The organism is Mucilaginibacter lacusdianchii (assembly GCF_009770985.1).
In the GTDB taxonomy this organism is placed as follows: Bacteria; Bacteroidota; Bacteroidia; order Sphingobacteriales; family Sphingobacteriaceae; genus Mucilaginibacter; species Mucilaginibacter lacusdianchii.
The window spans coordinates 230,687-461,372 of record NZ_WSRW01000002.1 but is presented as its reverse complement, the minus strand read 5'-3'; the positions used below and the strand labels follow the sequence as shown (position 1 = coordinate 461,372).

Genomic DNA, 230,686 nt, shown 5'->3' with positions numbered 1-230,686 from the left:
GAGCCCATGCTCTCTGCGGAATTTTTTTTGTTGTAAGGATTTTAATAAACTGACCTGAGATTTTGAAAGCATATCCCGAGATTAAGCATTATAGCCTTGCAATATTAAGTATTCTTTTCCTTTTGGCGGTAAGCGGATGTAGTTTAACCCGTAGGCTTGATGATAATGAGGCCTTAGTGCGTGACGTGCAGGTACAGGGTGTTGACAAACAGTTTTCAGACCAGGCACTTACTTACGTAGATCGTTTGCAGCAACCCAATAACTGGTTTAACCTGCAATTGTATTACCTGCTTAGCCGAAACGGTAAAAAAAATATAGGCGAGCCACCTGCCATTCTGGATAGTAACCTGGTTGAATATTCGCGCGTACAAATAGAGCAGTTTTTACACAATAAAGGTTACTTGCAGGCCAAAGTAAACAGCCAGATAGAGGTAGCTAAAAAGAAAGCCAAACTTACTTTTGCTGCTACAGAAGGACCATTATTCAAAATACGCAGTTTTCAGGATAGTATAGGTGATCCGGCGGTTAGGGCACTATACCGTGTAAATCGTCGCCGCTTTTCGCACGTGCAGCCCGGCGGACGTTTTGATACCGACAGTTTAGCTTATGACCGTGACGAGTTTTATCAGGTGATGAAGCATAATGGTTACTATGACTTTTATCGACAGTATATTAATTACAATTATGATTCTACTTTCAATAATAGTGTAGTAGACATCAAATTGCTAATTGATAACCCGGATGGTAAAGATGCACATCCTACTTACCGAATTAACAATACGCTAATTACGATTGCCAATAGTAATGGCCGCACACCCGGCAAGGCAGACACGCTACGGGTCGATTCGCAGTTTACGTTTGTTGATTATTCGCATCGCTTTAAGCCCGATGCCATTACGCGATATACATTCCAGAAAAAAGGTGATTTGTATAATGTTGATCAGCAATCGCTTACTACGTCACGCCTTTCAGAATTAAATGTTTTTCGTAACGTTCCCAATCCTGATTATAAGAAGCTGCCCGACAGCGTGAACCGCCGTTTGGATAACCAGATTAATATCATACCGCTTAAACGAATGTCGGACAGGGTAGAGGCGGAGTTTCTTTTCAATAGCGGCAGATATGGCTACAACCTGGGTAATACCTTTACCAACCGTAACTTGTTTAAGCGAGCCGAGGTATTACAAATTAAAACTAATTGGAGTGTATTATTCGATAATGGTTCCAGTGGTGGAAGTAGTATACAAAACCAAGATTTTAGGATTGGTGCTAATTTGATTTATCCACGTATTATAGCTCCTTTTGATTTGCCTGTATTAGGCAAATATGGCGTTCCGCATACTACATTCTCGTCCAACTTTCAGTTGTTTTATCAAAAAGGATTGGTTGAGCGCCATAGCTTTATCAACTCCCTTACATATGATTGGGTAGAAACAGCGCGCAAGCAGCATGTGTTTACACCCATTAGTATCGAATTTTCCAGCGGTACTATCGATCCTGGAGTGCGGCAGCAACTTATTGACTCTAACCGGTATTCATATGTATATCTGATAGGCCGGACAATTTTTACCTCTGGTAGTCAATACACGTTTCAACTGAACGCCAACAAGCTGAACAGTTTAGAAAATTTCACCTATTTCAGAGGATTTTTAGACATTGGCGGTAATACATTGAATTTGGCTAGCCGGTTATTAGGTACGCCGCGAGATACAGCGGGTAACCGTACCATTTTTGGATACACGTTTGCTCAGTATGCCAAGGCTGACATAGACATTCGTTTTTATCGAAGTTTAGGAGGCGCCGAACGGCAGTTTATATTCCGTTTTAATCCCGGTATCGGCATTCCTTATGGTAATAGCAGGCAACTTATTTTTGAGAAAAACTACTACGCAGGCGGGGCTAATGATATGCGGGCTTGGTTGCCGCGCACACTGGGGCCTGGTCAATTTAACCGGGCAGCATTTTACCAGAACAACCCAACATTGTTAAATCGTTTCAAATACCTGGATCAGCTAGGTGAAATTAGGATCGTAGGTAATGCCGAATACAGGTTTAGGCTGGCCAGCAATTTTTATGGTGCTAAAATAAAAGGCGCATTCTTTACCGATTTTGGTAACGTTTGGCGATTGCATAAAAACGAAGATAACCCAGGGGGAGAGTTTAGGTTAAATAATGTATTGCAATCGGCAGCTATGGACGTGGGAATGGGCTTGCGGTTTGACTTATCGTATTTCGTGTTTAGGTTGGATGCCGGGTTTAAATTTAAAGATCCGCAATTTACAGGGGCAGAACAGTGGGTGCTGATTAAACATATCGATGAAATGTTTAACCCAGGTGCTTTCAAGCGTTCGTATGAAGAAACGCATGCCGAGCCTTACCGGTTCATGCAGCTAAACTTTGGCATCGGCTTGCCATTCTAAAACTTTCGAAATAAAACAAGAAGTTAAAGGTTGGCTTGTTAACCGCGTAATTTATCTAATAAGTCGCTTAACGTTCCGGCTTCTTCCTCGGTAAGATTATTTTTAATAAAATCAGAAGTGCGGAACGTTTTATCCATTTGCGAAAGCAGATTTAACCCTTTCTCGGTAATCAAAATATCGACAGCACGGCGGTCATGGCTGCAGGTGCCACGTGATACCAATTCCTTTTGCACCAGCCGGTCAACAATACGTGATGCGTCCGACATCTTATCCAGCATGCGTTCTTTCAACAAATTAATGGTGGCCGGTTTAGGGTGCTGCCCGCGCAGAATTCGTAAAACGTTAAATTGCTGACTAGTAAGGTTATATTTCTCAAATTCGCCCCGTGCTAAATTGGACACCCAACCGTAAGTGTAAGTAATATTCACAACAACTTTGTGGTAATTATCTTCAAAATTGCCTTGTATCTCCTTATCAATTTGCATACTGTACTATAATAACGAACAGGCAAATATGTTTATTTATTTTTAATTTGTTTAATGGTTTTGGCTTTGCCATAGTTCCAGGGACAATGTTTGCACTTGTTTTTACAGCAATAACCTCGTTTTAAATGATATTCGCGCGTAAATACGAACAGGCCATCCTGGTTTGTGTAGTAATCTGTACCCTCGGTAAGCATTAGTTTAATACCTTAACAGTGATGCGATTTTCAAAATGTTTCTGCAGATGACTACCGTCCCCATGCAAAGTCCAAATCTGTTGTGGTTTTACCTGTTCTACGGCATGTAAAATATCGTTCCAGTCTACGTGGTCAGAAATAAAAAGCGTGTCCTGTTGGTTAACTTGCAGGTTTTTCCAGCCAGATGCGAACAAGCGCTTCACGCCTGTAGCGCGCAGATAACTGTCAAACGTAAAGGGCGGCACTAAGTAAACGTACTCATCCTGATTTTTCATCAGCTTACGGTTGTAGGGCTGACAAGGTCCAAGCTTATACCCATACTTTTCATAAATGGCGTTTATTGGCGCAATGCGATGATGAACCAATAATTTTTTTTGCGGTGCATAATCGTTAATAAGCCTTATTAAACGCTGAGCTTTGCCTAAGCCATAAGCACCAAGTAAAATATTGATTTTTATATCGTTCAGCTTGCTAATTTCAATCGCAGGGTCGGGGTGCAAAACGGCAGGATTTGCAAAAGTGCTTTCTGTAATCAGCACATCGGCATTTACCCAGGCAATAGGCTCGCATGTGGCATCAGCCTGTAACTTATAATCGCCCGTATAAAGGTAATCTGTGCCCTCATAGCGCATTAACACCTGTGCTGAACCCAGCATATGTCCTGCGGGAATAAACGTGATCTCTACAGCGCCTATAGCAAAAGACTGATGCCAAGTGATTGTGTTAAAAGTGCCGCCTGCATTTTTGCCGTAGCGCAGCTTCATAAAATCAGCAGTAGGGGCGGTGCAGTATAATTGCCGGTTGCCAGCTATGGCATGATCGGCATGAGCATGTGAAATGACGGCTTGTTGTACCGGTTGCTGCGGATCTAAATAAAAGTTACCGTAGCGGCAATACAAACCGATGCCATCAAAAGCTAAAAAGTCGTTAAGGATGTTCATGAATTAGGTGCAGTTAAAAACTGCTGATGCAAGGCTAATACTTGCGGTATAACCAGTTGCGTATTATCGTTGGATATTATGTAATCAGCCAATTGTATTTTGTCCGTTTCTGCCATTTGTTTGGCATTGCGGCTTTCTGCTTCGGTTTGTGTAATGCTGTCGCGTTGCATAACCCTTTTTATGCGAACTTCGGTAGGTGCTGTCACTAAAACAGTATAATCACAATCGCGGTTCGAACCACTTTCAAACAACAAAGCAGCTTCTTTAAGCACGTAAGGTACATTTGTCTGTGCAGCGGCCCATTGGTCAAAAGCCCTGAAAACGGCCGGATGCACTAAGGCATTTAGCTTCTTCAATTCTAATTCATTGTTGAATACAATGCCGGCAATGTATCTACGGTTAAGGGTTCCGTCTGCAAAGTAAGCGTCTTGGCCAAAAGCTTGTGTGATGCCTTTAATAAGTTCAGCATCGTTTGTCATTACCTTTTTGGCCGCATCATCAGCATAAAAAACAGGTATGCCAAGCAGTTCAAATACTTTGCTAACGGTGGTTTTACCGCTCCCTATATTTCCGGTGATACCAATTTTAAGCATCTTATTTTTTCACTAAAAAATCTACGTTCTGAGGTGATATGCTCACCACCTTACAATAAACCGGCATATGCGTAATTTTAACAGGTAGTATTGAATAGCCCTCTTTCCACAAGCTGAAGTCGGCAGTAGCTTCGAAAAAGTCTTCGTCAATTTCAGCATACCTGCTCAACGGAACGGTAAAGGTTACTTGTATCCGCTGGGGGAAGATTTTAATGGCATCATAATGTGGATTATTTACCAATTTTACCGGCACGCTTAACGTTTTTTCGGTGTACTCTTCTACCGGAATGTGCAGCTGAACGGTTTTGGGGTATACGCTTAAATTACCTTCTTTAACTGGTTGTAGTTTAAGCTGTCTGTCAATTGTGTTATGAACGTCAGTCAAGCTTAATGAGTCTGTTTTCCAAATGTTTACGTTTCGGATAATGTTGGCGGGGCCGTTTAAAGTTATATATGCCGGTGTTACAGTAATTTTACCGGTTGCTATGTATTGCGATTTATATTTGATATCCAGCAGAGGCTCTACCGGAATCTTTTTTATCATCCGGTTGGTAAAATCAAAATACAAAGTATCCGGGTTAAAGGCAATAATTTTGTGGTTCATATCCTTCATCCGGTTAATTCGCTCTAGCTGTGTATTTAAAGCAATATAATCATTGTGTTCAAGCGTGTGTAAATCAACACTAACCGGCCGAGTGCTATTGTTCATTTTTGAAAAAAGCATTTGCCAACCGGTACCTTGTAAACTAATTTCAACCGTATCTGGCTGCAAAGCACGAAATGCACGTTTTTGCGGTGCATTTTTAAATACAATGGCCTGTTTAGTGGAATAAATGTATTTGCCCGAAAGCGTAATGAAAACCCAGGAGATAAATGCCAGCAACAAGCAGGTAATAAAAACGGATAACCGCCTGCGTTCAGAAACGGAAAGCTTGATGATAGGCATGCCTGATGTATTGCTTGCTGTAAAAATAAAATGCCGTTTCTTTAATTGCAAAAAGAAACGGCATTGAGCACTTTTATATTTTAATTATGCTTTAGCTGCAGGTGGGTTATTTAATGCTTTTGATGCATCAAGCGATATAGAGGCTTTATCAAATTTGATTTTTACGCCGTTGTCTACCTCAATTAAAAACGTGGTTTCATTTACTTCGGCTATACGACCATGTATACCGGCAGTAGTTACCACTTTATGGCCTTTTTGCAGTTCATCAACATATTTTTTTTGGTCTTTTTGTTTTTTAACCTGTGGGCGGATCATAAAAAAGTAGAATACCACAATGATTAAAACCATTGGGATAATGCCACCCAAACCACCGGCACCGCCGCCTAATTGTAATAAAATGTTTGCTGTCATATAAATTTAAATTATTTTTCAGTTACCTCGCCTGTTAAGTGCACTACACTTTGTGCAGGCGCGGTGTTAGCTGTAATGGTTATCATTTTGTCTTGCAAACCTACTTTGCCTGCGCTGTTAAAGGTTACTTTAATAGCGCCGCCTTCGCCCGGCTGAATAGGTTTGTTTTCATACTCCGGTTTTGTACATCCGCAGCTGGCAACAGCATCGTTTATAATCAACGGCGTTTTGCCCGCATTGGTAAATTTAAACTCGTATGTTACTTTGTCGCCGGTTTTAATTTTGCCAAAATCGTAAGCCTCTTTGTCAAATTTCAATACAGGTGCACTTGCCGAGTCAACCAGTGGGGTAGCTGTTGCTGCAATACTGGTGGTGCTGGTAGCAGCCGGTTGAGATGATTTTTGCGATTGATTGCAGGCTGTAGTTAAAGCACCTGCAATACACAAAACTGCTAAAATATTTTTCATGTAATTATTCAATTAAACCCCTGCCGGTTTTACGGATTTTGTTTTGCTCTTTTAACTCAAACAAGATTTTATCCAAGATACCATTAACAAAAGAATTACTTTTTGGCGTACTAAACTCTTTGGCAATTTCTAAATACTCGTTGATGGTTACTTTTACCGGTACCGATGCAAAGTTAACAAATTCGGTGATCGCCATTTTCATAATCAGGGTATCCATCATAGCAATACGCTCAGGTTCCCAATTCTGTGTTTTGTTGCCAATCAGTTCCTGGTATTCGGCATCGTGGCGAATGGCTTGTTCAAAAAGGTTGATGATAAAGTCGCGGTCTTCAGGCCAGTTGCCTGTTACCTCGGCCAGCTTGTTTTCGTGAGGGTTATCAAACGAAAAGTTTTTAAACGTTTTGGCAATCAGCGCCTGTAGCACTTCTTTATCAATTGGCCACGAAATAAATTTATCCTCAAATACCTGCTCGGCCAAAGTAGCTTTTAATATTACCTTTTTGAATATAAACTTGATGATGTCTTTGTCAGTAGTCAGCGTATCGTCTGTTTTTTGCAGGTAAGCTTTATACTCATCCGAATTTTTCAGAACTGTAAACAGGCTTTTGGAAAGCTCAGGTTCAAAATCCCATGAAACTTTATATTTCTTTAGGGCCGATATATAATCTTTATTCACATGCAATGATGTAATAAAGCGGTTTTCCAGAATTTTTAAGTTTGGATTTAAATCTTCGGCGGTAGGGAGGTGTTTGTTGGCCCGTTCAGCAGCATCATTGGCCGCAAACTGGATAGTTTCATCTATCAACGATAGCATCCAGATGTACATTTCGTGAACCTGGTCTATGTTTTGCAGTAAGGCCTTTTCATGCTGTTTAACATCTTTTTGTTCGGTTTGCTGGTAGGCGTATAAAGCCTGTAATACTTTAACTCTAAGATGCCTTCTATTTAACATGGATAAGAACGATTTAAGATGTTATGCTTCAAAATATACTTATTTTGCTCTGATGTTAGCTAAAACACCAACAGCTGGTTTTTGTTCGGTATTCCGTGCATTGGTTCCCCTGTTCATACTCAAATATACATACTCTCCTGCCAATGAACAATTGAATGGGTTAGCCAAAAAACGTTAACCGATATCGAGTGCAAAAGTAAGATTTTTTTGCGTGCTGTAAACATTAATCATTTTAAAATTATTCATTAGTGATAACCGCTTGCTGGCAGCAATTATTTGCAAATAGTATATGCGGTTAAATGCATTACCTTTGCACCGTTGATATGAAAAGCCTTGCTTACTTAAATAAGTTTTTTTACAAATACCGCTGGCGACTGATACCTGGTGTATGCTTCGTGGTCATATCCAACATATTTGGCGTTTTGCCGGCACAAGTTATTCGTGTAGCTTTTAACTTGGTGTCCGAAAATATACAGATATACCACTTGTATGCAGGCTTTGACCGTCAGCAGATAATTTATGATATTTTCGGCTCGAGTTTGCTGTTGTTTGGCGCATTGGTATTAGTGTTGTCTCTATTAAGAGGGCTATTCCTGTTTTTTATGCGTCAAACTATTATCCTCATGTCGCGGCATATAGAGTATGACTTAAAAAACGAGATATACCAGCACTATCAGGAATTATCGCTGGCCTTTTTTCGTCGCCATAATACCGGCGATTTGATGAACCGGGCTACCGAGGATGTAAGTCGTGTGCGGATGTACTTAGGTCCGGGCATTATGTATGCTATTAATACCATTGTGTTGTTTGTACTTACTGTATATGCCATGCTTAGTGTAAACGGCCGACTGGCGCTTTTTGCGCTGATGCCTATGCCGGTGCTGGTGCTCAGTATTTACTATGTAAACAACCTGATTGAGTTCAGAAGCGAGAAGATACAGGAAAGATTGTCTTCGCTATCCAGCTTTGTGCAAGAGAATATCTCAGGTATCCGTGTAGTAAAATCATATGTGCGGGAAGCTTACATCAGTAAAAAGTTTACAGAAGAGAGTGAAAATTACAAAATGCACTCAATGGCGCTTACCAAAGTGCAGGCACTGTTTTTTCCGATGATGTTGTTGCTGGTGGGCATCAGCAATGTGCTTATCATTTACATAGGTGGTATAGAGGTAATGAAAGGTAACATCACATCAGGCAATATTGCTGAGTTTGTGGTTTACCTTAATCAACTTATGTTCCCGGTTATGTCTTTGGGTTGGGTAACCTCACTAATTCAGCGGGCAGCCGCTTCGCAAAAGCGTATCAACGAGTTTTTACATGAACGGCCAGAGGTGCAATCGCCAAAGGTGGCTGCCCGGCAGGTTAAAGGTCAGATTGTATTTGACCGGGTAAGTTTTGTATATCCCGATACGGGCATAGAGGCGCTTAAAGAAGTGTCCTTTACGGTAGAACCCGGCCAGATGCTGGCCATCATCGGTCGTACAGGGTCGGGTAAATCAACCATTGCCAATTTGATGATGCGCATGTATGATACCACCGGCGGCGAAATACAGATTGATGGAACGCCTTTGCCACAACTGAATTTAAATGCATATCGTTCGCAGGTGGGGTTTGTGCCGCAGGAGGTTTTCTTATTTTCGGACACTATTGCACATAACATAGCTTTTAGTGCCGATGTGCTGGATAGATCTGCTGTTGAACAGGCTGCTAAAAATGCTGCCGTATACGGTAACATTATAGAACTGGAAAAAGGTTTTGATACCTTGATTGGTGAACGGGGTATTACTTTATCGGGCGGACAAAAACAACGTGTTTCCATCGCACGTGCTATCGTAAAGCAGCCGCAGATACTGGTATTTGATGATTGCCTGTCGGCGGTAGATACCCGTACGGAAGAGGAGATATTACGCAATCTGGGCCGTATCATGAACGGAAAAACCAGTATTATTATCGCTCACCGTATATCAACTATACGTAATGCTGATAAAATTTTGGTGATGGATAACGGTATAATTACTGAACAAGGTACCCACGATGAGTTGATGGCACAAAAAGGTGATTACTTCGAATTGTATGAAAAGCAATTACTGGAAGAGCAGGAAACACCGCCGGCAATTTAATTTGATAAGTATTTAAAATCTAGCTGTCTTATAACTTTTCATTTAAAAGTTTCGTATCATACAAACAACAATGTTAATAGTTTAATATTTTTCCACATTGTTGATTAAAATACTTGCTATTTCAAAAATTGTTTATATTTATGCAATCATAACTATTACAACACTTTATTAACATGGGAGATTTTGATAACAGAGAGCGGGATGAAGTATTCTCGAAAAAAGTAAGGGCAGGTAAAAGAACTTATTTTTTTGATGTAAAAGCCACACGGTCAAACGACTATTACATCACAGTAACAGAGAGCAAGAAGCGTTTGGAGGATGGTGTTTTTGTGAAACACAAAATCTTTTTATACAAAGAGGATTTTGAAAAATTTGCAGAAGGCCTGAAAGATACTGTAGATTATATCAAAGCGCACCAGGAAGTAGTTGAAAAGCGTTATGAATACAGCGAGCTGTCAGAAATAACAAAAGCTGCAGGCGTTGCAGCACCTGATGAAGATTTAACGTTCTAAGTAGTAGATACTACTAAAATAGTACATAAGTTATTACCAAGAAAAATAGCTTTGCTTAACGGCAAAGCTATTTCTGTTCATATATGTTAGCGCATAGAGGAATTAGTGCCTATTCCTGCAATAAAGCCTAAGAATCCAAAGGCGTAAAAGCATAACATAATAATAGTAAGAGCGCCAATGAATATGAAAAACGACTTCAGTTTTGCCATTGCTAATTCAATTTCTGTATCGCTATTAAAATCAATACCATTTCGTGCTCGCGCACTGAATTTGTATAGGTAAAGGCATGGAAAGAAGTAAAGTAACGCTAATATAATAGATGAAAATATAGTAAGTACGGTTGGCCCCAACTCGACTGATGTGGGGGAAAGTCGAGCTGCCATTGTTGCCATAAAACTTCCCGCAAAAAAGCCAAATATAATTATAAAGCCACAAGAAATAAAGCCTGCAATTGATAAGAAGCGAGCCCATTTAGTCGCTATTTTTAAATAAGCTTGTGCTTGTGTTGTTAAATTTAGCGATGAATTAGGTGTTAGGTTCATTGTAAAAATTTAATTGTACATAAAGTTATTAAAAACAACAAAGTAGCACTTTATATATGCAGTACAGACACCGCCACTGTAAAATAAATGATTAATCCGGTCACATCTACTAGTGTAGCTACAAAAGGGGCAGATGAAGTAGCCGGGTCGAGCCCCAGGCGTTTCAAAAGCAATGGTAGCATAGAGCCAGCCAGCGATCCCCAAAGCACAATACCTACCAGCGATAAGCCTACAGTGGTGCCTACCAATGCCCAATGTGGCCCGTAAATATCACTGAATAACGTCCATACGTAAATTCGGAAAAAACCTATAATACCCAGTGTAATACCTAGCAATAAGCCCGAAAGTATTTCGCGTCGCATTACCCGCCACCAGTCTTCTATCGTAACCTCACCTAAAGCCATAGCTTGTATAATTAGCGTAGACGCTTGCGATCCGCTGTTGCCACCACTGGATATAATAAGCGGAACAAACAGCGCCAATACAACCGCTTTGGCAATCTGTCCTTCAAAATAACCCATTGCTGTTGCTGTAAGCATTTCGCCCAAAAAAAGTACAATTAGCCAGCCTACACGCTTTTTAACCAGCTTAAACAGGTTGATATCCAAATAAGGCTCATCCAATGCTTCGGTGCCACCAATTTTCTGGATGTCTTCGGTATATTCTTCATTGGCAATCCACAAAATGTCATCTACCGTTACGATGCCCAGCAAAATGTTATTGTTATCAGTCACCGGTAAAGCTACCCTGTTGTTCATTCTGAAGGTATTGATAGCTTCTTCCTGTGGATCGCTAACATTAAGGGAAATAAGCCGGTTATCCATTAAGTCGCTTACTTTGGTTGCCGGGTCTACCAATAATATCTCACGGATACGGATATCATCCAGCAACACCCCGTGCTCATCTATCACATAGATAACATCAATGGTTTCCGAATTTTTACCATAGCGCCTGATGTGTGAGAGTACCCGTACCACATCCCAGTCTTTTTTTACAGCTATATAGTCGGGTGTCATTAACCGGCCCACACTGTCTTCATCATAACCTAACAGGGCCAGGGCTTGCTTACGGTCGTCGGGGGGTAAGTGTAAAATCAGGTTCTTAACCGTGTCGCCATGCAGTTCGGCAAACAAAGATGTACGGTCGTCGGGCGGCAACTCATTAATCAGTTCGGCAATTTTTTGTCCGGAAAGTTTTTTTAGCAAACGCTCCTGGATAGGAAAATCCAAAATGCGGAAAACATTTACTGCGCGGTTAAGTGCCAGCGCTTCAATAAAATGGGCGGCATGTTCGGGTAACTCGCCAATTAACTCTTCAACGTCCGATATGTTCAGGCTGTTCAAATAGTCGTGCAATTGCGCTTCATCATTATTCTCTAATAGCAGTTCTACTTGTTCAACCATTTCTTCCATATACGGCCCTCGTTTTTACATGTTAACCCAATTGTTATCGATACGTTTTACAACGCCCGCAAAAGTCGTTTATTTTTTCAAATTTCAAGGCAGATTTTGTGTTATCTTTGCGGGAATTTTTGGTGACTGGCTAGGTGGTTAATGATTGTATTGGTTAAGTGGTTAAATGCTGATTTTATTCATTTAGTTTTCAATTGTTTAGCCCTTTAGCCGATCAACTACTTAACTTAATCAACTACTCAATAAAAAATAATGGGTTTACAATGTGGTATAGTAGGTTTGCCTAATGTAGGCAAATCAACACTTTTTAACTGTTTATCAAACGCCAAAGCACAGGCGGCCAACTTTCCGTTTTGCACCATTGAGCCCAATGTGGGCGTTATTACCGTACCTGACGATCGTTTAACCAAACTGGCCGAACTGGTAAACCCGCAAAAGGTAGTGCCCAACGTAATCGAGATTGTGGATATTGCCGGTTTGGTAAAAGGCGCCAGCAAAGGCGAGGGGTTAGGTAACCAGTTTTTAGGAAACATCCGTGCCACTAACGCTATAATCCACGTGCTGCGTTGCTTTGATAACGATAACGTAATTCACGTAGATGGTTCGGTTGACCCAATCCGCGATAAAGAGATTATTGATACCGAGCTGCAACTGAAAGATTTGGAGTCGGTTGAAAAGAAAATACAAAAGGTAGAAAAAGCTGCCAAAACCGGCGGCGACAAAGATGCCAAAAAAGCGTTTGAAGTGTTAACTATTTATCGCGAGCATTTGCTAAGTGGTAAATCGGCCCGTACAGCTGCGGTTAGCGACGAAGATAAAGAACACATTGCCGACCTGTGGCTGCTTACGGCCAAACCGGTAATGTACGTTTGTAACGTAGAAGAAAGCGCTGTAAACACAGGTAATGCTTATGTAGAAAAAGTGCGCGAAGCGGTTAAGGAAGAAAATGCCGAAGTGCTGGTGATTTCTGCCCAGATAGAATCGGAAATTGCCCAGTTGGAAACTTACGAAGAGCGTCAGATGTTTTTGGACGATTTGGGTTTAGCCGAATCGGGTGTAAACAAGCTAATTAAAGCTGCTTACCACTTGCTTGACCTGAGCACTTACTTTACAGCCGGTGTGCAGGAAGTACGCGCGTGGACTATTACTAAAGGCTTCACAGCTCCGCAAGCTGCCGGTGTAATTCACTCTGATTTTGAAAAAGGCTTTATCCGTGCCGAGGTAATTAAGTATGATGATTTTGTTAAGTACGGTTCGGAAGCTGCCTGTAAAGAAGCCGGTAAGTTAAGTGTAGAAGGTAAGACTTACATTGTGCAGGATGGTGACATTATGCACTTTAGATTTAACGTGTAGATAGATAGAGCCAAGAAACAACAGCCAGGAAACAAGATAAAAATGCAATAGTTGATTTTTCTTGTCTCCCGGCTCTTGGCTCTTGTTTCTAAAACAATATATTTGCACACAATAAATGCTCCCGTAGTTCAATGGATAGAATTATGGTTTCCGGTACCATCGATAGGGGTTCGAATCCCTTCGGGAGCACAAAAGCCGCTTTACTAAATAGTTAAGCGGCTTTTTTTGTCTTTTTATTGGTTTTTTAGCTAATTTTTAAATTTAGACCCCAAAATAGTTCCTTAAATGTTACTTCAATACAATTTATTATACATTTAATGTAAACTGTTGCAAACCTTTGCAGTAATGTTGATATTGTAATAATAATCCTTCTATTTTTTAATAGCCTCATCTTCGTATCCCTTTTATAACGCCTATTTACCTTTTTGTGCTATGCTTAATAATTTGCAAGGTGATTCTGCCGGCATTGGTGATAAAATCAATGATTTATTGATTTTTTATAGTTTGGAGGTGTTTGCAATAAAAACGCAGATACTTGAGTATTTGCCCTCGCTGGCCAATAATGCTTATGCTAAAGATGTTAAAATGGCTATTTTGATGGTTAGCGTTAAGGCGCATGAAGAACTTTTTAGGCTCCGTGTAATATTAAAGCTATTAAAATTTGAAACACCCGACTCTTTTGCTCAAACGCGTACCAGCCTAAATTTGATGGAATTTGTTACTTCAAACTTTGGTGATAATCCGTCTCAATCAACCGATTGCCGAATGTTGCAACACTTAATAGTGATTGAGGGCTTTCAGGTTGCGGCATATGAATTTTTGAGCCAATTGGCTCAAAAAGCACGTTCTAAAGATATACAGGAAACAGTCACCAGATCATTAAAAGATGCGATAGCCACAAAAGCAGACCTCAAAGCTATGCTAGATGGTTGTATACGGACCTTATCCAGATAAATAGATTTTGATATTCCTTATTATAGGTGCCTTTATAACATAATATAATGTAAAAGTTCTTTAAAAGCACCTGACGCAAAAAGTTGTTAAAAACATATTTCGCAGTTTCTTTATTCAGTTATATATTATTATTGAAAGTTTCGCCCTTTGTAAAACACTTCTTTCTTTACAGCGCCGCGTTGTTGCTGGGGTGGCGGGCTGTTTTGTTCGTCATGTGGAAAAGTAAATTGAGGCGAGTTGGGCTGAGCCGGTTCTGTTAATTTGCTTAACAGCTTGTTCATGTTATAGCACTGTTTAACTACTACGTGAATTACCTCGCCAGCCACCTGTACGTGTCCATCCACCATCAGCAGGCGCGATTGGATAATTTCTTTACGGTATTCGTCAAAAAATTGAGGCCATACTACCAAATTGCAAAAGCCGGTTTCGTCTTTAATGGTGACAAACAAAATTCCTTTGGCGGTACCAGGGCGCTGCCGTATGGTAATCATGCCAGCCACTTTTACTTTGTCACCGTTTTTAAGTTGCTTAAGATGAGCTGTTGGTACAGCGCCCAGTTGGTTTAATTCATAACGTACAAAGCTTACCGGGTGGGCCTTCAATGATAAGCCAGTTGTAGCTATATCCTGAACCACATGCTCGCCCTGCGTCATTAATGGCAGCGCTAGTTGGTCCTCATGTGTGCTGGCTGATGGCTGACCTTTAAATAAGCCTATGGGTTTATCGTTCAAAGCGGGTACTTCCCAAAGGGCTTCCCTGCGGTTTAAGCTTATAGATCCGAAAGCATCTGCATCGGTTAACTGTTCTATGGCCGTTTGTGAAATGCCAGCATCGTTAAGCTGCTGTATGCTGGTGTATCCCTGGCCGCGCTTAGCAACTAATAAGTTCATATCTTCTTCACGCAAGCCTTTGGCTAAGCGGAAACCTAAACGTAACGCATGGTATTTGCCGTCTATTTCTTCAAGTGTATGATTCCAGTATGAGTAATTTACATCTATTGGTCTAACCGTTACATGATGTGCCCGTGCATCATCTACAATCTCGGCTGGCTGATAAAAGCCCATGGGTTGGCTATTAAGCAGTGCCGCTGCAAAAACTTCGGGGTATCGACATTTAAGCCAAGATGAAATATAAACCAAATGTGCAAAAGATGCGGCGTGGCTTTCCGGGAAACCATAGCTACCAAAGCCTTCTAACTGTTTAAAAATTCGTTTGGCAAATTCTTCTTCATATCCATTGGCTTTCATGCCAGTCACCAGTTTTTCCCGAAAGGCACTAACCAAGCCTTTAGCTTTAAAAGTTGCCATGCTACGACGCAAGTGATCGGCTTCGGCAGGAGTGAAGCCAGCTGCTACAATTGCAATTTCCATGGCCTGTTCTTGGAAAAGAGGAACGCCATTAGTTCGATGTAATACATCCTTAAGCTCTTTTGATTGATATTCAATGGGCTCTAAACCATCCCGCCGCCTTAAATAGGGATGCACCATATCACCTTGGATAGGACCGGGGCGTACAATAGCTACTTCAATTACCAAATCATAAAACACTTTCGGCTTCATGCGTGGCAGCATAGACATCTGTGCGCGGCTTTCAATCTGAAAAACGCCAATAGTATCAGCCTTGCTAATCATTTGGTATACGTCCTCCTCGTCTTGCGGAACGTTTTCTAAGGTGTACTTTTCACCATAGTGCTTTTCAATCAGGCCAAAAGCTTTGCGGATGCAGGTGAGCATACCCAAGGCTAAAATATCTACTTTTAAAATACCCAATGCCTCTAAGTCGTCTTTGTTCCATTCCAGCTGGGTGCGGTTTTCCATGCGGGCATTCATCACGGGGCAAATGTCAGACAACTTACAGCCGGTAATTACAAAACCACCTGTATGCTGACCCAGCTGCCGCGGAAAGCCGATTAGTTGTTCGGTAAGATGCAGTACTTTTTGCAGATGCGGATCATCAGGGTTGAGGCCTTGCCCAATGATGCGCTCGCGGTCGAACCCTTCTTCTGAAAAACTCCAGATAGTGCCGCCCAGCCGTTTAATGGTGTCCTCAGACATACCCATCGCTTTGCCCACATCGCGCAAGGCGCCTTTGTGCCGCTCTTGCGTTACGGTGGCTACAATAGCGGCATGTTCTCGCCCATAAGTTTCATAAACCCACTGGATGATCTCCTCGCGGCGTTCATGTTCAAAATCTACATCCACATCGGGCCATTCGTCACGGGCATCTGACATAAAGCGGGAAAAAAGGAGCCTCGATTTTTCGGGGTTAACCGGCGTGATGCCTAGACAGAAACAAACCGTACAATTAGCTGCGGAACCACGCCCCTGATGTAGTATACCTAATTCTTCGGCCTTTTGGGTATAGGCATACACTCTTAAAAAGTAGGGAGCCAGTTTGCGCTTAGCAAAAAAGTCAAGTTCAAAATCAATATCCTTTAAAACTTTGTCTGGGATACTTTCTCCCCAGAACTTCCGTGCACCGGCCATGGTGTAGGTCCTTAAATGCTCATCGGCAGTGCGCCCATCAGGGCTTTGCCATTCGGGTTCTAAATATTTTAGTGTGTCTAATGAAAATGTGCAAGCTTCGGCAATCTCAATAGTACGTTCTATAGCGTCAGGATATTGGCGAAACAGGCGTTCAAGTTCGTCAATAGGCTTCATATAGCGCTCCGCGTTAGCCAATAGTTTAAAACCTGCGGTATGGATAGTGCATTTTTCGCGTACGCAGGTTTGAATATCCTGCAACTCCCGGCGTTGGGCCACATGGTAATGCACATCATTAGTGGCTACCATAGGTATGCCTAATTGCGAAATGCGATAGAGGCGTTTATTATCCTGCCCACTATAAGTGCGGCTGGCTGCAATGTATAGATTGTGACCAAATGCGGAGCGGTATTCGTTTGCAGCAACCTTAAAGTCATTTTCAAAATCGAAGTGTTGGTTTAAAGTTGCAGGCGGTATTAAAATAAACTTAATGCCTTCACCATGTGCGTAAATATCCCGGCGGTAAAGTTCGCATTTACCTTTTTCGGTACGTAGATTGCCTAACGAGAGTAAAGCGCACAAATGACCCCAAGCCTTTATATCGGTGGGGTAAGCCAGTAAGCTGGGGCCATCTATTAAATCCAGTCTGCAAGCTGGAATGATACTGATACCTCTGGCTTTTGCTGCTATATGGGCCCGCACTACACCGGCTACGCTGTTGCGGTCGGTAATAGCAATTTTGGTGTAGCCTAAATCGGCAGCGCGGTCGGCCAGCTCTTCGGGGTGCGAGCCGCCCAGCATAAAAGTGAAGTTACTGGTTACTTGTAATTCTGCGTACGCCATAAAATGTTAAGCAAAAAATCCATGAATGTACCATTGCGTTTCTTCCTGTCCATAGTGTCCCGAGCGGAATAGCCAGTAACGGCGGCCTTGCTCATCTTCTACGGTATAATAGTCGCGATGCAAGCCCGGTTCCAGCCACCACTCTCGCTCTATGCGTTCGGCGTCATCAGCTTTTTTAATAACATGACGTTCGCCCTTGTAAATAAACAGCATAGGTGGATTATCGGGCAGCAAGGCCATCACTTCAATGCGTTCTGGTTTAGGTAATAAAAGCATCGGTCTAGGCTTGCCGGTTTGCCAGATAGTGGCTGGCTTCTCGTCCAGCGACTGAGCTGGCCGTATGGCGTGTTCTGGCCAGTAGCGTTCTTGTGGCAGGTAACGATTAATGGCGTTTGACCCGAATTTGTTGGTAAGCCGGTCTAACAATTCGGCTACCCCGGTGTCTTCCAGTCCACAGCTATCCGGCTTCCACAAGCGTTCTTGCTCGGGCGAACAATCTTCTACTTTAGGCGCTTCCAGTATAAACAGTTCAATGCCAAGGGCCGGCTCTATTGTTGAAATTTTCAACTCAAGCAACTTAAATATATTAGCCACCTTTGCAGTAGGTTTGTTGGTGCCAATACTTATCTGAATGCTTTTACCATCCACACGATAACCTTTTAGTATAGCACCTCTTAAGCCTTTGCCTTCTTTTTGCAGGCGTTGACATAAATCGGCCAATAATTGCAGTATGGCTTTTTCGATAGCCAGTCGCGTTCGGATAGGTTCCAGAAAAGGCAATCTTACCTGATAAGGTTCGGGCGGATGTAATATCTGTAAAGGTTCATCTTTTAAGCCGGTCGCCTGGTCTATACGCAAAAGAAGATGCTCGCCAAAGCGCCGCCATAAAGCCGGTTTAGGTAAGCTTAGTAGTTTTTGTACGGTGTGAAAGCCCAGCTTATGCAGCCGCTCCAATGTTACCGGCTCTAACCGTAGGGCAGCCGGAGGCAACGGGTATAGTGCCTTAATATGATCCCCCGATGTAATAACTGAGGCTTGTTTGCCATATCGGGCTATGGCCCAGGCTGTGCCTGTTGTGCCGGCTAGGGCGCCGCGTACGCGGTAGCCTTTTTGCCGCAGGGCAGTTAACAAATTTTGAAGATAAGTATGTTCTCCGCCCCATAAATGCGTACACCCGGTAACTTCCATCAACAATCCGTCGGGCAAATCAACGGCAACAGCGGGCGAGTAGCGGATGCACCATTTGCCGGCGGCCTGCAATATTTTTTCGGCCTGCCCGGGCACCGCGTCAAGTACTTTCAAATCGGGGATGATCGCTTTGGCGTCGGCAGCGGTCATGCCCACGCTTATACCTTCGTTTTGTGCTACGTTATTGATGGCGGTAAGTATAATCCGGTTCCGCTCCATTACGGTTAATCCAACCGGAATGCCCTCCAGTTCGGGCCGTTGCTGGGTAAGCCAGTCGGTTAGCAAGTGCCTAAACCATAAAGAAACAAATCGCTTTTGCATCGTTAACCTGCCTTTCGTTCGTGTGATGGAATAGTGTTGAATTGTTCATCAACAGGCATAAACCGGCCTTCAAACCATTCTAACTGCCATGTGCCTGGGTTGCCGTTTTTTACACGCAGCAATTCAACCTGCCAGCGCGGAAAGCCAACGCCGGGCAGTTCATCTTCTGTTTTGCTGGGTAGTGGTTTAACCTGCCAGCGGGCTACACAAACGGTACTGGTAAGCTTACGCAAATCATTACGCAAAATAAAACCCGTCACCCGGCTAGACTCGACAGCCAGCTGTAATCTTCGGGATTGTGCAAAACTTATCTCCCGTACTTCGGCTACAACAGCGGCCAGTCCCTCGCATTTAAGAGCTTCTTCTGTTGCCCAAAGCACATCCTTTTCATGGTTTACGTCTACAAAAATCAGCCTGTCGGCAGCTGTTTCAAAGTAATTAAGCGAGGGTGGAAAAATTTTCCGGTTGGTGCCAATCCACAAACAAGCACCGCCTTTCATCATCATGGCAGACAGGATGCCTGTTAAAAAACCGCCGGTAGCAGCAGCTTGCTCGGCAGTAGGGCAAAGCATTTCATGAATCGCCCCAACAGGAAATACGCCATTAGGAAAAGAAGCTTCTAACGGGCCTAAACCAATACCTTTTGCTTCATCAGCAACAGGCGGTACAAAGCCCTGCCACTTTAAAATGTCAGTTTTTAGCCTGCTTATTATTTCTGCTTTTGCATTATTCATAGCTCGAGATTTATAGGGCTAAACCGGATAGTATGATTAAACTGGTTACGAAAACCTGCATCAGCAAAAGAAAAGGCGGATAATATACATAAGAATCGAGAAGCTAAATTCAATCGGATCATGACATTTACAGTTAGGGTTCACAAAACTAATACTAAAAATATTAGCATTTTGTTTATCTTTGAAAAAACTTTTCCACATCAGTATGATGATTAAGAACTACCTGACCAGAGCAGCTAAAGCATGGTTAAAGCGTAATGGCGGTCCGGGCGAGATTATACATGTTGTTCCGGCAACAGAAAAAGCAAGTGGTCAGTGTTATGAACTTTATACCGCTTTTCAGAATGGTCCTGATTATTTAGGACGGATATTATTTGACTTGAATGGATACTGGATTTATGATGGTGATGATTTATCAGTAACCGAGCAAGAGCAGGTTGCTCAATTTATCATAACTCAGGCATCAAAGGCGTAAATGAAATGCTAGTTTAAATTCTAAGTATATTTGATATATTGCAGCGTTAACCTAGCTAACCAATTATCATGTCGTCTTATACTCAACCGGCCTCTAAGCCGCATTACCCAATATTAGATGGATTGCGGGGCGTGGCAGCGCTTACCGTTGTTATCTTTCACACTTTTGAAGCTCATGCCACCAGTCGTCTGAATCAAATTGTGAATCATGGTTATTTGGCGGTTGATTTCTTTTTTTTACTATCGGGCTTTGTGATTGGTTACGCTTATGATGATCGGTGGCAAAAGCTTACACTAGGTGGCTTTTTTAAACGTCGCTTGGCCCGGTTACAGCCTATGGTGGTAATGGGGATGATTGTTGGCGCTGCTTTATTTTATTTTCAGGATGGACCGGCTTTTCCTGGCATTCATCAAGTGCCGGTATGGCAAATGCTGCTGGTAATGCTGGTAGGATTTACTTTAATTCCGCTGCCTATATCGGCCGACATCAGGGGCTGGCAGGAAATGCACCCGTTAAACGGACCAGGATGGTCACTGTTTTTTGAATACCTGGCCAATATCATGTATGCACTTTTTGTGCGCAAGTTTTCTAAAACGGCATTAACAATCTTGGTGGCTATATCAGGTGCGGCCCTTATTCATTATACGGTAACCGGTAAAACTGGTGATGTGATAGGTGGATGGTCTTTAAACGCCGAGCAGTTACGTATAGGCTTTACCCGTTTGATGTTCCCGTTTTTTGGCGGTTTGTTGCTATCGCGCACTGTAAAAGTGTCGCATATTAGCAATGCGTTTTTATGGTGCAGTTTGCTGCTGTTGGCTACCCTAGTGATGCCCAGAATAGGAGGTGCCGATCATTTATGGGCTAATGGTTTGTACGAGTCGTTAGTTATCATCATTGCATTTCCGTTCATTGTTTATCTAGGTGCAAGCGGACAGGTAGAAGGTAAGTTTTCTTCCAAGCTATGCAAATTCTTAGGTGACATTTCTTATCCCATTTATATTACCCATTATCCTATTATTTATACTTACACAGCTTGGGTTAGCCGTAATAGAGGCATGAGTTTTCAGACTGCTTTTCCGTGGGCTGCTCTTACTATTATATCTTCTGTAGTACTGGCATATGCTTGCCTTAAATTGTATGACGAGCCGGTTAGGCGCTGGTTGCACAAGAAACTTATATCTTAATTACTGATAGTTTGTGGCAAATATGTTTGAAGCGTATGAGTAGCTTGATCAGATTTTCCAATAAAAATCAATGAATACCTAAGGTAAGGTGCATTTAGATGTGTGCAATTACAAATATTTGCACATAATGTTTTTACAGGAAAAAATATTTTTGCTATTTCTAAAATCTTAATATATTAGTAAAAGCAAGCCGACGTAACATTTCTTTTACAAAGCATGCTGTTCAGGTAATATGCTTTTGCTGAACTTCAAATTTTGATTTTTATCGATTTGCGGCTACATGTTTTCTGATCTGATACAATGTATTTAGCACCTCTGTTAGTGTTTAACCAGCATTACCGAGGCATAATATAAAGCTTCAATTATTTATTGGAGTTACTAAAACAGCTTTTCCATATTAAGAAAGGCTTATGTTGTAATCAAATACTAACCAATTTATAACCTGTTCTTATACAATGAAAATGTATTACAAATGGCTGTTAAGCAATGCTGTTTTGCTGCTGCTTTGCGGTGTGATGTACCCGGCACAGGCGCAAACCGAACAGGATGCATTGATGATGCCTAAAAATAATTTGTGCGTAGCCCTTAGTTATGGTTATAGCAGCTGGACAAATTACTGGGAAGGCACATTAAAGCGCAATAATGATAATATAGGCGCTTTATCTACCCAATCGGCTACACTGATGCTTAATTATGGAATTACCAATAATTTGAATTTATTGGCGGCAATACCCTATATATCAGTTAATGCCAGCAAAGGTACTTTACAAGGATTAAACGGTTTTCAGGATATTAACCTGTTTGTAAAATGGAAGCCTGTAGCCTCTGTGTGGGGCAATCGAAAATTTTCAGTGTTTGCAGTAGGCGGCTATTCAACCCCCAGCAATAATTATAATATTGATTTTATGCCTATGTGTGTTGGTTTGGGTAGTAAGGTATTGAGCGGCAGGTTAACGGCCGACTATCAGCGGAACAAATTGTTTGCCACCTTATCCGGTGCTTATATGTTGCGCGGTAATGTAAGGCTTGATCGGGAAGCTTACTATACCACCCGCCAAATTAATTCCAGCGAAGTATATATGCCCAATGCCGGTAATTTTTTACTGATGGCCGGCTATCGTTCCAGAACCCTAATTGCACAGGCCTTTATGGAAAACATGACCACCTTTGGCGGCTTTGATATCCGTAGAAACGATATGCCCTTTGTAAGCAACCGGATGAACAGTACCAAGGCCGGGTTAGAAGCCAAATATTACGTTCCCCGCAATACTGCTTTGGGCTTTCATGCCAATGCATGGCGTACATTAAGCGGGCGTAATGTAGGGGAGTCTACCGGTTTTATGGCGGGAATAGATTATGCATTTAAATTGTCTAAACATACTATTGGAAGATAAGCTATGAAGAAAGTTTTTACTTGGTTAAGCATTTCAGCATTAGCATTAAGTTTTACAACATCTTGTAATAAAGATGTTAATGAACGTACTGATGATTTACCAGCATTAAATCCGGCAAATATTGATTTAAGTGCATCAGAATGGAAGCCTTTTATAGCTACCAATGTGGCCGATTTTCCATTGCCAGCCCCCAACAGCGTATCATCAACGGCATATTTAAATGAGCTAAAGGCACTAAAACAGGCCAGCACTAATTTATCCGATGATCAGAAAAAAATCATCGATTACTGGAAGGCAGGAAGCATTTTGCGTTGGAATGAAATTATGCGCGAACTCGTAGCCAAGCATAACCTGCCGCCTTACCAAAACGATGATGGTACTTATCCGATACCCAATGCTGCCAACCCGTTTTCATATCCCGTGTTCCCTTTTTCCAATCCACCATATGCCGCCCGCGCGTATGCCTATGTAAGCGTTGCTCAGTATGATGCATTGATAATGGCCTGGAAGTTTAAAAATCAGTATAACACCCCGGCGCCTTATAAAGCAGATGCTTCCATTAATGTATCTGTGCCTAAAAGTGAATTGCCGTCTTACCCGTCAGAAGATGCTGTGGTATCGGGTGCTTCGCTTGAAATAATGAAACTGCTTTTTCCGGCTGATGTGGATTACATCAATAAAATGGCTGCTCAAGAAAAAAGCTATCGCCTGTGGAGTGGCGCCAATGTAGAAAGCGAACTTACAGCCGGCGATTCATTAGGCCGATGGGTAGCGCGAAAAATTATACAACGTGCTAAAACCGATAATATGGGAAAATCAGTAGGCGATGCCGCTATGTGGGCAAAGCTGGAGTCAGATTGCATAGCCAAAGGCGAAACGCCCTGGATATCACTGGAAACGCCTAAACGCCCGCCAATGCTGCCGGGTTTTGGTAATGTAAAACCGTTGTTGTTTAATGCTGATGATGTAGCGTCCTTGCGGCCTGGTCCGCCGCCATCTGCCGGTTCTACTCAAATGCGTAAAGAATTAGATGAAATATCAAGTTACACCAATAAGCCTACAAAAGAAACTATGCGCATTGTAAACTTTTGGGCTGATGGCGTAGGCACTTATACGCCCCCCGGCCACTGGAATGCCATAGCCAGCGAAAAATTTGTGGAAAAGCAATATAGTGAAATTAGATGGGCTCGTAATTTGGCGTTGTTGAATGCCAGTATGATGGATGCCGCTATTATGTGCTGGAACACTAAGTACTATTATTTTAATGCACGTCCGTGTCAGTTAGATCCAAGCATTAAAACGCTTACTGGAGTACCTAATTTTCCGGCTTATATATCAGGGCACTCCAGCTTCAGTGGTGCTGCTGCCCGTGTATTAGGTTTCATTTTGCCAGAATATGCATCAGAGTTTGATAGTAAAGCAACCGAAGCATCTAACTCTCGTATGTATGGTGGTATCCATTACCGGTCTGATTGCCAGGAGGGACTGGTTACAGGTCACAAAGTTGGCGATTTAGCTATTGCGAAAGCCAATGCCGATGCAGGGCACTAAGTTGAAAATTATATTACTTGCCATAAAAAAGGCTATATCTAAATGATATAGCCTTTTTTATGGCAAGTATAAACTTATTAGTATTTATGCAAGGTAGCAACTATATAACCTACCAACTCTTTAGTATACAAATCCCATTCACTAAATGTAACAGAACTAGGCAAAAAATTGCCCCAATTGAATTTACTTACGGTAGTTGAATAATTACAAGGATAAGGCACCACGTTGACCCCAGTTTTTTGAAAAATGAGCATGCTGCGGCGCATATGAAAATCGGAGGTAACCAATAAGTAGGGGGGCTGCAAGTGTGTTTTAGCTAATAGTTGTTTTGTATACAATGCATTTTCAATGGTGTTTCTTGAACGATTTTCAATTAATATGCAACTGTCCGGAATGTTCATTTCTTTCAGTTGTGTGTTTACCCAGTCGGCTTCTTTAAAAGCGTCAGGCTTTATGCTGGCATTGCCGCTCGTGATCAAAATGTGTGATGCCTGTCCGCTAGCTTTAAGCTTAATGGCTTGGATGAAGCGGTCGGCTGCCCAATTAAAATAAGCCCCGCCGTCATACTTTTCAGATGAAAAGCCGCCTAGCACAATGGCACAGCTGTAGGTGGGGCTTTTAACAGTTGAGGTAGCCGGGTATCTCCAAGATTCAGCGTATACTTTTAAAAGCGCCGGGATAGAAAACAGGTAAAATACTATCAGGCAACTTAAAAGTAGCCACCGTTTACGTTTTGTATTTTTAACGAGTAATGCACTTACTAACAAAACCAGTACCCAGGTAATAGGAAACAGCAGGAACAACAGTAGCTTGGATAAAATAAACATCATATAGGGCGCTTAACTTCTGTGTGCTAATTTAAGCAGATATAGCTATCATTGCACCCTGTAAAAGCTTTTGTATATTATCCGTGATCATGAAACAGCAACTTAATATAGATACCTGGAACCGCAAGGCGCATTACGAACTTTTTAGCCAATTTGAAGAGCCATTTCATAGTGTGTGCGTTAATATTGATTGTACTGCAGCATACCGGTTTGCCAAAAGCAATAGCTTGTCTTTTTACCTCTACTATTTATACCAGTCGTTAGCCGCAGTTCAGCAAATAGAGCCGTTTAAGTACCGCATTGAGAACGGGAATGTTTACATATACGAAACCATCAATGCCAGCACCACCGTTGGGCGTGCTGATGGTACTTTTGGGTTTGGTTATTTTGATTTTCATCCAACGCTGCAAGCTTTTATGGATGAAGCCCAAAAACAAACTGAACTGGTACAAAGCTCAACCGGGCTGGTTTTATCAGACAGAACTGACTTCGTTCGATTTTCTGCATTGCCTTGGATTAATTTTACTTCATTATCACATGCCCGCATGTATGCTGCTCGAAGCAGCGAGCCGATGATTTCATTCGGTAAGATGACCGAGCAGAATGGTTTAAAATTGATGCCGCTGTCTATTCATGTGCATCACGGCTTGGTAGACGGTTTGCACGTTGGGCAGTATATCGATTGCTTCCAGCAATTAATGAATCAACAAGCCTGAATCAGATTTTTTCTTTTACAAACTTGTTTAAGGTCATAAGATTTTTGACTGCTTCGCCCATCGTGTTGTTGAAGTAGGCGTACACCGTTTTGCCGTCTTGCATCCACTCGTTGATATACTGCGCGTATTCATACAAAAAATCTTCGGTATAGCTGCCGCGGTAACCACCGTTAGGGCCATGAAAACGCAGATATATGAAATTAGCTTCGCCTATGCGTAATGGTGCTGCCGAGGCGGGTAAATCATGTATCACCATGGCCATGTTGTAATCGTCAAGCATGTCATAAACTTCGGGCTGATACCATGATTTGTGCCTGAACTCTACTGCTATCGGCCATTCGCCCGTAGTATCTGCCTGTTTTATTTCAGTTAATAAATGTTGTAGCTGTGGCCGGTTTAAAGTAGTGCTAGGTGGAAGCTGAACCAGCAAGCAGCCTTTTTTAACACCAGCGTAGCTAATTGTATGCATAAAACGGTGCACATCGGTAGCATTAAAATTAAGGCCGTTGTTATGAGTTATATCCTGCCATAGCTTAAAGGTAAACCTAAAACTATCGGTCACTTCAACAGCCCATTTGGCAACAGTTGATGCCATTGGCAACTTGTAAAAGGTGCTGTTAATTTCTACACTATTAAACAAAGAGCCATAATATGCTAACCTGCTTCTGTGCTGAAACTCGGACGGAAATGCAAGTTTGTTGGCTACGGGCAGTACTATATTACTTGTACCTGAAAAGAATGCGCTATCACTGTTTTCATTCATCAGGTAGTTAACACCATGATGGAAATCCTGTTTTAACTGACGGGAAAGTAGTTGCTGTATAGGAAATATGTGATTGTCGCAAGGTGCCCGATTATTGTCGCTTTTTTACCCTTGCCACAAGCTGGTTATGTTGTATGTTTGTGTGTAAACCAATTGATATACTGTAAACTAAATTAATCATCATGCAAAAGATTACCCCGTTTTTATGGTTTAATGACAATGCCGAAGAGGCTGTAAACTTTTATACTTCCGTTTTCAAAAATTCTAAAATCAACTCTATGGTACGCTATGGCCAAGGTGGGCCGGGGCCAGCCGGAACGGTTATGACGGCCAGCTTCGACTTGAATGGTCAAACATTTACAGCTTTAAATGGCGGACCACATTTCAAATTCACCGAGGCGGTATCTTTTGTAGTGCGTTGCCAAACGCAGGAAGAAGTAGATTATTACTGGGATAACTTATCGGAGGGTGGAGCACCCGGTCGATGTGGTTGGCTGAAAGATAAATTCGGCTTATCATGGCAAATTATACCCGATGAAATGAATGAATTGCTGCAAGATAAAGATCCTCAAAAAGCACAGCGCGTAATGGCAGCCATGATGCAAATGACGAAAATTGATGTAGCAATATTAAAGCAAGCTCGTAACCAAGCTTGAAGTTTAATCAGTATATATTTCTTTCTTAAAAAATAAGGCTAATTATTGATGTTGTTTAGCTAACAATTAATATCAGGATTTATGAAAAAATAATCGCTTATTTGACGGTGATGTGTGCTATAGCATGTTAGGCATTTTTCGCGCAATCAACTTCATGAAAGCCCAATGCGGCCACAACAGATTTTATTACTAATGCTACTTTAGCCAACATGGAAGAAATTGCTACTGGAAAGCTGGCAGGTGAAAAAGCCCAGAATGCCGAAGTGAAACGCTATGGCGAGCAAATGGTGGAACACCACGAAATGGCTAAGTTTATGTGAGCACCAAAAATATTGTTAAGGTGTTAAGGATATTTAAACCGTAAAAATTTGTTAAGCAAACGTTTACGGTTTAAATATCAAGTTAAAAGACTATGAGCCTCATAAAGGCATCATGCTTCGTTTATTTTAACTGAATCTCCAATGTTAATTATCCCACCTTGTAATATTCTTGCTGTGATACCACCATGTCCACGCATGGCATTGTAGCCGCCAGCGCCCAGGTTTTCTTCCATACGCGAACAAGGGTGACATTCGCCAGTGTATTCCAGCAGGGCATTACCCACCCAAAATGTTTTGTCTTTTAAAGCTAGTAGATTGATACCTTTTACCACAATATTGCGGCGCAACATATCTGGCATTACAGGCAGCTGCATAATTGAAGTCACCGTGTTAATATGCTCTTGCTGGATGAGGGTAATCTGCCTTTTGCTGGTAGCCGAACCGGAAAAATGATCGCCGGATAAACCTTTTAAAGTTAACGCTTCCACCGTTTGCAACGATGTTAATGGCGCTTTGCGTTGCGGGCGAATACCTATCCACTGTACGGTGCCTTGCTGTGGCAGGGTATCCAGTAATTTTTGTAGTGGCGATGATTTGGTAAGCTTCATTCAATAAGCGTTTTAATTAAAGTACCAGTTGCGCATGTAATTTGTTTAAGGTTTCCAAAGCTTCGCCTTTACATAAGCCAGGGTGTACTTTAGATGCCTGTACTACGGTACTGCGGGTTGCAGTGAGCCACCTGAAACGCGATGCGGCATCTAACTGCCCGATAGGGCCGCCAGCTTTGCCACCGCGACAAATCTTCTCAAACGACTGTATGTTGCCTTTCAGATCCTCCATATCCAATGTTTTAGACAACGCCTGAATACGGCTTTCTTCTAGATTGAATACACATTGCAAAAACTTTTGCTTAGGACAATACAGTATTACCCCAACATTTATAAACTCCTCGCGCTCTACCCTGGGTACAACGCGTACAACGGCATACTCAAATAAGTGCGGCTCTTGCATTTTGTGCTTCTTTAACAAATATTTCGGATGAGGCTACACGTAACTCCAAAAAACGTGCGTATACTTCTCGGCGTTCGGCGGCGGTTTCTTCCGTTGAACCGTCGCTCAGCCATTCATCCGGAACTAAGTTTACAACGGCCCGTATACGTTCGGAAGTTAAAATAGAACGGAATTCCGTATCTACATTTTCCAGCTCCGAAGCTAAAGGTAACAGTACATGGTCTTTAATGAGCGTAAATGGCCGCTGAGCCTGTTCTTCCCAATTGTGCCAGGAGTGATGAAAATATAAAGCTGCGCCATGGTCAATCAGCCATAGTTCTTTGTGCCACATCAGCATATTGGTATTGCGGGGTGTGCGGTCTACATTAGTAAGCAGGCAATCTAGCCATACAATTTGAGAGGCTAATTTGGCATCCAAGGTGGTCAGTACCGGATCGAATGTAATTGCACCAGAAAGATAATGCAACGCTAAGTTTAACCCTACGCTGGCTTTCAATAAGTCTTGAATTTCTTCATCCGGTTCGGAGCGACCGAAGGCGGTATCTAAGTTGGCAAATACCAGTTCGGGTATTCGAAAGCCCAAGGTGCGCGCTATTTCGCCGCCAATCAGTTCTGCAATAAGTGCCTTAACACCCTGACCTGCGCCACGGAATTTAAGAACATATAAGAATTCATCGTCCGCCTCGGCAATGGCTGGCAAAGAGCCGCCCTCGCGCAGCGGCGTTACGTAGCGCATCACGTTAACGGTTCGGAGTTGCGGGGTGTTGTTCATAAAGTAATGTTTGCAGCTTTAGGCTTTAAACAAAGCTGGGCGAAATTAGGTGTTTTTAGGGAGTTATAGGGGATTTAGTTTGGTTTGATTTATGAATGTTTGGATGCGCTTTTATTGTTTGGTTTTGTGCTTGTAGTTTCACTTAGGTAGTAGTTCTTAACTTCCTTCGTCTGCTCATTGCCGCAGGGGCTAGTTCTTTTGTCATAGCTACAAAAGAACCAAAAAAGCCTAGCTGTTGCGATCACCTCTCCGCCCGCAAGGCCATCGCTGGCCCGGGCGCAACAGCGGGCCTTTGCGCTTCTTTTTATTTTCCTTTCTATCCTTATTCTATTAAAGCACTGTCTTGAGTAAAAAGAAGGTGCGGCCGAGATGTTTATTCACTTTATTGCTTGCTTTTTGGTGGTGATCATGAGATCGCTCCACTTAGTTCTTTTTGGTTACTTTTTCTTTTCCGGCAAAGAAAAAGTAACATCCACAGGCTGTAGTCAAAGAAAATGCCTATCCTAATGAAACACAACAATAACACAGTGCACTAACCAAAAACAAAATCAATAACCTATTCCTTCATCCTTTCCAAAGCCTTTTTTAAATCCTGTTTATGTTTATGCAAATCTTTCCACGGGTCATCCACATGAACCAAACGGTCTTTCAATGTATGGATGGTATAGTTTGCTAAAGACAAGCTTCCATTCACTTCATCCCAATGCAGGGGCGTTGATACGGTGGCGCCAGGCTTTGGCCTAACGGAGTAGGGGGCGGCTATGGTTTGGCCACGCCGGTTTTGCAAAAAGTCAATATAGGTTTTGTTTTTGCGTTTGGCAGGGTTGCGTTCCACACTAGTGGTTTTGGGTAACTCATCGTAAATAAGATTGGCCACATACTCGGCAAACATTTTTACAAAGTCGTAATCAAACTTACCACCCAGATAACAGTATATGTGTAAGCCTTTAGACCCAGATGTTTTGATAAACACTTTTAACTTCATACGGTCAAAAATCTCCTTGGTTTTCAAGGCTACCTCAACTGCTTCGGTAAACGGCACGTCATGCGGGTCGATGTCTATCACCAAGTATTCCGGGTTTTCAGGTGTTTTGTAATTGCTGAGCCAAGGGTTAATTTCAATACAACCTAAATTCACCACATACAACAAAGTAGCTTCGTCACTACCAATGATGTAATTGATATCTTTATCGTTGCTTTCCGAATAAAGCTTTTGCGTTTTAACCCATTCCGGCAGGTGTGATTCGTCTACATCCTTCTGAAAAAAGCCTGGATCATCAATTCCATTCGGTTGGCGGCGCATAGAAATGGCCTTGTCTTTCATAAAGGGCAAAATGTACGGTGCTACGGCCCGGTAATAGGCCAGCAGTTCACCTTTGGTAATGCCTTCTTTTTTCCAAAAAAGCTTGTGCTGGTGCGTAAGTTTTACCTTTTTGCTACCGTAAGTTACCACTTCTTCATCCGCCATCTGACCGGTGTCGCCGGGGGTTTCTTTTAATACGTTTTCTGCTTCCTTATCCATACGTAAACCTTTAAAAACAGGATGTCGTAAGCTGCCATCGCCTGTCCATTCAGCATAAAATACTTCACATACCATTTCGGGTTTTACCCAAGTGATGGGACTGTGGTAATTCACCCGGTCTTTAAATGGTTTTAGGCCGGTCTCCAGCGGTTTTAGCTTTTCATGCAAATCTTTCAACGTTTCGGTGTCAAATCCTGTTCCACAGTTACCTACATACTTAATTTGATCGCCTTGATGAATACCTAGTATTAATGACCCTATGTATTGCCGCTTCCCTTTAGGCTCCGTATAACCACAAATGATGGCTTCTTGCGATGCTTGAATTTTGAATTTTAACCATCTATCTGACCGTCGCCCCGTTTCATATACGCTTTGACCGTCTTTGCCGATAATACCTTCCCAGCCTTCTTTTTGAGCACGCACTAACAATTCTGTTCCGTTGCCAGCGGAGTGGGTTACGTAGGCTATGGAAGTATCAGCCGAAAAAGTGTCTATCAGTGCTTTAAGGAGTTCTTTGCGTTTAAGCAAGGGCATGTCACGCAAGTCGTGTCCATCCAAACCAAGCAAATCAAAAACATAATAGCGTAGTGTTAGCCTATTTTTTTCAGTTGCATAATTTTGTAGGTTTTGAAAATCACTCTTTCCATGTTGGTCTTCCAGCACAATTTCACCATCTAAAATAGCATCACGTTCAATGCCCTTCAGATCCTTTAAAACCCGGTCATATTTATGGCCAAAGTCTAGTCCGTTTCTAGATGTTAACGCTGCTGCTTTACCGGTGTAGCCAATAGCCCGGTAGCCATCAAGTTTGGGTTCATATATCCAGTTGGGGTCATCAAAAACCTTTTCTTCCAGCTTAGCCAGCATAGGCTTTATGGCGCTATTGCCGTCTTCTTTTTCCGTTGCTGCAGATTTGCTTTTCTTAGCAGGCTTCTTATCAACATTCACTAACGGGTGTTTCGGTAATTTTTTCACCTCTCCCGATCTGTTGTTTTTCAGTACCTTGATGTTGTCAGGCACAAACGCTTCGCTGTCAAACTTGGTGGTTACCGCAAATTCGTCTTTATGCTTAATAAGCAGCCAGGCGTTGTCATCGCCATTGCTGTTATGCAGCTTTACAAGCGCAAATTCGCCCTGTAATATTTCGCCATGCAGCCTGAATTTTAAATTGCCCGAGTGCAGGCCCGCACGTAAGGTTTTCACATCTTCATCGCGCGACGAGGCCAACGATTCATAAGTGCCATGATCCCAGGTGATGACTACGCCGGCGCCGTATTCACCATTAGGAATAACGCCTTCAAAATACTGGTAATCATACGGGTGGTCTTCTACCATCATAGCCAGGCGCTTATCACCAGGGTTCATAGACGGCCCTTTCGGTACTGCCCAGCTTTTAAGTACCCCATCCAGTTCCAGCCTGAAATCATAATGCAAACGCGAGGCATGATGACGTTGCACTACAAACGTTAGGCCCTTGTTTTTGCTTTTACCGCCTTTAGGCTCTGATGTTTTTTTGAAATTGCGCTTGGCTTCATATTGTTCCAAACTCATGGGTTAAGCTCCTTTCCGGGTTTGCAAACTTTGCATCAATTGTTCGTATAAATCGGTGCTGGTGGTTTTTGCCACTTTCATTTTTTTAACTTTTGGATGTTTACCTTTCGCCTTGGCTCTGATAATCTTCATCAGTTCATTGGTATACTCATCTTTAAATTCCGACACATCAAAATGATCAGTGTATTGCTTGATGAGGGCTAAACCCATATCCAGCTCTTTTTTACTTACCGGTTCATCTGTCGGAAGTTTTAAATCATCCTCTGTACGCAGTTCCTGCGCAAAGCGGATACGTGTAATCACCAGCGCATTATCTACCGGGTGAACGATGCACAGGTTTTCGGTATTGCGCAACACAAAGCGGCCCAAACCTGCCTTGCCCGATTTTTTTAAAGCTTGCAACAGCAAGGCATATGCTTTGGCGTTTTTGCCATCCGGTTCGGCGTAGTAAGATGTTTCATAATACATGGGGTTCACTTCATCCGTTTCTACAAAGTGTTCAATGTTGATAAGCTTACTTTTTTCGGGACTCGCATCTGCAAAATCTTGTTCTTCCAGTACTACATAATCGTCGTCCATTTTATAGGCGCGTACAATTTTGTCGTACGGTACTTCTTTGTGCGTATGCTCATTTACACGTAAAAAGCGTATGCGCGAGTGGTCGCGTTCGTCAAGCATGTCCAGATCAAGTGAACTGCTTTGCACGGCCGAGTATAATTTAACTGGTATATTAACCAGTCCAAATCCAATGGACCCTTTCCAGATTGATCGCATGATGATATTGTTTTTAGATATAACCTCTGGTTTTAGAAATCGGTTTTACTTGGATAATGGCGATATAATTATATAATGCAATTTAAACAGGCTATTTTAAATAAATGACTGTAAAAATCTGATATATAATATATTGTGCAATGTTTAGTGCTGCTTTATTAACAGGTATGTTAATAACTTATTCACGTTTGTAGAAAAATACACGGCATAATTGTGGCACCCGGGCGTAGTTGTTGATGTGGTAACTATGTAAATTGCCATACAATACTTTGCCGCATGACCGAACTATTACAACAAATTCAGCAAGCTTTAAAAGATGTAGTGCTTGTTTATATACAAGCGCAAAAAGTAAACACCGAACCGGTTTATAATCAACGGGTATTTGGAGCCGAAACCAGTATTCGGGTAATTGCAAACAAAACCGTGCCTTACCTGATGTATGATGTAATGAAGCAATTGCAGTTATTAGAAGAAATAGAATTTGAGCAGCCTGAAGCTTCTGTGCATTATGTGATACAAATTATATCCAGCATAACCAATTTTGCGGAGATATGGGAACGCAGTCTAATTAAGCGAGGGGACTATCTGCCTGTAAAGGTAGCCTTGCAAAGTTTGTTCGACATGGCAAGCGACATTAAGAAACAATACAACACGTTAGGGCAAGCCCCCGAATAATTAAAGGAAATACATTAATACCTCCATAATTCGGGATGTTCGCGATAGTGGTTAATTTGCTCTATCAGTTGTTCAATTTCTTCACTCTCCAGCTCGTAACTGCCGTTTGATGTGTAAGTAAACATGCGTCCGGGAACTTCAAAGGTGATGAAGCCAAAGTAATCTGGGTTAGACGTATGCAAATCATGGTTTGTTTTTTTGCCAGGTATGTTTTCATCCTCCCTTTCATCTTTAAACAGATGATAAGTGTGGGTAATTACCGGATGGCCGTCAACATGGGCTTGGGTATCTGGAACCACTTTTACAATTTGTTCGCCGGTAGAAACATATATTGGGCTCATGGTAGTTGTAGTTATGTGTAGATTAAAATAATTTCATATTTTGAAAATTGTTTGATTGTGTGGGATTTATGTTATTGTTTTAAGAGGATGAATATTAAAAAGAAAAGCCCGCTCAAAAGCGGGCTTTTCTTTTTAATACAGATGTTATTTTAAACGCTTAGTTCTTGGCAGGCACTACTTTGTCAAGTGGTACTATACTGTTTAAGTAAACTTCGATATTGGTGTAGCCATTGCCACCTTTAGCCGGCATAACGGCATCTGCTGCATTACGAGGATTAAGACCATGCTTGGTTTCATAGGCATCGGGCATGCCGTCATTATCAGCATCTTTATAAGGTGTACCTTTGTATTCTGGATAACCACCAGCCTGGCTAGGGTCGGTTAGGATGCCTTGTTTGTACGAGTCATCTGGCAGGCGGTGCTTCAGGTATTGGCTGCCTTTGTTAGTGCCGGTACCTTCTACATATTCAATTTTACCTGTATTTACTTCCCTAACAATACGGGCATCAACCGCATCGCGTTTAGGCAAGATAGCACCCACATTGTTCAATACATATTTATATGCCTCATTAGCCGACAGCATTTTGATATCCGGCATAGGGAAGGGTTTATCAGAACGAATGCTATCTGTGTAGCGGCCGGCATCGGGCATGTCGCCAATTTGTATGCCGCCATCCCAGTTGTTTTTGGTTACTTTTTCGTTTCCTTCAACCACATTACCGCTAGCGTAAACACGGCCAAATAATGTGGATTTATCTTTTGCTCTTCCTGCTTCAGGTTTTAATATACGGTGACCGATAGGTTTATCCAGTGGCGTGATAGGGCCGGGTTTGTAGTAATTGTTGATGAAGTTGAATAATGACATATTATCGCCACCATCGGCACTGCGATTCCACCAGTTAAATACCACGTTGTTCATAAAATTAAAATCGCCATACATACCTACTGATGGGTTACGGCTGATATTGTTAGCCCATAAATTGCGCACAAACGCATTGTGTAAGCCACCAATAGTACTGCCAAAGGCATGGTTGTAGGTATCCAATGCTTCAGAAAAAATGGAGTTTTGGATAGTAACATTAACGGTAGGCATTTTTTCCTGCTTAGCGCCGTTACGATCGTACACATGGCGGTAAATGGACATGTTTTCGTCCAGTCCCCAGCTGGCTGATACGTGATCGATAATAATATTACCCACCGGATTGCCACCCAAACCGTCATCACGGCGGGCAACATCGGTTGCACCTCTGCGGAAGCGCATAAATCGCACCACCACATCATGCGTATTGATCCATACCGATTCGCCTGCTACACAAACACCGTCACCCGGAGCTGTTTGGCCCGCGATGGTAAGATATGGTGCCCGGATAATGATAGGGCTTTTTAGTTTTATGATACCAGCTACGTTAAACACAATAATACGCGCACCACCTTGCTCACAAGCCTCGCGCAAGGTGCCAGCGCCACGGTCGGCCAAGCTGGTTACCACAATTACACGGCCGCCACGGCCGCCAAAAGAATAAGCCCCGCCACCTTCTGCACCCGGAAAGGCTAAGATTTTAGCCTGTGGTAAATCTGATGGTTTTGCTGCCCAAGGTATAAAAGGCTTACCATTTTTTTCATCGCGCTGAATAATAGGTAAGGCTTTTTCCCAAGCTGCATCCGAACTGCGTTGCTCAACTGCCAAGGCAGAATCGGCCACGGCCTGAACGGCAGGAGGGATAACCGGATATTGTGCTCTGGCCGTATGGCATACAGCCATGCAGGCAGCCAAAGCCAGTGTACTCAATAAATATTTATTACTCATTTTAGGGATTAAGATATATAATTGGTTGTATAATCAACGCGTCGGTTAGTACATAGTACATTGCCAACTGCTTTGGTTCAGGCGCTAAATGCAGCCTGCCTAGCCAAATATCAAGTATGCGACACCATATATTTTATATGATTTTTTCAAGCTGTTATACAATCTTATCCATACCTGTCCCAGAAGCTCAAAAGGGTGTAACATCTTTGTGAAGGATAATATACATTACAGCAACAATGCCGGGTAGTGTTAGCTATCCGGCATCGTGATTTTATAATATTACAAAAATTAATTTAGTCCGCCTTTGCGGGTAGGTTTAGTTACCGCAGGCCATTTTTCCTGTTGGCCAGTTCGCGGATTAACCGGCATCACAATGCGTTCGCGAGAGGTTTTCGCCGGATCTTCGCTAGCCATGTATACCAGTATCGCGGTTAATATGGCATTATTGCGTACATCGTCAAATACAATTTTATCGTATGTATCGCGGTTGGTATGCCAAGTGTAGTTTCCGTAAGACCAACCCAGCGAGCTTAACGAAAATGCAGGTGCACCAGCCGCTACAAACGAGGCAAAGTCTGACCCGCCGCTGCCCGGCATGCCAGGAAACGAAGTTTGTATCTGATCACGAATGTTAGCCGGAACAGCTGACAGCCATCGGCCGATATAATCATAAGCATTTAAAAAGCCTTGGCCTGCAATATTTACCACACGGCCGGTACCATTATCTTGGTTAAATAGTGCTTGTATATTGTTTACAATTTCGGGGTGATCTTCCACAAATGCGCGTGAGCCATTCAAACCTTCTTCTTCGCTACCCCAGTGGCCAACCAAAATGGTGCGTTTAGGATTAGGGTAAATCTTTTTCAGGATGCGCATCGCTTCCATCATAGTAAGTGTGCCGGTACCATTATCAGTAGCGCCCGTGCCACCATCCCATGAATCGAAGTGGGCTGATAAAATCACATATTCATTTGGCTTTTCACTGCCTTTAATTTCAGCAATAGTGTTAAAGGTAGGTACTACGCCCAGTTCTTTCGATTCGGTATGTACACTGATTCGCGGCTTATTGCCTGATTCGGTTAGGCGGTAAAGCATACCGTAGTCTTCCAAAGCAACATCAACGGTTGGTACTTTTTTGGTGTAGGCGCTGAATATTTTATCGACCCCAAACCCGGCCGACCAGTTACTGGTAATGATGCCAGCAGCACCGGCGTTTTCTAGCGCAACTGGTAAGGTACGGGTAGTAAGACCGGTTTTAGCAATACGGCTGCGCCATGCATCGGTTTGTGCGGTGCGGGCGGCTTTCATTTTTTCGAATGATTCTTTGGTAGCAAACTCCTGCCAGTTATAATCGGGCCGGCCTGTAGGCTGGTTCATCGATATCATTACAAACTTACCTTTTACTGTTTGAAGCCATTGTTTAAAGGCTACTGAGTCGGCCAAGTCCGGTAAAATAACCAGTTCGGCAGTAACTGTTTTTTTACCCATGCTTGGGCTCCAGGCAAGCTGCGTACCCTCCAACGATTTTACGCGTGGGTATACCATGTCAATATGAGAAACACCACGTTCCCAGCCGCGCCATTCGCCCCACTTTTCATTGCGGGCGGTAATGCCCCAGCTTTGGTATTTGGCTACAGCCCAATCGTTAGCTTTTTTCATTTGAGGAGTACCCACTAAACGTGGGCCGATGCCGTCTATCAGTTCATGAGCCAATTTTTCGAGTTGGGAATTATCGTTGCCTTCTTTCACCATCTGATCAACTACCGGATTTGTAGTTTGTGCTTGTGCCAGACCAGAAGATAGGAGGAAAGCTACCAGCAATGCCTTTGAACCATATTTAAAAGGTTTAAAGGATGAGAGAGTAGAGTTAGATTTCATGAAGCCAAGATAACAAAATCAGTTGGATGCTGTGCCGGTGTTTAATTTACACGCAATTGTTACCGTTGTATTTGTGCTTACGAATGAGAAATTTATAGCTAAAGCAGTATGTTTCGGGATACCAACTACTAAAAAGCTTGCTTATGTTATATGCAATATTACTGGCGGCTGTCAATTTGCTTATGCCCATTATAAATCACATAGTTACAACATTGATACCGCCATATTTGCCAGTAATTATATTAATTCGCTTTTGATTGGCCTTGTGGTCTTGAACCTTTATTAGGGCGCTTTTTATTACCGGTCCAACGGCGTTTTTTATCGTTGGGGTTATGCGCTTTAAATACGGGCGCTTCACCTAGTTCGGGCGGCAGAACGCTTTCAGCAATTGGTTTATCAATCAGTTCTTCAATGTTTTTTAACTTACGCTGATCGCGTTCATTAATAAGCGTAATGGCCGTACCGGTTGTTGCTGCACGCGCGGTGCGGCCAATACGGTGAATATAATCTTCCGGGTCGGGTGGTGCATCGTAATTGATTACCAAGTCAATCCCCTCCACATCAATTCCACGCGACAAGGCATCGGTGCCAATAATAACCGGTAACTGCTTATTTTTAAACTCCAGCAAAATCTCTTCGCGTTCATTCTGTTTCATGTCCGAATGAAATGCTTTAGCATTTATTTGAGTAGATTTTAATTCTTTATACAGCGCTTTTACTTTTTCTTTAGTTGATGCGAAAATAATGGTGCTGGTATAAGGCCCGTTTTTAAGCAGGTGTACAATCAGCTTTGTTTTTTGCTCATCGTAAACTTTATATATCTGCTGGTTAATACCTTCGGCGGGCTGCGATATGGCGATATTTACCTGCTCCGGATCGTGCAATATAGATTTCGCCAGCTGACGGATTTTAGGCGGCATAGTAGCCGAAAATAACAGCGTCTGGCGCTTAGCAGGCAAATAGCTAATGATGCGCATGATGTCCTCTTGAAAGCCCATATCCAGCATCCGGTCGGCTTCATCCAACACCAGATATTTAAGTTGATTCAGTTTTAAAGCACCTGAGCTTAAAAATGCAATGAGACGGCCAGGGGTGGCAATCACAATATCAACCTTATTTTGTAAGCCACGTTTTTGATTTTCGTAAGCCATGCCGTCGCCACCGCCAAAAATGGCTACCGAGCTTATTTCAGTAAAGTAGGCCAAGCCTTCAACCTGCTGGTCAATTTGCTGAGCCAGTTCGCGGGTTGGGGCCAAAATAAGCGTACTGATTTGATGGTTGGGTGTAGGGCCTATAAGGTTTAATACCGGCAGTAAGTAAGATGCCGTTTTGCCTGTACCTGTTTGTGCACAAGCAATTATATCCTTTCCCTCCAATATTACTGGTATGGCCATTTGTTGAATTACAGTAGGGTTTTTATAACCCATGCTATCCAAACCTTCAGAAAGTTGCTCGTTAAAATTAAAGTCGTTAAAAGTCACAGTTGCTGTAAATAATGTTGCAATGTAAGCATTATTAGGTTAATAGTCAGATGTGTGGACATTTAACGAAATCGAGAGCGAGTTTAAGATAAATCATTTTGTAAAATCGTCTTACATGTAAAAGCAAAGCAATTTTACAAACTCATCCTGTTCAATAAAGTAAATACCTTCTCCTGTAAAATACTCATATCAAACGGCTTTTCCAGATAGTCGTCTGCGCCTGCTTCGCGGGCTTTATGCGCTACATCCATGCTGGCTGATAGAAACATTACCGGAATGTCTTTAGTAGATGCCTGCCGCTTTAACTGACGGCACACGGCCGATCCATCATGGCCCGGCATTTGTATATCCAGCAAAATCAAATCAGGTTGTGCCTTTATAGCCTGCAACACCGAGGTGCCGTCCTGAACATACAAAACTTCGTATCCTGATAAATTTAAAATGGCAGTGATGGATTCAAGTATAGCTTTATCATCATCTGCAACCAATATCGTTTTCGGCTTAGTATCCATACACAAATCTCCGCTCAAAAACTGCGCCTAATTGTTATCTTTACAACCAACCATTGGTTAAAATAAAGTTTATTTTGTAATTATTAGTTAAATGGCGACAAACCAAAAGATCAAGTGGAATTATTTGAAGATGTATATATCCTCACATTTCAAGCCTAGGTTGATGAGTTTAACACTGGTTGTTTTGGGTATATTATCTGCAGGGATGGGTTTAAAAGGTTTTTTATTGTCCAGCCATTTTATTGACGGTGGGGTAACCGGTATATCTATGTTAATTGCAGATATTACAAACTGGCCTATATCTATATTGATCTTTGTAATTAACTTACCTTTTCTGGTATTAGGATACCGTCGTATTGGAATACCTTTCGCCATAAAAAGTGCTATGGCTATTGCCGGACTTTCACTTTGTGTAGCCTTTGTTCACTTTCCTGACGTTACACATGATAAACTGCTTACTGCTGTATTTGGCGGCTTTTTTATTGGCGTAGGTATTGGGCTTACTATGCGCGGTGGTGCGGTGCTTGACGGTACAGAAATTGCGGCTTTAGTAGTAAGCAAGCAAAGCCACCTGCTTAAGGTGAGTGATATTATACTGCTTTTAAATGTTGTGATATTTTCACTAGCTGCTTATTTTTTAGGGATTGAGTCGGCCATGTATTCTATCCTGACTTATCTGGCTGCTTCTAAAATGATTGATTTTATTTTGAATGGTATTGAGCAATACACCGGCATCACAATCATATCTTTAAAAAGCGAAACTATCCGCAAAATTATAACCCATAAACTTGGTCGTGGGGTAACAATTTACAATGGCAAAAGTGGTTATGGTAAAGATGGACAGGTAAACGATCCGCGTGATATTGTTTTCACTGTAGTTACCAGATTAGAAATTCCGGTATTGAAGCAAGAAATATTGAAAGCCGACCCATCGGCATTTATTATACAACAAAGTATTGACGATACCACCGGTGGCTTGTTGAAACGAAAAGCATTGCATTAAGCTAACTGATATCTAAAGCTAATCTCATAAGCATGCCTACAGGCAACGTCAATCTACATTATAAACAACAAAGGCCAGTTCATTAAACTGGCCTTTGTTGTTTATGGGGCTTAACACTTACTAAGCAAGGTTAAATGCGATGCAGAAAGCATCGCTGCATTCTTCCAGGATATTAGCATCTAAATCTGGGTTATAACGCAATTTGGGTACAAGGGTACTTAAATCCAGATTGCAATCCACATAATCACGCGCCAGTGTAGCGGGTGTGTTGGTGCTTTCTCGTTGGTTAAACCAATGCAGGTATTTTTCTTGAATAGCCTGCAGGTATTCATAAAAAGTTTGTCGCTTCGCTAAATAAGAGCTCAGCAAATTAGGTTCATTTATCATTTAGTTTAGTAATTAGGCAATTTTGGTTTTATACGTATCTTCTATTCCTAAAGGTGTATGCTTTAGAAATAAAAAGAAATATATAAGGCGAGAAAAGTTTAGGTTTTGGAAAAAGATGTGTCCCTGTTCGTAAAAATAATTAACGCCTTTTATAACGTCAATAGTTTTTTAAAAAAAATCAAAACAAATTTAATATGCAGCTAACAGATAAAATTTTTTAATGACAGGCCTAAAAGTAAGTACAAATGCAAAAAAAGTTGTTTCTTTATGCAACCGATTGCAAAACTAAAACTAACAAGCTTATATGTTTAAAATTAACCAATTACCTATTATTGTTGTGCTGGGCGTTTCAGCTTTTGCTGTTGCTTGCCAAAGTAACAGCGCCAAAAATGGGCAAGCTGCAGATAGCAACGCTGCAAAATCCGATACGACGGCTCAGTCGAAATTTATTTCCAAACCATTGGTAAGCCACATTTATACGGCCGATCCGTCAGCTCATGTGTTTAATGGCAAAATTTATATTTACCCATCGCATGATATAGATGCGGGCATTCCTGAGAACGACAACGGCGACCATTTTGCCATGCGCGATTACCATATTTTGTCTATGGATAGCATTGGTGGTCCGGTTAAAGACAATGGCGTAGCGCTGGATGTTAAGGATATCCCTTGGGCTGGCCGCCAACTTTGGGCGCCGGATGCTGCTTACGATAATGGAACTTATTATCTGTATTTCCCTATAAAAGATAAGCAAGATGTTTTTCATATCGGCGTAGCCACCAGCAAATCGCCGGTTGGTCCGTTTAAGGCACAGCCTGAGCCAATGAAAGGCAGCTTTTCGATTGATCCATGCGTATTTAAAGATACCGATGGTAGCTATTACATGTATTTCGGTGGCATTTGGGGTGGCCAATTACAGCGCTGGGCCAAAGGTGTTTACGAAAAGGATGGTTCAAAAACTGATTTAGGTAAGGGTGATGAACCGGCGTTAACCGCCAAAGTAGTAAAGCTGAGCAAAAACATGCTTGAGTTCAGTGAAAAGCCGAAAGATGCCGTTATTATGGATGAAAACGGAAAACCCATGTTGACTAAAGATCATGATCGTCGCTTTTTTGAAGGATCATGGATGTATAAATATAACGGCAAATATTATTTTACTTACTCAACCGGCGATACGCATAATCTGTGTTATGCCATTGGCGATAGCCCGTATGGGCCTTTTACTTACAAAGGCGTTATCTTAAAACCGGTACAGGGTTGGACAACACACCATTCTATTGCGGAGATTAAAGGCAAGTGGTATTTATTCTACCATGATACCGAACTTTCAGGCAAAACTTGGTTGCGTAATGTAAAAGTAACCGAGTTGAAGTATAACCCGGACGGTACCATCATTACCATTGATGAGTTTAAAAAGTAAAAGCCTATAAACAAAAAGTGCTGCTAGTAATAACTGGCAGCACTTTTTATTTATAGTGATTAACTGTTATGCTAATGGCGACTGTCCTTTTCCTAAACGACTGTTTTTATAACCGTAAGAGAAGTAAATAACCAAGCCAATAACTAGCCAGGCCAGGAAACGAATCCAGTTGGTATACCCTAATTCTGTCATCAAATAAAAACAGCTAAGTAAACCGAGTACGGGAATCAACGATAAATTTTTAGTAAATGCTAAAAATGTTAAGCCTGCTGATAGTATGATGAATAAGATATAGGGAAAATTGTGATGTCTGTTTTCACCAGAAAATAAGCCTAACATCGGTTTCCAGAAAACTACTACGCCAACAATAAATATTACCGGTGCAATCCATTTAGCGTTAATGTATGGAATCTGAAATTTGCCTTTTATAGCCTCTTCTCTTGGTAATAATAAAACGCCGCCGCAAACCAGCACAAAGGCAAATAGTGTGCCTATACTGGTTAAATCGGTAACCTCTGTGAGGTTCATAAACAGGGCAGGTATAGCCACCACAAAACCTGTAACAATAGTGGCAAATGAAGGGGTGCTGTATTTAGGATGAATACGTGAAAATGCTCTTGGCAGCAAACCATCCCGACTCATGCTCATCCAAATGCGTGGCTGACCTAATTGAAATATCAATAATACACTGGCCGTTGCAATTACAGCGCTTATTGAAATCACATAGCTGATTTTATTTAAGCCGACTTTAGCAAATACAAAAGCCAATGGGTCGCCCACTTGTAAGTCTTTATAGCTCACCATACCGGTAAGTACCAGTGCAATTAAAACGTAAAGCACGGTGCAAATGATGAGCGAGTAAATCATACCCTTGGGTAAATCGCGTTGCGGGTTTTCGCATTCTTCTGCAGTGGTAGATATAGCATCAAAACCTATATAAGCAAAAAATACGCCCGATACGCCTTTCATCACACCACCAAAGCCATTGGGCATAAATGGATGCCAATTGGCAGGGGTTATATAAAAAAAGCCTAATACAATTACAGCTATTACCACCCCAATTTTAAGTAGCACCATGGCATTGGTCACTTTTTTGGTTTCGCGAATGCCAATGTAAACCAGATAGGTGATGATTACTACAATAAGCAGTGCAGGTATGTTGGCAATTATTTTAAAATTGCCCGAACCTGGTGCTGTAGCCCATGCCTGGGCACCGGCTTTAATGCTATCTGTTATTTCTGTTAATTTGCCAGCTGTAGTTAGTTCTTGTAACTTACTGTGCGCTTTAAAAGCAGAAAAGTAGTCCATTGTTAGGTACGCAGGCACATGGATATGAAAGCCTTCCAGTAGATTGATGAAATACTGACTCCAGGATATGGCTACGGCGATATTACCAATAGCGTATTCCATCAACAAATCCCAGCCGATAATCCAGGCAATCAGTTCGCCAAAAGATGCATAGGCGTAGGTATAGGCGCTGCCTGCAACCGGTATACGAGAGGCAAATTCTGCATAGCACATGGCCGAAAAGCCGCACGTGATGGCGGTAAGCACAAATAAGATAGTTACTCCCGGGCCGCCGTTAAAAGAAGCTTCGCCAATGGTTGAAAATATACCCGCGCCTACTACGGCCGCTATACCCATTAGTGTTAAATCTTTAACCTTAAGTGCTTTTTGAAGATGATTACCGGAGTGTTCGCTATCGCTGAAACCGCTTTGTACGTCAGCTAAAATCTTGTCTAATGATTTTCGGCGAAATATACTATTCGACATGAAGTTTAATCAATTACCAAGCATCAAACATACCAAATTTTTGAAGGGATTGCGCATAATATGTTTAATTTGTAGCATGAACACGCGTATTACTGATGTATTGCACCAGATAAGGTTGTTTTTTGTGCCTTACCTGATGGTTTTGATTTGCTGCCTGGTTATAAAGTTGACTTATACCCGCGAAGAGATATATTTTTCGGTTAACAAGCTTCATGATTTATGGGCCGATGTGTTTTTTACTTACCTAACCGATTTAGGTGCCTGGATGATGGTGACCACCTTATCCGTAATATTTTTAATGTTCAGTTACCGCAAAACACTATTATTGGTAAGTAGCTTTGCCTTTACCGGTATATTGGTGCAAATTGCAAAAAACATTTTCCACGCTCCAAGGCCCAAAGTATATTTTGCCAGCCAGCTGAACAAAATTTACTTTGTTCAAGGCATTCATATAAACACGACAAACAGTTTCCCGTCGGGCCATACGGTTACGGCTTTTACCGCGGCGGTAATTTTATCTTATCTGGCTATCAACAAACGGCTTGGATTTATTTATTTGCTGATAGCGATGTCTGTGGCCTACTCGCGAATGTATTTGAGCCAGCACTTCTTTGAGGATGTGACAGCCGGTTCTATAATCGGTACGATAGGCACTATCATTTGGATTACCTGGTTGGATGGCCGGCCCTTTATGAAATCGGAAAAGTGGAATAGGGGATTGCTGAGGCGGAAATAAGATTATGGCGCCAGGTTCTATGATCCGGTGATAGCCAGGCGGACAAGTGTTGATCCATTGGCAGAGAAAGGTAGAAGGTAGTCGCCGTATGTTTACGGATTCAATGATCCCATTAGGGTGGTTGACCCCGATGGCATGTGGCCTTGGTCTTCTAGGGGTGACTTAAAAAAAGCATATAATTCAACAGTGGCTTCTGTCTCCAAAAGTTACGACCAGATTGTTGCGTAGGCTAAACACGCGTACAATAGAATCTCGGATGCTGTTTCAAAAGCGGGTCATGCAACGCAAATATGGACAGTAGAGCATAAGGAAACACTTCTATCTGTAGCAAAGAATCTACAAGATCCTGGTGATAAAATGGCAGTGACTGGAGCAGCGGCAGCGGTTGTTGGTGCTCCTGTAGTAGGCGTGGGTGCAGCTCCTGAAGCGACTTTAGCAACGGTGGGTGAATATACTTCTTTGGCTGGTACTGCGTTAGAAGTTTCGGTTGAATTTGTTGCGGGAAGCAATAAGAATGCAAAAATAACAGTTGGCAATGAACTGCTTATGGCGTTGTAGGATATTTAGGGGGGTAAGGCAGTTGATCAATTGATCCAGGTCTGAATCCTAACGTTTCTAAAGAGATTAGAGAAGCAACTAAGCAAGTTGTGGCCTATTCGAAAGTAAAGTTGTCAAACCTTAGACTAACAAGGTTTTAAATAAGTATAAAGAACAAGACAAAAAATAAAAGAGATGAACTGGATGCATTTGTTACTTGGTATTGTATTCTTAGTAGTAGCGTATTTTCTTTATAGAGTGATTAAAGGTGAAAGACCTTCCTCTGCAAGAAATGGTTGGAACGGACCAACTGGCGTAGCTTATGTGCGGTATTGGAGTGGGATAATTCTATGCATTATTGCCGGGATAGCATTTATCCTCAAATCGTTACCCGTGCACATAGACTAAGACGCTCTTGCACAACCCTGTTATTGATTAACAGATCAAGCCCAGCCTATAAGCTGGGCTTATTTATTTCTTAGCTTTGGCGTCTCGAATGAGTGCATCTACTACTTTGAAGCCATGGTCGTCGTATTCATTAGAGAGAAATTTTTTGTCTTAAATACTCTTTAAAATAACAGGTTTGATCTCAACTTCTATTAGGTAGCCTAGAGATACTTCCGGGGCTTTGTCTATACGGGCGGCTATTTCCACAGAAGAAATTGCCTCTTCACTTTCCACGCCTAAAACAAAGCAAAGCCCGGTTACATAGCGGGCTTTGCTAATAGCAAGCTTACAATTTCTCCATCTCACTCTTCACAAACTCAGCCAGTTCTTTCACATAGCTGGCGCTGAAATCAAATTTGATTCCGGCAGTTTCGTAAATTTCTTTGATGGTTTTGGTGTATCCTAGTTTCAAGGCGTCCAGATATTGCTGTAAGCCTTTGTCCGGGTTTTCTTTATAGTTTTTCCAAACGGCAATAGCGCCTAGTTGGGCCATACCATATTCAATGTAATAAAACGGTACTTCAAAAATATGAAGTTGTTTTTGCCACAGGTTTACCTCGGCTTCTTCTAAGCCGCTCCAATCAATAAAGCCTGCGCCAAAGCGTTCATAAATCTGTTTCCAGGCATCAGTACGTTGTGCATCGGTATGGTCGGGGTTGGTATATAGCCAGTGCTGGAATTGATCTACAATGGCAACCCAAGGCAGGGTTTTCAGCACGTCTACCAACTGGTCGCGTTTGGCACGTTTCAGTTCTTCCGGATTGTCAAAATACACGTCCCAGTTATCCATTGAAATTAGTTCCATCGACATCGAAGCCAGTTCGGCTACCTCGCTTGGGCAGTGTTTAAAATCATTCAGTTCTAAATCAGCAGTCAGGAACGTATGAACAGCATGGCCGCCTTCGTGCACCATGGTCGTCAGGTCGCGGAAAGTGTTGGCCGAATTCATGAAAATAAATGGCGCACCGGTTTCAGCCAGCGGATAATTATAACCACCTGGCGCTTTACCTTTACGGCTTTCCACATCAAACAAGCCGTTGGCTTTCATAATTTCCAACCGTTCGCCCAGGTACGGACTAATTTTGTTAAAGCACTGGATAGACTTATCAATCAAATCTTCGCCGCTTTGAAACGGTTTTAAAGCGGGCTTGCCAGTAATGTCTACGTCCATGTCCCAAGGCTTTAAAGCATCTAAGCCTAAAGCTTCGCGGCGCTTTTCGGCTTGCTCACGTAAAATAGGCACTACTTCAGTTTCTATAGCTTCATGAAAATCGTAGCAATCTTGCGGCGTGTAGTCGAAACGGCCCAGCGCCTGGAACATGTAATCTCTAAAGTTTTCGAAGTTAGCATTCAGCGCTACCTTATGGCGTAGTACCATCAGCAAATCGAATAACTCATCCAGTTGTTTTTTGTCCTGCAAACGGCGACCGGTAATCTTTTCCCACGCTTCGTGGCGTTTGCTGCGGTCAGTATCTTTCAAAAGGGCAGCTGCCTGTTCCAGGGTAAATTCCTTATCGCCTATATGAACAGCCATGGCACCAGTGATAGACTGGTATTTTTGTTGTTCTACCTGTATTTCGGTTTGGATCGGGATATTCTCTTCCCGGAACAGTTCCAGTGCTTTTTTAACGCTGCGCAGGTATACAAAATATTTGTCTTTATCCAGTTGGTCAACAAACTCGTTATTTACCAGCTTTTGGTTTAGTTGGTTATTATACGGCGCAGTTTTAGGCTCAATTTCGGTAGCAAAGTACTGGAAGTTTTGCAGCAGCTGTTCATTAGCCGTATCGCAGGTCATGCGGATATAGCGCCAGGCAAAATCTTCTTCCAGTGCGGCCTCCAATTCGCTACGGTCGCGCAGCCACTGCTCCAAGTCGGTTACTGATTGTATGTTGCGGCTCTGAAGTTCTTGGTATAATGGCTCCAGGTTTTCCCATTTAATCTCTAAGTTGGCAGGGATGTATTTACGATCTTTTTCTTTTATCATGGTTTATAATGCACATATGCAGATGTTACAAATGTGCATATGTGCCAATGATAAACCAAATCAATTTCATTAAATTGATACTGCCATGTTATTTTTAAGAGCGGTAGCTGTTTTTTGTGGCTTAAACAGGGTGGTACTTACTTGATGTATGCCATCTTCATAAGAAGTAGGTTTAATGTTAAAAGCCTTCTCAAACTTGGATGAATCCAGCACATAATCATGGCTGTACTGGTAATACATTTCTATCGAACCTTTAACCGGTTTGCTGAACAAACCTAACAATTGCAACATCAACTTTTTAACCGCCATATAGTTAGGTGCTACGCCATATATGTTTGCTGCCAGCTCAATAAATTGTTTGCCAGTTAAAGCAGGGGCAGTGGGTAAATGCCATATCTGGTTATCAGCCGAAGGGGTTTGCCCTAACAAATACATGCTTTTACCTGCATCGGGGATATACATAAAGCAATGTTTGGTATCAGGATTTCCCATCCACATCGCTTTTTGATTGTGTGCATATTTGTTTAGCACCATGCTGTCGTAAAAGCTGTTTAGCGATTCGGCGCCGTAAAAATCGGCAGCACGGGCAATGCTGGCCGTTAAGTTGCCAGCTTTTACCTCATCCATTAGTTGCGTAGCAACGCGGGCACGAACTTCACCTTTTACACTAATAGGGTTGTAGGGAGTAGTCTCAGTCATGGGGCCGTTAACCAGCCCGTACATATATACGTTATCAAAAAATATTAAGCGTGCTTGTGTTTCTTTGGCAGCATTGATCAAATTTTGCATAATTACGGGCCACTGCTGCTGCCATACAGCTTTATCATATACTAAACCAGCACACATGTAAATAACGCTCGAACCTTTTACGGCTGCTAAAACTTCCTGGTAGTTGGTCAGGTCGGCTTTAACCCAGCTTACATTGGGTTTACTAGTGTTAACTTGGCGACGGCTAACCAGACGTACAGTTTCATTGGCTTTAATTAATTCGGCGGCTAATGCATTGGCAACTGGTCCGCCTGCTCCTAAAATGGTGTGCATATCTTTTGCGTTTTGTATAAATCAAAGGTAGTAGGCCTTTGTGCGTCAAAACGTTAACAAAAGATAAGGAAAAAAGAAATTTAACGGGCTATTTCGAGCGTACGTCTTCGGATGCGTGATAAAGATACCGGCGTAACGCCCAAATAATGTGCAATATAATGCTGCGGTATACGCTGTAATACGTCTTTGCCGGTTTGCAACAAATCCAGGTAGCGCTCTTCGGGCGATTGGGTCACAAAGGCAGTAACACGATCCTCGTAGCAGCATAAATAATGTTCGGCCATTAACCGGCCAAAGCGCTCAACTTTTAAAGCGAGCTTTGGGTGGGCAAGCAACCGCTGCCATTCTTTCTGTGTGATTGAAATTAACTCGGTTTCTTCTAATGCCTGGATGTTAGTTACTGTTGGTTCGCCGGTCAAAAAACTCTTATAGGCGCTTAAGTACTCATTTGAAAAACAGAAGTAGTTGGTAATGTCGTTACCATCTTTAATATGGAAAAATCTTACTGCACCGCTGATGATAAATGCCATCTCCTTACATACCTCGCCCTCTTTAATAAAGAACTCCTTTTTATGTAAGGTTTTAAAATCTGCATTTTCGTTGAATAGCCGCCATTCCTCATCCGTAAACGTTATGAATCTAGTCAGTCGCTCTCTAAATATTTGCAAGGCATTTACCTGATCCATATTCTGTCTAATAAAAACAATACAGCAAATACCACGCTGGCAATACCATTGGTGGTCATGAAAGCAAAGTTAACGCGGCTTAGATCATTAGGTTTTACTAACCGGTGCTGATAGATAAGCATGCTACAAAAAACAAGTATACCCACATAATAGGGAATGCCTACATGCGTGAAAAATATGGGGGCGATGATAAAAGCAGCAGAAAGGATATGCAAAAAGCTAGAAAGGTTCAACGCATTTACCTTACCCATACGGCTGGGTATAGAGTGCAGTTTTTGTTCGCGGTCGAAGTCTTCATCTTGAAGGGCATAGATAATATCAAAACCACTTACCCAGCACAGTACAGATAATGAAAAGAAAACAGGTAACGTAGCAAATTCGCCAGTAACTACCAAATAAGCACCAATAGGAGCCAACGACAAGCCTAAGCCCAGTACTATATGGCACAAAAACGTAAAACGCTTGGTTGCACTATAGCCTAATACCACCAACAAAGCCACCGGCGCTAAGTAAAAACAAAGCACGTTGATAAACCATGTAGTTGCCATAAACAGCGAGCAGTTAATGATGGTAAAGGTAAGTGCAGCATTTGCCGATATACGGCCTGCCGGTATATCACGAACCTTGGTACGCGGGTTCAATGCGTCAATATCTCGGTCCAAATAACGGTTAAATGCCATAGCCGAGTTGCGGGCAAATACCATGCACAACAGCATCATCACCAGTTTAGGCCATTCAAATCGGTGATTGGTAGTGGTTACCGCCAAAAAGAAGCCGATGATGGCAAACGGCATGGCAAAAATGGTATGGGAAAATGTTACTAAAGAAAAATATTTCTTCATCTTTTATTGCGCTTCAAAATTTTGATTCACACTGTCAATAAAACCCAGCACTTCGTCACGGCCAAGCTTATTCTCGGACGAAGTGACAAAGCATTGCGGAACTTCTTCAAACCAGCCCAAAAGCGCTTTTTTAAATTTAGCCACATTTTGGTCGGTTTTTATGCTCGATTGCTTATCAGCCTTGGTAAATATCAGCACAAAGGGTAAGCCGTGTTCGCCCAGCCAGTTGCAAAAGTCGAGGTCAATTTTTTGTGGTTCCAGGCGGCTGTCTATCAATACCAGTACACATTGCAGGCTTTCGCGTTTGTCCAAATAAGTACGGATAAACTTATCCCAATCCTCTTTTTTACTTTTAGAGATACGGGCGTAGCCGTAACCCGGTAAATCTACTAAGTACCAGTGGTCATTAATCAAAAAGTGATTAATCAACTGGGTTTTACCCGGCGTTTGCGATGTTTTAGCCAGTCCTTTTTTATTAACCAGCATATTTATCAAAGATGACTTACCTACGTTTGACCGCCCGATAAACGCATACTCGGGTTTGTTAGGCGGCGGCAGTTTAGACATCTGGGTGTTGCTACACACAAATTCAGCAGATTTTACAATCATGATACAAAGGTAATAGTTGTTTGCTTTACTTTTGATGTTTAAACATTAAATGAGATATGGCTGATTATCAGATACCCGCACAAACTCGTATTGGGCATGTACATTTAAAAGTAAGCGATTTGCAACGTTCTCTCGACTTTTATTGCGGTCTGCTGGGCTTTAAACTGATGATGAAATACGGCGAGCAAGCCGCTTTTATATCAGCCGGAGGTTACCATCATCATATAGGGCTCAATACCTGGCACAGCAAAGGTTCCGGACCTGCACCCGAGCGTGCACCTGGTTTGTATCATACCGCCATTCTTTATCCAGAAAGGAAAGACTTAGCCGCTATTTTTAAACGCCTGATGGATGCTAAATATCCGCACATTACAGGCGCATCCGATCACGGCGTATCTGAAGCCATTTACCTGGGTGACCCCGACCGCAATGGGGTAGAGTTATACTGGGATCGCCCCCGCACAGATTGGCCTAAAGATGCTGACGGTGAGTTGACCATGTTTACCCAACGCCTGGATTTGGAAGGCTTGCTGGCTGAGCTGGAATAAATGCAGCTTGCTTATAGCGATAAAAATTTATCCGCCTACAACACCCCTTATGCCGTCGAAAATACTTTGAAAGAAGGTTGATAGGTTTAAACCGTTGTGATGGTTAAAGTAGAGGAACAGAATAAGCACTACCGCTGCAATAACAATAAACCGTTTAAACAGGTAACCAATAAACACAATTGCCAACGGAATAAAAAGCAACCATTTCCAGTTAATCTTCCAGGGGCTTAGTTTTTCGCCATGTTTATACACGTAATAAAGCATGGCATGTGAGCCATTATCGTTGGTGTGCTTTACGTACATAAAAGCTGATTTTTCCATTTTATGGCGATAAAATGCCGTGCCGTTTTGGAAATTCAGCTCACTATCAAAACCGTTAATTGAAAAGCTGAAACGTCCGTTTACATTTTCTTGAATAGTGCCTGCCGTATCTACGGCTACAATAGCTACCTCATGCTGCGCAAACGGATTTTCTTTAATTACAAAATGATTGATGCTTATGGTATCAGCATAGCTTGCATAAGCGCTTAGTAAGCAAACAATAGTAGTTAAAAGTATTTTTTTAATCATAAACAGTTGGCTTGATGCCGGTTGTTGGGCTTAGTGTTAATTCAGCAGATAAATATACAGATTTAGCAATGATGCAAAGCTTACCCAAAGTAAATAGGGTACAAATAACCATGCAGCCACCCGGCTGAACTTGCCAAAATAATAGATGCATAATAAAATGCTCAGCCACAAAAGTCCAATCACTACCAAAGCACCCAGTATTTGATGCACGCCAAAAAACACCATCGACCACATAAAATTGAGCACCAATTGTAACACGTAGGTGGTTCGTGCACGCGTGTACAGGTTTGAATAATCACGCCGTTGCCAAACTAGGTAGGCAGCTATAGCTATTAAAATATAAATGGTAGTCCACACCGGGGCAAAAAGCCAGTTCGGCGGGCTAAAGCTGGGTTTGTTTAATGTAGGATACCAGCTTGGAATTTGCGGCCGGGTTATTAAAGAGGCTGTAATGCCAATACCCAGGGTAATAGTTAAGCTAGCTATTAATGCAAGCGGCTTAAACTTTATAGGCTTAACGACGTTCATTGGTTGGTTTAACTAAAAAGCACTACAAATGGTAATTAATCGGGTTTATTTATTTTTCAATCAAATTTTTATCTTTAACAGGTAACCTAAATATGCGTTATACGTAATAATATATAACACGCTTTCACTACCATTTGATAAGCAGCCTGCAATTTAAGACTATGAGTGCGGATTGGAAAGAATATCAATTGACTTAAAACGCAATACGCTTAACCTTAATGCTTAAAATCTACTTAAAACCCGTACTGAGCACATTATGCCTGTTGGTATATCTATTTGCTTTTGAGTATGCTGTTGCACAAACCGAGCAACGCATTAAAATAGTTTCAGCTATACCCAGTGAAGATACCGGTCAGGATTATTCGCCTTGGCTCAGTGATAGTACAGACAGCTTGGTTGCCGAGGCCTGGCAAAATAACTTTAAATACGTAGACGTAACCTTAAAGTTAAAGCAGCATAGTAGCATTACACGACTGTCTTTGTATGATTACACTGGTGTGTTTACTGATAAACCGGCAGAGATATATGCGTTAAACGGGACAAAAAAAACGCTTTTAGGTAAATTTACAGGTCCATCCTACATGGTTTTTGAAGACTTAAATTTACCTGAGCCTTTAGAGGCCGATGCCATCGTCATCCATAAATACAGCAATAACATACCGCAAAAGATATTTGTATATGGTTACTCGCAGGTAGCAGCGCCAGCGCCTAATAAACCTGTTCCGGCCGATACAGCTCAACTGGTTAAAATACCAATTGAAACAAAACGGTGGTACCAAATTAATAGTGATAATGATGCGCTGGAACAATTGTTTGATGGCATAATTGATGTGCCCATACAAACAAGTCACGGTAAAATTTTCAGTAATTACGAAGCTTATTATCCTGTTAATAACGGCGAAAAGGTAACCCTTTCTAAAATAAAGCTTTTTGACGGTGCGGGTGCATTGGGCGATTATCCGCTCACCATATCTGTTATTACCAATGGCGGGAAAAGAATAAAGGTGGGTACTTTCAACGGCGATCAGTACAATGGCTGGGTAGGGCCATACCCCGACCGGCACTTAACCGGCGAGGCACAGTACCGGCTGGATAGCACTTTAACAGATATTAAATTTATTGTGCTCAATTGCTGGTATCAGTTTCCAACCGAAGTGGAATTTTATGGAACGTACCAGCCGGGTCCGGCTGGCAATACTGCGCCACCCAAAAAAGAGATTCCGTTTAGCCAATACTTCGGTGTTAATGCGTTTGAGTGGGATTTTGAGGATCCGTTAACCGACCCGATGAAGGTGGATGAAACCCGTATGAAAGCGATGAAAACTTTTACCCAGGTACGTCATTACATGGACTGGCAAAAGTTGGAATCAAACCAGGGTAGTTACACGTATAGTCCGGTTCATAGCGGCGGCTGGAGTTATGATGCCATCTACCAGCGTTGCAAAGCCGAAGGCATTGAAGTACTGGCCGACTTAAAAACCCTGCCCGACTGGATGTTGGCTACTTACCCTGAAAACATGCGCGACGCCGAAAATGTGCCGGTTAAATATGGAAAAGACTTTACCGATCCAGTTTCTTACGTTGAACAGGCCCGCGTGGCTTACCAATATGTTGCCCGCTACGGTTCAAACACTGGTGTAGACAGTAGCATGCTGAGCGTTAATGCAACCCCGCGATGGACAGCCGACCCAATAAACACCGTAAAAAGAGGCATGGGGCTGATTAAATATATTGAGTGTGACAACGAACGCGATAAGTGGTGGAAAGGCCGCAAAGCCTATCAAACCGCTTATGAATATGCTGCTAACCTGTCGGCTTTTTATGATGGCCATAAAAATACTATGGGACCAGGTGTAGGGGTTAAAAATGCCGACCCCAATATGCAAGTAGTTATGGCTGGCTTAGCTGCGGCCAATACCGACTATGTGCGTGCTATGGTAGACTGGTGTATCCAGCATCGTGGATATAAGCCCGATGGTAGCGTTAACCTATGCTGGGATGTAATTAATTATCATTTATATTCAAATGATGCACATTCTACGCAAAATGGATATTCTACGCGCGGTGTAGCACCTGAGGTATCGGAGGCAGGGCAGATTGCGCAAAAATTTATTGAGGCAGCTCACCAATACGCCGGTGATATGCCGGTATGGATAACCGAACTGGGCTACGATGTAAACCAGGGAAGTATTTACAAAGCTATACCGATAGGTGATAAAACACCGCTGCAAACGCAGGCCGACTGGATATTGCGCTCATCGTTGTTATATGCGCGCAAAGGTATCGACCGTATTTTCTTCTACCAGGCTTACGACGAAAACCTGCTTAGTCCGGTTCAGTTCGGGTCGTCTGGTCTTATTAATAAAGATAAAACACGCAAGCCGGCGGCCGACTACCTGTATCAAACCCAGCGGCTTTTAGGTAAGTATGTGTACAAAAAAACGCTTAATGAAAACCCAATTGTTGATCGTTACGAATATAACGGACGCTCGGCTTATGCCTTGGTTGTGCCGGATGAAAAAGGTAGAACAGCTCAATACACACTTGATTTAGGTACTGCCGATTCAGCCAGTATATACAATCCGAAAATTGGTAGCAATGAGATGGATGTGCGTAAGGTAAAGCTAATAAATGGTCAACTGGAGCTCAATGTTACTGAAACGCCGCAATTTGTGATACCATCCTTAACACAGGCCGGAGGGGCTATAATTAACAGCACACTGAGTGTGGTAACAGATAGTGTAAGTCAAATATTAGCCGCGCGTAATGCTATTATCGAAAACACATTAAAAGTGTATCCTAACCCGGCAATACAATCTACCATGGTAACTTTTAAAAATGATTTAAGCGGAACTGTCGAAGTACGGGTATCTGATTCCACTTCGGGCCGGGTTTATAAAAAGTACAGCACAACTAAAAGTGCCGGCGACTTTTCTCAATATATTGATTTATCCGGCATGCCATTAGGCGTCTACTCCGTTGAAATTAGGCAAGGTGACGCGCTCGTGGTCAGGCGTTTGGTTAAGTTAAACTAACTAATAAAGCCCTTAGTACCGAGGGCTTTATTAGTTAACGTAATGCTGTAAATGAGAGATGTTTTGGTTACAACTCAGTTATAAACCCACCCAGCGCAATACCAACACCTAATAGTACTGCAATTAGCTTGCGTCGATTAAACGTATGGTCTGGTCCTGCCTCAAACAATATAGTGGTAGATATATGCAGAAAAATGCCAATTACCACGCCCATAATCCGGTTAAAATACTGTTGCAGGTTACCAACGCCACCATTGCTCAACGCATCGCTAAAAAAGTAACCCGTAGGTGCCATACTGGCAAACAACACAATAAAAAATACGGTTTTAGTGCGCGATTGATGATTGGCCAACAATACTGTACCCAGTGCAAAAGCTGCCGGTATATGGTGCAGTGCAATGCCAAACACCAATTGGGTTTGATAACCACGTGCTAAGGGCATACCTTCTAAAAAGCCATGCAGGCAAAGGCTCACCATAATACCTAACGGAAAGGCCGCCTTATCATGATGGTGAAGGTGCATATGCCCGTGCTCTATACCGTCAGAGAATTGTTCGAGCACAATTTGAAATATAAAACCTATCAGTATAAACACGCCTACTAAATGATCATTACCATGATAAGCATCAGGAATTAAGTGTAGTACAGTTATACTGAACAAGTACGCACCGCTAAAAGACAGTACCAGTTTAAGCTGCTTATGGCTGCCGCCTTTAAATAAAAAGACAGAAACACCGCCTAAAAAAGCACTTAAAAATAGAAGTATAAGTTTCCAGTACATTAAAACGCAGGTTGAAATTTGTGAAATAATCGGGCAAAAAGTAAGCCGATCAAGGTGCCGAACGCCGCGCCAGTTAAAACATCTATAGGGTAATGTACACCCACATAAACTTGTGCAAAGCAAACCAGCGTGGCCCATATGATAGTCCAAAACCATACCCAGCGCCATTTACGATAGTAAACCAAGCTTAAAAAAATTGACATAGCAAAATGGTCACTCGCATGGGTAGATGGAAAGCTGTATCCCGTTCCACAAGGCACCCGGCTGGTAATGGTTGTGGCTAAAGCCGAGTCGCGACAGGGGCGATTACGTTGAGCCAGCTTTTTAATGATGCTGGCGCTGCCAAAATCGGCTACGCCTACTGTAATGGCCAGGCATACAATTAGCCAGGCACCGCGGGCTTTATATTTCCAAATGCTGAAGGCAATGATGAATATATAAACCGGAATCCAAAATTTGGGATTGCGTAGCCAGGGCATTACCCAGTCAAATAGCGGGTTGCTCAGCGTGTGGTTTATAAAATAAAACCAGGTACGGTCCAGTTCAAGTAAAAAGTCAGGCATTTTTATAATGCACGTAAATGGGTTGCTGTTATTTAAAGCTAGCGGTGATCAGGCGCAAGCCAATTACAATCCGAAAGCCTTTTTGTTCGTCATATCCAAGTGTAAGCAGCATACATTGCTGGCGGCCGCAAATATAGCTAATAATCTATGGGGTTAAAACAACACGTCTATTACAAAACTATCCGTCAATAATATGTATTTTTGAGCACTAAAATTTTTTGTGTTTTGACGCTAATAAAATCTATTTCGGGTATAAGAGGCACCATTGGCGGTGCAGCAGGAGATGGTTTAACACCACTGGATATTGTTAAATTTACATCGGCTTTTGGCGCCTGGACTATCAAAAAAACAGGTATCCGCAAAATTGTAATCGGTCGAGACGCCCGCTTATCCGGTACTATGGTAAACAACCTGGTAATTGGTACGCTGCAGGGTCTAGGTATTGATGTGGTGGATTTAGGTTTATCAACCACGCCAACTGTTGAAATTGCTGTACCTGCCGAGCAAGCAGCCGGTGGTATTATTTTAACCGCCAGTCATAATCCAAAACAATGGAATGCACTTAAGTTACTGAACAATACCGGAGAATTTATTAGCGATACCGACGGTAAAGAAGTACTGGAAATAGCCGAAAGTAATGATTTTACCTACGCTGATGTTAATCATTTAGGTAAAGTAACTGCTGATGACAGCTATCTGCAAAAACATATAGACCAAGTACTGGCCCTGCCTTTAGTAGATGCCCAAGCTATTGCCGAAGCTGATTTTAAAGTAGTGTTAGATTGCGTTAACTCAACAGGCGGTATTTTTGTGCCTGCTTTACTTAGCGCTTTAGGCGTAAAAACAGTGCATCAACTATATTGTGAACCTGATGGCAATTTTCCGCACAATCCAGAACCCTTACCCGAAAACTTGGCCGAACTGTCTAAGCAAGTGCTGCACAAAAAAGCTGACTTAGGCATTGCCGTAGATCCTGATGTTGACCGCCTTTGCTTTGTGTGCGAGGATGGCAATATGTTCGGCGAAGAATATACGCTCGTTGCCGTAGCCGATTATGTGTTGAAGCACAATAAAGGCAATACAGTTTCTAATCTTTCATCTACCCGTGCTTTGCGCGACGTAACCGAAAAAGCAGGTGGCGAATACCAGGCTGCTGCGGTAGGAGAGGTTAACGTGGTAACCAAAATGAAAGAAGTTAATGCAGTAATAGGCGGCGAGGGTAATGGTGGGGTAATCTATCCTGAACTGCACTATGGCCGTGATGCACTGGTTGGTATAGCGCTATTTTTAACACACCTCGCTAAATTTGGTAAATCGGTTTCTGTATTGCGCAGCACTTACCCAAATTACTTCATATCAAAAAATAAAATTACCCTAACGCCGGAGATGGATATTGATATGCTGTTGCAAAAGGTAGAAGATAAGTACAAAAATCAACCGCACAGCACCATTGATGGTCTTAAAATTGAATTTGATAAGCAATGGGTACACCTGCGCCGATCCAATACAGAACCTATCATCCGCATTTATTCAGAAGGCGATTCTGAAACGGTGGCTAACAATCTGGCAAACAAGATAATTGCGGATATCAAAGAAATATTGAATTTAAACGAATAATGCAACCACCTGTTGTGAACACAGCGGGCTTAAAATAAAACCAACCCATCACTCAAACTCAAAATAAACGTTAATCATGACCCGTGTATATTTCGATAATGCAGCTACCACACCGCTCGATCCTGAAGTAATGAAGCAAATGCTGCAGGTAATGGAAAGTCAGTATGGCAATCCATCATCTATTCATGCGCATGGGCGCGAGGCCAGAGCTTTGGTGGAAAAAGCCCGAAAAGCTATAGCTGGTTTGCTGCATACCTCACCAGCCGAAATATTTTTTACCTCAGGAGGCACTGAGGCAGATAACACAGCCATTAGATGCGGCATTATAGATCATGGTTTAAAGCATGCTATAACCAGCCGTATAGAGCATCACGCCGTAGTGCATACGCTTGAGGCTATGGAAAAAGCCGGTCATATTAAACTAAGTTTTGTTGAGGTGGATGATAAAGGCAACATCGATTATGCGCAATTAGAGCAACTGCTACAGCAAAATGAGCGCAGCTTTGTTTCATTAATGCACGCTAATAATGAAATAGGCACGCTTACAGATATTGTTAGGGTTGGTGATTTATGCGAGCAGTATGATGCCATGTTCCACTGTGATACTGTGCAAACAGTAGGGCATTATGCGCATGATTTGAGCAAGCTGAAAGTACACTTTATGGTTTGCGCGGCCCACAAATTGCATGGGCCTAAAGGCGTTGGGTTTTTGCACATCAATCATCGCGTTAAAATTAACCCGATGATTTACGGCGGTTCGCAAGAACGCAACATGCGTGGCGGAACTGAAAATATTTACGGTATAGTTGGTTTAGCTAAAGCTCTTGAAATGGCCTATGCCGATATGGAGCAACATCAGCAGCATATACAAGGCCTTAAATCATACATGATGGAGCAGCTGCAACAAATCCCAGGCATTCATTTCAACGGCGAAACAGCGCCCGATAAAAGCTTGTACACGGTTTTAAATGTGTCTTTCCCTGAAATGGAAATGGGAGATATGCTGCTTTTTAGTTTGGATATTGCTGGTATTTCGGCGTCTGGCGGCAGCGCTTGCAGTTCGGGTACTAACATTGGTTCGCATGTTTTATCGGGCATTGGTGCTAACCCCGACAGGCCTGCTGTACGTTTTTCGTTTTCCAAATACAACACCCGTGAGGAGGTTGATTTTACAATTGCCAAAATAAAAGAAATTGTAATGGTAAACGCTTAATTACAGTGATTTAAGTACGTCAGATGCTTAAACAACTTATAGAAATACAGGAAACAGCCCGCCCGTAAAATAGGCGGGCTGTTTTATAATAACGATATTTTTTCTCTTTAAATTTCAAAAACAAAGCCCGTGTTCCAAGGGTTATCAAATTAACCACTAAATAAGGAACCCTATGTTAGCATTTAATCAGGAAGCCTTGTCTACGGACGAGGATGTATTAACTAGACGCGACGAACTACAGCATGGCAGATTTTCAAGAGCTGAGGCTGTTGATCCCGAAGATGATGATGATTTAGATAACGATGATCTGGATTTGGATGATGACGATTTAGATGACGATGATCTGGATGCAGACGACGATATAGTGCCCGATTATGACGAAGATCTGGACGATGAGGATCTAGACGAAGATGAAGACGAGGATTACAATCGCATCACCGGCGAGGCAGAAACCTCATCTACAGGTATTCCGGAGAGTTATGATGATGACGAGCCTAACGAGATACCAGAGCAGGGCGAAGCAGACAATGAGGATTTAAGATATCCTAGTGAAGATGAAGTACCGCCGTCCCGTCAGGATGACGAAGGTAGCTTTAGCGAACAAACCGATGTAACACCGCCACGTCCGCAGGAGTTTCCATCAGTTGGCCGTGCAGAAACTGATTTTACAAGCCGCGATCAAGGTCGTACTACCGGTCGTATGATTGGGCATGAGCCAGGTACCGAAGGTATCTAATATCATTAGCTATTAAACAGAAAAGCCACCTTACAAAGGTGGCTTTTCTGTTTTTATCTTGAGCGAAAGAAGATTGATATGCTAAAGTAACTGAACTGTCAAACTTAATTTGCCATCATTTTTAAGAAAGAGCCTAGTTTTTCTTTCATCTCGCGGCGATCAACAATAAAGTCTAGGAAACCGTGCTCTTGCAAAAACTCGGCAGTTTGAAAGCCTTTTGGAAGATCTTTCTTAATAGTTTCTTTAATTACACGCGGGCCGGCAAATCCAATTAAAGCACCCGGTTCCGCAATATTAATATCACCCAGCATAGCGTATGATGCCGTTACGCCGCCTGTAGTTGGGTCTGTTAGCAATGATATGTAAGGTATACGCGCTTGGGCCAGTAAAGCCAGTTTAGCCGAAGTTTTAGCCATTTGCATTAATGAAAATGCAGCTTCCATCATTCGTGCACCGCCAGATTTGGATATCATCAAAAACGGTACTTTATTCTGGATGCTGTAATCGATAGAGCGTGCAATTTTTTCGCCCACCACCGAGCCCATAGAACCACCGATAAAGTTAAAATCCATACAAGCTACCATCAGGGGCATACCATCAACCGTACCGTGTGCCGCACGTATAGCGTCTTTTAAGCCGGTTTTGGCCATGGTATCTTTTAAGCGGTCGCTATATTTTTTGGTGTCCACAAAATCAAGCGGGTCGCCCGATTTTAGGTTGGTAAACAGCTCGGTAAACTCGTTATTGTCAAACAATACAGAAAAGTATTCTTGCGAACCTATGCGCAAATGGAAGCCGCAGTAATGGCAAACGTATTGGTTTTCTACCTGTTCGGTATAATGTAACGGCCGTTTACAGTTCGGGCATTTATTCCATAAGCCATCAGGTGCTTCTTTTTTATCTTCAGTACTGGTAGTTATACCTTTCGATTCTCTTTTAAACCACGCCATTACTAATATCTTTCTTTGTATAATCGGGTACAAAGAAACAAAAAAATTAATTCAATTGATTGTTTGGTTATCGATTAGATTACTTGCCGGTTTTACTCCACTTGTTTAGTAGACAAATTAATATAAGGTTATATCATAAAAACATATTTTTTCATACATTAGCGCCGAAAATTTAATTGCTCATGGACATAAAAAACTATAAAGGCGTATTGCACGGCGATCAGGTGCAAGAGCTGTTTGAAGCAGCTAAAAAGCATCAGTTTGCTTTACCAGCGGTTAACGTTATTGGTACAAATTCCATTAACGCGGTTATGGAAACAGCTAAGGCGGTTAATTCGCCGGTTATTATTCAGCTTTCGAATGGTGGCGCACAATTTTATGCGGGCAAAACACTTGATAACTCTAAACTGCAGGCTTGCATTTTAGGTGCGGTATCAGCTGCTAAACACGTACATTTATTAGCTGAGCATTATGGCGTTGCCGTAATTTTACACACCGACCATGCTGCTAAAAAGTTATTGCCATGGATAGACGGCCTGTTAGATCACGGCGAGAAACACTTTGCTGAAACCGGCAAACCTTTGTTTTCATCGCACATGCTTGATTTATCTGAAGAGCCAATCGAAGAAAATATCGAGGTTTCAGCTAAATATTTAGAGCGTATGTCTAAAATGAACATGACGCTGGAGATTGAGTTAGGTGTAACCGGTGGAGAAGAAGATGGTGTTGATAACAGCGACGTGGATAGCTCTCGTTTATATACCCAGCCAGAAGAAGTAGCCTATGCTTATGAGCACTTATCAGCAGTTAGCCCTCGCTTTACTGTTGCGGCTGCATTTGGTAACGTACACGGTGTTTACAAACCAGGTAACGTTAAATTACAACCGGTTATTCTGCACAACTCTCAAGAGTTTATTAAACAAAAATATAGCTTAGCGGCTGAAAAACCTATCAACTTTGTATTCCACGGTGGATCTGGTTCAAGCCAGGAAGAAATCCGCGAGGCTATTTCATACGGTGCTATCAAAATGAATATTGATACCGATATGCAATGGGCTTTCTGGGAAGGTATTAAAGATTACTATCAATCAAAAGAAGGTTATTTGCAAAGCCAGATTGGTAACCCAGAAGGCGAAGATTCACCTAATAAAAAATATTACGATCCACGCGTGTGGTTACGTAAAGGCGAAGAGACCTTTGTTAAGCGTTTAACTGCGGCTTTTGAAGATTTGAACTGCTTAGACGTAAATAGCAAATTGTAATCATTATCTTTTTTGATATATTAAAAGCGCCAATGTTTATAGCATTGGCGCTTTTTTATTTAATTAATTCATAGGTTATGGCAAAAAATAAGAGTGGATTTTTTGAGCGATTTGCCAATTGGGCAACTGTTGCAACCGGCAGTTCAGCTGCGTTTATTATAGCTGCGTTGGTAGTTATTGTGTGGGGAATTTCCGGACCTGTATTCCATTATTCAGAAACCTGGCAATTAGTCATTAACACGGGCACTACCATTGTTACTTTTTTAATGGTATTCCTTATCCAAAAGTCGCAAAATAAAGATTCCAGAGCTGTACATTTAAAGCTGAATGAATTGATTGCTGCCCATGAAGGGGCCAGCAACCGCATGGTGAATATTGAAGATTTGAGCGAACAGGAGTTAGAACAAATTCATAAATTTTATGTGAGATTGTCTCAGCTGGCTAAAAGCGAGGATAATTTAGGCTGCACCCATACCATTGATGCCGCTGATGTAAACCACGAAAACAAATCGGAACGTACTAAGCATACCACGCAAAAAATAACCGAATCAAAAAATAGAAAGGCGCAAAGTGAAAAGGCAAATTGACTGCAGTGTCGAGAAAGAATAATGGCGATTTCTAATGCATTTCAGTTTGAGTCCATGTTGTGCCATTCCCATTTAATTTTAATTCATTAAATGAGCTTAAAATGCTCCGTTTTATTGTAAACAAACAAAGCCATGTTGACATCAACATGGCTTTGTTTGTTTACAGATATAAAAATCAATCTGTTTTGGGGAGTTGATTAGCTTCTGCCACATCAGGCAGTGCTTCCCTTACATACCTGCGAATAATTAAACGGGTTCCGCCGTTATAACTTACATAGCTGCCCAGCCAGTTAATAAAGGTTACCACCTTATTACGGAAGCCTAATAGCGATATCAAGTGTACAAACATCCATATCAACCAAGCGAAAAAGCCGCCAAATTTTAGCTTGCCCAAGTCGGCTACTGCTTTGTTGCGGCCAATGGTTGCCATTGATCCTAAATCTTTGTATTTAAAGGGCTCTGTAGATTCGCCTTTAACAATACTAGCTAAATTTTTAGCCAATTGCTTGCCCTGTTGTATAGCTACCTGTGCCACGCCCGGATAGCCGTTTGGTGTAGCTTCGGTAATAATGGCACCTACGTCGCCTATGGCGAATATGTTTGATGTGCCAGCCACGCGGTTAATTTCGTCTGTTTTGATTCGGTTACCGCGTACTAAAATATCTTTAGAAATACCATTAGGAACAATGCCGGCTACACCAGCAGACCAAACCACGTTTTTGGTGCGGATAACTCGGCCATCTGCAAACTTCAGGTTGGTACCGTCATAGCTTTCTACTTTTACATTAAGCAAAACGTTTACCCCCATATCTTCTAGATACTTTTTGGCCTTTTCTGATGCTTGTTCAGACATGGGCCCCAGTACTTTTGGTAGAAAGTCTACCAGGTAGACCTTCATATCTTCTTTTTTCAGTTCAGGGTAATCTTTGTTAAGTACATAATTACGCAGCTCGGCAAAAGATCCGGCCAGTTCTACACCAGTAGGGCCGGCGCCAACCATTACAAAGTTCAGGTATGGCTCCCTTTCTTCGGGAGTATGGGCAATTACAGCTTGTTCCAGGTTTTGTAAAAACATATACCGCAGGTTCAGCGCCTCGGGTATGGTTTTCATTGGCATGGTGTAATGCTCAAAATCTTTGTTACCAAAAAAGTTGGTGGTTGAGCCGGTGGCCAGCACCAGATAATCGTAAGCAATTTCGCCGATGGTTGTTTCCAGATAATTGTTTTCTACATTCACACCGGTTACTTCGGCTACACGGAAACGGAGGTTTTTTTGACCTTCAAAATTTTTACGTAAAGAGAAGGCTATAGACTCGCATTCCAAGCTGCCGGTAGCAACCTGATAAAGCAGCGGTGGAAAAGTGTGGTAATTATGTTTATCCAACAGTAATATCTCAACAGGCTCTTTGGCTAAGTGCTTAGCTAGCTCAATGCCGCCAAAGCCGCCGCCTACAATTACTACCAGTGGGAATTTGTTGTTTTTCGGTGCATCCATATGAGTGTACAAATATTCGTATTAAGGTGATGTCTGATGTATTAACAAAAAAGGCCTCAAATGTTCTTTGAAGCCTTTTAGAAATTAAGTTAAAAATTATTTAGTTAAGCTTTTTGCCACCAAAATCAAGCATAATTGGGGTAGCTACGCAGATAGATGAGTAAGTACCGAAGCATACACCCACTAATAAAGCGAATGAGAAGCCACGGATTACATCACCACCAAATATAAACAGAACTACCAGTACAAAAACTACTGTTAATGCAGTAATAATGGTACGGCTTAAGGTGCTGTTAATTGCGTTGTTTACAACCTCAGATGGTACATCGGATTTGGCATGGTGCAGGTTCAAGAATTCGCGGATACGGTCAAATACCACCACGGTATCGTTGATAGAGTAACCAATAACGGTCAGGATAGCTGCAATAAAGGCCTGGTCAATATCCAATGAGAAAGGCAATACACCTCTGAACAATGAGAAGAATGATAATACTAGCAACGCATCGTGCGCTGTAGCCACCATCGCACCTAAGCTGAACTGCCATCTACGGAAACGCAGCAGGATGTAAGCCGAGATCACCAAAATGGCGAAGATTACGGTCCAGATAGCTGATGTTTTTAGGTCGTTAGCAATAGTAGGACCTACTTTTTGCGAGCTTAAAATTTGGAATTTGTTAGATACCTTGCCTAAACCGCTACGCAAAGTGCTTTCCACTTTGTTATCTGCTGCAGATGAATTATCCTCAATCATGTAGTTAGTAGTGATACGCACTTGGTTAGCACCACCAAAAGATTTTACTTCTGAGGTACCAGTACCTAAAGTTTGATCGATAGCATCGCGTACAGTTTGAGTGCTGGCATTGTTGTCAAAACGAACTACATAAGTACGTCCGCCCGAAAAATCAACACCGTAGTCAAAACCTCTGGTAAACATAGAAACAATACCTGCCAGGATAAAGATACCTGAGAATGCGTAGAACTTGAAACGGTTTTTAACAAAACCAAAGTTTGCATTTTTGAACAGGTTTGAACTCCATGGGTTTGAGAATTTGATTTCCATGTTTTTGTCCAACATCCACTCGAAAATCAATCTAGAGATTAATAATGAACAGAACAGGGAAGTAACGATACCAATCATCAAAGTTGTAGCAAAGCCCTGGATAGGACCTGAACCAAAAATGAACAGGATTAAACCGGTTAAGAAAGTACTGATGTTAGAGTCGAGGATAGAAGACAAGGCATGCTTGAAACCATCAGCAATAGCTAAACGCTGTGATTTGCCTGCGGCTAGTTCTTCTCGTACACGTTCATAAATCAATACGTTCGCATCTACCGATACACCAAGGATAAGTACGATACCAGCTATACCCGGCAACGTTAAAACCGCGCCTATGCTGGTTAATACACCCATCAGGAAGAATACGTTAACAAATACCGCTAAGTCGGCCACTGTACCAGCACGGTTATAGTAAACAACCATGAACACCAATACAACAGCCAAGCCCACCAAGCATGATGTTAAACCTGCTGTGATAGCTTCCTGGCCTAATGAAGGACCAACGATGGCTTCTTCAACAATACGGGCAGGGGCACGTAAACGACCAGCTTTTAAAACGTTGGCTAAATCTTTAGTTTCATCTTGTGTAAAGTTACCAGTGATAGATGAGCGACCACCAGAAATTTCGTTACTAACACGTGGTGCTGAAATAACGTTATCATCTAATGCGATAGCGATAGCACGGTTGTCGTTTTCGTCGCCAGGGTTACCGGCAGCTTCACGGGTTACGTTTCTCCAGGTTTTAGCGCCTTCAGAGTTCATCTCCATGGTTACTTCATAACCACCGCTTGCCTGACTCAGGTCGCTGTTGGCGTCGGTAATAACTTCACCGCTCAATACAGGGCCGTTTTCGGCACCGGTTAACTTGATAGCATATAATGGAAGGGCTTTACCTTTTTCATCAGGTTTAGAGCCCCACAGTAAACGCAGGTTTTTAGGTAACACAGCTTGTACTTCTTCGGTACGCAGCATTTTGTTAACCTGCAAAGTGTCTTTTACTTGAGAATAACCCACTACCGGACCTGGCATCAACTGAGGCTGGCCGTTTTGTCCTTGGAATATAGCAGGGGTTAATACCGCTAGCAACGGGTTTTGCTCGGCAGCTTGTGCTTTGCCTTTTAAAGCAGAGCTGTCTTTACCTGCGCTTTGTTTTGCTTTGCTTAATAATGAACCGGCAGTTTTAGCGGTATCAGTAGTAGTAGCAGCGGTTGCGGTGGTGTCTTTTTTATTAGTTTTATTTTTAGCGGCTAAAATACCATTGATGTTAGCCAATAACTGGTAAACCTCGCCATTTTCGTAAGTTGAATAAAACTCCAGTTTTGCCGAACCTGATAACAATCTGCGCACACGCTCTTTGTTTGATTCAGAAACGCCAGGAAGTTCAACCAAAATACGGTTGCCGTTTTGCATTTGAATGTTAGGCGAAGTAACACCGAATTTGTCAATACGGTTACGTAGTACGTTGAATGATTGACTTACGGCAGTGTTAGCCTGGTCTCTCAAGTATTTCTCAACGTCGCTGTTGCTTGCATCAAATTTAAGTTTAGCTTGGTTTGACTGGGTTGAGAAGATAGGAGCCAAACGGCCGTTAGGGCTTAACTTTTTATACTCGCGCATAAAAATGTTAATGTAATCATCCGGACTGGTACGGGCTACCACATCAGCATTGTGTAAAGCCTGGTTAAAGGTAACATCAGTGCTGTTGCTTGCTAATGAACGTACAAGCTCACTAAGCGAAATTTGCATGGTTACGTTCATGCCACCTTTCAAGTCCAGACCCAGGGCCAGTTCTCTGTCTTTGCAATATGAATAGCTGTGTCCAAACACGGGATATACCGGTTGTGTAGAAATGGAATCCAGATATCCTCTTTCTTTTTCAGCGTTGCCTTTTGCATAGGCTTTAGCATCCTCTTCGACGCTCCTGGTTACCCAGGTAAACGAAAGCTGATACAGACAAACCAAAGCCAGCAGTACAGCCAAAAATTTAATAACCCCTTTACCTTGCATGGTACTTTAAATGTAAATTAATTAGTTTATAAGCATTTTAAAATAAGACGGCAAATCTAACAAAATTTCGCAACCAGACTAGTTTAATTAAAACAAAATAAACTTGTTACCTGTTAGCGCCGGTTGAGCGTAATAAAAGAATAAGGAAACGGGTTTCTTTCATCCGGTTCAAATTTTTCCCGGCTGGTTTCTGTCCACTCATTTGGATTCAGCTCCGGGAAAAATGTGTCGGCCTCAAAGTTTTTATGAACTATGGTTAAATAGATACGGTTGGTGAGATGCATAGCTTGACGGTAAATTTCGGCGCCGCCACCAATAAACACTTCTTCTTCACCTTTGCATAAAGTCAGACCATCTTCGATAGAAGATACCACTTCGCAACCTTCAATTTTTATAGGTTGACGGGTAACTATAATATTTCGCCGTTTGGGCAAAGGCTTGCCTACCGAGTCGAAAGTTTTTCGGCCCATAATGATGCTATGCCCGGCGGTTACATCTTTAAAATGTTTTAAGTCGTTAGGCAGGTGCCACAACAGTTGGTTGTTTTTGCCGATGGCGTTGTTCTCGGCAATGGCTACAATGGCAGATACGATCATACAGCTACTACTCCTTTAATATGCGGCCACGGGTCATAATTTTCCAGCGCAAAATCTTCGTATTTGAAATCGAAGATGTTTTTAACATCCGGGTTGATTTTCATGATAGGTAGTGGGCGCGGCTCGCGGCTTAACTGCAGCTTTGCTTGCTCAATGTGGTTGTTATACAAATGGGCATCGCCAAAAGTGTGGATGAATTCACCCGCTTGTAAATTGCACACCTGTGCCATCATCATGGTAAGCAGTGCATATGATGCGATATTAAAAGGTACACCTAAAAAGATATCGGCACTGCGCTGATACAACTGGCACGATAACTTGCCTTGCGTTTCGCCTTTAGAGGCGTCCGGAGGTGCTACATAAAACTGGAACATGGTATGGCAGGGGGGGAGTGCCATTTGGTTTACATCGGCTACATTCCAGGCCGATACAATAATGCGTCTGGAATCCGGGTTGTTTTTAAGCTGGTCAACTACTTGGCTAATCTGGTCGATATGGTTGCCGTCGGGCGTTGGCCATGAACGCCATTGATAACCGTAAACCGGACCGAGGTTGCCGTCGGCATCTGCCCATTCGTCCCATATCCGAACGCCGTTATCCTTTAGATATTTGATGTTGGTATCGCCGCTTAAAAACCAAATCAATTCATGAATAATGGATTTAAGGTGCAGCTTCTTGGTGGTTACCAAAGGAAAGCCGTCCTGCAGGTTAAAACGCATTTGATGACCAAATATACTTATGGTGCCGGTTCCTGTCCGATCATGCTTTTGCGCGCCGGTGTCAAGCACCTGGCGCATTAAATCAAGGTATTGTTTCATGGTTATCTGTAAGCCATTATTGGTGCATTATTAAATGCATGTGTTTACAAAGAAAATTAAACTAATTTTGGATTCCTATCGATTTGTTAAATTCTATAGACTGAATGCTTGCTTATGATCGTTTTTCCCAACGCAAAAATCAATATCGGTTTAAATATAACTGAGCGCCGAACAGATGGTTACCATAACCTGCAAACCATCTTTTATCCTATACAAATTAAAGATGCGTTGGAAGTGATTGAAAGCGATAAACTAAATTTTCAGTCATCCGGGATTAACATACCAGGCAGTGCTGACGGAAATTTATGTTTAAAAGCATATCAACTATTAAAGCAAGATTTTGACTTGCCACCAGTGGATATACACTTGCATAAAAACATCCCAATTGGAGCGGGCTTAGGTGGGGGGTCGGCTGATGCGGCTTTTTTTATTCGGCTCATCAATCAAAATTTTCAACTTGAGCTAAGTGCTGATGCGATGATGACCTATGCACGCCACTTAGGCGCCGATTGTGCATTTTTTATTGAAAACAAGCCAACGTTTGCCTTTGACAAAGGCGATCAGTTTGAACAGATAGAGTTGGATTTGTCAGCATATCATCTGGTGTTAGTAATGCCGCCCGTCCATGTTTCAACAGCCGAAGCTTACAGCGGTATTAAGCCAACGCCAGTTGAGTCGTCTTTGAAAGATTTAATTCGACTACCTATCTCTGAATGGCGCCAGCAGATAAACAACGATTTTGAGCATCATATCTTTCAAAACCATCCAGTAATTGCAGAGGTAAAAAACACTTTGTATAAGGCTGGCGCTTTATATGCCAGCATGAGCGGGAGCGGAGCCTCTGTGTTTGGGATATTTAATGATAAGCCAAATCTGAAAGTGCTTGAAAATAGTAACCAAGTTTACTACAATGTATAAGCTATCTATTAGCTAATGTAATTTCTATCCTCGTCACTTAGTGTATCCAGGCGGTTGTTTTGTTGATCGTCACCCTCACTGCTTCCGGAAGGCCCGGTATATTTTTTTCTTCGTGGTCGGCTTACCAATATGCCCAATAAAAAACCCCCAACCGAAGTAGCAGTTAATACGGCTACTTTCGGTAGATAAGTTTTTACAGAAAAAACTGTAAAAATAACTTCATCTGTATTTTGTATGATGAGTACTGTGAGCGTGATTGTGATTACAATCGCAATAATTGTTCGTAAACTCATTTCTCTCTCTAAAATTTTGAAAAGCTAATATGCGGTTTTTTGCAAACTAACCCAATTAACTATTTATCCACAGAGTAAAATTCTTCTTTGCATCATGAAGGCAGTGCTGTTGTCGCGAGGTAAATAGGCTTCTTAATTTACTCTTTTATATACAAAAGGGTAGAGGCATGGAGAAAATTAAAATTCCTCTCTAATTAGTTAGTAACACTAAGGTAACATTTGATTAAGGACACATTGAAAAAGATAAAGCTTTAATTAGAATAGAATATGTGATTCATAAACAGATATATATATATTATAAATAATCTAAAAATGAGAAAATGCTAAACATATTAGTATATTAAGCCGTTTACACATCAGTAAACCTCGAATGATTTTTTATGTGAGTTTTGTAAATGGTTCATTTTCAAGTTTTTTAATATTTGAATAAAAATCTAAATATATATATAGATGTTACAAAATCAAACAGTTAAAACCATGTCTATGTATAGGATCATTATATTTTAGTAATAACACTAACCTGAAATTTAAATTTTCGTATGTTGACATAAATGACTTAAAGTGATAGTTGACTACCCGCAATAATTTTAATGGCTTGTAGGCGCTTAAAATGCGTTCGTTTGGGGCAGAGTTCTGTAAGCTATTATATAGGTTTTCAATATGATTCTCGTATTATCAATCGAGCATTCAGTAGATGTACGGGTAAGTGTTCATCTGAAATAAAAGGAACAGTAACTGATGCTTAAATCTATAAGAAATATAAGCGTTCAATGACAGAACTACTTACCAGTCCAAATACAGAAATATCTGTTACAGCAAATTAAGTGTCAAAAGTTCAAATCTACCGGGCACGATACTGCCTGATTTGTTTTTGAGCTACAGGAAACAAAAAGATGGTGGAGAGAATGATTACAGCGCCAACCCAAAAGCCTAAGCTCATAGTGTGCATATCGCCAAAAAAAACAAAAGCCATTATGATGCCATAGACAGGCTCGAGGTTAGTAATTAACGCAACTTTGAACGCAGATAACTCACGCATAACAGATACGCCAGCTACGTAAGCTACTGAAGTACATATAGTACCTAAAATGATTAAGTAGCCAATATCGGCACTATGTGGAAGCGACAAATGTTTAAAGCCGCCGGAGCATAAAATGAAAAGAGATATCCAGGCAAAGGCTCCTACGAGTTCATAAAATGCTATTACAGGTGCTTGCAGTTTTTTTATTTGACGAGAATTGATGATGGAGAATAAGCTTGCAAAACAAGCACTAAGTAGGCCTAGAATAATGCCCAGGGTGTATTGTGTTTCAAATTTGAAAATTAAAATTATGCCGGTGATAATTAATATGCCTGAAAGGATTTCGAGTTTTGATACGGGCTTTTTGTTGATCAACGGTTCAAAAACAGCCGTAAATAACGTAAGTGACGAAAGACATACTAGCGTAACTGACACAGTTGAGACCTTAATGGCTTGGAAAAATAAAATCCAGTGACCGCCAACCAATGCTCCGGTAAAAAACAACTGTAAAAAAGTTTTCCGGCTAACCTTAATTGCTGTTTTATTAAATTTGAAATAAAGAAATAACGTAGCGAAAGCAATAAGTACCCGGTACCAAACCAGGTTAACTGCAGTTATAGAAATCAGTTTGCCTAATATCCCGGTGAATCCCCATATAAAAACAGTAAAATGCAAAATAAGCAGGTTTTTATTTAACTGATTATTGGCAGATTGTTCCATGTAAAAAAGGCTTTGAGACTGGCTTGACTCTATTTAATATTTCAAAATTATTTAGGTGCTTTACGAAGCAAGTACAGGCCTATCGAGCCAAAAATAAGGTTTGGGATAAATACAGCAATGATGGGCGGTAAGTTAGCTTTTAATGAAAATACGTTGGCAAAGCGGTCGACCACAATGTATAGAAAACAGAGGAAAATTCCGATGCCTAAAGGTAGTCCAATCCCTCCCCTCACCTTTCGGGAGGAAAGCGAAACACCAATTAAAGTAAGCACATAACACGAAAAAGGGGAAATGAAGCGATGGTACTTTTCTAACTGCATGTCAATTAAGCGGCCGGTGCCACGTATCTTTTCTTTTTCAATGGCGCTACTAATTTCGGAGGTTGACATGGCGCGGTATATATTGGTATTAATATCGCGTTGTTCCTCAAAGTCAGAGGGGCGCATATCGAGTACAGTATCCTTTTTTGTGCCACTAATTAACTGCTCTTTTAGGCCATTAACATAGCGCGTTTGATAATCTTGTATAGACCATACTCTTTTCAGCGAATCATAAGAGATACGGCTGGCTACCAGTCTTTCCTTTAAATTGTCGCCGTCAAATTTTTCGAGTGTAAAGTTGTAGCCCATATGCACCAGGTTATCGTAACTCTGCAGGTAAACAAATGTGCGTTTGTCTAATTGCATGTGCACTTCTTTAAGCGTAGGGTCGTTGCTGTTGTTGTAAGTGCGTTCAAACCTTACGCTTAAGCTATTGGTAAACGGAATAAAATAGATGTTACCAAAGAAAAAGAATACAAACAAGATGCTGGACGCAATGAAATAGGGGCGTAAAAACCGGTTAAAACTTACTTTACCGCTTAAGATAGGTACAATTTCGGTTTGATTAGCCATTTTGGCTGTAAAAAATATTACAGCCAAAAAGTTAATAAGGGGAAATAAAATGTTTGCATAGTAGGGCAGATAACCGCCATAGTACTGAAACACTACTGCCTTCAGCGGGGCTTGTGTTTTCAGGAAATCATCCAAATGTTCAGATACGTCGAACACAACAATAATAACCAGAAATATAGAAAGTGTAAATCCAAACGTAGTCAGGTATTTACTAATAATATAACGGTCTATAGTTTTAACGTACCGGTTGATGATGCTACGCATTACAGGCGCTGTGCTAATTGTTTAACCATTTTTTCTTTCCAGCTGTAAAACTCGCCGGATATAATTTTTTCGCGTGCTTGTGTTACCAGCCATAGGTAAAAATGCAAGTTATGCAAGCTCGCAATCTGCGCGCCCAGCATTTCGCCCGAGGTAATCAGGTGGCGTAAATACGCTTTAGAATGCTCACGGTCTACCCATAAATCGCTTTCGGCATCAATCGGACTAAAATCGTTTTTCCACTTCTCATTACGCATGTTTAGGATGCCGTTTGCAGTGAATAACAACCCATGACGTGCATTGCGGGTGGGCATTACACAGTCAAACATGTCTACGCCTAATGCAATGTTTTCCAATATGTTCACCGGTGTGCCCACACCCATTAAGTAACGCGGTTTTTGCTCGGGCAGTATATTGCACACCAATTCAGTCATAGCATACATCTCTTCTGCCGGTTCGCCAACTGAAAGGCCGCCAATAGCATTGCCTTCGCGCTCAAACGAAGCGATCACCTCGGCCGATTTAACGCGCAGATCTTTATAAACCGAACCCTGTACGATAGGGAATAAAGTTTGACTGTATCCGTATTTAGGCTCGGTGCTGTCAAAGCGATCACAGCAACGTTTCAGCCAGCGATGGGTCATTTCAATTGATCGGCGGGCGTAGTGATAATCGCATGGGTAGGGTGTACATTCATCAAAAGCCATTATAATATCGGCGCCAATACTGCGCTGAATATCCATGGCCGACTCTGGCGTAAATAAATGCTTAGAGCCATCAATGTGTGAGCGGAATGTTACGCCTTCTTCTTTAATTTTACGTGTTTGGGTGAGCGAATATACCTGATAGCCACCACTATCTGTTAGTATTGGCTTGTCCCATCCGTTAAATTTGTGCAGGCCACCGGCTTGTTCAAGTGTATTTAGGCCAGGGCGCAGATACAGGTGATAGGTATTGCCTAATATAATCTGAGCTTTTATATCATTTTTCAATTCCTGCTGATGAACGGCCTTAACTGTACCAGCTGTTCCAACCGGCATAAAAATGGGCGTTTGTATAACGCCGTGATCTGTAGTGATTTCTCCGGCACGTGCCTTCGAAAATTTATCTTGTGTTATTAAATTAAATTTCATTGTCAACCGGCAAAATTAACAAATAAGCGGTTATGCATTCTGCTTAATTTTAAGTGCCCTATATTTCGGTGAAATTTAACAACTTTGTAGCTTAGAAATTTGTGTAAAATTTGGAAGCATATATACCTCACGCTCTTTTTGGCCTGTTTATCTTTTGCGCTGTACTACAGTTATATTACCTGTTATTTAGGCAAAGGTATATTGCTGCTTACAGTGTTTCGGCAACTGAATTGCCATCTGCCGGAATTTCCGTTTCCGTAATTATCAGCGCCCGTAATGAAGCTGAAAATCTGAAAAAATTTTTACCGGCTATATTAGAGCAACAATATGCTGATTTTGAGGTAGTTGTAGTGAACGACTGTTCGGTAGATGAATCACACCACATTCTGCGCGATTTCAGCAAAAACTATCCGCATTTAAAATTGGTTACTGTTACAGAGCACCCTCGGTTTAAAACCGGGAAAAAATTTGCGTTGACCATGGGTATAAAAGCCGCTAAGCATGAACATTTGCTTTTTACTGATGCCGATTGCCAACCGGCCTCTGCGCATTGGCTTGCTCGTATGGCCAGTAATTTTTCAGATAACACCGAGATTATACTGGGTTACTCGCCCTATATTAAAACCAGTGGTTTTTTAAATGCTTTTATTCGTTTCGAAACATTAAAAACCGGTATAAATTACCTGTCTGAAGCACTAAGGAATAACCCCTATATGGGTATTGGCCGCAACATGTCTTATACCAAGTCGTTGTTTTTTCGTGCAAAAGGCTTTGCTTCACATTTGCATGTGCTGGCAGGCGATGATGATTTGTTCGTTAACAAAAATGCTACAGCTGGTAATACAGCTATTGAGATCCATCCTGATGCTTTTACTTACAGTGAAGCGAAAGCCGACTTTAAATCATATTTTAAACAAAAGCGCAGGCATATGGGTGTAGGGGGGCTGTATAAAAACAAGCACCGGCGTATGTTGAGCACTGATGCACTATCTGGACTTTTGTTTTATATAACATTAGCTATGTGCTTATATTTCAATCATCAATTAATTGTAATTGCAGGTGTGTATTTGCTGAGACTGATAACGCAAATTATAATTTATCAAAAGGCAGCCAATAAATTAGGCGGCAAGCAATTGCTATGGTTTTTACCTTTTTTTGATTTGACTTATTACTTGTATTTAATTGTATTTGGATTAGTAGGAACCTTTATAAAAACTACACAATGGAAGTAAATGCTAATTTTACCCCGAATGCTAAGAACGATTTTATGCTGGTGCAAAAGGCCAGAGGGGGCGATCAAAAAGCCTATGCCGATTTGATGCACCGTTATAAAGACTCGATATATTTCATGTCACTAAAAATGGTGAATAATAAGGAAGATGCCATGGATATCACGGTAGAAACCTTTGCCAAAGCCTTTGAAAAGCTGGATAAATATCAGCCGGAATTTGCCTTTAGTACGTGGTTGTTCAGGGTTGCTACCAACAATTGTATCGATTTTTTAAGGAAGAAAAAGCTAAACACCGTTTCCATAAATAACATGATGGATGAGGAGGACGACCGTCCACTGCAGATCAAAGCGGATGTGTTAAATCCGGAAGAAACATCAATCAAAAAACAGCAGTCGGAAGAGCTTAAATTACTTATCGAAAGCTTGCCACCAAGATACCGTAACTTATTAACGTTAAGATACTTTGATGAGTTATCTTATGAAGAAATTTCGCAACAGTTAGATTTGCCGCTGGGTACGGTAAAGGCACAATTATTTCGCGCTAAATACTTGTTGGGAAACATTATAAACCGCATGGATAGATAAATGGGTATTGAGTTAATTTTAAAATATTTTCCGGAAATTTCAGCTGAGCAACAAGCGCAATTCGGGCAGTTAGCGGATTTATACAGTTACTGGAATAATCAGATCAACGTTATATCCCGCAAGGATATTGAATCACTTTACGAACGGCATGTATTGCACTCGTTAGGCATTGCCAAAGTAATGGGATTTTTACCTGGCGAGCAGGTATTGGATGTGGGTACCGGAGGAGGTTTTCCGGGTGTGCCACTGGCCATTATGTTTCCCGAAACCAGTTTTCATCTGGTTGATTCCATTGGTAAAAAAATAAAAGTAGTACAGGAAGTTTCCAGTGCATTAGAATTGAAGAATTTAAAAGCCACGCATGCCAGGGCCGAGCAAGTGCCTGGTAAGTTTGACTTTGTAGTGTCTCGCGCAGTAACGCAACTAAAAGATTTTTATCCGTGGGTAAAAGATAAGTTTAGTAATAAATCAAATAACAAATTAGGTAATGGAATTTTGTATTTGAAGGGGGGAGACCTAGAACAAGAAATTGCCGAATCGGGTTTAGCCGTTCAGCAATACTTTCTCAAAAACTATTTTGAAGAAGAGTTTTTTGAGACTAAGCAGGTAATATATGTTAAATGTTGATTTTATATATATTGTTCTGTAGTTTAAATGATTATGCTGTTTATGTTATTTAATATATCCAACTACAGTTACTTGCGAAAGCTGCTTTACGTTTTGAGGTGTAGGAACGGTGCTGAACGTGTTAGACGAATTTTCTGAACCTTTAAACGGCAGTTGATTATTGTTAGAATCGATTAACGCTAGTGAAACTGGCAGCGAATAATACGCGTTGGCATCCGGTAATTTTTGCTGGCAAGCTTTTATAGCCCTGGTTACTTCATTGTTAATTTCTGTACTTACTCCTTTTGTGATATAAACATCGGAAATCATACCGTTGTTGTCCGTTTTAATTAACGTTGTAACCCTGCCACCTAAGCCAGCTTCACGCGCTACCGCTGGGTATCTAACTGTTCGGCCAATTTGTTTGTAAAACGAATTGAAAGTAGTGTCTGCAGATTGTATTTTACTCTCGATCGCTTCTGCAGAATTTAGATTAGCTGCAGCGCTTTTAGTATTGCTGCTTTCTGCAGCGGCTGTTAACACGTCAATTCTTAGCTTGTGATTAGCGTTTAAGTTCTCCTGATCTGACTTGGTTAAAGATTCGGCATTGTATTTTTTCCATGTCGCATTTTTGTCTTTAACACTTATGTTGCTACTGTAAATAGTCATATCTCCATCCTTAATTTTAAGCCGCAGATTGCTGTCTGTTGGAGTTGGTGTATGAGGGGGACTAGTAATAGCTTGTAATATTCCTGGTCTTATTTCTGTTGGCTTTATAATTGACTTAAAATCTGGCCCAGTACTCACCATTGTTGAAGGGGCTAGCGTATAAGCTTTGCTTGCGGTATTGGCGTCAATTTTTAGGTAGCCGTAAGTTTTGCTAAAGGCCAGTGTTGAAGCGCAAAGCAGGCCCGCGCAAACAGGTGCAGCTACAAGGTACTTTAGCCTGGCTAATTTACCTGATGGTGTTTGATAAAGCATAATGATTCTGTTTTTTAAAAGTTTATAATCTGAAAATTGGTTAGCTAATAAATTATGACTGCCGTACTGTGCATGGTTAATCAGGTATTCAACATACTCATCTGCTGATAGATCTTGCCGGGTAGTATGGCGGTCGGCTGCAAATTCATGTAAGGTTTTTAGGTTGTGTTGTATCAGGTATACCACCGGGTTAAACCAACAGACAATTTTTACCACTTCCAGAAATAGAATATCCCAAGTATGCTTTTGCCTGATATGAGTTAATTCATGCTCAAGTACAACATCGGAAATTGACTTGCTCTGTTCAGCAAATAAGTAGTGCAAAAACGAGTAGGGGGTAGGGCAATATTTAAGTAGAATAAGTGTGTATCCGTCACGTTTGATAGGTGAACCCGACAAAATCAATTTTAAAAGGCTACAAAGCTTTAATATAAACAGCGTAGATAAACATACCGTTCCGGCAGAGTAAATTGTTCCTAGAGCATTATTTGCGGTTAAAAACGAATGCTGAACATTGGTTGACGTAGCTGATAGCTGAACGGAATTATTTGAAACGATGAATACTGCTTGTGGCGTTGCATCGCCTGGAGGTAACAAAATACTTATTTGGATAAGCGGTATAATAAAGCACATTACCGTACTTGCAAGCAAATACACCCTGTTTGTAGCATAAAAAGTTTCTTTTTTGAACAATAGCCAATAGCATCCATAAGCTATAGTTAGGTAAATATTAACCTCAAGCAGGTAATGTAGCCAGTTTATCATTTCTCTTTGTTTTTACTTCTTTCTGCCAGTAAAATTAATTCTGCCAACTCCGTTAGATTCAGTTTTTGCTCTTTAACCAAGTAGGATACCAAGCTTTTGTACGAGTTGTTAAAATAGCTTTTGATTACTTTATCAAATGCAAATTTTTTGTATTGTTCTTCGCTTACAGTAGGGAAGTACACGTGCGAATTGCCATATGCTTTGTGATCAACAAATCCTTTTCCTTCCAGCACACGCACAACGGTTGATACGGTATTGTATGCTGGCTTTGGATCTGGCATCTTTTCCAAAATGTCTTTAACAATGGCCTCTTTTTTCTGCCATAAAATCTGCATTACCTGTTCTTCTGCTTTTGTTAGTTCTTTCATCATTTATCAAATAAAACAGCGAACTATTTTAATAGTTTTTGCAAACTATCGAAATAGTTCTCAAACTGTTTTTGTAGTTTAAGTATGCAATAGTACTACTATTTTTATAGTTTGCAAACTATTTTAATAGTTTATTAGAAAATTTTATTTTGTAAGTGCTTGAAACAAAGTTTTTAAAACATTAATAGGACCATAAATCGATTTTCCGCGTAAAAGCCATTTAAACAATTTTCATATCAAGAGCTTTTCTATTTTTAAAAGGCTAACATTATGTTAAGTAAAGAATCGTTGTGAATGAACGCAGAAATGTGATTACATTTAAACCTCAACTATGTCACTTATCCATCAACTTGCTCTAACCTTTATTAAAGGAATCGGTCCAACATCATGCAAATCATTACTCACTTATTTTGGCACTGCCGAAGATGTTTTTAATGCACCTAAAGCGCACCTTTCTAAAGTGCCCGGTATTGGCACTTACCGTACCGGTCAGCTTAACCTCGCATCAGCATTGAAAAGAGCGGCACAGGAAGAGGAGTACATTAAAAGGAATGAAGTAGATGTTATTTTTTATACTGACAGCCGTTATCCTCAACGTCTGAAAAATTGTAATGATGCACCTGTGTTATTATATAGTAAAGGAAATGCCGATTTAAATAACCAACGTGTGGTTAGCATTGTGGGTACCCGTAATGCTACTGATTATGGCAAACAGCTTTGCCGGCAATTGTTGGAAGATTTGCAACAATATGGTGTTTTAGTAGTAAGTGGTTTGGCAGCGGGTATAGATGGGGCGGCACACAAAGAAAGCCTGAGACTTAATTTGCCCACTATTGGTGTAATGGGGCACGGGCTTGATAAGATGTACCCTAGCCAGCACCGTTCGCTGGCCGAAAAGATGCAGTTAAATGGCGGTTTACTTACAGAGTTTCCATCAGGCACTATACCGGAAAGGGAGAACTTCCCGAAACGGAATCGAATTGTGGCTGGTATGGCCGATGCAGTGGTAGTAGTTGAAGCAGGAATAAAAGGCGGCGCTTTAATCACGGCCGAGATTGCCAATACCTACAATAAAGATGTGTTTGCTTTTCCGGGACGGGTTAGTGACGAGTATTCTGAAGGATGTAATTTTTTGATTCGTAATCATAAGGCTGGGTTATTAACCTGCGCTGCTGATTTAGCTTATTTTTTAGGTTGGGACAGTTCCGCCACTTCGGTGAAACCTGCACAAAAACAATTTGTGTTGCCTATAGACTTAAGTGAACACGAAAGGAATATTTTTGAAGTACTGCAGCAGCAGCAAAGCCCATTGGCTATAGATGAGTTAAGTATTAAAATTAGCATGCCTGTTAGTCAGCTTGCTATGAACTTGCTGAATATGGAGATGCAAGGCTACATCCGGTCGTTACCGGGCAAAACTTATGCGCTTAATTAAGGTGCAAAATAATAGACGATGTAGCCAAGTCCATTGCTAACACAGGCCCAATCTTCTGTATCAAAGTTAAGCACTATGGCGGTACCTGGTGGTACTTCCCTTACCTCACTGCTTAAGTTACACGATAAATAGCTGATACCCGGATTGTGACCAATTAAAGCAATGAAGTTAAATTCATTATTAATCTCGTTAACAATACTTAGTAAAGTCTTATCGTCGGCATCGTAAATTTTATCTATAGTTTTTGCAACCGGCAAATTTAAACTTTGCGTAATGATTTGAGCAGTACTTACTGTTCTAACTGCCGGGCTGCAAATTATCAACTGAGGAATTAAATGTTGGGTAGGTAAAAAAGCTGCTGTTTTTGCAGCTGCTTTTTTTCCGGTTTCAGATAACGGACGGTAAAAGTCGCCGCCGTCTGCGTAAGCAACAGCATCTGCATGTCTAATTAAAAGTAGCTTCTTCATTTCAGATATGATATTGTACTTATAAAATTAAGGAATAAGGATAAAATATATTTTATAATGTTAATTCAGGCTAAGATCTAACAACAATTATATACTGCAACATTAGAGGCTTTAAGACAACGGCTCCACCTTGACAAAGCTAACCTCAACTCCGGTATTTGAATAGTTGATCGTGTAAGTTGTTTAATAAGCTTCTTTATCTATAAATTTCTGCAACCGATCAACAACGCTTTGCGGTTCAATATTATACAAGCAGGCATAGTCTTTCCGGAAACAAGGCTTGTTGCCATATACAGAGCAGGGGCGGCAGGCTATATCATCGGCCACAATGTTTTCTTCGGATTGTCCGTAACCTAAAAAACCGGCGTAATAATGTGTTGCTCCCCAAACAGAAACTACTGGTACACCTTGTAACGACGCTAGATGCATGCCCGACGAATCCATACTTAACATTACATCTAACTGGCTAATTAATGTTAACTCTTGCTGCATGCTAATTTTATTGATAACCGAAGTTACCGACTGATATTTCTGTTCCCATTCCTGGGCAATAGCTTGCTCTTCAGGGCTACCGCCGAATATAAAAAGCTTTAATGATTGATGATTTAGTAACTTGATGACGGCTTCCATTCGCCCCAAAGGATAGATTTTGCCTTTGTGCTGAGCAAAAGGCGCAATCCCAATCCAAGCGGTTGTTTTATTGTCTGTTAGTTGCTGAACTGCGTCATTGGGTATCAATTCTTGCCTTACAAGTTGATGAGAAAGTTTGAGTGAAAACCCTAATGCTCTGAAAACATCAGCATAGCGTTCAACTGTGCTTTTAAGAGGCTTAAGTACTTTATCTGGAAAACGGGTTAATGACTTTTTTTCGCTACGGCCTTTATTTACTCGGGCTCCTGAAACGCCCGACAGACGAAAAAGAGCTTGCAATAAGTTGCTTCTTAAATTGTCGTGCAGGTTGGCAACGGCATAAAACTTTTGAAGGCTTTTTAAATGCTTGAAGAGTTTAAACGTGCCAGTCCAGCCATTGTAATCTTTTTTAAAATCGACTCCAATGAACTGGATGCGTTCAATATTTTCAAAAAAAGCTGCAAAGCCAGGTCTCGATACGTAGGTAACATATAATTCCGGATGCTGCTGCAGTAACTCCTTTAGCACAGGTACCGTCATGGCCACATCACCCATGGCCGAAAATCGCACTACCAATATGTGCTTTCCCTTTGCCATTACTGTTTGTTGCCGTACAGTACCGGATTTAGCAATGGATCATTGTACATTTTCATCTGACGGTACACGCGCATAAGGCGGTCGCCGTTTTCAATATCATCCAGCAATTGGTTAATTGCCAGTGAAAGATCTGTACGTTGTTGCAGTAAAGTGGCCAGCTTGTTTTGACATTTAACCAAATGCGCTGCGTCCGAATCTGTGCGCAAAGTTTCTTCGCGCATGTGATATATTTTTAGTGCCAGAATAGAAAGGCGGTCGATAGCCCAGGCAGGGCTTTCTGTATTAAACCGGGCCGATGGCTTAGCAGTGATGTGCTGGTAGCGTTGGTAAAAATAATCGTCTATCTGTTCTACTATATCAGTACGGTCTTGGTTTGATTGATCGATCATGCGTTTCCATTTCAGTGCCTCGGCAGGTTCAATGTTTGGGTTTCGCACTTCATCTTCCATGTGCCATTGTGCAGTATCAATCCAGCATTTTTGATATAAGAGATAGGAAAGTGTACCGGCAGGATGAAGATTGACAGGATTACTGTCAATTTTATTTACCTGATGATAATCGTGTATTACCTGATCAAAAAGCTGATTATAATCTTCGCTAACCATACTAACCCCTAAAAGGGCAAATATACGGATTAACCTTTTATCTTTTTTATGATGGCCGACGAAGAGTGACCTTCTACAAAGGTGATGGTTTTAACTTCGCCGCCATTTTGAATTACCTCTTTTGCACCTACAATATGTTCAATCTGATAATCAGCGCCTTTTACCAGTACATCAGGTAGCAAGGTGCTAATGAGATTAAACGGTGTATCTTCTTCAAAAAGAACAACGGCATCTACAAAAAACAATGATGCCAATAGCATGGCCCGGCTTTCCTGATTATTAACGGGCCTGCCTTCACCTTTCAGGCGTTTAACAGATGTATCAGCATTAAGACCAATAATGAGTTTATCACCCAGTTCGGCAGCCTTGGCCATGTAGGTTAAATGCCCAATATGAATTAAGTCAAAACAACCATTCGTAAACACTACTTTTTGACCCTGCTGCTTCCAATCTGCAACCTGACTTTTCAGCGTATTTAAATCGGTGATTTTAGAAAAAATCTGTTGTTCAATGCCGGATTTCATGTTATCAAATATAGCTTATCCGTTTCTTACCATATCATTAATAATCTCGTCTACACTAGTAGTTGCGCTACCAACACGGCGAATAACAATTGCGGCGGCATGGTTGGCCAGTTCGCATGCTTCTTCCAAGTTAAAACCGGTAGCCATAAAGTAAGCCATAGCAGCCAAAACAGTATCACCGGCACCGGTTACGTCAAATACTTCAGTAGCTTTTACAGGCAGCATTTTATAAGTGAGTTCGCTCACTATGGCCATGCCTTCTTCAGAAAGGGTGACCACTAAATAGTCAATGCCGGTTTGATCGAAGATGATTTTTGACGCTTCCCGCAAATCACCAGTGGTTTTTATTTTCTCCACTTTTGCCGCTTCGGTAAGTTCTTTGCGATTGGGCTTAATGATATGAGCGCCTTTATACTTGGCGTAATTAAGCCCTTTCGGATCTACAATTACTTTCTTTTGATGCTCAACCGCAGCCTTAATTAGTTTTTGGCTGAGTGATGGGGAGAACAAACCTTTGTTGTAATCTGAAAACAAAATGATGTCTGACTTGGCAATACAAGCGTTTAACTTTTCCAGCATTTCATCTTCCATGGCTTCACTTACCGGGTCAGTTACCTCACGGTCAACCCTAACCAACTGATGGCTTCCTGCCAAAACACGGGTTTTAACGGTAGTGGGTCTGCTTGCATCTTTTACGATGGCGCAAGTATCAATGCCTTCCTGTTCTAGAATAGTTGTCAGCTGGCCGCCCGAAATATCATCACCTATAACACCGGCCAACGTTACTTTTGCGCCTAAAGAGATTAGGTTTTGAGCCACATTGGCCGCACCACCCAATGTAGTAGTTTCACTTTTTATATTTACCACCGGTACTGGTGCCTCGGGCGACAGACGGGTGGCGTCGCCCCATACATAATGATCAATCATTAAATCACCTATTACCAAAATATCGGGTTGTTTTGGCGACTGACGGAGGGCGCGTACTTTATCTAATAGCATCTATCAAGTTTGGTTGAATACGATGCTATTAACACTCAATAGGATGCTTTGCTTTTCTTTAACTCAAATTTTTCTTTTATCTGTGGTAATGATAAGGCATTCAGGCACATTTCTTTTGTCAGGCCGCCTTTACGTGCTGCCAGTAAACCATATTCTATGTCATGAAAGCCGTTGGTACGATGGGCGTCGGGATTTATAGATAACCAAACGCCTCTGTCTATAGCGTATTGGCACCAGCGCCAGTCCAGGTCTAACCTAAGTGGGTTGGCATTAATTTCAATAACTACGTTGTTGGCTGCACAGGCGTCAATTACTTTTTTATAATCAATATCATATCCTTTGCGGCTGAGCAGTAACCGGCCGGTAGGGTGACCTAATATAGTGGTGTACGGATTTTCAATAGCTCTAATTAACCGAGTGGTTGCTTTTTCCTCGTCCATTTTTAAATTCGAATGAACAGAAGCAACAATAAAATCAAATTTCTCTAATATTTCATCAGGATAATCAAGCGAGCCATCACTTAAAATATCCGACTCAATACCTTTAAATATGTGAAAGCCGTTGAGCTGTTGGTTCAAGCGGTCAATCTCTTCATGCTGTTGCAATACCCGTTCAATACTTAGTCCTTTAGCATAAAAGGCGCTTTTGCTATGGTCGCAAATACCTAAGTATTCCAAATGCATTTTGTCCCGGCAGTACAAAGCCATTTCTTCCAGCGTATTAATGCCGTCGCTCCAAGTACTGTGGTTATGTAACGACCCTTTCAAGTCTTGTAGCTCTATCAGCAAAGGTAAGTTGTGGTTTGTGGCTTTCTCAATATAATCGAGACCTTCACGTAATTCGGGTGTTATCCAGTCCATACCGGCTGCCTGATAAATGGCTTGTTCATTACCAAACTCATCGGCAGATGTGCCTATTTGTTTAAGAACTGCCTGCACATGTTCTTCATTACCCGTTTGTTTAAATAGAGTATAAAAGTATTTGCTCTTGCCGGTTACTATTACACTCACCAGTAAACCGCTGGCAATGTTGCCGGTTACTTTATCGCTTTCAATTGTAGCATTGTTAAGTAATGCAAGGGTAGCTATTTTTTGCATGGCATCTGCCGGATGATCGACGCCCACTATTATTGCAAGGTAATGTATCACCTCGCAACGGCGACGATATTCTCCGGCAAAATCAGACAAGGAATTGGGCAGAACTGATTTTATCGCTTGTAAAAGTTCTTCAGCTTCAGTTTGTGCCTGGGCATACAGCACTTTACCGCTATTGGCCATCCTGAATTCCAGTATACGTTTAACTTCTTCCTGCGTTTTCAGGCCAAAACCTTTGGCCTCGGCCAAGCGGTTTTCATTGCAGGCGTAATAAAGTTCGCCAACATTTTCGATGCCCAATTGGTGCCAAATGGTAGCAATTTTTTTAGGACCAATGCCTTTTATACTCAACATTTCTACCACGCCGGGCGGCGTGGTTTTCAGTAGATCTTCTAAATCGGTTATAGTTCCTGTTTGCAGCAACTCATTAATGTAGCCCGATATGCTTTTACCAATACCATCAATTTGATTAAGTTGCTCAATACTTTTACCAGCTAGCGGATAAGGTAACTTGTCTATTTTAAAAGCAGCATTGGCAACCGATTTTATTTTAAACGGATTAACTTCGTGCAGTTCCATTAACTGCGACAATAATTTAAGTGTGCGGGCAATTGGTTTGTTTTCCATACCGGATATTGAGGGCATAAAAATACAAAAGCCGTTTCAATGAACAGCTTTTGTTGGTATTTTATTGAGGTAGTACGGTTGTTATTTGATATCAACCATAAATGGTAACCTGGCCTGCGGCACCCGTATCATTTTTTGAATGCTTTTCAATTGCTGATAATATTCATAATTCTCGCCTAATTCTGATTTTACCATTTTGGTTTTTACTTCAGACATTAATCCGCTATTTAAATTTTTAAGGAAATTTTTTTGCTGCGGATAGGCCACCAGGTCATAGTCTTTTAGGTTTGCTTTTTTTGCGGCACTTGTAATGGCATCGTTAATGTTACCTAAACGATCTACCAAACCTATCTTAATAGCTTGTTCGCCAGTCCATACACGGCCTTGCCCAATGCTATTAATGTACGCCTGTGTTTTATGACGTCCGTTGGCTACTGCTTTGGTAAATTCGTCATAACCACGATTTACTTCAGCCTGCAAAATGGCTCTTTCTTCTGGAGTAAGCGGGCGGCTTACATCACCCAAATCAGCATATTTACCTGTTTTTACGCCATCAAAATTTAACCCCAGTTTATTATGTAAAAAGCCCTGCATGTTAGGCAGAATGGCGAAAATGCCAATAGATCCGGTTATGGTGTTCGGTTGTGCAAATATAGAGTCGGCCGCACAAGATATATAATAACCACCCGATGCAGCATAATCACCCATGGATACAATGATGGGTTTCACTTTTTTAGTAAGGCTAACTTCGCGCCAAATAACATCCGAAGCCAATGAGCTACCACCCGGAGAATTTACACGAAAAACAACTGCTTTAACATCATCGTTTAAACGAGCTTTGCGCAATGCTGCAGAAATGCGGTCGGAACCGATGCTGTTATCGTCACCTTCGCCACTGTTAATTTCACCTGAAGCATATATAATAGCAATTTGTTTTTTGCTGTCATCGTCGTCATCATCACGATCATCTTTGCTACTGTTGCGGGCGTAATCGTCTAAGTCTACACTTTTAACTGCTTTTTTAAGGTTGGTGCCGGTTAGCTTTTTTAACTCGTCCAATACCTCGTCTTTGTACTTTACACCGTCAACCAGTTTATATTTCAAAGCGTCTTCAGGATACTGAATTTTTAACTGATCAACCATTGACGCTAAACTATCTCGGTTTATTTTGCGGCTGCTACCAATGCCGGTTAAAAAATGATTGTAAAGCGAACCTAAGTAGGCGTTAACTTGTAAGCGGTTAGCATCGCTCATTTTGTCGAGGATGAATGGCTCAACAGCGCTTTTATAAGTGCCTACTTTAATTACTTGTGCTTCTATTCCTAACTTGTCAAGTGCCCCTTTAAAAAATGTAATTTGTTGGCTAAAGCCACGAAATTCAAAAATGCCTTTGGGGTTAATATATACTTTGTTGGCTACGGAGGCTAGGTAATAAAAACTCTGGGTATAAATTTCAGAATAAGCAATGATTGGCTTTCCTGACTTTTTAAAGTCAATCAGCGCATTGCGTATTTCTTCGGTTGTAGCCTCGCCGGATAGCATATAGCTGTCATTCAAGAACAGCGCTTTAATATGATCATCGGTTTTAGCTTTTTTAATGCCGGCTAAAATATCGTTTAAGCCAACGCTTTTACTGTCGTTAAAACCTAAAAAGCCAAAACCTGATAACGGATTATTTGGGGTGCGCTCTGGAATATCAGCTTTAAATGAAACATTGAGTATTGAATTATCGTTTACGTCCACAGCTTTATCTTTACCACCTGATGCTACCAATGCGCTTATTAACCCGACTATCAAAACTAAGAGGACTAATCCGGCTACAAAAAAACCCACAACGGAAGCTAGTACAAACTTGAAAAATTGTTTCATCAACTATATTAAATATTATATCTATGCAAACTTAATGATTTGGCTTGTTTATATTTTAGAGCTCAATCTATAATATTTGTTACAACATGATTAATGTTTATTTACTCTTAGGCAGTAACCTAGGCAATCGTCAATTGTTTTTGAAGCAGGCAATTGCCTATATCGAAGAACGGGCAGGAGAGGTGGTACAGCAATCAGCCATATATGAAACTGAAAGCTGGGGAAAAACAGATTTGCCGGCTTATTTAAATCAAGTGTTGCTGGTTCAAACAAAATTGCAGCCTACAGAGTTGCTTGATGTACTGCTGCAGATAGAATTGCTTTTGGGGCGTAAACGAGAAGAAAAATGGGGAGCGCGTACCATTGATATTGACATTTTATTTTACGATGATTGGATTATTAATGAAGCGACGCTAGTTGTACCTCATCCGGAGCTTCATAACCGGCGATTTACATTAGAACCTTTGGCCGAGATTGCGCCAGATTTTTACCATCCGGTGCTTCAGCAAACTGTTTTAGCATTGAAAAGTAGCCTGACAGATGATTTGCAGGTGAAAAAATTATATTTTTGATAAATTATTAACCTTGTTATGCTCAACGTAGAACCAGATTTGGACCTAACTTTTTTAGAAGAAATTGCTGACGGCAGCGATGACTTTATCATCGAATCGATTGATATGTTTGCGCAGCAAACCCCACAGCTAATGGCTGATATTGAGAAGGGAATAGCTGAACAGAACTGGCCTGTAACAGCCTCGGCTGCTCATAAACTGAAACCCAACTTAGGTTTTTTTGGAATGCTAACCAGCCAGGGTTTAATGCAAGAGATAGAGCATATGGCTAAAGGTGGCTTACCCGATGTAGCCACTATTGGTAGCAAGTTTGATAATGTGAAAGGCATAATTAACGCCAACCTGAATAAGCTGGCGCAAATTAAAGCCGAAAAAGGAGCTTAATATTTTAAACCGCCTGAACGGTGAAAGTATAGCTTTCCATAATTAAATTGGCCAGAAGACTTTTGCAGGCCTGCTCTGTTTTAGCGCGGGCCGCTTCTTCGTTTTCGGCTTCCACTTCTAACGAAATATGCTTACCGATGCGAACGTTTTGAATTTCGGGTAGGCCTAAGTTTTTCATACTGCCGGTTACAGCTTTACCTTGTGGGTCTAAAATCTCTTTTTTAGGCATTACGTCTATTTCGGCCTGAAACTTCATCATCTTACAAATCTAAATTGAATTACAGAAAGGGCGATATACATTACGATGATCGCCGGAATTGCGGCAAATTTAAAAAATAGTATTAGAATCGCTGAAAACATCAGCAAAAAATAACGGTAAGCATTTCGCTGAAAATCGCGGTTCTTAAATTTAAGCGACATCAAAGGTAATTCGATTACCAGTAGCATGCACATAATGCATACAAACAGCGCTAAAAAGAAAGGATTTAAAATAAAGTCAGTAAAAAACTCGTAGCGATTGGGATCTTTTATAATTAACGGAAAAGAGCCGATCAGTATAGCGTTAGCAGGGGTAGGCAGACCAATAAAGTTTTCTACCTGACGGGTATCTTGGTTAAATTTGGCTAACCTTAATGCAGAAAATACCGGAATTAAAAATGCTATAAAGTTTAAATAAGGGCTTACATGTTCAATTTGAGGTGCTTGTAAAAACAACCGGTACATAATAAATGCAGGCAGCACACCAAAGCTGACCATATCCGCAAGTGAATCTAGATCTTTACCGATTACGGAAAAAGACTGAAGCACTCTTGAAGCTAAACCGTCAAAAAAATCGAAAATAGCAGCTAAGAAAATGCAGTAAGCTGCGTATACTAAATTGTCTTGAAAAGCCACAAAAACAATTCCTATACAACCACTAAACAGATTGGCACAGGTTATGGCATTTGGCACATGCTTTTGAACTCGTTTCCTCATTGTTGGCGATGAAGGTAGCCAATAAATGTTAAGGTTTTATAAAATTGTTGAGGTTTTAATGGAAATCTAACCTCAAGCAATTTTATAAAACCTTACAGAATATTTTACGAATTCATAGAAATCAGGAACTCTTCGTTTGAACGGGTGCCTCTTATTTGGCTTTGTAAAAACTCCATAGCTTCCTGTGAATTCATGTCGGCCAAGTGGTTACGCAATATCCAAACACGCTGTAGTGTATCACGATCCAGCAGTAAGTCATCACGGCGGGTACTTGATGCGGTGATATCTATAGCCGGGAATACGCGTTTGTTAGACAATTTACGATCCAACTGTAGCTCCATGTTACCGGTACCTTTAAATTCTTCAAAGATAACCTCATCCATTTTAGAACCGGTTTCGGTAAGGGCAGTAGCTATAATGGTTAATGAACCACCGTCTTCAATGTTACGTGCGGCACCAAAAAAGCGTTTAGGTTTGTGTAATGCATTCGCATCAACACCACCTGATAATATTTTACCAGATGCCGGCGCTACGGTATTGTAAGCACGTGCTAAACGGGTAATGGAGTCGAGCAGAATTACCACATCATGGCCGCATTCAACCATTCGTTTAGCTTTTTCCAATACGATATTGGCAATTTTAACGTGACGCTCAGCCGGTTCATCAAAAGTAGATGATACCACTTCGGCACGTACACTGCGGGCCATATCGGTTACCTCCTCAGGACGTTCATCAATTAACAGGATGATGAGGTAAACCTCTGGGTGGTTTTTAGCTATAGCATTGGCTACATCCTTTAACAACATGGTTTTACCGGTTTTAGGCTGCGCCACAATCAAACCACGCTGACCTTTTCCAATAGGAGAAAACAGGTCCATGATACGGGTTGAGTAATTGCTGCCGTCGGTAAACAAGTTTAGCCTTTCAGATGGGAACAATGGTGTTAAGTGATCAAATGGCACACGGTCACGCACTTCGGCAGGGATGCGGCCATTAATCGCTTCAACTCGTACTAAAGGGAAATATTTTTCACCTTCTTTTGGCGGACGGATGCTGCCACGTACGGTATCGCCAGTTTTTAAACCAAACAATTTAATCTGCGACTGTGATACATAAATATCATCAGGCGAGGTTAAATAGTTATAGTCTGATGAACGTAAAAAGCCGTAACCATCAGGCATAATCTCCAGCACACCTTCATTTACAATCACGTTGTCAAAATCCAGATTAATAGGTTCCTGGTTCTTTTGTGCTTGTTGCTGGTTATTGTTCTGGTTTTGATTATTATTTTGGTTGCCTTCTTTGTTATTGTTAGGCCGGCGTTCGCGCTGCTCAAAACGGCGTTCGCGCTGTTCATTTGGCTGTTTCGGTGCAAGTGGAGCAGTTGGAGTAGGAGCTACTTCAGTTGCTGCAACAGGTGCTTCCTCTGCGGCCTCAGCAATGGTTGGAACAGGTTCGTTAGGCGCTTCAGCCGGAGCAATTGGCTCTGGTGACGCAAAAAGATCCGCACCTGCTTCTGCCGCAGCATCAGCTTTAGCAGTAGTTTTTGTTTTGGTAGAACGGGTTCTTTTACGCGGTTTGTCTTCTGCTTCGGCAGGTGCAGCCGCGTTATCGTTACTGGTATAATTGGTATCTAAAGTATTTTGCTGAGCACGGGCAGCTTCAATCAATTGTTCCTGCTCAGTTATGCGGGTAATCAATTGAGCTTTACGTAATTCATCTGCTTCAGCGATGCCCATGTCTTTGGCTATTTGACGTAATTCGGACACAAGCTTATCATTCAGTTCAAGTGTTTCTGGCATGAGATGAGTTATAATTCACAAGGATTTTTAGTATTTTAAAAAGAAATTGTCTTGCAGCTGTATGGCGCTATCTGAAAAATCTGTAAGTTTTAAGCAACGCGGGATTTTTAAATCTTTCTTTGGTGCAAGAAAAATTTTACTGGAAACACTGCAATATTACTTATTTATTTTCAGAATTAAAAATCTTAAAAAAGATTTATATCTGCCTAACACTTAGGGCAATTTTTAGTTTTTTTGAACTTGAAAAAATATTAAAAAAATACATATGCCCACTCGCCAGCAGCTAATTGACCAGATAAAACAAAAAAAATCTTTCTTGTGTGTAGGACTTGATACCGATATCGCTAAAATACCTTCTTTTCTACATAGCTATCCTGATCCGGTTTTTGAGTTCAATAAACGTATTATAGATGCTACAAAAGATTTGTGTGTAGCCTATAAACCCAACGCTGCATTTTACGAAAGCCGCGGATTAGCTGGCTGGCAAAGCCTGATAAGCACATGGCAATATCTACCAAAAGAAACTTTGAGTATAATAGATGCCAAGCGCGGAGACATCGGCAACACATCCGACCAGTATGCGCAGGCCTTTTTTGATGAAGCAGCAAGTGGTATGAGCTTTGACTCGATCACGGTAGCACCTTATATGGGCCATGATAGTTTAACATCTTATCTGGTTTACGAAGGTAAATGGATTATCGTACTGGCGTTGACGTCAAATGCCGGCAGCCGTGATTTTCAATACTTGCAAACAGAAAAAGGGACAGTGTACGAAGCGGTGATTAACCGTACAAACCAGTTGGCAGGAAAGGACCGTGTGATGTATGTAGTTGGCGCCACACAAGGAGCCGAGTTTACCAATATCCGTAAGTATGCACCTGATAATTTTTTGCTGGTGCCAGGCGTAGGTGCACAAGGCGGAAGTTTAGAAGACGTTTGCCGCTATGGTATGACTAAAGATTGCGGTTTATTAGTGAATGCATCGCGTTCTATAATATATGCGTCAAACGGCGAAGATTTTGCAGAAGCGGCAAGAGCCGAAGCTTTGAATTTGCAACAAGCTATGCAACAGGAGCTTGAGAAGGCAGGAATAATATAATTACCGTCACTTCTGTACTAAACAAAAAAGGGGCTTAACGCCCCTTTTTGTTTTATGTATTACAAGGTAATATTATCAATAGCTTTTTCTAAAGCGGTTTCTTTGACACCGGGAATAGCAAATCCTTCAGACCATATTACTTTAACATCTGTAATGCCAATAAACGCTAAAAAAGTTTTTAGGTAAGGTGTTACAAAATCAGCTGATGTAAAATCACCAGAGCTGTATATACCGCCAGTAGCAGCAGCGATATAAACCTTTTTGCCATTTATTAAACCTTCGGGCGTACCTTCAGCGGTGTAGCGGAAAGTAATACCTGCGCGGGCGATGTGGTCTATCCACGCTTTCAATACAGATGATATAGCGAAGTTGTACATCGGTGCACCAATAACAATAATATCGGCGTCGAATATTTCTGCGATAGCTTCGTTGGAATGACGGATCGCTGCTTTATTTTCTTCTGTATGTTGTTCAACCGGAGTAAAAAAAGCATTTAAATGTGCTTCTTCCATATGCGGGAACGGACCGTTGGTTAAGTCTCTTACAGTAACCGCTGCTCCTGGATCATTTTCTTTTAATTTATCGATAATTGCATTACCTAATTTAATGCTGTTAGAAGCCTCACCACGAGGGCTGGAAATAACATGAAGTATTTTTGCCATGATTTTAAATAGTATAACGTTGGTTAACAACGCGAACATATCATGTTGGTTTGGCTTTTTCAACCCGTTAAGGCTGATTTATGGCAAGAATTACAATACAATGGCAATTGTGTGTTTAAACATGTATCTCTGTGTTGTGTATGCTGTTAAAATCAACTTTTTTCCACGGGTATTTCTCGGCATAATTAATAACCATGTTATGCATGTAGTCATTGCCCGGGTAGGGTGTTAGATGATTTTTGAGTTGCTCCAAACTATTCACTTCAAAATAATGCGATACATAACCCATTCCGTAAAAGCGGCCGTCTTCAATTAAAATACAGCTGTGTTCATCATCTTTGCGGCCTTCGTCGCGTATGGCAAAGGTTGGAAGTGTTTGTTTCAATGCAGCTATGGCATTGGCTATTTTATTATTATAATCATTCACACCTTCATGACCTTCACAAGCGCAAAGTGTTTTGTTGGCGCCTGTGCAGACATCAGTATTTTTTTGAATAAAGCATAGTTTAGGACAAAGCTCAAACTCATCAATCAAGCGCAGTAAAATGTTACGCCCATCAAGCAACGAACTGCAAGTATGTACCGGAACCGAATATTTGCGCCGTTTATCTACCGCCAGGCGCAGGTAACCGCGCTGATCTTCATAGGTATACAAGCCAAAATTGAACTCCAGCTTTTTTTGTGAGCGGTTAAATTGAGGCCACAAGCGTTTAATTTCAACCGCCTCGGTAAGTAAAGCCATCAATTCGGTACCGCATTCCTGGTAACTGATTCGATGAATATGGCGCATAAATTCCTGCCGTTGTGCACCAGAGTTATTACCGGCAAAATGGCTGGCTACACGCTTTTTGATGTTAACCGCTTTGCCTACGTATACAACCTTGCCTTTCTGATCGTGAAAGTAATATACACCGGGTGTAGGAGGCAGCTTATCAATAAACCGGCTGTGCAGGTTTGGTGGTAAGGCTTGTTCTTTAGAACGAATTTTTAAAGCAGTTGGAATATGATTTTCTTCGTCTTTGCTAAGTAGCAGAGTAAACAACTCGGCAGTTGCATCTGCATCGCCGCCGGCACGGTGCCTGGCCGAGTTGCCGATGCCTAGTTGATGGCACAGCTTACCCAAGCTATATGAAGCCATGCCCGGAATAATTTTACGGCTTAAGCGTACCGTACACAATTTATTGCACTGCAAATCATAACCCGCAGTGGATAGATGATGTCGCACAAAAGAGTGGTCGAAATTGACGTTATGAGCTACAAAGATATTTCCATGCAACAGGTTGTATATATCATAAGCCACATCTTTAAAATAAGGGGCCTGCTTAACCATCTCATTGCTGATACCGGTTAATGCTTGGATATACACAGGTATTTCGCGCCCTGGGTTTATTAAGGTTTGATAACGCTGTACAACTTCCTTCCCATCATGAATACATATCGCTATTTCGGTTATTCCGTTAGCGCTGGCATGCCCGCCCGTAGTCTCAATATCAACAATCGCATACATCTATTCAAAAATAAACAAAATATTGATGCTAATATTGTTAGCTACTGTTATTTATTTGTCAGAATCGGTAATGTAGAAAAGTGGTAGCCTACATTCATAAAATTAAAAAGCCATAGTTGCTTTTACAACTATGGCTTTTTGTTATTGGCAAACCTATGTATAGATTAATCTTTCTTTTTTTGTTGCTGCTGAACTTGTTGCTGCTGGCGCATCATTTCTTCAAGTTTGGCCTGAAAGCCTGACTTTTTCTTTTTAGGATCTTCCGGTTTTTTCTTGTTGTCTTGAATTTGTGCATGAATTTTTTTGTCATCCACCAACTGACGGATCAGGAACTGCTGGGCAAACGTAAGCATGTTAGCCAGAAAGTAATAATAGTTCAAACCGGCAGGGTAGCTGTTTAAGTAACCCAAAAACATAATAGGGGTAATGTAACCAATATATTTCATTTGGCCGGTAGCACCCGAAGTTTGGTTGTTAAAATAAGTGTAAACGATGGTTGAGATAGTCATCAACACACACATTAAACTTAAGTGATCGCCTAAGAAAGGAAGCGTAAAACCAAAGTTGATGAAAGCATCATAAGTTGATAAATCATGCATCCATAAAAAGCTTTGACCACGAAGTTCAAATAAGCTTGGGAAAAAGCGGAGGAATGCAATTACGATAGGCATTTGCAACAATAAAGGCAAACAACCTCCCAATGGATTCACGCCTGCCTGACGATACAGCTTCATGTATTCCTGTTGCAACAGGGTAGGGTTTTCTTCGCCAACTTTTGCTTTAATTTCATCCATCTCCGGCTTCAACACCCGCATTTTAGCCATGCTTAGGTATGATTTATAAGTTAGCGGAGATAACACAACTTTTAACAGGATGGTAAGCACCAGGATAATTAAACCCATATTCCAGCCAAATTGCTGCAAGAAGTTGAACACCGGAATTACTGCAAAGCGGTTGATGAATTTTAATGGTCCCCAACCTAAATCAATTTGCTTCTCTAAACCGTAACCTTGCTTTTTCAACGTGCTGAAACGGTTGGTACCAAAATAAAACTCCATTGGATAAGTACCGCTCGCATCGCGTGATAGCGTTAAATCAGCACGCATCTGTTTGATGTCGGTTTTGGAATTAACATCGGTAGTTACTGCTAAGTTAGCTTTTTCAAACCCTTGTTTGGCAATTAGCACATTCGAGAAGAAGTGCTGTTTGAAAGATACCCATTGTAACTTCTGATCAGCAATTGTTTTGCTATCGTCTTTGGTGATGCTTAGGTAGTCCACGTCATCTTCCATGTTTTTAAAATACACAGTAGAATACTGGCGTTCCTGGGTCATGTCTTTTTCCTGTTTGTGCAGGCTAGCCGACCAGTTTATGTTGATAGCGCTACTATTGCTAATTACGTTATCTAAGCCGGTGGTTTTTACAGTAAAGCCTAATTTGTATCCTGCAGCGCCTAACGTATAAGTATAATCAATATACTGGGTTGGGCTGTAGCTTAAGCGCAGGGTAACAGCGCTTGAATCTGTGCCTGCCACTTTAATGCTTGGCGTAGCTTGCGTAAAATACAAATTGTTGGTATCGAATGGACGATTACCAGCAGTAAACTTAATACCAAAGTGGTTATTGGTACCATCAAACAGTACCAGCGGCTTTTTATCAAAAGTTTTAAACTCCTTTAATTCAACAGTATAAACTCTGCCGCCACGATTGCTCAGTTTTACGCGGATGTCTTTATTCTCTAAAGTAATCAGTTGTTCTGTTCCGGCAGTTGCTGCGCCAAAAGGGCCTTTCAAAGCAGCTGAATCAACAACAGGGGTTTGATGGGTGGTGTCGGTTTTGACAACGGGGGCAGGTTTAACGCCTGCTCTTTTCAGCGAATCTGCATGTTGTTTTTGCTGCTCTTTTTTCAACTCATCAGCTGATGGTTTCATTAAAAAGAAAGAGCCAACCAGGATCACTAAAATCAGGAATAACCCCGTGAACGTGTTTTTATCCATTATCTATTTATCGTACAATTAATTAGTTTTTACGGGCATAAGCCAGCGAAGCGGCCACAAAGTTAACAAAAAGTGGATGCGGATTAGCAACTGTTGATTTTAATTCGGGGTGAAATTGCGAACCTACAAAAAACGGGTGATTTTTAAGCTCAACAATCTCTACCAGACCGTTTTCCGGATTAATACCCGATGGAATCATCCCAGCCTCTTCATACTGTTTTAAGTACTCGTTATTAAACTCGTAACGGTGGCGATGGCGCTCGGTAATATGCGTTTTTCCATATATGGCCGCTGCTTTACTACCTTTCTTTAAATCGCAAGGGTAAGCGCCCAAACGCATGGTGCCACCTTTGGTAGTGATGTTTTTCTGATCTTCCATCATGCTAATTACGGGGTAGGTGGTATGACCATCCATCTCCACACTGTTTGCAGCATCCAGGTGCAACACGTGGCGACCAAATTCAACTACAGAACACTGCATGCCTAAGCATATACCAAAAAACGGTATATTATTTTCGCGAACGTAACGAATAGCTTCAATCTTTCCTTCAAAACCACGCTGACCAAAGCCTGGTGCTACTAGTACGCCGTGTAAACCACGCAGGCGCTCTACAGCATTTTCGGGCGTTAACTGTTCTGAATGGATGTATTCAATACGTACTTTACATTCATTTTTAGCACCGGCGTGTATAAACGCTTCTGTAATAGATTTATAAGCATCCGGCAACTCTACATATTTACCCACTAAGCCAATGCGCACTTCGGCAGTTGGGTTTTTCAAACGACCCAAAAAGTCTTTCCAGCTTTCCAGATCAGGTTCATTTTTGTTGGGTAGTTTTAACTTGGTTAGAACGGTTTTGTCGAGCTGCTCTTTTAGCATCAACAATGGCACATCGTAAATAGTAGATGCATCGATAGACTCGATAACGGCATTTATATTTACGTTACAGAACTGTGCTACTTTTTTACGAATATCTTGAGTTAAGTGATGCTCGGTACGGCAAACCAGAATGTCTGGCTGGATACCATATTCCAACAGCATTTTAACGGAGTGCTGCGTTGGCTTGGTTTTTAACTCACCGGCGGCAGCTAAAAACGGTACCAAGGTTAAGTGAATTACTAAGGAATTGTTAGATCCTACTTCCCACCGGAACTGGCGTACAGCCTCCACAAAAGGTAACGACTCGATATCACCTACAGTACCACCAATTTCGGTAATCACGATATCATAATTGCCGCTTTCGCCTAAAATTTTAAAGTTGTGCTTAATCTCATCAGTAATGTGAGGCACTACTTGTACGGTTTTGCCTAAAAAAGCACCCTCGCGCTCTTTGTTAATAACATTCTGATAAATACGACCGGTAGTTATATTGTTGGCTTGCGACGTAGGCGTATTCAAAAAACGTTCATAGTGGCCCAAGTCCAAATCGGTCTCTGCACCATCTTCGGTCACATAGCATTCGCCGTGCTCGTAAGGGTTTAGCGTGCCCGGATCAACGTTAATGTAAGGGTCGAACTTTTGAATAGTAACGCGATAGCCGCGTGCCTGAAGGAGTTTAGCCAGAGAGGCTGAAATAATACCTTTCCCTAACGACGAGGTAACGCCGCCCGTAACAAATATATACTTAGTCATATGATTTTGCTGAATCAGGCCGCGGCATTTTTGCCGAAACCAATTGTATGTGTACGGGATGCAAAAATAGGAAAAATTTCGGCCTGCGACGGATTTGTTTACAAATTGTGATGGCAGCAGAAGAGGTTACCGAATAATAATTACAGCCGGTTTAGGTATAATGATGGTTATGAGAGTTTTAATCATTTTCAAGCTTTGCAGTCCTTCTGTATATAAGCAAAAATTTAATTAATGAAGGAGATTAGCAAAGCTTGAAATGAAACCGACAGTTAATATATATAGCCGCCTGTTGCGGAAGCGATTTTTCTTTTCACTTCGTCGTATGATTCTTTAACACGTATAAATGCTTCGTTATCACCAATCAAATAAATATGCACTTGTTCGTCTGGCTCGGTATATATAACTACCGAACTAATATTACGGGGATTGACCAATGCGGGGCGGCCATTCTTATCGGTAAATTCTAAAAATGATGTGTTCATGCCTGTATAACACTAACAATAGCATAAAAGTTGGCGGCCGTGTTCATTTAACTATTATAAATTGCCGAACAGTTCAGTCAGTACTCCTTCTTTCAAAGAATAGGTAGACATAACAATGTCGCTTAAGTTTAGGCGATCAATTACATATTGTGTAAGCAGCGAAGCAACAACAATCATATCTACACGAACCGGAATAATTTCTGGCATGGCTTGGCGTTGTTCATGCGAAGAGTCAATTATTTGGTTGGTAATGGATAAAATGTCAGGTAGCGCAAATTGGTAAGTAGTAATGTGTTTTAAATCGAAAGCATTTTTTTTAGCTCGCTCGGTTAACTCAGCAAATGTTTCAAATGCACCGGATGATCCGATAAGGCAGCGGGGCGGATAAGTTGTAACAGCTTTAAATAAATCAGACAAATTACTATCCAAATAAGTATACATTTCCTGAATGGCTGCTTGTGGTATTGGATCGGTTTGATGAAAACGGTGCATCAATCGCGCAGCGCCAATCTCGAAACTTTGCTTCCAAAAAATTTGCTGCTGATTGCCTAGTATGAATTCAACACTGCCGCCGCCGATATCCATAATTAAACTGGTATCCTGCGGCATACAGCCCGAAGCTTTTACGCCTTGATAAATATAGCCTGCTTCGGTATCACCCTCAATGGTTTCAATCAGGATACCCGTTCGGGCTTTTACTTCATTCATAAAATCCTGCCCGTTGGCCGCACTGCGCATAGCGGAGGTTGCAATGGCTTTAACTTGTTGCACGCCGTGCTGTTCTATATGTTCATGGAACATCAGCATGGCGTCAAGGCCTCGTTTATAAGCTTCGGGTTTTATTACGCCTTGGTGTATACCGTCTTCGCCAAGTTTTACAGGTACATAGTCGTGCAAAACTTCGGTAAAAAAGTTTTGATTATGTGGCTGTGCTATTAGTAAGTGAAAGGTGTTTGTGCCGAGGTCCATAACGGCAACAGGTTTACTCATGCCTCTAAAATAAAAAATCCCTGCAAAAAGTTTTACCAGTTTACAAGGATTCTCGAAAAGTTTAGGTTATCAAAAACATTACTCTTTATAAAAGAACCATTTGGCTAATTCGGCAAAGCTTGCTTTTTTACCGTACATTAAAATACCTACACGATAAATGCGAGATGCCACCCAGGTGGTAAACAGAAAACCGATAACCATCATACCCATAGAAAGGCCAATTTGCCATGCCGGAGGGTCGAATGGTATGCGCACCATCATGGCCACTGGGGCTGTAAACGGTATCATGGATAGCCATACACCCAGGCTGCTATCCGGGTTTTGTGCTAAAAAAGTCACTGAAATTAGGTAGGTAAATAGCAGTGGCATAGTAATAGGAAACATAAACTGCTGCGTTTCAGTCTCACTATCTACTGCCGAACCAACAGCAGCAAACAGCGCACTGTAAAGTAAGAATCCGGTAAGGAAGTAGAATAGGAAGCAGCTGACAATGTAACCCAGCGGAACAGTTTTTAACGCGGTAAATACACCCAGCATTGGGCTTTGCGGTGCATTAAAATATTTGTTGGCAATATAACTGACCCCCACAGATAGGATGATCCACAACAAAAACTGCGTTAAGCTTACCAATGCTACGCCAATAATTTTTCCCAGCATGAGTTGGAACGGCTTAACCGATGATACAATTACCTCGATGATACGATTTGTTTTTTCTTCTATTACGCCACGCATCACCTGGGCACCGTAAATAAACAGTGATAAGTATATGATGATGGCACCGGCAACCCCAACGCCATAAAGCGCGCCAATGCTCGAGTCTTTTTCACCTTTATCGGTAACTTCTTTGGCGTTGATGGAGATGTTGCTCTTTACATCATTCAATTTAGAAACATCAATACCTTTGGCTACCATGTTGTTATTGGTGGCAATATCATTCATTTGCCGCTCAATCTCACCACTTATATTAAGACTTGGTTTCTTGGTCGACAATATTTGAACGGCGTCTTCACTACTATAATTAGCCGGTATGTAAAGTAACAAGTCTTCTTTGTTTTTCTTTAAATCTTTTTTAGCTGTGGCTACCGGCGTCTTCAATACTTGGAACTTTATGTCTTTTCGGTCTTTAAATGCCTTACCGAATGTGCCGCTTTCATCCAACACCTTTACGGTTCTGACAGCATTCATTTCATTACTGTTCTTTGCAATAAAATACATTACGGCATACATAGCCAATATAAGCGCAGGTACTAGAAACACGGTGATAACAAACGCTTTTTTGCGAACCCTTGACAGGTATTCTCTTTGTATGATGAGGAAAACTTTGTTCATAATTTTAGCCGATTTGATTTACTTTTTGGATAAAAATTTCGTTGACACTCGGAATAACTTCTTGTAGTAAATTGATGCGTACTTTAGGAATCAGGTATTGTAGTACATCGTTAGACGTGGTATAGTCATTCAATTTAAGGCGAATTCTATAACAGTCTTCACTAGCAATTTCATCCAGCAGTGTAAAGGGTTGCTCACCGGTAAAATCGAGTTTTTCGCCACTATATTCAATTAAATAAGTGTTACTGCGGTAAGAGTTGCGGATATCTTTTACCCGGCCGTCCAGTATTTTATTCGATTTATGAATTAACGCTATAGAGTCGCACAATTCTTCTACCGATTCCATACGGTGGGTCGAGAATAGAATGGTAGCCCCTTTGCTGTTTAACTCCAAAATTTCGTTTTTAATAATTTCGGCGTTTACCGGGTCAAATCCGCTGAATGGCTCATCTAAGATAATTAAATCAGGTTCGTGCAATACAGTGGCTACAAACTGTGCTTTTTGTTGCATACCCTTCGATAGCTCTTCCACCTTTTTGTTCCACCAGTTTTCAATTTCCAATTTTTCAAACCAATATTTGATGCGGCGTGTAGCTTCACCGTGGCTTAGTCCTTTCAATCGCGCCAAATAAACTATCTGCTCGCCAATTTCCATCTTTTTATATAAGCCACGTTCTTCGGGCATGTAGCCAATGCGTTCTATGTGCGATTGGTTGAGCTTTTCGCCGTCAAAATACACCTCGCCGGAATCGGGGGCGGTAATTTGGTTGATAATGCGGATGAGAGAAGTTTTACCGGCACCGTTTGGTCCTAAAAGGCCAAACACTTGTCCGCGGTTAATTTCTAAACTCACACCGCTTAGCGCCGTATGGCCGGCGTATTGTTTTACAATATTGCGGATACTTAACATAGGGGTTAGGGGTCAGTTGAATTGTTTTGAGTTGTTGAATGTAAGCTTTTAAATTTAGATAATGACATTGATGTGATGTTACACATTGGCTAAACTTATTTCATAAAAAAAAGCCTGAAGCATAAAACTTCAGGCTTTTTATCTATAATTAACCGTATTACTTAGCTAATTTATCAGGTAAGGTTTAAACTCTTACTTCTCATTAAGAACTACTCAAAATATTCCTTCATCCGTTCAAAAAAGCTTTTCTCATTTTTGCCCGGATTAGGTTTAAAATTAGGCGAGTTTTGTAGTTTTTCCAGTGTCTCGCGCTCTTCGCGGCTAAGGGCTTTTGGTGTCCAGATGTTGATATGTACCAACTGGTCTCCGCGATGGTACGAGTTTACCTCGGGCACACCTTTGCCTTTTAAACGCAGCACTTTGCCACCTTGTGTACCTGGCTCAATTTTAATTTTGGCTTTGCCGTCAATAGTAGGTACTTCTACGCTGGTACCTAAAGCGGCATCCACAAAGTTGATGTGCAGATCATAAATTATATTGTTGCCATCGCGTTTCAGTGTTTCGTGCTGAACTTCTTCGATCAGAATTATCAGATCGCCGGGAACACCGCCACGAGGGGCTGCATTGCCCTTGCCACCCATGCTTAACTGCATGCCTTCGCTTACACCTGCCGGGATGTTGATGCTAATGGTTTCTTCACCACGCACTACACCATCGCCGTGGCATACATTACATTTTGAAGTAATGGTTGTACCTTCGCCGTTACAGGTAGGGCAGGTGCTGGTGGTTTGCATTTGGCCCAAAATAGTATTGGTTACCCTGCGTACAGCACCCGAGCCACCACAAGTACTGCAGGTATGAAAAGATGATTTATCTTTAGCACCGCTACCATCACAGGTTTTACAAACCACCTGCTTGTTTACTTTTATTTTCTTCTCAACGCCGTTAGCAATCTCTTCTAATGTTAAGCGCACTTTAATACGCAGGTTGCTGCCGCGGGCTACCCGGCGACCACCGTTTTGCTGACGACCACCGCCGCCACCAAAAAAGCCCTCAAACGGACTACCACCGCCGAAGATATCGCCAAACTGGCTAAATATGTCTTCCATATTCATGCCGCCACCACCGTAGCCACCACCTGTAGCCGACTGGGCGTTGGCTGCATGACCAAACTGGTCATACCGTCTGCGTTTTTCGCCGTTGCTTAGTACCTCGTAAGCCTCAGCAGCTTCCTTGAAGTTTTCTTCAGCAGCTTTATCACCAGGGTTTTTATCCGGGTGGTATTTGATGGCCATTTTGCGGTATGCCTTCTTAATCTCTTCGTCACTGGCGCCACGAGACACACCTAGTACATCGTAATAATCTCTTTTTGACATAATATCTTGGTTATTATGCTATTGAGTTATTGCCTTTACTATGGATGTAAAAATCCACTGCACCGCCTATAACTTAATAACCTAATTACTTTTTAACTAAATTAAGCGCCTACTACAACCTTAGCAAAACGAACTACTTTGTCGTTCAGGTAGTAACCTTTTTCCAATTCATCAACCACTTTGCCCTTCAGGTCGTCGGTTGGAGCCGGAATGTTGGTAATAGCTTCGTGAATGTCGGCGTCAAAAGCGGTTCCTTTGGCTTCCATTTCTTTCAAGCCTTTTTGTTTCAAAATGCCGTTCAGTTTGTTTTGTACCAGTAGCACACCTTCCTTTACAGCAGATACATCGCTGGCATTTTCCATGGCCTTAACAGCGCGTTCAAAATCATCGAGCACTGGCAGTAGTGATACAATTACTTCTTTGCCGGCGGTTTGTAATAACTCTACGCGCTCTTTGGTTGTGCGACGCTTAAAGTTATCAAATTCAGCGTATAAGCGCAAATATTTATCATTAGCCTGGGCAAGTTCTTCTTTCAATTTACTTTCGGCCGAAACTTCTGTTGCTTCTACCGGTTCGTTGGCGTTCAATTCATCTGCCAATGGATTTTCTTCTTGCTCGGGAGTGGTGTTGGTATTTTCTGTATTCACGTCGTTTAAATCTTCGGGTGATGAAGTTTCTTGCTTCTTCTTATTGTTAAACATGTCTTTAAAGTTCATGATAATAGTGCAAATCAAGTTCCTTGCCATGACTGTAAAGCGGTCAGGCTGTCAGTAACTTTTGAATAAAATAGGTAGAAATGTCTTTTAGTTGTCAGTTGGGTGTTGTCAGTTGTCAGAGTAAACTATTGTATAATACACGAGTTGCCCGAAAAAATCAGGTAACATCAAGATACCGACAGATCGCAACACGCAACTGACAACGAATTATGCAATTTGTGCATCTTCCAGCACTTTACCCGATTCGCATTTAATAATACGGGATGGGAAGGTGCGGATAATATGATAATCGTGTGTGGCAATAACCACAGCTGTACCCGATAAACTGATTTGTTTGAGCAGCATCACAATTTCTTCTGATGTATCAGGGTCAAGGTTGCCGGTTGGTTCATCAGCCAATATAATTTCAGGATCATTAATCAATGCACGGGCAATTACTACGCGTTGCTGTTCGCCGCCCGACAGCTCATGAGGCATCTTTTTTATTTTAGAACGCAGACCTACTTTTTCCAGCACGTCGCGCACTTTTTCGTCCATCAGCTTTTTGTCTTTCCAGCCGGTGGCTCGCATTACAAACAGCAGGTTTTGTTCAATACTGCGGTCGGTCAGTAACTGAAAATCCTGAAATACAATACCCAGCTTGCGGCGTAGGTAAGGAATGTCTCTTTCGGGTAGTTTATTTAAATTATAGCCACCGGCATGGCCATCACCGGTAGTAATTTTTATATCTCCATAAATAACTTTCAGCAAACTACTTTTTCCCGACCCGGTTTGGCCAATCAGCCAAACAAAATCACCCTTGTCGATATGCAGGTTTACATCGGACAGTACAAGGTGCTTTTGCTGAAAAATATCAACGTTTTGCAGTTTTATAATGGAGTTTCCAATCATTTCTGGTTACAGTTCAAGTTTTAAAATTTGTCCGAAGGGCAGGTCTTTCACCAATCCCATAATGTAATCGGCTTTGTCGCCCAAACCCACTTTGTCAAGCGACTTTTCCGGACGATCTACCCTGAAATAGGCCAGTAGCGTAAACTTGTCATCACGCAGCTGCACATAGTCGGGTATTTTGGCAACGCCTTTTACTTTGATAATATACATGCCGTTCAAAAATAGGTTTAATTTAAAGATTTGACAAAAATTCCATGGTATCTATTCCGTCGGCATAGTCCCAAAGTGCAGGCTGCTGGCTTTGGCCAAATGGTACCACTTGGTTAGGTACTTGTAAATCAGTGCCGCTTACAATGCACTGAATCTGGTCGGCCTGTTCGGCTAATTTAGTTTGGGCAGCTGCTAAATCTACATACTCTTCATAAAACAATACTGCTAAGGGCGAAGCTAAGCGCTCATCTTTTTTAAGCAGCAAAAAGCCATTATCAAAATGCTTATCGCTGTTTACCAAGTATATAGATTTATTGTAATCGTAATTGTTATTGTATTTATGATGGTGAATGACATCATTGTAACTCTCAATAGCTTCAAAAAACGGTACAAAATTATAGCCTGCAGGTACCATAAGTTTAGATACATTACGGCAGCCTAAACCATAATAAGCAAAAATATCTTTGCCCAGTTGATTCAATTCTTCGGCAGTTTCGTTACCGGTTAGTAAAGCCAGGCTATTACGATTTTTACGAATGATGTGTGGAACCTTACCAAAGTAATATTCAAAATACCGTGAGGTATTGTTGCTGCCTGTAGCTATAACCGCATCAAAACCTTCTAGTCGTTCCACAAACTGAATTTGTTCAGCAAAGCTGCTGTCTAAGTCAACCAGCAACTGCAATACGTATTTGATTAGGCGGGCATCTTGTGATGAAGCTTTAATAAGGGCAATGTTACCCGAAATCAGCACGCATAGCACATCATGAAATCCTACTAACGGTATATTACCGGCCAATATCAAACCTATTTTTTTAGGTGTAGAATTGGAAAAATGATATTTATCCAGCCATTGTGTCAGCGTATTTTCAGTAAGCGAAGAGCCTGCGGCAATCACGGCTTGCTCTACACTCTCGGGTGTAAACCAGGCATTGTGGTTGCTTTCAGTTTTAATTAACTGGCTTAAGGTTTCGTTAGGGTTGCTCAATTGGCGACCCAATTTAACCAAGGTATTTATTATTAATGATTTACTTTGAGTTGACATTGTAAGTATGAGGAAATGTAAACCGACAAAGCTTTTTTTTGTTATCTTTGCAGTCCTGTTATTAAAAGACAAAGTTAATCAGAATATAAGATATTGAGCTATGGCGATTAAAATCACCGACGAATGTATAAACTGCGGAGCTTGTGAACCTGAATGCCCCAATAATGCCATTTACGATGCCGGCGCTTCATGGCGTTTTTCGGATGGTACGGAGCTAAAAGGTGTTATTGACTTTGGCGATGGTAATACATTAAATGCCGAAGAAGCACAAGCTGCTATTTCAGACGATATATACTACATTGTACCCGATAAATGTACCGAGTGTGTGGGTTTTCACGATGAGCCGCAATGTGCTGCTGTATGCCCGGTAGATTGCTGTGTGGACGATGAAGATATCCGTGAAAGTAAAGAAGAGCTGATAGCCAAAAAAGAATGGCTGCACATGGAAGGGTAATCTTCTTTTGTATTAAAAATTTGAAAGGGACGCAGCTAATGTGTCCCTTTTTTGTTTATGCTAAACTTACCTATAAATTAGCGGCATGAATTACGGCATCAGTCAACTGGCAATTATACCCATGCGGGCCGAGGCCAGTGAGCGTAGCGAACAGGTTTCGCAACTCTTATTTGGCGAAACTTATCAAATAACCGAGTGGCAGGAAAAGTGGGTGAAAATTGTTACTGCTTACGATGAGTACGAAGGCTGGATAAGCCGTGTGCAGGTAAGTGTGCTGAATTATGAGGATTATCTGACACTGCAAAGTGCCCAATCCAACTTAACTACCCAGTTTGCTACACTGGTTTCAAAGCAATCAGACAGCAGTATTACCTATCTGCCTGCATGTAGCACGCTGCCGTTCGTTGAGGGTAATACATTTACCATAAACCAGGAAAGTTATGATTGTATATTAGCTCGCGAGTCGCTTGTTGATTTACTTGTCACTGCCCAATCTTACTTGAACAGCCCATATTTATGGGGCGGACGCACTCATTTTGGCATTGATTGCTCTGGTTTTACACAAGCCGTTTTTAAATTGCATGGCCATTTTTTAAAACGTGATGCCAGTCAGCAAGCCGAACAGGGCAGGGCAGTAGACTTTTTAACCGAAGCAAAACCGGGTGACCTTGCTTTTTTTGATAATGAAGAAGGGCGTATTGTGCATGTGGGCATTATGTTGAATAATGAACAAATTATTCATGCCTCTGGCAAAGTAAAGATTGATAGAATTGACAATCAGGGAATTTACTCGGATGAATTAAAAAAACATACGCATAAGCTGCGGATTATTAAGCGGTACTTTTAATCAAATATGTTTCGGTTAGAGCTATTTGTTTAGCTAGTATACAGGCGATTGCGTTTGTAATAACAAGCCGCGGAAAATCAAAACTTAATATCCCAGGCAATAATCCGTTTGTCATCGCCGGTTGATAATAATTGATTGCCATTCCAAGCCAGTTTATTGACTGATAGTTGATGACTGGCAAATCCTTTTTCCCTGCTAATGATTTTGTACAACTTAAAATCTTCGGCTCCCCATATTTTAATGCTCTTATCCATACTGGCAGAAGCAAAGTAAGGCTGGGTAGGATGGAACAGAATATGGTTTACCGCAAACATATGAGCAGCGATGTTTTGTACAAGTGTATAAGTGTGCGCATCCCAGATTTTGATTTGTGCATCGCGGGCACCTGATACAATGTAGCGGTTATCAGGCGAGTATTGTGTAGTAAACACAGCCATGGTATGTTCTTCCAGGCTATGAATAAAACCGTAATCGTTCAAGCTATATATTTTTACCGAATAATCACGGCAACCAAAGGCCACCTGTTTTTCATCTGGAGATATGCTGATGCTGCGGATGGTATCCGCTGACACATTTATGGTGTGCAGCAGGTCTAAGGTATTGAGGTTCCAAATACTTACTGTACCATCTTCTGAAGCAACTAAAAGTTCTTGTTTGCCGATAACCGATTTAATATCAAATATCGGTTTGCGATGATGCGCAAGCGTTTTAATGACTTTTTGCTGAATGAAATCAAACACCAGCACGGCACCACTGCGCAGGCCTGCAAACATCAAAGGATATCCCTCCGGGCAGTAAATAGCGTAAATGGACGTATTAACCGGGAACATCACTTTGATAAACGCCTGGCTATTAATATTCCATTCCACTAACCCTTTATCGTTACCACCACTAAATAAAATGCCCGGCTTTTGCGAAAGCTCGAGTGAGAATATAGGATTGCCGTGCCCGGTTAGTTCAAATGCTTTTTCTGCTTCCATAGGTTAGTTCACTTGTTCATTCATTCATGGGTTGATTAGGGCTAAACAACTTACCAATGAATCATAAAACCTTATTTATGCCTTTGTTCCAAATTCTTAGCAATGGTTTCAAGGTTTAAACCTTTGGCTTTAAGCAACACCAGCAAGTGAAATACCAGGTCTGATGCTTCGTTAATTAGGTCAGTTTCCGTTTCAGCCAACGCAGCTATCACTGTTTCTACACCTTCTTCGCCAACCTTTTGTGCTATCTTGTTTAATCCTTTTTGGCGGAGCTTGTTTATATACGAACCTTCCTGCGGATTATCAAAACGATCCTGAATAATGTTTTCCAGTTCTAAAATGAAGTTCTGGTTATAGGCCGTTTCAAAGCAGCTGCGTGCGCCGGTGTGGCAGGTTGGCCCGTCGGCTTTAGCTTTGATCAGGATGGTGTCATTGTCACAATCTACATGCAGACTTTTGACATGTAAAAAGTTGTTACTGGTTTCGCCTTTAGTCCATAACCGGTTTTTAGAGCGGGAGTAAAAAGTAACTATATTTTCCTGTACGGTTTTATTGTAAGCCTCTTGGTTCATGTAACCCAGCATCAGCACTTCTAGGGTTTGCTCATCCTGTATCACTACAGGCACAAGCCCATCAGTCGATTTGGTAAAATCTATGTTCATTGTATTTGTTAACGGATTTGTAATTTTAAAGGTACAAAGTTAAACAGATGTGCCATCAATCAGTTTAAATGATAATACGCTTTAATAATATCACTTTCGTTCCACTTTAACTAATCCTTGCCTGGTAGCTAAGTACAAGGTGCCGTTGTTGTCAAATTCCATGTCAGATATATACGAAGTAGGAATGGCTGAATTATCGTTATGATAATTTTCCCAACCTGACTTTAAATCGTATCTAACTAAACCTGCGCGGTCTGTTGCAATCCAAAGTACGTGCTCTGTTTTGTCATACAGTACTTTTGTAACATGGTTAAACGGCATACCTGAATTGTTAGTAGTGAATTGCTTTATCTCTCCATTTTTGTAAACGATCGCAATGCCTTCGTCATTATTTACAGCTTCTTTGTCTTTGCGGTCGTATTCGTATAAGCCCAGAAATACATTTCCGTTCTCGTCTTCATCAACAGATGTAATGCACTTTCCTTTTAAAACGCTTTGTGTTTCGTTAAAGTTAGTTGCTTTACCATTTTCGTCGATTAGTACAGACCCACTATAAGTACCTATCCAAATTCGATTTTTAGAATCTTTTTTAGCATATGTAACTCGGTTTGATGGTAAGGATTTAACATTTACTTGATCTATTTTATTCCACGTACCATTTTTGTAAATGATTAATCCATCGCTTGTGCAAAAAAATATTTCGTTAGATAGCTTGTTATTGACAATTTTACCCGCGCCTTTAAAGCCAATCAGTTTTGGTTCATGCAATGTCCAAGTGCCATTGTTATAGCTGTAAATATTACCTTTTCCACAAACCCATGTTGTGTTGTTATTAGCAGAAGATAATGCATAATAAGAGAAGTAGTTTCCCCTTGCTGTTATGTTTTGCTCTGCGTGCTGAAAGGTTTTACCATCAAATCGTACTAAGCCCTCATCAATGGTAAGCCAAATACCATTATTATTGTCAATGGCTATATGGTCGTTAAAGTTGTCAGGCAAGTTAGAATTTTTTGAATTCCATACCTTAATATCATAACTGTTTAAGTGTTCGTTTAGGTATTTAAAGTCCTTGTTGTATATCTGAGGAGAATTCGGTTTATCAAATGATTTTTTGAAAGCATTTATGTCAACCCGCATTATCTGTGCAGTTAAAGTACCTGCTTTTATTTCAACAAGTACATTAATGGATGTGCGTCCTTCTGCTTTTCCTGAATTTTTAGCAGGAGTCCAATAGCGAAATTCGTTAAAGCGTTTAATTACGTTCGTTGTTATTGCACTTTTTGAATTATCAGTATGGCTTAGTACGCAACCATTGCCTACCGAGTCTACTAAAATCTGCAACATGACCTTACCCGTTATCTTAGTGTAATCGTTGCTTTTATTCAAATCGGTTAAAAGTTTTGAAAACTTAGTTTTATTGAAACCAGCTTTCTCGTCACCGCAGTCCAAGCAAAAGGTTTGGGTATTGCAATTGTCCAATTTGTTTGGGAAAAGGTTTTGTGATTTTAATAAATTGCTAAAACAGAGAAATGTAATGAAGATAAAAGTTCTTTTCATTCAATTTATGATGTTGTAGTTTGAAGCTTAAGTATTTTATATCCTCACTTCTATGTGATTCTCTTTCAATTTATTTTTCAAATCCGGTATCAATATCTCACCATAATGAAATACTGATGCGGCTAAGGCGGCATCTACGTTGGTTTGCTCAAACACATCTACAAAGTGCTGCATGTTGCCTGCACCTCCTGATGCGATGACCGGTATATGCACTGCGTCATTAACCACTTTTAAAAAGTGATTGTCAAAACCGGCCTTGGTACCGTCATGATCCATTGAGGTAAGCAAAATCTCACCAGCGCCACGACTTTCGGCTTCCTTTATCCAGCTTAGCGTTTCTTTATCCGTAGCAATGCGGCCTCCATTCAGATGCACAATGTTGGTGTTGCTGACGTGCCGAGTATCTACCGCAACAATCACAAACTGAACCCCGAAAGCTTTAGCCAGTTCGTCAATCAGCGCCGGATTGCGCACCGCTGCAGAATTGATGGAAATTTTATCAGCACCAGCATTCAGCAAGGCATCCGCATCAGCAATTTCATTGATGCCGCCACCGATGGTAAACGGAATATTAATTTGCCGGGCAACTGCTTTTACCAGCTCAACCAGTGTTTTGCGTTTTTCGTGCGTGGCGGTAATATCCAGAAACACCAGCTCATCGGCGCCTTGCTGCGAGTAGTTCCACGCCAGTTCTACCGGATCGCCCGCATCGCGCAGGTCCACAAAGTTTACGCCTTTTACGGTGCGGCCGTCTTTAACATCAAGGCAGGGAATAATTCTTTTAGCTAACATGAGTATTTGGTGTCATTGTTTCCTTCCTCGCAATGACATTGATATATTATTACATTGATATCAAAGACTTCAAATTCCAGTTTTTTACGTCTTCAATGGTGATGCGACCTTCATAGATGGCTTTGCCTACTACACAACTTTCTACCTTAATTTTGCTTAGCTGTTCTACATCTTTCATGGAGCTTACACCACCCGAAGCAATTAATTTAATAAAAGGAGAGTGGTTCAATAGTTTTTTGTAGAGATCAACACCTGCACCGCCTAACTTGCCATCTTTGTCAATATCAGTGCATAAAAAGCGATAAAAGCCTAAGTTTAAGCATCGATCCACGTAATCAATCAGTTTTATAGGCGAGCTTTCCATCCAGCCGGAGTATTTAATTACTTCGTCTAACACATCAATAGCCACCACAATTTGGTCTGAACATTTATGTGGTCCGCACATAGTTTTGCTCAACTCATCCAAAAAGCTTGGATTGGTGATAGCCTGGGTGCCCACAATCACGCGGGCAATACCAGCATCAGTCAGTTCTTTCACTTTATCAATACTGCGGATACCACCGCCGTACTGCACCTTCATGTCAGTTTTTTTGATAATATCAAAAAGGTACTGCTGGTTGCTGAAATCGTTTTTAGCACCGTTTAGGTCGATGATATGGATGAGTTCGGTACCGTTTGACTGGTAGCGCTCAATCATTTCTTCCAAGCTAACGTCGTATTGCGTTACCTGCTGATAATCGCCCTCGCGCAAACGAACTACCTTTTTGTTTAGAATATCAATAGCCGGGATAATATACATGACTTTATAAATTAGAAAAGTTTTTAAGTAAAGTTTCGCCGTAAGCACCCGATTTTTCGGGGTGAAATTGTACGCCGTAAAAATTGTTGTACCAAATTGATGCCGAATATTTTAAGCTATAATCTGTTGATGCTAAAGTATATGCGTCACTATATTCAATGTAGTATGAATGTACGTAATAGAAGTGCGCACCGTTTGGAATGCCTGTAAATAAGAGATTTTCTTTTTCCTGATAAACCTGGTTCCAACCAGTGTGCGGTACTTTATAAGCGTCGCTGTCCTTAAATTTTAAGGTCTTGTTCGGAAAAATGTTCAGCAAGTCAGCATCACCTTCTTGTGAGTAGGCAGTCATCAACTGCATGCCCACACAAATACCTAAAGTTGGTTTTTGCAGCGCTTTAATGGTAGGCACCAGTCCTGTTTGTTCCAGTTTGTTCATGGCCGCGCCGGCATGACCAACGCCCGGAATAATATATCGGTCGTACTGCTCAAAATCAGCTTCGGTATGAATCATGCCGTAACTAACATCCAGGCGGTCTAGCGCCGAAGTGAGTGAGAAGATATTGCCTGCGCCATAGCGGACAATGCCGATATTGGCATTGCCATTGGCAGGAGTGGAGGACGCAATTTCCGTATCTTGTTTTTCTTTTATTTCCATTATCACAGTTCCATCAGGAACAAGGCTTAAAGTACCCCTTTAGTACTTGGTAACACCATGTTGTTAACATCACGCCGAACAGCCATTTTGATGGCTTTGGCAAAAGCTTTAAATATAGCTTCAATTTTATGATGCTCGTTGTATCCTTCAGCTTTAATGTTCAGGTTACATTTGGCCGCATCGGTAAATGATTTAAAGAAGTGATAGAACATTTCGGTCGGCATATCGCCCACTTTTTCACGGTTGAACTCCGCTTCCCAAACAATCCAGTTGCGGCCGCCGAAGTCGATCGCAGCTTGTGCAAGGCAATCATCCATGGGCAGGCAAAAGCCGTAGCGCTCTATACCGCGTTTGTTGCCTAAGGCGGTGGCGAAAGCCTCGCCTAAAGCAATGCCGGTATCTTCTATGGTGTGGTGTTCGTCAATATGCAAGTCGCCTTTAGCTATAATTTCCAGGTCAATACTGCCATGACGGGCAATTTGGTCCAGCATGTGGTCAAAAAAGTGAAGGCCGGTTTGTACCTTGGCTTCGCCGGTACCATCCAAATTTATGTGGATGTAAATATCAGTTTCTTTAGTAGTACGGCGGTGTTCAACCACGCGTTCGCCTACTTTCAAAAATTCATAAATCTGCTGCCAGTCGGTGGTTTCTAATGCCACGCTAGCGTTAATGGCAGCCAGTTGCGCTTCTGTAAATTCTTTTGCACCTAAACCTGATTGGTTGTTTAGCCAAATGGCTTTTGCACCTAAGTTATTAGCTAAAAGAACGTCGTTGAGCCTGTCGCCAATCACATATGAGTTGGCCAAATCATACTGCTCCGGGTTCATATAAGCGGTTAACATGGCGGTACCGGGCTTACGGGTAGGGGCGTTGTCGGCCGGAAAAGTGCGGTCTATATAAGTGGCCTCAAAATGGGCACCCTCATTGGCAAAAGTTTTCATGATTAAATCATGAACCGGGAAGAAGTTTTCATCCGGGTGAGAAGCGGTTCCTAAACCATCCTGATTAGTTACCATCACCAATTCGTAATCCAATTCTTTGGCGATGCGGGGCAGGTACTGCAAAGCTTTTGGATAAAATTCCAGCTTATAAAAAGAATCGATCTGCTCATCGGCGCATTCTTTAATTAATGTGCCATCGCGGTCTATAAACAATATCTTTTTTAAAGTACTCATTTGAAATTCTTCAGGGTATTTATCAAAATGACGTTTTCTTTAGGCGTTCCGATTGTAAAGCGCAATGAACCTTCGCACAATTCAACTTTAGAGCGATCGCGTACAATGATGCCATGCTGAACTAAATAATTGTAAATGCCCTTGGCATCAGTAGTTTTTACTAAGATAAAGTTAGCATCCGAAGGATAAATATCCAGCACAAACTCGAAGTTTCTGAGTTCTAACACTAGTTTGTCCCGCTCAGCCAGTACTTCTTTAATCCAGGCGTTTACCTGCGTAGTATTTTGCAATGCTTGTAACGCTAGTTGTTGCGATGCTTCGTTAATATTGTAAGGCGGTTTTACCTTGTTCATCACCTCAATAATTTCCTCACTGGCAAAAGCCATGCCCACGCGTAAACCTGCTAAGCCCCACGCTTTGGACAGGGTTTGCAATACCACTAAGTTTGCATACTCCGTTAACTCCTGAATAAAGCTTTTTTGACGGCTAAAATTAATATATGCCTCATCTACTACCACCAAACCTTTAAAGTTGGTTAGCAAAGTCTCAATATCATCGCGGTTAATGGAGTTGCCGGTGGGGTTATTAGGCGAGCAAATAAATATCATTTTGGTGTGCGCATCAATAGCTTCGGCAATACCTTCCATGTTTAACTGGTAATCATCGGTAAGATTAACCTTTTTGATTTGCACATCGTTAATGTTGGCCGATACCTCGTACATGCCATAAGTAGGCGGTACTAAAATAACATTGTCTGCTACGGGATTGCAGAAGCTGCGGAACAGAATGTCGATAGCCTCGTCGCTACCATTGCCTAAAAAAATGTTACGCGGTGGCACACCTTTAATTTCGCTCAGGCGTTTTTTTACCTGAAATTGTAAAGGGTCAGGGTAGCGGTTGTAGGCAGTATCCAGCGGCGAACCGAATGCATTTTCGTTTGCATCCAAATATACGCTGGCTTCTCCCTGAAACTCATCACGGGCGGACGAGTAGGGCTTTAAGTTTTTTATGTTTTCCCGAAGGATATTATTAATGTCGAACATTGTAAGGGAATGAAAAATGAAGGATTCTGTGCAATGACAGGTTCAATTATTGCTGATGCGTTCTTACACTTACCGCGTTACGGTGCGCATGCAATCCCTCCAAATCAGCCAGTATCTCTACATGCGGACCAATATTCTGTAAGCCTTCAGGTGTTAAATGCTGGAAGGTTATTTTCTTGACAAATGAATCAACCGATACGCCCGAATATGCTTTAGCGTAAGCACTGGTAGGCAAAGTGTGGTTGGTGCCCGATGCATAGTCACCCACACTTTCGGGCGTTTGGTTGCCCAAAAATACCGAGCCTGCGTTAATAATTTGATTAGTGATTTGCGACCAGTTTTCCGTAGCCAAAATTAAGTGCTCGGGAGCATATTGGTTGCTGAACTGCATGGCTTCGCTAATACTACTTACTACCAAAGCGTAAGAATTATCAATAGCTTTTCCGGCCATCTCAGCACGTGGCAGCACAGGTAGTTGCTTGTTCAGTTCTGTGACAGTAGCTTGTGCAATATCCGCAGAAGTAGTGACTAACACGCATTGGCTATCTGTACCATGTTCGGCCTGTGCCAATAAATCAGCAGCAATGTAAGCCGGGTTGGATGTTTCGTCGGCAATTACCAGTACTTCAGATGGTCCGGCTGGCATATCTATAGCGGTAACGGTGGTAGACTGGATAATAGTTTTTGCCTTGGTTACAAACTGGTTACCTGGGCCAAATATCTTATCTACTTTGGTCATGCTTTTAGTTCCGTAAGCCATGGCGGCTATTGCCTGCGCACCACCAGCCAGATAAATGCGGTCAATGTTCAACAGTTGAGCTACGTAGGCAATAAACGCGTTTACCTTACCATTTTTTTGCGGTGGAGAACATACCACAATTTCGTGGCAACCGGCTATACGGGCGGGTATACCCAACATTAAAAATGTACTAGGCAACACGGCAGAACCGCCTGGAATATACAAACCCACTTTTTCAATAGGCCGTAACTCGCGCCAGCAGGTTACGCCAGGCATGGTTTCTATTTTGTCTTCAGCCCTAAGCTGGCTTTCGTGAAATTTAAAGATATTTTGATAAGCAACTTCAAGCGCTGTTTTTTGCTCGGGCAACAAAGCTGTAGCAATTTCAGCCAGCTCATCTTTTTCAAGATAAAGCTTGTTCAATGTTACCTTGTCAAAGCGTTGTGCATAATCAAACAGCGCGCGGTCGCCTTGCTGCTGTACGGTTTCAATAATTTGCTCTACAACACTGCGTATTTCGTCAGCCGGATCTACGTTGCGTTGTGTCAGCTCTTTTACTTCCGCCTCACTTAAATCGGCGTAATTATAAACTTTAAGCATATTAAATCTTATTAATAGCTCCTCCTTTAAGGGGCGGGGGTTAAAGTATTATTTTTTCTATTGGCATTACAACGATGCCTTGTGCACCTGCCTGTTTTAGTTGGCTGATTCTATCCCAAAAATCTCTTTCAGGAATAACGGTGTGCACCGCCACCCATTCCGACTCGGCCAAAGGCACTACCGATGGGCTTTTGACGCCAGGTAACAATTGCAATACGGCATCTAAATTAGCACGCTCTACATTCAATACCACATACTTGGTTTCTTTAGCACGCAACACTGATTGTACCCGTTGAATGAGTTCCTGAATCAGATCCTCATTTTCGCTGCCTTTGCGGCCAATCAGAACTGCTTCAGATGACATCACATCCGCAAATGGTTTTAACCCATTGCTTTTCAGTGTTCCGCCCGTTGATACTAAATCGCAAATAGCGTCGCTTAAACCCAAACCTGGAGAAATTTCAACAGAACCCGAAATAGTGCGGATATCCGCTTCAATGTTATTTTGTTTTAAAAACTTGCTTAATATAACAGGGTAGGTGGTGGCAATGGATTGGCCATTTAATTCGGCTATGCTTTGTACTGTGCTGGTGTTTTGCACAGCAATTTTCAAAGAGCATTTACCAAAACCTAATTTTTGCAGGTAGGCAACATCCACTTCGGTTTCCTGTATCACGTTTTCGCCTACAATGCCCAAGTCAGCAATGCCATCCTGCACATATTCAGGGATATCATCATCACGCAAAAAGAGAATTTCAAGCGGGAAGTTAGATACTGGTGATATTAAAGAGCTTTTGTAATTTTCGAAATTAAGGCCGCAGTTTTTTAACAGCTCTACAGATTTTTCATTGAGCCTTCCTGATTTTTGGATGGCTATTTTAAGTGTTTTCACAAATTGGGAATTTATAACTATAAAAAAATTAAAACGGGGGTTGTTATTTCACGTAGAAACATACATCATCAATTATCGCCACAGGGGGCGATGGTGCAGATGAAGATGATGTAGAGTATAACCGTTCATTTTTATAGCTTATCTTTAGATGAGCGTGGCAAATATAATTACTTATTTTACAATACAAAATTTATGCGATTGTGTTTTGGCTCAATATCTCGTAATTGTGACATTCGCACTAAAAGTTATTTGCAAGCGATCAAATTTTAAAACAAAGTGTAGCAGTTTTTGCTTAAACGGTATCAATCAACCCTGGCTTTATACTTAAATGAATCATTGGTCTGCCTGTAAAAATATATTAGTTATACGCCCGGATAACATGGGCGACCTGCTCATGACAACGCCTGCCATCCGTGCACTCAAACAGAGTTTCGGCGCCAAAATCACAGTGCTTACCTCGTCTATGGCTGCAGGAATAGCACGCATGATCCCGGAGATAGACCAAATAATCGTATTTGATGTGCCTTGGGTTAAAACACAACAGGCAGGCGGCGAGCAAGCAGTTTTAACGGTGGTAAACGAATTAAAACAGCACAAGTTCGATGCAGCCGTAATCTTTACCGTATATAGCCAAAACCCGTTGCCTACTGTAATGTTAGCTTACCTGGCCGGTATTCCATTACGTTTGGCTTATTGCCGCGAAAACCCATATCAATTACTTACCAATTGGGTGGCTGATAAAGAACCTTATGATTTTATAAAGCATCAAGTACGCCGCGACCTAGATTTAGTGGCTACCATTGGTGCAAATACCGATAATGAGCAGTTAAGCTTACAAGTACCTGACCTGTGGCCACAGGTGTCATTAAAACTGCAATCTTTAGGCATAGACATTGATAAGCCCTGGCTGGTAATGCACCCAGGTGTAAGCGAGCCAAAACGTGAATATCCTGTGGAGCTATGGGCCGAAGCAGCAAATAAAGTGGTAGCTGATTTAGGATACCAGGTTTTACTGACGGGATCTCCGTCTGAGAAAACTTTGGCTGAAAAGATTAAATCAAAAACTCACAACAGTATATTCAATGTAGCCGGTGAGTTTAAGCTGGATGAATTTATAGCTTTAATAAAACAAACCCCGTTGCTAATATCAGTAAATACAGGTACTATTCATATTGCAGCGGCCACCGGTACGCCGGCAGTAGTATTGTATGCATTAACTAATCCGCAGCATACACCGTGGATGGTACCAAGTCAAGTGCTGCCGTTTGCTGTTCCTTTAACTGAGCAAAGCAAAAATGAGGTGATTGTGCACGTAAATAGGTATTTCAACGAGCAAACAATTGAAATGCCTCGTGCAAATGATATTATTGTTGCAATAAATCATTTGTTGAACAATGAAAATTTACTACCTGATGATTTGATAAAATACGTCGGAAAAAGTCTCGAGACTAAATAATTACAGTTTTGGAGTTTTTGCCCACATAGTCCTATGTAAAGCTAATTTTCAATGGAACCATCATTGATTACCGGTAATTGAAACAGGCTTTGCGTTCCTAATACATAAAAAAGCAGCAACCCTATTAGTAAAAAAAGAAACATAAATAATAGCCATTTCCGCAGGCTGGGTTTCTCATTCATTACAGGTTCTTCATAGACAGTCTTTACGCGTTTATGAAAACGTTTGCGAAGTTCAATGGCTATAGGTGTGACAGACCTTTTTTTTGACATAAGTAGTGTTTGTTGCAGCAATAACTTCAAAAGTAATGTTTTGTTGACGTACAAAGGTAGCCAACCCGCTTTCAATGCCATATTTGAAGCGTACAACTTTTTTCACGATTGTTTGTAAGTAATAAGCATAGCCGCGGCTGTGCTTATTTTATGGATCATTACAAAGTTATTATAGCCGTTATTGGTGTTGCTGCGTTGGGGATGGCCTGGATGCCGGCCTTTACAAAAAAAACCGGTATATCATATGCACTGGTATACATGATATTAGGTGCCATATTGTATACAGTTTTTCGCGAAGAATTGCCTGTTCCCGATCCGCGTAAAAATTCAGTTTACGCTCTCCATTTGTCAGAGTTGGTGATCATTGTATCGCTGATGGGTACGGGTATTAAAATTGACCGTCCGTTTTCATTCAAAACCTGGCAAAGTCCAGTTCGTTTAATTGCACTGGCTATGATAGCATGTGTTGCTATTGCCACCGGACTAGGCTATTTGATGCTTAGCCCCAACATGGCATCGGCGCTGCTGCTGGCAGCAGCACTAGCGCCTACCGACCCGGTGCTGGCCTCTGATGTACAAGTAGGTCCGCCTAATGAGAAAGTAAGGTTCGAAACCAAATTTGCCCTGACAGCTGAGGCTGGCATGAATGATGGCTTAGCTATGCCATTTGTGCTGTTGGCTATTGCCATAGCAAATGTTGGCGCTCCGGGTGCTAATAATTTATGGCATTGGCTGGGATATGATTTGATAATACGTATGATTATCGGTTTGGTTTCCGGTCATCTTATAGGCCGGCTACTAGGCTATATTGTATTTCGTGTTTCGGATAAATTTAAAGTGCTTGAAACCCGCGATGGATTTGTGGGGTTGTCTCTTACCTTGATGGTTTATGGTATAACCGAGCTGTTACATGGCTATGGCTTTGTGGCTGTGTTCGTTGCTGCGCTTACGTTAAGACATTATGAGAGTGGTCACCAATACCATTCCCGTTTGCATGCGTTTACCGACCAAACCGAGCGTATTATATTGGCTATCGTGTTAATTTTATTTGGTGGAAGCCTTTTTAGCGGTGTATTGGATGCATTGAACTGGAAAATGGTAATGTTTTCTGTTCTTTTCTTGTTTTTCCTTCGTCCGCTTACCAGCTATTTAAGCTTGATGCCGTGTAAAATTCACAGTCGCGAAAAATGGGTAATTAGCTTCTACGGCATCCGGGGAATGGGTTCTATCTATTACTTATGCTTTGCAACGCAAGAAGCACATTTTGCTTATGCTAATGAGCTGTGGGCTACTGTTATGTTCACTATTTTGCTTTCTATAATTGTGCACGGCCTTACGGCTACTACTGTGATGAAACGGATGGAAGAACGTTTTGCCCATGATATTAAGAAACATGAATATCAAAACTCCTGAGAAGTAGATATACAGAATTAGTATTTTAATAATAAACTGCCGGATAACCAATGCACCGACAGTTTATCCGTTACTCTTAGTCTTCGAGTAACTCAGGTGCCAGCAACTCAAGTGCCGGAACATTTTCCTGAATGCGTGCATAATCCACCGGACTTTTACCAAAACGGTCGCGCAGGTGTCTATCAGCACCATGTTGTAGCAGCAGCGCTATCAATCCCACATGACCAAAGGTAGCAGCAAAGGTAAGGGCCGTAGCGCCGTTACCATTGGGTAAATCAATTGTGGCTTTGTTTTCTAATAGCTTTTTACCAATATCTGTATAGCCTTTAAAGCAAACACCCATCAAAGCCGAATTGCCCATAGCATCCTGTAAATCAGGGTTAGCGCCGGCTTGCAGTAAAACATCTACGGCTTCAGCACAATTGTGGTAGGCAGCTACAATTAGGCCGGTTGAGCCGCGTCCGTCAACAGCGTTTACATCGGCACTAACTAAAGCGCCTTTCAGTTCATCGGCCTTGTTTAAACGGGCCAATTCAAAAATATCGGTAGGTTGCATAGTCATAATTGATAAAAGTGTACTGCTCAATTTTGTTTGAGCAAAACAACTCTTTTTGTATTTCTGATTGATATAACTCTTTACTAATGAAATTGGATTTTAAAATTTGTTATTTAATATATCGTTTTCAATGAAAATTACATGCTGACTTAAGGTAATAGACTTTAAGTATTTATAATAATATCAGCGATAACAGGATGAATGGAACACGTACAAAATATAAAGGCGAAATTTATCCAAGCCATAAAATAGTGGCTAAGCACAACAAGGTTAATTAAGCGGTGGTGCACTTAAGACAGCAAAATTGTATTTAAGTGTATTGATAGCTATCAATACAAAATATATGTTAAACCGAGTATATCACTATATTACATACACTTCATGACCCCTTACGAAGAACAGGCGCATATCCAGTTACAGTTCTGGCAATACCGCATGCAGAAAACGCCATCTCTGACAGGTAGGTTAACAGCCAGGTTGCAGGAGCGGATGAATAAACTTATTCCGGAAAAAGTACATCGCGTAATTACCTTAACCATTGAAAAAATGGTTAAAGCCGTATTGTTTGGCGCCAAATACACTTCAACCAAACCTTTACCACGTGATGCATCCTTACAAATGCGGGAGATGCATATTAAACAGCAAATTGAATTTTATCAAAAAACTGCTACGGTAGAGGGGGCCGTAACCGGTGCAGGTGGTATTCTGTTAGGGTTGGCCGATTTTCCGGTGCTACTTGGTATTAAAATAAAGCTATTGTTTGATATAGCTGCGTTGTATGGGTACAATGTTAAAGATTATCAAGAGAGGATGTATATACTTTATGTATTTCAGTTAGCTTTCTCGAGCCAGCAACGGAGAAATGAGGTATATGCCATACTTGCTGATTGGGATGCCTATTATCGCTCATTACCGAACGATGTTGACACTTTTAACTGGCTTACTTTCCAGCAAGAATACCGTGATTACATTGATTTAGCTAAGATGGCGCAGTTAGTACCGTTCATCGGTGCCGCTGTAGGAGCGATAGCCAATTACAAACTGGTAGCGTTATTAGGTGAGACAGCAATGAATTGTTATCGTATGCGGCGGTTTACAGCCTTGCCTGCACTTGAAGCATGAGGTTGCCTTACAACTAGAAAAGCTTTACAGTTGAAATAATTTTAGTGTATTATTAAAGCACTGTAATATATTGTAAATTTGTAAAATAAATTATACCGGTTTTGTGGCATTTAAACATAATATCATACAAAATTGCACAGTTGCGCCCGCATAATTTAAGTTGTTAGGCTAATCAAATCTAACCTTTTCATGATGCTTTACTACCTCATATATATCAGCAAAACTGCACAGGACATGCTTGAACCCGATTTGGCAGAATTGCTGGAAGAGTGCCGGGCACATAACGAGCCAAATCAGCTTACCGGTATGCTGCTTTACTTGCAAGGCCAGCCTGGCAGCAACCAACCCCACGGACGTTTTATACAGGTTTTGGAAGGCGACAAACATCAAGTGCTTAGCATTTTTGATAAAATAAAAAAAGATAAAAGGCATCACCATGTGATGGTAATTAATGAGGGCGCTATTACTAAGCGAAGTTTTAAAACCTGGAGCATGGGCTTTGAAACAATGGATATGGAAACTTTCAAAAATCGCCAAGGATACTTTGATCTCAATAATGAGTTTTTGCAAAGTCGCGGTAGCCAGCATTTTAACCTCCCGCTAAACTTTCTTAAGTCATTTTACATGATGCGTCTCAAAAATACGGGTTGATGCTAGTTTAGCTGCAATGTACAGCCGTCGTTTTATCAACCTAAGTTGGGTATTATACTGCCTAGATCTTGTTACATTAACTACATGTCCCAAATTTATATCCATTTGACCTTTCTGAGGACGATTGCATTACAACCACAGTCCTCAACTGAACAAACAAAGCGTAATCAACGCCGTTTTTTATTGACATCCTGTTTATACTAGCCCATCAAAATTTTCTCACTATTCTAACATAAAATATGAAGTTGTTCTATCTTATTTATATTAGCCGGGCCACAGGTGTAATGCTTGATGAGGATTTAAAAAAAATTGGGCACGAAAGTCAGTCTTGGAATGAAGTACACGCCTTAACAGGTATGCTGTTGCACTTGAGAGGTGAGTTGGGCGCACCCGGTTATGGACGTTTTATGCAAGTGCTTGAAGGACCGGAAAACGAAGTGCGCTATATATTTGATAAAATACGGCAAGACAAACGGCACTACAATATTATTAAGATGAGCGAAGGCCCTATTGCCAAACGCAATTTTAAAACGTGGAGCATGGGGGTGGAGGCCATGGATATGGAAACCTACCTGAACCAGCCCGGTTACTTTGAATTAACCGACGATTTTTTGCAATCCAAGCAAGGGCAAGATTTTAATCTGCCGCTTAATTTTTTGAAGTCGTTTTACCAGATGCATTTACGTAAAACGGGATCATAAATGCTTGTTATTATTACTTGCAAGGGAAGCTAAAATTGTAAAAGGCGAACTGTACTACAGTTCGCCTTTTTTATCGTTTATTATATAATCTAAGTTTTATTCAATGCGCCAAATTTTACTATAAGAATAATTCTCCAGGGCTACCGGGTGTAACGATAGTTCTAATTCGCATAAAGCCATTTTTTAACCTGTACAGTTGCGCATTCTCATCATATAGGTTTGCCTCAAATTTGGCTTCAATCAAATATATGCTGTCTTTCAGTTTTTCTACTTTAGTAATCTGAAAACTTGAATTATTCTGAATACTTGTCGATAGTGAAGATCGAACGAGTATAGTAGCGCCGGGAATTTTAGTAGTAAGATTATCAAAATCGATAGCGACACCATCCATCGTGTTTTCTTTATCTAAATCTACTGCAAACGGTATATTGCCTACTTTAAAAATTTCAAGATTGCTTTTAGGCTTTAGTAACAATCCTTCTTTTTGAAGTTCTTTATCATTATATTTTTTATTAAAGTATATAGATAATCGTTTACTTGTCTCTTTAAGCATGAAGCCGTAGGAGACGCTGTATAGCGTTGAGTCTGGTACACCATACCAATGATAGCCGCCCGTTTCGTAAGCTAACTTGCCGCCTTCAATTACAGAGGCCGATTTTTTGATGTTAACAGGCTGGTTGCCTACACCTGTTGTAAACCTTTGATCAAAAGCATAAATTTTGTTATTAAGCGAGAAAGTTATGCTGTCGGTGTATACAATTGCTTTTTCAGAAACGGGAGCGGGAGGTTCTGCCTGTTGGCCGTTATCTTTTTTGCAAGATTGCAACGCAGCAACAACTATTAAAACTGTAAGGTAAGGTTTAAGTATATTCATGTTTTAAATATACTAATAGATTTAAAAGTGATGCAATAATAATGTTTTTCGCTGCTTACCAAAACCAAGCTTTATACTTCCAGCATCCGTAAAAATGCCAGTAAACAGAGGCAAAAGGTATAATGGCCGAGGTGCACAGCATTTCGTAAATGTGCGTAGCATCATGTGAGGTGTGAGATAGGCGTTTTAAAGCAAATTGCAGCGTAAACATCAGCCATACGGCAAGGGTAATTAACGCCAGTATGGTATGCCCCGCCAGCAGGCAGATTATCCCGATAAAGAAACTCAGAAACATGACATAATAGCTAGCAGGGGGCTTTGCCTGAATTTGCTGCTGATACAACTCCGGATACTTTTTGTATAGCAAGGCATTAAATAACGTTTTCTTTTGCTCTTTGATACTTACTCCCCAAGGCGCCTGGCGTACGGGGTGTACAATCATGGCTTCGTCTACCTTACGCAGTGGTATACCGGCTTGCAATAGTTTAAAGTGCAGGTCGCTGTCTTCGCGCCAGGCCATGGCAAAGCGTTCATCAAAGCCGCCCACTTTTTCCAGTGCTGCACGTGTACATGCGCAATTGGCGGTTACAAAGTCGGCAGTTTCCAAGCCAGCAGTGTTTTGAGCAAAATCGGTTGGATGAGGTGGTAATGGTACAACTACACGCCCGGTGAACGCTGCTAAAGGTTCACCTTTCCAGGCTCGCAGGTAGCCCGATAACCAGGTGGGCGAGGGGATGGTATCATCGTCGGTAAAAGCAATAAATGGCGCTTGGGCATGTTGCCAGCCATAATTACGTGCCGCTGCGGGGCCACCTTTTTTGGGCATAGCCAGGTAACGTAGAATGTTAGGCTGGTTGGCTAAGTTAGCAATAGCTGTGGCAGTTGCCTCATCGGGGCCGTCGCTTACTACAATAACTTCAAAATCAGAAAAAGGCAAATCCTGATTACCGAGCGCCCCGATGCATTTTAAAAGCAAATCGGGGCGACGGTAAGTAGGTATAACAACAGAAATGCAGGGCATTATTATTTCTCAATCACAAATGAACCAATCACCAACGCATCAAACGGCGACGACCAGAAGCACTCGATTGCATCGCGCGGTGTACAAACAATAGGTTTACCTAAAGTATTAAATGAAGTGTTTACCAGCACTGGTACACCGGTTTTGCGTTGAAAAGCTTTCAATAAATCATAGTAGTTTTTATGCTGGCGCTCGTTTACTGTTTGTATACGGGCTGTACCATCGGTATGGCGTACAGCCGGAATTTGGTCTGCTTTCTCGGGCTTCACATCATAAATGAACAACATGAAAGGCGAGTAGCTGGCATTTTCAAACCAGTTGCCGGCTTCCTCTTCCAGCACTACAGGCGCAACAGGACGAAAATCTTCACGATCTTTCACCTCATTCAACCGCTGTTGCATAGCCGGGCTTATCGGTGATGCTAAAATTGAGCGGCTACCCAATGCCCTTGGACCAAATTCCATACGGCCTTGGTACCAGCCGATGATTTTGTCTTGTGCCAATATGTCGGCAGTCTCTTCAGCAATATTGTTCAGTTTACGATAAGGTACTTTGCACCATTTCATAAACTTTTCAATCTCCTCGTCGGTATATTCTGGTCCCCAGTAGCAGTGCTCCATCACAAAATCGCGCTTGGTAGCTTTGCGTTGCTGGGCATCTACCCACAGGGCAGCGCCCAAAGCGGTACCATCATCGCCAGAGGCAGGTTGTACCCATATGTTCTGAAATGCACCTTTATCGCGGATGCGGGCATTGGCCACACAGTTAAGCGCTACGCCACCTGCCATACACAAGTTTTGTTCGCCGGTTTCTTTCTGCAGCCAGTCGGTTATTTCAAGCAAGGTTTCTTCCAAAACCAATTGCAATGAGTGGGCAATATTAAAGTGATGTGCCGTGAACTCCTCGTGGCGCAGGCGCATAGGGTCAAAGCGTTCCACAAAGTTTTTGTTTTCGATGGTGTATTGTCCGTTAGGGCCAACTTTTATAATCTCGCGGAAATCTTTTACAAACTCTGGCTTGCCGTAACTGGCTAGGGCCATCACTTTGTATTCGTCTGACGAATGCAGGAAGCCCAAATGGGTAGTTACTTCTTCATACAACAAACCTAAAGAATTAGGGAAATTCACCTGGCCAATACGTTTTAAGTCGTGTCCGTTACCAACGCTGTAAGTGGTGGTGGCGTTTTCACCCCGGCCATCAACCGTCATTACCGCGGCACGCTCAAAAGGTGAGCAGTTAAAAGCACTGGCCGCGTGAGCTACGTGATGATCTACAAAATGCCATTTTTCGCGAGGAACGTTGGCGCCAACAAAGCGTTTTTGCAGGTGATGCGGCCAGCCGTCATTTAGCTGCCCAACGGCGTTAATGATGGATGATAAAAACAGCGGATCCCATACGTTCAGCCAATCTTGGTTGATTGGATCGGTTGAGGGCTCGAATGGTATATCAATAGTACCCTTGCCTTTGTATTGCTCATTAATAAGCTGATAAGGGTCAAATGAATAAGCAATGTGGTCTACATCATTAATGTGAATGCCGGCTATCTTTAAACAATAGTCGATGGCATGAAATGGCAATTCCCAGGTGCTGAATGGCACCGGGCGTTTGCCGTGTTTTATGTGGGTAAAACGTTCCTCTTCCGTAGCGGCTAAAAGCTGACCGTCTTTAATAATACACGCTGCTGAGTCATGAAAAACAGCGTTGATGCCTAAGGTGTACATGTGTGGTAGATGTTTTTATAAGTTCAGTGTTTTGCACCCATAAAAGGATAAAACCACCTTAAAGGTTTTTAAAGATTGCAGAATGTGGATAAGTTTAACCGGTGGTTAATGTAAAATCGGCATGGTGAAACTGCCGAATACAACAGTTTGCTTTTCATTTAATAATTATTTAAGCAAATCTTAACATAGCGAATTACAATAATATTCATGAATTGTTGTTTGATAGCTTTATTCAACTTAAATCTTTATGAACAAAAAACTCTTCCTGATGCTGTCGGTGGTGGCAGCTTCTATTACCACAAAAGCGCAAACACAAAAAGGAAATCATTTGCTAGGCGGCGGGTTTGGCGTTGGTTTTGACAAAGCCACTGTAACAGGAATGTCCAACAATGCAAATTACCAGTATTTGAAGAAAACAACAAGCCTTTCTGTTGGCCCAACCTACAGTTTTTTTATTGCTGACAAATTAGATTTGGGTATTTCGGGCAATTGGAATTGGGGTAGAAGCAGATATACCGATCAAGATAATTCAATTACTTATAAAGGGCAGCAATCCGATAACTCTACAAGTGTTTTAGCAAACGTTTATCTGCGTAAATATTTCTTATACAATAACAAGGTTGGTATTCGGACAGGGCCGTTTGTACAATATTTATACGGGAGGAGCAGGAGTTTCTATGTGCAAAATTTAGTTGACGATTATAATGTAGCAGATACTAAATTTAGTACTAAGGCGTTTTCTGCCGGAATAGGGCTAGACTTTGTGTACTTCCCAACTTCCAGATTGGGTATTACTGCCGCTCTTGGTAGCCTCGCCTATAGTCACGCCAACCAAAGTCAAGATGATATTTACCGCACTAAAACAGATAGTTTCGGTGTGTCGCTCGTAAGTAGCTTAAACTTATCGCTGGTTTTTGCCTTGGGCAACTAAGTATTCAATTGAAGTGTTGCTAACATTGCTTAAGACACTTAGCAACACTTCAAATTATTAAATTAACGTAACAATAGCCTTTCAATATCCTGCCATGAATCTACCCTCGTGTGCTGATGTTCACGATTGTTTATATTGTGGGGTTGTGTAAACAATAATGTTTGCCCCTTAAAGCTATCTAAGTTTCTAAACTGGTCGTCAATCATAATATCGGCGCTTATAATATGCTTGGAACCGCAAAATACCATTTGCTGCCAGGTAATAAACGGAAAGTGCTGGCCCAGCCAAGATTGCTTTTCGGGTAAACTTTGTGGAAATTCTGTGGCAGATGAAACGATAAAAACTTCATATTTCTCGTTCAACCTTTTCAATACATCCTGACTGCCCTGCATGACAGGGGTATTCAAGAAAAAGCCGTTTTCATAAATAAATTTACGAATTGAAGGAAACGCTTCCGCCTCATGCATACCCATTACTTCTTCGGGTTGTTTGCGCCGGCCAAAGTCGCGCTCGTCGTACGCATAAAATTGTTCATACACATCGGCTAGCACGCCGTCCATGTCAACTGCTATTCTTTTCATAAGTTTTTGGTAATACTTGCAAGGTAACAGCTTATTACGGATCATCAAAAGGTTAAAGCGATTATGTTTAACTTTAACGCGTTATGATGTCGATTAAAACTATTAGTGTTTTAGGCTGCGGTTGGTATGGTTTGCCGCTGGCCAAAGCCCTTTTACAGCAAGGCTTTCAGGTTAAGGGTTCAACTACATCGGCTCAAAAGTTAGATGTGCTGGCAGATGCCGGTGTTATCCCTTATTTACTTAACATCAGTACAGAACATCAGCAGTACGAATCTGATTTTTTTGACTGCGATGTACTTTGGATTAGTATCCCGCCCAAGAGCAGGCAAGGGGAGGCCGGTGCTTATTTGCAAAAAATTAAAAGTATAATCGATATAGCCAAGCAACACAACGTTAAGCAAGTTGTTTTTATTAGCTCAACAGGGGTTTATGGTGATGTGAATGCCGAGTTGACCGAACTGGATGTACCCATGCCAGATACCGATTCCGGTTGCGCCTTGCTCGAGGTGGAAACTTATCTGCAACAACAAACCGCCTTTACTACAACTATTCTTCGCTTTGGCGGATTGCTTGGGCCTAACCGCGAGCCGGGCCGGTTTTTTGCGGGTAAAAAAGCTATCCCTAATGGTGAAGCGCCTGTTAATTTGATACACCTTGCCGATTGCATAGGCGTCAGCCAAGCAATTGTAGCACAGCACGCTTTTGGAAAAGTTTATAATGCTTGTGCACCACACCATCCTACCAAAGCCCATTTTTATGCTAAAGCCGCTACTGCAATTGGCTTGGATACCCCCGAATTTATACCAGAGTTACAGCAATGGAAAACGGTGAATAGCGTACATGTAAAGCCCGTATTAGGATATACTTACCAAGTGAATAATTGGGATAAATGGCTGGACAGTCTCTTTTAAAATTTAATTATTTAACTTTTTCTTAAAAAACTAAACATTATTGGATTTTGCCTTGTCTGTTAATAATAAGTTCAATTATTACTAACGGTAAATAAAGCACTATGGGAAAAGGAGATCGTAAAACCCGGAAAGGGAAAATTACTAAAAAGTCGTTTGGTAAAACCAGGCCACACAAAAAGGACAAAAAGCAAGCAGCCGAAAAAACGGCTGCGTAATAACTAAAAAGCCATATGCTAAAACATATGGCTTTTTAGTTTTCGTAAACGGGTAACTAACTTTTAGTGGAGCTGTAAATGCTCATCGTCGGCCAAACAACTGTTTACGGTGCTGTAAAGTTGCTCTAAGTCAAACGGCTTTTGTACAAACGCGTCCGACCCGTAATCGCCTAGCGATTCCAGTACCCTTGGGTAAGCCGAAAGAATAATAACCGGCAGATGCGACGTCAGCGGATTTTTTTTGATTTGGGCGCACATTTCGCCACCATTAATACCCGACAGTAAAAAGTCGAGCATCACTAAATCCGGTTGATGCTGCTGCACACTCTTAATGATGTCGTCACAATAAGTCATTGTAACCACCTCATAGCCTTCCCCAACCAAGGCATCCTCCATTACGTTGAGAATGTCCTGATTATCATCCAGGATCAATAATCTTTTCAACATGAAATTATTTATAATTGGTAATTGGTTAAACAAAGGTAGTATTAATTAAGTTTGTGCAATAGTCGGCATTAAATTATAACTGATTGTTAACGAGGCATTAAATTTCACATGTGAAAATGTGTTTCATGTATATGCACATACAAGCAAAAGGCCGTTTATAGTTAAACGGCCTTTTTTGTAAGCGGATATAAAAACAACTTATTTAATTTCAATTTGGCGGGTTACGCTTTTGGCTTCTTCTTTTTTGGCTATGCTAATATTTAGCACCCCATTATCATAAATAGCTTCAATGCGGCTGTCGTCTGCACTTTCGGGCAATGTAAACGAGCGGACGAAAGAGGAGTAGCTAAATTCACGTTTGTTATACTTTTTGTTATTGGCTGTGCTTTCGGTACGTTGTTCAACGGATACGGTCAGCATGTTACGTTCGGTTGATATTTTAAAATCTTGCTTGTTTAGGCCAGGCGCTGCCAGTTCAACATGATATTCTTCAGGTGTTTCACTAATGTTTACCGCAGGCACACGTGTTATCAAGCGGTCGGCCACAAATGAATCGTTAAAGAATGATTCAAAGATGTCGGTAAATTCTGGCATTAAGCCACTGTTCTTTTTTTCTGAATTCCATTTAACCAAGCTCATAGTTTTTTCCTCCTTAAAATTTAAAAAATGAATGAACTATAAAATGTTAATTAAATTGTATGAACGATGTTCACTTGTAAATAATCAACCTAAATGCCAAACGGATTTCGATATCATAAACTGCCAATTTTTCAACAGCCAAATATCCGCTAAATGAAAATTTTTCAGCAAAAATGTCAAAATTTCAATTATAGGCCTATAGAGGCACCAGCATGCGTCTCAGGCTGATGCTGTCGCCTTTAAAGCAATTGAAATCAACCGCATGGTTAATGCCGTTTACATGGGCTTTGTCGGAGTGTTGCCAAAACCACCAATTAGTTGCTTTCTTAACTTTTAGCTCTTCTTTATAGTAATGGGCTATCCATAACGGATATTCGTCAAAGTGTCCTTGCAGGTAGTCGCGGTAAAAACTGAGTCCTGAGTAAATGATAGGTTTAACATGTGTCCGATTTTCAACATGTTTTAAAAAAGCCTGCAGTTCCTGACGCATTTTAGCCGGCGCCGTATTATCCAGTTGTTCAATGTCTACCACCAGCGGCAAATCGCCTTGCTCTACATCAACATTTTGTAGAAAGAAACGAGCCTGCCACAAGCCGCTTTTGTATGGTCTGAAATAATGGTAGGCACCACAAATAATACCGGTTTTAGGTGCCTCGCGCCAGTTACGCTTAAAATACGGGTCAACCGTTAATAAACCTTCAGTTGCTTTGATGAAGGCGAAAGTGATATGCACGCTATCTTCTTGCATGGCTTTAACCTTGTGCCAATCTATCTTACCTTGCGCATATGATACATCAATACCATGTATGCTGTATTTACGCGGAATATCAATAGCAAAACTTTTGTAAGTACGGTAATTTGGATCGCTGCCAATGTCGCGCACCCAGCGCCAGGTGGAGGTAAACATCTTTACCACATAGCCATAATAAAACGGCGATAATAAAATGAGTAATATACCTGCAAGTGCTATTTTCCAGGCCATCGGCCATTGGTTAGCATCTGTTTTTTTCTTTTTGGCAAGCGCTTTTTTCCGGGCCACCGGTTTTTTCGTAACTGTGGGCTTTTTAGGGGGTATGGGTTTGGGAGATACAGCACTCATCAATACAAAAATACGAAGCTGCTGGATTAAAATTCCAAATTATTTAGTAATGACTGATAGTGACAAAGTTAAGGACCCGATCTGCAAGTTGATTAAAAATTGAATATTTTAACAAAAGTGTCGATTTAAAAAAGCATAGCGATGCAGATATGCTAGCCGATTAGTGTCTAAATTAGCAGCGTCAAAAATGTAGTATAATGAGCAAACTAACTCCATTCCATGTAGCGGTACCTGTGTATGATTTGGAAGAAGCCCGCCGCTTTTACCGTGAGGTGCTGGGCTGCAGTGAAGGGCGAAGCAGCGATATCTGGACTGATTTCAATTTGTATGGGCACCAATTTGTAATTCACTTTAAACCTCGCCCACAAAATATTGAAGCGCATCATACCAACCCTGTTGACGGACATGATGTGCCCATACCGCATTATGGTGTGGTGCTGGAGTGGGATGATTGGCACCTATTGGCTGACCGCCTAAAAGCCCACGGTGTAAAATTCATTATTGAGCCTGGACTCAGGTTTGCTGGTAAGCCGGGCGAGCAAGCCACTATGTTTTTTCTGGACCCGTCGGGCAATGCTTTGGAGTTTAAGGCATTTAAAGACATTGGGCAACTGTTTGCCGTTTAGTCAGAAACGCATAGCGGACGATTTGACAATTTATAACATTTTAACGGATGAAACGAGTAGTGGTATTAACTGGCGCTGGTATAAGTGCCGAAAGCGGTTTGAAAACATTTAGAGACAGCGACGGCTTATGGGAAGGGTATGATATAGAAGAAGTAGCCACACCGCAGGCCTGGCAGCGTAACCCCGCAATGGTGCAAGATTTTTATAATATGCGCCGTAAATCGGTTTTGGAAGCTGAACCTAACGCTGCCCACTATGCACTTGTACGTTTACAAGAAAAGTATGATGTAGTTATTATCACTCAAAATATAGATGATTTACACGAGCGGGCCGGGTCGAAAAACGTGGTTCACCTTCATGGCATTATTACGCGTTCTCAATCCAGCTTGAATTCAAATTTGACTTATCCGATTGAGGGGTGGCAACTTGGGATGAACGAAGTTTGTGAGTTAGGATCGCCATTGCGCCCGCATGTGGTATGGTTTGGAGAGGCAGTGCCTATGATTGAAACTGCTGCCCAGATATGTGGTACAGCAGATGTTTTTATGCTGGTTGGAACATCGCTGGCAGTTTATCCGGCCGCTGGCTTGGTTGATTTTGTGCCGAACGTTGTACCTAAATACATCGTAGATCCTAATATACCTTATGTGCGTGGCGGTAACTCCATCATTAAGGTTGAACATAAAGCTACCATTGGTGTGCGAAAGGTTGTGGATGAGCTGATGAATGCTGGTTAAATCAGATCGGTTTGGCAGGAATATTAACAAATCTATAATACATTCCAGACGATATACTATAGATGACATATAACTAAAAATGTCATCTCGAACGATAGCATGAGATCTTTTGAAAACTGACAGGTTAATTTATCGCTTTTAAAAGATTTCTCGCTATCACTCGAAATGACATCTGTATTTACTCAGTAAATGATTGGCTTATGCAAACCAGGCCATTACGCTTTCTTTACTTGGCATAGGCAAATCCAGTTTTAGTTTTTTGCGCATACCGCCTAAATCGTTATAAAATTTATTAGGGTTGGTTGCTCTTAGTTGTTCCACGGTATTAATACCCATTTGATTGATTACCGGTACCCACTCGGCAGGTACGCCAATGTGCACAAAATCATCAACGGTAGATACTTTCACCTTCTTTTCGGGGCGCATTTGCGGGAAGAATAATACTTCTTGAATGGTGCTTTGGTTGGTCATCAGCATTACCAAACGGTCTATGCCAATACCCAAGCCTGATGTTGGCGGCATGCCATATTCCAGAGCGCGTAAAAAGTCGTCGTCCATAGCCATGGCTTCCTCATCACCACGTCCGGCAAGCAGTAATTGTTCTTCAAAACGCTCGCGCTGATCGATGGGGTCATTTAGCTCGGAGTAGGCATTACCTATTTCCTTACCGTTTACAAACAACTCAAAACGTTCTACCAGGCCGTCTTTAGTGCGGTGCTTTTTAGCAAGCGGAGACATTTCAATGGGGTAGTCTGTTATGTAAGTAGGCTGTATCAGGTCGGCTTCTACCTTAGCGCTAAAAATCTCGTCAATCAATTTACCTCTGCCCATCGTATCGTCAGCCTCAATGGCCAGATCGCGGCAGGTTTGACGCAGTTGCGCCTCATCCATTGCCGAAACATCAATGCCGGTATATTTTAAAATGGAATCATACATTGATAGCTTTTCGTACGGACCGGCAAAGTTGATTTCGTGTTGCCCGACTTTTACAATCGGAGTGCCGTTTACAGCTGTCGCCACTTTTTCCAGGCATTCCTCTACCATAGACATCATCCATACATAGTCTTTATAAGCTACGTAAATCTCCATCATGGTAAACTCGGGGTTGTGCGTACGGTCCATACCTTCATTACGGAACATTTTACCAAACTCGTATACACCATCAAAACCAGCTACAATCAGACGTTTCAGATACAACTCATTGGCGATGCGCAGATAAAGCGGCATATCCAGCGTGTTGTGATGTGTGTTAAACGGACGTGCCGCTGCACCACCATGCACAGACTGCAGAATTGGGGTTTCCACTTCCATCCAGCCTTGCTCGTTAAAGTAATTTCGCATGGTGCTAATTACTTTTGAGCGGTTGATGAAAATTTGTTTGTATTCGGGGTTTACTGTCAAATCCACATAACGCTGGCGATAGCGCAATTCGGGGTCTGTAAAGCCGTCATATATGTTGCCATCATCGTCGCGTTTTACTACTGGTAGTGGTTTTAACGATTTTGACAGGATGTTAAGTTCTTGAACATGAATAGATATTTCGCCTGTTTGGGTTAAAAAAACATAACCTTTAACACCTACATAATCGCCAATGTCCAGTAGCTTTTTAAAAACGGTGTTATATAAGGTTTTGTCTTCGCCGGGGCAAATCTCATCGCGTTTAATGTAAACTTGGATACGGCCGGTGGTATCCTGTATTTCGGCAAAAGAAGCATTACCCATAATGCGGCGGGTCATGATACGGCCTGCCAGGGTTACTTCCTTATATTTTTCGGGATCGGTATTAAAGTTTTGGATAATGTCCTGAGCCCAGGCATTCACCGGGTAGGCTTCGGCAGGATAAGGGTTAATACCCAGCGCACGTAATTGCTGTAACGACTCGCGGCGTAATATTTCCTGTTCCGATAAGGCTGCAATACTCATAGTAAAAACGGTATTTTATGAAGGTGCAAAGATAGGGATTTTTTGGTGAGTGATGAGGGCTTGGTAATATGATGTTGTAATAAAGCACAGGCGTATTTCATAAATGATTAATTAACCATGTTAATGATACCAAGAAGATATTTTGTTTTAGCTATTTTAATGGCACATTAACAATAATATGATACCAGATTTCCTCAAACCGTTTGAGAAAGACATTGAGAACTATAGGCTTGAGTGTGTCAGAATCTCCGCAAAGCCAACAAGTGAGATCGTAAAGAACTCTGTAGATGATAGTAAATTTTTAGGTGTTCCTTTTTTACCCAAATATCTGAACTATCCAACAGATGAAAATGGAACCCCTATGATTATGCTAGCTCAAATTAATTTCAAAGATGTGCCTCATTTGCCAGATTATCCAGAAAGAGGAATATTGCAACAATTTGTGTCTTCTACAGATTGGTACTCAGATGAAAGTTGTGTTACACTGTATCATGAAGATACTAATGTAGAGATACATGAAAGATTCGACTTCTTAACAGATAATCTTTTTGATGAATCGCCCATCTATAGAGAACACAAACTATTTTTCACAAATAAAATAGAGTTTGGAGGCACCGAAGATTTTCGGTTTAATTACGTTTTTAATGGTATGAATTATTATAACTACCTGGAAACGTTAAACAAGAATGAGCAAAGAGAGCTTGATGCCTTTTTTGATAGCGCTGGTCATAAGATTGGAGGGTATGCTTATTTTACTCAAGGTGATCCGCGAGACTACAATCCGAAAAATAAGCAAGATGTGCAATTAATCCAAATAGATACAGATGATCACATAATGTTTGGCGACTCCGGCGTCGCTCATCTTTTTATAAATGAAACTGATTTAAAAGCGAAACGATTTGAAAATGCCTACTTTTATTGGGATTGCTGTTAAATAAAAAAGTCCGTTTTAAACGGACTTTTTTATTATTATGTTATTAATACTTTAATCGGCATCTACCTCTTGCAAATACATCTCGTCTATCGCCTGAGCGTATTTCTTCTCAATTACTTTACGTTTCGCTTTCAGCGTGACGGTCATTTCACCTTCTTCCATGCTAAACGGATTGCGTTTTACTTTAAAGTTTTTGATGCGCTCAAATTTAGCCAGTTCGTTGCTTAGCTTGCGTATGTCTTGGTTAAGCCAGTCGATGATTTGTTTGTCGTCTACAAACACCTCGGGCTTTTCAAACCAAGCTTCGTTTAAGCCAAACGTTTCTTGCAATAGTTCTTTAGGTGGTACTACAATGGCGGTAACGTATTCACGGCGATCACCTACCAAAAATATCTGTTCTATTTTAGGGCTTTTCAAATAAGTATTTTCAACCGGGGTAGGGTAAATGTTTTTTCCATAAGCATTTACCAGCATATTTTTTAAGCGGTCGGTAATTTGAAGGTAGCCTTTATAAAAGCGACCGATATCACCACTATGGAACCAGCCGTCAGCATCAATGGCCGTGGCGGTTTCTTCAGGTTTGTTCCAGTAGCCTTTCATCACGGCTATGCCTCGCATAATAATTTCGCCTTCTTCAGTTATGAGATTCGGGTCGGTAGAATCATGCGTTTGGATGGTATATATTTTTTTGGTATCAATGTTTTGTATAGCAATTTCGCTGCCTGGTAAAACGCGGCCGGCAGTACCATACACCTGGCGGTCGAACTCGGTAACACAAACCGGACCTGTTGTTTCGGTTAAACCGTATCCTTCTAAAACCGGTATACCTACGTTACCAAAAAATTCCCCTACGTTTTTAGGTAATGCGCCACCACCAGAAATCAGAAATTTTAAACGGCCACCAGTTTTCTCTTTAATCTTGCTAAATACAAGTTTGTCAGCTAGTTTATGTTGCTGACTCAATAATAACCCCGGCGTTTTACCCTGCTCTCGTTTTTCGCGGTATTGCTTGCCAATTTTAAACGCCCACAAAAAGATGGAAGTTTTCATTCCGCCGGCGGTAGTGCCGTTTTTCATGGCCTTATCGTGTATACGTTCCAACAATCGGGGTACGCAGTTCATAATAGTTGGCCTTACCTCGGTCATGTTACGGGCCAATAGTTCCAGGCTTTGCGCAAAAGCAATCTGGCAACCTGCACCTAAGCACATGTAATACGTAGCTGCTCGCTCAAATACGTGCGAAAGCGGAAGGAATGACAAAAAGCAATCGTCTTTATCGACAATCGAAATTTGAGTTAAGCCTGCCCAAACGGTTTGTACAAAGTTACTGTGCGTAAGTATTACGCCTTTAGGCGTACCTGTAGTGCCAGAAGTATAGATAAAGCACGAGATGTCCGAAGGTAAAATTGCTTCACGTGCAGCATTAATGGCTTGTGCGTACTGTGATACCAAAGCATTGCCTTCTTCAATCAGTTTATCAAAGCTGATGACGCCTGCATTTAGATTTACCTTTTCTGTATATTTTTCATAGTCGTCAAAAACTGGGATGATACGTAACAGCGAGGGGCAGTTATTGGCTACCTTTAATACTTTTCGCAGCAAAAAAGGGTTGCCCACTAAAATGGCTTTTGCACCAGAATCGTTTAAAATATACTCTGTTTCTGCCTCGGTAAGGGTGGGATAGATAGAGGCGTTAATAGCACCGATCTGCTGCAAAGCCTGGTCGAAATAAATATATTCCGGACCATTCTCGATAACCAAACCCAAGCGATCACCTTTTTGTATCCCCATGTTTAGAAACCATGCCGATATGGCATCAGCCTTATCAATTACCTCGCGGTAAGATATGTTTACCCAGCTGTCTTTTATTTTATGTGAAAGGAAGGTATGTGTTTCTGGATGTATTTGGGCAACCACATGGCGTATAAGGGCAGGAACCGTAGTTGGTTTTGTTGCAGTAGTCATCAAGTTTAAATATTTGGCTTATAATTAACAAACTTATGCTATTTACTATAATAAACAAAAAGCATGCTAGTGCTTAATTGTTTGCAGGCAAAGCAATAAGTATTAATTATAAAATTAGCGCGCAAATGTACAATCCTGCATGCTAAAACGCAAAAAGGCGCTCTTAGAGCGCCTTTTTATATCTTGCAAGTTAATAAAGTTTATACCGAGAAGCTTTCACCGCAACCGCAGGTACGGCTGGCGTTAGGGTTATGGAAGTTAAAACCTTTACCGTTTAAGCCGTCCGAAAAGTCAAGCTCAGTACCGGCCAGGTATAAAAACGATTTCATATCCAAAGCCATGCGTACGCCTTTGTCTTCAAAAAACTGGTCGCCTTTTTTTTCCTCGTTATCAAAATCAAGGTTGTATGACAGACCTGAACAGCCACCACCCTGAACTGATACCCGTAAAAAGTACGTGCTATCTAACTGCGCGTCCTTAATTAAGTTATCAATTTTATCTTTTGCTTTATCTGTTACAGTTACCATTGCTTAGTATTTAATATCAAGTAGTAATAACAAGATTAAGTATTATTTAGTCTTATTCTTAACTACGTTGTGCAAATATATACTAACAAAACAAAAGCCAAAAATCTGAACCAGACAAAGTGTCGTAATTCAGACTTTTAGCTTTTGTTTTTACAAATTAATGATGTGATTTTTCAAGCTCAATAGGAGCTAATCCGTTTTTAACGCGATAATCGTTAATGGCAGCTTTGATAGCATCCTCTGCCAAAACCGAGCAGTGAATTTTTACCGGCGGCAAAGCCAGTTCTTCCACGATATCCATGTTATCGATAGACATAGCTTCGTCAATGCTTTTACCTTTTAACCATTCGGTAGCTAAAGATGAAGAAGCAATAGCCGAACCGCAGCCAAAAGTTTTGAATTTGGCATCGGTAATTACATTGTTCTCATCTACCTGAATTTGCAGACGCATTACGTCGCCACACTCTGGGGCACCTACTAAACCGGTACCAACCTGGGTGCTGCTTTTGTCTAAAGTACCCACGTTGCGCGGGTTGGTGTAATGGTCAATTACTTTATCTGAATAAGCCATAGCTTTAAGTATTTGTTGTCAGTTATCAATTGTAAGTTGCCGGTTAAAAAACGGCAACTCATTTAATTAAAATCTTAATCTTAGTGTTCGGCCCACTCAATAGAGTTCAGGTCGATACCTTCTTTGAACATTTCCCAAAGTGGTGAAAGTTCGCGCAGGTGAGTAACCGCTTTTTTAGTTACCTCGATAGCATAATCAACTTCTTCTTCGGTTGTGAAACGGCCTAAACCGAAACGGATAGAAGAGTGAGCCAAATCATCTGACAAGCCTAAGCTTTTCAAAACATAAGAAGGCTCTAACGATGCCGAAGTACAGGCAGAACCTGATGATACTGCTAAATCTTTCATAGCCATCATCAAACCTTCACCTTCAACATACTTAAAAGAAATGTTAGCTACGTGCGGCAAGCGGTGTTCCTGGTTGCCGTTTACATAGCTTTCTTCCAAAACAGTTAAGGCTGCTTGTAATTTATCGCGCAATGCTGATAAACGTGCTGCTTCTGATGCCATTTCTAAACGAGCCAGTTCACAGGCTTTACCTAAGCCTACAATACCCGGAACATTCAATGTACCTGAACGCATACCGCGCTCATGACCACCACCATCCATCTGGGCAGTAACTTTAACGCGTGGTCCTTTACGGCGTACGTATAACGCACCTACACCTTTAGGACCATACATTTTATGAGCTGATAAAGCCAGCAGGTCAATACCGTCAGCATTTACATCAACCGGAATTTTACCTACTGCCTGTGTAGCGTCTGTCATAAACAGTGCACCGTGTTTGTGGGCAATAGCAGCAATTTCTTTAACAGGCTGAATAACGCCAATTTCGTTGTTACCATACATGATGGAAACCAAGATAGTTTCAGGCGTCATTGCGGCTTCTAACTGAGCCAGGTCAACTAAACCGTCTTCTTTAACCGGCAGATAAGTAACCTTACCGCCTAATTTTTCAACGTGTTTGCAGGCATCTAATACAGCCTTATGCTCAGTAACCGCAGTAATAATATGGTTACCTTTATCTTTATACATTTCAAACACACCTTTAATAGCCAGGTTGTCTGACTCGGTAGCGCCTGAGGTAAATATAATCTCTTTTTCGCTGGCACCAATAATTTTGGCTACCTGCTCGCGGGCGTAATCAACACCTTCTTCAGCTACCCAGCCAAAATGGTGATTACGGCTTGCCGCATTACCAAATTTTTGTGTAAAGTAGGGCAGCATAGCTTCCAGCACCCGTGGGTCCATGGGTGTAGTCGCATTGTTATCTAAATATATCGGAAGATTCATATTCGTTGATTTAACAGTACAAAGATAAGTAAAGTTTTACTCGATAGTTAGTCAAAGCTGCCATAAAAGACCTTCAACCGGTCATGTTTATGCAATTTTACTTTGTCATTTTGTTGACGTTACAAAAAGAGTGATTAATATCATATTTTAAAAATTGAATTTTTATATAGGGTATCAATTATTTGAATTGGCAATGTGATAAAGGTACAGAGAAGTGGTCATCTAGCGATATGCTTTTGTAGATATTACCTGCATGTGAATTATCTTAAAGATGGTTATATTATTATGTGGAAAAAATTCAATTCTAATATTTTATATTTTAAATATTCTAAGTATATTTGCGCCTCTTTTGAAAGGAAAGTACATAGCAAAATGAAAAAAGACCTGCATCCCTCAAACTATAGATTAGTGGTTTTCAAAGACATGTCAAACGACTACTCTTTCATCACTAAATCATGTATCGAAACTCGCGAATCCGTTAAATGGGAAGACGGCAATGAGTATCCATTAGTTAAATTAGAGATTTCTCATACATCGCATCCGTTCTACACCGGTAAAATGAAACTGGTTGACACTGCAGGACGTATCGACAAATTCCGCAGCCGTTACGCTAAAAAGTAATTGCTTGCAGCAAAATATTTATAAAGTCCCGGCCCAACAGCCGGGACTTTTTTTATTTTTGCCCACCTATGGCAATTATTCTTTTCGATGATAATGCACATCAAACGTTACTGCCTTTAACGTTTACCCGCCCGGTGGCCAATCTCCGCATCGGTATTTTAACCATAGCCGAAAAGTGGGCCAAGCATTTGAATACTTCTTTTTCTTACCATACACAGCCGTATTTGCAAGCTAAGTTTCCGCTGCATATAGAGGAAAATAACTTATTTATCAACGGAGGCATTTGCCCGGATGATAATCTGCTGGAAGCTATAGATAAATTACAACCCGGCGAAGCATTGATGCGCTACAGCCAATTGCTGGCTGTAAAATTAAGTGAGAGTGATGCCCGGCAGTTTAATGCCGCTCAGACATTTGAGCGGGTGGTTGATTATGCCCCGTCTTTGGTAAGCATCCGTTACCCTGAAGATATTTTTCAAAAAAATGATATCGCATTACGACGCGATTTTCAATTGCTCACTAAAGGGCGTACCAGTACTAAAATCAGTTCCACTAACGTAATCATCGGCAATGATTTTTTTGCCGAAGAAGGTGCTGTAGCCGAATGTTCTACTTTTAATACCACCAACGGACCAATATATATCGGTGCTAATAGCCAGGTGTGGGAAGGAACACATATACGCGGCGGATTGGCGCTGTGCGATAATTCCCAAATTAAAATGGGCGCAAAAATTTATGGCGCTACCACCGTAGGGCCAAAGTGTAGGGTAGGTGGCGAAATTAACAACGCCGTTATCTGGGGAAATTCCTCTAAAGGGCATGAAGGGTATCTGGGTAACTCGGTATTGGGCGAATGGTGTAATATTGGAGCCGACTCTAATAATTCAAACTTAAAGAACAACTATGCGGAAGTGCGGTTGTGGGATTACCCTACCGAGCATTTTCGTAAAACCGGTTTGCAGTTTTGCGGGTTGGTTATGGGCGATCACTCGAAATGCGGTATTAACACTATGTTTAATACCGGAACAGTAGTGGGGGTATGTGCAAATGTTTTTGGTGCAGGTTTTCCGCGCAATTTCGTGCCCGATTTTGCTTGGGGTGGGGCGCATGGTTATGACGTTTACCACCTTGAAAAAGCTTTTGAAACGATTGAGCGGGTATATGCCCGCCGTAATATGCAGCTGGATAATGTCGAGAAACAGCTGCTGCAAGATGTGTTTAATTTAACCCAATCATACAGAAAATTTTAAAACGATGAGAAAAAAGATAGTTGCCGGCAACTGGAAAATGAACATGGATTATAACGAAGGTTTGGCCCTGTTTTCAGAAATTGCCAATATGGTTAAAGATGAAGTAACCGGTTCACAGCAAGCCGTGGTTTGTTCGCCGTTTATTCACTTGAGCAGCCTGGGCCAACTGGCAAAAGGTTATGATAAAGTTTCTATCGGTGCGCAAAACATTCACCAAAATGAATCTGGCGCTTACACCGGCGAGGTGTCTGCCAAAATGGTAAAATCTACCGGTGCAGAATATGTGATTTTGGGTCACTCAGAGCGTCGCCAGTATTTTGATGAAGATAACCAGCTGTTATCGTTAAAAACTGAGGCTGCTTTAAAGCATGGCTTGAAACCAATTTTTTGTATTGGCGAAACTTTAGACGAGCGCGAAGCAGAGCAACACTTTGATGTGATCAGAACACAATTGAAAGAAGGCATATTCAGCTTGTCAACTGAGCAATTCGGGCAGCTGGTATTGGCTTACGAGCCGGTTTGGGCCATTGGTACCGGTAAAACCGCTACTGCCGAGCAAGCGCAGGAAATTCACGCTTTTATCCGCGAAGAAATTGCCAATAATTATAGCCAGGAAGTAGCTGACAATACAACTATTTTGTATGGTGGCAGTGCTAACCCTAAAAATGCCTCGGAACTGTTTGCCCAGCCTGACATTGACGGTGGTCTGATTGGCGGCGCATCATTAAAGTCGCGCGACTTTTTGGATATTGTAAAAGTATTTAATTAATTTTTTAAGTATCAGGTAGCGAGTATTAAATATCAAAACGAAATGATGACTACAAATGCTGTAGAGCATTTGTTAAACATTATGTTGCTTGATAAAAAGGTCTTACTACTTGATACTTATTACTTGATACTAAAATCATGAACTATTACGAACTGCTATTTACAGTGGTAACCGAGGAAGATTACCAGCAAGATTTACTAATCAGTGAGCTGGCCGAATTGGGCTTTGATACTTTTGAAGAAACAGATTTAGGATTCAAAGCGTATATACCTTCTGAAGATTTTGATAAGGATTTGGTTGAAGATACACTGGCTCCTTATCACGAGCAGTTCACCTTTTCGTACGAAATAAACCTGATACCGGAGAAGAACTGGAACGCGGTTTGGGAGAGTAACTTTCAACCGATTACCATTGGTACGCAGGTTTATGTACGTGCCACTTTTCACGAACCTCATCCCGAGTTTCCGCATGAAATAGTGATCGATCCAAAAATGGCTTTTGGTACCGGCCATCATGATACTACTTGTTTGATGATGGAAACCATGCTGGAAAATGATATTCAGGGTAAAAAGGTGTTGGATATGGGCTGTGGTACAGGCATATTGGCTATCTTGGCTTATAAACTGGGCGCGGCCGATTTAACGGCTATCGATTATGACATGCTGTGCTATAAAAGCACTATCGAAAACACAGAGCTGAATCATGTACCGGATGTAAATGTTATTTGTGGTTCAAAAGAGGATATTCCGAATGAGCACTACGATGTCATCTTAGCCAACATTAACCGGAATATCCTGCTCGACCAAATGGAACGGTATGCTGAAGTATTAAAGTCTGATGGGGAGATTTATTTTAGTGGTTTTTATGAATCACCAGATTTGGAAATGATTCGTGAAGAAGCTAACAAATATGGAATGCATTACATTAGCCATAAAAAAAGCAATAATTGGGTAGCTGCCCGCTTTAAAAAGGCATAACATAAACCATCTCTCAACTTACTCGATAGGGGATATAAGAGAAAATGTCATCTCGAACGACAGTGAGAGATCTTTTAAAAGCGGGCGGTTAGCTTATCGTTTTCAAAAGATTTCTCGTTATCACTCGAAATGACATTTTTATTTTATACCCTGTCCAAGGTGTTTTTACCTACCGAACAAGCTTGGGCTTAATAGCCCAAAGTAAATCTTTTCTTCACAAACTGATTGTTCTCCAGTTCATCCAATAAGGCCACTGCTAAGTCGGCAACCGATATATCGTTTTTGCCGGCCTCATTAAATACCGGTTGCTCAGTACCTAAACGGAATTTGCCGGTAGGTTCACCCGGATGCAAGTTAATAGCCGGGCTTAAAAATGTCCAATCCAATTGCTGTTCCTGACGCAATTCGGTTAAAAAATCGCGAGCTGCGGTAGCGCCTGGTTTGTAAGCCGCTGGGAAATCAGGCGTGTCTACTAACTGTACGCCGGGCTTAATTTCTAAGCTGCCTGCACCACCTACAAATAAAAATCGGTTAATTCCGGCTTGCTTGGTAGCTTGTTGTATAGATCTTGATCCTTTCAAAAAGTCATTATACAAGTCGGGGTTAGTCCAGCCGGCATTAAACGTGCTGATTACGGCATCGTGGCCAACTAGTAATTGCGCCAGTATTTCAGTATCATAAATATCCACCGCTTGCTTGGTTAAATGCTCGTGGCTAATGTCAAGCTTGTCGGGGTTGCGGGCAAATGCGGTTACTTCATAGCCACGGTTTAATGCTTCGGTTACTACATGTGGACCAACAAAGCCGGTGGCACCAATAATTGCTACTTTCATAATAATGTAATTTAATTTGTTACAGTTTAAGTTAAAAAATATATTAGTGAAATTGTTTACTAAACTCTGCTAAGGTTTGCTTGCCTAGTTTGTCATAAATCAGTTTGTCAAGATCGGTATTGATAGATGCCACATTTTTATTTATGCTTTTACCTACTGTGCAATTAGGATTAGGCTGATTGCGCGCTTCGCCCAAAACGCTGTCTTGCTTTACTGCTACGTATATATCAGCCATCGTAATTAAATGAGCCGGTTTGCCCAACTGGTATCCGCCAGTTTTACCTTCTTTACTATTTACCAGGTTGTGCTTCCGCAAATTACTCAGTTCTTTTCTAATAAGGGCAGGATTAGCGTTAATGCTTCCGGCCATATACTCAGACGATAGTTGTTCATTCTCACCCAAATGGAGCAAAGTCATAATGTGTACTGCTATTTGAAACCGACCGTTATTCATCTGTAATATTTTTTATTACAGTACAAAGGTGTGTTTATTTTTTAATGTAATTACACGTTATGAGTATAATGACAGAAATTTTACAGTTGTAAGTATCACTGTACCCGTTTATAGCGTCTAACATATAACACATTTTTGATGTGTCAGCATATTTATGTTTATTTGCAGTTATTGCTTAACGCTTAATATTTAAATGAGGGTACACTTTATAGCTATAGGGGGTAGCGCAATGCACAACCTTGCTATTGCTTTAACTAAAAAGGGTTTTCAAGTATCTGGTTCAGACGATGTTTTGTTTGAACCTTCTATCTCGCGACTGGCCAAATATGGTTTGCTGCCCGAAAACAACGGCTGGTATCCCGAAAAACTAACCTCTGATTTAGATGCGGTAATTTTAGGCATGCACGCTCGTGCGGATAACCCTGAATTATTAAGAGCGCAAGAGTTGGGACTTAAGATTTACTCTTATCCGGAATATATTTACGAGCAGTCTAAAAACAAACTGCGGGTAGTTATAGGCGGAAGTCATGGTAAAACTACCATTACATCTATGATCTTGCACGCGCTTAAAACTGCCGGTAAGGATTTCGATTATTTGGTAGGCGCACAATTGGAAGGTTTTGATACCATGGTACAATTAAGCGATGCCCCGGTAATAGTGATAGAAGGGGATGAGTACTTATCGTCACCTGTTGATCGCCGGCCAAAGTTCCATTTATACAAAGGGCACGTTGGTGTAATTAGCGGAATAGCCTGGGACCATATCAACGTTTTCCCAACGTTTGACAATTATATCGAGCAGTTCGACCTGTTTATACAAACCATTCAGTCCGGTGGTACCATATACTATGCAGATAACGACGAGGTGCTGAAGCAAATGATTGCCAAAAATCAATCTGTTGCTGTAAATAAACAACCTTACAGTTTGCCTCAGTTTGAAGTGAATAATGGAGTAACAACTATTATTCATGAAAATGAGCGTTATGCTTTACAGGTATTTGGCGATCACAACTTATTGAATATGGAAGCTGCCCGTTCGGTTTGCAGCCAGTTAGATATTGATTCGGCTGCATTTTACAGCAGCATGCAAACGTTTAAAGGTGCAGCCCGCCGCCTGGAGCTACTAGGCAAAAATGAGCATACCAATGTTTATAAAGATTTTGCTCATTCTCCATCTAAACTGAAGGCTACCATCCATGCGGTGAAAGCGCAGTTTCCAACCCGCAGGTTAATTGCCTGTATAGAGCTGCATACCTTTAGCAGTTTGGATAAAAACTTTTTAAGTGAATATGCGGGCTGCATGGACGAAGCAGATCAAGCGGTTGTATTTATTGACGCACGAACCTTTGAGCAAAAGAAATTGCAACCTTATTCAGAATCTGACGTAAAAGAAGCTTTTAAAAGGAGCGATTTGATATTCTATAATGAGCCGGAGCTGTTGAAACAATCATTGGAACAAGAAAATACAACAAATGCGAATGTTTTATTGATGAGTTCTGGTAACTTTGGCGGTATAAATTTGTCTGAATTGGCAAATGATATATTAAATATCAAATAAATAAAAATTTTTTTATTACAATATTATTGTAACTTTATTAACTATTGAGAAATCCTTATCCTTGATTAAAAGATGAAAACACTTGGCAAGAAGATCAGATTACTAAGACACCAGAAGGGCTGGAGTCAGGAAGATGTAGCTAAACGGCTCGACATTTCAATCCCCGCTTTTTCTAAAATTGAGACCGGTATCACCGACATTAACCTTTCTCGTTTAGAACAGATAGCAAATTTGTTTGAGATGTCTGTAGTACAACTGCTTACGTTTAATGATGCCGAGTATGAGCAGAAATACGTAAATGAATTAGAGAATGTCAATAAGAAACTGATGGATAGGGAGACGGAAGTTATTGACTTGCAGAAAAAAGTAATAGAACTGTTTGAAGAACTTCGCCAAAGTAAAGCAACAGCATAATGTATAAAGCAAATAGCCCGGTATATAACCGGGCTATTTGAATATATAACGTAAGGTTGCATGCTTTTTACCTAGCTTTCCACCCATAGCTTCGTGCAGTGCAATCATTTTATCGTTAAAATCGCCTACCCACGAAAGTTCCATTTCGTCATATTGCTTAAGCGGTAACACGTATTCCTTTACTTTAATAAACATTACCGATTCGAGGCCATGTTTCTGAAATTTTATTTTAGTACCCATAACTACTGCACGCATCCGGTTAACACCTTTCCACTTATGGTACAAAAACTTGAGCTTTCCAATTAAGTCCAATTTACCGTTCAATGATTTGATCATTTGATTGGCATCGGGCAGTATCACTACAAATGCAGCAGGCTCTCCGTTTACATATGCAAACCAAATCAAATTTTCATCCATAATAGCTTTCATTTTTTGGAAAGTTTCCAGAATGGTAGCTTTTTGAATGGGAACGAAGTTTTCAAAACCCTGCCAGGCATCGTTATAAATTTCCATAAAGTCGGCCGCAAATCGGTTAATCTGCGAAACTTTCAGGTGCTTAAACTCATAGCCCGGCTTTTGCATCACCCAATTGGCTATTTTGGTAAAACGCTCCGGAAACGGCTTATGTGCATCCACATGATTGGTAATCTGCTCATACAAAGTGGTAAAGCCGTAGTCGTCAAAAAATTTCTTATAATACGGCGGGTTGTAGTTCATACCGTATGATTGGGGTACAAAACCTTCAATCAGCAATCCCCAAAAGGTGTCATTTTCGCCAAAGTTGATTGGCCCGTCCATGGCTTGCATGCCGTTTTGTGCCAGCCATTGTTTAGCGGTATCAAACAGTATAAAGGCAGCTTGCTCATTATCAATACATTCAAAAAAGCCCATGCCGCCAGTAGGTTGCGCGTTGTTGTAAGCTTTTTTATTGTTGATAAATGCTGCAATACGTCCGGCCGGTTCACCCTGGTTGTCTGTTAAAATCCACCGGGTGGCTTTTCCAAATTGGTGAAAATTGTTTTTGGAAGGATCAAAAACGGCTTCTATATCATTATCCAGCGGGCAAATCCAATTAGGATCATTCCGGTAAATGAAGCGGGCAGTATCTAAAAAGGCGTTTTGGGTAGTTTTATCGGCAACCTCGGTTATGGTCATCAGTAGAATGTTCGGCATCACAAAAGCTTTAACAAACCTTGGTGATGCCTTGAAAATGAATTTAAATGTTAATAATCGTCATCGTCGTTATAACGATCAATGTCGCTGTAATCCAGGTCATCTAGCGGTGCACCGAATTCATCATCGTCGTCATCATCGTCATCAAATCGCTTTTTGGTTTTTGGTTCGGCCTTCTCTGTTGATTTATTAGGGGCAGAATTTGTTGAAGCGACGTTCTTTTTTGCAGTTTTCTTGGGCGTTTGCATTATGAATATTGCTTAATTAGTGAGTTAATTTCTTTGCTTTAATAGTAGTTTAAATTTTTCGAGTCAACAGCATTTCTTCGATATCTCAAAAATAGTTAAAAATCACTTTCAGTAAAAAAAAGCTAAAAATTATTCCTGTTGCTGGCCAATGGTGCTTGATGCGGTATCAATTTCGCTGATACGGGGTAAGTCTTTGATATTGTTAATGCCCATATAATCAGCAAAAATGTTACTGGTGGTATACAACAACGGTTTACCTATGGTGTCTGCTTTGCCTGCAATACTAACTAATTCTTTTTCAAGAAGTTTTTGTATAGAATAATCACAATTCACACCTCTAATTTGCTCAACTTCCAATTTGGTAACGGGTTGTTTATAGGCAATAATGGCCAGTGTTTCGAGCGCAGCCTGGCTTAACTTCTTTTTAGAGCGTTGAAGCTGGAGTTGACTAATTACTTGATGATGGGCTTTTTTAGTTAAAAATTGGTAACCGTTGTTAATCTTAACCAATTCAATGGCTAAAGCAGGAGTTTGATATTTAGTCATGATATTTTCTACAGCGCTTCTAATTACACTTTCATCTACGTCTACCTGTAAAGCGGCCTGTAAGCAAAAAATAATTTCTTCCAGCCGTATTCCCTGCTCAGATGCAAAAATAAGTGCCTCAATATGCTGTTCTATACCCTCCATAACACAAATATAGCGTATTGGAATAAGTTCATGTGAAACCGTGTGAACTAATTACAACGTAGATTGTAGTAGACTTAATCTATAACTAACAACTTTTAATTACTTATGAAAACAACAACACAAGAAAGCACTGTTGGCAATCCAATGGCCAGGCGGTCATTTTTGAAATTTGCCGGGGTAGGTGTTGCTACTGGTGTGGCCCTTACTGCGGCATCATGTAGCAAAAAAGAATTTGTAGACAATGATCATGTTGATTTAGGCAGTGGTGATATTGCTATATTGAATTATGCTTATGCTTTGGAGCAATTAGAAGCTGCATTCTACACGCAAGTAGCTACTAATTTTTATAGCGGTATTTCTGCTGATGAGAGAGCATTGCTGACAGACATTCGTGACCACGAAGTTTCTCACCGTGAGTTTTTCAAAGCGGCTTTAGGTTCAAACGCTATTCAAGGATTAACACCTAACTTTAGCTCAATTGACTTTAGCAGCCGTGCAAGTGTGTTAGGCGCAGCTAAAACTTTTGAAGATTTAGGGGTTGCCGCATACAATGGTGCAGGTGCCTTAATTACTACACCTGATTATTTGGTACTAGCCGGTAAAATTGTTTCTGTAGAAGCCCGTCACGCAGCTACTATTCGTGATTTGCTGCAATACAACAGCTTTGTGGATAATACTGTTGTAAACATCAGCACAAACAGCTTGGAGAAATCTAAAACACCTCAGGAAGTAGTGCCTATTGCAAATACCTTCCTGACTGGTAAAAAACTGGCAGCTCCTTCATTAGGCATCTATTAATCACCTATTTAAAAACATCAACAACATCATGAATTTACTAAACTTAATAGACGATATTCATCAGGCAGATCCGGAATTTGCAGATAGAATCAGCCCACGTCGTGCTGCTATCAGAAACATTACCAGTTTTGGTACTAAAGTAGCTGCAGCCGCTGTACCTTTTGTTTTTTCAACGTTAGTTAAAAAAGCATACGGTCAGGCGTTAACGCCACAAATTATAGATACCTTAAACTTCGCTTTAACTGCTGAGTATCTGGAATCAGATTATTACAATACATACGGTCAACGTTCAAATATACCAGCAACCGATCGTCCGGGTATTGATTTGATTCGTATTGATGAAACTAACCACAAAAACTTTTTATTGCAAGCCTTAGGCAGCAACGCCATCGCAAAACCAACTTTTGACTTCACCGCTAAAGGTACTTATGCTGATTTGTTGCGTAACGATTCAGTTGGTTATGATATGTTCCTGGCTTTAGCACAAGCATTTGAAGATAACGGTGTAAGAGCTTATAAAGGCCAAGCTACTACCTTGATGGGTAATGCTACCATATTAACTGCGGCATTAAATATTCACTCTGTAGAAGGTCGTCATGCTGCGCATTTGCGTCGTGTTCGTCAGCTACGTGGCGTTGCAGTTAAACCTTGGATTACCGGTGTTACCAGTGGTATACCAGGTAATGATGCTGTTTTAGTATATGCTGGTGAAGATAACACCACTCAAGGCGGTGCCAACTTAACCTCATTGCCAAGTATAGCAGGTGCAACTACATCAGCAGCTATTGCAACTGAAGCTTTTGATGAGCCAAACACTAAAGACAACGTTAAAGCTATCGTTGCCCGTTTCTTAGCACCAGCATAAAAATTGGTGTTATATTAAACATACAACAAGAAAGGCTTTGCAATTGCAAAGCCTTTCTTGTTGTATGTTAGTAATTTATTACTTGTTCTTCTATTTGAACAGGTAACGCACGCCATTCATATTTTTGATTGCGTAGTTGTGGTTCAAAACCCGCCTCGGCAATTGAATTTTGAATGCCTTGCGCGGTAAAGCGGTGAGGGGCACCAGCAGCTGATACCACATTTTCTTCAATCATAATAGATCCAAAATCATTAGCTCCTGCATGTAAGCAAACCTGTGCAACTTGTTTACCAACAGTTAGCCATGATGCTTGAATATTTTTAATGTTAGGCAGCATAATGCGGCTTAACGCTATCATGCGAATGTACTCATCGCCAGTAACATTGTTGGTTATACCACGAACCTTGCGTAATAACGTTCCATCGTCTTGGAAAGGCCAAGGGATGAATGCAATAAAACCATAATGGCCATCGGGCTTTTCCGACTGTACCTGGCGTATCCATACCAGGTGCTCAAAACGCTCGTCAATCGTTTCAACATGACCAAACATCATGGTAGCAGATGAAGGCAGATTAATTTGATGGGCTGCACGCATTACATCCAGCCATTCTTTACCGCCGCATTTACCCTTAGAAATTAACCGGCGTACACGGTCATTTAAAATTTCGGCACCTGCACCAGGTAATGAATCCAAGCCTGCTTCTTTTAACGCAGTCAGCACATCAATATGGCTCATGTTCTCGAGCTTGGCTACGTGTGCAATTTCGGGCGGGCCTAATGAGTGTAGCTTCAGGGTAGGATATAAATCCTTTAACTCTTTAAATAAGTTAGCATAAAAAGACAAACCCAAATCGGGGTGATGGCCACCTTGCAATAACAACTGATCGCCACCATAACGAAACGTTTCTTCAATCTTTTGCTTATAAGTTTCTATATCTGTAATGTAACTATCCTCATGGCCGGGACGTCTGAAGAAGTTACAAAACTTGCAGTTGGCGATACAAACGTTGGTGGTGTTTACATTGCGATCTATCTGCCAGGTAACTTTGCCATGCGGAACCTGAATTTTACGCAGCTCGTTGGCTACATACATCAGCTCGGCTGTTGTTGCGTTGTGGTATAAATAAACGCCCTCCTCAATGCTTAAAAAGTCAAATTGAAGCGCGCGTTGCAGCAAATCGGCAGTATTCATATACAAAGATACAGGTAAAAGATTAAAAAAGTAACCGGCTGATTCCAGCCTGTATAATATGATAATAAGCTGATGTTCTAATTAATTTACCACATTTCCCTTGTCTAAACGCAGCACTTGATCAACGCAATTGGGTATTTCTTCTTGATAATGTGTTACATAAATCAGCGTTATGGGGCTTATGCTGCAAATGGTGTCAATTAGATTTTTAAAGTGCTGGCGCTGTTGTTCATCTAGTCCTTGTGTAGGCTCATCTAAAATAAGCAAAGGCGGATTTTTAACCAGTGCCCTGGCCAGTAAGCACAAACGCTGTGCACTGGCAGGCATATTTTTAAGTAATTGTCGAGCATAAGGCTGTATTTCCAATACATCCATCCATTGCATAGCTACAGCCTGTTTAGCTGGTTGGCTTGGCCTAAACAAACCTAAGGTATCATAAAACCCAGACTCAATAACCTGTAAACCAGAGCTGTCAGATGGGAAATATTGAAACAGTTCGGGCGATATATAGCCGGTTTTGCGTTTGATATCCCAAATGCTTTCGCCTGTACCACGTTTTCTGTCAAACAGTATAATATCATTAGCATAAGCCTGTGGATTATCGCCATTGATGAGGCTTAACAAGGTTGATTTGCCTGCACCATTTGGCCCTAATAACGCCCAGTGTTCGCCCTGCTTAATGTGCCAATCAACGTTATTCAGAATTTGGTTATCACCATATTTTACATTGACCTTATGTAGCTTAACGATGTCCCGAAAAGTTTCTTTATTGGCAACGTTCACTAAAAAACTGATCTTATCCTTGTCTATTGATAACTCTTCTGATATTGGTTCAGGCCATTGAAAATCTGCAATGGGAGAGGTGGAGATAATGGCACCTTGTTCTAAAAGGGCAACGTGTGTGATGCTCTTTGGCAACTCATGCGTATTTGCCGACATGATTACGGTAATGCCGGTTTTCGTGATTTCATCAATCAGGTTGCCGAAAAATGAGCGAGTTTGCACATCCAGTCCGCTAAGCGGATTATCGAGTAGCAGCAACACCGGATTTTTCATTAAAGCTGATGCAATCAGCAATCGTTTAGTTTCGCCGTTTGATAATTTAATGAGCTGCTTGTCGAGCAGCGGTGTTAGCATCAGGCGTTCAGTTACTTTGTCGAGCGTCCAGTATGCGCCATCTACATGCGAAACTTCAATTGCATAAAGGTGCTCTCTGACGGTTGCACCTTCATCAGATTCGCTTGCATTGTAACGCTGTTGATAATAAAAATCGGTAGTGTTAGATGAGTTTTTAAAATGATGCTTAGTGTCCACTAGCGCAATTGGTTTTGCTTGTGAATGTGCTATACTAAAATTACGCTGAATGCTGCCGCCATTTAGCGGCAACCGTCCTGCTATCACGCTTAGCAATGCCGTTTTGCCTGATCCGCTGGCCCCTGCCAGTACCCAATTCTCACCCTGTTGAACAGTAAAAGACAGGTTGTCTAAAATCGTTTTTCCAGATTGCTTTACTACTGCTTTTTGTATGGATAGTAAAGGTGTCATCAATTCGTCGGACATTGTATTTAGATGTGTTTATGAAATACAAATGAACAAATTTCATCTTTTAGATATTTGATAAGTAACTAAAAAGTTAAAATATGAGACTTTTAAATGCTTTAGCCGGTGGAGTTACCGCCGCTTGCGCCATAACCGCACTACACCAATTTGTAAAATATCAAGACAAAGATGCACCACGTATGGATTTGCTGGGTATGGAATCTATAACTAAAATATTGCAAAAAATGGGCGTTGCGCCACCCAAAAAAGATAAGTTGTATTACATTACAATGGGCGGCGATATTTTTAGCAATGCTATTTATTACAGCTTAGTAGGCTTGGGAAAAGATAAAACCTGGCTAAAAGGGTCAGGCCTTGGATTAGCGGCGGGCTTAGGTGCAGTGTTGTTACCCAAACCCATGGGATTAAACGAAAAGCATAGCAATCGCACCCTCGAAACGCAACTGCTATCCGTACTCTACTATTTTGCAGGCGGTCTGGTATCTGCAGGTGTGGCTAAGTTGTTAGAATCGGCAACCAATAAAAACAATATAAGCATCACTAAAGATGTAAAAACTACAGCCGAAAGTATTTTTGATTGATATAGCTATTGGGAGTAGTATATTTAATTGTATTCGTGCTGTTTGAGCAACAAATATGATATGTGTTGGTTGTTTATTACTTACAAAATAAACTACCATGAAAAACAACACATTAAATTTTGCCGAGCCTCAATCAATATTGTCGGCTAAGCCCAAAAAACATTTAAAAAAGCTATTTACCTTGTTGGCTTTAGCGGCTGCGGGCTTAACCGCATGTGATTCTGGCAAAACAACCAGCTCATCTACAACGGTAGATAGTTCGGTAACGGTAACACAAACTGTTGACACCACACAAAAAGGTGGCTCGCCTGACGATGTTAAACCTAAGGGTCCCAAACCAGCATGGGCAGATGACATTAAACCACAAATGGCTGCAGTAATTGAAAAGTTAGCTAGCTATAATGATACACCTATCCCGCAGCTTACGGCAGTACAGGCCCGTAAAAATCATACGGCTACTGATGCAACCATGGATGTAATGAAAGATTATAACATTGCTATGCCGGTTATAAAAGTGGATACCATGGGTAAAGATATTCCGGTAACCGGTGGTAATGTGCATGTGCGTGTTTATACACCGCAAGGCGCTACGGGAACACTGCCTGTAATTGTTTATTACCACGGTGGTGGCTTTGTAATTGCCAATTTAGATGTATATGACGCTAGTGCTAAAACACTTGCCGACCAAACCCAGGCTGTTGTGGTATCAGTAGCTTACCGTTTAGCACCCGAGCATAAATTTCCAACCGCACACAATGATGCTTTTGAAGCTTACCAATGGGTAGTTAAAAACGCAGCTTCTATTAAAGGTGATGCTAAAATGATTGCCATAGCTGGTGAAAGTGCCGGTGGTAATTTAGCGGTAGCAACTGCTATTGCCGCACGCGATAAAGGTGTACAATTACCAGTGCATATTTTAAGTGTTTACCCAATTGCCAGTGCTGATATGGCTAGCCCGTCTTACGTAAAATATGCCAATGCAAAACCATTGGATAAACCAATGATGATGTGGTTCACTAAAAACTACGTAAGCAGCATGGCACAGGCCAAAGATCCACGCCTAAATTTGGTTGCAGCTAATTTAAAAGGTTTACCACCGGTAACTATTATCAATGCCGAGCTGGATCCATTAGCTAGCGATGGCGAAATGCTGGCTAAAAAATTGGAAGCTGCTGGTGTAAAAGTAGATACTAAAGTTTACAACGGTGTTACGCACGAATTTTTCGGTATGGGAGCTTTACTTCCCGAAGCTAAAGAGGCCGAAGGATATGCTGCAGAACAGCTAAAAAGTGCATTTAAGAAGTAAATGTTAAAAACAAATAAAGCTGCTTATTCCTTATGTAAGCAGCTTTATTTATATCATCTACCTTAAAAACACATACTATGAAAAATTTACCTATTCAAAAATTACATTATTTCGCTTTAGCGCTTTTAGTTACTACATTAAGTAGCTGTGAAGCTATTAAAGGCATCTTTAAAGCCGGTTTTGTAGTTGGCATTATTGCCGTAATAGTGGTAGTCTTTGTAATTATCTGGATTATCAATATGTTCAGGGGCGGTCGTTCTTAATGTATTCAATTGAGAATCAATTTGCTTAAACAAAAAAACATATTTAGAAGTTCATCTGATACTTAACCCACATACTTATGGAAACGACACAAAATACCGTTGAAACATTAAACGACCTGATTAAGATCCACAACGATCGTATTCAAGGTTATGAGCGTGCTATTAAAGAAACTCCTGCGGAAAATGCCGATTTGAAACAATTGTTTACCGGCTTCATCGGCGACAGCCACCAATTTAAGTTGGCCTTGGCTACCGAAGTTCAAACTTTTGCACGTGATATTGAAAACACCACATCAACCAGTGGCGATATTCACCGCACCTGGATAAACTTAAAAACATTTTTTACCGGACACAGTACTAAAAGTGTTTTAGAAGAGTGTGAGTTTGGAGAAGACGCTACTCAAAAAGCTTATAAATCTGCGTTGGAAGACGAGAAATTACCGGCTTATATTAAAGATATACTTACACAGCAAGAAACTAACCTAAAAGCTGCGCATGACAAAGTAAAGCAACTGCGCGATTTGGAAAGAGCTGAATCATAACCGTTGCTTAAATCGATAAAAAGCCTCTTTAACGTTTGCTTAAAGGGGCTTTTTTGCTTTTGGTAATTAACAGGCTATTTCTTATTTGTATATTGGCCCGTCAATAATAACAAATCAGTTTTACAGCTGTTAAATAGTCACCAAACAAAAAAGCTTTAATGAAAAAAGTAATTTTAATAATGATGTTAGCCGGCAGTGCTTCCTTTTTCCAAGCCTGCGATTCTGGTAATACCAGCAAGGATGCAGCCGACTCGGTTAAGAACATTGAGGAGCCTAACCCAATTGATACCTCTAAAACCACTACCGAACTGGGTGGTGCTACCGTAGAAGACAATAGTGCATCTGGAGGTACATCTATCGTTAAAGGCCGTGCCAGCAACAAAACCACTATGGCAACGCCGTCCACAACTGCTGCCAAAATAGATACTGCAGCAGAGGCGCACAAAGACTCTGTAAAAACTGCACCTAAGCAGTAATAAAAAAGGCCTGATTCAAATGAATCAGGCCTTTTTTATTACATTGCTGTAAAGTGATATTACATTTTTTTAGTAGTATCCATAGCAGCAGTGTCAGCTTTAGCAGCAGTATCAGTTGAAGCTACAGTGTCAGTAGTAGTGGTAGTAGTGCTGTCTACAGTAGCAGTAGAATCAGTACCGTTAGCTGAACCAGAGCCTTTGCAAGCAACCATTGACATAGAGATAGCTAAAGCTAAAAAGCCGAATTTAAATGCGTTTTTCATTGTTAATTTCTTTTAATAAGTGATTAATAGTTTCTCTTTAATACCGGTATTTCTAAAAGGTAACCCGCTTGTTTGAAAAAAAATTAAAAAAACTTTTAACAAGTATGAAAAGTGCAGATTTACTGCTGTTTAGTTACTGTTTTTTTAACAACAGTTTTTTTAGTAATCGTTTTTGATAATGTGTCAGAGCCACCTAATTGTGATGTATCTACCTTTTGTGTAGTATCACTTTGGGCGCTGTCTGTGCTCAGTGTTGTGTCTGCACTGCTTTGTACAGATGTGGATGAATCTACTTTTAAGGTATCTTCACCCTTTTGGCTACCCGAGCCGTTACATGCTGCTAAAAGGCCTGCAATCATTAAACCAAGACCAGCTTTTAAATAATTTTTCATGATGTGTATTTATTATGATTTAGGATGTGACGACGTTTAAAATTATTGCGGCTTACTGGTTGTGGTATCAGTACTTGTGCTATCGGGCTTTTGCGTGCTATCGGTATTGCCCCTTCTCATTTGCGAGTTATTGGTGAAAGTAGAAGTATCATCACCGTTTTCTGGCTTTGTATTGCTTGAGCAAGACGCCATGGAGATAGCAGTTATTGCAACAAGTACTATTTTTGCAAAGGTTCTCATAGGTTTCTTTATTTTATAAAGTAAAATGATAACGTTATGGTTTGGTAGTGCTGGTGTCGGCTAGCATAGTATTAGAATCTGCGCGCGCGCTGTCCATATTTACACTGGTATCACCAGATGTGCGGTTGATGCTTGAATCCTTAATCATGGCAGTTGAGTCTGACGTTGATTTTGAAGTATTGCCAGAGCATGATGCGAAAGAAATAGCTGCTACAGCTACTAAAGTAAATCTCATTAAACTTTTCATCGTAATGTTTTATTTTTTATTGTAATCAATTATTTATGCATTGTATCTGCCGGTAGGCTGTCTGCTTCCACGCGCGATTGTGTATCAACTGTTGTAGAGGTGCCGTTGCTGTCGTTACGGGTGGCAACCGAATCCATAGTTCCTCTGTTGCCGTTACCATTACCTTGGCATGCAGTGAATGAAATTGCTATCATTGCTACCGCTGCTAGTTTCAGAATGTTTTTCATAATTTGTAGTTTAATTTCTTATTTATCCATTACACACTCAAAATGTAACCCAAAGTTTTTATTTACGTTTTAATTTTTTTTTATGAATAATGGGTTACAATTTCGCATAAATAGTATTAAATAGTGAGTAAAGCATTAAACAGTTCAGCACCAACAGATAGTGAAGTTGTTTTAGGGATACTAAATAATTCGGAAATCATACTTAAGCGCGTATATGTGGCTTATTTCCCAATGGTATTACAATTAATCATCAACAACAACGGAACTACCGACGATGCCAAGGACATTTACCAGGAAGCGATCATTGTTCTTTATAATAAAATAAAAGCCGGAAACTTTGAACTGAGCAGTAAACTGAAAACCTTTTTATATTCGGTTTGCCGCAAATTGTGGTTAAAAAGACTTCATCAAATGAGCCGTTATGGCGGCGACATCAAAGATTTTCAAGACCATATACCGGTTGAGGATGACGCCGATATGCAAACCGAGCGGGATATGCAATTTTCGAAGATGGAAGGTGCGCTTAAGTTATTGGGCGAGCCTTGCAAAACCATCATCGAAGATTTTTACATAAATAACCACTCGATGCAGGATATATGTGAGCGGTTTGGATATACCAACGCTGATAATGCTAAAACTCAAAAATATAAATGCCTGCAACGGCTGAAAAAATTGTTTTTTCAGCAGTAATAGGAGAGGAAAAACAAATGAGTACTGATCATCAATTAACCGAACTGATTGAACGTTACCTGAGCGGCGAGCTGAGTGAAGAGGAAAGGTTACGTTTTGAAACCATGCGTCGGGAAAATGCCGCTATTGACAGCCGTGTTGTAGAACACCAGCAATTTACAAACTTGCTAAAGCAGTATGGCGAGCGTGTGGAGTTAGAAAAACGTCTGAATGCCATCCATCAGGAAATTGATGTGCATGGTTTAGCTGAAGAGCTGACCAACCATCCAAGCTGGGTAGTACGTATGTGGCGTCATCATCATTCTAAAATTTCAGTAGCTGCTTCGGTTGCTGTGTTTGCCATGATGTCTACATTATATTTTACCGGCTATTTTGCCGAGAAAAGTACACCCAACTACACTGAACTTAGACGTGAAGTTGCACGTGTTAAACAAACCACCGAAGATGTAAAGCGTACTACCAATGCATTAATGCATGATATTAAAGGTGGTCGTAAAATGATTACGCCAAGCAAATTCAGTGGTACAGGTTTCGCGCTTACAGCAAGCGGATATATTGTAACTAACTACCACGTGGTGAAAGACGCCGATTCTTTATATGTGCAAAATGCAGCGGGAGATGCGTATCATACCAAACTGATTTATACGGAACCGGCTTATGATATTGCCATTCTTAAAATTGACGATTCTACTTTTACAGGTTTAAGCGCTATTCCGTATAGCTTCAAAAAATCAAAAAGCGATGTAGGAGAGGATGTGTACACCTTAGGTTACCCGCGTGATGACTTTTATTACGGAAAAGGATACTTAAGCTCGGCTACCGGTAACAACGGTGACACCACTGCTTACCAAGTATCATTACCGGTTTACCCCGGCAATAGCGGCGGTCCGTTGCTTGACGGAAAAGGTAACGTGATTGGTATCATCAGCGGTAAGCAAACTCAAACCGAGAGTGCTGCATTTGCAGTAAAATCTTCTTACCTGTTTAAAGCTGTGCAAAGTGTAACTGCTGATAGCACTGCAAACACTATATCGTTAAAAAGCAAAAACGCACTTTCCAACTTAAGTCGCCAGCAGCAAATCAAAAAGTTGGAAAACTATGTGTTCATGGTAAAGGTTTACAATTGATTTTAACCTGTTCAATATATATGTAAAAATAAAAGCCTTCCAGAATCTGGAAGGCTTTTGTTTTTAGGCAAAATTTCAGGTTAAGAACTGCTTATCTATCCAGTTCGCCCAATACAAAATCAATTGAGCCGATAATGGCAATTAGGTCGGCTATCATAACGCCTTTACTAATTTCATTAATAACTTGTAAGTTGTTAAAACTTGGCCCACGGGCTTTAACCCGAAAAGGTACTTCCGATTTACCGTCGGCAATAAAATAGTACCCTAGTTCACCTTTAGATCCCTCTCCGCGCATATAAAAATCTTGCGCTTTTGGGATTATTTTTCGCGGAAGCTTGGCACGTGGGTCAAAGTCGGGCGTCCGTTTCAGTTCTTTTTGCAAACGATCCAGGCACTGTTCAATAATTTTTAATGATTGGCCAATCTCATCAACCCGTATTTTATTGCGGTCCCAGCAATCGCCTACGGTGCCCATCAAGCCTTTGCCAACGGGCACATCGAAATCAATTTCTGGGTAAACCGAATAGTTATCTATACGACGTAAATCCCATTTCAAACCAGAAGCCCGTAGCATAGGGCCAGAGCATCCGTAATTGATGGCTACATCTAAAGGTAAAACGCCAACGTTGGCTGTTCGGCTCACAAATATTTGGTTATTCGTAAGCAGTTCGTTTAACTCAACCATTTTGGGCTTGAAGTATTCTACAAACTCGCGGCAACGTTCTTCAAACCCAACAGGCAAGTCATAAAACAAACCGCCTATCCAGACATAGTTGTACAGTAGCCGGGAGCCGGATGCCCATTCCAGCATGTTCAAAATATGTTCACGGTCGCGAAAGCACCACAAAAACGGCGTGAATGCGCCGATATCGATTCCATAAGTACCTATGGAAATTAAGTGTGAAGCAATACGATTTAATTCAGACACCAGCACACGTATATATTCTACCCGTTTAGGAATTTCCTTATCGATGCCCAGCATCTTTTCCACGCCCATTACCCATATATGCGCATTGGTCATCGACGATAAGTAATCCATGCGATCTACAAACGGAATGGTTTGCTGGTAGGTAAGCGACTCGGCATGCTTTTCAAAACATCGGTGCAGGTAGCCGGCGTGCGGTATTACTTCTTTAATAATCTCACCGTCGGTAATCAGTTCCAGCCGTAGTACGCCGTGGGTTGACGGGTGCTGTGGCCCCATGTTCAACACCATATCCTGCGTAGATGCTTCGGCTATCTTTTGATAATATCTTTCGAGTGCGTCGTTCTGCATGATTAAGTTGATGGTTGTTGTGCTTTAGGCGGATATTCGATAGCGATGCCTTTGTAATATTCCGCAGCTTGATAATCCTTACGTATCGGATAGCCCTCCCAATCGTCGGGTAACAATATTCTTCTTAAATCGGGATGACCCTCGAAGAAAATCCCTAAAAGGTCGTACGCTTCGCGTTCATGCCATTCGGCTGTTTTGTAAACGTTGGATAGTGTTGGAAATACCGGCAATTCATCCAATCCACGGCTATTTTCTTTACTGATTTTCAACACCAGTTGCGTTTGATAGGGGATGGATGTTAAATGATAAACTACGCCAAAGCGGTTGGCCGAGGTGCCATAATCAATGCCCGACAGGCAATTCAAAAAATCAAAATAAGTAGCTGGGTTGTTTCGCAGTTCCAAGCAAACATCGGCAATACGATCGGGCGCAATAAGCAGTGCCGGTTGCAGGCCCCCAGTTTCTTCATTTACTATCACTTCCTGACCGAATTTTTCTATCAGCAGTATTTTGATATCCTCAAAACTCATGGTGCTAGTCTTACTTTTTTCCAGGTTTTTTTATCGGACTTTTTGTACAATATACGGTCATGCAAACGACTTGAACGGCCCTGCCAAAACTCAATCAATTGTGGTTTTAAAACGTAACCCCCCCAATAAGCCGGTTTGGGTATTGCTTTGTCGGCATATTCGGTTTCCAATTGCTGCCATTTGCTTTCCACCACTTCTCGGCCGGCAATTTCCTGACTTTGCGGCGAAGCTAAAGCACCAATCTGGCTGCCTTTAGGGCGTGAATGAAAATACTGTTCTGATTGTTCTTTGCTCAACTTTTCCAGTGTACCTTCAATGCGGATCTGTCTTTCCATCGGTCCCCAAAAAAAGGTCATGGCGGCCCAAGGGTTTTTAGCAATCTCTCTACCCTTACGGCTCATGTAATTGGTATAAAAGGCAAAACCATCCGGTCCAAAGCCTTTTAATAATAACACCCGCGCCGAAGGGCGGCCATTAGGTGTTGCTGTAGCCAATGTCATGGCGTTGGGTTCATATATCTGCGCTTTAATGGCTTCATCAAACCATTTTTCAAATTGCTTTATCGGGTCGTTGTCAGCATCATTTTCTGATAGGGATGCCGCACGATAATCTTGTCGTAAATTTTGTATGTCCTGTTGGTTCATTGCTTGCAAACTTACAAATTGCTTACTGTAATATGTGCTAATTTATAACGTTAGCTATACTTAATACATTCAAATGAACATATTTTTAACCCGTGCGTTACAATACAAAATAACATTATGCTAAGTTCAATTTCACCTGCCGCAGGACGATTGCTGATTTCAGAACCATTTATGATGGATCCGAACTTTAAGCGTTCGGTTATTTTTTTGACTGAACATTCGGACGAAGGCACACTAGGATACGTTTTAAATCATCAGAGCGAGTATATGCTGGGTGATGTATTACCTGATACCTCATACTCAGAAATGCCCGTTTATGTGGGTGGCCCGGTGGCAAATAACACACTACATTTTATTCATCGCTGCCCCGATAAAATTGAAGGTGGTATTGAAATATGGGATGGTGTTTTTTGGGGAGGCGATTACGATCAGGTTAAAAAGCTGGTTTCCGAATATCAGCTTAAAGAAGACGAAATTCGTTTTTTTGCAGGTTACTCAGGCTGGAACGCAGGTCAACTAGATGCCGAGATTGCAGAAAATACCTGGATTGTAGCCAATAAATTTAATCCGGAAATATTGTTTACGCACGACGAGCAAAACTTGTGGCGTGAGGCAGTAATCAGCTTAGGGCAAAAATATGCTCACATTGCTAATTTTCCTGAAAATCCTATGTTAAATTAATTATGTGTTGTGAGTTGTCTGATTATAACATTACCGGCAACTCACAACACATAACCAACAACTCATTAGGCTTCGTAACCTGAAGGATAACCTTCATTTTTCATATCAACAGCTGATTCCAGCACTTTATCGGCCAGTTGCTTTTTGTAGGCAATTAGGTTTTGCGCGATTTGTTCATCTGCAGTTCCCAGTATCTGTGCGGCCAGTAAACCGGCATTTTTAGCGGCATTTAAGGCAACGGTAGCTACCGGAATACCATTAGGCATTTGCAAGATAGATAGTACAGAATCCCATCCATCAATAGAATTACTAGATTTTACAGGTACACCAATAACCGGCAAGTGCGTTAAAGAGGCTACCATGCCAGGCAAGTGAGCTGCACCACCCGCACCAGCGATGACTACTTTTAAGCCACGCCCGGCGGCAGATTTGGCATATTCAAATAAACGGTCGGGCGTACGGTGGGCCGATACTACGGTGATTTCATAGTCAACGCCTAATTCTTTCAGCACGTCGGCAGCATCGTTCATAATATTCAGGTCAGACTTGCTGCCCATGATGATGCCGATTTTAATTTGATTCATAGTATTCTAATTTTATTTACTTAACAATACGAGGCCGCTTAAAAGCATAAGCCAGCCCTATAATAATAAAAAACGTTAGCACAAATCCACCTGCGATGTACAGGTAAAATGATGAACTTAAGTTTAGAGGTGTGCCTGGTCTGACTGATTGTGTCGGCGGCGGTTGTGAGGTTATATGAAAACTTTTGTAAAAGGCATCCCGCTTGTTTGCGTGTGTATCCAATCTTTTGTTAGTAAACCATATACCGTAGCTTACCAATGTGCTGTTTATTAGTACTACGCGCTGGTAGCGGGTTACAAAAGGATCGCCGTTTTGAGGTTCATATTCAAATTCATAGCCTGATAATTCATCAGCGATAGGTGCTGGCCGTTTAGCCCATAAAGTACCATTAGTTGATTTCAAGGCACCTTCTACATAGCCATCATATACTTGGTCAAGATTGTTGTAGTCAATCTGATGAAAGTAGTCCTCGTTTTTTAATTCACTAGCCTGTGCAAAATAAGCGCATGAGTCTTTTACAATTACATATACTTTACCATGCTTTATATTTTTAACGTTCGGTGCACTTGGCATAGTTATTTCTGCCACGTTATTAAGTTTTAGTACGTAGCCGCCATCTTGGCCATAGCATAGTGCGGTAAACAGAAGAAGGATTAGTGTTGTAATTCCTTTATGATACGGATTAGGTGTCATTTACTTTAGTTGGTATAGGCTAGGTACTTATCAAGTTGATTGGCTATAGAATCAGCGCTGCTTGGTGTAGGCGCATTGGTATTTACAATTTGCCCACGCTTGTTTATGATAATATATCTGGGCATAAACACTTGCGTTTGGGCATTGCCGTTTACAGATTTTCGGTACAAATTCTCATATTGCTTACTATCCAAAAACATATGATATCCATCAATTTGATATTTCTTTAATTGCTGTTTCCATACCAAGTTGCGTCCGCCGCAAATATACAGGTAAGCGATGTCTTTTCGTTGATGATACTTAGCCTTTAAAGGTTTGGTGAAATTTTTGAATTCTTGGAGGCATGGGCCGCAAGTGGTGCCCCAAAAATCCACATATAAAACCTTGCCCTTGAAATTTTTATTGTAAATGCTGGTTAAAGTCGTATCAGCTTTGGTTATGTCCAGCAGGTGAGTATTTTCATTACCGCTCCAGCTCGTCCACACCAGCAACTTCAACCCAACGGAGCAAGCTACTAAAATCACTGTAAAGCTTAATGCTTTCCAAAAACTGGTTGAGTTTTGTTTAGACGAACGATAAAAAAAGTACATACTAACAAATAACAATACAACAGCTATAAAGCTTTTAATATACATCATGCCCATCAGGCTGCTGTTGTTTTGCAATAAGTTGTCTAATAAAATAGCTTTTTGCTCTCTGTTATATGAATAGTTTCCTTGTACTAAGTATATCATTTCATCATGTACATCGCGTGTCCAGTCCACATAATGTTTTGGAACGTCCATCATAATGAATGGTATCACAGCTAAAAGTACTGCGCCAGTCCAGAAATGCTTCGATTTGATCATCATGTGATAGTGAAAGGTTAAACATGATAAATATAAGCAATAGGAACTTATATTCAACAGTTTATCCTGTCACTACTTTATTTGCATCCATGTAATTACTTAGCTAATTACTTTTAATGTATCCTGTACAAAGCGTGCTTTTTCAATGGCCTTTTCGCGATCACCATCTACAATGGTAACATGGCCCATTTTACGGAAAGGTTTAGTAAGCGCTTTACCATACAAGTGAATGTACACGCCCGATAGTTTCAATATCTTTTCAATGCCTTGATACACTGCCGGACCTTCATAACCAGGCTCGCCTAATACATTGACCATGATAGCGTTGGTGGTGCTGGCTGTGTCGCCAAGCGGTTGATTGAAGATTGCACGCAGGTGCTGCTCGAATTGTGATACAATATTACTCTCAATGGTTTGATGGCCGCTGTTGTGCGGGCGCGGAGCTAATTCATTTACCAGAACTTTGCCATTTTTATCCACAAACATCTCGACAGCCAATAAACCAACGATTTTTAAGTTATCGGCTACTTTGCGGGCAATATCAATAGCCTCTTGCTGGATATCGAACGACAGGGTAGAAGGGGAGATCAGGAACTCTACTAAGTTAGCCTGCGGGTTAAATTCCATCTCAACCAGCGGAAAAGTTTTCACTTCACCTTTTTCATTACGGGCTACAATTACTGCAATCTCTTTCTCAAAATCAATCCAGCGTTCAATCAAGCTAGGTTCGGTAAAAGCATTTTCCAGGTAAGATTCATCAACTACCTTATATACGCCCTTGCCATCATAGCCGTCTCTGCGTAGCTTTTGAATGTAAGGGAAAGGAATTAGGCTTTGCCGTAATTGCTGTGGTGATGAGATAATTTGGAAATCAGATGTTGGGATATCGTTTTCTTTAAAAAACTGTTTCTGCAATCCTTTATCCTGTATCAGGCGTATTACGCGCGGCTGTGGGTAAACTACCACACCTTCTTTTTCCAATTGTTCCAGCGCATCTACGTTTACCTTTTCAATCTCGATAGTCAGCAGATCTACTTTTTTGCCAAAATTGTAAACAGTTTCATAATCACTGAGCGATCCTACCACAAACTCATCACATAATTTGCGGCATGGTGCTTCGCGGTCGGGGTCAAGTACTTTAACGGTAACATTGTAATTAATGGCCTGTTGTATCAGCATTCGTCCCAGCTGTCCGCCACCTAAAATGCCCAGTCGTAAATCTCCGTAAAATGCTTTCATAATTTGATAGCACAATTTTAGCGCAAAAGTTTCAAAAACCCTAAATCATTTTAAAAGGTGTGATGTTTACACGATAAGCGTATATTTGGCGCGTTATAAATAAAATTAACTTTTCCTGATGAAGACAAAAATAGCAGTAGCTAAAGGCGACGGAATCGGTCCGGAAATTATGGAGGCCGTATTAAATATTTTTGAGGCAAATGAAGTGCCTTTAGAATATGAATTTGTTGAAATGGGTAAATCCTATTTCGACGCCGGACACTCAACCGGTATGACCGAAGCGGCTAAACAAACTATCGAAAACCTGGGTGTTTTATTTAAAGGCCCGATGGAAACTCCTAAAGGAAAAGGTGTAAAAAGTATTAACGTAACGGCCCGTAAAGTATGGAACACCTATGCTAACCAGCGCGATTTCCGTTCATTGAACGGCGTACAAACTGTATTTTCAAAGGCAGGCATTCCTATCAATTTAACAATCATCCGCGAAAATATTGAAGATACCTACGGCGGTATTGAGCACATGCTAACTAATGATGTTGCTGTTGGCCGTCGTATCATAACCCGTCCGGGCTCGGCACAGGTAATTCGCTATGCGTTTGAAATGGCTCGCCGCAAAGGGCTTAAAAAACTAGCCTGTGGTCACAAAGCCAATATCATGAAACTAACCGACGGTTTATTTCTGGAAACTTTCTACGAAATAGCTAAAGGGTACCCGGATATTCAGGCGTCTGACATCATTGTTGACGATTTGTGTATGAAGCTGGTTAGTCACCCAGAAATGTTCCAATCTATTGTATTAACCAACCTGCAAGGCGATATCGTATCTGACTTGTGCGCTGGTTTGGTAGGTGGCTTAGGTTTTGCACCATCAGCTAATATTGGCGATAATATTTCCATATTTGAGGCTGTGCACGGTACTGCACCTGATATTGCCGGTCGCAACATTGCCAACCCAACGGCTTTGCTGTTGTCTGGTATTTCGATGTTGCGTTATATGGGCTTTACTGCTAATGCGGCTACTATTGAAAATGCTTTGCTTTACACTTTGGAAAAAGGTGTGCACACTGGTGACTTCGGCGATCGTTCTGTTAAATCTTCTAACACTACCGAATTTGCGGAATGCATTATTGCAAACTTAGGTAAACATCCATCAAGCGGTGGTGCATTTTCTCAGCCTAACTTCGAGTGCAAAACCAATGTTGATTTCCATCCGTCAAAAAATAAAATCACTGTTACCGAGCCGGGTATTAAAGAAGAGATTTTGGGTGTTGACATCTTTGTTGAATCAGAGCTGCAACCATCAGAACTGGCTGAACTTGCCAAAAGCAAGCTGAATGATAAATTTGAGCTGATTATGATTTCGAACCGTGGTACGCAGGTTTGGCCAACAGGTTCGGTGTACACCGAGTTGGTGAACCAGTTCCGTATTCGTTACGAAAAAACAGACGGTAGCGAACTTAGCCAACGTGATATTTTCGAAATAGCAGCACATGTTTCTGATGCCATCAAGGTATGTTCTGTAGAGCTTTTGATGAAGTTTGGCGATAAGATTGGCTACTCATTAGCGCAAGGTCAATAAGCTGGTATAAACTCTCAAAACAAAAAGGCTATCCGTTATGGATAGCCTTTTTGCTTTTTGTAAAGTCAGTGATCTCTTGTGTCTTATAAAAGCAAAAATGGCACTGCAACAATATTGAGTTTGTAGCAATGCCAGTAGTTGAATAGGTTTATTATAAAGTACTATTACCGGCCGTTTGCATCTGTAACGGGTACAGTGTACTGACCGTAAGATACATTTTTTCTATTGCCGCTTTGTGCAAAAATAAGGCACTCATTAAAGCGATGACTGTTGATGGCTACTGTACCGGTTTCGCCTTTCATCAGCGGAGAAAGGATTACCTGGTAACTTTGGAATGGTTTGTCATACGTTTTTTCAACAGATTTCCAGGCTGATTCCATGCTCAGTTGCTGTTGTTGAGATTTAATTAGTTCGTTATAAAAAGATTTATGCTGTGCATAAAACTGACGGAAGCCGCTGTCTTTTGCAAAATCCTTTAACAATGATGCATATTTCTTGAAGTCGAGACGGTTTAAATCAATACGATAATCAGCCTTTAATACAAAACGGTTGCTGTTAAAATAGAAGGCATATAAACCGTTTCTAAAGTATGTCAGGCGATTTGCATCTTCAGACAATTCCTCATTAAGTTCTCTAACTGCTTTATGCTTTTTATAAGCGCTAAAATGCTTTGATACTTCTTGATAATAAGGCGTTTCTTTATTGATAATATTATCATTTTGCTGGGCAGCATCTGTTAAAGAAAGTACAATATAGCCTAATTCATAAGCCTCAGGTACCTGTGCTATGGCTTGATTGGTGTTTTCTTTAATGTGTTTGGATGTATAGCGTGGCGCAATGTCATAGCTTTTGCAACCAACAGATAATATGGAAACGGCACTTAATAATAAGGCGCTGCCCATAATTGCATTTTGTAATGCTTTCATAATGAGGTGTTTTTGTGTTTAATCAAATAGTATATACAAATATATATACTATTTATCATATATCAATATATTTAAAAGAAAAATATTTTCTTTTAGAGAAAAATACTTATATGCTTACTAAACGCTCGCCATCAATCTTCTTTTGCAATTCTATAATAGCACCAATCAGTGCTTCGGGCCGGGGCGGGCAACCTTGTACATAAACATCAACCGGTATCACCCGATCTACACCCTTAACTACATGGTAACCATGTTGCCAATATGGGCCTCCGCAATTTGAGCAGGAACCCATGGAGATCACATAGCGTGGTTCGGGCATTTGTTCGTACAAGCGTTTTATACGCTCGGCCATTTTAAAAGTTACAGTACCCGCAATTATAATTACATCGGCCTGCCTGGCAGAAGGCCGTGGAAAAACACCCATTCGGTCTACATCGTAGGTAGATGCATACATGCCCATCATTTCAATAGCACAGCAGGCAATACCAAAGCTTAGTGGCCATATAGAAGATAAACGAGCCCAGTTAAGCAAATCATTTAATTTGGTGACTACAACGCCGCCGTTTTCACTCATTGACTGCTGATCCATTAATCGGGCTTTTTAAAAGTTGGTTTAAACATGGGTTTTTTTGGAGCAGCAGCTGCAGGAGCGGATGTTGGTAAAGCTGTTTCCGGCTCCTTTACTGTATTTTGAATAAACGATTTTACTCTAAAATTATTCTGTTCCAGGTTAAGTTTTTCATAAACGGATAACGGAATATCAACATCCACTGTAGGCAAAACTTGTTGAGGCTTGATGTATTCCAAATCGCCTTTGCGCCAAACATACACCAGTCCTAAAATAAGAATACCGGCGAACACAAACATTTCAATTAATGTAAAAACGCCCCAGCGCGCATCAGTGGCAATTAATTTGGCATTGGCATAAACCGTAGCCCACGGAAAAATAAAAACCATTTCTACATCAAACAGCAAAAATATTAGCGCAATAATGTAAAAGCGGGTATTAAAAGGCATCCATGCACTACCCACCGGTTCTTCGCCGCATTCGTACGAGGTTAGCTTTTCGGCGTTAGGTTTGTTGGGCGATAATAACTTGTTCAAAAACATTGTTAACGCCACTAAAACAAAGCCAGTAATCAGAAAGATAAATATCTTTCCAAATTCCGATATTTGCGAAACCTCGTTCATGACTGCAAACTTAGTAAATCCAACTCATATTGATGCCATTATTATAGGCGCAGGTGCTTGCGGCTTAATGTGTGCCGTACAGGCCGGCTTTTTAGGCAAACAAACACTCGTTTTAGAAAAAAATGATCGCCCAGGGGCCAAGATACTGGTTAGCGGTGGTGGCAGATGTAATTATACAAATTTAAATACTTCTGCACAGCAGTTTATCTCCGGTAATCCGCATTTTTGCAAATCGGCATTTGCACAATGGACCGTTGAAGATACTATCGGCTTTTTTGAAACATATGGTATAGAGGGGCAGGAAAAAACGTTGGGACAGCTGTTTCCAACCACTAACAAAGCCAAAGATATTGTAGACGTATTCGTAAATTTATGTCATGACCTAGATCAGCCTATATGGCTCAATACAAATGTAAAAGCCATAGAGCGTGATGTAAACGGTTTTGTAGTCACTTATGAGCAACATGGCAAAATTACGCAAGTAGCAGCCCCCAAAGTGGTGATAGCTACAGGTGGCTTGCCAGTGCACAAACTAGGTGCAACAGACTTTGGATTGCGTATAGCACGGCAGTTCGGACTGCAAGTTGTTAAGCCTACGCCCGCCTTAGTGCCGCTTACCATTACGGGTAAAGATCTGCCTTGGTACGGGCAGTTATCAGGCAACAGTATATTTTGCCGGGTATGGAACGATGATATTAGTTTTGAAGAGAATATCTTGTTTACCCATTGGGGATTAAGTGGCCCGGCTATTTTACAAATATCATCTTATTGGCAGGCAGGGCAGGAGTTTTATTTAGACATGCTGCCGCATCAAGATATTGTTGAATTGATAAGCCAAGAACGGAATATTAATCCCAAAAAAACGCTGTTAAATGTACTAGCCGGTTTATATACGCGTAAGTTTGCTGAAGCACTGGCAAATTATTTACCCGTTACTAAAAATCTTGCTTCTTTGTCAAAAGCAGATTTAGAAGACATTAATCAGCTCATTCATCAATTCAAAGTGAAGCCGGCGGGCGATAAAGGTTATGATAAAGCGGAGGTGATGCGTGGCGGTGTAAGTACCGATGAGCTGTCATCTAAAACGCTGGAAGCCAAGAAAGAACCTGGTTTGTTTTTTGGGGGAGAGAGTGTTGATGTAACCGGATGGTTAGGTGGGTACAACTTTCAATGGGCTTGGGCATGCGGGTTCGTAATAGCGCAGAATATTTAATATGTATTGGAATATTTAATATTTGGAGAATTAATTTCTTAAATGTAGTTTCGTAACACATTTGTTACGATGTTCAAAAAAATCCCCTATCTCAATAACTTCAGGTTAGTGTGTCTTTTGTATGCCATGGTAAGCGTGTTTTGCTGGCAATATAAATACTTTGGCAACCGCTATAACAACTACAGTATTTTTGAGCAAGTATATAATCATGCACGTGCACAAACCAATTTATACGCTTTTTATCCGAACGAATATTTTGACAGTAATCATTACGGTCCTGCTTTCAGTATAATAGTAGCCCCGTTTGCTTTACTGCCAACCATGTGGGGGTTTTTGTTGTGGAATATTGCCAACGCAGTTATATTTATATATGCGGTTCGATTGCTACCTATCAATGATAAAGCAAAAATGCTGCTGTTGCTTTGCTGTAGTATTGAGTTTGCTAACGCGCAACATGCCATTCAATTCAATCCTATAATAGCCGCCTTCATTATTTTCGCTTTCGTACTGGTTGAGAAACGGCGGGAAGAGTGGGGAACCTTATTTATCATTTTAGGCACTTTTATTAAGCTATATCCTATAGCGGGCTTAATGTTCTTTATGTTTTCAAAACGCAAAAAAGCGTTTATTGCCTGGTGCGTTGTTTGGAGCGTGGTATGGTTTTGTGCACCTATGCTAATTTCCAGTCCGCAGTTTATTTTACAATCTTATGCCGACTGGTGGCATTCGCTCCATGATAAAAATCTGCAAAACATGACGCTGCTTTCCGCACAGGATCTTTCGGTAATGGGTGTATTGCGCCGTATTACCAGTAACTTAAACGTGCCTAATTTGCCATTTTTAATAGCTGCAGCCGCTTGCTTGGGCTTTTCATTATTGCGTTTTTCGCAGTACCGATATTTGAATTTCAGGTTATGCATTTTGAGTTCGGCTTTAATTACTGTTGTTATATTTAGCACAGGATCCGAGCCGCCTACCTATATCATAGCTACCGCCGGAGCTATCTTATACTTGTTGTTACAACCGCAGCCATATACTAAAACCACAATTGCTTTATTTATTGCCATTGCCTTATTTGCGGCTTTGGTTTCAACGGATGCCATCCCTGCGTTTATCCGTAAGCCTTATTTAAGCAGGTATGCAGTTAAAGTGTGGCCTTATATTGCCGTATGGGGCAAATTGGTGTATGATATGCTATTTAAAAACTTTAATGGCAAAGTGTATATGCAACCTCAATTGAGTGAAAATAATGAAGAAGCATTATTGATGGCCTGAAAATTTCATGGTTTAGTATTAGTAGATGATTTAAGCTTGCGGTAGTAAGCAATTAATGCCTGCATTTTGTCAAGTCGATATTTGCCGGTTTGAATAGCTTCAACAGCTTGCGGCTCATCGGCCATCATATCGCTCATTACGTCCACAAAGTTTTGCGGCGTTATTTGGCTTAACTCTGCCGGTGTGGCACCAAAATAGTAAGTGATACGAGAACTGCCGCCACCGCCGTTACCTAAAGAGATGCCTACGCCACCACCACCGTAGCCGCCATAACTGCCGCCACCAATACCAAACCCAACATCGGGCCGAATTTTGAAACCGCCACCGCCTTTACTGCCACCGCCATAAACGTACAGTTTTAAAGGTTCGTCCAGTTCTACCTTTACAAAATCAAACTCGTGCTTGGCCCAGCTTTCGTTTTGTGGGGCGTGGGCAACTACAAAGCTGTCGCGGCCGGCCACAAAGTATTTGATGTCGCTGGCGCTTAGTTTTATTTCTTTAGCTTTTTCGTTGTCTTTGTATTCAATAAAGCCCTCGTTTGCAATAGGACCTTTGCCAGATGGGTTAGTACGAATAAGGCCTGGTACTTTATTCCCCTTCGTATCAAAAAAGTAGCCCGGTTGCCATTTTTGTGATTTTGCTGATACATACATCAGCATAAAAAATAAAATAATTAAACTTGAGCGCATAACACAAAGAACGCATTTTTAAATAAAATATGATAACCGTTGATTTACGCAGTGATACCGTAACCAAGCCTACACCCGGAATGCTAGAAGCTATGTGGAGCGCCAAAGTAGGAGATGATGTTTATGGCGAAGATGAAACCGTAAACGAACTGGAAGTTAAAGCGGCGGCAATGTTTGGAATGGAAGCAGGGTTGTTTTGCCCGTCTGGTACAATGACTAACCAGATTGCCATTAAGTGTTTCACTAATCCGCTGGATGAATTGATTGCCGACCAAACTGCGCATGTATACCGTTATGAGGGCGGGGGTATCGCTTTTAATTCAGCCGTATCAACCCGCTTATTGAACGGCGAGCGTGGTATTTTAACCGCAGAGATGATTGAGCCCGAAATAAACGACCCTGATAATGTGCATTACCCACTTACCACTTTAGTGGTGTTAGAAAACACCGTTAATAAAGGTGGTGGCAAATGCTATACGCTTGACCAGATTGCACCTATTGCAGAATTGTGCCAACGCCATAACCTGAAATTACATTTGGATGGTGCACGTATTTTTAATGCTTTAGCATACACTGGTGATAACGCGGTTGACTATGGTAAATACTTTAGCGGCATATCCGTTTGCCTATCTAAAGGTTTGGGTACGCCGGTAGGCTCGGTATTTTTGGCTGATAAACAAACTATTACATATGCACGTCGCGTGCGTAAAGTACTGGGCGGGGGCTGGCGTCAGGCTGGCTTTTTGGCGGCTGCCGGTATTTATGCCTTAGATCATCATGTAGAGCGGTTGAAGATAGATCATAAACATGCACAAATCTTAGCAAATGAATTGAGCAAATGCGCTTGGGTGACTAACATAGTTCCTGTTGAAACCAATTTGGTATTGTTTGACACCGCTGGTTCGGCCGATGCTATTGTAGCACAATTGCAGGAAAAAGGTATTAAATGCAATGCGACCGGTAGTAACCGAATTAGGTTTGTATTGCATTTGGATATCCATCCAGAGCAGGTAGAGTATGTAGTAAGTGTTTTAAAGAGCTTATAACATTATACGTCCTAGCCCAACATGGTTGGATTAGGACGTATAAATGAAAATCTATCTATCTTTTCCCTGAAAATCAACCATCCATCCTGGATATTCTTTCCCCAAAGCGCTTACCGCATCTATTTTTTGCAGGTCGTCTGCTGATAATGTTATTTCGGTTGATTTAATATTGTCATTTAACTGATCGATACGCTTAGCACCAATAATGGTGCTGGTTACGCCGGGTTGCTGGCGCACCCATGCCAGGGCTATCTGCGCAACCGAGGCGTTGTACGGCTTACCAATTTCTGCCAGCACATCTACAATATCATAAGCCTTTTCTTTATCAATCGGTGGAAAGTCAAATTCGTCCCGGCGCGAATCGCCTGCTTTTTCGTTTCCCCGCGTATATTTACCCGATAAAAAACCGCCGGCCAATGGGCTCCACGGCATAATAGCCAAATTCTGATCTGCTGCCAGTGGCACAATTTCCCGCTCAATGTCCCGGCCCGATAGGGAATAGAAGTATTGTAAGCCTACAAACTTGTTCCAGCCATGCTTTTCGGCAATGCCTAAGGCTTTCATTACCATCCAGGCCGGCCAGTTACATACGGCTACATAACGAACCTTGCCGGTTAGTACGATATCGTTCAGCGCCCGCATGGTTTCTTCAACCGGAGTACGCTTATCTACACCATGAACGTACAAAATATCGATATGATCGAGTTGTAGCCGTTGCAAGCTATCGTTAACGGACTGGAAAATATGATAGCGGGACAGGCCAACATTGTTAACCCCTTCACCCATTTTGCCACGTACTTTGGTGGCAATCACTAAGTCATCGCGGTTTAAACCCAGGTCAATGATGGATTGGCCCAGTAATTTTTCGGATTCCCCAAACGAGTACACATTGGCCGTGTCAATAAAATTGATGCCGGCATCTACTACAGCCGTCATCAATTCATTTACTTCTTGTTGCTGAATTTTACCTATTGATTCCCACATGCCTTTGCCGCCAAAAGTCATGGTGCCGAAACAGATCTCGGAGACCAGTAAACCTGTGTTGCCTAAAAAGTTGTATTTCATGTTGTGTGTTGGTTTAATAAAATCAACTTTGAGAGAATGATTTTGTTTAAGTGTAACAGTCAAGCAATAGTCAAACTTAAACCGCTTGTACATGTTTATACAATCATTATGAACCGCCTCCTTAAAAAACTCGAGAAAATTGGCCGCGATCCAAAAATTACTGCAAAAGCGGCCGGACTGCGTTATGTATCCGATACTTCGCCCGGTTACACACGTAAGCCATCGGGCAAGGGGTTTAGTTATTATGATTCACATGGTGAACTGATACGCGACAAAGAAATAATCCAGCGTTTTAATAAGATGGTCATTCCACCGGCGTATACCAATGTGTGGATATCGCCCTATGATAATAGCCATTTACAGTTTACCGGTGTGGATGTGGCCGGCCGTAAGCAGTACCGTTATCATGCCGACTGGAACAAACTGCGCAATCAATCGAAATACCACCGCCTACAGGCCTTTGCCGCACACTTACCCGGCATACGCGAGCAGGTAGATAAAGATTTGTTGCGAACCAAGCTGGATCATGATAAAGTGCTGGCGCTGGTAGTACGCTTGATGGAATTGACCAGTATTCGTATTGGTAATGAATCATACAAAAAATTATATGGCTCATACGGCTTAACCACTATGCAGGATAAGCACGTAAAAATAGAAGGGTCGAACATTAACTTTGAGTTTAAAGGCAAAAAAGGTGTCTATCATAAAATAGACCTCCAAAGCAAGAAACTGGCCCGATTAGTAAAGCAATGCCGCGATATTCCGGGCAAAGAGCTGTTTCAGTACTATGATGAAGAAGGCAAACGGTGCACCATTGACTCGGGCGACGTGAATGATTACTTAAAAAACATTACTGGTGAAGATTTTACGGCTAAAGATTTTCGTACCTGGGCAGGCAGCGTGAGTGCACTTTATGCCTTTAAGGAAGCTGGCGAGTTTGAAAATCAGACACAATGTAAAAAAAATATCATCAGTGTGCTGGATGAAGTGGCGTTGACGCTAGGAAACACCCGTACGGTCTGCAAAAAGTACTACGTGCATCCTACCGTAATTAAAAGCTACGAGGAGGGGACGTTGTTCAAATACATTCAGGAGTTAGATGAGGATAAGGATATTAGAGCCTCAGAATTAAACACAGCCGAGAAAGCCCTGCTGGAAATTTTGGAAAAAGAAAAGCTGGCCGAAGCCAGCTGATCCGAAAACTGTAATCAACTCAAAATTACTGTTTATCTTTTTTAACGGGCTTTTCTTGCTTTGTTGTAATCTTAATTATGCCGTTAATGGCTTTTGGACCGTATTTTTTTAAGAATTCGGTATTGGATGCGTCTTTGATGACTTCAATGTTCTCAATTGTGTTGGCATCTATACTGTTTAAGTCATAATCTTGGTAAACAACACCATCTAAAACTACCACCGGAGCAACTTTAGAGCGTTTGTCTGTTTGCCGTATGGTTATAGTATTTGTTGCTGAGTTAGCTGATTTTCCAGTAACGTTAAATTCTGCAAGCTTGCTGCTGTCTGTTGTGGCATTAGAGCTACCGTTTCTATTAATGGTAATTGATTTAATGTTGCCATTCAATCGGCTCAGCAAACTATCTGGCTTTCCAACAATAGAAATAGAATTCAGCGACCCGTCACGCGGTTCTACAGTGAGGGTGGCAATATGTCTACCATCTTCATTTCCTTTTATTTTGTCTATCCTAGTTAATAAGTCTAACACAGAACTGTTGTTGGCAGCATCTTTGGTGACAATTAAGACAGCGCCTTGACTGCCAGCGCCGCTAAATAATTTCGCTGCAGATGGTGCTTTAATTACTGTTAGTGATGCAATTGTATTAGGGTCAATTTTATCTAAATTCGCGGCAGCAATAGGGTTCCCATTCAAAAGGTAATATGTAGTATCCTTTCCGGTAACATTGATTTTTAAGGATTTGCTGCTTTGCGGCACCGTGTCTTTTTCAATGTGGTTTGTTTTCTCAATTAACAGTAGTGATTTTAAGCTGTTATCAGCATGTGAACTCGTTGAAGATTGATTGGCAGCCGATAGCTGGGTTGCATTTAAAACTTGTTGGGTGGTGCTTTTTACGGTAGCAATTCCTTCTTTAATAAGTGACGCTTTAGACGTGCTAAATGCCAGCAATAGAATGACTATTACGGGTATTATCATACCGTACCGTGTAAGGTTAAAAGGCGAAGATCTTTTTGCATTCATCATCATAATTCGTTTTTTAATGGTTGATATATTGAAGTGGTTTACAATGGCATTAGGAGAAGTGTTAAAGCTGGTATAAAGTAGGCTGTACTGATAGTTTTTGGCGTCGGCACCTTGGCGTAGTATCTGGCGGTCGGTTATGAACTCCAGATTTTCGCTTACGGCTTTTTTAATAAGCCACATACCTGGGTTAAACCAATAAAAAATCAGGGCTAGTTCGGCCAGCAAAATATCAAGCGTATGCCACTGCTTTACATGCACCTGTTCGTGCGCGATAATGGCAGGTAACTCTTTAACACTATGCTGACTAGGGTTGATATATATGCTTTGCCAAAAAGAAAATGGGTTGGTTGGTTCTGGAATGATACGTACCGGGTGGTGTAATAGAGAAGCTGGTATTGAACGAAGGTATAATTTATACAACGATGCCATCTGAACCAACAAACGCAAAATCATAACACCTACACCAAACCAAAATATACCCACTATCCATTGCCAGTAATTAGTCTGCGCAATAGGTTGTACAAGCTGGGTAGCTTTTGAATTAAAGTTAATAATAACTACCTGGAAGGGCTGAACGATGTGTTGGTGCTGTTCTACTACATTTGAGAGATTAATGGTTGGATATATAGCCGAAAATGCAATCGCTAAAATTAAGTATATACGGTTGATGGTGTAAAAGGTAAGCCGTCTTAACACCGTATAATATCCAAGGCAAAATAACAGCAGGGCTACGTTTACTTTAAATAAGTACAAAAGCAAGGCTGGCATGGTGCTTTATTTTTTAGGGTTTTCAATCAGGTTGATAATCTCTTTAAGCTCCTCGGCGCTAATTTTTTTATCTTGAGCAAAAAAGGTAACAAGTTCTTTATAAGAGTTTTTAAAATAGCTGCTTACCACACCGTTCATAAATCGTTTTTTGTAATCTTCTTGCTTAACAGCCGGCTTGTACTGGTAGGTATTGCCAACTTTTTGGGCCAAAAGGTAATTTTTGCGTTCCAGATTTTTTACGGTTGAGGCAAGAGTGGTATAAGGCGGTTTGGGTTCGGGCAGTAAATCCAAAAAGTCTTTAATAAAGCCGCCATTGCACTCCCATATGGCTTGCATAGCCTCTTCTTCTTGTATAGTCAACTTTTCCATATCTACGATGTTTTCGTAAATCTACGATAAATTCGTAATGGTGCAAATCTTTTTTAAATTTATTTGTGAGGTTTATGAGTAATTCTCAACGTACTCAATACATTAAGTAATTAATTTACCAGCATCGCTATATCTTAAAAAATAAGTAATCCCTTTTTGTACATCAATTAAACTTGAACGGATGATTCATAGTAATGTATAATTAAACAGCAGAGTCAAAACTTTTGAGGTAAAACAATATGTTTGCAGATACATTATACTCACAAATTAATATTCACCACTCTTAAATATGCCTTTCAGAACAACCGTAATTACAGGAGCTACATCGGGTATTGGTAAAGAAACAGCTTTAGCACTAGCAAAAAAAGATCATGCCTTGTACTTGTTAGTGCGTGACACGGCAAAAGGAGAGCAATTAAAAAAAGACCTTATACAACAAACCGGCAACCGCAGCATTTTTGTTGTATACTGCGATTTGGCAGATCTTCAAACGGTAAAAGAAGCCGCCGATCAGCTAAAAGGTAAGTTGTTTGCCATCAATACACTGATCAACAATGCAGGTGGTATTAATGCTCAGCGTCATGAAAGTAAAGACGGCGTCGAGCTTACCTTTGCCATGAACCACCTGGGGCATTTTTTGCTTACTTTAAGCCTGATGCCTCTGTTGGAAAAAGGACAAGCCCGCATCATCAACGTAAGTTCCGAAGCGCACAAGATGGGTAAGGTTTTAATGCTTAACGACGTGCAGTTTAAGGATTACTCATCTTTTGGTGCCTATGCCTTAGCCAAGCTAAGCAATATATGGTTTGCTAAAGCCTTGGCCGAGCGATACGGCAGTAGGGGTATAACTGCTTATGCACTGCATCCAGGTGTGGTCAAAACGAGTTTCGGCAGCGAGCTGGGAGGTTTTGGCAAAATACTGATGGTGTTGGCCAAGCCATTTATGATCACACCGCAGCAAGGTGCTCAAACGTCTATATATCTGGCATCCGAGGTGAAGCTTAGCCCGAAGCTAAGCGGACAGTACTTCAAAAAAAGAAAGGTTGCGAACACCAACTTAGCAGCGCAAAATGTATCGGCGCGTAATAAATTATGGCAAATTAGCGAGCAATTGATAGAGCCGTTTGTAGCATCCTAATGAAATTTTAATAAATATTCTCTGACATTTGGATGACATAAACCGAATGCTTATGTTTACGTGTTCAAACACACTAATTAGAATATGCTATTCGGTAAAAAAGCCCTTCTCACAAGCACCCTGTTAGGGGTAGTTATTTTCGTTTCAACCACTTCTATGCAGCAAACGCAGCAGGCCGAAGAACACAAGTTTAAAAATCTTAAAGTATTACCTAAAAACATTACCGAACATCAGTTACATGATGTGATGGAAGAATGGAATGCAGCTTTAGGTGTTCGTTGTAATTTTTGCCATGCCCGCAATGAGGAAACTAAAAAGATGGACTGGGCTTTAGATGTGAAACCGGAAAAAAACATGGCTCGTGAGATGTTCAAGATGACGGCCAACATCAACAAAAAATATTTTAAGGCTGATAAAGATTCAACAGGTATGGTGGCTTATACTGGTGTAAACTGTAATACCTGCCATAAAGGAAACGCTCATCCCGAAGTAAAAGCAGCTCATGTACCTCGTGCCGAAGGTATGCGGCCACAACCGCAGCAACAGCCAGCGCCAGCACCGGCTCAATAACATTAAAGTTCAGAATCAAGTAGTACGGGTTCGCAGTATTTCTTCCAATGCTTCAACCAGTGCTACCTGCGCTGATATGAGTTTGGTTTTGGCCGTTTCTAAATCAAACCATGCTGCCTGATCTATCTCCGGTACGCTTATCCATTTCCCCGATTTGTACGGATACTCCATTTTAAAGGTGTTGCTCGCTACAGCTTCGTGATCGATATCACCTTCAACAGCCCATGCCTGCACAACTTTGCCACCCTTTTGCTTAATGGTTGGTAAAGGCAAAAATTCACCGGTTACCACTTGCCCGGTTTCTTCAGCAAACTCCCGCTTAGCAGCAAGCAATGGTTCTTCCTCCGATGTATACTCACCTTTCGGTATGCTCCAAACGCCCAAATCTTTATTTATAAAATACGGGCCTCCGGGATGAACCAAAAATACTTCAGGTTGATGGGTACTTAAACGATATAAAAGTATTCCGGCGCTTTGTCTGGGCATGGTTGTGGTGCATTTAGCTGTCGCTTATAAACCTGAATCGGTATCTAAAGGTTTTACTCTGTAGCAACGGGGTAGGTAGGGTCTTCAATCACATTTACTTCAATTACCGCATCTGCATTTTTGAGTAGTAATCGGCAATCATTGCTCAAATGTTTTAAATGAAGTTTTTTGCCCGCTTTATGGTAACGTTCGGTTAGCTTGTTCAACGCTTCAATGGCCGACATATCCGCTATGCGGCTATCCTTGAAATCGACAATCACTTCCTTAGGATCATCTGCGATCTCAAATTTTTCGTTAAAAGCGGTTACCGAACCGAAGAAAAGCGGGCCGTAAATTTCATAGTGCTTAATGCCGTTACTGTCTATGTACTTGCGTGCGCGAATTCTCTTGGCACTTTCCCAGGCAAATACCAAGGCCGATATAATTACGCCAATCAACACTGCTAGCGCCAAGTTATGTAACCACACGGTTATCACGGCTACCAGTATACCCACAAACACATCGTGCCGGGGCATTTTGTTGATTATTTTAAAACTTACCCACTCAAACGTGCCTACAGCTACCATAATCATCACACCGGTTAACGCTGCCAGGGGCACGCGTTCTATAACCGGCGCACCGAATAAGATGATAAGCAAAATAGTAAGTGCTGCTATAATGCCCGATAAACGTGCCCTGGCACCGGCAGAAAGGTTCACTAAAGTTTGTGCAATCATGGGGCAACCGCCCATGCCGTAAAAAAAGCCGTTCAGAATGTTGGCTGTACCTTGTGCAACACATTCGCGGTTGCTGTTGCCTCGGGTAGCGGTCATCTCGTCAACTAAGTTCAGGGTAAGTAATCCTTCGGTTAAACCTACGCCAGCCATAATTAAAGCGTAAGGAAATACTATTTGCAGTGTTGCCCATGTAAACGGAATTTTTGGGATATGGAAAGGAGGGAATCCGCCACTTACAACAGCAATATCTCTTACCGTTTTGGTGTGTATGCCAAAGCCTAAAACAACTAAAAACACCACAATAATAGCTACTAAAGATGGCGGTACGGCTTTGGTGAATCGTGGTAACAATACTACAATGGCTATAGTTAAGGCTACTAAGCCTGCCATAATAAGCAATGGCTGACCGGTAAGCCAAGCTGTTTGGCCGTTTACTATCATCTTAAACTGCTCCAGCTGTGCCATAAAAATGATAACAGCTAATCCGTTAACAAAGCCGTACATCACTGGTTGGGGTACCAGCCTGATGAATTTGCCCAATTTAAATAAGCCAACCAGTATTTGAATTATGCCAGCCAGTACCACGGCTGCAAAAACATACTCAATGCCATTAGTTTTCATCAGGGCAATTAAAACAACCACAGTAGCACCTGCACCGCCGGATACTAATCCCGGCCGGCCACCAAAAACAGACGTAACCAAGCCCATGATGAATGCCGCATACAAGCCCACCAGGGGCGGCAAACCGGCCAGTATTGCAAAGGACAATGACTCGGGCATCATCGTCATGGCTACTGTTAGGCCGGCAAGAATTTCATTTTTGTAATTTATTTTCTGAGAAAAGTCGAATAAACGTAAAGCGTTAGGCATACAAATAAAGTATATCAGCACAGGCTGACGAATCGTATAATCACAAACAAATAATGTTTGCAGGTTAATAAAGCAAAAAGTATGGAATCAGTAAATACGCAAATTGCAAAAGGCCACTAAATATAGCGACCGGCATTCGCATGAAAAGCTGTTACTCAAGGTGGTGTAACCGGACTATTGTAGATTGAGTTGTGCATATCTCAGGGGCAAAGATAACAAATTATCTAATTGAGATGAGTATATAGTTATATCTAACGCTTTGTGAGAAAGCATGTGCATTGCATTATTTAAATGCAATATCTATAATTGCACGGCATAGATGACGTTTATAATCTATCATGCAACTCATCAAAATTTAAAATCTGTCCGTTATGAACATATTTCGTACACTTATTATTGCCATACAATTGGTACCGTTAACGCTTTGTGCACAAGTTGTGCGTGTAAAGGTGGCCAATGGTATGTTAGAAGGCACTACCGAGAATTCGGGTATTAAAAGCTTTAAAGGTATACCTTTTGCCAAACCGCCTGTTGGCGATTTGCGCTGGAAAGAGCCGCAACCTGCTGATAATTGGGAGGGCGTGCGTAAAGCAGACCATTTTGGCAACAATGCTATGCAAAAGAAAGTATTTGGCGATATGCAGTTTCGCTCGTCGGGTATGAGCGAAGATTGCCTTTACCTGAATGTATGGACGCCTGCTAAAACGCTCAGAGAGAAATTGCCCGTACTGGTTTACTTTTATGGTGGTGGTTATGTAGCCGGTGATGGATCAGAACCTCGTTATGATGGCGAGAATATGGCCAAGCAAGGTATAGTTACATTAACCATTAACTACCGCCTGGGTGTATTTGGCTTTTTAGCTCATCCTGAGTTAACGCAAGAATCGCCGCATCATGCCTCAGGCAATTATGGTTTGCTTGATCAGAATGCCGCCTTACGTTGGGTACAGCAAAATATCGCGGCTTTCGGTGGCGACCCAAAACGCGTTACCATTGCAGGTGAATCGGCCGGATCTATTTCCGTTGCGGCACAGATGGCGTCGCCGTTATCTAAAAACTTGATAGCCGGTGCCATTGGCGAAAGCGGTGCGATGATTAAACCTACGCTGGCAGCCGTACCTTTAGCGCAAGGTGAAAAAAATGGACAAGCTTTTGCACAAAAGGCAAATGCTAATTCGTTAGCTGCATTAAGAGCCATGCCTGCCGAGCAGGTATTGGATATTGCGGCTCAGCCTGGCGCGTTCAGTACTGCAGCAACTGTTGATGGATACTTTTTGCCGAAGCAAGTGACAGATGTTTTTGCCGCTGGCGAACAGGCTCGCGTGTCTTTACTGGCAGGATGGAACTCTGCAGAAGTTCCTTTTCAGGCTCTTTTAGGTGGCGATGCGCCGACCCCAGAAAATTATGCAAATAAAGTGAAACAGCTTTATGCAGATCAAGCTGCCGATGTGCTTAAACTTTATCCGGGCAAAACACAGGAGGAAGTGATACAATCGGCTACGGCATTAGCCAGCGACCGTTTCATTGCATACAGTACTTGGAAGTGGCTAGATCTGCATAGCAAAACCAGCGGTCGTCCGGTTTATCGTTACTTGTTTTCAAAAATAAAACCGCCTATGACGGCACAATTTGCCGGAGCAACTACCGGTTTGGCCGGAGGCATCAACAAAAACGGTAGTAATGATGCCATCAAACAACCTGCCCAGGTAGGTGCGCCACATGCTTTTGAAATTGAATATGCCATGGGTAATTTGGCAACCAATCCGGTTTATGCCTGGACGGATGAAGATTATAAAACATCAGACGTTATGCTACGCTATTTTGCCAACTTCATCAAAACCGGCGATCCAAACAAGGCCGGTTTGCCTAAGTGGGTTCCGGTAGGTAGCTCAAGCGATGTACCTTATATGAATATCGGTGTTGACACCAAACCGGAACTGGCTTTTCATGACAACCGTTATCTGTTTTTAGATAAAGTGTACGCCAAATAGCGACAACCTAATGATGTATATCAAAACGGCCCTTGATGACTTACGAAAAGTTCATCAGGGGCCGTTTCGGTTTTAAGACTTGGTTATGATATTACACTGATAAAATCACCCGCAATTATAATTAGTTTTGGCGTTATAACAACAAAACCCCTTTACGGGTATAAGTATATGTTTACCGGAATAATTGAAACTTTAGGTACTGTAACCGAACTTAAACAGGAGCAAAGCAATTTGCATATTACTGTACAATCGGATATTTCGTCCGAATTGAAAATTGATCAATCTGTGGCGCATAATGGCGTCTGTTTAACAGTGGTTGCTGTTAATGGCAATACGCATACAGTTACTGCTATTGAAGAAACGCTTAATAAATCAAATATCGGCCACTTAAAAACAGGCGACTTGGTTAACCTGGAGCGCTGCATGCAAATGAATGCCCGTTTAGATGGACACATTGTGCAGGGCCACGTTGACCAAACCGCAGTTTGTGTAGCCTACAAAGAATTGAATGGTAGCTGGGAATACACTTTTGAATATGATGCCGACAGGGGTAATGTCACGGTAGAAAAAGGGTCTATCTGTATCAACGGTATCAGCTTAACAGTAGTAAATTCGCAAAGCAATCGTTTCTCTGTCGCTATTATTCCATACACTTACGAGCATACTAATTTGCAGAACGTTCGCGAAGGCTCAGTAGTCAATCTAGAGTTTGACATCATCGGCAAATACGTAGCCCGGTTGATGCAGCGCTAACGTCCTTTCAATGCGGTTAAGCGGCCTTTGCTGTATTCCATCAATGATTGCTGGGTAACTGGTGGCTTAGTAGCCAGATACTTTTTATAGTACTTAATGGCGTTGGCTTTATTCGGCACATCGCTATCATACATTAGGGCCATCGAATAATATATTAAAGGGCTTTCACCAAAGTGGAGGCCCTTTTGATAGGCCCATATGGCCTTATTATATTGTCTAACCTTTTGATAGCTGCCTGCCATTTCGCCGTAATAACTATCAATAGCCGATGAAATGCCGTCTTTTATTGCCCTTTCCATATACTCGATGGCACTTTTATCGTTTTTAAGCCCTTTGTAAGCCATACCCATAAAATAATAGGAGGTTTCATTGTGCTGATTAGCTTGCAGATTATAGTAGCTTTCAAGCGTGCACTCATAATTTTTTAAGTGATAATATGCCTGTCCCAATTTATTAATGGTGGGGAAGGAGTTATCGCCCATGGCTAGCAATTTTGTTCCGGCGCTTACGGTTTCCGGCCACTTTTTTTGTGCATGAGTTAGCTTAATTAGGCTTTGCAGCAGTGTAATGTTTTCAGGATCATATACTAAAGCACTATCCAATACCATTTTTGCCAGCGGGATCTGCTTTAACTCCACGTACTGATCACTCAAATCTGATGCTACGTCCGGATCACGTGGATTCAGTCTATTGGCCTTAACCAGATAGTTTACATATCCCATGATATCATACTTCTGATGCCGGATACTGGCTAATGATTTATAGATAACAAAGTTAGTGCTGTCGGATGCAATGAAGCGTCGGTAATAAGTTTCTGCTTTAGTAATGTTGCCCCTGCGCATATTTATGCCAGCCATATTAATCAAAGCCGACTGGTTAGTGGTATCTAAATTATACATGCGCTGATAATAGTTTTCGGCGTCAGCAAGTTGCCCTGCCATTTGGGAGGTATAAGCCAGTTGCGATAACGCTTTGGCGTCAGTTACAGGCTCTGCATAGGCTTTCTTTAAATAGTCGGCAGCTTCCGTAAAGCGCTGGTTCTGGTAATAGTCCAGCAGTAAGGCATTATCAATCTTAGAGGATTGTGAAAAACACCGAGTAAAGCATAAGAGCATGATTGTAACTAACCCCAACGTTTTCATAAGAATGATTTTAAACTAAGTTATTAGTTATATTTCAAATACCAAACATTTAACGAAAAATTTAGTTATATAATCTTACTAATTCAAATCAATATGGATAAGATCAGGAAGTTTGAGCTAATGGAAAAAATTGTCCATGAGTTGGAAGATTTAAAGAACAGTCAGCAAGCTATTGTACAAAAAATTGGAAAAATTGAGGTTGATAATATTGACTTAGGAGATAAGCGCCTAGAGAAAGACCTGCCCGATATGCACCAGCGTATCGCTGATAATTTAGACAACATTGCGTCTATACTAGAAGATTTTGCGGGTCAAACAAGTGCCTACAGCAACCAGAACCATATACAGGAACTGAAAGAGCAAGAAGCAATAGATAAACTATCTTAATAGAAAAAGGCCCTACACTAGTTAGGGCCTTTTTCTATTCTATGCTTTTGCCTTTCATGGCTTTGCTTATAGCCATATCCATTACTCGTTCGGCAAAAGGGCGGGTGTAGTTGTTCAGTTCGTTAACTTTTTTCAGGATAAGATCTTTATCGCCGCTGGTCAGCACATCTTTTAGTGCCTGAATGAATTTTTGCGTTTCTGCAATTTCGGCGATGCTCAGATATTCTTTGTGTTTATCCAAAAAGCGTTCGGCCGTATATACCATTTGTTCGCCTTCAGTACGGGCCTCAATCAGCATGCGCTGGTTTACATCGTCTTTGGCATGGGTAATACTGTCCATCAGCATTTGTTCAACCTGTTCGTCGGTAATGCCGTAAGCCGGTTTTACTTCCACTTCTTGTTTAGTGTTGGAACGCAGTTCGATGGCTTGAACTTTTAAAATACCATCAGCGTTCAGCAAAAAGTTGATATCTACTTTAGGTAATCCTGCAGGCATCGCTGGAATGCCTTTCAAATCAAACTCCGCCAATTTCCGGTTTTCTTTCACCAAATCGCGCTCGCCCTGGTAAACCGATATTTTCATATTTACTTGGCCATCTACTGAGGTAGTATACTGGCGCCCTGCCTTGGTAGGCACTTTTGAATTACGCGGAATAATCACATCCATTAAACCTCCCATAGTTTCGATGCCTAATGATAGGGGTGTAACATCCAGCAGTAAAATGTCTTTACGATTACCGGCTAAAATATCAGCCTGTATAGCGGCACCCAATGCCACAACCTCATCAGGATTAATGTCATCATGCACCGGGCGTTTGAAGAACTCGGCCACTCTTTGTTTTACCAGTGCTGTACGGGTTGAACCACCCACCATCACTACTTCGTTGATATCAGCAACGGTTAGGCCGGCATCTTTTAGAGCGTTGGTACAAGCAGTTATAGTTTGTTCCACTTTTGGCGATATCAACTGCTCAAAAGTGTTGCGGTCTATTGTACACCAAATGTCGCCTACCTTTTCATTGAATATGCTTTGATGGGTGAATGATTTTTTGGCTTCTTCAGCTTTTAAACGTAGCTCTTGCGTTAATTCGCGGTTTTCAGCCAGTTCGGCAGCATTTAAGTTGTTTTGTTTAATCCAGTATTCAAAAATAGCGCGGTCAAAATCATCGCCACCTAAAAACGTATCGCCATTGGTTGACAGTACTTCAAATATACCGTTCTGTATTTGCAGGATCGAAACGTCGAACGTGCCGCCACCTAAATCGTACACGGCAATAGTTTTAGTTTCTTCTGGATTCAAGCCAATACCGTAAGCCAAGCTTGCGGCGGTAGGCTCGTTCACAATGCGCAGCACATCCAGTCCGGCTAATTTACCGGCATCGCGTGTGGCCTGGCGTTGTGAGTCGTTAAAGTAGGCAGGTACAGTAATCACTGCACGGGTTACCGGCGTTTTTAAAGCATGCTCTGCACGGTCTTTCAGCTCTTTTAATATCAGGCCCGATAACTCAATTGGCGTATAAAAGCGGTCGCCTACTTTTACCTTGACTAAGCTTTCGGTATTATCATCAATTACTTTATACGAGAAAAGATCTTTGTAATTTTCAATGTCCGCATACGAGCGGCCCAACAGGCGCTTTACGGAAAATATGGTATTCTGCGGATCGGTGATCAGATAGTTTTTAGCCTCGTTACCTACAGTAATGCCACCGGTTTGATCAAAGTGAACCACCGACGGTACCAACACGCCTTTACCGGCATCATTAATAACCTGCGGATTTTTATCCGGATTGATGAACGCCACCAGTGAGTTGGTGGTGCCTAAATCAATACCTACAATAATTTCTTCCTTTTGCAGGGAACCGGTAGCCAGATTGATGGAAACTTTAGCCATAATATCAAATTAACAAGCGGCAAATGTAACAGGTTTTAACATATACAGTGTCATGCTTTTGTGAATTGACCCGTAGATTGCTTTAATGCTTATTTCTGCATATTTTCACAGCAATGTTTAGAAGGCCGGCGTTATATATATCAGTTGCGTTATTGTTTGCAGCTACTGTTGGTAAGGCACAAGAATTTGGTGGCAACCCGCCATCAGTTAAATGGAATCAGATTACCCTGCCCCAAGCACGAATCATTTTCCCAGCCGGACTGGATTCAACCGGGCGCAAGGTGACATCCATTATCCAGCAAATGAACAAAGCTGTGTTGCCTACCATCGGCAAAAGGCAAAAGCAGGTAAACATAGTGCTGCAAAATCAAACATTAACCACTAACGGTTATGTGGGTTTGGCACCATTCAGAAGTGAGTTTTATGTTATACCAACGCAAAATAGCTTTGCTTTGGGCAGCTTACCGCAGGCCGACCAATTGGCCACGCACGAGTTTAGGCACGTGCAGCAAATCAATAATTTTGATGTTGGCTTAACCCGCGTTTTGCACGTTGTATTTGGCGAAGGCGGGCAGGCGCTTGGCTACAGCCTGGCTATACCCAACTGGTTTACTGAGGGTGATGCCGTTTTCAACGAAACCTATACCTCCAGCCAGGGTAGGGGAAGATTGCCTTGGTTTTACAACGGCTTCCGCTCATTGTGGGCAGCCGGAAAAGATTATAGCTGGATGAAGCTGAGAAATGGTTCTTATAAAGATTATGTGCCTGATTGGTATCCAATGGGATATATGCTGATTGGTTACGGTCGGGATAAGTTCAGTCCGAACGTTTGGCGCAATGTGGCCCATGATGCCGCAGCTTATAAATCGCTTTTCTATCCTTTTCAACAATCGTTCAGGCAGCACACCGGTCAACGGTTCTCTGCTTTCCGTACAGAAGCGTTTAATCATTTCAAAAAACAATTGGTTACGCCCGAGCAACAAAACGCGATTAAGCAGTATTCCAAAAATCAGCATTATATAGCCAGCAACGAATTTCCGGCTTATGTTGACGATAGTACGCTCATCTACCGTAAATCTACTTACCAGCATCGGCCGGTATTTGTTATCCGTAAAAACGGTGTCGAGCAAAGTATTCGCTTAAGCGACCTGGTTAACGATTCTTATTTCGCCTACAGAGATGGTAAGATCGTTTATGCCGCCCGTCGCCCGGATATCCGATGGGGTTATAGAGATTACACAGAACTAAAAGTATTGGATGTTAAAACCGGACAGCAGCATAAAATAACATCGCGAACTAAATATGCTGCTCCTGCTTTTAACGCCGATGGCACCAAACTGGTTGTAGTGAATACGCCACCTTCGGGTAAGTATGCGTTGCATATATTGGATGCCAGCACAGGTAAGTTGATTGATACAGTGGCCAACCCAAACCAGGTATTTTATACTTATCCCAAATTCTACAATGATAATCAGCTAATTTCGGCGGTTAGGTTACCGTCCGGAAAAATGACTATTGCGCTGATTGATCTTAAAACAGGCAAAAATGAGTATTTAATACCGCCGGATATAGCGCCCATGGCTTTTCCTGCTATTCACCGCGATACCGTTTACTTTGCCGCAACTAGTGGTGTAAACGATCAGTTATATGCATTGGATATGAAAAGCCGAAAGTTGTTCGAATTGCAAAGTGATTCTTTGCAAAGCAGCATCGGTAACTATCAGCCTGCTATAACAGACAATAAGCTGGCTTGGATGAGTTTTACGGCGTTTGGCTATCAGTTGCATGATGTAAATAAGTCAACCGTTCAATACAAGCCGGTTGCAGCAATGGCGGCTTTGTCAGATTTCGAATTGAGCTCATTAAAACGAGATACCGGCGCAAATTTGCTGGCAGGCGTTACAACACAACCGCTAGCTGTAAAAAAATATCCGAAGTTTACGCATCCTTTCAATTTCCATAGTTTAATTCCATATTTTAATGACCCGGATTACACCTTTTCATTAACCGGAGAAAATATCCTCAATACGCTTCAAAGCGAATTATCATTTAATTATAATCGTAATGAAGGGTATAAGCAGTTTAGCTTCACCAGTATCTACGGTGCAGCTTTTCCGTACTTGTTTGGCGGTGTAAGTTATACCACTGACCGGCGCGATTACTTTTTGGATCAAAACCGGAATGTTTTGGAAGCCAACTGGAACGAAACTAATTTGCAGGCGGGTTTACAATTGCCGCTTAATTTAAGCACCGGACGTAATTACACAAGCTTGAATTTACGCAGTAGCGTATCTTACACAGTTACCAACGTAGCACCAATTTTTAGTAAGGCTATACCAGATAATACTTACCTTACCAACTCCATTACTTTCAGAAATCAGGTAGCGCAGCCTGTTCAAAATATCTACCCGCATTTAGCCCAGGTAATTACTTTCAACTATCGCAATACTATAAATAGCCTTCAGGCACACCAATTTTTAGCGTCTGGTAGTTTTTATTTTCCGGGTATTTTACCTAATCATAGTTTAGTCATTAACGGTGCTTATCAGCAGCGTGACCGGCAGTATAGCTTTTTCTCCAACCAGTTCTCTTTTTCGAGAGGGTACACGGCCGATAATTTGTACCGTTTAACGAAGATTGGAGCCAGCTATCATTTTCCAATCGCTTACCCTGATGCTGGATTTGGCGATTTGGTATACCTGTTAAGATTAAGAGGCAGTGTATTCTACGACTATACACACGGAAAAGATTTTTACAGCAATGGTGCTACATTCAAAGCCGATTTCAGATCGGTAGGGGCAGAGCTTTATTTTGATACCCAATGGTTCAATGAAAGTGCAATTACCTTTGGCTTGCGCTACACCCATTTACTAAACAATGATATTTTTGGCGGCAACGGTCAGAACCGCATAACGCTGATTTTGCCACTAAGTATTTTGTAAAAATTAATGATGTTGGTTACCGTTGGCTAGTGAAATGATGGCTTTTACACGTTCGACATCTGTAGTAAGAATGTCGTATTCGTCAACATTAGCACCACTCATCATAATATTTTCCTTTTTATAGGTCATGGCGGTTTTATGGCGTGCTTTAGCTGATGAGTGGATGAAGGTAGACCCCGTAAAGTGTACCAAGTCGGCTACGTTGTACTCGCTTAAGCCACCACCCGGCATTATGTCGATACGGCCCTTAGCTTGTAAAAACAGCTGAGCAATAGTCCCGGCACCTTCTATCGCAGTGGGTTTTCCACCCGATGTTAAGATGGTGTCGCAGCCCAGAGCAATAATTTGCTCCAAGGCCTGAAACATATCCGTGCAAAAATCAAAGGCGCGATGAAAGGTAACGTGCAAATTGTGCTGTTTGGCGAGGTCAATTAACTGCTTGCATCGGCCAATGTCTATAGTGCCATCAGCATTTAGTATGCCTAATACTACACCATTACAGCCTAAATCGATAGCGCATTGCAAATCAGCTTTGATGATTTCGAACTCTAAATCATTGTACAAAAAATCGCCGGTTCGCGGGCGTAGTAAAACATGTACAGGGATATTCAGCAGTTGGCGGGTAAGCTTCATTTGGCCATAAGAAGGCGTAGTGCCACCTTCGGTAAGGTTTTCACAAAGCTCTACGCGAGAGGCGCCGCCTTGTTGTGCCGCCAGGGCCGATGTAATGGAATTAGCACAAACTTCTAAAAATACCATAAGTTGAAAGTTTTGAAAAAGTAACCTAATCAAACTCTTCAAATGGCTTTAGTGCGGCTACGTTGCAAAGATAGCTAAATAGCCGCACAGTACCTTATTTTTAATAATAACTCTTGCCTTTAATCAACGTATCCTGTTTTTTGCTGTTGCATACCGCATATGAAAAACCTTGCTGGATAGCATAAGCACCGTGTTCACCTTTTTTGTTGATAGCCAAAAATCCAACCTGTATCTGTTTAGCTATTTCGGGCTTCTTTTTAATGATACGCATTACCGCTTCTTTGCAAGCCTGCTCTGGCGGATAACCCTGGCGCATCAATTCAACCACTAAAAAGCTGCCTACATTGCGGATAACTTCTTCGCCCACCCCGGTAGACGTAGCCCCACCCACTTCATTGTCAACATATAAACCAGCGCCAATAATCGGGCTATCGCCCACGCGGCCATGCAGTTTGAAAGCCATACCGCTGGTTGTACATGCGCCAGATATATTTCCTTTGGCATCAAGCGCCAGCATGCCAATAGTATCATGGTTGTACTGGTTACCGGGCAAACCTTGTTTGTTTTCAAAATTGATTACCGGTTTGTATTCCGCTTTTTTCAACCACTCTTTCCAGGCTTTTTCCGACTCAGGCGTAAGCAATTTCATGCGTTTAAAGCCGTGTTCTACTGCAAATTGTGTAGCGCCTTCGCCTACCAGCATTACGTGAGGGGTTTTTTCCATTACCAGACGCGCAACTGAAATAGGATGGTCAATGTCTTCCATTCCGGCTACAGCGCCGCAGTTGCCCAACTCGTCCATTATGCATGCATCCAGTGTAACATGCCCATCGCGATCGGGGTAGCCGGCACGGCCTACCGAGTGGTTGTTCATGTCTGCTTCCGGAATACGTACACCTGCTTCAACGGCATCCAGTGCGCGTCCGCCTTTTGACAGGGTTTTCCAGGCTTCCTGATTGGCAGCAATACCAAAATCCCAGGTAGATATTACTACCGGTAGCGTAGATTGATCAGTGGTATTTAACGCTTTAGCAAAACTAGTTTGTGACAATGCCGCCAAAGAAGAGCCGGCGGCTGATAACTGTATAAATTTACGACGATTGAACATGACGGATTAAATATAGCGGTGCAAACGCTTAATGTATTAAGGTAACAATAATAATAGAAAAATTAACTATCGCTCAAAGGTTAATCGCTTTCCTGGCAAGCCTTCATTAAATGAGCCGTTTTGATAAGCTAAGTGGCCGGAAACAATAGTATGTGTAATGGCAGATTGAAACGTATCGCCATCAAAAGGGCTCCACCCGCATTTGTACAAATCGTTTTCGGGTTTAGCTGTCCACGGCTTGTTTAAATTCACCAGCACTAAATCGGCCCAATAACCTTCACGGATGTAACCTCGTTTCTCTATCTGAAAACAGGTGGCTACGTTATGAGCGGTTTTTTCGGCTATTTGTTCTAATGTGATTTTTTGTTGGTGATGAAGCTGTAGTAACGCAGGTAACGCATGCTGTACTAACGGACCGCCGGATGGAGCCTGCAAATATGGTTGGGCTTTTTCTTCAACAGTGTGTGGCGCATGGTCGGTAGCGATCACATCGATTCGACCATCTAATAACGCTTGCAATATACCGTCGCGGTCGTGGGCCGTTTTTACTGCAGGGTTCCATTTTATTAAGTTGCCTTTGGTGGCATAATCGTCTTCGCTGAACCATAGGTGATGAACGCAAGCTTCCGCCGTTATTTTTTTATCTTTTAGCGGAATGGTGTTATCAAAAAGCTCGGTTTCTTTAGCGGTTGATATATGTAAAATATGTAGCCTGGCACCATGCTTTTTGGCCAGCTCAACCGCCATAGATGATGACAGGTAGCAAGCCTCGACACTGCGTATTTTAGGATGATAATCAATAGTGATATTATCACCCAATAATTCTTTATAATGTGCCAGATTGTTTTTAATGGTTTGCTCATCCTCACAGTGGGTAGCAATCAGCATAGGCGATTTTGAAAAAAGATTTTCCAGTGTGCCTGGATTGTCTACCAGCATATTTCCAGTTGATGACCCCATAAATACTTTAACGCCACAAACGTTTTTGGCGTCGGTACGCAACACTTCATCCAAATTATCGTTAGATGCGCCCATGTAAAACGAATAGTTGGCTAACGATTTTTGCGCTGCAATAGCATACTTATCAGCCAGCAGTTGTTGGGTTAGCGTATTGGGCACCGTATTGGGCATCTCCATAAAAGAGGTGATACCGCCAGCCACCGCCGCTCTCGACTCGGTGTAAATCTCTGCTTTATGTGTTAGACCGGGTTCGCGAAAATGTACCTGATCGTCGATGGCGCCGGGTAACAGGTACAGTCCTTCGGCGTTAATTTCCTGATCGGCGGTTGTGTTGATGGTTGAGTCAATACGTTCAATAATTCCGTTGCTTACCAGCACATCGGCTACAAGCTGCTTGCCCTCGTTTACAACGGTGGCTGATTTAATTAAAATAGATGCCATGGCGTGTAAAGGTAATAATAAGTAAGGAAGTGGCGAAGATATGTAAAAGCAAAAGGAGCTGCTTTTAGGCAGCTCCTTTGCAAAAGGTAATATCAAATCGGGTTTATTCTACCTTTAAGCTTTTTACTGGGCTAACAACAGCCGCCCGTATGGCCTGCGAGCTTACCGTAATTACAGCCAGCAGCAAAGACAGCATTCCCGATATCAAAAATATCCACCAGCTGATATCTGTGTGATAAGGAAACTCCTGTATCCATTGGTGGGTAATATACCAAGCCACCGGCCAGGCAATGATATTGGCAATCATAACCAGCCATGCAAATTCTTTAGATATCAATACCGAGATATTTTGAACGCTGGCACCTAAAACCTTACGAATTCCAATCTCTTTTGTGCGCCGTTCGGCCGTAAATACTGCTAGTCCGAATAAACCCAGGCAGCTTAAAAGTATGGTAACCCCAGCAAATGCTTTAAATAGTTTTGCCGTTTGCGTTTCTTTTCTGTACATGGCTTCAAAGTTTTCGTCCATAAACTGATAATCAAATGGCCGTACCGGGTTAATACTATGGTAAACTTGTTCTGCTTTAGTCACGGCATCTTTTGCACCGCCAGACTTTATTTTAATATATAAAATGCCACCGTACTGAGCTGAACGTGCGGCACCAAAAATGGTGGGCTGAATTGAGGTTTTTAACGAACCATTATTAAAATCTTTTAGAACACCTCTAATCTGTCCGGGCCGACCCCATAAGTTTATATTTGTACCTACAGGGTTTTTGAGGTTCATCATCCTTGCGGCCGACTCATTGACCAGGTAATAAGCACTGTCGGCCGGTGTGCCGGTAAACCCGGTGCCCGCTGCAAACCTCATCTGCATCAGCGACGTAAAGTTGGCACTTATTTCCATCGGGCTGATATGGGCATTCGAGTTGGTTTTTCCAGGCCAGTTAATGTTGTCAGTTGAGTTACCCATTTCCATCAAGTTATCTGTAGAGAAAGTTACATCTGTAATGTTTTCATCGTTTTTTAATTCATTAATTACAGTTTGTACCTGCTTGCCCATCCTGTCGTTCATGTTTACCATTAAAACATTCTGACGATTATATCCTAAGTTTTTGGCTTGAATGTACCGAAGCTGTTTAGAGATTACAACCGTGCAAATAATCAGCATAATAGAAAAGGTGAATTGAACCACAACCAAGCATTTGCGTAGCCATCCGCCTTGCGCGGTTTTGTTAAAGTTTGATTTTAATACTGCCGTTGGATTAAAAGAAGATAATACCCACGCGGGGTAAACGCTGGCCATAACAATAGTGCAAAATCCAACCCATCCAATTATCTTAAGTGTTGTCCATTGCAAGTAATCAATGGTATAAGTTTTTCCGCTTATCTCTTTATACAACGGAGTAAGTACTGGCATAAGGGCAGCGGCTAAGGCAAGGGATATAAGGAAAATTAAAACAAATTCAGTTACAAACTGCATAACCAGCTGTTTACGATTGGCACCAACCACCCTGCGTAAACCTACCTCTTTAGCCCTTTTAGTTGCACGTGCGGTAGAAAGATTAATATAGTTGATGGCAGCGATGCCTATAATAAGTACACCTATTATAAAAAATAATTTAACCGACCTGATGCCGGAGGGCGAGAGGTCGGGATTATATAATCGCAAAGTATTTAGCGGTTGCAGCAGGTAAATCACATCTCCTGTTCTGATATACTTATTATTTTTAATGTGAATTGCCGAAAGTTGCTTGGCAAGGATTTCTGGATTGACTCTTGGCCTTAATTTAAAAAAGGTGTTGAAGCTAAAGTTGCCCCAGTCTTCATCAATAGTTTTCCAGTCGCCGTTGCCGCCAAAATTTTTGCGCACAACATTTAATGAAGTAAGTACATCAAGCCGCATGCTACTATGCTGAGGCATATTTTCAATCACGGCCGAAACTGTATACGGTTCCTGCTTTTCGCCAAGTAACATGGTTTTACCTGACGCATTATTTACAGAACCAAAATATTTAACGGCAGCATCACGGCTAAGCACAACATTGTTAATATCCTTTAAAGCCGTTTTAATGTTGCCGTTTAAAAAATGGATATGAAAGATGTTAAAAAAGGAGGGTTCCGTATAGGCAAATCCCTTTTCGATTAAATGTTCTTCGCCCGCAGTAATGAGCATTTGGCTTTTTTGATAACGAACGGCCTGTTCAACACCTGCAAAATCTTTCAGGGCACTGGCTGCAATGGGGGCGGGCGTATTAGTCCAGGTATCGTAAACGTTGTCACCCATTTTAACTTTAGCATTTAATCTGAAAATAAGTTCATTGTCAGACCAGCCCGTGTCATAAACTAATTCATCGTTAACACCCCAAAAAAGCAGTACACTCACTGAAAGACCTATTGCTAAACCAATAACAGCAATAAGCGAGTAAACTTTGCTGCGCAGTAAGTTTCTCCATGCGGTTTTAATGTAGTTTTTAATCATTTCAAAAGGTTGTATCAGGTTTAATTAATGCAGACGAAAACAATACCGGTTATGTAATATGTTGTATTATAGGTGCTTGTGATATTTTATTAACTTGGTAAGTGTTCGGTTACGATACAGGCATCTGTCCGTTATTGCATCAAAAACATATTTCAAAACGGGGCATGCATATAATTGCTGCTTGATGTTAATGAAAGTTGTTGGTTGATGAAGTGTCACATCATACAGTCTTTTATAACTTAAATAACTAAAGTGTATCTTTGCGCCCTATGGCTATAACATTTGATGAATTTAAGTTTAACCGGCAAATACTGAATGCCATTACCGATGCCGGTTATACCGAACCTACGCTGATTCAGCAAAAAGCCATTCCGCCGATACTGAACGGGCAGGACGTGATGGGTATTGCACAAACCGGTACGGGTAAAACCGCAGCCTACGTGTTGCCCATCCTCATGAAGCTTAAATATGCGCAGGGTAACGATGCGCGTTGTTTGATATTAGCGCCAACCCGTGAACTGGCCCTGCAAATTGAAGAGAACATAAAAGCTTACGCCACCTATACCGATTTGCGTGTTGTTACGCTTTATGGTGGGTTAGGTCCAAAAACGCAGATTGAAACCATACAAAAAGGGGTAGACATTATTGTGGCTACACCCGGACGCTTTTTAGATATTTATCTGGCCGGACACATTCATCCAAAGCCGTTACAAATTTTGGTTTTAGATGAAGCTGATAAAATGATGGACATGGGCTTTATGCCGCAGATCAACCGCATTTTAGAAGTAGTTCCACGCAAGCGCCAAAACCTTTTGTTTTCGGCTACTATGTCAGACAAGGTGCAGTTGCTATCTGGTAATTTCCTGGAATTTCCTACCGTAATTGAGGTTACGCCTCAGGCTACGCCGGCACAAACGGTTACGCAGAAATTGTACTTTGTCCCCAATATTAAAACAAAGATCAATCTGCTTAAAAACCTGCTGGACGCTACAGAAGATATTAAAAAGCTGATTGTGTTTTGTAAAACCCGCTACGCTGCCGAAGATGTGTACAAGTTTTTAGTGCGCAAGTTTGATGATAGCCAGGTAAAAGTGCTACATGCCAATAAAGGGCAAAACACTCGTATCAATTCTATCAACGCCTTTAAAAACGACGAGGTAAAGATATTGGTAGCTACTGATGTGGCCGCACGTGGATTAGATGTAAGTGACGTAAGCCATGTGATTAATTTTGACGTGCCCATTGTGATTGAAGATTACGTGCATCGCATTGGTCGTACTGGTCGGGCGTTTAATACAGGAGAAGCTATTACGTTTTGCAACCCGGCCGAGGAGTATTACATCGAAAAGATTGAGAAACTCATTCGACAAAATATCGTTGTTGAGCAAATGCCGGGCGATGTATTTATCGAACAAACGCCTTTCGAAGAGCGCCAGGAGCAAGCGCGTGAAATTGATATGCAAAAGCGCCGTGAAAATCCTGATTTTAAAGGAGCTTTTCACGATAAAAAGGAGCGTGTTGAGAGGAAAAAACCTGAGGGCCGTAACCAGAAGATGGCGGCTAAATACGGCAAACCTAAAACTACCCGCGGTAAATCATTCCGAAAAAAGTAATACATGAAACTCCGATTAACGCCTTTAAATTTTGCTACAGCATTTTTAGTAGTACTGGCTATAGTAACCTGGGTATACAAGCCGGTAGCCATCACCGGAAAAGAACTCGTGCACTGGACAGGCACTGTTGCCATTATATTTTTGTTTCTGGCCTTCTCCGTGTGGTTTTTGGATTTGATATTCCGTAATTTCTTTCGCGAAACTAAAATGCTGTGGACAATTGAGTTGAGCTTTATTGTTTTGACAGCCATCATATATCTTTTAGTAAAATAAATAAAATAGCCCTATACATGAAAAGAGCCGAGATAAAAATTATTGTTGATTTAGACGATAACAACGTTCCAGAAAACATTACCTGGGAATCAACCGACTCCAAAACACAGGAAGCCCTGCCGGTAAAATCTTTTATGCTGGCTTTGTGGGATCATAATTATAAAAACACCCTTCGCATTGACCTTTGGACCAAGGATATGCCGGTTGACGAAATGAAGAAGTTCTTCTTTGAAACCTTGCAAACCATGGGCGACAGCTTTTTACGGGCCACCGGCGAAACAAACATCGTAGAAGATTTGCGCGATTACTGTGCGCACTTCGCCGAAAAAATGGAAATTAACCGTTAAAGTTATCCAGCTATGCAACCTAAAGCTTTTGTTTGTTTTGTGGGCTTTGTGATATTAATGGCTGCCACTTGGTGTCCGCTGCTGCGCCCATTCGGTATCATTACCTGGGATTTGTATGATTTGAATAAACCGTACGGCATGGTTGTGTTGTTGGTTGCTATTGTGGGAATTGCAGGTACTGTGCTTAAACAATATCCGGTAGCCAAAATTGCGGCATGGATAGGTTTCGCATTGGTTGGGTTGGTTTACATTGCTGCGGTGATGAAGGTTAAATCATCATTCAGCTTTATACCATTCAAGGGCTTGGCAGGTACGTTAACCAGTCTCATTAAATTCAAATGGGGGTGGTATTTGCTGTTCATTGGTCCGTTGCTTAGCATTATTTCGTTACCTAAAAAACAGATTGTTGCCGAAAACGTATAATGCGTTATGCGCGGCTTAAAAACTATCCTTTTTCTGGTCATATCCAACACGTTTATGACGTTTGCCTGGTATGGGCACCTTAAGTTTAAAGATTATTCGTGGTCTAAAAACTTACCCCTTATAGCTATAATATTAATTAGCTGGGGACTGGCTTTTTTTGAATACCTTTTCCAGGTTCCAGCCAATAGGTCGGGATACGAAGCAGAAGGAGGTCCGTTTAATTTGGTACAGTTAAAAACCATTCAGGAAGCCATTACGCTAACTGTTTTTATGATTTTTACAACCGTGTTTTTCAAAACCGAAAAATTTGCATGGAATCATATATTAGGCTTTTGCCTAATTGTATTAGCCGTATTTGTGATATTTAAAAAATGGTAGCTTAAGGCTGCCGTTTTTTATTTAAGCAGATATTGTTAGTTTTGATACGTTACTAGCTATGCCTTGTTAGGCATGGAAATAATTTAGATTTCTACCCTTTAAAAATGTTCAGATTATCATTCCGTAATCAGGTCTTATTAGGATTCGCCATTTCTATTGTATTGGTATTTGTAGTTGGCATTTTATCCTACCGTAGCATCAACCAACTTCAAAATAATCAGGAAGATGTTGAGCATAGCCAGCAAATCATCAGCACATCTCGGGATATATTGCAAAATCTAACAGATGCCGAAACCGGCATGCGTGGTTATGTAGCTACCAATAAAGACAAGTTTTTGGATCCGTATAAAGCCGCATTGCCCCGCATCAATCTAGCGCTTCGTCATTTGCAGGATCTAACCGTAAACGACCTGGATCAACAAAATTATGTGACAGAATTAGCGGCACTTACCGATAGCCAGCTTGAAATTTTAAAACGTAATATAGACCAGCGAGCCCAGGTAGGTTTGGATTACATGATTCAGCATGATATGATCATCAGCGGTAAAGCTATCATGGACAGAACCAGGAATACGATTAGCCGCATTGTGAGTATTGAAAATAAATCGGTTCAGTTAGGCAAAAAACGTACGCAGGATGCGGCCACCACTACCACAGTCACTATCGTATTGGGGTCATTAATTTTCCTGATTATTATTATCGTTCTGTTCATCTACATTCAAAAAACCTTCAATCAACAAAAACGTATTGAAGCCGAAATAAAAGATGCCAATATTGAGCTTGAAAAAGTTTTGGCAGAGAACGAAGATAAAAACTGGTTATTAACCGGAGTAGGCAACCTGAATGAAAAAATGCAGGGCCAGTTAAATGAAAAGGAACTTTCGGCAAATGTACTGGCGGAGGTTTGCCAATACACTGATGCATTGACCGGAACCCTTTACCTGTTAAATGAAGACGATCAAAACCTAGAGCTCTATTCTTACTATGCCTTCCATGATTTGGGAACTTTAAAGAACAAGATTAAACTATCTGAAGGTTGGGTAGGCCAGGTGGCGCAAGATCAAAAATCAGCAACTATCAAAGGTAAATTAAACGATAAACTGCAATTAGAAACTTCTATTTTAAGTCATGAACTGGCTGAAATATTAATTGTTCCGTTCTTCTTCGATAAGAAGTTGAAGGGTGTAATGGAAATAGCTTTCCAATCAAATTTAAAGGAACGCGACCGGGAATACATTTTGGCAGCAGCCGAAGATATCGGCATTGCCGTAAATACCGCTCAAGCGCGTACCATTATGCACGATTTGCTGGAAGAGGTTCAACAACAAGCCGAAGAACTGGAAGCACAGCAGGAAGAAATGCGGGTAACCAACGAAGAGTTGCTCAATAAAACCGAAATGCTGCAAGCGTCTGAAGAAGAGCTTCGTGTTCAGCAAGAAGAATTGCGTACCATTAATGCCGAGCTGGAGGAAAAAGCCAGTTTACTGGAAGAAAAGAACCAAGCCATTGAAGAAGCGCGCACGGCCATTAATGTTAAAGTAAACGAGCTGGAAACTACTGGTAAATATAAATCGGAGTTTCTAGCCAACATGAGCCATGAATTGCGCACGCCGTTGAATAGTATTCTGGTGTTGGCGCGTATCCTGAAAGATAATAAAACCGATAACCTGAGTGAAGATCAGATTAAATATGCCAGCGTAATTTTCAACGCCGGTAACGATTTATTGACGCTGATTAACGACATACTTGACTTGTCGAAAATTGAATCCGGTAAACTCGAAATCCAAAACGACGATATAAAAGTAAGCGATATTGTTCGGGATATGGAGATGCTGTTTACTGAAGTAGCCCGGAACAAGAACATCAGTTTTAAAACCAACGTCAGTCAGGTTGCCGAAACTGTTTATACCGATAAAGTACGTGTAGAACAGGTAATTAAAAACCTGCTATCTAATGCCTTTAAGTTTACACCTGAGAGCGGCGAAATTTCCATTACTGCCAAACCTGGTACTAAACCTGGCACAATCAGTTTTGCAATAAAAGATTCGGGTATTGGTATAGCGCCTGAAAAGCAAAAAGTAATATTTGAAGCATTCCAGCAGGCCGATGGCTCAACCAGCCGTAAATATGGCGGTACCGGGTTAGGCCTATCAATCAGCCGTGAACTGGCTAATTTATTGGGCGGAGAAATTACGCTGCGAAGCGAGTTGGGTACGGGAAGCGAATTTATTTTAACTATACCGGTTGTAGCAAATCAACAACCATCTCAAACATCTGCCGAAGAAGAGCCTGCATTACCTACCGTGGAAAGCTTTACTCCTAAGGTTAATTTCTTGCAACCGGCAGCTGAATTGGCACCAAGCCGACCTAACCGGGGGCAACCGTTGGTAGTGATTGTAGAAGACGACCACAACTTTGCTGATATATTGCAGGACTACGCCCGAGACCATGGTTACCAATCGGTGATGGTTAACGAAGGAACGCATGCGGTTGAAATCATTAAAGAAAAGCAACCTGATGCAGTAATATTGGATATTATGCTGCCAGGTAAAGATGGTTGGCAGATATTGAAAGAGCTGAAACAGGAGAGCGATACGCAGCATATTCCGGTACATCTAATGTCTGCTGGTGAGGCTGCTGCTATCAAAGTGCGCAGGGAAGGTGCTATCAGTTTTATGAAGAAACCGATTAACACCGAAACGCTGGACAAATTGTTTAACGACATGATGAGCCAGAGTGGCGTGCAGTTTAAACAAATTTTGTTGGTTGAAGACCATGAAGCGCAAAGTGAAGCGCTCAAAGATTTGATGCAAAAACAAGGCATCACCGTTGACCAGGCATTTACCGGCGATGAAGCGTTCCGCAAACTGCATGAGAATGATTACCAATGTGTAATTCTTGACCTGAACCTGCCAGATATATCCGGATTGGATTTGCTGGATAAAATAAAAGCTATAGATCGCTTTGCCGAATTGCCGGTTATTGTTAATACCGCCATGGAACTGGATAAAACCTCGGTTAACCGTTTAATGCAGTATGCCAACGCAATGGTAATGAAATCAACCAAATCGGCTGATCGGTTGATTGATGAAGTAAACCTGTTTTTGCACAAAATAAGTGGTATGCCGCCAGCGCAAACTGCGTCATCATCAGCGGCCAAATCTGTTCCATCGGTAAGCAAAGGAAAAGATATGTTGAAGGGTAAAAAAGTGCTGATTGTAGATGACGATATGCGAAATATATTTGCATTGAGCAGTGCTTTGCAAACCTATGATTTACAAGTTGAGATTGCTAATGACGGCGACGAAGCACTTGAAAAACTGGAAGATACGCCAGGCATTGACATTGTGCTGATGGACATCATGATGCCCAAAATGGACGGCTATGAAGCCACGCGGCAAATTCGTAAGCAAAACAAATGGGCTAAGTTACCTGTAATTGCCTTAACAGCTAAGGCCATGAAAGAAGACAGGGAGAAATGTCTGGCCGCGGGCGCCAATGATTACATAACTAAACCAATTGATATGGACCGCCTAATTGCACTGATGCAGCTGTGGTTAGAGAATTGATAGCATGAACGAAATTGACACAGGTGGGGTAACAGTAACGGAATTAAATGAACTGGTAAATCTGGTAAAAAAAATCCATGGATTTGATTTTGCGGGTTATTCTAAAGCATCATTTAAGCGCAGGCTGGCCAGGGTAATGCAGCTAAAAAAGCTAAATTACCTTGACCTTAAATATATGTTGGTAAACGAACCATCTTTTTTCCAGTACTTTTTGGAAGAAATTACTGTGAATGTAACCGAGATGTTTCGCGATCCGCTTTTTTACAAAGCAATCAATCAACAAGTGTTGCCGTATTTGTCCACGTTTCAGCATATCAAAATATGGAGTGCCGGCTGTTCAACAGGTGAAGAGGTGTATTCAATGGCAATCCTTCTACAAGAGGCTGGTTTACGCAAAAAATCTTTTATATACGGCACTGATATCAACACCGAAGTACTGAAAGAGGCCAAACGTGGCATTTACAGTTTACGAAAAATAAAGTCGTACGCCGAGAATTATCAGTACTCGGGTTTGCCGGGCACCATAACCGATCATTTTACAATGTTGTATGATGCAGCTACCATTCATACCGAGTTGAAGCAAAATACACTGTTTTCGGTACACAACCTTATTTCTGACGGGGTGTTCAACGAATTTCAGATGATTAGTTGCCGGAATGTATTTATTTATTTCGAGTCGGAATTACAGGAAAAGGTACTGGACTTGTTTTACAAAAGCTTGTGCCCGTTAGGGTTTTTATGTCTGGGTAGTAAAGAAGCAATTCGGTCTGACGCTTTCCGAAAGCGATTTAAAGTAATCAATTCGAAAGAAAATATCTATCAAAAAATTGGCGCTTAACACAGATCTCATCCAACGGTGGCAACAATCAGAAGTGTTGTTGCTTGGCGGTTCTGCCGGATCGTTCAAGTTGTTGTTTCGTGCTATAAAAAGTTTTTCTACCGACTTTAACAAAACCGTTATCATCATTATTCACCGGAAAAAGAATTTTTTCAGTGAAATTGAAAAACTATTTGCCGAGAATAGTCGTATGTACCTCCGCGAAATAAGCGATAAGGAAGAAATCAGAGCAAACGCTATATATATAGCACCGGCTAACTATCATACACTAATTGAAGATGAAAAGCAGTTTAGCTTGGATGTGTCTGAGCCGGTATGGTATTCAAAACCATCTATAGATGTTACTTTTAAAAGTGCAGCGGATGTGTTTACCAATCGTTGTACGGCGATATTGCTTTCGGGTGCTAACCAGGATGGGGCAGAAGGGTTACTTAGGCTGCAACAAAGCGGTGCTTTAACCATTGCACAGCATCCTGGAGATGCCGAAATGCCGGATATGCCTAACTCGGCTATCCAGCTTAAAGCAGCTGATTATGTACTGCATACAGAGGAGATTTTCGAATTATTCCGCAGCTGAAAGGTTTTTTGACTACTTTTAACCGTCACATATGGATCCTGTAAATATTCTCATCGTTGATGATAGGGAAGAAAATATTATTGCGTTAGAAGCGCTTCTTAAACGCGATGATATAAATATCCTGTCAACAACATCTCCAAATGATGCGTTGCGCATAGCTTGGGAAAACCCGATTAGTGTTGCCCTGATTGATGTGCAAATGCCAGAAATTGACGGTTTTGAGCTGGTTGAAATGCTGAAAGCCAACCCTCGTACAAAAGATATCCTTATCATTTTTGTAACGGCCATTTCTAAAGATTCTAAATACGCTGTTAAAGGATTAGGGGCTGGTGCTGTTGATTACCTTTACAAACCACTCGATCCTTACATAACCTCGGCAAAGGTTGATGCATTTATACAACTGGCACGTAGTCAAAAAGAAATAAAAGTAAAAAATGAGGATTTGCAGAATTACGCCATTATGGTAAAAAATTCTGCCGATATCATCGCAACCATTGATGCGCAAACGCTTCGCATACAAACAATAAATCCTGCTGTTGAAAAAATCTTAGGTTATCAGCCGCAAGAGGTTATCAAGAAAAGTATTATTGATTTAGCAACTGAGAAGGATCAAGCCGCTTTCCGGAAAAAGTTATCTGAAATTATCAATAACAACCTGAACTTTGCTGTTGCTGAATACCAATTTGAAACGTTTGATAAGCGCCTGGTTTGGGTAGAATGCCGTTGTTCATATCGGAACAAAGTTGTTTTTATGAATATCAGCGACGTGTCTCCGCAAAAAAGTTTTCAAGCGCAATTAATTAAATCAAAAGAGGCCGCCGAATATGGTAAAAAGGTTAAGGAAAACTTTTTGGCCAATATGAGTCACGAACTGCGCACGCCTATTAACGGAATTATTGGTTTGACTAATATTCTGCGCAAGACGGAACTTGATACGCAGCAGACCAATTTAATTGATTTATTGGAAGTGTCGTCCAAATCATTGTTGGGTGTAATTAATGATGTACTCGATATTTCGAAAATAGAAGCTGGGAAGTTTAGTATTGTTCGTACGGCTAATAATATGCATAAAGCGGTTCAAGCCGTTTATGATTTATTAAAATACAAAGCCGACGAAAAGAATATTGAGCTAATATTAGACTTGGCGCCCGACGTGCCCGAAAATCTGCTTTTTGATTCACTAAGGCTGAACCAGATTTTAATGAATTTGCTAAGTAACGCCATTAAGTTTACCGAGCATGGTTATGTAAAGCTGCAAGTGCATGTAATACAAAAAATGAATAACAATGTGAAGTTGAAGTTTAGTGTTATTGACAGCGGCATTGGTATTCAGGCTGACCGTTTAGCTACTATTTTCAATTCGTTTGAACAAGCCGAAGAAGATACAACTAGTAAATACGGCGGAACAGGATTAGGGCTTACTATTGTAAAAAGATTGATAGAATTAAAAGGAGGGGAGCTGACGGTAAACAGCCAATTGGGCAGCGGTAGTGTATTTAATTTTACTAATTGGTATAACATTGTAGATGCACCAAAGCCCGAGACGCAAGATGCTGATAAAAAGTCATCAAAGCTGCAACCCTTCTCAGACGTTAAGATCTTAGTGGCAGAAGATAATCTGGTTAACCAGTTCATGCTATCCAAGATGCTAAAGGACTGGAATATTACGTTTGATATTGTAGATAACGGTAGGAAGGTACTGGATAAATTGCAGGGCAATAATTATGATTTGATTCTGATGGATACTCATATGCCCGAAATGAACGGCTATCAAGCAGCAAAAGCTATACGGCTCGACTTTGTTGAACCTAAACGCAGCATACCTATCATTTCGCTCTCGGCAGCTACATTTGATCATGAACAGCAGCAAGCTTTAACAGCGGGTATGAATGAAGTGCTGGCCAAGCCTTTTCAACCGCACGAGTTGCATGAAAGAATACAACGGTTGTTGAACACCCAACCGGCATAAAGCCGTGGCCGTTTCTTCATGTTAACACTTTTGGCGCATGTAAACATCGGACCTGCCTGAAACGAATAATTTTTATATTTGCTGCGATGGAATTATTGCGCCAAACAGGGTATTTGCTCCGAAAAGAAATTTTGCTGGAATGGCGTTCAAAGTATGCATTTAACGGTGTTTTGCTATATATCGTTTCTACCGTCTTCGTTTGCTACATTTCCTTTAATCTTACCCCGGGCTTCACGCAAAGCAATGGATACCCCGTAGTATGGAACGTACTATTTTGGATTATCATTCTTTTTGCATCGGTTAACGCAATAGCTAAAAGTTTTTTGCAGGAGAGCAGGAGTCGTTTGCTCTATTATTATACTATAGCTAGTCCGCAAGCCATTATTTTATCCAAAACCGTTTACAACGCAATGTTAATGACACTGCTAAGTTTATTGGCTTTGGTGGTATATGCATTGTTTTTTAACAATACGGTGGGCGATGCTTTATATTATTTCCTGTCTGTGCTGGTTGGAAGTATTACATTTTCTACAACGTTTACCATGGTGTCGGCTATTGCTGCTAAGGCAGGTAATGGTGGTACTTTAATGGCTGTGCTTAGTTTTCCTGTTATCATCCCGGTTATATTATTACTTATCAAAGTAAGCAAAAGTGCTATGGATGGTGTAGAACGTAGTTTAAGCTATGGCAATTTTGGCATACTGGCCGCTATCAATGTTATGGTGGTAGCTGTAGCACTACTGTTGTTTCCATACTTATGGAGAGATTAGATCACCATTAAATTATTGCAACCAATTTATACTGTATACTTTAATTAGTAGATTTCACAACTCATTCTAAAATCAATTTAAGGCTATGCGTTTTTGGCTTCTGTTATTGGTGGGCGTATTGTTTACGTTGGCTGCATGGGCACAAGGCGGTACTATAACTGGTAAAGTGGTACGCATGGACACCAAAACACCCATGGCCGGGGCCAGCGTATTTTTAAGCAATGCTACATTTGGTACCACTACTAAAGAAGATGGAACTTTTATATTAAGCGGCGTTAAACCCGGCCAATATGAGTTGATTATAACATCGGTTGGATTTGAGGACTTTTCAAAAACCGTATTAGTAGGCAGCCAGCTCATTAATCTGAATGCCGAATTGATGCCCCGTATTACGGAATTGCATGACGTTATTATAACCGATGGCGCTAACTGGAAACGCAATTATCAACTGTTTGTAGAAAGCTTTTTGGGCACTTCAGCAAACGCAAAAAAGTGCAAGATACTTAATCCACATGATGTCAATATCGTTTATCGTAAATCAAAGAAACTAATTCAGGCATCATCTTATGATTTCATCAATATAGAAAACCGCGCTTTGGGTTATCAGGTGAAAATTCTGCTTAAGGATTTTAAGGCTGATGGTATCAATAACATCATATCATGGAGCGGAAAGGTGTTGTATCAGGAACTGCCCGGTTCTGCCGATCAGAAAGCTAAGTGGGAGCAAAAGCGAGAAGATTTATACTACGGCTCAAGCATGCACTTTTTAAGATCATTGTTAAATGGGAGTTATTATAATGATGGCTTTATTATGATTCGCCTGTTGCGAAAGCCTAATCCGTACCGTGCCAGTGAAGAAGTCATCCAAAAAAAGCTGGATAAGTTTAATGGCGTAAATCGAGATTCATTGAACTATTGGATATCAAAGGAAAAGCAGTCGAAATACATTGAAGATTTAGTACGGACGCCGTTTACCGCGCAAGATGTGGTTAGGCCTACGGATAGGCCGGGGTTGTTTGCCATCACATTCCCTAACTATCTGTATGTAATGTATACCAAAAAGCGGGAAGAAATGGATTTCAAAGATATCTATCGTCCTATTGACATGCCCAATTACGAAACCAGTGTAATGACTTTGTATAAACCATATGCATTGTTTGATAACAACGGTATCATCGTATCTGGCGAAAGTACGCTGGTTGAAGGAACTTGGTCCAAAAGTAAAATTGCCGAACTACTGCCGGTAGATTACAATCCTAATGCTGTTAAGTAAGAGGCATTGTAAGTGAAAACAGGTTTAGCACTTTTCTTTCCTAACAGAAAACATCGGTTGTTAAGATAATTGTAAAATACTATGTACGCATAGTATATGCCGTAATTTGTATTAATTTTGCGCGTTCAAATATGATGAAGTTTATATATCAGTCTTGGTGGAAAATTGGAGCAGTTGTGCTCATCATTTACACCATCATTGCCGGCTTTTTGATTCCAGTACCTGCTCTGCCCATTTTACACGAAACTATACGTAATGTTTACTTCCATGTACCTATGTGGATGGCGATGTTTGTGGTGTTTGGGATATCGGTAGTTTATAGTATTAAATACTTAAGCACCGGCAAGGAAGAGTACGATTTAGTAGCCATAGAATCAGTTAATACAGGTGTATTTTTTTATGTGTTGGGATTGTTAAGTGGTATGCTTTGGGCTAGGTTTACCTGGGGCGAGTTTTGGAGTAATGATCCAAAGCAAAACAGTGCAGCTATTGCCTTTTTGCTTTATTGCGCCTATTTAGTACTACGCAATTCCATTGATGAAGAACAAAAAAGAGCACGTATTTCGGCCATCTATAACATTTTTGCATTTCCGGTGATGGTGGTATTATTGTTCATATTACCACGCATGACTGATTCCTTGCATCCCGGCAACGGTGGCAACCCAGCCTTCGGTAAATACGATATGGACAATATGATGCGTGCGGTGTTCTATCCCGCCTGTATCGGCTGGATATTTATCGCCATCTGGATTGCAACCTTACGTTATCGAATCCGTTTAATTGAAAATAAAAATCTGACTAGTATTTAAATGAAAAAGCTTGGTTTATTAGCCCTAACGTTATTTTGTGGCCTTGGGGCGTTTGCCCAACCGGTTGAAATGGCCGATAAGATGCGCAGTTCGGGTCAGATTTATGTAGTCATAGCAACTGTTGCAATTGTTTTTGCAGGATTAGCTGTTTATTTGTTTGCAATGGACAGGCGCTTGAAAAAGCTGGAAAAACAAGACTAAACGTTTTCTAAAAAAAATAGTTATAGTTTAATGTTCAACGGGTTGTTGATTAAACTATAAATAGTGTTTACCAATTATTTACTTAAAATATAATTATGGATAATTTAGCAATAGCTGAAAGTCAAGACACGCATTTTTTTGATGATGTGTGTAAAAACTTTGACCATGCAGCACAATTTACCAAGCATGATGCCGGTTTGCTGGATCAAATCAAATCATGCAATAGTGTTTACCGTTTCCGTTTTCCAATACGTAAAGGCAATGGCTTCGAGGTAATAGACGCTTGGCGCGTTGAACACTCGCATCACCAATCGCCAACTAAAGGCGGTATTCGTTATAGCGAAATGGTGAACGAAGACGAGGTGATGGCACTGGCCGCGCTGATGACCTACAAATGTGCGGTAGTAAACGTACCATTTGGCGGTGCAAAAGGTGGTATTAAAATCAATTCAAAGAACTATACCGTTCAGGAACTTGAAAACATAACCCGACGTTATACAGTCGAATTAACTAAAAAGAACTTTTTAGGCCCTAACATTGACGTGCCTGCACCCGATTACGGATCTGGCGAACGTGAAATGAGCTGGATTGCCGATACTTACGCTACCATGAACCCTAACCAGGGTGATGCTTTAGGTTGTGTAACTGGTAAACCGATAGCACTACACGGTATTGCTGGTCGTAGAGAGGCTACGGGCCGTGGCGTGGCTATTGCCGCTCGCGAGTGCGTAAACGTAGCTGAAGATATGCAGCGTTTGGGCTTAACGCCTGGACTAGCAGGCAAGCGGGTAATTGTTCAAGGCTTGGGTAATGTGGGTTACTATTCGGCTAAATTTTTGGCAGAATTTGGTGCCATTATCGTAGGATTGTGTGAGTATGAAGGCGCTATTTATAATGCCGATGGATTAGATGTAGAAGCGGTGTTTCAACATCGTAAAGCAACCGGTTCTATCTTGAATTTTGAGGGCGCTCAAAACTTTACTAAATCATCTGAAGGTTTAGAACAACCTTGCGATATTCTGGTACCGGCTGCTTTGGAAAACCAGATTACTGCCGATAATGTGCGTAACCTGCAGGCTAAAATTATAGTAGAAGGCGCCAACGGCCCAACTACGCCCGAAGCTGAAGCTGCTTTTTATGAAATGGGCGGAATCATCGTTCCCGACATGTACGCCAACGCCGGCGGTGTAACAGTTTCATACTTTGAGTGGTTGAAAAATCTTTCGCACGTATCGTTTGGTCGTATGAACCGTAGATTTGAAGAAAATTCTAATCTTAACTTGGTAAATATGGTAGAAGGGATTACGGGTGTAACGTTAAATCCGCAGCAACGTGCTACTATCATCAAAGGTGCCTCTGAGCTGGAATTGGTGAATTCAGGTTTAGAAGACACTATGATCCGTTCTTACCACGAAATTCGGGAAACATTCAAAACCAATCCAAATATCGATACCCTGCGTACTGCAGCTTTTGTGTTAGCTATTAATAAAATTGCAGTAAGCTACCAAAATTTGGGTGTTTGGCCATAATAATGCCAACGTTCAGTGTAATATTTAAAAGCCCCAATACATTCGTTGTATTGGGGCTTTTTATTGTAAAATAATGTTCGATGGTTTCGTAACAAAGTTTAACAGCATTGATCTATTCTTAAACAACTAACTTATCATGAGAAAAAAAATTGTCTTCAGTATTACCGTATTATCTACTATGTTTTTGTTGAGTGCATGCTCTAGTTCCGGCTATTTTAAAGATGCAGAAGGAAAAAGTTCTGGATTCAAAGTAACAGGTCGCTTTGATAAAACTAAACCTTTACTGCATGATTCACTAAGTACTAAGCAGCAATGGTCATTTTACATGATTGATGAAAAAGGAGATGAACGAAAGGTAGTTATGACCGGTAGGTTTAAGCCGCAAGGCTTGGATAGCGCAGCCTATGTTACAGTAACCGGCGTTATGCAAGGCAACGAATTTCATGCATCACAGTTGACCAGTTTGGCCGGGTATACAGTCGATTCTCCAAGTCGCGGTGTTAAGAATAATTCTAAATAAGATATATCTATTGTAATAAAGCTATTTCGTGATACGTTTTGTATTTTTGTAATCTGATTTACAGCAGGTAAAACTTCATGAAAAAAAGCGCTATTTTAGGTATCATCGTTATAGCTGTAGCTATAGCTGTTATCATAAGTACCTATTCTAATTCAAGTACTTACGGGTCTTTTAAAGATGCAGAGCAAACCAAAACGGAATTGCATATTGTGGGTCATCTAAACAAAGAGAAACCTTTGTATTATGATGCCACTAAAGACGCCAATTACTTTTCTTTTTATATGAAAGATAATAAAGGTGAAGAGTGTAAAGTGGTATTTACCGGCACCAAGCCTCAGGATTTTGAACGTTCTGAACAAATTGTGCTGACCGGTGCCATGCAGGGTAAGGAATTTCATGCGTCTAAAATTTTAATGAAATGCCCGTCTAAATACACCGAAGATAAAGTAGAAATCACCGAGGCTAACGCTACCAAGCAAGCCAGCATATAAATTTTAATGGATACAGTTTTTAAAGGGGAGCACCTATTGCCAGGGCATTTAGGACAGTTTTTTATTGTTCTATCATTTGGCACCGCGCTGCTTTCAACCATCAGTTACTTTTTTGCAACTACACAAACCAACAAGCTCGATAAATCCTGGCAATGGCTAGGCCGTATTGCTTTTTATATCAATACTACATCGGTTGTAGCTATAGGCTGCTGCCTGTTTTATATTATTTATAACAGTCTTTTTGAATTTCATTATGCTTGGGCGCACTCTTCGCGCAAGCTGCCGGTGTATTATATAATTTCCAGTTACTGGGAAGGGCAGGAGGGCAGTTTTTGGCTATGGACTTTCTGGCAAGCCGTATTAGGTAACATCTTGGTTTGGAAAGCTAAATCGTGGGAAAACGCGGTCATGACTGTAGTGATGTTATCGCAAACCCTGCTATCATCCATGCTGTTGGGCGTAGTAATTTTAGGTGAGCGCGTAGGTAGCTCGCCGTTTATTTTACTGCGTGAAGTAATACAAGCGCCAATTTTTAGTCGACCGGATTACCTGCAGTATATCAAAGATGGCAACGGGCTAAACCCTTTGCTGCAAAACTACTGGATGGTTATCCACCCGCCTACATTGTTTTTAGGTTTTGCATCAATGGTGGTACCGTTTGCTTATGCAGTAGCCGGCTTGTGGCAAAAACGCTATACCGAATGGGTTGCACCAGCTATATCTTACGGCTTGTTTGCTGTAGTGGTATTGGGCACTGGTATTATCATGGGCTCATTCTGGGCTTATGAGTCGTTAAATTTTGGTGGCTTTTGGGCTTGGGATCCGGTAGAGAATGCATCTATGATTCCGTGGCTAGTGCTTATAGCAGCAGTACACGTACTCATCGTTTTCAAAAATACCGGGCACTCTTATTTTACTGCCACCTTTCTTACTTTGTTAAGTTTTGTGCTGGTATTATATGCTTCGTTCTTAACCCGTAGCGGTATCCTGGGCGAAACTTCTGTGCATGCTTTTACCGATTTGGGTATGTTTTGGCACCTGGTAGCTGATGTGGTGATTTTCTTTGCCATTACCGTTTGGCTGCTGGTTTGGCGTCGCAAAGAAATGCCAATTACCAAAAAAGAAGAAGAGACTTATTCGCGTGAGTTTTGGATGTTTGTTGGAGCAGCCTTTTTAGGATTGTCATGCTTGCAACTGGTAGTGGTAACTTCCATACCTGTATGGAATGCCATGTTTAAAACACACATTGCACCGCCAACTAATCCGGTACAGTTATACAATGTTTTTCAGGCTGGTTTTGCGTTTATTATAACCTTGTTCTTGGGCTTTACCCAGTTCCTGAAATATAAAAAAACAGATACCACCCGTTTCTTTATCACCACAATTGTTTACCTGGTAGTATCAGCTATTATTACTGCTGCAATTGTGTTCCTGACAGGTATTTACAAATTGAAGTTTGTATTTATATTAGCGATGTTCGGTTCGGTTTATGGTGTATTGGCTAACGCAAAAATTTTGGCTGATTCCTTAAAAGGCAAGTATAAACTGGCCGGATCAGCCGTAGCTCATATTGGTTTTGCATTGCTGCTGGTAGGAGCTTTAATTGCTGCCGGTACCAGTAAAGTAGTATCGAACAACGAAAGCGGCGTTATACAGGTTCAAGGTTTTGATAAAGTAGCCGATGTGAAAGAAAACATTATGCTGTATAAATATCAGCCAGTAAATATGGGCGGATATAAAGTGACATATATAGGCGATTCTATAGTTGCACCTAATCATTATTTTGAAGTACAGTACCAAAAATTTGATGCAGCTGGCAAGTTAACTGAAAGCTTCATATTAACGCCCAATTCGCAGGCCAACGCTAAAATGGGACTGGTTTCGTCACCTGATACTAAGCACTATTTATTCCACGATTTATACACTCACGTATCTGCCGCACCTATTAAAGATGAAATGGAAGATGCCGGTGGCATGGGTGCTCAAGAGCATTCTGAAGCAAACGACGATAAGAAATACGACCCTGCGATTGTGCACGAAGTGAGCATTGGTGATACTATTCCATTCCGTGAAGGATACATGGTATTGCGTGGCTTAAATAAGGCCCCTAAAATCATGAACATTCCCATGGGCAACAATGATGTAATGTTGGGTGCTACACTCGAGATTGTATCACATGATCGCAAATATACTGCCGAGCCGGTGTTTATGATTAAAGACGGTAACGCCTTTGACTTTGCCAAAAAAGTAGATGATGCCGGTTTAAAAATTCGTTTTACAAAAGTCATCCCTGCTCAAAACAAATTTGAGATTACGGTATATCAACAACCAGAAAGCAAAAAGCCTTATATTGTAATGCGGGCTATCGAGTTCCCTTACATCAACTTTTTCTGGGCCGGAACCATCATTATGGTGATAGGTTTCGTAATGTCGATATTTAGAAGAAACAAAGAGTTAAGGGTTAGCTAATGCTTGACTTCCAAATTCATAAAGAGAACGTCAGGGATAACGGTTTTACAGTTATTCCTGACGTTTTTTCGTTTGAGGAGGTTGAGGCTTTGATAGCTCAAATAGAAGCGGTGGATACTTCTAAGGCTACGTTTCGAAAAACGGATGATCTGTTTGCCATTAGGCAATTTTTTAAAGAAGTACCAGAGATTGGGCCTTTGGTATTAACGCAAAAGCTGCAAGGCATCATAAACACGTTGTTTGGCGACGAATTTTTTGTGGTAAAATCCATCTATTTTGATAAGCCGGAAAAATCGAACTGGTTTGTAGCCTATCATCAGGATTTAACCATATCGGTTAATAAGAAAGCGGATGTTTCTGGTTTTGGTCCATGGACGGTTAAGCAAAACCAATTTGCCGTACAGCCTCCATTAACAATTTTGCAAGGTAACTTTACAGTGCGCATTCATTTGGATGATACAGACGAAACCAACGGAGCTTTAAAAGTAATTCCTCAATCTCATGCAAAAGGCATCTATCGGCCGGAAACTATAGATTGGAGCAAAGAAAAGGAAAAGGTATGTTCTGTATCAAAAGGCGGCATCATGATAATGCGTCCACTGTTATTACATGCATCTAACAGAACTGTCAGTGCTAAGCGCAGGCGAGTGATACATGTTGAATTTAGTAATGAAGAACTACCTAGACCGTTGTTGTGGTCTGAACGTAATAGATTATCATGAAAATTACCATTATAGGCTCTGGTAATGTAGCCACTCATATGGCGGCAGCGTTGAAAAATGCAGGTCATTATATTAAACAGGTTTATAGCCCTAACTATCAGAATGCATCTTTACTGGCCTACCATGTAAAGGCAGAGGCTATTGATAACTTGCAGCAATTGTCGTCGGATACTGATTTATTTATTATTAGCATAAAAGATGATGCCATTGAAGAAGTGGCTGGTGCAATAGCCGGATATCAAAAGCTAACTGTTCATACCTCAGGGGCAACTTCCATGCAAACCCTGTTGAATCACACACATAACGCTGGTGTGTTTTATCCGCTGCAAACATTTAGTAAAATCAGGGAGGTAAATTTCAGAACCGTGCCTTTATGCATTGAAGGGAGTGATGTTTCTATTACCGCTCAATTGAAAGAATTGGCGCAAACCATTAGCAATAATGTGTATGAGGTTAATTCCGAGCAGCGCCGTATATTACATCTGTCTGCTGTGTTCGCCTGCAATTTTCCCAACTATTTGTATTACACCGCGCAGAAATTACTGGCGCAGCATCAATTGGATTTTAATTTATTACGGCCGCTCATACTTGAAACTGCCGAAAAAGTACAACAGCAATTTCCGGCCGATGTGCAAACCGGACCGGCTATTCGCAATGATGTTAAAACCATGGACGCTCATTTGGCATTATTAAAAGATAATGCTGAGTTGAGCCGGATTTATGAAATGTTAAGTCAGGCAATCATCAAAATGGGAACCGACAAACCCAGCATTGCGTAAATTTATTACTTTTGCCAAAATGGACATTTTTAAAGTAAAAATCAACTTTGAGGAGGCAGGTCACGAAACGGTGGAGTTGCCGATAGCAGAAGGCGAGTCGGTGCTGGACGTTTGCATGGAAAACGGCATCGAATTGCAACACAACTGCGGCGGTGTATGCGGTTGCAGTACCTGCCATATCTACGTAAATAAGGGTATGGATAGCCTGCAGGAAATATCAGACAAGGAAGAGGATTTCATTGACCGTGCGGTAAATCCGCGCATCAATTCGCGCCTGGGCTGCCAGTGTGTAGTCATTGATGGCGATATTGAAGTTACCATCCCAGATCAGTCACAATTTTTAGGACATTAATATAGGTTGGTTGTCGGTTATGTGTTGTTAGTTGTCAGAATTTTCTGACGCTTACGAACTAAACCCGATAACTCAGTACAGATAACTCACAACACTTTATGAGCAACGATAAAAAATTTGCCTTACCTATTTACTGGAACGACTACGAGGATATTGCCATGGGCTTGTATGAAAAGTTTGGCGATGATTTTGATGAATCAAAAATTTACCGTATCCGTTTTACCGACTTGCTGGAATGGGTGCTAACCCTACCAGATTTTGCCGGTACACGTGAAGAAGCCAACGAAGGACACTTGGAGCAGATACAGTCGGCCTGGGTGTATGAATGGCGTGACAATCAATAATAAAGCATTGTCTTTATTATCTTATTCCTGTTAAACTTTAACCTTTTATAAAATCCAAAACCTTGTTTGATAAGTTTAAAGATATTACCACATTCATTTTTGATGTAGACGGTGTTTTGACCGATGGCTCTGTTTATGTGAACGAGCAGGGGGGGCAAACCCGTGCATTCAACATCAAAGATGGTTACGCTTTGCAGCTGGCTGTAAAGTTAGGATATAACGTTTGTGCCATATCGGGCAGCAGATCGAAAATTGCTATGCATCGTTTAAACAGCTTGGGTATACAGCACGTGTACTTGGGATGCAGCGACAAAACCGACACTTTTAAGGTATACATTAACGAGCGCGGCATAAGCCCCATGAACGTAATGTATATGGGCGATGATATACCCGATTTAGGTGTGATGAAACTGGTGGGATTGCCGGTATGCCCCGCCGATGCGGCAGAAGAAATTAAGGAAGTTAGTGAGTACATATCACCTTTGGGCGGTGGCCAGGGTGCGGCGCGTGATGTGATTGAAAAAACCCTTAAAATTCAAGGCAAATGGATGGGCGCCGAGGCTTACAGCTGGTAACCATTTGGCTGGTAGGCTAAGCAATATCAAACAACAGAATTTATGAACACTAATATTCCTCCAATTATTTTAGCTTCAAAATCGCCGCGCCGTCAGCAACTGCTGCAGCAAATGGATATTGATTTTGAAGTGGTGCTAAAAGAAGTAGATGAATCATATCCCGAAGGTTTAATACCTGAGGAAGTAGCTGTTTACATTGCTGAAAAAAAAGCCAAAGCTTACGACGGTACCTTAAGTGATGAAGCAGTGCTCACTGCAGACACCATTGTTTGTATTGACGACCTGATACTTGGTAAGCCAGAATCAGCCGAGCACGCGGTAGAAATGTTAAAGCTATTGTCTGGCCGGGTGCACAGGGTTGTAACCGGTGTATGCATTTTCTACAAGGGAGAGTACAATAAATTCTTCGATGTGTCAGAAGTTTTCTTCCGTAAGTTAACTGATGAGGAAATTACTACATATGTGCATAAATACCAGCCCTTAGACAAAGCCGGTGCATACGGCATACAGGAATGGGTTGGTGTAACCGGTATACAACGTATCAATGGATCTTATACCAATGTAGTTGGATTACCTACCGAGAAAGTATATCAGCAGCTGATGCGACTTAAAACTTTATAAAAATAGAAAGCCAGATAAATCGACATCAGGCTTTCTATTTTTTACCTTCTTCAGCGTCTGCAAGCCTAGCTTTTTCTTGCCTTGCTTACAGCAACTATAACACCAATCGCGGCAACTAACGCTCCACCCAACAAGGCATAGCGTTTTAGTTTTGCACCATGGATAACTGGTTTGTTTTCTACATAAGGCTTCTCCGGATAAGCGGTAGCAGATACTTTACCTTGCTCTTTTAAGGCCATTTGCAGCACTTGTGCAGTGTGCAGGGCATGCCGGTCCGTTCCTTGTTCAATCTGCTCCCGGCAACTGAAACCATCGGTAATGATAATGTCTTCTTTGGCAGCATTTCTAACGGCAGGTAACAGTACCCGCTCGCCAGCCGCTAAACCCACTTCATAATGCGAGCCTTCCTCATACCCAAAGTAGCCGGCCATGCCGCAACAGCCTGAATCTAGGTATTTGTAATCCAGCCCAGATTTGTTTAAAACCTCCGTATCAGAATGCGTTTTCATGATGGCCTTATGATGGCAGTGCACATGAACCAAAGCTTTTTTGCTCAGCTTGGGAATTATAAAGTCGGGCGCTTTTTTATCTAAAAACTCAGAAATGGTAAAAACTTGCTGCTTTAACAGACGGGCATCTACATCGTCAGGCAGCAAATTCACCAGTTCATCTCTGAATACAGCTACACAGCTCGGTTCTAATCCTACAATGGGTACACCCGCACGTATTTCCTCTCGTAGACTATTCAAAATGTCAACCAATAAGCGCTTAGCCGTTTTCAGCATACCGAAGTCATAAAGCGGACGACCACAGCATAAAATCTGTTTGGGAACCACAACTTCGAAACCAGCGGCTTCCAGTACGTCTTTGCCAGCCACCAGCGTTTCGGGCTTAAAGTAATTGTTGAAGGTATCGGCCCATAAAATTACTTTAGGCTTTGCCTGTGTTTGTAATTTGGACTGATTAAAGAACCAATCTCTAAAATTGTAATTGGCAAACTTTGGAATTGTTCTTTTAGGAGTAACACCAGCTATCTTTTTTGCCAGTTTGGATGTTACTGGGTTTTGGGTAAAAAAGTTTGCTACCTCGGGTGCCAACGACGCCAGCCGTGTCCACCAGTAAATCCAGCCAAAGGCGTAAGCCGAGCGGGGGCGAAGCTTCTTCTCATAATAGTGGGATAAGAATTCAGCTTTGTAAGTAGCCATATCTACGTTTACCGGGCAGTCGCTTTTACAACCTTTGCAAGCCAAGCACAAATCCAGTGCTTCTTTTACCTCATCGCTTTGCCAACCTTTTGTGATGACATCACCTTCCAGCATTTCAAACAATAAGTGAGCGCGGCCGCGGGTCGAGTGTTCTTCTTCACGGGTTACCATGTAGCTGGGGCACATGGTGCCGCCTTCATGCTTACGGCATTCGCCTACGCCTACGCAACGAAGCGTAGCATGTGCAAAGCTGCCATGATCTTCCGGAAAGCTAAAATGTGTTTTAACCTTCGGTGGATTATAACTGGGGCTGATACGAAGGTTGGCTGTTTGCCCATAAGGCTCAATTACCTTGCCCGGATTCATCTTGTACTCAGGATCCCAAATTTCTTTGAACTCGCGGAAGGCAACCATCAATTCCGGACCAAACATCATCTCCAATAAATCGGCACGCGACTGGCCATCGCCATGTTCGCCTGATAGTGAACCGCCATATTTTAGTACCAGTTTAGCTGCATCCACCGTAAAGCGGCGATACTTTTCAACGCCTTCATCCGTAGTAAAATCAAAATCCAGGCGGGTGTGCATACAGCCATCACCAAAGTGACCGTACAATGCACCGTCATACTCATATTCATCAGTAAGCTTTCTAAAATCTTTCAGGTATTCGCCAATATGCTCAGGCCGCACGGCCGCATCTTCCCAGCCCTCCCAGGTATCTTTCATACCCGGTATAAAGGCTGTAGCACCCAAGCCAGATTTTCTGATTTGCCAAAGTTTTTGTGATTGCACAGGATCGGTAAACAAGCTCATCTCCGGTGGATTTTCTTCCCGGCTTAGTATCTCCATCACCTCGCGTGCCTTGTTGTTGGCATCTTCCTGGCTATCGCCAGGGTATTCAACCATCAGCCAACCGCCGCCATTTGGCAACAAAGTAAGGTTTTCAATATGCAGGCCTTTGCGGTTCATAAATTCCAGCAATTTATGGTCGATGCCCTCCAATGCCATAGGCTTAGTGCCCAGTAACAGCATAGTGTGCCGGCCTGCATCGTATATGCTTGGATAGCCCAATACCAATAGCGAGCGGTTTTTAGGATTTGGAATAAGCTTTAGCGTGGCGTCTAAAATAGTTACACAAGTACCTTCGGTACCTACCAATGCCTTAGCTACGTTAAAGCCATTCTCGGGCAATAGCTCGTCTATATTATATCCTGATACCCGGCGTGGAATATTAGGGAACTTTTGGCGGATAAGATCCGCATACTTGTCGCGTATGTTTTTAAGGCCTTGGTAAATTTGACCGCGTCGTCCGCCTTCGCTGATGATCTGTTCCAACTCATCTTCACTCGTCGGGCCTACATCCAGTATCAAGCCATCATAAGTCATAACGGTGAGTCTTTCGGTACTGTCAGACGTGCGTGAACCCAGCCCGGCATTTTGCGCCATGATGGAGTGCGTACCGCACGAATTGTTGCCCAGCATACCGCCCAATGCGCAGCGGTTGTGTGTGGCCGGGTCGGGGCCAAAAGTAATGCCGTGTTGCTCAGCCTGTTTGCGTAAAACATCTAATACTACTCCCGGTTCAACTTTGGCCAGGCGTTTTTCGGCATTCACTTCCAAAACGGCATTAAAGTACTTGGTCATATCAATTACAACGGCAATATTGCAGCACTGGCCCGCTAAACTGGTGCCGCCGCCTCTCGACAATACCGGGGCTTTGTATTTATTGCAAATGGCTACCGTATTAATTACATCGTCGCGAGTTTTTGGAATAACTACGCCAATGGGCACTTGTCGATAATTGGAGCCATCGGTTGCATAAGCCGCTCGGCTGCCGCTATCAAACCTTACCTCGCCGCTAACCGCAGCACGTAATTCAATTTCAAGTAGTTTTGTATCTATCTGGGCCACCTGGGCCTGTACGTCTTCAACTTTCATGGTTTATAATTCAATATGGCAGTATTTGAACTGTAAGTAAATGCAAATTATAATTTAGGTTTGGTATTATACAATTTTAAAAAGGTATGCTTTTTAGAGAATCGCAATTTATAATCTTTAAAAATAAATGTTGATGAAGTTGCAGCCTTGTAACTTTTGTGTCGACAAGCACGCCATGCAGAACAATCATACAGATTAGGTTGTATATTAGATTGATGCTAGTAGATGCCAGTACTCCGGTGAGAGTGATAAAATTCAGATCAGAGACAGATGAGGTGGCCAATTTGCAAGATTCTGTTGCAACAGAAGAACCGCTGGAAATACGTTTATCCTATGACGATGGAAGCAGTAGGCAAGTACAAAACGTGGCTGTAACTATGCGAACGCCCGGCCATGATAATGAGCTGGCCGTTGGTTTCTTATATACCGAAGGCATCATTCAAAACGCTGCAGATGTTTTGTCGGCAGAACATTGCTTTATAGCCTGTTCCGAGAATAGGGAAAATGTAATCCAGGTTGACATGAGTGAAGGTATTATGCCGAATCTGCAAAAGTCTGAACGCAACTTTTATACCACCTCTAGTTGCGGCGTGTGTGGTAAATCGTCAATCAATGCCATTCGTACGGTGAGCAGTTATACTGATTTAGCGGACAGCGACTATGTTAGTGCCGATATTTTATATAGCTTGCCGGAAAAGTTATTGGCACACCAAGCTGTTTTTGCCAGCACAGGAGGTTTGCATGCATCAGCTTTATTTTCGCTATCAGGCGAATTATTGATAGTACGTGAGGATGTAGGGCGGCATAATGCTTTAGACAAATTAATTGGCGCATCATTGTTGATGAATGATTTGCCGCTTACTCAAAAATTATTGTTGTTGAGCGGGCGAATCAGTTTTGAACTGGTGCAAAAAGCCGCTATGGCCGGTATACGTATTATCGCCGCCATTGGGGCACCATCCAGTTTGGCTATACAACTAGCTCAAGAATTTAACATTACATTGGTTGGCTTTTTGCGCCAACAACGTTTAAATATATACAGTGCAGAACATCGCATTTCAATTTCCTAAATTATGAAACTACGTATCAAAGGCAATTCATTACGCTACCGTTTAACCCGCTCGGAAGTAGAGCAGTTTGCGCACGAAGGCGTATTGAAAGAAAAACTGGTGATAGGCGAGGAGCCGCTGGTTTATGTTTTACAACGTACCTCTGAAGAGTTCGTTAGAGCAACCTTGCATACTAATTTGATTACACTATTAGTGCCTGAAGCCATTGCCGACGAATGGACTAGTACCGATAAAGTTGGTTTTGACGCACAGGATGGTGATTTGTATCTGTTGGTGGAAAAAGATTTTACCTGCCTGGATAATGTAGACGAAGACCAAAGCGATAATTATCCCAACCCGTTAGCACAGAAGAAAGATGAGTGAGCGTACCGAACTGCCTAGTGCCGAAAATCCGGAAGGATTGTTGGATTTAAAAGTAACAGAGCCTAAAAAGTGGGCCGCTGGAATGCCTGCTGTAGGTGCAGCATTGGCCGACATATTTGAACAAACCGGTGCTACCCGTGGTGTAGGCGCTTTGTTCAAAATGAACCAAAAAACCGGCTTTGACTGTTCCAGTTGCGCCTGGCCCGATCCGGATGATGACCGGTCGCCGGTTGCGGAATATTGCGAAAATGGGGCAAAAGCATTGGCTGAAGAAGCAACGCTTAAAAAGTTGACCGGCGAATTTTTTGCTAAAAATTCGGTAGCAGAACTGGCGCATCAAACCGATATGGAAATTGGTAAACATGGTCGTATTGCACAACCGGTTTATCTGCCTCAAGGCGGTACGCATTACCAGCCCATTAGTTGGGAGGGGGCATTTGCCAAAATTGCCGAACACTTAAATGGCTTATCATCGCCAAATGAGGCGGCTTTTTATACCTCCGGCCGAACCAGTAACGAGGCATCCTTTGTATATCAGCTATTTGTGCGCGAGTTTGGCACTAATAATATGCCCGATTGCAGTAACATGTGCCATGAGTCGACCAGTATTGCGCTGGCCGAAGGAATTGGTATTGGCAAGGGCACGGTGACGTTAAACGATTTCTATGAGACAGACGTCATTATCATTATGGGCCAAAACCCAGGTACTAACCACCCACGAATGATGACAGCCTTAGAAAAGGCTAAGCAAAACGGTAGTAAAATCATCGCCATTAATCCGCTGAAGGAGGCTGGGTTAATGGGATTCAAAAACCCACAATCAGTAAAAGGCATATTGGGTCCCAGTACACAATTAGCCGATTTGTATCTGCAAATTAAAATCAATGGCGACATTGCTTTATTGCAAGCCATTGAACTGCTATTGTACCAGGCTGAACAGGAAACGCCCGGTCAGGTGTTCGATCATGACTTTATTAATGCCAAAACACATGATTATGAGCAGTTCATTGCTCACATAGCAAAAGGCAATTTGGAAGAGCTTGCTGCAGAAGCGGGTGTGTCAGTAGCGCAAGTACGCGAAGCCGCCGATATGCTGAAACATAAAAGTCGCATCATCATTTGCTGGGCCATGGGCATTACGCAGCATACCAATGGCGTAGCCACCATCCGCGAAATTTTAAATTTGGCTTTATTAAAAGGCGCTATTGGTAAACCTGGTGCTGGCTTGTGCCCGGTGCGCGGGCACAGTAATGTGCAGGGCAACCGGACCATGCTCATTTTTGATAAGCCCAAAGAGAGCCAAATGGACAAGCTTAAAGAAGTCTATGGGTTCGAGCCACCGTATGAGCATGGGTTGGATGTAGTGGAATCTATCAAAGCAATTCAAGACGGTAAGCTAAAAGTGTTGTTTGCAATGGGAGGTAATTTTCTGTCAGCCACACCAGATACCGTTTATACTGCCGAGGCGTTGCGCAAGCTCAAACTTTCGGTACATGTTTCTACCAAACTTAACCGTAGCCATCTCATCCATGGTGAAGAGGCGCTAATATTACCGGCATTAGCCCGTAGTGACAGAGATATCATAAACGGCGAATTGCAGATTGTGAGCTGCGAAAACTCGATGGGTGTTGTACAACAGTCAAAAGGCGTACTCGACCCGATATCTGACCAAATGATGAGTGAGAGCCTGATTGTGTGCAATTTGGCTAAAGCGGTACTGGGTAAACGTTCGGTAGTGAACTGGGATTTGTTTGCCTCTAATTACGATTATATCCGTAATGATATAGAAAAAGTGATTCCCGGGTTTAAGGACTACAACGAAAGAGTACGTAAACCCGGTGGTTTCTATCTGCCTAACCCGCCGCGGCATGGCATGTTTGAATTTAATGATACGCCTGGCAAAGTTCAATTCACCGTTTCAGAAACGCCTAAGCATCAATTGGCGGCAGACGAGTATATGTTAACCAGTATTCGCAGTCACGACCAATTTAATACTACCATATATGGAATGGAAGATCGTTATCGCGGCATACATAATGAGCGCCGGGTGTTGTTTATGAATGCAGGCGATATTGAAAAAGCTGGGTTCAAAGCCGGAGATAAAGTAGATTTATCAAGCCATTACAAAGGTGTGGAACGCAAGGCCAGATTGTTTGTGCTGGTATCTTATGATATTCCCGAACGCTGTGTAGCCGCTTACTATCCAGAAGCTAATGTGTTGTTTCCGATAGATAGCGTAGCCATAAAAAGTAATACACCAACCACAAAACTGGTGATGATTAAAATTCAGCCACACCCAGATCATCAATAAAAAAGAGCCACAACATATATGTTGTGGCTCTTTTTTTTGGTTAACCGTTAGTCTTTCTCGGCAATGTACCCATCATATGAGATAGCATCGCGGTTGGTGATAATCATTTGCAAAGTAGCGCTGCCTTGTGGTGAAATAGTAAATGTCATTTTGCGGTTGTAACCAGCATCTTGCGGTGTTATGGTAATAACAGTATTGCCTTTTTTGGTTGTTTTTACATCATAGCCAAACTTGGTTGAGGTAAATTTTACACCATTATCACTTGGATTGTAAGCAGGGGCAAATGTTGTGCGGCCAAAGTAAGGCAAATAAGCAATTACAGAGTCGGGCCTTACTCGTACATCATAATTATAGTTCAGGTAAACATGGCCGGAGCTACCGCTTACGTTGGGTGTAATGTTAATTAAACGTCCGTTTAATGTAGTAACGCCGCCACCCAGTGGGTTGGCATACTGTGCCTGAAATATAAAGCGTTTGCTGTCTATCAGTCTCTTAATATCGGCGGCTTTGGCTGCTTTACGGGCAACCTTGGTACTGTCTTGTGCAAAACCGCTTCCGTTAAAAAAAGCCACAGCTATCAACAGCGTTAGTATATATTTTATGCTTTTCATGTTTATAACTTGTTTTAATATCAAACGTATTTATCGCTCATGAATTATAATGCCAAACCACAGTAATTTGTTTAACTATCAATGTTTTATTCAATAAAAAAGCCGCCTTACATTTAGGCGGCTTTTTGTAGCAGAAGTGTATAGCTTATATTAAGTTAACGCTGCGATTTACAAACTCGGTAAGCTCGGCACCGGTTAATAAGCCTTGCGAAAGTAAAGCCAAATCAAACGCCTGTTTAGCCAGTTGTGATTGTGCAGCAGTATCGGTAGTTTCGATGATACGGCTAATCAATTTATGGTTGCCGTTAATCACTACTTTATAGTTATCGGGCAGGTTGCCATAAAAGCCCATGCCATTGCCACCCATGGCTGCCATATCTTTCATACGGCGCATAAATTCGTCCATGGTTACGGTTACCGGTAACTCATCCGGGCTTAAGCTTTCCAGTTCTACTTTAAAGCCTGGTTTAGTAATGGCACTTTCAAAAACCGATTTAACTTGTGTGCGTTGATCCTCGGTTAATACCGTTTCAGGCGCGTCGTCTTTTTTAATCAGTTTATCAGCCACATCAGCATCCACACGTTTAAGTGAGGTTTTCTCTAGCTTTTGCTCAAAATGGCTGATAAAGTGATTGTCAATAGGCGAGTTCATCAACAATACATCGTATCCTTTTTTATTAGCCGACTGGATAAACGCATCCTGTTTGGCCGGATCGTTGGTATATAAGTAAACCAATTGGCCGTCTTTATCTGTTTGTATTGGTTCAACTTTCTCTTTGTATTCGTTTAGTGTAAAGGTTTCTTTGTTGGTGTTGGTCAGCAAAGTAAAATCTTTAGCTTTTTCATAGAACTTGTCATCGCTGATAAAGCCATATTTAACAAACAAGCCAATGTCCGACCATTTTTCATCATAGGCTTTACGATCCGCTTTAAACAACTCGCTTAATTTATCAGCAACTTTTTTAGTGATGTAAGTGTTAATTTTTTTAACATTACTATCGGCCTGTAAAAAGCTACGAGACACGTTTAATGGAATATCCGGTGAATCGATAACGCCGTGTAACAGCATCAAAAATTCAGGAACAATGTCTTTTACCTCATCGGTAATAAATACCTGGCGAGAGAATAATTTGATTTTGTTACGCTGAAAATCGAAATCGTTCTTCACTTTTGGGAAGTACAGCACACCAGTCAGGTTGAATGGGTAATCTACATTCAAGTGAATCCAAAATAAAGGATCTTCTGAGAATGGATACAGCTCTTTATAGAAGTTCAAGTAATCCTCATCCTTCAGTTCAGACGGTGATTTGGTCCAGATAGGGTTGGTGTCGTTAATGATGTTATCAACTTCAACCGACTGGAATTTAGGTTTACCTTCTTCATCTTCGCCATCTGGCTCTTGTTCGGTTTTAGTACCAAACTTAATAGGAACCGGTAAAAATTTAGCGTACTTGTCTAAAATTTCCTGAAGCTTGTATTGACTTACAAATTCTTCAGACTCGCTGTTTACATATAAAATAATGTCGGTACCACGAGTGGTGCGGTTGCCCTCAGTAATTTCAAATTCAGTACTGCCGTCACAGATCCAACGAGCAGGCTCGGCGCCATCCTGATAAGATAAGGTCTGAATTTCTACCTTATCGGCTACCATGAAGGCAGAGTAGAAGCCTAAGCCGAAGCGACCAATAATTTCGTTGGCATCTTTAGCTTCCTTAAATTTTTCCATGAACTCTGTAGCTCCCGAAAAAGCAATCTGGTTAATGTACTTTTTGATCTCATCAGCTGTCATACCCAAGCCATTGTCGGATATGGTGATGGTTTTGGCAGTTTCGTCAAAAGATACTTCAACTTGTAACTTGCCTAATTCGCCGTTGTATTGGCCTAAAGATGAAAGGCGTTTAATTTTTTGCGTTGCGTCTACCGCGTTGGATACCAGCTCGCGCAAAAAAATCTCATTATCGGAATAAAGGAATTTCTTAATAATCGGGAAAATGTTTTCGGTGTGAATCGAAATCGTTCCTTTTTCTTGCATATGTGTTTAATTTAAGGATTAATGTTTAGTTGCTGAACCTAGTTTAACAAGCCCCGTTCCAAAGGTCAGTAGCTTGTCAAATTGTCAGTTAACAAAGTTGGTTGACGGTTATACCTACTTAACAAGGCTTCTGTAGCGCCACTGTTTCAGCATGGCAGACGGTTGTTTTACTTAAGAAAATTGCAAAATAAATGCAGTTCCTTTTCCTTCTACAGACTGTACCTGGATATTACCTTTATGCATCAGCATAATTTGCTTGCAAAGGCTTAAGCCAATTCCACTTCCTGTTTTACGGGTGCTAAAAAACGGAATGAAAATTTTCTCCTGTATTTCGGGCGGCATACCAACGCCATTATCGGCTATCTTTAAAATGGTTTTGTTGTTCGATTGTACTTCGGCCGATAGGGTAATTAGCGGCTGTTGCCGGTCTTTCACAGCCTCAATGGCGTTTACCAGCAGGTTAATCATCACTTGCTCAAGTAAATTTAAATCGGCTTCTATAGTTAAATTTATATCTTTCAAAATAATATCCAGCTCAATATTTTTTTTATCAAGAGTGGGTAGCATCAAAGTATTCAGGTTTTCAAATAAGTTGTAAACTGGTATCGTTTCAAGCTCCAGTTTGGTAATCTTGTTTAAACTGCGATAACTCTGCGTAAACTTAAGCAAACCATCGCTGCGGCGTTTAATCGTGTCAATGCCCAACTCTAAATCTTCCAGCTCGCTACTCACTACGCTATCAGCAATTTCGGGTTGTTGCAGTCGGCTTTTTAGGGTGTCGGCCAGTGATGAAATAGGCGCAACTGAATTCATAATTTCATGTGTCATTACATTAAGCAATTTTTGCCATGCGTTCGATTCCGACTCGTCCATGGCGTTGCTCACGTTTTGAAAAGCTATTAGTTTAAAAAGCTTACCCTCGTTGCGTATAAAGCTGGCCGTTAGCAATACTTTAATTTGCTGTAGGTTTTGTGTGATGGTTACTACTTT

General features: G+C 41.4%; 231 protein-coding genes, 1 tRNA gene and 1 pseudogene (2 of these 233 cut by a window edge). 100 read left to right on the top strand and 133 right to left on the bottom strand.

The genetic code is table 11. The features are described 5' to 3' along the window. Window positions 1–72 carry the 5' end (the start) of a TrmH family RNA methyltransferase gene (locus tag GPM24_RS09165; protein ID WP_158826463.1) on the bottom strand. 678 nt of this gene lie to the left of the window's left edge, so 72 of the gene's 750 nt are visible here — the first part of the coding sequence; the start codon lies at window positions 70–72; its stop codon lies beyond the left edge, outside the window. Between GPM24_RS09165 and tamL the strand changes: the two genes are divergently transcribed. Then, complete coding sequence (gene tamL / locus GPM24_RS09160) at window positions 63–2,420, top strand: translocation and assembly module lipoprotein TamL (protein ID WP_158826462.1); 2,358 nt, start codon at window positions 63–65, stop codon at window positions 2,418–2,420. The two genes, GPM24_RS09165 and tamL, sit on opposite strands and share 10 nt — an antisense overlap. Window positions 2,421–2,458: 38 nt before the next feature. Here tamL and GPM24_RS09155 read toward each other — a convergent pair whose 3' ends face one another. From GPM24_RS09155 to nusB, 8 genes are all read right to left on the bottom strand, one after another. Next, window positions 2,459–2,905, bottom strand: a complete 447-nt coding sequence (locus GPM24_RS09155; protein ID WP_158826461.1) for a MarR family winged helix-turn-helix transcriptional regulator — start codon at window positions 2,903–2,905, stop codon at window positions 2,459–2,461. Between the two features lie 32 nt (window positions 2,906–2,937). Then, window positions 2,938–3,099 (bottom strand): DUF5522 domain-containing protein, encoded by a 162-nt coding sequence (locus tag GPM24_RS09150; protein ID WP_158826460.1) that lies wholly within the window; start codon window positions 3,097–3,099, stop codon window positions 2,938–2,940. Further along, window positions 3,099–4,040: an MBL fold metallo-hydrolase gene (locus GPM24_RS09145; protein ID WP_158826459.1), complete on the bottom strand. Its 942-nt coding sequence runs from the start codon at window positions 4,038–4,040 to the stop codon at window positions 3,099–3,101. The genes GPM24_RS09150 and GPM24_RS09145 overlap by 1 nt, the downstream gene beginning before the upstream one ends. Continuing rightward, the gene (gene coaE, locus GPM24_RS09140) at window positions 4,037–4,633 is read right to left on the bottom strand and encodes a dephospho-CoA kinase (RefSeq protein WP_158826458.1); all 597 of its coding nucleotides are present in this window, start codon (window positions 4,631–4,633) and stop codon (window positions 4,037–4,039) included. Before coaE ends, GPM24_RS09145 begins: the two co-directional genes overlap by 4 nt. Before the next feature lies 1 nt (window position 4,634). Beyond that, on the bottom strand, window positions 4,635–5,579 hold the full coding sequence (locus GPM24_RS09135) for a YbbR-like domain-containing protein (RefSeq protein ID WP_158826457.1): 945 nt from the start codon (window positions 5,577–5,579) through the stop codon (window positions 4,635–4,637). 84 nt (window positions 5,580–5,663) lie between these two features. Then, window positions 5,664–5,990 (bottom strand): preprotein translocase subunit YajC, encoded by a 327-nt coding sequence (gene yajC / locus GPM24_RS09130; RefSeq protein ID WP_158826456.1) that lies wholly within the window; start codon window positions 5,988–5,990, stop codon window positions 5,664–5,666. 11 nt (window positions 5,991–6,001) lie between these two features. Continuing rightward, entirely contained in the window at window positions 6,002–6,457 is a 456-nt protein-coding gene (locus GPM24_RS09125) for a DUF1573 domain-containing protein (protein ID WP_158826455.1), read from the bottom strand. 4 nt (window positions 6,458–6,461) lie between these two features. Further along, on the bottom strand, window positions 6,462–7,409 hold the full coding sequence (nusB, locus tag GPM24_RS09120) for a transcription antitermination factor NusB (RefSeq protein ID WP_158826454.1): 948 nt from the start codon (window positions 7,407–7,409) through the stop codon (window positions 6,462–6,464). Between nusB and GPM24_RS09115 the strand changes: the two genes are divergently transcribed. From GPM24_RS09115 to GPM24_RS09105, 3 genes are all read left to right on the top strand, one after another. Beyond that, entirely contained in the window at window positions 7,408–7,587 is a 180-nt protein-coding gene (locus GPM24_RS09115) for a hypothetical protein (RefSeq protein WP_158826453.1), read from the top strand. The genes nusB and GPM24_RS09115 overlap by 2 nt on opposite strands. Window positions 7,588–7,732: 145 nt before the next feature. Further along, window positions 7,733–9,529 carry an ABC transporter ATP-binding protein gene (locus GPM24_RS09110; RefSeq protein ID WP_158826452.1) on the top strand — a complete coding sequence of 599 codons (1,797 nt, stop codon included), beginning with the start codon at window positions 7,733–7,735 and terminating at the stop codon, window positions 9,527–9,529. A gap of 173 nt (window positions 9,530–9,702) precedes the next feature. After that, window positions 9,703–10,041, top strand: a complete 339-nt coding sequence (locus tag GPM24_RS09105) for a DUF3276 family protein (RefSeq protein WP_158826451.1) — start codon at window positions 9,703–9,705, stop codon at window positions 10,039–10,041. Window positions 10,042–10,127: 86 nt separating this feature from the next. Here GPM24_RS09105 and GPM24_RS09100 read toward each other — a convergent pair whose 3' ends face one another. Both GPM24_RS09100 and mgtE read right to left on the bottom strand, forming a co-directional pair. After that, the gene (locus GPM24_RS09100; RefSeq protein WP_158826450.1) at window positions 10,128–10,583 is read right to left on the bottom strand and encodes a hypothetical protein; all 456 of its coding nucleotides are present in this window, start codon (window positions 10,581–10,583) and stop codon (window positions 10,128–10,130) included. A 50-nt stretch (window positions 10,584–10,633) separates the two neighbouring features. Further along, complete coding sequence (gene mgtE / locus GPM24_RS09095) at window positions 10,634–11,995, bottom strand: magnesium transporter (RefSeq protein ID WP_158826449.1); 1,362 nt, start codon at window positions 11,993–11,995, stop codon at window positions 10,634–10,636. A 252-nt stretch (window positions 11,996–12,247) separates the two neighbouring features. On the opposite strand from mgtE, the gene ychF reads away from it, so the two are divergent. From ychF to GPM24_RS09080, 3 genes are all read left to right on the top strand, one after another. Then, window positions 12,248–13,348: a redox-regulated ATPase YchF gene (ychF, locus tag GPM24_RS09090; RefSeq protein ID WP_158826448.1), complete on the top strand. Its 1,101-nt coding sequence runs from the start codon at window positions 12,248–12,250 to the stop codon at window positions 13,346–13,348. 117 nt (window positions 13,349–13,465) lie between these two features. Next, window positions 13,466–13,537, top strand: a tRNA-Arg gene (locus tag GPM24_RS09085). Window positions 13,538–13,780: 243 nt separating this feature from the next. Next, the gene (locus GPM24_RS09080) at window positions 13,781–14,302 is read left to right on the top strand and encodes a DUF892 family protein (protein WP_158826447.1); all 522 of its coding nucleotides are present in this window, start codon (window positions 13,781–13,783) and stop codon (window positions 14,300–14,302) included. A gap of 128 nt (window positions 14,303–14,430) precedes the next feature. On the opposite strand, the gene GPM24_RS09075 is transcribed toward GPM24_RS09080, so the two are convergent. The 3 genes from GPM24_RS09075 to GPM24_RS09065 are packed head-to-tail and all read right to left on the bottom strand — an operon-like array spanning window position 14,431 to window position 19,871. Next, window positions 14,431–17,628 (bottom strand): error-prone DNA polymerase, encoded by a 3,198-nt coding sequence (locus GPM24_RS09075; protein WP_158826446.1) that lies wholly within the window; start codon window positions 17,626–17,628, stop codon window positions 14,431–14,433. A 6-nt stretch (window positions 17,629–17,634) separates the two neighbouring features. Beyond that, window positions 17,635–19,137, bottom strand: coding sequence for a Y-family DNA polymerase (locus tag GPM24_RS09070; protein WP_158826445.1), 1,503 nt, complete (start codon window positions 19,135–19,137; stop codon window positions 17,635–17,637). 2 nt (window positions 19,138–19,139) lie between these two features. Further along, window positions 19,140–19,871 carry an ImuA family protein gene (locus GPM24_RS09065; protein ID WP_158826444.1) on the bottom strand — a complete coding sequence of 244 codons (732 nt, stop codon included), beginning with the start codon at window positions 19,869–19,871 and terminating at the stop codon, window positions 19,140–19,142. Window positions 19,872–20,076: 205 nt separating this feature from the next. Between GPM24_RS09065 and GPM24_RS09060 the strand changes: the two genes are divergently transcribed. From GPM24_RS09060 to GPM24_RS09045, 4 genes are all read left to right on the top strand, one after another. After that, window positions 20,077–20,346: a hypothetical protein gene (locus GPM24_RS09060; protein ID WP_158826443.1), complete on the top strand. Its 270-nt coding sequence runs from the start codon at window positions 20,077–20,079 to the stop codon at window positions 20,344–20,346. Between the two features lie 68 nt (window positions 20,347–20,414). Beyond that, complete coding sequence (locus GPM24_RS09055; protein ID WP_158826442.1) at window positions 20,415–21,533, top strand: acyltransferase family protein; 1,119 nt, start codon at window positions 20,415–20,417, stop codon at window positions 21,531–21,533. Between the two features lie 455 nt (window positions 21,534–21,988). Next, complete coding sequence (locus GPM24_RS09050; RefSeq protein WP_158826441.1) at window positions 21,989–22,927, top strand: hypothetical protein; 939 nt, start codon at window positions 21,989–21,991, stop codon at window positions 22,925–22,927. A 3-nt stretch (window positions 22,928–22,930) separates the two neighbouring features. Further along, complete coding sequence (locus tag GPM24_RS09045) at window positions 22,931–24,478, top strand: vanadium-dependent haloperoxidase (RefSeq protein WP_158826440.1); 1,548 nt, start codon at window positions 22,931–22,933, stop codon at window positions 24,476–24,478. Between the two features lie 77 nt (window positions 24,479–24,555). Here the strand turns inward: GPM24_RS09045 and GPM24_RS09040 are convergent, their stop codons facing one another. Beyond that, complete coding sequence (locus GPM24_RS09040) at window positions 24,556–25,308, bottom strand: YdcF family protein (protein WP_158826439.1); 753 nt, start codon at window positions 25,306–25,308, stop codon at window positions 24,556–24,558. An 86-nt stretch (window positions 25,309–25,394) separates the two neighbouring features. Between GPM24_RS09040 and GPM24_RS09035 the strand changes: the two genes are divergently transcribed. Beyond that, window positions 25,395–26,021, top strand: a complete 627-nt coding sequence (locus tag GPM24_RS09035) for a chloramphenicol acetyltransferase (RefSeq protein WP_158826438.1) — start codon at window positions 25,395–25,397, stop codon at window positions 26,019–26,021. 1 nt (window position 26,022) lies between these two features. Here GPM24_RS09035 and GPM24_RS09030 read toward each other — a convergent pair whose 3' ends face one another. Beyond that, complete coding sequence (locus tag GPM24_RS09030) at window positions 26,023–26,784, bottom strand: DUF72 domain-containing protein (protein WP_158826437.1); 762 nt, start codon at window positions 26,782–26,784, stop codon at window positions 26,023–26,025. Between the two features lie 182 nt (window positions 26,785–26,966). On the opposite strand from GPM24_RS09030, the gene GPM24_RS09025 reads away from it, so the two are divergent. Both GPM24_RS09025 and GPM24_RS09020 read left to right on the top strand, forming a co-directional pair. Continuing rightward, window positions 26,967–27,440 carry a VOC family protein gene (locus GPM24_RS09025; protein WP_158826436.1) on the top strand — a complete coding sequence of 158 codons (474 nt, stop codon included), beginning with the start codon at window positions 26,967–26,969 and terminating at the stop codon, window positions 27,438–27,440. Window positions 27,441–27,616: 176 nt separating this feature from the next. Beyond that, window positions 27,617–27,760 (top strand): annotated as a pseudogene (locus tag GPM24_RS09020) (DUF4142 domain-containing protein); the annotation flags it as partial. 110 nt (window positions 27,761–27,870) lie between these two features. Here the strand turns inward: GPM24_RS09020 and GPM24_RS09015 are convergent. From GPM24_RS09015 to ku, 5 genes are all read right to left on the bottom strand, one after another. After that, window positions 27,871–28,368 carry an MOSC domain-containing protein gene (locus GPM24_RS09015; RefSeq protein ID WP_158826434.1) on the bottom strand — a complete coding sequence of 166 codons (498 nt, stop codon included), beginning with the start codon at window positions 28,366–28,368 and terminating at the stop codon, window positions 27,871–27,873. 16 nt (window positions 28,369–28,384) lie between these two features. Then, complete coding sequence (locus GPM24_RS09010; RefSeq protein ID WP_158826433.1) at window positions 28,385–28,771, bottom strand: DUF3037 domain-containing protein; 387 nt, start codon at window positions 28,769–28,771, stop codon at window positions 28,385–28,387. Further along, on the bottom strand, window positions 28,749–29,543 hold the full coding sequence (locus GPM24_RS09005) for a HipA family kinase (protein ID WP_158826432.1): 795 nt from the start codon (window positions 29,541–29,543) through the stop codon (window positions 28,749–28,751). The genes GPM24_RS09010 and GPM24_RS09005 overlap by 23 nt, the downstream gene beginning before the upstream one ends. Window positions 29,544–30,099: 556 nt before the next feature. Beyond that, a complete protein-coding gene (ligD, locus tag GPM24_RS09000) occupies window positions 30,100–32,616 on the bottom strand; it encodes a DNA ligase D (protein ID WP_158826431.1) in 2,517 nt (838 codons plus the stop codon). 3 nt (window positions 32,617–32,619) lie between these two features. Then, entirely contained in the window at window positions 32,620–33,390 is a 771-nt protein-coding gene (ku, locus tag GPM24_RS08995; RefSeq protein WP_158826430.1) for a non-homologous end joining protein Ku, read from the bottom strand. 276 nt (window positions 33,391–33,666) lie between these two features. Here ku and GPM24_RS08990 point away from each other — a divergent pair, with 276 nt between their 5' ends. After that, window positions 33,667–34,065, top strand: a complete 399-nt coding sequence (locus GPM24_RS08990) for a hypothetical protein (RefSeq protein WP_158826429.1) — start codon at window positions 33,667–33,669, stop codon at window positions 34,063–34,065. Window positions 34,066–34,079: 14 nt separating this feature from the next. Here the strand turns inward: GPM24_RS08990 and GPM24_RS08985 are convergent, their stop codons facing one another. The 5 genes from GPM24_RS08985 to GPM24_RS08965 all read right to left on the bottom strand — a co-directional run bounded on the left by GPM24_RS08985 (window position 34,080) and on the right by GPM24_RS08965 (window position 40,084). Continuing rightward, window positions 34,080–34,406 (bottom strand): hypothetical protein, encoded by a 327-nt coding sequence (locus GPM24_RS08985; RefSeq protein WP_158826428.1) that lies wholly within the window; start codon window positions 34,404–34,406, stop codon window positions 34,080–34,082. A 157-nt stretch (window positions 34,407–34,563) separates the two neighbouring features. Next, complete coding sequence (locus GPM24_RS08980; protein ID WP_233268768.1) at window positions 34,564–36,213, bottom strand: pectate lyase family protein; 1,650 nt, start codon at window positions 36,211–36,213, stop codon at window positions 34,564–34,566. A gap of 288 nt (window positions 36,214–36,501) precedes the next feature. Further along, entirely contained in the window at window positions 36,502–38,091 is a 1,590-nt protein-coding gene (locus tag GPM24_RS08975; RefSeq protein ID WP_158826427.1) for a M20/M25/M40 family metallo-hydrolase, read from the bottom strand. Between the two features lie 242 nt (window positions 38,092–38,333). Continuing rightward, complete coding sequence (locus GPM24_RS08970) at window positions 38,334–39,572, bottom strand: DEAD/DEAH box helicase (protein WP_199269717.1); 1,239 nt, start codon at window positions 39,570–39,572, stop codon at window positions 38,334–38,336. A gap of 134 nt (window positions 39,573–39,706) precedes the next feature. Next, window positions 39,707–40,084: a response regulator gene (locus tag GPM24_RS08965; protein ID WP_158826426.1), complete on the bottom strand. Its 378-nt coding sequence runs from the start codon at window positions 40,082–40,084 to the stop codon at window positions 39,707–39,709. Window positions 40,085–40,247: 163 nt separating this feature from the next. Here GPM24_RS08965 and GPM24_RS08960 point away from each other — a divergent pair, with 163 nt between their 5' ends. Next, window positions 40,248–41,087 carry a YitT family protein gene (locus GPM24_RS08960; RefSeq protein WP_158826425.1) on the top strand — a complete coding sequence of 280 codons (840 nt, stop codon included), beginning with the start codon at window positions 40,248–40,250 and terminating at the stop codon, window positions 41,085–41,087. Between the two features lie 120 nt (window positions 41,088–41,207). Here the strand turns inward: GPM24_RS08960 and GPM24_RS08955 are convergent, their stop codons facing one another. Then, window positions 41,208–41,474, bottom strand: a complete 267-nt coding sequence (locus GPM24_RS08955; protein ID WP_158826424.1) for a hypothetical protein — start codon at window positions 41,472–41,474, stop codon at window positions 41,208–41,210. Window positions 41,475–41,778: 304 nt separating this feature from the next. Between GPM24_RS08955 and GPM24_RS08950 the strand changes: the two genes are divergently transcribed. After that, window positions 41,779–42,894 (top strand): glycoside hydrolase family 43 protein, encoded by a 1,116-nt coding sequence (locus GPM24_RS08950; RefSeq protein ID WP_158826423.1) that lies wholly within the window; start codon window positions 41,779–41,781, stop codon window positions 42,892–42,894. A 66-nt stretch (window positions 42,895–42,960) separates the two neighbouring features. Here the strand turns inward: GPM24_RS08950 and GPM24_RS08945 are convergent, their stop codons facing one another. After that, window positions 42,961–44,667 (bottom strand): amino acid permease, encoded by a 1,707-nt coding sequence (locus GPM24_RS08945; RefSeq protein WP_158826422.1) that lies wholly within the window; start codon window positions 44,665–44,667, stop codon window positions 42,961–42,963. A 76-nt stretch (window positions 44,668–44,743) separates the two neighbouring features. Between GPM24_RS08945 and GPM24_RS08940 the strand changes: the two genes are divergently transcribed. Together GPM24_RS08940 and GPM24_RS08935 are read left to right on the top strand one after the other, a co-directional pair. Further along, a complete protein-coding gene (locus GPM24_RS08940; protein ID WP_158826421.1) occupies window positions 44,744–45,403 on the top strand; it encodes a phosphatase PAP2 family protein in 660 nt (219 codons plus the stop codon). Window positions 45,404–45,760: 357 nt separating this feature from the next. Continuing rightward, on the top strand, window positions 45,761–45,961 hold the full coding sequence (locus tag GPM24_RS08935; RefSeq protein ID WP_158826420.1) for a hypothetical protein: 201 nt from the start codon (window positions 45,761–45,763) through the stop codon (window positions 45,959–45,961). Between the two features lie 712 nt (window positions 45,962–46,673). Here GPM24_RS08935 and GPM24_RS08930 read toward each other — a convergent pair. The 5 genes from GPM24_RS08930 to yihA form a co-directional block, all read right to left on the bottom strand. Then, window positions 46,674–48,374: a M3 family oligoendopeptidase gene (locus GPM24_RS08930; RefSeq protein WP_158826419.1), complete on the bottom strand. Its 1,701-nt coding sequence runs from the start codon at window positions 48,372–48,374 to the stop codon at window positions 46,674–46,676. Between the two features lie 69 nt (window positions 48,375–48,443). After that, window positions 48,444–49,415 (bottom strand): NAD-dependent epimerase/dehydratase family protein, encoded by a 972-nt coding sequence (locus GPM24_RS08925; protein ID WP_158826418.1) that lies wholly within the window; start codon window positions 49,413–49,415, stop codon window positions 48,444–48,446. Window positions 49,416–49,495: 80 nt separating this feature from the next. Next, window positions 49,496–50,101 (bottom strand): Crp/Fnr family transcriptional regulator, encoded by a 606-nt coding sequence (locus GPM24_RS08920; RefSeq protein WP_158826417.1) that lies wholly within the window; start codon window positions 50,099–50,101, stop codon window positions 49,496–49,498. Continuing rightward, the gene (locus tag GPM24_RS08915; RefSeq protein ID WP_158826416.1) at window positions 50,089–50,943 is read right to left on the bottom strand and encodes a UbiA-like polyprenyltransferase; all 855 of its coding nucleotides are present in this window, start codon (window positions 50,941–50,943) and stop codon (window positions 50,089–50,091) included. Before GPM24_RS08915 ends, GPM24_RS08920 begins: the two co-directional genes overlap by 13 nt. A 3-nt stretch (window positions 50,944–50,946) precedes the next feature. Further along, window positions 50,947–51,552 (bottom strand): ribosome biogenesis GTP-binding protein YihA/YsxC, encoded by a 606-nt coding sequence (yihA, locus tag GPM24_RS08910; protein WP_158826415.1) that lies wholly within the window; start codon window positions 51,550–51,552, stop codon window positions 50,947–50,949. Window positions 51,553–51,608: 56 nt separating this feature from the next. Here yihA and GPM24_RS08905 point away from each other — a divergent pair, with 56 nt between their 5' ends. After that, window positions 51,609–52,100: a VOC family protein gene (locus GPM24_RS08905; RefSeq protein ID WP_158826414.1), complete on the top strand. Its 492-nt coding sequence runs from the start codon at window positions 51,609–51,611 to the stop codon at window positions 52,098–52,100. A gap of 27 nt (window positions 52,101–52,127) precedes the next feature. On the opposite strand, the gene GPM24_RS08900 is transcribed toward GPM24_RS08905, so the two are convergent. Further along, the gene (locus GPM24_RS08900) at window positions 52,128–52,670 is read right to left on the bottom strand and encodes a hypothetical protein (protein WP_158826413.1); all 543 of its coding nucleotides are present in this window, start codon (window positions 52,668–52,670) and stop codon (window positions 52,128–52,130) included. 36 nt (window positions 52,671–52,706) lie between these two features. Then, window positions 52,707–53,198 (bottom strand): TspO/MBR family protein, encoded by a 492-nt coding sequence (locus tag GPM24_RS08895; RefSeq protein WP_158826412.1) that lies wholly within the window; start codon window positions 53,196–53,198, stop codon window positions 52,707–52,709. A 218-nt stretch (window positions 53,199–53,416) separates the two neighbouring features. On the opposite strand from GPM24_RS08895, the gene GPM24_RS08890 reads away from it, so the two are divergent. Further along, complete coding sequence (locus GPM24_RS08890) at window positions 53,417–56,233, top strand: T9SS type A sorting domain-containing protein (protein WP_158826411.1); 2,817 nt, start codon at window positions 53,417–53,419, stop codon at window positions 56,231–56,233. A gap of 67 nt (window positions 56,234–56,300) precedes the next feature. On the opposite strand, the gene GPM24_RS08885 is transcribed toward GPM24_RS08890, so the two are convergent. Together GPM24_RS08885 and GPM24_RS08880 are read right to left on the bottom strand one after the other, a co-directional pair. Continuing rightward, entirely contained in the window at window positions 56,301–57,014 is a 714-nt protein-coding gene (locus tag GPM24_RS08885) for a ZIP family metal transporter (RefSeq protein WP_158826410.1), read from the bottom strand. Beyond that, complete coding sequence (locus GPM24_RS08880; RefSeq protein WP_158826409.1) at window positions 57,014–57,577, bottom strand: phosphatase PAP2 family protein; 564 nt, start codon at window positions 57,575–57,577, stop codon at window positions 57,014–57,016. The genes GPM24_RS08885 and GPM24_RS08880 overlap by 1 nt, the downstream gene beginning before the upstream one ends. A 225-nt stretch (window positions 57,578–57,802) precedes the next feature. Between GPM24_RS08880 and glmM the strand changes: the two genes are divergently transcribed. From glmM to GPM24_RS08865, 3 genes are all read left to right on the top strand, one after another. Then, window positions 57,803–59,194, top strand: coding sequence for a phosphoglucosamine mutase (glmM, locus tag GPM24_RS08875; RefSeq protein ID WP_158826408.1), 1,392 nt, complete (start codon window positions 57,803–57,805; stop codon window positions 59,192–59,194). A 76-nt stretch (window positions 59,195–59,270) separates the two neighbouring features. Then, the gene (locus tag GPM24_RS08870) at window positions 59,271–60,407 is read left to right on the top strand and encodes a cysteine desulfurase family protein (RefSeq protein WP_158826407.1); all 1,137 of its coding nucleotides are present in this window, start codon (window positions 59,271–59,273) and stop codon (window positions 60,405–60,407) included. A gap of 172 nt (window positions 60,408–60,579) precedes the next feature. Continuing rightward, the gene (locus GPM24_RS08865) at window positions 60,580–61,143 is read left to right on the top strand and encodes a hypothetical protein (protein WP_158826406.1); all 564 of its coding nucleotides are present in this window, start codon (window positions 60,580–60,582) and stop codon (window positions 61,141–61,143) included. Between the two features lie 104 nt (window positions 61,144–61,247). Here the strand turns inward: GPM24_RS08865 and accD are convergent, their stop codons facing one another. Continuing rightward, complete coding sequence (gene accD, locus GPM24_RS08860) at window positions 61,248–62,093, bottom strand: acetyl-CoA carboxylase, carboxyltransferase subunit beta (protein ID WP_158826405.1); 846 nt, start codon at window positions 62,091–62,093, stop codon at window positions 61,248–61,250. A gap of 182 nt (window positions 62,094–62,275) precedes the next feature. On the opposite strand from accD, the gene fbaA reads away from it, so the two are divergent. Further along, a complete protein-coding gene (gene fbaA, locus GPM24_RS08855; RefSeq protein WP_158826404.1) occupies window positions 62,276–63,355 on the top strand; it encodes a class II fructose-bisphosphate aldolase in 1,080 nt (359 codons plus the stop codon). 77 nt (window positions 63,356–63,432) lie between these two features. After that, complete coding sequence (locus GPM24_RS08850) at window positions 63,433–63,942, top strand: low affinity iron permease family protein (protein ID WP_158826403.1); 510 nt, start codon at window positions 63,433–63,435, stop codon at window positions 63,940–63,942. Window positions 63,943–64,117: 175 nt separating this feature from the next. Here the strand turns inward: GPM24_RS08850 and GPM24_RS08845 are convergent, their stop codons facing one another. The 4 genes from GPM24_RS08845 to GPM24_RS08830 all read right to left on the bottom strand — a co-directional run bounded on the left by GPM24_RS08845 (window position 64,118) and on the right by GPM24_RS08830 (window position 69,915). Next, complete coding sequence (locus tag GPM24_RS08845) at window positions 64,118–65,437, bottom strand: NAD(P)/FAD-dependent oxidoreductase (protein ID WP_158826402.1); 1,320 nt, start codon at window positions 65,435–65,437, stop codon at window positions 64,118–64,120. Between the two features lie 100 nt (window positions 65,438–65,537). After that, on the bottom strand, window positions 65,538–68,501 hold the full coding sequence (gene secDF, locus GPM24_RS08840; RefSeq protein WP_158826401.1) for a protein translocase subunit SecDF: 2,964 nt from the start codon (window positions 68,499–68,501) through the stop codon (window positions 65,538–65,540). A gap of 113 nt (window positions 68,502–68,614) precedes the next feature. Then, entirely contained in the window at window positions 68,615–69,097 is a 483-nt protein-coding gene (locus tag GPM24_RS08835) for a dihydrofolate reductase (RefSeq protein ID WP_158826400.1), read from the bottom strand. Then, window positions 69,094–69,915: a thymidylate synthase gene (locus GPM24_RS08830; protein WP_158826399.1), complete on the bottom strand. Its 822-nt coding sequence runs from the start codon at window positions 69,913–69,915 to the stop codon at window positions 69,094–69,096. The genes GPM24_RS08835 and GPM24_RS08830 overlap by 4 nt, the downstream gene beginning before the upstream one ends. Window positions 69,916–70,029: 114 nt before the next feature. Here GPM24_RS08830 and ispE point away from each other — a divergent pair, with 114 nt between their 5' ends. After that, window positions 70,030–70,833 carry a 4-(cytidine 5'-diphospho)-2-C-methyl-D-erythritol kinase gene (gene ispE / locus GPM24_RS08825; RefSeq protein WP_158826398.1) on the top strand — a complete coding sequence of 268 codons (804 nt, stop codon included), beginning with the start codon at window positions 70,030–70,032 and terminating at the stop codon, window positions 70,831–70,833. A gap of 8 nt (window positions 70,834–70,841) precedes the next feature. Here the strand turns inward: ispE and GPM24_RS08820 are convergent, their stop codons facing one another. The 4 genes from GPM24_RS08820 to tgt all read right to left on the bottom strand — a co-directional run bounded on the left by GPM24_RS08820 (window position 70,842) and on the right by tgt (window position 75,154). Continuing rightward, complete coding sequence (locus GPM24_RS08820) at window positions 70,842–71,126, bottom strand: hypothetical protein (protein ID WP_158826397.1); 285 nt, start codon at window positions 71,124–71,126, stop codon at window positions 70,842–70,844. An 841-nt stretch (window positions 71,127–71,967) separates the two neighbouring features. Further along, on the bottom strand, window positions 71,968–72,867 hold the full coding sequence (locus GPM24_RS08815) for a DMT family transporter (RefSeq protein ID WP_158826396.1): 900 nt from the start codon (window positions 72,865–72,867) through the stop codon (window positions 71,968–71,970). A gap of 47 nt (window positions 72,868–72,914) precedes the next feature. Further along, on the bottom strand, window positions 72,915–74,024 hold the full coding sequence (locus tag GPM24_RS08810; protein ID WP_158826395.1) for an LptF/LptG family permease: 1,110 nt from the start codon (window positions 74,022–74,024) through the stop codon (window positions 72,915–72,917). Next, entirely contained in the window at window positions 74,024–75,154 is a 1,131-nt protein-coding gene (gene tgt / locus GPM24_RS08805; protein ID WP_158826394.1) for a tRNA guanosine(34) transglycosylase Tgt, read from the bottom strand. The genes GPM24_RS08810 and tgt overlap by 1 nt, the downstream gene beginning before the upstream one ends. 110 nt (window positions 75,155–75,264) lie before the next feature. Here tgt and GPM24_RS08800 point away from each other — a divergent pair, with 110 nt between their 5' ends. From GPM24_RS08800 to rsmG, 3 genes are read left to right on the top strand one after another with little or no spacing between them, the layout of a single operon-like run. Continuing rightward, window positions 75,265–76,386, top strand: a complete 1,122-nt coding sequence (locus GPM24_RS08800; RefSeq protein ID WP_158826393.1) for a glycosyltransferase — start codon at window positions 75,265–75,267, stop codon at window positions 76,384–76,386. Further along, window positions 76,377–76,970 (top strand): RNA polymerase sigma factor, encoded by a 594-nt coding sequence (locus GPM24_RS08795; RefSeq protein WP_158826392.1) that lies wholly within the window; start codon window positions 76,377–76,379, stop codon window positions 76,968–76,970. The genes GPM24_RS08800 and GPM24_RS08795 overlap by 10 nt, the downstream gene beginning before the upstream one ends. After that, the gene (gene rsmG / locus GPM24_RS08790) at window positions 76,971–77,597 is read left to right on the top strand and encodes a 16S rRNA (guanine(527)-N(7))-methyltransferase RsmG (RefSeq protein ID WP_158826391.1); all 627 of its coding nucleotides are present in this window, start codon (window positions 76,971–76,973) and stop codon (window positions 77,595–77,597) included. A 45-nt stretch (window positions 77,598–77,642) separates the two neighbouring features. Here rsmG and GPM24_RS08785 read toward each other — a convergent pair whose 3' ends face one another. Both GPM24_RS08785 and GPM24_RS08780 read right to left on the bottom strand, forming a co-directional pair. Further along, a complete protein-coding gene (locus GPM24_RS08785) occupies window positions 77,643–79,322 on the bottom strand; it encodes a M56 family metallopeptidase (RefSeq protein WP_158826390.1) in 1,680 nt (559 codons plus the stop codon). Beyond that, entirely contained in the window at window positions 79,319–79,693 is a 375-nt protein-coding gene (locus GPM24_RS08780) for a BlaI/MecI/CopY family transcriptional regulator (RefSeq protein ID WP_158826389.1), read from the bottom strand. Before GPM24_RS08780 ends, GPM24_RS08785 begins: the two co-directional genes overlap by 4 nt. 328 nt (window positions 79,694–80,021) lie before the next feature. On the opposite strand from GPM24_RS08780, the gene dprA reads away from it, so the two are divergent. Next, window positions 80,022–81,125 carry a DNA-processing protein DprA gene (dprA, locus tag GPM24_RS08775; protein ID WP_158826388.1) on the top strand — a complete coding sequence of 368 codons (1,104 nt, stop codon included), beginning with the start codon at window positions 80,022–80,024 and terminating at the stop codon, window positions 81,123–81,125. On the opposite strand, the gene GPM24_RS08770 is transcribed toward dprA, so the two are convergent. The 7 genes from GPM24_RS08770 to sppA all read right to left on the bottom strand — a co-directional run bounded on the left by GPM24_RS08770 (window position 81,122) and on the right by sppA (window position 88,537). Next, complete coding sequence (locus tag GPM24_RS08770; RefSeq protein WP_158826387.1) at window positions 81,122–81,592, bottom strand: SixA phosphatase family protein; 471 nt, start codon at window positions 81,590–81,592, stop codon at window positions 81,122–81,124. The genes dprA and GPM24_RS08770 overlap by 4 nt on opposite strands. Before the next feature lie 183 nt (window positions 81,593–81,775). Further along, window positions 81,776–82,819 (bottom strand): glycosyltransferase family 9 protein, encoded by a 1,044-nt coding sequence (locus GPM24_RS08765; protein WP_158826386.1) that lies wholly within the window; start codon window positions 82,817–82,819, stop codon window positions 81,776–81,778. Further along, the gene (locus tag GPM24_RS08760) at window positions 82,819–83,424 is read right to left on the bottom strand and encodes a DUF4254 domain-containing protein (protein ID WP_158826385.1); all 606 of its coding nucleotides are present in this window, start codon (window positions 83,422–83,424) and stop codon (window positions 82,819–82,821) included. The genes GPM24_RS08765 and GPM24_RS08760 overlap by 1 nt, the downstream gene beginning before the upstream one ends. Window positions 83,425–83,453: 29 nt before the next feature. Beyond that, the gene (gene rfaE2, locus GPM24_RS08755) at window positions 83,454–83,948 is read right to left on the bottom strand and encodes a D-glycero-beta-D-manno-heptose 1-phosphate adenylyltransferase (RefSeq protein WP_158826384.1); all 495 of its coding nucleotides are present in this window, start codon (window positions 83,946–83,948) and stop codon (window positions 83,454–83,456) included. 15 nt (window positions 83,949–83,963) lie between these two features. Next, complete coding sequence (rfaE1, locus tag GPM24_RS08750) at window positions 83,964–84,947, bottom strand: D-glycero-beta-D-manno-heptose-7-phosphate kinase (protein WP_158826383.1); 984 nt, start codon at window positions 84,945–84,947, stop codon at window positions 83,964–83,966. Between the two features lie 35 nt (window positions 84,948–84,982). Next, the gene (locus GPM24_RS08745; RefSeq protein WP_439650755.1) at window positions 84,983–86,686 is read right to left on the bottom strand and encodes a DNA polymerase/3'-5' exonuclease PolX; all 1,704 of its coding nucleotides are present in this window, start codon (window positions 86,684–86,686) and stop codon (window positions 84,983–84,985) included. Between the two features lie 63 nt (window positions 86,687–86,749). Next, window positions 86,750–88,537, bottom strand: coding sequence for a signal peptide peptidase SppA (gene sppA / locus GPM24_RS08740; RefSeq protein WP_158826382.1), 1,788 nt, complete (start codon window positions 88,535–88,537; stop codon window positions 86,750–86,752). 86 nt (window positions 88,538–88,623) lie between these two features. Between sppA and folK the strand changes: the two genes are divergently transcribed. Together folK and GPM24_RS08730 are read left to right on the top strand one after the other, a co-directional pair. Continuing rightward, window positions 88,624–89,109 (top strand): 2-amino-4-hydroxy-6-hydroxymethyldihydropteridine diphosphokinase, encoded by a 486-nt coding sequence (gene folK / locus GPM24_RS08735; RefSeq protein WP_158826381.1) that lies wholly within the window; start codon window positions 88,624–88,626, stop codon window positions 89,107–89,109. Between the two features lie 18 nt (window positions 89,110–89,127). Beyond that, complete coding sequence (locus tag GPM24_RS08730; protein ID WP_158826380.1) at window positions 89,128–89,493, top strand: Hpt domain-containing protein; 366 nt, start codon at window positions 89,128–89,130, stop codon at window positions 89,491–89,493. A 4-nt stretch (window positions 89,494–89,497) separates the two neighbouring features. On the opposite strand, the gene purS is transcribed toward GPM24_RS08730, so the two are convergent. From purS to rho, 3 genes are all read right to left on the bottom strand, one after another. Further along, entirely contained in the window at window positions 89,498–89,752 is a 255-nt protein-coding gene (gene purS / locus GPM24_RS08725; RefSeq protein ID WP_233268767.1) for a phosphoribosylformylglycinamidine synthase subunit PurS, read from the bottom strand. After that, window positions 89,749–90,468 carry a CDP-alcohol phosphatidyltransferase family protein gene (locus GPM24_RS08720; RefSeq protein WP_158826379.1) on the bottom strand — a complete coding sequence of 240 codons (720 nt, stop codon included), beginning with the start codon at window positions 90,466–90,468 and terminating at the stop codon, window positions 89,749–89,751. Before GPM24_RS08720 ends, purS begins: the two co-directional genes overlap by 4 nt. A 104-nt stretch (window positions 90,469–90,572) precedes the next feature. Next, on the bottom strand, window positions 90,573–92,270 hold the full coding sequence (rho, locus tag GPM24_RS08715) for a transcription termination factor Rho (protein WP_158826378.1): 1,698 nt from the start codon (window positions 92,268–92,270) through the stop codon (window positions 90,573–90,575). Window positions 92,271–92,535: 265 nt separating this feature from the next. Here rho and pyrF point away from each other — a divergent pair, with 265 nt between their 5' ends. Next, window positions 92,536–93,369 carry an orotidine-5'-phosphate decarboxylase gene (gene pyrF, locus GPM24_RS08710; protein WP_158826377.1) on the top strand — a complete coding sequence of 278 codons (834 nt, stop codon included), beginning with the start codon at window positions 92,536–92,538 and terminating at the stop codon, window positions 93,367–93,369. Between the two features lie 59 nt (window positions 93,370–93,428). Here the strand turns inward: pyrF and GPM24_RS08705 are convergent, their stop codons facing one another. From GPM24_RS08705 to GPM24_RS08645, 13 genes are all read right to left on the bottom strand, one after another. Continuing rightward, entirely contained in the window at window positions 93,429–94,031 is a 603-nt protein-coding gene (locus tag GPM24_RS08705) for an FMN-dependent NADH-azoreductase (protein WP_158826376.1), read from the bottom strand. 115 nt (window positions 94,032–94,146) lie between these two features. Further along, window positions 94,147–95,538 (bottom strand): exonuclease domain-containing protein, encoded by a 1,392-nt coding sequence (locus tag GPM24_RS08700; RefSeq protein ID WP_158826375.1) that lies wholly within the window; start codon window positions 95,536–95,538, stop codon window positions 94,147–94,149. Window positions 95,539–95,702: 164 nt separating this feature from the next. After that, window positions 95,703–97,535 carry a membrane protein insertase YidC gene (yidC, locus tag GPM24_RS08695; RefSeq protein ID WP_158826374.1) on the bottom strand — a complete coding sequence of 611 codons (1,833 nt, stop codon included), beginning with the start codon at window positions 97,533–97,535 and terminating at the stop codon, window positions 95,703–95,705. A gap of 22 nt (window positions 97,536–97,557) precedes the next feature. After that, the gene (gene pyrG / locus GPM24_RS08690) at window positions 97,558–99,168 is read right to left on the bottom strand and encodes a CTP synthase (protein WP_158826373.1); all 1,611 of its coding nucleotides are present in this window, start codon (window positions 99,166–99,168) and stop codon (window positions 97,558–97,560) included. Window positions 99,169–99,437: 269 nt separating this feature from the next. Beyond that, complete coding sequence (locus GPM24_RS08685) at window positions 99,438–99,650, bottom strand: hypothetical protein (protein WP_158826372.1); 213 nt, start codon at window positions 99,648–99,650, stop codon at window positions 99,438–99,440. Window positions 99,651–99,704: 54 nt separating this feature from the next. Further along, complete coding sequence (locus GPM24_RS08680; protein ID WP_158826371.1) at window positions 99,705–100,640, bottom strand: Ppx/GppA phosphatase family protein; 936 nt, start codon at window positions 100,638–100,640, stop codon at window positions 99,705–99,707. Between the two features lie 78 nt (window positions 100,641–100,718). Next, window positions 100,719–101,969, bottom strand: a complete 1,251-nt coding sequence (locus GPM24_RS08675; RefSeq protein ID WP_158826370.1) for an ABC transporter permease — start codon at window positions 101,967–101,969, stop codon at window positions 100,719–100,721. Between the two features lie 4 nt (window positions 101,970–101,973). Beyond that, window positions 101,974–102,879 carry an ABC transporter ATP-binding protein gene (locus GPM24_RS08670; RefSeq protein WP_158826369.1) on the bottom strand — a complete coding sequence of 302 codons (906 nt, stop codon included), beginning with the start codon at window positions 102,877–102,879 and terminating at the stop codon, window positions 101,974–101,976. Window positions 102,880–103,088: 209 nt separating this feature from the next. After that, on the bottom strand, window positions 103,089–104,255 hold the full coding sequence (gene dnaJ / locus GPM24_RS08665) for a molecular chaperone DnaJ (RefSeq protein WP_158826368.1): 1,167 nt from the start codon (window positions 104,253–104,255) through the stop codon (window positions 103,089–103,091). Between the two features lie 101 nt (window positions 104,256–104,356). Next, window positions 104,357–105,001 carry a nucleotide exchange factor GrpE gene (locus GPM24_RS08660; RefSeq protein WP_233268766.1) on the bottom strand — a complete coding sequence of 215 codons (645 nt, stop codon included), beginning with the start codon at window positions 104,999–105,001 and terminating at the stop codon, window positions 104,357–104,359. Between the two features lie 177 nt (window positions 105,002–105,178). Further along, complete coding sequence (locus GPM24_RS08655) at window positions 105,179–105,862, bottom strand: cell division ATP-binding protein FtsE (protein WP_158826367.1); 684 nt, start codon at window positions 105,860–105,862, stop codon at window positions 105,179–105,181. 6 nt (window positions 105,863–105,868) lie between these two features. Further along, window positions 105,869–106,072, bottom strand: coding sequence for a fructose-6-phosphate aldolase (locus tag GPM24_RS08650; RefSeq protein WP_158826366.1), 204 nt, complete (start codon window positions 106,070–106,072; stop codon window positions 105,869–105,871). 22 nt (window positions 106,073–106,094) lie between these two features. Beyond that, window positions 106,095–107,117: an acyl-CoA reductase gene (locus GPM24_RS08645; protein ID WP_158826365.1), complete on the bottom strand. Its 1,023-nt coding sequence runs from the start codon at window positions 107,115–107,117 to the stop codon at window positions 106,095–106,097. A gap of 100 nt (window positions 107,118–107,217) precedes the next feature. On the opposite strand from GPM24_RS08645, the gene GPM24_RS08640 reads away from it, so the two are divergent. Together GPM24_RS08640 and GPM24_RS08635 are read left to right on the top strand one after the other, a co-directional pair. Further along, complete coding sequence (locus tag GPM24_RS08640) at window positions 107,218–107,571, top strand: 4Fe-4S dicluster domain-containing protein (protein ID WP_158826364.1); 354 nt, start codon at window positions 107,218–107,220, stop codon at window positions 107,569–107,571. 85 nt (window positions 107,572–107,656) lie between these two features. Then, a complete protein-coding gene (locus GPM24_RS08635) occupies window positions 107,657–108,418 on the top strand; it encodes a C40 family peptidase (RefSeq protein WP_158826363.1) in 762 nt (253 codons plus the stop codon). 77 nt (window positions 108,419–108,495) lie between these two features. On the opposite strand, the gene GPM24_RS08630 is transcribed toward GPM24_RS08635, so the two are convergent. The 10 genes from GPM24_RS08630 to hisG form a co-directional block, all read right to left on the bottom strand. Next, window positions 108,496–109,398, bottom strand: a complete 903-nt coding sequence (locus GPM24_RS08630; protein ID WP_158826362.1) for a WD40 repeat domain-containing protein — start codon at window positions 109,396–109,398, stop codon at window positions 108,496–108,498. A 71-nt stretch (window positions 109,399–109,469) separates the two neighbouring features. Continuing rightward, window positions 109,470–110,060, bottom strand: a complete 591-nt coding sequence (hisIE, locus tag GPM24_RS08625) for a bifunctional phosphoribosyl-AMP cyclohydrolase/phosphoribosyl-ATP diphosphatase HisIE (protein ID WP_158826361.1) — start codon at window positions 110,058–110,060, stop codon at window positions 109,470–109,472. 90 nt (window positions 110,061–110,150) lie between these two features. Beyond that, complete coding sequence (locus GPM24_RS08620; RefSeq protein ID WP_158826360.1) at window positions 110,151–111,404, bottom strand: ligand-binding sensor domain-containing protein; 1,254 nt, start codon at window positions 111,402–111,404, stop codon at window positions 110,151–110,153. Window positions 111,405–111,653: 249 nt separating this feature from the next. After that, a complete protein-coding gene (gene hisF / locus GPM24_RS08615) occupies window positions 111,654–112,409 on the bottom strand; it encodes an imidazole glycerol phosphate synthase subunit HisF (RefSeq protein WP_158826359.1) in 756 nt (251 codons plus the stop codon). 49 nt (window positions 112,410–112,458) lie between these two features. Then, window positions 112,459–113,208 (bottom strand): 1-(5-phosphoribosyl)-5-[(5-phosphoribosylamino)methylideneamino]imidazole-4-carboxamide isomerase, encoded by a 750-nt coding sequence (locus GPM24_RS08610; RefSeq protein ID WP_158826358.1) that lies wholly within the window; start codon window positions 113,206–113,208, stop codon window positions 112,459–112,461. Window positions 113,209–113,212: 4 nt separating this feature from the next. Next, entirely contained in the window at window positions 113,213–113,866 is a 654-nt protein-coding gene (gene hisH, locus GPM24_RS08605) for an imidazole glycerol phosphate synthase subunit HisH (RefSeq protein ID WP_158826357.1), read from the bottom strand. 26 nt (window positions 113,867–113,892) lie between these two features. Continuing rightward, entirely contained in the window at window positions 113,893–115,041 is a 1,149-nt protein-coding gene (gene hisB / locus GPM24_RS08600; protein WP_158826356.1) for a bifunctional histidinol-phosphatase/imidazoleglycerol-phosphate dehydratase HisB, read from the bottom strand. Further along, window positions 115,038–116,084, bottom strand: a complete 1,047-nt coding sequence (hisC, locus tag GPM24_RS08595; RefSeq protein WP_158826355.1) for a histidinol-phosphate transaminase — start codon at window positions 116,082–116,084, stop codon at window positions 115,038–115,040. The genes hisB and hisC overlap by 4 nt, the downstream gene beginning before the upstream one ends. Window positions 116,085–116,130: 46 nt before the next feature. Beyond that, window positions 116,131–117,423: a histidinol dehydrogenase gene (hisD, locus tag GPM24_RS08590; RefSeq protein WP_158826354.1), complete on the bottom strand. Its 1,293-nt coding sequence runs from the start codon at window positions 117,421–117,423 to the stop codon at window positions 116,131–116,133. Between the two features lie 40 nt (window positions 117,424–117,463). Then, window positions 117,464–118,315, bottom strand: coding sequence for an ATP phosphoribosyltransferase (hisG, locus tag GPM24_RS08585; protein WP_158826353.1), 852 nt, complete (start codon window positions 118,313–118,315; stop codon window positions 117,464–117,466). 328 nt (window positions 118,316–118,643) lie between these two features. On the opposite strand from hisG, the gene GPM24_RS08580 reads away from it, so the two are divergent. After that, the gene (locus tag GPM24_RS08580) at window positions 118,644–119,771 is read left to right on the top strand and encodes a glycosyltransferase family 9 protein (RefSeq protein ID WP_158826352.1); all 1,128 of its coding nucleotides are present in this window, start codon (window positions 118,644–118,646) and stop codon (window positions 119,769–119,771) included. Window positions 119,772–119,812: 41 nt separating this feature from the next. Here GPM24_RS08580 and GPM24_RS08575 read toward each other — a convergent pair whose 3' ends face one another. Beyond that, window positions 119,813–120,124, bottom strand: coding sequence for a hypothetical protein (locus GPM24_RS08575; protein ID WP_158826351.1), 312 nt, complete (start codon window positions 120,122–120,124; stop codon window positions 119,813–119,815). Window positions 120,125–120,193: 69 nt separating this feature from the next. Here GPM24_RS08575 and GPM24_RS08570 point away from each other — a divergent pair, with 69 nt between their 5' ends. Beyond that, window positions 120,194–121,456, top strand: a complete 1,263-nt coding sequence (locus GPM24_RS08570; protein WP_158826350.1) for a cation:proton antiporter — start codon at window positions 120,194–120,196, stop codon at window positions 121,454–121,456. 76 nt (window positions 121,457–121,532) lie between these two features. Here GPM24_RS08570 and GPM24_RS08565 read toward each other — a convergent pair whose 3' ends face one another. Further along, window positions 121,533–122,018, bottom strand: a complete 486-nt coding sequence (locus GPM24_RS08565) for an ankyrin repeat domain-containing protein (RefSeq protein WP_199269716.1) — start codon at window positions 122,016–122,018, stop codon at window positions 121,533–121,535. Window positions 122,019–122,393: 375 nt separating this feature from the next. On the opposite strand from GPM24_RS08565, the gene GPM24_RS08560 reads away from it, so the two are divergent. From GPM24_RS08560 to GPM24_RS08550, 3 genes are all read left to right on the top strand, one after another. Further along, a complete protein-coding gene (locus GPM24_RS08560) occupies window positions 122,394–123,134 on the top strand; it encodes an EcsC family protein (protein WP_158826349.1) in 741 nt (246 codons plus the stop codon). Between the two features lie 189 nt (window positions 123,135–123,323). Next, complete coding sequence (locus GPM24_RS08555; protein WP_158826348.1) at window positions 123,324–123,785, top strand: BLUF domain-containing protein; 462 nt, start codon at window positions 123,324–123,326, stop codon at window positions 123,783–123,785. A gap of 239 nt (window positions 123,786–124,024) precedes the next feature. Continuing rightward, complete coding sequence (locus GPM24_RS08550) at window positions 124,025–124,486, top strand: BLUF domain-containing protein (RefSeq protein ID WP_158826347.1); 462 nt, start codon at window positions 124,025–124,027, stop codon at window positions 124,484–124,486. Between the two features lie 118 nt (window positions 124,487–124,604). On the opposite strand, the gene GPM24_RS08545 is transcribed toward GPM24_RS08550, so the two are convergent. Genes GPM24_RS08545 through GPM24_RS08535 form a run of 3 tightly spaced genes read right to left on the bottom strand, consistent with a single transcriptional unit; the run spans window position 124,605 to window position 128,102 of the window. Next, window positions 124,605–125,360 (bottom strand): hypothetical protein, encoded by a 756-nt coding sequence (locus GPM24_RS08545; protein WP_158826346.1) that lies wholly within the window; start codon window positions 125,358–125,360, stop codon window positions 124,605–124,607. Window positions 125,361–125,415: 55 nt separating this feature from the next. Further along, the gene (locus tag GPM24_RS08540; protein ID WP_233268765.1) at window positions 125,416–126,381 is read right to left on the bottom strand and encodes a glycosyltransferase family 2 protein; all 966 of its coding nucleotides are present in this window, start codon (window positions 126,379–126,381) and stop codon (window positions 125,416–125,418) included. A gap of 2 nt (window positions 126,382–126,383) precedes the next feature. After that, window positions 126,384–128,102 (bottom strand): carbamoyltransferase family protein, encoded by a 1,719-nt coding sequence (locus GPM24_RS08535; protein WP_158826345.1) that lies wholly within the window; start codon window positions 128,100–128,102, stop codon window positions 126,384–126,386. 247 nt (window positions 128,103–128,349) lie between these two features. Between GPM24_RS08535 and GPM24_RS08530 the strand changes: the two genes are divergently transcribed. After that, the gene (locus GPM24_RS08530) at window positions 128,350–129,033 is read left to right on the top strand and encodes an outer membrane beta-barrel protein (protein WP_158826344.1); all 684 of its coding nucleotides are present in this window, start codon (window positions 128,350–128,352) and stop codon (window positions 129,031–129,033) included. Window positions 129,034–129,095: 62 nt separating this feature from the next. Here the strand turns inward: GPM24_RS08530 and GPM24_RS08525 are convergent, their stop codons facing one another. Next, a complete protein-coding gene (locus GPM24_RS08525; protein WP_158826343.1) occupies window positions 129,096–129,614 on the bottom strand; it encodes a 5' nucleotidase, NT5C type in 519 nt (172 codons plus the stop codon). Window positions 129,615–129,697: 83 nt separating this feature from the next. Between GPM24_RS08525 and GPM24_RS08520 the strand changes: the two genes are divergently transcribed. Both GPM24_RS08520 and GPM24_RS08515 read left to right on the top strand, forming a co-directional pair. After that, window positions 129,698–130,525, top strand: coding sequence for an SDR family oxidoreductase (locus GPM24_RS08520; protein WP_158826342.1), 828 nt, complete (start codon window positions 129,698–129,700; stop codon window positions 130,523–130,525). A 101-nt stretch (window positions 130,526–130,626) separates the two neighbouring features. After that, window positions 130,627–130,740: a 30S ribosomal protein THX gene (locus GPM24_RS08515; RefSeq protein WP_158826341.1), complete on the top strand. Its 114-nt coding sequence runs from the start codon at window positions 130,627–130,629 to the stop codon at window positions 130,738–130,740. A 63-nt stretch (window positions 130,741–130,803) separates the two neighbouring features. Here the strand turns inward: GPM24_RS08515 and GPM24_RS08510 are convergent, their stop codons facing one another. The 3 genes from GPM24_RS08510 to GPM24_RS08500 form a co-directional block, all read right to left on the bottom strand. After that, the gene (locus GPM24_RS08510) at window positions 130,804–131,187 is read right to left on the bottom strand and encodes a response regulator (protein ID WP_158826340.1); all 384 of its coding nucleotides are present in this window, start codon (window positions 131,185–131,187) and stop codon (window positions 130,804–130,806) included. Between the two features lie 198 nt (window positions 131,188–131,385). Beyond that, complete coding sequence (locus GPM24_RS08505) at window positions 131,386–131,826, bottom strand: Hsp20/alpha crystallin family protein (RefSeq protein WP_158826339.1); 441 nt, start codon at window positions 131,824–131,826, stop codon at window positions 131,386–131,388. A 196-nt stretch (window positions 131,827–132,022) separates the two neighbouring features. Beyond that, a complete protein-coding gene (locus tag GPM24_RS08500) occupies window positions 132,023–132,925 on the bottom strand; it encodes a glycoside hydrolase family 25 protein (protein ID WP_158826338.1) in 903 nt (300 codons plus the stop codon). A gap of 197 nt (window positions 132,926–133,122) precedes the next feature. Between GPM24_RS08500 and GPM24_RS08495 the strand changes: the two genes are divergently transcribed. Together GPM24_RS08495 and GPM24_RS08490 are read left to right on the top strand one after the other, a co-directional pair. Next, the gene (locus GPM24_RS08495; RefSeq protein ID WP_158826337.1) at window positions 133,123–133,551 is read left to right on the top strand and encodes a VOC family protein; all 429 of its coding nucleotides are present in this window, start codon (window positions 133,123–133,125) and stop codon (window positions 133,549–133,551) included. Window positions 133,552–133,598: 47 nt separating this feature from the next. Beyond that, complete coding sequence (locus tag GPM24_RS08490; protein WP_158826336.1) at window positions 133,599–134,288, top strand: SIR2 family NAD-dependent protein deacylase; 690 nt, start codon at window positions 133,599–133,601, stop codon at window positions 134,286–134,288. A 198-nt stretch (window positions 134,289–134,486) separates the two neighbouring features. Here GPM24_RS08490 and lysS read toward each other — a convergent pair whose 3' ends face one another. Continuing rightward, window positions 134,487–136,211: a lysine--tRNA ligase gene (gene lysS / locus GPM24_RS08485; RefSeq protein WP_158826335.1), complete on the bottom strand. Its 1,725-nt coding sequence runs from the start codon at window positions 136,209–136,211 to the stop codon at window positions 134,487–134,489. Between the two features lie 178 nt (window positions 136,212–136,389). Here lysS and GPM24_RS08480 point away from each other — a divergent pair, with 178 nt between their 5' ends. Beyond that, window positions 136,390–137,145: a YwqG family protein gene (locus GPM24_RS08480; RefSeq protein ID WP_158826334.1), complete on the top strand. Its 756-nt coding sequence runs from the start codon at window positions 136,390–136,392 to the stop codon at window positions 137,143–137,145. 51 nt (window positions 137,146–137,196) lie between these two features. Here GPM24_RS08480 and GPM24_RS08475 read toward each other — a convergent pair whose 3' ends face one another. The 4 genes from GPM24_RS08475 to GPM24_RS08460 form a co-directional block, all read right to left on the bottom strand. Continuing rightward, a complete protein-coding gene (locus GPM24_RS08475; protein ID WP_158826333.1) occupies window positions 137,197–139,110 on the bottom strand; it encodes an AMP-dependent synthetase/ligase in 1,914 nt (637 codons plus the stop codon). Window positions 139,111–139,310: 200 nt separating this feature from the next. Then, entirely contained in the window at window positions 139,311–139,637 is a 327-nt protein-coding gene (locus GPM24_RS08470; protein ID WP_158826332.1) for a HesB/IscA family protein, read from the bottom strand. A 157-nt stretch (window positions 139,638–139,794) separates the two neighbouring features. Next, on the bottom strand, window positions 139,795–140,208 hold the full coding sequence (gene iscU, locus GPM24_RS08465) for a Fe-S cluster assembly scaffold IscU (protein ID WP_158826331.1): 414 nt from the start codon (window positions 140,206–140,208) through the stop codon (window positions 139,795–139,797). Between the two features lie 80 nt (window positions 140,209–140,288). After that, the gene (locus GPM24_RS08460) at window positions 140,289–141,500 is read right to left on the bottom strand and encodes an IscS subfamily cysteine desulfurase (protein WP_158826330.1); all 1,212 of its coding nucleotides are present in this window, start codon (window positions 141,498–141,500) and stop codon (window positions 140,289–140,291) included. 372 nt (window positions 141,501–141,872) lie between these two features. Between GPM24_RS08460 and GPM24_RS08455 the strand changes: the two genes are divergently transcribed. The 4 genes from GPM24_RS08455 (at window position 141,873) to prmA (ending at window position 145,117) form a co-directional block, all read left to right on the top strand. After that, window positions 141,873–142,121, top strand: coding sequence for a type B 50S ribosomal protein L31 (locus GPM24_RS08455; protein WP_158826329.1), 249 nt, complete (start codon window positions 141,873–141,875; stop codon window positions 142,119–142,121). 68 nt (window positions 142,122–142,189) lie between these two features. Beyond that, complete coding sequence (locus GPM24_RS08450; protein WP_158826328.1) at window positions 142,190–143,371, top strand: GlmU family protein; 1,182 nt, start codon at window positions 142,190–142,192, stop codon at window positions 143,369–143,371. A 4-nt stretch (window positions 143,372–143,375) separates the two neighbouring features. Next, entirely contained in the window at window positions 143,376–144,140 is a 765-nt protein-coding gene (tpiA, locus tag GPM24_RS08445; RefSeq protein WP_158826327.1) for a triose-phosphate isomerase, read from the top strand. 137 nt (window positions 144,141–144,277) lie between these two features. Then, window positions 144,278–145,117 carry a 50S ribosomal protein L11 methyltransferase gene (gene prmA, locus GPM24_RS08440; RefSeq protein ID WP_158826326.1) on the top strand — a complete coding sequence of 280 codons (840 nt, stop codon included), beginning with the start codon at window positions 144,278–144,280 and terminating at the stop codon, window positions 145,115–145,117. A gap of 188 nt (window positions 145,118–145,305) precedes the next feature. Here the strand turns inward: prmA and GPM24_RS08435 are convergent, their stop codons facing one another. Both GPM24_RS08435 and GPM24_RS08430 read right to left on the bottom strand, forming a co-directional pair. Further along, on the bottom strand, window positions 145,306–145,950 hold the full coding sequence (locus GPM24_RS08435) for an NAD(P)-dependent oxidoreductase (protein ID WP_199269715.1): 645 nt from the start codon (window positions 145,948–145,950) through the stop codon (window positions 145,306–145,308). A 43-nt stretch (window positions 145,951–145,993) separates the two neighbouring features. Then, the gene (locus GPM24_RS08430; protein ID WP_158826325.1) at window positions 145,994–146,404 is read right to left on the bottom strand and encodes an RrF2 family transcriptional regulator; all 411 of its coding nucleotides are present in this window, start codon (window positions 146,402–146,404) and stop codon (window positions 145,994–145,996) included. Window positions 146,405–146,597: 193 nt separating this feature from the next. On the opposite strand from GPM24_RS08430, the gene GPM24_RS08425 reads away from it, so the two are divergent. Both GPM24_RS08425 and GPM24_RS08420 read left to right on the top strand, forming a co-directional pair. Next, window positions 146,598–147,962 (top strand): UDP-N-acetylmuramate--L-alanine ligase, encoded by a 1,365-nt coding sequence (locus GPM24_RS08425; protein ID WP_158826324.1) that lies wholly within the window; start codon window positions 146,598–146,600, stop codon window positions 147,960–147,962. Window positions 147,963–148,034: 72 nt separating this feature from the next. Beyond that, complete coding sequence (locus GPM24_RS08420) at window positions 148,035–148,376, top strand: helix-turn-helix domain-containing protein (RefSeq protein ID WP_158826323.1); 342 nt, start codon at window positions 148,035–148,037, stop codon at window positions 148,374–148,376. Window positions 148,377–148,409: 33 nt separating this feature from the next. Here GPM24_RS08420 and GPM24_RS08415 read toward each other — a convergent pair whose 3' ends face one another. The 3 genes from GPM24_RS08415 to scpB form a co-directional block, all read right to left on the bottom strand. Further along, window positions 148,410–149,549 carry a GNAT family N-acetyltransferase gene (locus tag GPM24_RS08415; RefSeq protein ID WP_233268763.1) on the bottom strand — a complete coding sequence of 380 codons (1,140 nt, stop codon included), beginning with the start codon at window positions 149,547–149,549 and terminating at the stop codon, window positions 148,410–148,412. A 50-nt stretch (window positions 149,550–149,599) separates the two neighbouring features. Next, window positions 149,600–149,797 carry a hypothetical protein gene (locus GPM24_RS08410; protein ID WP_158826322.1) on the bottom strand — a complete coding sequence of 66 codons (198 nt, stop codon included), beginning with the start codon at window positions 149,795–149,797 and terminating at the stop codon, window positions 149,600–149,602. A 129-nt stretch (window positions 149,798–149,926) separates the two neighbouring features. After that, window positions 149,927–150,487: an SMC-Scp complex subunit ScpB gene (gene scpB, locus GPM24_RS08405; protein WP_158826321.1), complete on the bottom strand. Its 561-nt coding sequence runs from the start codon at window positions 150,485–150,487 to the stop codon at window positions 149,927–149,929. Window positions 150,488–150,592: 105 nt separating this feature from the next. On the opposite strand from scpB, the gene GPM24_RS08400 reads away from it, so the two are divergent. After that, window positions 150,593–151,285, top strand: coding sequence for a ferritin-like domain-containing protein (locus GPM24_RS08400; RefSeq protein WP_158826320.1), 693 nt, complete (start codon window positions 150,593–150,595; stop codon window positions 151,283–151,285). 28 nt (window positions 151,286–151,313) lie between these two features. Next, the gene (locus GPM24_RS08395) at window positions 151,314–152,150 is read left to right on the top strand and encodes a ferritin-like domain-containing protein (RefSeq protein WP_158826319.1); all 837 of its coding nucleotides are present in this window, start codon (window positions 151,314–151,316) and stop codon (window positions 152,148–152,150) included. A gap of 67 nt (window positions 152,151–152,217) precedes the next feature. Here the strand turns inward: GPM24_RS08395 and GPM24_RS08390 are convergent, their stop codons facing one another. Together GPM24_RS08390 and GPM24_RS08385 are read right to left on the bottom strand one after the other, a co-directional pair. Beyond that, window positions 152,218–153,342, bottom strand: coding sequence for a CofH family radical SAM protein (locus tag GPM24_RS08390; protein ID WP_158826318.1), 1,125 nt, complete (start codon window positions 153,340–153,342; stop codon window positions 152,218–152,220). Between the two features lie 81 nt (window positions 153,343–153,423). Then, window positions 153,424–154,902, bottom strand: a complete 1,479-nt coding sequence (locus GPM24_RS08385) for an ATP-binding cassette domain-containing protein (protein WP_158826317.1) — start codon at window positions 154,900–154,902, stop codon at window positions 153,424–153,426. Window positions 154,903–154,982: 80 nt separating this feature from the next. Here GPM24_RS08385 and GPM24_RS08380 point away from each other — a divergent pair, with 80 nt between their 5' ends. The 5 genes from GPM24_RS08380 (at window position 154,983) to GPM24_RS08360 (ending at window position 158,070) form a co-directional block, all read left to right on the top strand. Further along, complete coding sequence (locus tag GPM24_RS08380; RefSeq protein ID WP_158826316.1) at window positions 154,983–155,483, top strand: hypothetical protein; 501 nt, start codon at window positions 154,983–154,985, stop codon at window positions 155,481–155,483. 97 nt (window positions 155,484–155,580) lie between these two features. Next, window positions 155,581–156,789: an alpha/beta hydrolase gene (locus GPM24_RS08375; RefSeq protein WP_158826315.1), complete on the top strand. Its 1,209-nt coding sequence runs from the start codon at window positions 155,581–155,583 to the stop codon at window positions 156,787–156,789. A gap of 77 nt (window positions 156,790–156,866) precedes the next feature. After that, complete coding sequence (locus GPM24_RS08370) at window positions 156,867–157,052, top strand: hypothetical protein (protein ID WP_158826314.1); 186 nt, start codon at window positions 156,867–156,869, stop codon at window positions 157,050–157,052. Window positions 157,053–157,129: 77 nt separating this feature from the next. Next, the gene (locus tag GPM24_RS08365) at window positions 157,130–157,594 is read left to right on the top strand and encodes a PA2169 family four-helix-bundle protein (RefSeq protein WP_158826313.1); all 465 of its coding nucleotides are present in this window, start codon (window positions 157,130–157,132) and stop codon (window positions 157,592–157,594) included. Window positions 157,595–157,752: 158 nt separating this feature from the next. Beyond that, window positions 157,753–158,070, top strand: a complete 318-nt coding sequence (locus tag GPM24_RS08360) for a hypothetical protein (protein ID WP_158826312.1) — start codon at window positions 157,753–157,755, stop codon at window positions 158,068–158,070. A gap of 59 nt (window positions 158,071–158,129) precedes the next feature. Here the strand turns inward: GPM24_RS08360 and GPM24_RS08355 are convergent, their stop codons facing one another. The 5 genes from GPM24_RS08355 to GPM24_RS08335 form a co-directional block, all read right to left on the bottom strand. Continuing rightward, window positions 158,130–158,333, bottom strand: a complete 204-nt coding sequence (locus GPM24_RS08355; protein WP_158826311.1) for a hypothetical protein — start codon at window positions 158,331–158,333, stop codon at window positions 158,130–158,132. Between the two features lie 119 nt (window positions 158,334–158,452). Continuing rightward, a complete protein-coding gene (locus GPM24_RS08350; RefSeq protein WP_158826310.1) occupies window positions 158,453–158,725 on the bottom strand; it encodes a hypothetical protein in 273 nt (90 codons plus the stop codon). Window positions 158,726–158,767: 42 nt separating this feature from the next. Further along, the gene (locus GPM24_RS08345; RefSeq protein WP_158826309.1) at window positions 158,768–158,965 is read right to left on the bottom strand and encodes an entericidin; all 198 of its coding nucleotides are present in this window, start codon (window positions 158,963–158,965) and stop codon (window positions 158,768–158,770) included. Between the two features lie 34 nt (window positions 158,966–158,999). Further along, a complete protein-coding gene (locus GPM24_RS08340; RefSeq protein ID WP_199269714.1) occupies window positions 159,000–159,200 on the bottom strand; it encodes a hypothetical protein in 201 nt (66 codons plus the stop codon). A 41-nt stretch (window positions 159,201–159,241) separates the two neighbouring features. Then, entirely contained in the window at window positions 159,242–159,439 is a 198-nt protein-coding gene (locus tag GPM24_RS08335) for a hypothetical protein (RefSeq protein ID WP_158826307.1), read from the bottom strand. 123 nt (window positions 159,440–159,562) lie between these two features. Between GPM24_RS08335 and GPM24_RS08330 the strand changes: the two genes are divergently transcribed. Then, window positions 159,563–160,129, top strand: coding sequence for an RNA polymerase sigma factor (locus GPM24_RS08330; RefSeq protein WP_158826306.1), 567 nt, complete (start codon window positions 159,563–159,565; stop codon window positions 160,127–160,129). Window positions 160,130–160,146: 17 nt separating this feature from the next. Beyond that, window positions 160,147–161,256 carry a S1 family peptidase gene (locus GPM24_RS08325; protein ID WP_158826305.1) on the top strand — a complete coding sequence of 370 codons (1,110 nt, stop codon included), beginning with the start codon at window positions 160,147–160,149 and terminating at the stop codon, window positions 161,254–161,256. A 91-nt stretch (window positions 161,257–161,347) separates the two neighbouring features. Here GPM24_RS08325 and GPM24_RS08320 read toward each other — a convergent pair whose 3' ends face one another. Genes GPM24_RS08320 through pdxH form a run of 3 tightly spaced genes read right to left on the bottom strand, consistent with a single transcriptional unit; the run spans window position 161,348 to window position 163,706 of the window. Beyond that, entirely contained in the window at window positions 161,348–162,532 is a 1,185-nt protein-coding gene (locus tag GPM24_RS08320; RefSeq protein WP_158826304.1) for an NADH-quinone oxidoreductase subunit D, read from the bottom strand. A 2-nt stretch (window positions 162,533–162,534) separates the two neighbouring features. Continuing rightward, window positions 162,535–163,062 carry an NADH-quinone oxidoreductase subunit C gene (locus GPM24_RS08315; protein ID WP_158826303.1) on the bottom strand — a complete coding sequence of 176 codons (528 nt, stop codon included), beginning with the start codon at window positions 163,060–163,062 and terminating at the stop codon, window positions 162,535–162,537. Continuing rightward, window positions 163,059–163,706: a pyridoxamine 5'-phosphate oxidase gene (gene pdxH, locus GPM24_RS08310; protein WP_158826302.1), complete on the bottom strand. Its 648-nt coding sequence runs from the start codon at window positions 163,704–163,706 to the stop codon at window positions 163,059–163,061. Before pdxH ends, GPM24_RS08315 begins: the two co-directional genes overlap by 4 nt. A gap of 117 nt (window positions 163,707–163,823) precedes the next feature. On the opposite strand from pdxH, the gene GPM24_RS08305 reads away from it, so the two are divergent. After that, on the top strand, window positions 163,824–164,387 hold the full coding sequence (locus GPM24_RS08305; protein ID WP_158826301.1) for a YqgE/AlgH family protein: 564 nt from the start codon (window positions 163,824–163,826) through the stop codon (window positions 164,385–164,387). A 65-nt stretch (window positions 164,388–164,452) separates the two neighbouring features. Here the strand turns inward: GPM24_RS08305 and purE are convergent, their stop codons facing one another. The 4 genes from purE to GPM24_RS08285 form a co-directional block, all read right to left on the bottom strand. Beyond that, entirely contained in the window at window positions 164,453–164,971 is a 519-nt protein-coding gene (gene purE, locus GPM24_RS08300) for a 5-(carboxyamino)imidazole ribonucleotide mutase (protein ID WP_158826300.1), read from the bottom strand. Window positions 164,972–164,987: 16 nt separating this feature from the next. Then, window positions 164,988–165,560 (bottom strand): hypothetical protein, encoded by a 573-nt coding sequence (locus GPM24_RS08295; RefSeq protein WP_158826299.1) that lies wholly within the window; start codon window positions 165,558–165,560, stop codon window positions 164,988–164,990. 110 nt (window positions 165,561–165,670) lie between these two features. Beyond that, window positions 165,671–166,516 carry a TlpA family protein disulfide reductase gene (locus tag GPM24_RS08290; protein ID WP_158826298.1) on the bottom strand — a complete coding sequence of 282 codons (846 nt, stop codon included), beginning with the start codon at window positions 166,514–166,516 and terminating at the stop codon, window positions 165,671–165,673. A gap of 96 nt (window positions 166,517–166,612) precedes the next feature. Then, a complete protein-coding gene (locus tag GPM24_RS08285) occupies window positions 166,613–167,752 on the bottom strand; it encodes a 5-(carboxyamino)imidazole ribonucleotide synthase (protein WP_199269713.1) in 1,140 nt (379 codons plus the stop codon). A 118-nt stretch (window positions 167,753–167,870) separates the two neighbouring features. Between GPM24_RS08285 and GPM24_RS08280 the strand changes: the two genes are divergently transcribed. Beyond that, window positions 167,871–169,331: an NADP-dependent isocitrate dehydrogenase gene (locus GPM24_RS08280; RefSeq protein WP_158826297.1), complete on the top strand. Its 1,461-nt coding sequence runs from the start codon at window positions 167,871–167,873 to the stop codon at window positions 169,329–169,331. A gap of 164 nt (window positions 169,332–169,495) precedes the next feature. Here GPM24_RS08280 and GPM24_RS08275 read toward each other — a convergent pair whose 3' ends face one another. The 3 genes from GPM24_RS08275 to GPM24_RS08265 all read right to left on the bottom strand — a co-directional run bounded on the left by GPM24_RS08275 (window position 169,496) and on the right by GPM24_RS08265 (window position 171,448). Further along, window positions 169,496–170,257 (bottom strand): DUF4932 domain-containing protein, encoded by a 762-nt coding sequence (locus GPM24_RS08275; RefSeq protein WP_158826296.1) that lies wholly within the window; start codon window positions 170,255–170,257, stop codon window positions 169,496–169,498. A 106-nt stretch (window positions 170,258–170,363) separates the two neighbouring features. Next, the gene (locus GPM24_RS08270; RefSeq protein WP_158826295.1) at window positions 170,364–170,846 is read right to left on the bottom strand and encodes an NADH-quinone oxidoreductase subunit B; all 483 of its coding nucleotides are present in this window, start codon (window positions 170,844–170,846) and stop codon (window positions 170,364–170,366) included. Next, window positions 170,846–171,448: an NADH-quinone oxidoreductase subunit A gene (locus GPM24_RS08265; protein ID WP_158826294.1), complete on the bottom strand. Its 603-nt coding sequence runs from the start codon at window positions 171,446–171,448 to the stop codon at window positions 170,846–170,848. The genes GPM24_RS08270 and GPM24_RS08265 overlap by 1 nt, the downstream gene beginning before the upstream one ends. On the opposite strand from GPM24_RS08265, the gene GPM24_RS08260 reads away from it, so the two are divergent. After that, window positions 171,447–172,661: a BaiN/RdsA family NAD(P)/FAD-dependent oxidoreductase gene (locus tag GPM24_RS08260; protein ID WP_158826293.1), complete on the top strand. Its 1,215-nt coding sequence runs from the start codon at window positions 171,447–171,449 to the stop codon at window positions 172,659–172,661. The genes GPM24_RS08265 and GPM24_RS08260 overlap by 2 nt on opposite strands. Window positions 172,662–172,730: 69 nt before the next feature. After that, entirely contained in the window at window positions 172,731–173,936 is a 1,206-nt protein-coding gene (locus tag GPM24_RS08255) for a glycosyltransferase family 87 protein (RefSeq protein ID WP_158826292.1), read from the top strand. A gap of 5 nt (window positions 173,937–173,941) precedes the next feature. Here GPM24_RS08255 and GPM24_RS08250 read toward each other — a convergent pair whose 3' ends face one another. Further along, window positions 173,942–174,625 carry a hypothetical protein gene (locus GPM24_RS08250; RefSeq protein WP_158826291.1) on the bottom strand — a complete coding sequence of 228 codons (684 nt, stop codon included), beginning with the start codon at window positions 174,623–174,625 and terminating at the stop codon, window positions 173,942–173,944. Between the two features lie 29 nt (window positions 174,626–174,654). Here GPM24_RS08250 and GPM24_RS08245 point away from each other — a divergent pair, with 29 nt between their 5' ends. Further along, window positions 174,655–175,671, top strand: a complete 1,017-nt coding sequence (locus GPM24_RS08245) for a threonine aldolase family protein (RefSeq protein WP_158826290.1) — start codon at window positions 174,655–174,657, stop codon at window positions 175,669–175,671. Between the two features lie 51 nt (window positions 175,672–175,722). Here the strand turns inward: GPM24_RS08245 and GPM24_RS08240 are convergent, their stop codons facing one another. Beyond that, on the bottom strand, window positions 175,723–176,736 hold the full coding sequence (locus GPM24_RS08240; RefSeq protein WP_158826289.1) for an aldo/keto reductase: 1,014 nt from the start codon (window positions 176,734–176,736) through the stop codon (window positions 175,723–175,725). A 108-nt stretch (window positions 176,737–176,844) separates the two neighbouring features. Between GPM24_RS08240 and GPM24_RS08235 the strand changes: the two genes are divergently transcribed. Continuing rightward, complete coding sequence (locus tag GPM24_RS08235; RefSeq protein ID WP_158826288.1) at window positions 176,845–177,930, top strand: DNA topoisomerase IB; 1,086 nt, start codon at window positions 176,845–176,847, stop codon at window positions 177,928–177,930. Between the two features lie 25 nt (window positions 177,931–177,955). On the opposite strand, the gene GPM24_RS08230 is transcribed toward GPM24_RS08235, so the two are convergent. Both GPM24_RS08230 and GPM24_RS08225 read right to left on the bottom strand, forming a co-directional pair. Beyond that, the gene (locus tag GPM24_RS08230) at window positions 177,956–179,719 is read right to left on the bottom strand and encodes a M56 family metallopeptidase (protein ID WP_158826287.1); all 1,764 of its coding nucleotides are present in this window, start codon (window positions 179,717–179,719) and stop codon (window positions 177,956–177,958) included. Window positions 179,720–179,725: 6 nt separating this feature from the next. Next, window positions 179,726–180,088, bottom strand: a complete 363-nt coding sequence (locus GPM24_RS08225) for a BlaI/MecI/CopY family transcriptional regulator (RefSeq protein ID WP_158826286.1) — start codon at window positions 180,086–180,088, stop codon at window positions 179,726–179,728. A 289-nt stretch (window positions 180,089–180,377) separates the two neighbouring features. On the opposite strand from GPM24_RS08225, the gene GPM24_RS08220 reads away from it, so the two are divergent. Beyond that, a complete protein-coding gene (locus GPM24_RS08220; protein WP_158826285.1) occupies window positions 180,378–181,226 on the top strand; it encodes an SDR family NAD(P)-dependent oxidoreductase in 849 nt (282 codons plus the stop codon). 84 nt (window positions 181,227–181,310) lie between these two features. Beyond that, a complete protein-coding gene (locus GPM24_RS08215; RefSeq protein WP_158826284.1) occupies window positions 181,311–181,796 on the top strand; it encodes a c-type cytochrome in 486 nt (161 codons plus the stop codon). Window positions 181,797–181,811: 15 nt separating this feature from the next. Here GPM24_RS08215 and GPM24_RS08210 read toward each other — a convergent pair whose 3' ends face one another. Both GPM24_RS08210 and GPM24_RS08205 read right to left on the bottom strand, forming a co-directional pair. Beyond that, window positions 181,812–182,282: an NUDIX hydrolase gene (locus GPM24_RS08210; RefSeq protein ID WP_158826283.1), complete on the bottom strand. Its 471-nt coding sequence runs from the start codon at window positions 182,280–182,282 to the stop codon at window positions 181,812–181,814. 53 nt (window positions 182,283–182,335) lie between these two features. Beyond that, window positions 182,336–183,868: a SulP family inorganic anion transporter gene (locus tag GPM24_RS08205; RefSeq protein WP_158826282.1), complete on the bottom strand. Its 1,533-nt coding sequence runs from the start codon at window positions 183,866–183,868 to the stop codon at window positions 182,336–182,338. A 371-nt stretch (window positions 183,869–184,239) separates the two neighbouring features. On the opposite strand from GPM24_RS08205, the gene GPM24_RS08200 reads away from it, so the two are divergent. Together GPM24_RS08200 and GPM24_RS08195 are read left to right on the top strand one after the other, a co-directional pair. After that, window positions 184,240–185,859 carry a carboxylesterase/lipase family protein gene (locus tag GPM24_RS08200; RefSeq protein ID WP_158826281.1) on the top strand — a complete coding sequence of 540 codons (1,620 nt, stop codon included), beginning with the start codon at window positions 184,240–184,242 and terminating at the stop codon, window positions 185,857–185,859. A gap of 168 nt (window positions 185,860–186,027) precedes the next feature. Further along, window positions 186,028–186,612: a riboflavin synthase gene (locus tag GPM24_RS08195; RefSeq protein WP_158826280.1), complete on the top strand. Its 585-nt coding sequence runs from the start codon at window positions 186,028–186,030 to the stop codon at window positions 186,610–186,612. Here the strand turns inward: GPM24_RS08195 and GPM24_RS08190 are convergent. Continuing rightward, window positions 186,609–187,727 carry a tetratricopeptide repeat protein gene (locus GPM24_RS08190; RefSeq protein WP_158826279.1) on the bottom strand — a complete coding sequence of 373 codons (1,119 nt, stop codon included), beginning with the start codon at window positions 187,725–187,727 and terminating at the stop codon, window positions 186,609–186,611. The genes GPM24_RS08195 and GPM24_RS08190 overlap by 4 nt on opposite strands. Window positions 187,728–187,847: 120 nt before the next feature. Between GPM24_RS08190 and GPM24_RS08185 the strand changes: the two genes are divergently transcribed. Continuing rightward, window positions 187,848–188,141, top strand: coding sequence for a hypothetical protein (locus tag GPM24_RS08185; protein ID WP_158826278.1), 294 nt, complete (start codon window positions 187,848–187,850; stop codon window positions 188,139–188,141). A gap of 34 nt (window positions 188,142–188,175) precedes the next feature. Here GPM24_RS08185 and hscA read toward each other — a convergent pair whose 3' ends face one another. Then, complete coding sequence (gene hscA, locus GPM24_RS08180; RefSeq protein ID WP_158826277.1) at window positions 188,176–190,032, bottom strand: Fe-S protein assembly chaperone HscA; 1,857 nt, start codon at window positions 190,030–190,032, stop codon at window positions 188,176–188,178. A 113-nt stretch (window positions 190,033–190,145) separates the two neighbouring features. On the opposite strand from hscA, the gene GPM24_RS08175 reads away from it, so the two are divergent. Next, window positions 190,146–192,974 (top strand): TolB family protein, encoded by a 2,829-nt coding sequence (locus GPM24_RS08175; protein WP_158826276.1) that lies wholly within the window; start codon window positions 190,146–190,148, stop codon window positions 192,972–192,974. 3 nt (window positions 192,975–192,977) lie between these two features. On the opposite strand, the gene GPM24_RS08170 is transcribed toward GPM24_RS08175, so the two are convergent. The 4 genes from GPM24_RS08170 to GPM24_RS08155 all read right to left on the bottom strand — a co-directional run bounded on the left by GPM24_RS08170 (window position 192,978) and on the right by GPM24_RS08155 (window position 198,724). Further along, window positions 192,978–193,733: a copper homeostasis protein CutC gene (locus GPM24_RS08170; RefSeq protein ID WP_158826275.1), complete on the bottom strand. Its 756-nt coding sequence runs from the start codon at window positions 193,731–193,733 to the stop codon at window positions 192,978–192,980. Window positions 193,734–193,833: 100 nt separating this feature from the next. After that, window positions 193,834–194,841, bottom strand: a complete 1,008-nt coding sequence (locus GPM24_RS08165) for a glycosylasparaginase (RefSeq protein WP_158826274.1) — start codon at window positions 194,839–194,841, stop codon at window positions 193,834–193,836. Between the two features lie 66 nt (window positions 194,842–194,907). Then, window positions 194,908–196,242, bottom strand: a complete 1,335-nt coding sequence (locus GPM24_RS08160; protein ID WP_158826273.1) for a dihydroorotase — start codon at window positions 196,240–196,242, stop codon at window positions 194,908–194,910. Between the two features lie 103 nt (window positions 196,243–196,345). After that, window positions 196,346–198,724: an FtsX-like permease family protein gene (locus GPM24_RS08155; RefSeq protein WP_158826272.1), complete on the bottom strand. Its 2,379-nt coding sequence runs from the start codon at window positions 198,722–198,724 to the stop codon at window positions 196,346–196,348. Between the two features lie 269 nt (window positions 198,725–198,993). Between GPM24_RS08155 and GPM24_RS08150 the strand changes: the two genes are divergently transcribed. The 23 genes from GPM24_RS08150 (at window position 198,994) to GPM24_RS08040 (ending at window position 220,166) form a co-directional block, all read left to right on the top strand. After that, window positions 198,994–200,337, top strand: coding sequence for a DEAD/DEAH box helicase (locus GPM24_RS08150; RefSeq protein ID WP_158826271.1), 1,344 nt, complete (start codon window positions 198,994–198,996; stop codon window positions 200,335–200,337). Between the two features lie 3 nt (window positions 200,338–200,340). Beyond that, entirely contained in the window at window positions 200,341–200,610 is a 270-nt protein-coding gene (locus GPM24_RS08145; RefSeq protein ID WP_158826270.1) for a preprotein translocase subunit SecE, read from the top strand. A 17-nt stretch (window positions 200,611–200,627) separates the two neighbouring features. Continuing rightward, a complete protein-coding gene (gldC, locus tag GPM24_RS08140) occupies window positions 200,628–200,957 on the top strand; it encodes a gliding motility protein GldC (protein WP_158826269.1) in 330 nt (109 codons plus the stop codon). A gap of 12 nt (window positions 200,958–200,969) precedes the next feature. Beyond that, entirely contained in the window at window positions 200,970–201,380 is a 411-nt protein-coding gene (locus GPM24_RS08135; RefSeq protein WP_158826268.1) for a hypothetical protein, read from the top strand. 6 nt (window positions 201,381–201,386) lie between these two features. Further along, window positions 201,387–201,758 carry a DMT family protein gene (locus GPM24_RS08130; protein WP_158826267.1) on the top strand — a complete coding sequence of 124 codons (372 nt, stop codon included), beginning with the start codon at window positions 201,387–201,389 and terminating at the stop codon, window positions 201,756–201,758. A 104-nt stretch (window positions 201,759–201,862) separates the two neighbouring features. Beyond that, a complete protein-coding gene (locus tag GPM24_RS08125; protein ID WP_158826266.1) occupies window positions 201,863–205,327 on the top strand; it encodes a response regulator in 3,465 nt (1,154 codons plus the stop codon). Window positions 205,328–205,331: 4 nt separating this feature from the next. Further along, window positions 205,332–206,165, top strand: a complete 834-nt coding sequence (locus GPM24_RS08120) for a CheR family methyltransferase (protein WP_158826265.1) — start codon at window positions 205,332–205,334, stop codon at window positions 206,163–206,165. Beyond that, window positions 206,155–206,742: a chemotaxis protein CheB gene (locus tag GPM24_RS08115; protein ID WP_158826264.1), complete on the top strand. Its 588-nt coding sequence runs from the start codon at window positions 206,155–206,157 to the stop codon at window positions 206,740–206,742. The genes GPM24_RS08120 and GPM24_RS08115 overlap by 11 nt, the downstream gene beginning before the upstream one ends. A gap of 31 nt (window positions 206,743–206,773) precedes the next feature. Continuing rightward, on the top strand, window positions 206,774–208,711 hold the full coding sequence (locus GPM24_RS08110) for a response regulator (RefSeq protein WP_158826263.1): 1,938 nt from the start codon (window positions 206,774–206,776) through the stop codon (window positions 208,709–208,711). Between the two features lie 86 nt (window positions 208,712–208,797). Beyond that, window positions 208,798–209,481 (top strand): heme exporter protein CcmB, encoded by a 684-nt coding sequence (locus tag GPM24_RS08105; RefSeq protein ID WP_158826262.1) that lies wholly within the window; start codon window positions 208,798–208,800, stop codon window positions 209,479–209,481. A gap of 85 nt (window positions 209,482–209,566) precedes the next feature. Continuing rightward, window positions 209,567–210,754, top strand: coding sequence for a carboxypeptidase-like regulatory domain-containing protein (locus tag GPM24_RS08100; RefSeq protein WP_158826261.1), 1,188 nt, complete (start codon window positions 209,567–209,569; stop codon window positions 210,752–210,754). A gap of 110 nt (window positions 210,755–210,864) precedes the next feature. After that, the gene (gene ccsA, locus GPM24_RS08095; protein ID WP_500784475.1) at window positions 210,865–211,563 is read left to right on the top strand and encodes a cytochrome c biogenesis protein CcsA; all 699 of its coding nucleotides are present in this window, start codon (window positions 210,865–210,867) and stop codon (window positions 211,561–211,563) included. Beyond that, a complete protein-coding gene (locus tag GPM24_RS08090; RefSeq protein ID WP_158826260.1) occupies window positions 211,564–211,764 on the top strand; it encodes a CcmD family protein in 201 nt (66 codons plus the stop codon). A gap of 95 nt (window positions 211,765–211,859) precedes the next feature. Beyond that, window positions 211,860–213,293 (top strand): Glu/Leu/Phe/Val family dehydrogenase, encoded by a 1,434-nt coding sequence (locus GPM24_RS08085; RefSeq protein WP_158826259.1) that lies wholly within the window; start codon window positions 211,860–211,862, stop codon window positions 213,291–213,293. Window positions 213,294–213,429: 136 nt separating this feature from the next. Continuing rightward, window positions 213,430–213,813, top strand: coding sequence for a hypothetical protein (locus GPM24_RS08080; protein WP_158826258.1), 384 nt, complete (start codon window positions 213,430–213,432; stop codon window positions 213,811–213,813). 77 nt (window positions 213,814–213,890) lie between these two features. Then, complete coding sequence (locus tag GPM24_RS08075) at window positions 213,891–214,304, top strand: cytochrome c maturation protein CcmE domain-containing protein (RefSeq protein WP_158826257.1); 414 nt, start codon at window positions 213,891–213,893, stop codon at window positions 214,302–214,304. A 6-nt stretch (window positions 214,305–214,310) separates the two neighbouring features. Further along, window positions 214,311–216,773, top strand: a complete 2,463-nt coding sequence (ccsA, locus tag GPM24_RS08070; RefSeq protein WP_158826256.1) for a cytochrome c biogenesis protein CcsA — start codon at window positions 214,311–214,313, stop codon at window positions 216,771–216,773. Then, on the top strand, window positions 216,773–217,495 hold the full coding sequence (locus tag GPM24_RS08065) for a phytanoyl-CoA dioxygenase family protein (protein WP_158826255.1): 723 nt from the start codon (window positions 216,773–216,775) through the stop codon (window positions 217,493–217,495). The genes ccsA (GPM24_RS08070) and GPM24_RS08065 overlap by 1 nt, the downstream gene beginning before the upstream one ends. Next, on the top strand, window positions 217,492–218,274 hold the full coding sequence (locus tag GPM24_RS08060; protein WP_158826254.1) for a Rossmann-like and DUF2520 domain-containing protein: 783 nt from the start codon (window positions 217,492–217,494) through the stop codon (window positions 218,272–218,274). Before GPM24_RS08065 ends, GPM24_RS08060 begins: the two co-directional genes overlap by 4 nt. Before the next feature lie 19 nt (window positions 218,275–218,293). Continuing rightward, complete coding sequence (locus GPM24_RS08055; protein WP_158826253.1) at window positions 218,294–218,626, top strand: 2Fe-2S iron-sulfur cluster-binding protein; 333 nt, start codon at window positions 218,294–218,296, stop codon at window positions 218,624–218,626. Window positions 218,627–218,724: 98 nt separating this feature from the next. Continuing rightward, complete coding sequence (gene iscX, locus GPM24_RS08050; protein WP_158826252.1) at window positions 218,725–218,970, top strand: Fe-S cluster assembly protein IscX; 246 nt, start codon at window positions 218,725–218,727, stop codon at window positions 218,968–218,970. A gap of 62 nt (window positions 218,971–219,032) precedes the next feature. Further along, window positions 219,033–219,545, top strand: coding sequence for a KdsC family phosphatase (locus GPM24_RS08045; protein WP_158826251.1), 513 nt, complete (start codon window positions 219,033–219,035; stop codon window positions 219,543–219,545). Between the two features lie 42 nt (window positions 219,546–219,587). After that, window positions 219,588–220,166, top strand: coding sequence for a Maf family protein (locus tag GPM24_RS08040; RefSeq protein WP_158826250.1), 579 nt, complete (start codon window positions 219,588–219,590; stop codon window positions 220,164–220,166). A 65-nt stretch (window positions 220,167–220,231) separates the two neighbouring features. Here GPM24_RS08040 and GPM24_RS08035 read toward each other — a convergent pair whose 3' ends face one another. Next, window positions 220,232–223,309, bottom strand: a complete 3,078-nt coding sequence (locus tag GPM24_RS08035; RefSeq protein WP_158826249.1) for an FAD-binding and (Fe-S)-binding domain-containing protein — start codon at window positions 223,307–223,309, stop codon at window positions 220,232–220,234. A 215-nt stretch (window positions 223,310–223,524) separates the two neighbouring features. On the opposite strand from GPM24_RS08035, the gene fdhD reads away from it, so the two are divergent. Genes fdhD through GPM24_RS08020 form a run of 3 tightly spaced genes read left to right on the top strand, consistent with a single transcriptional unit; the run spans window position 223,525 to window position 227,053 of the window. Beyond that, window positions 223,525–224,379 (top strand): formate dehydrogenase accessory sulfurtransferase FdhD, encoded by an 855-nt coding sequence (gene fdhD, locus GPM24_RS08030; RefSeq protein ID WP_158826248.1) that lies wholly within the window; start codon window positions 223,525–223,527, stop codon window positions 224,377–224,379. Between the two features lie 3 nt (window positions 224,380–224,382). Then, window positions 224,383–224,742, top strand: coding sequence for a DUF7009 family protein (locus GPM24_RS08025; protein ID WP_158826247.1), 360 nt, complete (start codon window positions 224,383–224,385; stop codon window positions 224,740–224,742). Continuing rightward, the gene (locus tag GPM24_RS08020; RefSeq protein ID WP_158826246.1) at window positions 224,735–227,053 is read left to right on the top strand and encodes an FdhF/YdeP family oxidoreductase; all 2,319 of its coding nucleotides are present in this window, start codon (window positions 224,735–224,737) and stop codon (window positions 227,051–227,053) included. The genes GPM24_RS08025 and GPM24_RS08020 overlap by 8 nt, the downstream gene beginning before the upstream one ends. Before the next feature lie 47 nt (window positions 227,054–227,100). Here the strand turns inward: GPM24_RS08020 and GPM24_RS08015 are convergent, their stop codons facing one another. The 3 genes from GPM24_RS08015 to GPM24_RS08005 form a co-directional block, all read right to left on the bottom strand. Then, window positions 227,101–227,664, bottom strand: coding sequence for a DUF4251 domain-containing protein (locus tag GPM24_RS08015; RefSeq protein ID WP_158826245.1), 564 nt, complete (start codon window positions 227,662–227,664; stop codon window positions 227,101–227,103). A 145-nt stretch (window positions 227,665–227,809) separates the two neighbouring features. Further along, entirely contained in the window at window positions 227,810–229,696 is a 1,887-nt protein-coding gene (gene htpG / locus GPM24_RS08010; RefSeq protein ID WP_158826244.1) for a molecular chaperone HtpG, read from the bottom strand. A 171-nt stretch (window positions 229,697–229,867) separates the two neighbouring features. Next, window positions 229,868–230,686: the 3' portion of a sensor histidine kinase gene (locus GPM24_RS08005; protein WP_158826243.1), read on the bottom strand. 528 nt of this gene lie beyond the right edge of the window; only the last 819 of its 1,347 coding nucleotides appear in the window; its start codon lies off the right edge, out of view; its stop codon occupies window positions 229,868–229,870.

Coding starts and splice junctions, on each gene's coding strand:
- GPM24_RS09155 (WP_158826461.1), bottom strand. CDS start 2,905: ATGCAAATTGATAAGGAGATACAAGGCAATTTTGAAGATAATTACCAC.
- GPM24_RS09150 (WP_158826460.1), bottom strand. CDS start 3,099: ATGCTTACCGAGGGTACAGATTACTACACAAACCAGGATGGCCTGTTC.
- GPM24_RS09145 (WP_158826459.1), bottom strand. CDS start 4,040: ATGAACATCCTTAACGACTTTTTAGCTTTTGATGGCATCGGTTTGTAT.
- coaE (WP_158826458.1), bottom strand. CDS start 4,633: ATGCTTAAAATTGGTATCACCGGAAATATAGGGAGCGGTAAAACCACC.
- GPM24_RS09135 (WP_158826457.1), bottom strand. CDS start 5,579: ATGCCTATCATCAAGCTTTCCGTTTCTGAACGCAGGCGGTTATCCGTT.
- yajC (WP_158826456.1), bottom strand. CDS start 5,990: ATGACAGCAAACATTTTATTACAATTAGGCGGCGGTGCCGGTGGTTTG.
- GPM24_RS09125 (WP_158826455.1), bottom strand. CDS start 6,457: ATGAAAAATATTTTAGCAGTTTTGTGTATTGCAGGTGCTTTAACTACA.
- GPM24_RS09115 (WP_158826453.1), top strand. CDS start 7,408: ATGGATAAGAACGATTTAAGATGTTATGCTTCAAAATATACTTATTTT.
- nusB (WP_158826454.1), bottom strand. CDS start 7,409: ATGTTAAATAGAAGGCATCTTAGAGTTAAAGTATTACAGGCTTTATAC.
- GPM24_RS09110 (WP_158826452.1), top strand. CDS start 7,733: ATGAAAAGCCTTGCTTACTTAAATAAGTTTTTTTACAAATACCGCTGG.
- GPM24_RS09105 (WP_158826451.1), top strand. CDS start 9,703: ATGGGAGATTTTGATAACAGAGAGCGGGATGAAGTATTCTCGAAAAAA.
- GPM24_RS09100 (WP_158826450.1), bottom strand. CDS start 10,583: ATGAACCTAACACCTAATTCATCGCTAAATTTAACAACACAAGCACAA.
- mgtE (WP_158826449.1), bottom strand. CDS start 11,995: ATGGAAGAAATGGTTGAACAAGTAGAACTGCTATTAGAGAATAATGAT.
- ychF (WP_158826448.1), top strand. CDS start 12,248: ATGGGTTTACAATGTGGTATAGTAGGTTTGCCTAATGTAGGCAAATCA.
- GPM24_RS09080 (WP_158826447.1), top strand. CDS start 13,781: ATGCTTAATAATTTGCAAGGTGATTCTGCCGGCATTGGTGATAAAATC.
- GPM24_RS09075 (WP_158826446.1), bottom strand. CDS start 17,628: ATGGCGTACGCAGAATTACAAGTAACCAGTAACTTCACTTTTATGCTG.
- GPM24_RS09070 (WP_158826445.1), bottom strand. CDS start 19,137: ATGCAAAAGCGATTTGTTTCTTTATGGTTTAGGCACTTGCTAACCGAC.
- GPM24_RS09065 (WP_158826444.1), bottom strand. CDS start 19,871: ATGAATAATGCAAAAGCAGAAATAATAAGCAGGCTAAAAACTGACATT.
- GPM24_RS09060 (WP_158826443.1), top strand. CDS start 20,077: ATGATGATTAAGAACTACCTGACCAGAGCAGCTAAAGCATGGTTAAAG.
- GPM24_RS09055 (WP_158826442.1), top strand. CDS start 20,415: ATGTCGTCTTATACTCAACCGGCCTCTAAGCCGCATTACCCAATATTA.
- GPM24_RS09050 (WP_158826441.1), top strand. CDS start 21,989: ATGAAAATGTATTACAAATGGCTGTTAAGCAATGCTGTTTTGCTGCTG.
- GPM24_RS09045 (WP_158826440.1), top strand. CDS start 22,931: ATGAAGAAAGTTTTTACTTGGTTAAGCATTTCAGCATTAGCATTAAGT.
- GPM24_RS09040 (WP_158826439.1), bottom strand. CDS start 25,308: ATGATGTTTATTTTATCCAAGCTACTGTTGTTCCTGCTGTTTCCTATT.
- GPM24_RS09035 (WP_158826438.1), top strand. CDS start 25,395: ATGAAACAGCAACTTAATATAGATACCTGGAACCGCAAGGCGCATTAC.
- GPM24_RS09030 (WP_158826437.1), bottom strand. CDS start 26,784: ATGAATGAAAACAGTGATAGCGCATTCTTTTCAGGTACAAGTAATATA.
- GPM24_RS09025 (WP_158826436.1), top strand. CDS start 26,967: ATGCAAAAGATTACCCCGTTTTTATGGTTTAATGACAATGCCGAAGAG.
- GPM24_RS09015 (WP_158826434.1), bottom strand. CDS start 28,368: ATGAAGCTTACCAAATCATCGCCACTACAAAAATTACTGGATACCCTG.
- GPM24_RS09010 (WP_158826433.1), bottom strand. CDS start 28,771: ATGCAAGAGCCGCACTTATTTGAGTATGCCGTTGTACGCGTTGTACCC.
- GPM24_RS09005 (WP_158826432.1), bottom strand. CDS start 29,543: ATGAACAACACCCCGCAACTCCGAACCGTTAACGTGATGCGCTACGTA.
- ligD (WP_158826431.1), bottom strand. CDS start 32,616: ATGAGTTTGGAACAATATGAAGCCAAGCGCAATTTCAAAAAAACATCA.
- ku (WP_158826430.1), bottom strand. CDS start 33,390: ATGCGATCAATCTGGAAAGGGTCCATTGGATTTGGACTGGTTAATATA.
- GPM24_RS08990 (WP_158826429.1), top strand. CDS start 33,667: ATGACCGAACTATTACAACAAATTCAGCAAGCTTTAAAAGATGTAGTG.
- GPM24_RS08985 (WP_158826428.1), bottom strand. CDS start 34,406: ATGAGCCCAATATATGTTTCTACCGGCGAACAAATTGTAAAAGTGGTT.
- GPM24_RS08980 (WP_233268768.1), bottom strand. CDS start 36,213: ATGAGTAATAAATATTTATTGAGTACACTGGCTTTGGCTGCCTGCATG.
- GPM24_RS08975 (WP_158826427.1), bottom strand. CDS start 38,091: ATGAAATCTAACTCTACTCTCTCATCCTTTAAACCTTTTAAATATGGT.
- GPM24_RS08965 (WP_158826426.1), bottom strand. CDS start 40,084: ATGGATACTAAGCCGAAAACGATATTGGTTGCAGATGATGATAAAGCT.
- GPM24_RS08960 (WP_158826425.1), top strand. CDS start 40,248: ATGAGTTTAACACTGGTTGTTTTGGGTATATTATCTGCAGGGATGGGT.
- GPM24_RS08955 (WP_158826424.1), bottom strand. CDS start 41,474: ATGATAAATGAACCTAATTTGCTGAGCTCTTATTTAGCGAAGCGACAA.
- GPM24_RS08950 (WP_158826423.1), top strand. CDS start 41,779: ATGTTTAAAATTAACCAATTACCTATTATTGTTGTGCTGGGCGTTTCA.
- GPM24_RS08945 (WP_158826422.1), bottom strand. CDS start 44,667: ATGTCGAATAGTATATTTCGCCGAAAATCATTAGACAAGATTTTAGCT.
- GPM24_RS08940 (WP_158826421.1), top strand. CDS start 44,744: ATGAACACGCGTATTACTGATGTATTGCACCAGATAAGGTTGTTTTTT.
- GPM24_RS08935 (WP_158826420.1), top strand. CDS start 45,761: ATGGCAGTGACTGGAGCAGCGGCAGCGGTTGTTGGTGCTCCTGTAGTA.
- GPM24_RS08930 (WP_158826419.1), bottom strand. CDS start 48,374: ATGATAAAAGAAAAAGATCGTAAATACATCCCTGCCAACTTAGAGATT.
- GPM24_RS08925 (WP_158826418.1), bottom strand. CDS start 49,415: ATGCACACCATTTTAGGAGCAGGCGGACCAGTTGCCAATGCATTAGCC.
- GPM24_RS08920 (WP_158826417.1), bottom strand. CDS start 50,101: ATGGATCAGGTAAATGCCTTGCAAATATTTAGAGAGCGACTGACTAGA.
- GPM24_RS08915 (WP_158826416.1), bottom strand. CDS start 50,943: ATGAAGAAATATTTTTCTTTAGTAACATTTTCCCATACCATTTTTGCC.
- yihA (WP_158826415.1), bottom strand. CDS start 51,552: ATGATTGTAAAATCTGCTGAATTTGTGTGTAGCAACACCCAGATGTCT.
- GPM24_RS08905 (WP_158826414.1), top strand. CDS start 51,609: ATGGCTGATTATCAGATACCCGCACAAACTCGTATTGGGCATGTACAT.
- GPM24_RS08900 (WP_158826413.1), bottom strand. CDS start 52,670: ATGATTAAAAAAATACTTTTAACTACTATTGTTTGCTTACTAAGCGCT.
- GPM24_RS08895 (WP_158826412.1), bottom strand. CDS start 53,198: ATGAACGTCGTTAAGCCTATAAAGTTTAAGCCGCTTGCATTAATAGCT.
- GPM24_RS08890 (WP_158826411.1), top strand. CDS start 53,417: ATGCTTAAAATCTACTTAAAACCCGTACTGAGCACATTATGCCTGTTG.
- GPM24_RS08885 (WP_158826410.1), bottom strand. CDS start 57,014: ATGTACTGGAAACTTATACTTCTATTTTTAAGTGCTTTTTTAGGCGGT.
- GPM24_RS08880 (WP_158826409.1), bottom strand. CDS start 57,577: ATGCCTGACTTTTTACTTGAACTGGACCGTACCTGGTTTTATTTTATA.
- GPM24_RS08870 (WP_158826407.1), top strand. CDS start 59,271: ATGACCCGTGTATATTTCGATAATGCAGCTACCACACCGCTCGATCCT.
- GPM24_RS08865 (WP_158826406.1), top strand. CDS start 60,580: ATGTTAGCATTTAATCAGGAAGCCTTGTCTACGGACGAGGATGTATTA.
- accD (WP_158826405.1), bottom strand. CDS start 62,093: ATGGCGTGGTTTAAAAGAGAATCGAAAGGTATAACTACCAGTACTGAA.
- fbaA (WP_158826404.1), top strand. CDS start 62,276: ATGGACATAAAAAACTATAAAGGCGTATTGCACGGCGATCAGGTGCAA.
- GPM24_RS08850 (WP_158826403.1), top strand. CDS start 63,433: ATGGCAAAAAATAAGAGTGGATTTTTTGAGCGATTTGCCAATTGGGCA.
- GPM24_RS08845 (WP_158826402.1), bottom strand. CDS start 65,437: ATGGATGCACCGAAAAACAACAAATTCCCACTGGTAGTAATTGTAGGC.
- secDF (WP_158826401.1), bottom strand. CDS start 68,501: ATGCAAGGTAAAGGGGTTATTAAATTTTTGGCTGTACTGCTGGCTTTG.
- GPM24_RS08835 (WP_158826400.1), bottom strand. CDS start 69,097: ATGATCGTATCTGCCATTGTAGCCATTGCCGAGAACAACGCCATCGGC.
- GPM24_RS08830 (WP_158826399.1), bottom strand. CDS start 69,915: ATGAAACAATACCTTGATTTAATGCGCCAGGTGCTTGACACCGGCGCG.
- ispE (WP_158826398.1), top strand. CDS start 70,030: ATGATCGTTTTTCCCAACGCAAAAATCAATATCGGTTTAAATATAACT.
- GPM24_RS08820 (WP_158826397.1), bottom strand. CDS start 71,126: ATGAGTTTACGAACAATTATTGCGATTGTAATCACAATCACGCTCACA.
- GPM24_RS08815 (WP_158826396.1), bottom strand. CDS start 72,867: ATGGAACAATCTGCCAATAATCAGTTAAATAAAAACCTGCTTATTTTG.
- GPM24_RS08810 (WP_158826395.1), bottom strand. CDS start 74,024: ATGCGTAGCATCATCAACCGGTACGTTAAAACTATAGACCGTTATATT.
- tgt (WP_158826394.1), bottom strand. CDS start 75,154: ATGAAATTTAATTTAATAACACAAGATAAATTTTCGAAGGCACGTGCC.
- GPM24_RS08795 (WP_158826392.1), top strand. CDS start 76,377: ATGGAAGTAAATGCTAATTTTACCCCGAATGCTAAGAACGATTTTATG.
- rsmG (WP_158826391.1), top strand. CDS start 76,971: ATGGGTATTGAGTTAATTTTAAAATATTTTCCGGAAATTTCAGCTGAG.
- GPM24_RS08785 (WP_158826390.1), bottom strand. CDS start 79,322: ATGATAAACTGGCTACATTACCTGCTTGAGGTTAATATTTACCTAACT.
- GPM24_RS08780 (WP_158826389.1), bottom strand. CDS start 79,693: ATGATGAAAGAACTAACAAAAGCAGAAGAACAGGTAATGCAGATTTTA.
- dprA (WP_158826388.1), top strand. CDS start 80,022: ATGTCACTTATCCATCAACTTGCTCTAACCTTTATTAAAGGAATCGGT.
- GPM24_RS08770 (WP_158826387.1), bottom strand. CDS start 81,592: ATGAAGAAGCTACTTTTAATTAGACATGCAGATGCTGTTGCTTACGCA.
- GPM24_RS08765 (WP_158826386.1), bottom strand. CDS start 82,819: ATGGCAAAGGGAAAGCACATATTGGTAGTGCGATTTTCGGCCATGGGT.
- GPM24_RS08760 (WP_158826385.1), bottom strand. CDS start 83,424: ATGGTTAGCGAAGATTATAATCAGCTTTTTGATCAGGTAATACACGAT.
- rfaE2 (WP_158826384.1), bottom strand. CDS start 83,948: ATGAAATCCGGCATTGAACAACAGATTTTTTCTAAAATCACCGATTTA.
- rfaE1 (WP_158826383.1), bottom strand. CDS start 84,947: ATGCTATTAGATAAAGTACGCGCCCTCCGTCAGTCGCCAAAACAACCC.
- GPM24_RS08745 (WP_439650755.1), bottom strand. CDS start 86,686: ATGCCCTCAATATCCGGTATGGAAAACAAACCAATTGCCCGCACACTT.
- sppA (WP_158826382.1), bottom strand. CDS start 88,537: ATGAAACAATTTTTCAAGTTTGTACTAGCTTCCGTTGTGGGTTTTTTT.
- folK (WP_158826381.1), top strand. CDS start 88,624: ATGATTAATGTTTATTTACTCTTAGGCAGTAACCTAGGCAATCGTCAA.
- GPM24_RS08730 (WP_158826380.1), top strand. CDS start 89,128: ATGCTCAACGTAGAACCAGATTTGGACCTAACTTTTTTAGAAGAAATT.
- purS (WP_233268767.1), bottom strand. CDS start 89,752: ATGATGAAGTTTCAGGCCGAAATAGACGTAATGCCTAAAAAAGAGATT.
- GPM24_RS08720 (WP_158826379.1), bottom strand. CDS start 90,468: ATGAGGAAACGAGTTCAAAAGCATGTGCCAAATGCCATAACCTGTGCC.
- rho (WP_158826378.1), bottom strand. CDS start 92,270: ATGCCAGAAACACTTGAACTGAATGATAAGCTTGTGTCCGAATTACGT.
- pyrF (WP_158826377.1), top strand. CDS start 92,536: ATGCCCACTCGCCAGCAGCTAATTGACCAGATAAAACAAAAAAAATCT.
- GPM24_RS08705 (WP_158826376.1), bottom strand. CDS start 94,031: ATGGCAAAAATACTTCATGTTATTTCCAGCCCTCGTGGTGAGGCTTCT.
- GPM24_RS08700 (WP_158826375.1), bottom strand. CDS start 95,538: ATGTATGCGATTGTTGATATTGAGACTACGGGCGGGCATGCCAGCGCT.
- yidC (WP_158826374.1), bottom strand. CDS start 97,535: ATGGATAAAAACACGTTCACGGGGTTATTCCTGATTTTAGTGATCCTG.
- pyrG (WP_158826373.1), bottom strand. CDS start 99,168: ATGACTAAGTATATATTTGTTACGGGCGGCGTTACCTCGTCGTTAGGG.
- GPM24_RS08685 (WP_158826372.1), bottom strand. CDS start 99,650: ATGAACACATCATTTTTAGAATTTACCGATAAGAATGGCCGCCCCGCA.
- GPM24_RS08680 (WP_158826371.1), bottom strand. CDS start 100,640: ATGAGTAAACCTGTTGCCGTTATGGACCTCGGCACAAACACCTTTCAC.
- GPM24_RS08675 (WP_158826370.1), bottom strand. CDS start 101,969: ATGAACAAAGTTTTCCTCATCATACAAAGAGAATACCTGTCAAGGGTT.
- GPM24_RS08670 (WP_158826369.1), bottom strand. CDS start 102,879: ATGTTAAGTATCCGCAATATTGTAAAACAATACGCCGGCCATACGGCG.
- dnaJ (WP_158826368.1), bottom strand. CDS start 104,255: ATGTCAAAAAGAGATTATTACGATGTACTAGGTGTGTCTCGTGGCGCC.
- GPM24_RS08660 (WP_233268766.1), bottom strand. CDS start 105,001: ATGGCAAGGAACTTGATTTGCACTATTATCATGAACTTTAAAGACATG.
- GPM24_RS08655 (WP_158826367.1), bottom strand. CDS start 105,862: ATGATTGGAAACTCCATTATAAAACTGCAAAACGTTGATATTTTTCAG.
- GPM24_RS08650 (WP_158826366.1), bottom strand. CDS start 106,072: ATGTATATTATCAAAGTAAAAGGCGTTGCCAAAATACCCGACTATGTG.
- GPM24_RS08645 (WP_158826365.1), bottom strand. CDS start 107,117: ATGTCAACTCAAAGTAAATCATTAATAATAAATACCTTGGTTAAATTG.
- GPM24_RS08640 (WP_158826364.1), top strand. CDS start 107,218: ATGGCGATTAAAATCACCGACGAATGTATAAACTGCGGAGCTTGTGAA.
- GPM24_RS08635 (WP_158826363.1), top strand. CDS start 107,657: ATGAATTACGGCATCAGTCAACTGGCAATTATACCCATGCGGGCCGAG.
- GPM24_RS08630 (WP_158826362.1), bottom strand. CDS start 109,398: ATGGAAGCAGAAAAAGCATTTGAACTAACCGGGCACGGCAATCCTATA.
- hisIE (WP_158826361.1), bottom strand. CDS start 110,060: ATGAACATAGATTTTACCAAATCGACTGATGGGCTTGTGCCTGTAGTG.
- GPM24_RS08620 (WP_158826360.1), bottom strand. CDS start 111,404: ATGTTGCAGATTTTAGTAGACTCGGTAGGCAATGGTTGCGTACTAAGC.
- hisF (WP_158826359.1), bottom strand. CDS start 112,409: ATGTTAGCTAAAAGAATTATTCCCTGCCTTGATGTTAAAGACGGCCGC.
- GPM24_RS08610 (WP_158826358.1), bottom strand. CDS start 113,208: ATGTATATTATCCCGGCTATTGATATTCTAAACAAAAAGGTAGTTCGT.
- hisH (WP_158826357.1), bottom strand. CDS start 113,866: ATGGAAATAAAAGAAAAACAAGATACGGAAATTGCGTCCTCCACTCCT.
- hisB (WP_158826356.1), bottom strand. CDS start 115,041: ATGAGTACTTTAAAAAAGATATTGTTTATAGACCGCGATGGCACATTA.
- hisC (WP_158826355.1), bottom strand. CDS start 116,084: ATGTTCGACATTAATAATATCCTTCGGGAAAACATAAAAAACTTAAAG.
- hisD (WP_158826354.1), bottom strand. CDS start 117,423: ATGCTTAAAGTTTATAATTACGCCGATTTAAGTGAGGCGGAAGTAAAA.
- GPM24_RS08580 (WP_158826352.1), top strand. CDS start 118,644: ATGAATCATTGGTCTGCCTGTAAAAATATATTAGTTATACGCCCGGAT.
- GPM24_RS08575 (WP_158826351.1), bottom strand. CDS start 120,124: ATGGCATTGAAAGCGGGTTGGCTACCTTTGTACGTCAACAAAACATTA.
- GPM24_RS08570 (WP_158826350.1), top strand. CDS start 120,194: ATGGATCATTACAAAGTTATTATAGCCGTTATTGGTGTTGCTGCGTTG.
- GPM24_RS08565 (WP_199269716.1), bottom strand. CDS start 122,018: ATGACTATGCAACCTACCGATATTTTTGAATTGGCCCGTTTAAACAAG.
- GPM24_RS08560 (WP_158826349.1), top strand. CDS start 122,394: ATGACCCCTTACGAAGAACAGGCGCATATCCAGTTACAGTTCTGGCAA.
- GPM24_RS08555 (WP_158826348.1), top strand. CDS start 123,324: ATGATGCTTTACTACCTCATATATATCAGCAAAACTGCACAGGACATG.
- GPM24_RS08550 (WP_158826347.1), top strand. CDS start 124,025: ATGAAGTTGTTCTATCTTATTTATATTAGCCGGGCCACAGGTGTAATG.
- GPM24_RS08545 (WP_158826346.1), bottom strand. CDS start 125,360: ATGAATATACTTAAACCTTACCTTACAGTTTTAATAGTTGTTGCTGCG.
- GPM24_RS08540 (WP_233268765.1), bottom strand. CDS start 126,381: ATGCCCTGCATTTCTGTTGTTATACCTACTTACCGTCGCCCCGATTTG.
- GPM24_RS08535 (WP_158826345.1), bottom strand. CDS start 128,102: ATGTACACCTTAGGCATCAACGCTGTTTTTCATGACTCAGCAGCGTGT.
- GPM24_RS08530 (WP_158826344.1), top strand. CDS start 128,350: ATGAACAAAAAACTCTTCCTGATGCTGTCGGTGGTGGCAGCTTCTATT.
- GPM24_RS08525 (WP_158826343.1), bottom strand. CDS start 129,614: ATGAAAAGAATAGCAGTTGACATGGACGGCGTGCTAGCCGATGTGTAT.
- GPM24_RS08520 (WP_158826342.1), top strand. CDS start 129,698: ATGATGTCGATTAAAACTATTAGTGTTTTAGGCTGCGGTTGGTATGGT.
- GPM24_RS08515 (WP_158826341.1), top strand. CDS start 130,627: ATGGGAAAAGGAGATCGTAAAACCCGGAAAGGGAAAATTACTAAAAAG.
- GPM24_RS08510 (WP_158826340.1), bottom strand. CDS start 131,187: ATGTTGAAAAGATTATTGATCCTGGATGATAATCAGGACATTCTCAAC.
- GPM24_RS08505 (WP_158826339.1), bottom strand. CDS start 131,826: ATGAGCTTGGTTAAATGGAATTCAGAAAAAAAGAACAGTGGCTTAATG.
- GPM24_RS08500 (WP_158826338.1), bottom strand. CDS start 132,925: ATGAGTGCTGTATCTCCCAAACCCATACCCCCTAAAAAGCCCACAGTT.
- GPM24_RS08495 (WP_158826337.1), top strand. CDS start 133,123: ATGAGCAAACTAACTCCATTCCATGTAGCGGTACCTGTGTATGATTTG.
- GPM24_RS08490 (WP_158826336.1), top strand. CDS start 133,599: ATGAAACGAGTAGTGGTATTAACTGGCGCTGGTATAAGTGCCGAAAGC.
- lysS (WP_158826335.1), bottom strand. CDS start 136,211: ATGAGTATTGCAGCCTTATCGGAACAGGAAATATTACGCCGCGAGTCG.
- GPM24_RS08480 (WP_158826334.1), top strand. CDS start 136,390: ATGATACCAGATTTCCTCAAACCGTTTGAGAAAGACATTGAGAACTAT.
- GPM24_RS08475 (WP_158826333.1), bottom strand. CDS start 139,110: ATGACTACTGCAACAAAACCAACTACGGTTCCTGCCCTTATACGCCAT.
- GPM24_RS08470 (WP_158826332.1), bottom strand. CDS start 139,637: ATGGTAACTGTAACAGATAAAGCAAAAGATAAAATTGATAACTTAATT.
- iscU (WP_158826331.1), bottom strand. CDS start 140,208: ATGGCTTATTCAGATAAAGTAATTGACCATTACACCAACCCGCGCAAC.
- GPM24_RS08460 (WP_158826330.1), bottom strand. CDS start 141,500: ATGAATCTTCCGATATATTTAGATAACAATGCGACTACACCCATGGAC.
- GPM24_RS08455 (WP_158826329.1), top strand. CDS start 141,873: ATGAAAAAAGACCTGCATCCCTCAAACTATAGATTAGTGGTTTTCAAA.
- GPM24_RS08450 (WP_158826328.1), top strand. CDS start 142,190: ATGGCAATTATTCTTTTCGATGATAATGCACATCAAACGTTACTGCCT.
- tpiA (WP_158826327.1), top strand. CDS start 143,376: ATGAGAAAAAAGATAGTTGCCGGCAACTGGAAAATGAACATGGATTAT.
- prmA (WP_158826326.1), top strand. CDS start 144,278: ATGAACTATTACGAACTGCTATTTACAGTGGTAACCGAGGAAGATTAC.
- GPM24_RS08435 (WP_199269715.1), bottom strand. CDS start 145,950: ATGAAAGTAGCAATTATTGGTGCCACCGGCTTTGTTGGTCCACATGTA.
- GPM24_RS08430 (WP_158826325.1), bottom strand. CDS start 146,404: ATGAATAACGGTCGGTTTCAAATAGCAGTACACATTATGACTTTGCTC.
- GPM24_RS08425 (WP_158826324.1), top strand. CDS start 146,598: ATGAGGGTACACTTTATAGCTATAGGGGGTAGCGCAATGCACAACCTT.
- GPM24_RS08420 (WP_158826323.1), top strand. CDS start 148,035: ATGAAAACACTTGGCAAGAAGATCAGATTACTAAGACACCAGAAGGGC.
- GPM24_RS08415 (WP_233268763.1), bottom strand. CDS start 149,549: ATGCCGAACATTCTACTGATGACCATAACCGAGGTTGCCGATAAAACT.
- GPM24_RS08410 (WP_158826322.1), bottom strand. CDS start 149,797: ATGCAAACGCCCAAGAAAACTGCAAAAAAGAACGTCGCTTCAACAAAT.
- scpB (WP_158826321.1), bottom strand. CDS start 150,487: ATGGAGGGTATAGAACAGCATATTGAGGCACTTATTTTTGCATCTGAG.
- GPM24_RS08400 (WP_158826320.1), top strand. CDS start 150,593: ATGAAAACAACAACACAAGAAAGCACTGTTGGCAATCCAATGGCCAGG.
- GPM24_RS08395 (WP_158826319.1), top strand. CDS start 151,314: ATGAATTTACTAAACTTAATAGACGATATTCATCAGGCAGATCCGGAA.
- GPM24_RS08390 (WP_158826318.1), bottom strand. CDS start 153,342: ATGAATACTGCCGATTTGCTGCAACGCGCGCTTCAATTTGACTTTTTA.
- GPM24_RS08385 (WP_158826317.1), bottom strand. CDS start 154,902: ATGTCCGACGAATTGATGACACCTTTACTATCCATACAAAAAGCAGTA.
- GPM24_RS08380 (WP_158826316.1), top strand. CDS start 154,983: ATGAGACTTTTAAATGCTTTAGCCGGTGGAGTTACCGCCGCTTGCGCC.
- GPM24_RS08375 (WP_158826315.1), top strand. CDS start 155,581: ATGAAAAACAACACATTAAATTTTGCCGAGCCTCAATCAATATTGTCG.
- GPM24_RS08370 (WP_158826314.1), top strand. CDS start 156,867: ATGAAAAATTTACCTATTCAAAAATTACATTATTTCGCTTTAGCGCTT.
- GPM24_RS08365 (WP_158826313.1), top strand. CDS start 157,130: ATGGAAACGACACAAAATACCGTTGAAACATTAAACGACCTGATTAAG.
- GPM24_RS08360 (WP_158826312.1), top strand. CDS start 157,753: ATGAAAAAAGTAATTTTAATAATGATGTTAGCCGGCAGTGCTTCCTTT.
- GPM24_RS08355 (WP_158826311.1), bottom strand. CDS start 158,333: ATGAAAAACGCATTTAAATTCGGCTTTTTAGCTTTAGCTATCTCTATG.
- GPM24_RS08350 (WP_158826310.1), bottom strand. CDS start 158,725: ATGAAAAATTATTTAAAAGCTGGTCTTGGTTTAATGATTGCAGGCCTT.
- GPM24_RS08345 (WP_158826309.1), bottom strand. CDS start 158,965: ATGAGAACCTTTGCAAAAATAGTACTTGTTGCAATAACTGCTATCTCC.
- GPM24_RS08340 (WP_199269714.1), bottom strand. CDS start 159,200: ATGAGATTTACTTTAGTAGCTGTAGCAGCTATTTCTTTCGCATCATGC.
- GPM24_RS08335 (WP_158826307.1), bottom strand. CDS start 159,439: ATGAAAAACATTCTGAAACTAGCAGCGGTAGCAATGATAGCAATTTCA.
- GPM24_RS08325 (WP_158826305.1), top strand. CDS start 160,147: ATGAGTACTGATCATCAATTAACCGAACTGATTGAACGTTACCTGAGC.
- GPM24_RS08320 (WP_158826304.1), bottom strand. CDS start 162,532: ATGCAGAACGACGCACTCGAAAGATATTATCAAAAGATAGCCGAAGCA.
- GPM24_RS08315 (WP_158826303.1), bottom strand. CDS start 163,062: ATGAGTTTTGAGGATATCAAAATACTGCTGATAGAAAAATTCGGTCAG.
- pdxH (WP_158826302.1), bottom strand. CDS start 163,706: ATGAACCAACAGGACATACAAAATTTACGACAAGATTATCGTGCGGCA.
- GPM24_RS08305 (WP_158826301.1), top strand. CDS start 163,824: ATGCTAAGTTCAATTTCACCTGCCGCAGGACGATTGCTGATTTCAGAA.
- purE (WP_158826300.1), bottom strand. CDS start 164,971: ATGAATCAAATTAAAATCGGCATCATCATGGGCAGCAAGTCTGACCTG.
- GPM24_RS08290 (WP_158826298.1), bottom strand. CDS start 166,516: ATGATGATCAAATCGAAGCATTTCTGGACTGGCGCAGTACTTTTAGCT.
- GPM24_RS08285 (WP_199269713.1), bottom strand. CDS start 167,752: ATGAAAGCATTTTACGGAGATTTACGACTGGGCATTTTAGGTGGCGGA.
- GPM24_RS08280 (WP_158826297.1), top strand. CDS start 167,871: ATGAAGACAAAAATAGCAGTAGCTAAAGGCGACGGAATCGGTCCGGAA.
- GPM24_RS08275 (WP_158826296.1), bottom strand. CDS start 170,257: ATGAAAGCATTACAAAATGCAATTATGGGCAGCGCCTTATTATTAAGT.
- GPM24_RS08270 (WP_158826295.1), bottom strand. CDS start 170,846: ATGGATCAGCAGTCAATGAGTGAAAACGGCGGCGTTGTAGTCACCAAA.
- GPM24_RS08260 (WP_158826293.1), top strand. CDS start 171,447: ATGACTGCAAACTTAGTAAATCCAACTCATATTGATGCCATTATTATA.
- GPM24_RS08265 (WP_158826294.1), bottom strand. CDS start 171,448: ATGAACGAGGTTTCGCAAATATCGGAATTTGGAAAGATATTTATCTTT.
- GPM24_RS08255 (WP_158826292.1), top strand. CDS start 172,731: ATGTTCAAAAAAATCCCCTATCTCAATAACTTCAGGTTAGTGTGTCTT.
- GPM24_RS08250 (WP_158826291.1), bottom strand. CDS start 174,625: ATGCGCTCAAGTTTAATTATTTTATTTTTTATGCTGATGTATGTATCA.
- GPM24_RS08245 (WP_158826290.1), top strand. CDS start 174,655: ATGATAACCGTTGATTTACGCAGTGATACCGTAACCAAGCCTACACCC.
- GPM24_RS08240 (WP_158826289.1), bottom strand. CDS start 176,736: ATGAAATACAACTTTTTAGGCAACACAGGTTTACTGGTCTCCGAGATC.
- GPM24_RS08235 (WP_158826288.1), top strand. CDS start 176,845: ATGAACCGCCTCCTTAAAAAACTCGAGAAAATTGGCCGCGATCCAAAA.
- GPM24_RS08230 (WP_158826287.1), bottom strand. CDS start 179,719: ATGCCAGCCTTGCTTTTGTACTTATTTAAAGTAAACGTAGCCCTGCTG.
- GPM24_RS08225 (WP_158826286.1), bottom strand. CDS start 180,088: ATGGAAAAGTTGACTATACAAGAAGAAGAGGCTATGCAAGCCATATGG.
- GPM24_RS08220 (WP_158826285.1), top strand. CDS start 180,378: ATGCCTTTCAGAACAACCGTAATTACAGGAGCTACATCGGGTATTGGT.
- GPM24_RS08215 (WP_158826284.1), top strand. CDS start 181,311: ATGCTATTCGGTAAAAAAGCCCTTCTCACAAGCACCCTGTTAGGGGTA.
- GPM24_RS08210 (WP_158826283.1), bottom strand. CDS start 182,282: ATGCCCAGACAAAGCGCCGGAATACTTTTATATCGTTTAAGTACCCAT.
- GPM24_RS08205 (WP_158826282.1), bottom strand. CDS start 183,868: ATGCCTAACGCTTTACGTTTATTCGACTTTTCTCAGAAAATAAATTAC.
- GPM24_RS08200 (WP_158826281.1), top strand. CDS start 184,240: ATGAACATATTTCGTACACTTATTATTGCCATACAATTGGTACCGTTA.
- GPM24_RS08195 (WP_158826280.1), top strand. CDS start 186,028: ATGTTTACCGGAATAATTGAAACTTTAGGTACTGTAACCGAACTTAAA.
- GPM24_RS08190 (WP_158826279.1), bottom strand. CDS start 187,727: ATGCTCTTATGCTTTACTCGGTGTTTTTCACAATCCTCTAAGATTGAT.
- GPM24_RS08185 (WP_158826278.1), top strand. CDS start 187,848: ATGGATAAGATCAGGAAGTTTGAGCTAATGGAAAAAATTGTCCATGAG.
- hscA (WP_158826277.1), bottom strand. CDS start 190,032: ATGGCTAAAGTTTCCATCAATCTGGCTACCGGTTCCCTGCAAAAGGAA.
- GPM24_RS08175 (WP_158826276.1), top strand. CDS start 190,146: ATGTTTAGAAGGCCGGCGTTATATATATCAGTTGCGTTATTGTTTGCA.
- GPM24_RS08170 (WP_158826275.1), bottom strand. CDS start 193,733: ATGGTATTTTTAGAAGTTTGTGCTAATTCCATTACATCGGCCCTGGCG.
- GPM24_RS08165 (WP_158826274.1), bottom strand. CDS start 194,841: ATGTTCAATCGTCGTAAATTTATACAGTTATCAGCCGCCGGCTCTTCT.
- GPM24_RS08160 (WP_158826273.1), bottom strand. CDS start 196,242: ATGGCATCTATTTTAATTAAATCAGCCACCGTTGTAAACGAGGGCAAG.
- GPM24_RS08155 (WP_158826272.1), bottom strand. CDS start 198,724: ATGATTAAAAACTACATTAAAACCGCATGGAGAAACTTACTGCGCAGC.
- GPM24_RS08150 (WP_158826271.1), top strand. CDS start 198,994: ATGGCTATAACATTTGATGAATTTAAGTTTAACCGGCAAATACTGAAT.
- GPM24_RS08145 (WP_158826270.1), top strand. CDS start 200,341: ATGAAACTCCGATTAACGCCTTTAAATTTTGCTACAGCATTTTTAGTA.
- gldC (WP_158826269.1), top strand. CDS start 200,628: ATGAAAAGAGCCGAGATAAAAATTATTGTTGATTTAGACGATAACAAC.
- GPM24_RS08135 (WP_158826268.1), top strand. CDS start 200,970: ATGCAACCTAAAGCTTTTGTTTGTTTTGTGGGCTTTGTGATATTAATG.
- GPM24_RS08130 (WP_158826267.1), top strand. CDS start 201,387: ATGCGCGGCTTAAAAACTATCCTTTTTCTGGTCATATCCAACACGTTT.
- GPM24_RS08125 (WP_158826266.1), top strand. CDS start 201,863: ATGTTCAGATTATCATTCCGTAATCAGGTCTTATTAGGATTCGCCATT.
- GPM24_RS08120 (WP_158826265.1), top strand. CDS start 205,332: ATGAACGAAATTGACACAGGTGGGGTAACAGTAACGGAATTAAATGAA.
- GPM24_RS08110 (WP_158826263.1), top strand. CDS start 206,774: ATGGATCCTGTAAATATTCTCATCGTTGATGATAGGGAAGAAAATATT.
- GPM24_RS08105 (WP_158826262.1), top strand. CDS start 208,798: ATGGAATTATTGCGCCAAACAGGGTATTTGCTCCGAAAAGAAATTTTG.
- GPM24_RS08100 (WP_158826261.1), top strand. CDS start 209,567: ATGCGTTTTTGGCTTCTGTTATTGGTGGGCGTATTGTTTACGTTGGCT.
- GPM24_RS08090 (WP_158826260.1), top strand. CDS start 211,564: ATGAAAAAGCTTGGTTTATTAGCCCTAACGTTATTTTGTGGCCTTGGG.
- GPM24_RS08085 (WP_158826259.1), top strand. CDS start 211,860: ATGGATAATTTAGCAATAGCTGAAAGTCAAGACACGCATTTTTTTGAT.
- GPM24_RS08080 (WP_158826258.1), top strand. CDS start 213,430: ATGAGAAAAAAAATTGTCTTCAGTATTACCGTATTATCTACTATGTTT.
- GPM24_RS08075 (WP_158826257.1), top strand. CDS start 213,891: ATGAAAAAAAGCGCTATTTTAGGTATCATCGTTATAGCTGTAGCTATA.
- ccsA (WP_158826256.1), top strand. CDS start 214,311: ATGGATACAGTTTTTAAAGGGGAGCACCTATTGCCAGGGCATTTAGGA.
- GPM24_RS08065 (WP_158826255.1), top strand. CDS start 216,773: ATGCTTGACTTCCAAATTCATAAAGAGAACGTCAGGGATAACGGTTTT.
- GPM24_RS08060 (WP_158826254.1), top strand. CDS start 217,492: ATGAAAATTACCATTATAGGCTCTGGTAATGTAGCCACTCATATGGCG.
- GPM24_RS08055 (WP_158826253.1), top strand. CDS start 218,294: ATGGACATTTTTAAAGTAAAAATCAACTTTGAGGAGGCAGGTCACGAA.
- iscX (WP_158826252.1), top strand. CDS start 218,725: ATGAGCAACGATAAAAAATTTGCCTTACCTATTTACTGGAACGACTAC.
- GPM24_RS08040 (WP_158826250.1), top strand. CDS start 219,588: ATGAACACTAATATTCCTCCAATTATTTTAGCTTCAAAATCGCCGCGC.
- GPM24_RS08035 (WP_158826249.1), bottom strand. CDS start 223,309: ATGAAAGTTGAAGACGTACAGGCCCAGGTGGCCCAGATAGATACAAAA.
- fdhD (WP_158826248.1), top strand. CDS start 223,525: ATGCTAGTAGATGCCAGTACTCCGGTGAGAGTGATAAAATTCAGATCA.
- GPM24_RS08025 (WP_158826247.1), top strand. CDS start 224,383: ATGAAACTACGTATCAAAGGCAATTCATTACGCTACCGTTTAACCCGC.
- GPM24_RS08020 (WP_158826246.1), top strand. CDS start 224,735: ATGAGTGAGCGTACCGAACTGCCTAGTGCCGAAAATCCGGAAGGATTG.
- GPM24_RS08015 (WP_158826245.1), bottom strand. CDS start 227,664: ATGAAAAGCATAAAATATATACTAACGCTGTTGATAGCTGTGGCTTTT.
- htpG (WP_158826244.1), bottom strand. CDS start 229,696: ATGCAAGAAAAAGGAACGATTTCGATTCACACCGAAAACATTTTCCCG.